Origin of the sequence: Pseudoclavibacter helvolus (assembly GCF_014191305.1) — a bacterium.
In the GTDB taxonomy this organism is placed as follows: Bacteria; Actinomycetota; Actinomycetes; order Actinomycetales; family Microbacteriaceae; genus Pseudoclavibacter; species Pseudoclavibacter helvolus.
Genome location: NZ_JACHWJ010000001.1, coordinates 1,082,235 through 1,305,762, shown reverse-complemented (window position 1 = coordinate 1,305,762; position 223,528 = coordinate 1,082,235). Strand labels below are relative to the sequence as shown.

Here is a 223,528-nt window from a genome sequence, read left to right as displayed (position 1 = left end):
GGCGAGGACGAGGACGACGACGCAGAGACCGAAGAAGCGGCTGCCGAGTAGGTTTCCTACCGGCGTCGTTCCCTCGACGTATCTTCGTCGAAAGGCGGGTGGCTTCGGCCGCCCGCCTTTCGCGTTCCCATCGATACGACGAGCCGCCCAACGCAGCGACTCGTCACATGAAAGGCTTTGCAGCATGGCAGCAGACACCTGGCTCGTGGTCGGACTCGGCAACCCGGGGGAGAAGTACGCGAAGAATCGGCACAACGTGGGCCAGTTCGTCGTGGATGAGCTCGCGAAGCGACTCGGCGCCAGCTTCTCGCGGCACAACAAGGCCAACGCGCGAACGGCGGAAGGACGCACGGCGCCCGGTGGGCCGAAGCTCGTGCTCGCGAAGTCGAACGGCTACATGAACACCTCCGGCGGGCCCGTCTCGCAGCTCGTCGACTACTACGGGATCGACGTCGACCACGTGGTGGTTGTGCACGACGAGCTCGACCTGCCGTTCGACACCCTGAAGCTCAAGGTGGGTGGCGGCCACGGCGGACACAACGGGCTGCGCGACATCAGCGCCGCGCTCGGCGACCCCGGCTACCTGCGCGTGCGTGTTGGCGTCGGGCGCCCGCCAGGCAGGCAAGACGCTGCCGACTTCGTCCTCAAGGACTTCGCGGGCAGTGAACGAGAAGTCCTCCCCGTACTCGTCGGCGACGCAGCCGACGCCGTCGAGCTCATCGCGAGCGAAGGGATGCAGGCGGCACAGCTGCGCGTGCACACGGCGGCAGGCGCGTGAAGCTCGTCGTCCAGCGCGTCACCGAAGCGAGCGTCACGGTCGAAGGCCGCGTTGTCGGCAGCATCGCTGAAGCGGGCCTCCTGATCCTGGTCGGCGTCACGCACACCGACACCGAGGCGGATGCGGCCAAGCTCGCCCGCAAGGTGCTCGGGCTGCGCATCCTGAACGACGAGAAGTCGGTGCTCGACACCGGGTCGCCCGTGCTTGTCGTGAGCCAGTTCACGCTCTACGGGGATGCGCGCAAGGGGCGCCGGCCTTCGTGGTCGCTCGCCAGCGGCAGGGCACACTCGGAGCCGGTCGTGGATGCGTTCGTCGCCGCCCTGCGCGACGGCGGCGCGCGAGTCGAGACGGGAGAGTTCGGGGCCATGATGAAGGTCGCGAGCGTCAACGACGGGCCGTTTACGGTGCTGCTCGAGTCGGCGGATCTCGCCTAGCTCGCCGATAGCGAAAAAGCGGGCCTCGCGACTGTAGGAAGTATCTTCGCCTCGGCGCGTACAATTCCCCGAGTGACTCTGCACGGCTTCGTACGCTCCATCCAGTCCACCCCTTCTTTCGAGCGCGCCATGGGGCGCGCCGGTCGTGACACCGACTTCTCGCTGGTCGACGGCGCGAGGGCGCCGCTCATCGCGAACCTCCTCGCCGCCCGCCAGGCCGAGCTCGGCGCGGCCCCCATGCTGTTTGTGCTCACGGCGACGAGCCGCGAGACGGAGCAGTTCGGCGCAGACCTGCAGACGTTCGTCCCGGATGCGCGCATCGCCGAGTTCCCGGCCTGGGAGACACTGCCGCACGAGCGTCTGAGCCCGTCGGTGGAAACGACGGGACGTCGCCTGCGCGCGATGCGCGAGCTCACCGAGTGGAAGGCTGGCGACAAGACGGCGCCGTTTGTGCTGCTCGCCTCGGTGCGCGCCGCCCTCCAGCCCCTGCTGCCCGGCCTCGACGCCGCCACGACCATCCGCCTCGAGCGCGGCTCGCGTGGCAACGACCTGTCGAGCCTCGCGCTCCAGCTGGTCGACCTCGCCTACTCGCGCGTCGACATGGTCACGCGTCGCGGCGAGTTCGCGGTGCGTGGCGGCATCCTCGACGTCTTCCCGCCCGATGCCTCGCACGCGCTGCGCATCGACTTCTTCGGCGACGAGGTCGACGAGATCCGAGTGTTCTCGGTCGCCGACCAGCGATCGCTGGAGTCTGAGGTCACCGAGGCGCTCATCACTCCCGCGCGTGAGCTACTCCTCACGGAGAGCGTGCGCCAGCGCGCACGCGAGATGCAGCACGAGTTCCCCAACCTGCAGCAGATGCTCGCCAAGATCGCCGAGGGCATCCCATCGGAGGGCATGGAGTCGCTTGCCCCGGCGCTCGTGAGCGAGCTCGTCCCGATCACGAGCTACCTGCCGGAGGACGCCGCCATGGCCGTGCTCTCGCCCGAGCGAGTCGCGACGCGTGCCGTGCACCTCTCCGAGACCAACCACGAGTTCCTCGAGGCAGCCTGGAGCGCGGCCACGGCTGGCGCCGACGCGCCCATCGACCTCAGCTCCGGCGACTTCCTCACCGTCTCGGGACTGCGGGATGCTCGTGGGGCGCGGCCGTGGTGGTCGTTTTCCCCGTTCCAGACGCTGGAGATCCCGGAGGAGCAGCTCGACGCGAGCGAGATCCTCGCGGTCAAGATCGAAGGCGACGCGGTTCCGAGCTTCGCCGGCAACGCCGACGGCGCTATCGAGCACGTCTCCGCCCTCCTCAAAGACGGCTGGCGGGTTGTAGTGACGAGCCAGGGGCCCGGCCTCGTGGAGCGCGCGAGCCAGCTGCTCTCCGAGCACGGTGACGGGGCGCGGCTCGTCGATGAGCTGCCGGACGAGCTCGAGACCGGGGTCGCGTACCTCACTCAGTCGCCCGTCTCCACTGGCGTGCAGGTGCCGGGGGAGAAGCTCGCGCTTGTCACCGAGACTGACTTCTTCGGCCGCTCGGTTGGCTACGACTCGCGGCAGCCGAAGAAGCTCGCGAGGCGCCGGGCGAACTCGGTCGTCGACCCGTTGCAGCTCAAGGCGGGCGACTTCGTCGTGCACGAGACGCACGGTATCGGCAAGTTCATTGAGCTGCGCCAGCGCGAGGTGCAGGCGGGTGGCCGCAACGCCCCGAAGACCGTGCGCGAGTACCTGCTCATCGAGTATGCGCCCTCCAAGCGCGGGCAGCCGGGGGACAAGCTCTTCATCCCGACCGAGCAGCTCGACCAGCTCACGAAGTACGTCGGCGGCGAGGCGCCAGCCCTGTCCAAGATGGGCGGCTCCGACTGGTCGGCCGCGAAGGGCAAGGCACGCAAGGCCGTCCGCGACATCGCGGTCGAGCTGGTCAAGCTTTACAGCACGCGCATGGCCTCGAAGGGGCACGCCTTCGGGCCTGACACCCCCTGGCAGCACGAGCTCGAGGAAGCGTTCCCGTTTGTCGAGACGCCGGATCAGCTGCAGACGGTGGACGAGATCAAACGCGACATGGAGCGCCCCATCCCCATGGACCGCCTCGTCTCCGGCGACGTCGGCTTCGGCAAGACCGAGGTCGCCGTGCGCGCCGCGTTCAAGGCGGTGCAGGACGGCAAGCAGGTTGTCATCCTCGTGCCGACGACCCTGCTCGTGCGCCAGCACCACGAGACGTTCTCGGAGCGCATGGCCGGCTTCCCCGTGACCATCAAGCCTCTCAGTCGGTTCCAGTCGAAGAAGGAGTCGGAGGAGACGATCCGCGGACTCGCCGACGGCTCCGTCGACATCGTCATCGGCACGCACCGCCTGCTCACCGACTCCATCGCGTACAAGGACGTCGGGCTGATCGTCATCGACGAGGAGCAGCGTTTCGGCGTCGAGCACAAGGACGCGCTCAAGAAGCTCAAGGCCAACGTCGACATCCTCGCCATGAGCGCAACGCCCATCCCGCGAACCCTCGAGATGGCCGTCACAGGCATCCGTGAGATGTCGACCCTCGCGACCCCGCCTGAAGACCGCCACCCGATCCTCACCTTTGTCGGCGCGAAGTCCGACCGCCAGGTCGCAGCGGCCATCCGCCGCGAGCTGTTGCGCGAGGGCCAGGTCTTCTACGTGCACAACCGCACCGCATCCATCAACCGGGTCGCGGCCGAGATCGCCGAGCTCGTGCCGGAAGCGCGCGTGGCGGTCGCTCACGGCAAGCTCAGCGAGGCGCGGCTCGAGCAGATCATCGTCGACTTCTGGGAGCGCAAGTTCGACGTGCTCGTGTCGACGACGATCGTCGAGACCGGCCTCGACATCGCCAACGCGAACACGCTCATCATCGACGACGCAGAACGGTACGGCCTCAGCCAGCTCCACCAGCTGCGTGGACGCGTCGGCCGTGGCCGTGAGCGCGCATACGCCTACCTCCTCTACGACGGAACGCGTCCACTCACCGAGACCGCGACCGACCGGCTCGAGACCATCGCAGCGAACAACGAACTCGGCTCTGGCATGCAGGTCGCGCTCAAGGACCTCGAGATCCGAGGTGCAGGCAACCTGCTCGGCGGCGAGCAATCCGGTCACATCGCGGGTGTCGGCTTTGACCTGTACCTGCGCATGATCGGTGAGGCCGTCAATACCTTCCGTGGCGAGGTGGCTGAGGGTCAGACCGAGCTTCGCCTCGAGATCCCCGTGGATGCACGTGTGCCGGAGGACTACGTCGCGAGCGAGCGGCTTCGCCTCGAGGCCTACCAGAAGCTGTCCAGCGCCTCGAGCCCCAACGCCAAGCCCGGCCAGATCGGGCTTGTCCTCGAGGAGCTGCAGGACCGCTACGGCGAGCCGCCCATCGAAGTGCAGCGCCTCATCGAGGTGTCGAAACTCCGCCGCCTCGCCGTCAAGGCGGGCCTCGGCGAGCTCGTCGTGTTCGGCAAGACGCTCCGCATCGGACCAGCCGAGCTCAGCGACTCGAAGCAGATGCGCCTGCGCCGCATGTACCCAGGCTCAAAGGTCGTGGACGCCACGAACTCCCTCGCGATCCCCGTGCTCGAGGGCCGAGACGGCAACCAGCCGAGCGACGAGGAAATGCTCATCTGGGTGCGCGGCATCCTCAAGGCGATCTTCGAGATCGAGGACGAAGCTGTCGAGGTGCCGAGCGACACGGAAGCGAAGTAGCCGTGTCGGACGCGAGCGAGGGTCCCGTGGAGTCGATGCCTCCCGGGCTCCCTGCGCGTCCTGAGCTCCCTGCTACCTACGGGCGTCCTGCTCGGGCTGAGCACCCTGGGCTTTCTGCGCATCCGGAGCTGAACCGGCTGCTCGCCGTGGTGGATGCGTTTCGCGGTGCGGGCGGATGCGCCTGGTACGAGGAGCAGACCCACGCGTCGCTCGTGAAGTACCTCACGGAGGAGACCGCGGAGCTCGTCGAGGCCCTCGAGGACGACAACCCGGCAGATATAAAGGAGGAGCTGGGGGACGTGCTCTTCCAGGTGCTCTTCCACTCCGACATCGCGGCCCAACGGGGGAGCGGCGCCTTCACCCTCGAGGACGTCGCCCGCGAGCAGGCCGACAAGCTCCTGCGCCGGAACCCACATGTCTTCGGGCCGAATCCCACCCGCGACATCGACGAGATCATCCGCCTGTGGCAGGAAGCGAAAGCCATCGAGAAGCGCGACCGCACGAGCGTCCTCGACGGCGTGCCCCGGGATATGTCGGCGATTGCGCTTGCCCAGAAGCTCCTCGGCAAGGAGCGCCAGGTCGGCGCGGTGCCAGTGCCCGTGCCCACCACGCTCGACTCGGGATGGGGTTCTCACCTCGGGATGGGTTGCAACCCATCCGGAAGCGAGAAAGCCATCCCGAGTCCTGCGGCCGCGGAGCTCGCGGCGCCTGCAGTTGTCTCCGAAGCCGAGGCGAGACTCAAGGTCGGCGCGGACGCCGACGCCGATGATGAGCTGGCGCTCGGGCGAACGCTGCTGGCGCTCGTGCGCCACGCGGATGCGCGTGGCCTCGACGCCGAGCGCGCCATGCGGCTCGCGAACCGCGAACTGGAGCAGAGCATCCGCGCGGCCGAAACCCGAGACGTCTGACCTGCTTGACGCTGCCCGGCGATTCGCCCTCTGGGGTGAGGCTCACAGGGCGAATCGCCGGGCAGCGTTCGGCCAAGCCGGGCCAGGCCAGGCCGGCCGGCAGGATGCGGGGGAGGTCAGCGGTTGGAGGTCAGCGCGCTCGACAGGTCGCGGGCGAGGTTACCGCGGTCGGCCACGACGATGTCGTCGAGGTTCTGCCAGGCGGCCGCGTCGCCAAGCAGCAGCGCCGTGCGTTCGGCGATGTCGGCGGGCGCATCCGCTTCGCTCCACGCCGATTGCACGCGCAGGATGCGCGCCTGGCGGTCGTTCTTGAGGTCGATGCGGCCGACAACTGCGTCGCCGAGGAGGATGGGCAGCGAGTAGTAGCCGTACACGCGCTTGTGGGCCGGCGTGTAGATCTCGATGCGGTAGTGGAAGTCGTGCATCCGCTCGCCTCGTGGCCGGAACCAGACGACCGGGTCGAAGGGGGAGAGGAGCGCCGCGGCGTCCATGGTGCGCGGGTGGCGGGCGTCGCGGTGCAGCCAGGCGACGCCGGGTTGGCCGTCTTTGCCCCACTCGGCGACTTGCACGGGCAGGACCTCGCCAGAGTCAGAGAGCTCCTCGAGCGCGGTCTTCGTGAGCGCCATCGGCACGCGGAAGTAGTCGGCCAGGTCAGCCGTCGTGCCGATGCCGTGGGCGGCGGCTGCCATGCCGGTGAGCTCGCGGACGGCGTCGCGCGTGCTCACCTCAGCACCCAGGACTTCGGGGGGAAGCACCTGCTCTGGCAAGGCGTATCTCCGCTCGAATCCCTTGCGGGGAGCGGATGCGAGCTCGCCCCAGCGGAAGAGGTATTCGAGCACGATCTTGACGTCGGACCATTCCCACCAGCTTCCACGCCGCTTGTTCGCCTCGTGTTCGAACTCGCTGGCGGCGAGCGGGCCTCGCTCGAGGAGCTCGGCGCGCAGCCAAGCGATCGTCGCCGCATGGCCCTCGAGGAACTCCGCGTTCTTGCGGCGGTCTCTCTGCTCTTTGTCGCGCATCCGCCACGCGAACAGCGGCAGTGACGAGACGGGGAGGAGAGCCGCCTCGTGGGCCCAGTACTCGGTGAGGCGCGGTTGGCGACCGGACGCGAGCCGGTCGAGCGCCGCCTTGTCGTAGCCGCCCAGTCGAGAAAACACCGGCATGTAGTGGCTCCGCTCCCACACGTTCACAGAGTCGATCTGCAGCAGGTGGATGCGCGAGAGCAGCGAGCTCAGCTGCCTCGTTCCGGTTTGGGTCGCGGTGCTTCGCGCGCCGAACCCCTGGGCTGCGAGCGCGATGCGCCGGGCCTGAGCCGCACCGATGAGGGGGAGTCGGGTGGTCATGCCTCGTCGCGCCGTTCGAGCGTGATCTCGACGCGGCCGCTTTCGACGGGCAGCGGGCCGCCGGCGACGGGTGTGGGGGCCGGAATCACGCGCTCCGCCTCGAGAGTCGCCGCGGCCTCGGCGTGGGTGGGGGCAAACGCCTGGTCGACCCCGGTCATCGCGCCAGACAGGGCACCTCCGACGCGTGGGCGGCCTGGGCGGCCGATGCGCGAGAAGCTCCAGAACACGCAGGCAGCGAAGAGGAGCGCTGCCGAGAGGATGACGGGGCCGGTCACAACGCACCCCCGAGTCCGTCGCGTGCAATCATCCTGCGAGAATAGTGCAATGGCTTCTCAGATCACTCCGCCTCGTGGCATGCGCGATTTCCTCCCGGCAGACAAGCGCAGGCGCGAGCGCATCCTCGGGACGATCCGCGAGGTCTACACGAGGCACGGCTTCGACGAGATCGAGACGCCCGTCGTCGAGGACGCGGCTCGCCTGCACTCCGGGCTCGGTGGCGACAACGAGAAGCTGTCGTTCGCGGTCATGAAGCGCGCCTTGGACGCGGAGGCCCTCGCCGCGGCCGCTGAGGCAGGCGACCCGCTTGCACTCAGCGACCTGGGCCTGCGCTTCGACCTGACTGTGCCGCTCGCTCGCTTCGTCGCGACGCACCGCGGCACGCTGCCCGGAGTATTCCGTAGCCTGCAGATGGCCCCGGTCTGGCGGGCCGAGCGTCCGCAGAAGGGGCGGTACCGCCAGTTCGTGCAGTGCGACATCGACATCATCGGCGAGCCAGGGGCGCTTGCGGAGGTCGAATTGCTTGTGGCCTCCTCAGCCGCGCTTGTTGAGCTCGGCCTCGACAACTGCACGATCCGCGTCAACGATCGGCGCCTGCTGACGGCACTGCTTGTGCACTGCGGGTTCGCGGAATCGGAGCACGGCGCCGCGCTCATCACGATCGACAAGCTCGACAAGATCGGACCGGAGGGCGTCGCGGCGGAACTCGCCACGCTCAACGCGACCGCTGCGCTGCAGCTCGCTGCGGCCCTCGCCACGTGGGCCCCGCTGCTCGAGACGGGCATCCGCCTGGACCGCGAGATGATCCTCACGAGCCTGCCAGGCGCCCTGCGCGAGGACTCCGCCGTCGTCGAGGTCGTCGAGGGAATGGTCGAGATCGCGGATGCGGCTACCGCGGCAGGAGCTTCGATTCGCCTCGTCTTCGACCCGAGCCTTGTTCGAGGGATGGGGTACTACACGGGCACGATCTTCGAGGCGGCGCACCCGGAGTCCGGGTCGTCGGTTGGTGGTGGCGGGCGCTACGACGGCATGATCGGCCGCTTCCTGGGCCAGGATGTGCCCGCCTGCGGGTTCTCGATCGGCTTCGAGCGCATCGTCGACCTGGCCACGCTGCCCGACTCGGGGGAGGAGCGCGCCGTTGCTCTGCTCTTCGACAAGCGCGCGTCCGTCTCCGACATCGCAAGGGTCAAGGGTGCTGTTGTGCGTTCGGGAGCCTCTCGCGTGCGCGTCGCGAAGAAACCCAAGAACGTGCGCGGCCTCCTGGCGTCGCTCGCCGAGCAGGGCTTCACGCACGTCGCCCACATTCGGGACGAGCACGTTAACGCTCCCGAGACGCTCAGCTTCGAAGCGCTCCAGCAGTAATAGCCTGGCACCTCCGAACGAGGGGGAGCTTTGGAATTGAGCACTCGACAGGGGAAACCAGCCGACAGAGTCCGGAAGCGTTGGCTCGCGTCCGTGGGCCTCGCGGTAACAACGGCAACGTCACTGAGCGGATGCTCACTGCTCGGCGAATGGGATGAGCCCTTCGCTTACCAGGAAGTTGTGATCCCGGAGTCCGTTGCTGAGCCCGGAAGCCGTTTCGAGTACCGGGAGACGGCGCTGCTTCCGCTTGAGGACGGTCGGGAGGTCGCCGTAACGTTCACTCAGGTCATGACGGGCCTCCACGAGAACGCCGGGCTCGCGGAGATCGGACCAGATTGGACGACTCCGGGGTCAATGAACGTCACCATCGGCATGCAAGGCGACGCGGCGCATGGGGTGTCGGCGCTCCCGCCTGACCTCGTCGGCATCCTCGATGACGGCTCCGTTGCTGCTCGAGCAACGGTGGAGGAGGCTCCCGACGCGGTCGCCTGCGATCTGCTTCTGCAGGTCCCAGAACAGGATGACGCGGATTCTCATCAACTTCGGTGCGCGATCTACCTCGTTCCGGCGGGACGTGAGCTCATCGAAGTCCGCTGGGTGCCCGTGGATGCTGAGTCCGGCTACCAAGAGCGCCCGGTCACTTGGCGAGTGCCAAGCATGGAGGAGCTCATGACGGAGGAGCTGGCGAAGATGCCCACGCCGACCTCGTGACCGGGGGCGCCGCGCCTTCCTCACGTTCCGCCAGCACCTATACACTGACAAAGGACCGCGTCTCTGGCGGTCCGTACGCTACTGATTCGCAAGGAGCATCCTGTGGCCCTTATTGACGTCGTCCACGCCCGCGAGATCCTCGATTCCCGAGGCAACCCAACCGTCGAGGTCGAGGTTCTGCTCGATGACGGATCGACCGGCCGCGCGGCCGTGCCGTCCGGTGCATCCACCGGTGCCTTCGAAGCCTTCGAGCTGCGCGACGGCGACGCCGACCGCTACCTCGGCAAGGGCGTCCAGAAGGCCGTCGAGGCAGTCATCGACGAGATCGACCCCGCCATCGAGTTCTTCGACGCCAGCGACCAGCGCCTCGTCGACGAGGAGCTCAAGGAGCTCGACGGCACCCCGAACAAGAAGCGCCTCGGCGCGAACGCCATCCTCGGCGTGAGCCTCGCAGTTGCCAAGGCAGCAGCCGACTCGGCTGGCCTCCCGCTCTTCCGCTACGTCGGCGGCCCGAACGCTCACGTGCTCCCCGTGCCGATGATGAACATCATCAACGGTGGCGCGCACGCGGACAACGGCATCGACGTGCAGGAGTTCATGATCCTCCCCATCGGTGCAGAGACCTTCAGCGAAGCACTTCGCTGGGGCACCGAGGTGTACCACCAGCTCAAGAAGACGCTGCACTCGAAGGGCTACGCGACGGGCCTCGGCGACGAGGGCGGCTTCGCTCCCGACCTGCCCAACACGCGTGCGGCACTCGACCTCATCGTCGAGGCCATCGGCGCGACGAAGTACGAGCTCGGCACCGACATCGTGCTCGGCATGGACGTCGCATCGAGCGAGTTCTTCAAGGACGGCAAGTACCACTTCGAGGGTGCTGAGGTTTCGGCAGAGGAGATGACGGCCTTCTACGAGAAGCTCGTCGCCGACTACCCGATCGTCACGATCGAGGACCCGCTGGACGAGGACGACTGGTCGGGCTACCAGGCCCTCACCGCCGCCATCGGCGACAAGGTGCAGATCGTCGGCGACGACCTCTTCGTCACCAACCCGGAGCGCCTCCAGCGCGGCATCACCGAGGGCGCGGCGAACTCGCTCCTCGTGAAGGTCAACCAGATCGGCACGCTCACGGAGACGCTCGACGCTGTCTCGCTCGCGCAGCGCGCCGGCTACACGGCGATCCTGTCGCACCGTTCGGGCGAGACCGAGGACGCGACGATCGCGCACCTCGCGGTTGCCACGAACTCCGGCCAGATCAAGACCGGTGCACCTGCGCGCACCGACCGCGTCGCGAAGTACAACGAGCTCCTCCGCATCGAGGAAGAGCTCGGCGACGCCGCCGTCTACGCGGGACGCAGCGCCTTCCCTCGTCACAAGGCTTAGGGCCTCGCCGCAAGGCATAGGGGTTTCGCCGCGCTGATCAGCGCGACACACGAACGGGTCGGGGCAAGTCCCCGGCCCGTTCGGCATGATTGGGAACGCAACACGGAGAGGGGGATGCGCATGGCCAGCAGCACAGGCAAGTCGGGGGCGACCGGCAAGGCGGGTTCCGGCTCCGGTTCGGGTCAGCGAAAGCGTCCGAGCTCCCCTCCGAAGGACGACGTCACGGCTTCCGCTCCGAAGGCAGGCTCGAAGTCCGCGACTCCGAGGGCGGGCTCAAGGGCGAAGTCGAGCGCAGCGGCTTCGCCGAAGCCGGGTTCGAAGTCGCAGGCGAAGGCCAAGCCTCGCGGCAAGTCGGCGCCCACGCCGCCTCGGAAGTCCGCCTCCACCGCCTCCACCGGCTCGACGACGAGACGCCGCATGCCAACCGTGCGGCCGAACGGCGCGACTGTGCTGGTGGCGCTCGTCGTCATCCTCGGCATCGCTGTGCTGGCTCCGACAGCGCAGCGGTACATCGCGCAGCGGCAGTACGTTGCGCAGCTGCAGGCCGAGCTCGCCGAGACGCAGAAGAGCGTGGATGAGATCGCCACAGAACGTGACAGGTGGAGCGACCCCGCCTACATCCAGTCGCAGGCCCGCGGTCGGCTGCTCTTCGTCATGCCTGGCGACACCAGCTATCTTGTGCTCGACCCGCCAGCGACCACGAAGCAGCAGCAGAGCAACATCAGCACAGAACTCCACGAGACGCAGTCGAGCTGGCTCGACAGCTTCGTCGAGTCGCTTGTCACGGCGGGCACCGCCCCGGCGCCCACGCCAAGCGAGTAGCACCACCTTCACGAACGAGACCAGCGGATGCGCGTCAGCACGCATGCGCCAAGCAGAGCCGAAAGTGACGAATGCTCGAGTACTCAGAAGCCACCGAACGCGACCTCGAGGTCATGCGCGAGCAGCTCGGCCGACCCATGCGGGGCGTCGTCGGCATCGGAGCGCGCTGTGCTTGCGGTAACCCGACGGTTGTGGTCACGCGTCCTCGGCTCCCAGACGGCACGCCGTTCCCAACCCTCTACTACCTGTCGCACCCGGCTGCGACGATCGCAATGTCGCAGATCGAGGCAGACCAGATCATGCCGGAGATGCAACAGCGTCTCAGCGACGATGATGACTTCCGCGCCGCCTACCTCGCCGCACACGAGCGCTACCTCGCGGAGCGCGAATCGGTCGAGGTGGTCGAGGAGATCGCCGGCGTCACGGCGGGCGGCATGCCGACGCGCGTCAAATGCCTGCACGCCCTTGCCGCGCATTCGCTCGTCGCGGGTCCCGGTGTGAACCGGGTCGGCGACTGGGCGCTCGAACTCTCAACCTGGTCGCCGCAGCGCTGCGTGTGCGCCAACCCCGGCGATGCACTCGCCGGTGACGCGCAGGAGTAGACTTGACAAGGTTTTCCTCGCCCAACCATCGCATGCAGGGAGTACAAGTACGTGACTAAGATTCTCATCGTTGGCGGAGGCTACGCCGGCTTCTACACGGCGTGGCAGCTTGAGAAGCAGCTGAACCCGGGCGAAGCCCAAGTCACAGTTGTCGACCCGCTGCCGTACATGACGTACCAGCCATTCCTCCCAGAGGTCATCAGCGGAAACATCGAGCCGCGTCACGCGGTCGTCTCGCTGCGTCGTCACCTCAAGCGCTCGCGCGTCATCACGGCTGAGGTCACGAACATCGACCACGCCACGAAGACGGCGACCATCAAGCCTGAGATCGGCGAGCCCTACACGGTCAACTACGACATCATCGTGGTCACCGCTGGCGCCGTCTCGCGCACGTTCCCGATCCCTGGCATCGCCGACAACGCCATCGGCGTGAAGACGATTGAAGAAGCCACGTGGATTCGCGACACGATGATCGACAACTTCAACAAGGCGTCGACCATGGCCCCGGGCCCGGAGCGCACGCGACTCCTGACCTTCGTGGTCGTCGGCGGTGGCTTCGCAGGTATCGAGTCGTTCGCTGAGATGCGTTCGCTCGCGACCGCGCTGCTCGAGGACTACCCGTCGCTGCAGTTCGACGACGTGCACTTCCACCTCATCGAGGCCGCAGGGCGCATCATGCCCGAGGTCTCGGAGGACACGGCTCTCTGGGTGATCAAGAACCTCGCAGAGCGCGGTGCGACGGTCCACCTCAACACGCAGGTCACCTCTGCCGTTGACGGCGTCGTCGAGACCTCGGCTGGAGACAAGTTCCCCACCGATGTCATCGTCTGGACCGCAGGCGTCATGGCTGCTCCCGTCATCAAGAGCAACAGCGACCTCCCGGTTGACGAGCGCGGACGCCTCCGTGCGCGCGCTGACCTCCGGGTCGAGGGTGACAACGGCATCGTGCAGGACGCTTGGGCAGCTGGCGACGTGTCGGCCGTTCCTGACCTGTCCGGTGGCGGAGTCGGTGGCTTCTGCGTGCCGAACGCACAGCACGCGGTTCGCCAGGGCAAGCTCATGGCCTCGAACCTCGTCGCAACGCTCCGCGGCGGAACGCCGAAGGACTACTACCACGAGAACATGGGCGCGGTTGCCGGCCTCGGCATCGGTGTCGGCGTGTTCCAGTCGGGCACCTTCGCCCTGACCGGTGTGCTCGCGTGGCTCGCTCACCGCGGCTACCACGACCTGGCGATCCCGACCGTCGAGCGCAAGATCCGCGTGCTCACGGGCTGGATCAACAACTTCGTGCTCGGCCGCGACTTCGTGTCGATCAGCGCCCGCGAGACGCCCCGCGCAGCGTTCGAGCGCTTCGCTTCGCGTCCCCGTCCGGCTGCTCCCGCCGCCGACGCGGCGCCGGCCAAGCTGCCCGCGGCTGACGCCGACAAGAAGCCAGAAGCTGACAAGGCCGCCGAGAAGCCGGCCGAGGCCGTCGCTGCCAAGCCCGCAGCAGGCAAGCCCGCTCCGGCGCGCGCTGCCAAGGCTCCCGCTGGCGACAGCAAGTAGCTGACCTCGTCGGGGCCGCCTCATCTCCGGATGCGGCGGCCCCGACTTGTACGCCCCACTAGCCCAATTGGCAGAGGCAGAAGACTTAAAATCTTTCCAGGTCAGGGTTCGAGTCCCTGGTGGGGCACCATGAGCGCTTCCCGCGAGCGTCGAGCTTCGCGTGGCACGATGCCGGCATGGTGATCGAGGTTCGAGCGGCGAAGCACTTCGCCGACGTGAAGACGATGGTCGGCCCCAAGTGGCCGGACGCCAACGTGTGCTGGTGCCTCAGCTACCGCATCCCGTCCAAGGAGAATCAGTCGCTCGCCGGCCCCGAACGCGGCGAGCGGGTCAAGCGGCTGCTGCGGCAGAAGATCCCTCCTGGTGTCCTCGCCTACGAGGGGGATGAGGTAGTCGGCTGGGCCGCCGTGCACCCACGAAGCGACACGAGCTTCGCCCGCAACCGCCGCATCCCGCACCTCGACGACCTGCCGGTCTGGTCGCTGTGGTGCGTCCGGGTACGTCCCGGGTTCCGCGGTCAGGGCATCTCGCACCGGCTGGTCGAGGGCGCCGTGCAGTTCGCGAAGGACCACGACGCGCCCGCCGTCGAGGCGTAGCCCGTGGACAACGGGGGAGCGAAGGTCGACTTGACGATGGCCTACGTCGGCACGCGCTCCCTGTTCGAGAAGGCTGGCTTCTCGAAGGTCTCCGACACCGACTCCGTGCTGAACGGCTTCCCTCGAGTCCTCATGCGCCTCGACCTGCACTGAGGCGCTCGCCGCGCTGACGGGCCATACTGGCGACATGCCGATTCTCAACAAGGACATGACCCTCTGCATCTCGCTTGCGGCGCGACCGTCGAACCTCGGGACGCGGTTCCACAACTACCTCTACGAGGAACTGGGCCTCAACTTCATCTACAAGGCCTTCACCACGGAGGACCTCGAGGGTGCGATTCGTGGCGTCAGAGCGCTCGGGATTCGGGGATGCTCAGTGTCGATGCCGTTCAAGGAAGCCGTCATCCCGCTGGTCGACGAGCTCGACCCTTCGGCGCTCGCCATCGAGTCGGTCAACACGATCGTCAACGACGGCGGCAGGCTCATCGCGTCGAACACTGACTACGAGGCCATCGCGGAACTCATCGCGGAACACCAGATCAGCCCCGCGCTGCCCGTCGTCGTTCGGGGAGCAGGCGGCATGGCCAAGGCCGTCGTGGCGGCCTTCCGGGACGCGGGCTTCGCGGACCTCACGGTGGTCGCGCGCAACGAAGCCGCCGGCTCGGCGCTCGCCGAGAAGTGCGGCTACAGCTGGCAGGTCACCGACCCGGCCCCTGGCCCGTTTGCGCTCGTCAACGTCACCCCACTCGGCATGACGGGGGCCGATGAAGACGCGCTGTCCTTCACGGGGGAGCAGGTAGCAGCCGCAGCGCTCGTCTTCGACGTCGTCGCGTTCCCCGCCGAGACTCCGCTCATCCGTCTCGCTCGGGCCCGTGGCGTTCCCGTCGTCACCGGTGCCGCCGTCGCCGCCCTGCAGGCCGCGCGCCAGTTCGAGAAGTACACGGGCAGGAGCATCACGGCCGACCAGGTCGACCGTGCGGCCGCGTTCTCCAGGGAGGGCTAGCAGGGCGAACCCGGTGGAGGCTGCCCGGCCAGAGGGCCGAGCAACCTCCATGAGGTCTGTCCGCTAGGCGGTGATGGCGGCCCGGCGCCCGACCCGCTCAGGCCGTTGCGCGCCGAGCATGGCGTGCACGATCATGTCCTCGTCGAGCAGCTCGGAGCGGCCCTCGAGCGCGGTGCGGCCGTTGGCGAGCACCACGACGCGGTGGCTCCACTGCAGGAGCTCCGTCATGTCGGTGCCGAGGAAGACAACCGAGGTGCCGGTCTCGGCGAGGCTGTGAAGGAACGCGAAGACGGAACGGCGCGCCCCGACATCGACGCCCTGCGTGGGGTGGGCAAGTACCAGCACGTTGCCGCCGCGTTCGACGGCACGGATGAACTCGGCCTTCTGCTGGTCGCCACCCGAGAGCTCGTCGAGCGCGGCATGGATGTTCGTGGTGTTGATCCGCAGACGGTTCACGAGGTCGATCATCTTGCGCGCTCGCGAGATCTCGGCGCTGAGGGAGCCGTCGGCCTTGTCGACGCCCTGGATGAGGCTCCGATCGGCGTCGAATGACGGCACGGCGTCGGGGAGGAAGCTGACGCCGTGCGCTTCAGCGACGCCTTCTTCCGTAAGGTCGACGGGTTCCCCGAAGAGCTCGACGTGGCCCTCCTTGGGGCGTGCCGCTCCTCCGAGGATCTCGATGAGCTGGCGGACACCGGAATCGTGGGTGCCCGTGATTCCGACGACTTCGCCCGGTCGGACGTGCAGGTCGACGCCGTGCAGCAGGTTGTTGTCGCCAACGCCGAACGCGGCCAGTGCTACGCGGTGAGCGTCGTCGGCGGCAGCCGCGAGCGTCGCGTCCGCTTCGGGGAGCTCGCCGATGAGCATGATCGTGAGCTCTTCAGAGCTGAGGCCCGCGATAGGGGTGTCGATGGCGATCTTGCCCTCACGGAGCACGAGCACGCGGTCGACGATCGACTGCACCTCATCCATGCGGTGCGTGATGTACAGGATGCCCCGCCCCTGGGCCGCAAGCTGGCGCAGCACACGGTGGAGCAGCGCGATCTCATGGTCGGCGAGCGTGACTGCCACCTCGTCGATGACAACAAGCTGTGCCTCTTCAGCGAGCATGCGCACCACTTCGACGAGTGCACGCCTCCCGCGGTCGAGCTCGTCGATCATGGCGTCCAGATCGAGGTCAGCACCGGTCTGGTCGGAGAGCTCCTGTGCTCGCTCGAGCACGGCCTCGTGCGTCTCGCCTGCACGGTAGGTGTTGCGGAAGAGCGCCTGCGCAACCGTCAGGCCGGCCGGAGGCTCCGCGTTCTGAGTGATGACGCCGACTCCGCAGGCCTGCGCCTCCTCGAGCGTTTCAGGAGCGTACGGCTCCTCGCCGAGAATCATGGTTCCGGAATCGAGCTGGTGTCGCCCGACGAGCGTGCTGACGAGTGTGCTCTTGCCGGCCCCGTTGATGCCGATGAGCCCGACGATCTGGCCTCGGTAGAGGGTGAGATCGATCTCTCGAAGCACCTGCCGGTTACCGTACGAAGCCGTCGCACCAGTCATGTGTACAAGAGTGTCCATCGTTCCCCCTCGATAGCTCTGCGACGCGCGATTCTGGGATCGACAACGCGTCGTTTGTCCGCCCCCTGGCGGCGAACCACGAACTCGGACGAGGTAAATCTATATGATACGCGCGATCACCCGCGTATTGGCGCGGTTCTCGTGTGAGTTATGGTCATGTCGGCTGCCGTCGGTGGCCAACACCGACTCGATCTTCGACCGGCTGAGGTTGACGCGCAGGTCCGCTATTCACTGCAATGGAGGCGGAGGCTCTTGAGCCAGACTGGCGCGGCGGCAACGGCCTTCGCTGCTGTGCTGTCGTCTCGTGATCTTCGATCCTGAGCAACGGACGGCGACGCGGAATCGGATGGCGATCTGGTCGGCAAAGGGGAGCAAGACGACAGAAGCACTTCGGAATGGACGATAACGCAGGACTATTTTCTGCTCGTCGAATCGGAGTGCCGAGTCCGACGCTCGACATGCAAAGGGGAAAGACCACATGAGTTCACTCGACGAAGCAATCAAGCAGCTGCTCAGCATCGAAGGCGCGACCGGCGCCGCGATCGTTGACTATGCCAGCGGCATGGCACTCGCTCAGGGCGGCAACCCGTCCTTCGACCTCGGCATCGCCGCCGCCGGCAACTCGAACGTCGTGCGCGCGAAGCTCAGCACGATGTCTGAGCTCGGTCTGACTGACGAGATCGACGACATCCTGATCACGCTCAGCTCGCAGTACCACCTGATCAACGTGCTCAACACGCAGGGTGCCAGCGGGCTCTTCATCTACCTCGTGCTGAGCCGCACGAGCGCCAACCTGGCACTTGCGCGACACAAGCTCAAGACGGTCGCATCGCAGATCGCAGTCTGACGTCCCAGCGATCAGATCCAGGAGGGGCGACCGAGTGGTCGCCCCTCTTTCGGCCCGAACGTATTGTTGTACTCAGTTCAAAATATGTAAGACTGGGGGTCATGATGGATGTGCTGACACCGGGATTCGGAGCAGAGGCGGTCGACTACGCGCAGGCCCTGACGCGGCAGCGAAGGCTCCACGCGGAGCGAACGAGTGGAACGCGAGGCGACACGCTCGTGTTGCTCGAGCACCCGAGCGTGTACACGGCGGGGCGACTCACGCGGGCGAGCGAGCGACCGATCGACGGTACCCCTGTCGTGGATGCGGACAGAGGTGGGCGGCTCACCTGGCACGGTCCTGGGCAGCTTGTCGGCTACCCGATAGTCAGGCTGCCGGAGCCAATCGATGTCGTGGCGCACGTGCGTCGACTCGAGACCGCGATGATCGAGCTCATCGCAGACTTCGGTGTCGTGGGCAGACAGGTGGCGGGTCGCTCCGGCGTCTGGGTCGGGCACGAGGATGCGCCTCGAAAGATCGCGGCCATCGGCGTCCGCGTCGTCGAAGCCTGCACGATGCACGGCTTCGCCCTGAACTGCTCCAATGAGCTCGAGCCGTTCGAGCGCATCGTCCCGTGCGGCATTAGCGACGCTGGTGTCACCTCGTTGAAGGCTGAGGTCGGACGAGTCATCACTCCTGCGCAGATCGCTCCGCGAGCGGCCGAGCTCCTTGTCCAGCACCTCGACCTCAGGAAGGAAGCCGCCGCGTGACGATCAAGCCGGAGGGCAGGAAGCTGCTCCGAGTCGAGGCGCGCAACGCCCAGACTCCGATCGAGCGCAAGCCGGAGTGGATCAAGACCAGGGCGAAGATGGGCCCAGAGTTCAAGCAGGTCTCCGAGATCGTGAAGGCGGGCGGGTTGCACACCGTCTGCCAGGAGGCGGGGTGCCCGAACATCTTCGAGTGCTGGGAGGACAGGGAGGCCACGTTCCTCATCGGTGGCTCCCAGTGCACGAGGAGGTGCGACTTCTGTCAGATCGACACGGGAAAGCCGGCCGACTACGACACGGACGAGCCGCGGAGGGTCGCCGAGTCGGTGACCACGATGGGGCTGCGCTACGCAACGGTGACCGGCGTCGCGCGTGACGACATACCAGATGAGGGCGCGTGGCTGCACGCCGAGACAGTTCGGCGCATCCACGCCGCGAACCCCGCAACCGGGGTCGAGGTTCTCGCGACCGATTTCTCGGGCAATCCCGAGTTGCTCGCCGAGGTCTTCTCGTCGAAGCCAGAAGTGTTCGCCCACAATGTTGAGACGGTGCCGCGGATCTTCAAACGCATCCGCCCGGCCTTCAGGTACGAGCGATCGCTGGACGTCATCACACAGGCGAGGAGCGCTGGCCTCGTCACGAAGTCCAACCTGATTCTCGGGATGGGGGAGGAGCGGCACGAGATCGAGCGCGCCCTCAGCGACCTCCTCGAGGCCGGTTGCGACATCATCACGCTCACCCAGTACCTGCGGCCGAGCCCGAGGCACCTGCCCGTTGCGCGCTGGGTCAAGCCGCAGGAGTTCGTGGAGCTCAAGACCGTCGCAGAGGACATGGGATTCCTCGGCGTGCTCGCCGGTCCGCTCGTCCGCTCCTCGTACAGGGCTGGGCGCCTCTGGGCGCAAGCTGCGAGGCGCCGGGGGATGCCCATCCCTGAGCATCTCCGGCACCTCGCCGAGTCGTCATCAAGCGAATTCGCTCAGGCCGTGGGCTGACCCCGCCGTCTTGCAGTCGAGGCGGGATACCATTCCGGCATGCTCGAAGTCTGGATCGCCGTCGGAGCCGTGCTCCTCATCGTCATCGCCATCGCCGTGTATGCGGTCGCCACCAGTCGCTCGTTGAAGCGCTTGAGCTCGCGCGTCGACGGTGCGTGGGGCGACATCGCGGCGCAGCTTGCCGCCCGTGAGGAGCTGCTGCCGCAGCTCGAAGCACGCCTGCGAGGGTTCGCGACACACGAAGACAAGGTGTTTGCTGCGTTTGCTGAGGCCCGCCAAGCCAGCTCGCAGGCGGAGACCCCCGAAGAGATGAGCGCTGCTGAGAATCGCGTGCAGGGTGCGCTTCGTGGGCTGTTTGCGGCTTCGGAGGCGTACCCGCAGCTGCAGTCGAGCCGGGAGTTCCTGCAGCTGCAGTCAGATCTCGTCGACGTCGAAAATCGGATCCAGGCGTCCCGGCGCTTCTACAATGGTGGCGTCCGCGAGTACAACACCAAGGTGAAGGTGTTCCCCAACAATCTTGTGGCCGGTCCGCTGCACTACGAGCAGCGAGCATTCTTCGAGGTGGCAGATCGTGCCGCCATCTCGCAGCCCCCGCGAGTGCAGTTCTAGTGGCACGTTCGCGCCCGCAGGCGCTCGTAGTATTGAGCCTATGACCGAAAGTGACCTCGACGAGGTAGCCGCCAAGGCGGCATCGCCGAGAACCGGCTCCACGCTGGCGCAGAACCCCACGCCAGCGCAGCGCAACGAGAGCGAAGACGAACTGGTGCCACGCGGGCTCCGCATCGGTGCCGCTTGGGCCTGGCGCAGCGTTGCGATCCTGCTCGCGCTGATCCCGCTCGGATGGCTCGTCGCCCAGGCGTCGATCCTTGTCATCCCGCTGCTCGTCGCGGCGCTCCTGGCGTCGCTGCTCGCGCCGCTCATGAAGTGGCTTGTAGGGAGCGGTCTGCCGAGGTGGGCGGCGCTCATCCTGTCGCTGATCGTGCTCTTGGTGGCGATCGGAACGCTCATCACCCTGGTCATCAGTCAGTTCGCGCAGGGCTTCAACCTCGACCTCGGGAAGCTCGAGGCGCAGTATCAGCTCGCGTTGCAGTTCCTCGCGGACTCCCCGCTCCACGTCACCGAGCAGCAGGTAGATGACGGACTCGGCCAGCTCGTCGGGTGGGTGCAGTCGAACGTCAACTCGATCGCCTCGCAGGCCCTCTCCGTCGGCTCCAACGTGGCCGCGTTCCTCGCGGGAACGCTCGTCACGGCCTTCGCGCTGATCTTCTATCTGCTCGACGGCCGCAGCATTTGGCTGTTCATCGTGTCGATCTTCCCGAAGAGCGCCCGCGCTGCCATCGATGGGGCGGGCCAGCGCGGCTGGATCTCCGTCGGGCATTATGTGCGAGTCCAGGTGCTTGTTGCCCTCATCGACGCCGTCGGAATCTACCTGGGTGCCGTCATCCTGCAGGTGCCGTTCGCGCTACCCATCGGCGTGATCGTGTTCCTCGCGTCCTTCGTTCCCTACATCGGTGCGATCTCGGCCGGAACGATCGCCGTCGCAGTGGCGTTGGCCTACAACGGCTTCCTCAACGCGCTCATCATGCTCATCGTCGTTGTCGCCGTCATGCAGATCGAGTCGCACATCCTGCAGCCGCTCATCATGGGAAGCGCGGTCAAGCTGCATCCGCTCGCCGTCCTGCTCTCCGTGAGTGCCGGCACGATCTTCGGTGGCATCGCCGGTGCCGTCTTCGCGGTCCCGCTGGTCGCCGCAGGCAAGGTGATGGTCCAGTTCATCTCGCGTGGCACTTGGCGTGACGAGCCTGATCCGACGAAGATCACACAACCCCCGAAATCCAAGCGCGAAAAATCACTGCGCGAACAGAAGGCAAGCACGGTATGACCGCTCCCACCATCACGCTGGAACAGATCGTCGCCGCACGGGAAATCGTGCGGCAGGTCATCTCGCAGACCCCGATCGACTCGGCTCGCTTCCTCTCGGAGAAGCTCGGCTCGCCGGTGCTCCTCAAATGCGAGAACATGCAGCGCACGGGCTCGTACAAGATCCGCGGTGCCACGTACCGCCTGTCGCAGCTGAGCGAAGAGCAACGCTCCCGCGGAGTCGTTGCCGCATCCGCCGGCAATCACGCCCAGGGCGTCGCGTTCGCGGCACGACAGCTCGGCATCAAGGCGACGATCTTCATGCCTGTTGGAGTGCCGCTGCCCAAGTTGCAGGCGACCCGCGGGTACGGCGCGGAGGTCGTCCTCACCGGGGTGAACGTCGCTGATGCACTGCTAGCCGCGAAGCAGTTCGCGGCGGATACTGGTGCGGAGTTCATCCACCCGTACGACCACGCCGACATCATCACTGGCCAGGCGACGCTTGCACTCGACATCCTCGAGCAGGCGCCAGACGTCGACACGATCATCGTGCCCATCGGCGGCGGGGGCCTCATCTCCGGCGTCAGTGTCGCGGCGAAGCTCCTTGGGGAGCAGCGCGGCCGCCCGATTCGCATCATCGGCGTGCAGGCGGCCAACTCCGCGCCCTTCCCGGTCTCGCTGGAGGCGGGCCACCCGGTCAAGATTCAAGCCCGCCCGACGATCGCTGATGGCATCGCCGTCGACGTGCCTGGCGACATCACGTTCGAGGTTGTCCGCGACCTCGTGGATGAAGTGGTGACCGTTTCAGAGGACGACATCTCTCGCGCGATCCTGCTACTCGTGGAGCGTGCGAAGCTCGTCGCAGAGCCCGCCGGGGCGACCGCGGTGGCGGCGATCCTCGCAGATAAGATCAAGGACGCCGGCACAACCGTCGCGATCCTGTCCGGTGGCAACATCGACCCGCTCATGCTCGAGAAGGTCCTCAGCCGCGGCCTGGCTGCGTCGGACCGCTACTTGAAGCTCGTCATCGAGCTGCAGGACGTGCCTGGTCAGCTCGCGCTCATCGCGAAGACCATCAGCGAAGTCAATGCCAACGTCGTGGAGGTGCTGCACACCCGCCACAACAAGGGTCTGCAGGTCAGTCACGTCGAGCTCGAGGTGTCCGTCGAGACGCGCGGCACCGAGCATTCGCACCAGGTCATGGATGCGCTTCGGGCCCTCGGCTACCAGCCGCGCACGAGCCGCGACGCTGCACCCATGCCATGACCTGAGCATCCGGCGCCGAACCAACGAGAAGAGGACCTCCCGCGGGAGGTCCTCTTCCTGTCTTGCAGCGTTGCTTCGGGCGCCGTGAGGCGTCCCGTGGCTACGGGTGGAAGGTCTCGACTTCGACGATCTCGACCTCGATGGAGTTGCCGTTCGGCGCCTCGTAGCTCGTGGAGCCGCCAACAGCGAGGCCGAGGATCGAGGCTCCGAGCGGGCTCTCGCCCGAGTACACGCGCAGCTGTGTCTGATCTGCCATCTCACGGCTGCCGAGGAGGAACTTCTGCTCCTTGCCGCCGATCTTGGCCGTGACAACGGTGCCGGTCTCGACGATGCCAGATGCCTCTGGCGCTTCGCGCACCTCGGAGTTCTTCAGCATCGTCTCGAGCTGGTTGATTCGGGCCTCGATCTTGCCCTGCTCGTCCTTCGCCGCGTGGTAGCCGGCGTTCTCCTTGAGGTCGCCGTCTTCGCGCGCCTCCTCGATGCGCTTGGCGATCTCTTCGCGACCGTTCACGGCGAGCTCATCGAGCTCCGCCTTGAGGCGGTCATAAGTCTCCTGGGTGAGCCAGGTCACCGATGGGTTAGCCATGCTGGAACTCCTTGTGCAGCCGGATATGACCAAAGCCCTGACACGAGTCAGGGCCTCACTGCTCATTCTACGGCAACCAGCATTCCTTCACCAAAGCCGTCGTGCCGGCCTTCGTCGTTCGCACCTGCACGTTCAGGACCTGGGATGGCTCTTCGCTCGGCGGAACATCGACGATGTCCCAGCCGACAACAGCCTGCTGCTCGTCGCGGATCTCGATGGCGCAGGTGACCTCGGTACCCGCCGGAGCTGTGATCCGGTAGTCGAAACTCACGTTCGCGCTGTCGACGATCGAGAATCGCACCGTGTCGGCACGGATCGCCGACGAGGACACGGGCCCGACAGTGGTTGTCGCCCAGAACGCGACGACGGCGATGACGAAGATGCCGACGACCATCCAGATCCAACGCTCCGGTTTCTTCTCCGAGCGCTGCGAGCGTGTGCCGTAGCGGTCCATGAGATCAGCACGGTCGGCGAGGTCAGCTGCGGGAGCGGCGGCTGCGGCGGTTTCGCGTTCAGCTGACACGGGGGTTTCCTCTCGGCGGGAGGTCGTGCGCGGCCAGAAACAGGCGGCCACGCGAGATAGGCTCTCTATCTAGGTTAACGTTCCACGAGGAGACCAGTGACACTTCGACTGTTGGCGGTCCACGCCCATCCCGATGACGAGTCAAGCAAGGGCGCAGCGACGTACGCTTCGTACCGTGCCGCTGGCGCCGAAGTCATGGTGGTCAGTTGCACCGGCGGCGAGGCTGGGGACATCCTCAACCCTGGACTCGAATCGGTCTACCACGCTCAGCGAGACCTTGCCGGGCTTCGTCGAGTCGAGATGGCCGCCGCCCAGGAGATCCTCGGGGTCGAGCATCGTTGGCTCGGGTACGTCGATTCGGGGATGGCCTCCGAGGACGGATCGCTTCCCGTCAACTCGTTTGCGAGCATCCCGGTCGACATCTCCTCGCGCCCACTGCTGCGCATCGTGCGTGAGTTCAGGCCGCACGTGCTCGTCACCTATGACGAGAACGGCGGCTACCCACATCCGGACCACATCCGCAGCCACGATGTGTCGATGCGGGTGTGGCGTGAGTCTGGCCTCGCCACCCACCCCGAGCTTGGGGCGCCGTGGCGAATCTCGAAGCTCTACTACGACCGCACCATGAACGGGCGACGGGCTGACAGCCTCCTGCAGCACATCAAGGCGCTCGACCCGGAGTCGCCGCTCCTCGAGCGCCTCGAACAGATGCTCGCGTGGATGCGCGACAAGCCGAGCAACGTGACGACGCAGATCCAGATCGACAAGTTCTTCGATGCGCGCGACTCCGCTCTGCGCTCACACGCGAGCCAGGTGGCCCCTGACAGTGGCTTCTTCGCGATCCCAAGGGACGTCGAGGCCGCGGCCTACCCGTACGACGACTTCGAGCTCATCGACTCTCGCGTTGACGCGCCCACGCCCGAGACCGATCTGTTTGCCGGTGTCGACGAACGCAATGATGACAAGCAGGGCTCTGCGGAGGCTGGCGAGTGATGCTGCTCGCCTACGCCCCGAACTGGGTTCTCTCCCTGGCGTCAGCAGCACCGACGCCGGGGGAGGAGCTGCCCTTCAACCCCGACGACGTCACGCCGGGGCCGCTGGGCTTCTTCGTCTTCATCTTCGTCGCCGTCGCGACCGGGCTGCTCGTCATGGACCTCATTCGCCGCACGAGCCGGGTGCAGGCGAGGGCACGCATCCGCGAGCAGCTGCAGGCTGAGGTCGCGGCCAACGAGGCGGCCGCAGCAGAGGCGCCAGCCGAGGGCGGTGCTGGGACGGCGCACAACCCGAGCGAGACTGCCGAAGGTGACGTCGCGTCAGACGTCAAGAAGGCTGCCGACTAGGCGAAGACCGGCGGGTCGATGCAAAGCAGCAGGATGCCGGTCCACTGGCTGAGGAACGCGAGCACCGTGAAGACGTGGAATAGCTCGTGGAAGCCGAAGTGTCCTGGCCAGAGGTTCGGCCGTTTGAGCGCGTAGAAAACGGCGCCTGCTGTGTAGAACAGCCCGCCGACGACGATGAGCACTACCGTGGCGACGTTCACGGCCGCGATGTCGCCGAGGTAGGCAACCGCTGCCCAGCCAAGGGCGATGTAGAGCGCGACGTACAGCCAGCGCGGGGCGCCGATCCAGAACACACGGAAGCAGATGCCGAGCAGGGCCGCGCCCCATACGATCGCGAACAACGGCCAGCCCTTGTCTGGCGGCAGAGCGACCAGCGCGATGGGCGCGTACGTTCCCGAGATGAGCAGGAAGATGTTGGCATGGTCGAAGCGCTTGAGCGCGACACGCGTCTTCTCGTTCCAGTTGAAGCGGTGGTAGAGCGCAGAGATGCCGAAGAGCAGCCACGAGCAGACGGCGTAGAGCGCGCACGCGAGCTTGGCCGTTGTGCCCTCGGCGAGCAGGATGAGCACGATTCCCGCCGCGATGGATACGGGGAGCGTGCCAGCGTGCACCCAGCCACGCCAGGACGGTTTCACCTCGGTGAGGGGAGCCCCCGAGTCAGCCTCGAGCAGGGGCAAGTGCACCGTCGGCTCTGGGCCCGGGTCGAGTTCCGCGTCAGCGTGATGTTCTGAAGCCACCCTCGCACTCTACGCGGCCCCGTGCACGCGGATCTAACTCGAGGTCCGGTACGTTGTTCGAACTATGTCGATGATTCCCACCAGCTTGCGGAGCTTCCTGTACGGGCTGTACACGAGGCGGCTGCGTCGTTCTCTGCACGGGCGTCCGAAGCCCAAGCACGTCGCGATGATCATCGACGGCAATCGGCGCTGGGCGCGGCAACTTGGCCTGCGCGACGCCGCTAAGGGGCATGCTGCCGGTGCCGCGAAGATGATGGAGTTCCTCGCCTGGTGTGACCGCGAAGGCGTTCAGGTCGTCACGCTCTACCTGCTCTCGAACGACAACCTCAAGAACCGCAGCAGTGAAGAACTCGACGCGCTCATCGACATCATCGAGAAGCTCGCTATGCAGATCGCCGAGAACGCGCGCTGGCGCGTCCACCACGCCGGCTCGCCCGAGCACCTGCCGGCGGGGCTCGGCGCCACGCTGGAGCGCCTCCAGCGCGACACGGCACAACGTCGCGGGATGCACGTCAACCTCGCCGTCGGGTATGGAGGCCGCAACGAGATCGTGGACGCCATGCGGCAGATCGTGCGTGCCCACGCCGCGGACGGGGGCGACGTCGCAACCCTCGCGGACATCCTCACGCCTGACCTCATCGCTGAGCATCTCTACACGGGCGGGCAGCCGGATCCTGACCTCGTGATCCGAACGTCGGGGGAGCAGCGCCTCAGCGACTTCATGCTCTGGCAGTCGGCGCACTCGGAGTTCTACTTCGTTGAAGCGCTCGGCCCCGACCTGCGCGAGGTCGATTTCCTGCGCGCCCTGCGCGACTTCGCGTCGCGTCAGCGTCGCTTCGGGCAGTAGCCGCGGTCGTTCACAGACACGACACAAGATTTAACTTTTGCCTGCGCGTGGCGCGGTGGCCATCGTCGTACGTTAATGCCATCAGGTACGGTGCCTGATCGAAACGGCCACAGGTTCCCGAAGTTCGTTTCAACCTACAGAGTCCCCCTGTGGTCGTAACGTAACCCAACGACGAGCGAGAGCTTGGCGAAGGAGCGGAACTGCCGTGACACCCGCACAGCGCAACACCGACCACCTCGAGAACGAGGAAGGGGGCGCCGTGCAGACTACGGCTCCCGACTCCCTGGTCTCGACCCGCACCTACGTGCTTGACACGTCGGTGCTGCTCAGCGATCCGAGGGCTCTGTTCCGCTTCGCGGAGCACGCCGTTGTCATTCCCGTTGTTGTCATCACGGAGCTCGAGAAGAAGCGCCACGACCCGGAGATCGGTTACTTCGCGCGCCAGGCGCTGAGGTTCCTCGACGAGTTGCGCATCAAGCACGAGCGCTTGGACTTCCCGATCGCGATCGGCGAGGCGGGAGGCACGCTGCGCGTCGAGCTCAATCACTCGAACATGAGCGTGCTTCCGAGCGGCATGCAACTGGGAGACAACGACACACGCATCCTCGCGGTCGCGCAGAACCTCGCAGGTGAGGGGCTCGCGGTGACCGTGGTCTCGAAGGACCTGCCTATGCGCGTCAAAGCCTCGGCCATCGGCCTCGCGGCCGAGGAGTATCGGGCGGAGCTGGCGCGCGACACCGGCTACACGGGCGTCGCGGAGATCTCGCTTGGCGCGGATGAGTTGGACACGCTCTACACGGACGAGAGCGTCGCGACCGCGGTTGTCGACGAGCTGCCCATCAACACGAGCCTCGTGATCCACTCGGATCGCGGTTCGGCTCTCGGACGCGTGTCGGGGAAGGGCGCCGTCCGACTTGTCCGTGGGGACTTGGATGTGTTCGGCGTGCACGGTCGTTCGGCGGAGCAGCGCCTCGCCATCGACCTCCTCCTCGATCCATCGATCGGCATCGTGTCGCTGGGTGGGCGCGCGGGCACTGGGAAGAGTGCCCTCGCCCTGGCCGCGGGCCTCGAGTCGGTGCTTGAGCGCGGACTGCACCGGAAGATCATGGTCTTCCGGCCCCTCTTCGCTGTTGGCGGCCAGGAGCTCGGGTTCTTGCCTGGTGACCAGGGCGAGAAGATGAACCCGTGGGGGCAGGCGGTGTACGACGCCCTGTCCGCGATCGTCTCGGAGAACGTCATCGACGAGGTCATCGACCGCGGGATGCTCGAGATCCTTCCGCTCACCCACATCCGGGGCCGCTCATTGCATGACGCGTTCGTAATCGTCGATGAGGCGCAGTCGCTCGAGCGGAACGTGCTGCTCACGATGCTCTCCCGGATCGGGAAGAATTCGCGAGTCGTCCTCACACACGACGTTGCCCAGCGCGACAACCTGCGCGTGGGCAGGCACGACGGCGTCGCATCGGTCATCGAGACGCTCAAGGGACACAAGCTGTTCGCCCACATGACGCTCACCCGGTCCGAGCGCAGCGATATTGCGGCCCTCGTGACCGAGCTGCTCGGCGACTACGAAGTGTGAGGTGGACGGGACGCCTGCAGTCATCGGAAAGTACGTCCGGCGCAGCTCGTCGAGTCGCTGTGGATAACTTCTACGACGAAGACAAGACGTGACTAGCGTTCTGGCATGGCAGAGAGAGCTGGGGGGAGCTCCTCTGCTGTGACGGGGCTGGGCTCCGCGCGCGAAGGTGGGGGAGCGCGGAGTCCAGCCTCATCGTCACAGCAGTGGGGCCTGCGGGAGGCGGTGTGCGTCTGTGCACTGAGTGCGATCGCGGTGGTGGCGGCGATTCCTGAGAGAACTGGCCTTTTGCCGGCGCTCCTTGCGCTGGCCGTGGTCACTCCGCGGCTCGTCGCGGTGGATATGAGAGAGCACCGACTCCCGAACGCCCTCGTTGGCGTCGCCGCTCTTGGCGTGCTTTTGGCGAGTCTCGCGGGCTGTGTGCTTGACGGCCGGCCCGACCTTTTGGCTGCCGCCACCGGTGTGCTTGTCGGAGGCGTGCTGCTGGTGCTCTCGCTGCTCGGCGGGCTCGGCATGGGAGACGTGAAGCTCGGAGCAGTGCTCGCCTGGGCGGCGGCACTCGTGGATCCGTCACTCGCCGTCGTGCTCGTCGTGCTCTCGGTCATGTTCGGGGGAGTGCAGAGCGCCATCGTGCTCCTGCGCACACGTGACCGACGGCGCAGCATCGCCTTCGGGCCTGCGTTGCTCGCGGGCTATTGGCTGCCCGTCGCCTGGCTCGCGATCCTGCCCGGTTGACTGGGGCGCACATCCGAGACCGCACGACCTGAGACGCACTAAGGCCCGCCGTGTTCCCACGGCGGGCCTCGGCGTTGCGTCTCGTCGCCTAGAGGTTGGGCGAGGTCATGCTGAGCACGTCGAGCTTCTCGTCGAGCTGCTCTTCCGTGATGTCGCCGCGCTCGACGTAGCCGAGGTCGATGACGGCCTGGCGCACCGTGACCTTGTTGGCGACCGAGTGCTTGGCGATCTTCGCCGCCGCCTCGTAGCCGATGATGCGGTTGAGCGGCGTGACGATGGAGGGCGAGGACTCTGCGAGGGCGCGGGCGCGCTCCTCGTTCGCGACGAGGCCTTCAACCGTCTTGTCGGCGAGCACTCGAACGCCGTTGGCGAGGAGGCGGATCGACTCGAGGAGCGCGGTTCCCATGACTGGGATCTGCACGTTGAGCTCGAACGAGCCGGAGGCGCCGCCGAAGACGATCGCTGCGTCGTTGCCGATGACGCGGGAGGCCACCATGAGCACGGCTTCCGGCACAACGGGGTTGACCTTGCCTGGCATGATCGAGGAACCCGGCTGGAGGTCGGGGATCTGGATCTCGCCGAGGCCCGTGTTCGGGCCTGAGCCCATCCAACGGAGGTCGTTGTTGATCTTGATGAGGCTCACGGCGATCGTGCGGAGCGCACCGGACGCCTCGACGAGGCCGTCGCGTGCCCCCTGAGCTTCGAAGTGGTCGAGCGCCTCCGTGAGGGGGAGCTGTGCGTTGTCGGCGAGCTCGGCGATGACCTGCTGCGAGAAGCCTGCGGGGGTGTTAATGCCAGTGCCCGTTGCGGTGCCGCCAAGTGGCACCTCAGCGACCCGCGAGATGGTCGACTGCACGCGCTCGACTCCGAGGCGGATCTGGCGCGCGTAGCCGGCGAACTCCTGGCCGAGCGTCACGGGGGTCGCGTCCATGAGGTGGGTGCGGCCGGCCTTGACGGTGGTCGCCCACTGCGCGGCCTTGCGCTCGAGCGCCTCAGCGAGGTGCTCGAGTCCGGGGACGAGGTCGTTGAGGAGTGCGTCCGTCACTGCGACGTGCACGGACGTCGGGAACACGTCGTTCGACGACTGCGAGGCGTTGACGTGGTCGTTGGGGTGCACCGAGTCGCCGAGGCCCCGCGTTGCGAGCGTCGCGAGAACTTCGTTGATGTTCATGTTCGACGACGTGCCAGAGCCAGTCTGGTAGACGTCGATCGGGAACTGATCGAGGTGTTCGCCGTCGATGATCTGCTGCGCGGCCGCCACGATGGCGTCTGCCACGGGCTGCTCGATGATGCCGAGCTTCGCGTTCACGATCGCGGCGGCGCGCTTGATGCGCGCGAGTGCGATGATCTGGCCTGGCTCGAGACCTGCACCGGAGATGGGAAAGTTCTCGACAGCGCGCTGCGTCTGCGCCGCGTAGAGTGCGTTCTTCGGAACGCGAACTTCGCCCATCGTGTCGTGCTCGATGCGGTACTCGTCTTGATTTTCCACCACGTTGTGTGACCTTTCCAGGTAGCCGATCTCTGTAAGAGCCAGCCTACCGAGTGCTGGCCTCAGTCGAGGTCGGCGGCGACAAGCTCGGCCAGCTTCGTGACCGTCTCAGGCTTGTTGTTGCCGTACACGAGGTAGGCCTGGTCGCCCTGTTCCAGAACCAGCATGTATGCGCGGTTGCCTGCGTCTTCTGGGCTGAGGTCGGTCGCGTCGTACTCGATCCAGTCGAGACCGCCGACCTGGACGGTGCCGGTCGGGGTGCGCTCGCGAGTCGCGTCGAGCAGCCAGGTTGGGTTGACGCCGATGCCCTGGCTCACGCCCACGTACTCGGTGGGTGCATCCTTGGGGCCGACGAGGAAACCGATGTACCACTCGCTCACGCCATCGGCGCTCGTGCGGATCTCGGCCTCGTTGGCCGTCCAGTCGGCGGGCACCTCCGGCACGACGAGGGGGACCGCGAAGTCGCCCTGTGCGCTCTGCGCTTCCGACGCGAAGTCGACGTCAAACGCCACGGGGGTCTCGTTGCGGGGCACGATCGCGACGATGAAGACCACGAGGCCGAGGGAAACGAGGAGCGAGTAGACGAGGTTGTTGATCGTCTTGCGCTTGCGGTACAGGCGAGAGGATTCGGCCTTGCGCGCGAAGGTTTCTTCTGGAGTCTCCGGCCGTCCGAGCTCCGCGACGATCGGCGGCTGCTTCTGCTTGGACATTAGGCCTTGTCCGTGTCGTCGTCGCGCCGACGCGCTGCCTCGAGGCGCTTGCGGGCGCCGAGGAGCCACGACTCGCAGTGTGCTGCGAGCTGCTCGCCACGTTCCCAGAGCTTGAGCGATGCCTCGAGCGAGGCGCTGCCCTGTTCGAGCTGGCTCACGACGGAGATGAGCTCGTCCCTGGCCTGCTCGTAGCTGAGCTCGGCGATGTCGGGCTGTTCCTGCATGGTGGTCATTCTACGTTCGCCTCCGTCGCGCCGTTCGAGGCGCCGGTCATGGTGGTGATGGGTTCGCCGCCGAGCGACGATGCGGAGATGCGGCCGTCGGCCGTGCGGATGCGGAGCTCGGCCGATGCTGGCGCATCCTGCCAGGCCGTGACGAGCGTCCGGGAGTCGCCATCAACCCGCTCGACGATCGAGTAGCCACGCTCGAGCGTGCCCTGGGGGGAGAGGCCGCGGAGGTGTCGTGCCAGCGACTCGAGTTTGTCTTGCTCCCTGTCGATGCGACGGGTGATGAGTTCCTCGCCGCGCTGAGAGGCTCGCATGAGCTCTTCCCCGCGCTGGTCGATGATCCACGAGGGGTTGGCAAGCGCCGGTCGGGAGACCAACGACTCGAGTGCGTTGGACTCACTGCGCACGCGGTCGACGATTCGCTGCAGGATGCGGGACCTTGCCTGCTGGACTCCGGCGAGTTCCTCGGCGACGTCTGGCACGACGCGCTTGGCGGCATCCGTCGGCGTGGAGGCTCGAAGATCCGCGACGTCGTCGAGGATCGGACGGTCGGCTTCGTGGCCTATGGCGCTCACGACTGGCGTGGTGAGTTCCGAGACGAGGCGCACGAGGCTCTCGTCGCTGAAGGGGAGGAGGTGCTGGAAGTCGCCACCGCCGCGCGCGACGATGATGACGTCGACTTCGGGGTCTGCGTCGAGTTCGCGCAGGGCAGCCGAGACCTCGGCGACGGTGCGCTCGCCCTGCACGGAGGTGTGGATCGTGCGGAACTGCACGGCCGGCCATCGCAGCTCGGAGTTGCGTCGCACGTCTTTTTCGGCGTCGGACTCGCGGCCGGTGATGAGGCCGATCGTGCCGGGCAGAAACGGGAGGGGTTTCTTGCGAGCATCCGCGAAGAGTCCTTCGGCCGCGAGTTGCTTTCGGAGGCGCTCCAAGCGCTCGAGGAGGTCGCCGAGACCGACATGGCGCAGGTCGGAAACCTGCATTGAGAGCGTGCCGCCCTTGACCCAGAAGTCGGGCTTGACGCTCGCGATGACCCGGTCGCCCTGCTTGAACTCGCCGTCGAGCCGCTGAACGACGCTGCGCCAGGCAGTGACCGAGAGGGTTGCGTCGGCGTCGAGGTCTTTGATCTTGCCGTAGGCGTGCCCGCCGCGGATGCTCCAGCCGGTGAGCTCGCCCTCGATCCAGACGGATCCGAGGCGCGCGATCCAGTCGCGAACGAGTTCGGAGACGACGCTGACGGGCCAGGGCGCATCCGGCGTCGACTTCGGGGGCTGGATGACGACCACGTGCCTCTTCTCGGAGCTGGGGTACCCCGTTGGACTTGTGCCGGGGTGTTGTGGCGGGGCGACGAGATTCGGCCGCCGCACGCGAAATCGAGGATATCGCGTGCGGCGGCCGAGTCTTTCCGGCTGTGGAGAACCGGCTGACTGCTGCGCGGGCTTAGGTCGAGGTGGGCGTCGCGGTTGGCAACGCGCCACTCGAGAGCGCCTGCAGGAGTTCGCCGTGCAGCAGGATCGCTGTCAACGTGAACCCGAAGATCGTGATGAGGGTGACGACCGCGCCGATGATCGGGATCCACATCGCGCGCTTGCCCGCCTTCCAGCGGATGAGCGTGAGGTAGAGCGTGAGCGCGTAGATCGCGGGCAGCACGATGATCGCCGTGAGCGAGAGCGTTGCCAGCCCCTCCGGCCGCACGTAGTCGTTGATCCCGAAGTCCTTGTAGAGCAGCGCCATCTGGCCTGCCAGCGAGTTCTCCGTGAACGTCGTCATGTTCACGATCGTGGCGACGAGGCCGAGCACCAGGAACCCGATGCCCAGGAAGCGGTCGTTCTTACGCTTCGCTTCCTGCAACGAGTCCTGCTGCTCGGCTCCCGGCGTCACGCTCACGCGGCTGAGTGACCGAACGAGCCGAGCTGCTTGGTGGCCTCGATGACACGAGCCGCCATGGCGGTCTCGGCCTTCTTGCCCCACGAGCGGGGGTCGTAGACCTTCTTGTTGCCGACTTCGCCATCGATCTTGAGGAAGCCGTCGTAGTTCTTGAGCACCGTGTCGGCGACCGAACGGCTGAACGCGTACTGCGTGTCGGTGTCGATGTTCATCTTGATGACACCGTTGCGCACGGCTTCTGCGATCTCTTCGTCGGTCGAGCCGGAGCCGCCGTGGAAGACGAGGTCGAGCGGCTTGGGGCCGGTGCCGTACTTCGCGGCGAGGCCCGCTTGGATCTCGGCGAGGAGCTCGGGGCGGAGCTTGACGTTGCCCGGCTTGTAGACGCCGTGCACGTTTCCGAACGTGAGCGCCGCCATGTACCGGCCGCGGTCGCCGAGGCCCAGTGCCTCAACGGTCGCGATCGCGTCGTCGAGAGTCGTGTAGAGGTGCTCGTTGATCTCGTGGGCGACGCCGTCTTCTTCGCCGCCGACGACGCCGATCTCGACCTCGAGGATCTGGTTGTTGGCCTGCGTGAGCTTGAGGATCTTGGAAGCGATTTCGAGGTTCTCAGCGAGCGGTACGGCCGAGCCGTCCCACATGTGGGACTGGAAGATCGGCTCGCCGCCGCGCTTGATCTGCTCGGCGGAGGCCTCGAGGAGCGGGTAGACGAAGCCGTCGAGCGCGTCCTTCGGGCAGTGGTCGGTGTGCAGCGCGACCGTGATCGGGTAGTTCTTCGCGACCTCGTGTGCGAATGCGGCCATGGCGAGCGCGCCTGATGCGCGCGCCTTGACGGTCTGGCCGGCGAAGTAGTCGGCACCGCCTGTGGTGACCTGGAGGATGCCGTCAGAGCCGGCTTCGGTGAGACCCTGGAGAACGGAGTTGATCGTCGACGAACTGGAGACGTTGATCGCGGGGTACGCGAATCCGCCTTCCTTGGCTCGGTTCAGCATCTCGGCGTACTGGTCCGGTGTTGCGATGGGCATGTGTGCTCCTTCAGCGCTTGGAACTTACGCGTGAAGTCTAGTCAGGGCCGCCGACTTTCTCCGAGCGCGCGTACTAGGGTTGAGATCGGATAGCGCGGAGCAATGGTGTCGTGTGATTGCTCGGCGGGAACTTCCACAACGCCAGCGAAAGGGACCCCTGTGACCTCATCTTCCGCCACTCCGACTCCTGAGCACGGGCAGCTCTTTGCGAACCCGGACCGAAACCTCGCTATGGAGTTGGTGCGCGCAACCGAGGCCGCTGCCATTCGGGCGACGCCGTTCATCGGGCGTGGTGACAAGAACGCTGCCGACGGCGCCGCCGTCGACGCCATGCGCAAGTTCCTCTCCACTGTCGACTTCGCCGGTGTTGTTGTCATCGGCGAGGGCGAAAAGGACGAAGCCCCGATGCTCTTCAACGGCGAGCAGGTCGGGAACGGGCAAGGGCCAGACTGCGACATCGCGGTCGACCCGATCGATGGAACGAGCCTGACCGCTGCCGGACGCCAGAACGCACTGAGCGTCATCGCCGTGGCCGACCGCGGCTCCATGTACAACCCCAAGGACCTCTTCTACATGGAGAAGATCGTCACGGGACCAGAAGGGGTTGGCGTCATCGACCTGGCTCGCCCGATCGGCGAGAACATCCGCGCGCTCTCGAAGGCCAAGAACAAGCCTGTCGAGGACATGGTCATCGCCGTGCTCGACCGGCCGCGCCACGAGGAGCTGATCAACGAGATCCGCGAGGCTGGCGCTGGGACGCAGCTCATGCTCGACGGCGACGTCGCCGGTGGTATCAACGCTGCTCGAGGCACTGGGCGTATCGACATGTGCGTGGGCATCGGTGGCACGCCGGAGGGCATCATCACTGCCTGCGCGATTAAGGCCCTCGGCGGCGTGATACAGGGCCGTTGGTACCCGCGCAACGAGGAAGAGCGCGAGCGGGCGATCGCTGGCGGTCACGACCTTGAGGCAGTACTCACGCAGGACGACCTCGTTCGCACGGAGAACACGTACTTCGTCGCGACGGGTGTGACTGACGGTGGACTCTGCGCGGGCGTCCGTCGTGTGGGCAATCGCATCCTCACCGACTCGGTGGTCTTGCGTTCGCGTTCCGGCACGGTCCGCCGCGTGACGGCCGAGCACATGGCCGACAAGTGGCTCTGACCTCGCTAGTCCGCTGACTCAGCGATCTCGCTGACCCAGCACCTTCGCTGCCGGTCGAATACCACGCCCACCCCGGGCGTGTGGAGTATTCGACGGGCAGCGTTTTGCTTGCCCGGAGCCTGAGCGCCAGAGTCAGCGGTCCGTGAATCCGTCGCCTGTCGCCTCGGCGAAAGGCAGCTCGGTCAGCTCGGGAGCGGTGAGCCCGCGCAGCTGCTCTTCGACTGGACGCGGTGTGTTGATGGGCGAGCCGATGTTCAGCGCGTCGAGCTTCCTGGCGGTCGGTAGTACGCGTGTTTCGAGGGAGCCGAGGAATGCGTTGTAGCTTGTCGCAGCGCCCGCGAGCGACCGGCCGAGCTTGTCGATGTGGGTGGCGAGCGTACCGAGGCGTGTGTGGAGTTGCGTGCTGAGTTCGAAGATCTCGTGCGCTTGGTCTTCGAGGACATCTTGCTGCCAGGCGTAGGCGATCGCCCGCAGTGTGGCCCAGAGCGAGACTGGAGAGGTGACCGCGACGCCGCGGTGCATTGCGTCTTCGAGCAGTGACGGGTCGGCGGCGACCGCGGCCGAGAGCGCCGACTCGCTTGGCACGAAGGCGATCACCAGCTCGGGGGAGCCGGGGACGGCGCTCGGGTAGCCTCGGGCGTTGAGTGCGGCGACATGTGCTTTCAGTGCCTTCGCGTGCTCTGCCAGCAGACTGCGTCGCCTCGTTGTCTCCTCTTCGTCCCCGAGCTCGCTGAGCTGGCTTGCTGCCAGGTACTTCGACATGGGCGCCTTCGCATCGATGACGAGGTGCTTGTCGCCGGGGAGGTGCACGATCATGTCGGGGCGGCGTGCGCCCTGCTCCCCGTCGACGCTCACCTGGGTGTCGAAGTCGACCCGCTCGATCAGGCCGGAAGCCTCGACGATGTTTCGCAGCTGCGCCTCGCCCCAGACGCCTCGCGCTTGGTTTGATTGGAGCGCCGAGGCGAGTGAGTCGGTCGTTGCTCGCAAGCGCTCATCGGCCTCGTGCTGGTTCCGGAGTTGCTCGCTCAGCTCGCCGTGCTGCTGAAGTCGCTGCTCCTCGATGGAGGCGACGGCACGTCGCATGAGCTCGAGCTGCTTGTTGACGGGCGCGAGCGCGGTGAGGACCTGCTGCTCACCCACCTCCTTCGACCGCCGCGCTTCGAGCTGCGCCCGCTCGCGCGACAGGACCTCGTCGAGGTGCTGCTCGGCTGTCGCGCGAGCTTCACCGGCCGATTCAGCGCGCGCACTCGCCGTGGCGAGCTCGGTGGCCAGCGACTGGCGCTGGCTGGCTCCACGCATCGAGGCGATGGCGAAGCCCACGATGAGGCCGAGGAGAAGCCCGATGACGAGGGGAAGTGGTTCCATGCATCCACCCTCGCAGGTGCCTCCGACATTTCAGGCGAAGGTGGCCGCCGCAGTGAGTGTCGCGGCACGTTCGAGTTCGCTTTCGAGCGTGATGCGCTCGATCGCGACGTCCTTAAGCGCAGACAACGTCTCAAGGTCAGTGGCCCCGAGCCGGTGTGCCGTGTCGATGACGATGGCTGCACTGGCCTCGGCGTCCGACATCGGATCGTGGTGGACGAGCGTCCGGAACCCGGCCGCTTCGGCCGCGACCGGAAGGCGGTAGGAGTGCAGCTCGTAGCTGCGGCGCGCGAGTCGCAGCGAGCAGAAGTAGCGCAGCGGTGGCACGGGCATACGGGTCGCGAGGCTGCTCGCGAGCAGCACGCCGACGTCGAACCTGGCGTTATGCGCGACCAGCACGTCGTCGCCGAGGAACTCGAGCAGGTCGGGCAGCTGCGACTCCCAGGTAGATGCATCCCGGGTCATCTCACGACTGATTCCGTGGAGCTGCACGTTGAAGGGCAGGAACACGTCGTGCTCGCCTGGTGGCCGGATGCGCCACGTCGCCCGCTCGACCACGGCACCGTCGCGGATGCGAACTAGACCGACGGCGCACGCCGAGGCGGGCGAGCCGTTGGCGGTCTCGAAGTCGATCGCTGTGAAGTCGATGGTCACGCCATCCATGGTGGCACGGCCCGGAACTCGCGGCGGGCAAGTACGATAGTCCCTCGTGGCTCTTACTCTTGGCATCGTCGGCCTGCCCAACGTCGGCAAATCGACCCTTTTCAACGCACTCACGAAGAACCAGGTTCTCGCGGCGAACTACCCGTTCGCCACGATCGAGCCCAACGTGGGGGTGGTCGAGCTGCCTGACGCCCGCCTCAAGGTGCTTGCCGAGATCTTCGGATCCGAGCGCATCCTGCCCGCAGCAGTGTCGTTCGTCGACATCGCCGGCATCGTCCGCGGCGCAAGCGAGGGTGAGGGGCTTGGCAACCAGTTCCTCGCGAACATCCGTGAAGCGGATGCGATCGTGCAGGTCGTGCGTGGCTTCGAGGACGGGGACGTGGTGCACGTCGATGGCAAGGTCGAGCCTGCGAGCGACATGGAGACGATCAACACCGAGCTGATCCTCGCCGACCTGCAGACCATCGAGAAGGCGCTGCCGCGCTTCGAGAAGGAGGTCAAGCAGAAGCGTCTTGACTCGTCCGTGCTCGAGGCCGCAAGCGAGGCCAAGGCGGCCCTCGACGCGGGCACCTTGTTGTCTGCGACGAAGATTGATCTTGAGCCCATCAAGGAGCTCGGTCTGCTGACGGCCAAGCCCATGATCTTCGTCTTCAACATCGACGAGGCCGCGCTGAGCAGCGAGGCAAAACTCGCCGAGCTGGCCGCGCTCGTCGCGCCTGCGAAGGCCATCTTCCTCGACGCACAGACCGAGTCGGAGCTCATCGATCTGGACCCAGAGGAAGCGGCTGAGCTGCTCGCATCGCTGGGTCAAGACGAGTCCGGCCTGAGCCAGCTCGCCCGCATCGGCTTCGACACGCTCGGGCTCCAGACGTACCTCACGGCTGGCCCCAAGGAGTCGCGCGCGTGGACGATCCGCAAGGGCTGGAAGGCTCCAGCGGCTGCCGGTGTCATCCACACCGACTTTGAGCGCGGCTTCATCAAGGCTGAGGTCATCTCGTTCGACGACCTCGTAGAGACGGGCTCGACTGCAGAGGCTCGTGCCAAGGGCAAGGCCCGCATGGAGGGCAAGGAGTACGTCATGCAGGACGGCGATGTCGTGGAGTTCCGCTTCAACGTCTAGTAACTCGTCGCTGCGTTGCACTCGAGAGCTCAGGATGAACGTGCCGTTTGACGCGAAGCTGGTCCCAGCTAGACCACGTCATGCGTCGCCGCTCGGCGGTCGGAAGCCACTGACCGCCGAGCTGGCGGCGTTTGCTGGCATCGACGACGACGCAATGGACGACATCCTGCCCGTCGACCTCACTGCCGTTCGACTCCTCATTGTGGGTGTCAACCCCGGGTTGTGGACGGCGGCAGTGAACGCCCCCTTCGCGCGCCCGGGCAACCGGTTCTGGCCGTCGCTGCACCGAGCAGGGCTCACCGACGAGCTGGTTGACGCCTCACGCGGACTCTCGTCGGCCGATGAGCAGCAGCTGCTCTGCCGCGGCATCGCGCTCACGAACCTGGTCGGGCGCGCGACTGCGCGAGCCGACGAGCTATTGGCTTCGGAGCTTCGGGCAGGTGGTCAGCGCATCGTCGAACGCGTTAGCGCCATGCGGCCAGAGGTGGTAGCCGTCGCCGGGATCACGGCATTTCGAACCGCGTTCGGACGTCCGAAGTCGGTGCTCGGACGCCAGGATGCGTCGGCTATCGACGGCTGGCCGGAGGGAGTCGCCCTGTGGGTCGTCCCGCAGCCGAGTGGGCTGAACGCGCACGAGACGATCGACACACTTGCCGCCAAGTGGCGAGAGGTCTGGGAATCACTGCATCCAGAGTGACGATGCGCCTCAGCGGGTCGTGACGTGACCTGGAGGAGACTGAGAGACGCAGTTCGCGTCACCGCTAGTTTGAGTGACATGACGGATTCGAGTGCATCGAAGAATCTTGCCGAAGAGCGAGTGGTGAGCTTCATGGCCGAGTACGAGGCGCAGTGGCGGATCGCCGCTCCAGCCTTCGAGGATCGCGACCCAGACAACCCGAAGTCCGCGTTCCAGCTGTGGCGAGAGCTCATGGCGGAGACGACGCGGCACCATTTCATCGACCCGCCGACGGTTGACCTCGCGCAATCCTTTGGCCGACCTGCAAGCCACGGCCCTGCAGCGGAGCAGCTCGTCAGCTCGGAGCTTGTCGGCGACGTCGCCTACGTGCTCACTCGAAGTATCCAGATGCAGCGCAAGTTGAACGAGTACACGCTGCGCCGGCAGGGGCCGCGCGGAGGATCGCCGCCATAAGCCAGCATTTCGGAGACCCGAAGTCGCCGTTCGCAGACCCAGTCATCGTCAATGAGCGGGCGTTGGAATGCAGCGTGGATGCGCTGTCGACCGAAATGCCAGAAGCTCAGTCGCAGCTCGATGAAGTCCACAACTTCACCGACCGCGACGTGACCCGCCCGGACGACGAGCAAACAGAGCGCGTTGAGGTCACCCAGATCGGCACTCTTGCGACCAGCACCGGGGTTCTCTCGGTGCTCGACTTCGGCTACGACAACGACGACGCCCGTCCACTCGCGAGAACCGTTGCTTCAGGCACCTACCCGGTTGACCGAGTGACGGCGTTTGGTCGCAACGCCGCGGTCCGAGTCCGGTTCAGCGACTCGGTTCCTGTCGCCTGGCATCCGGCCTCGCTACCAGGCAGCGGCCACGTGGTCGGCGTGGATGCTGGCTGCATCTGCATCGTGGACTACATCTGCTACTCGGCGATGTCGCGCCGCGACAAGGCTGCGGCATACGACGCTTTCGTCGCCGCACCGAGGCCTGCGGCGCAGGAGTTTTCACTCAGCGATACCGACCGCGGGATCGCGTTCGATTCGGGCTATGGCGACGGCAGCTACCCCGCCTACTGGGGCTTGGATGCTGACGGCAAGACGGCACAGCTTGTCGTCGACTGCATGGTGCTGGTCAGTCAAGACGAAGACGGGATGCTCACTCACCTGTAGCCCGCATCCGGTGACTGGGCGTCCGTTGCTAGCGGATCGAGTAAAAGAAGCCGGCACCGTCGTCGGCGAACCGTTGGATCGCTTCCCGGAACGGCCCGAACAGACTGCTGCAGTACGACCCGTCTGCCTCACCACAGGTTTCCTCGAGTTCCGCGAGGTCAACTCGCGCATAGTCATCGGCGGCGAGCCGCACGTACCCCGCGGGCACGATCCCGTAGTACGGCTTCCAAGTCGCGTACCCGTCTGAGTAGAGAACGTCTCCGAGCAGGAGCAGCGCCCCGGCGCGCGGGAGGACGTTGATCTGCCGGTCGTCGATGCAGTGACAGTGATCGGCGGCGGCCAGTGTTGAGAGCTCGGTCGTATTGGGCGGGCCGTCGCCTTCGAGCAGACTTTCGGTGGACGGTTCCGGCATCCAGTCCTGCAGGAAATAGTCCAGCAGAACCCTGAACCCCTTGTCGAGGCCGACGCAGTTCTCTTCGTTGATGGTCGCTTCGCGTCGGTCGAGCACGTAGCTCGTTGCACGCGGGTCGTCGACCGCCCGCTCGAAATCAGCCTGTGTGCGGAGCGGCCAGCCGTAGTAGCGAATTCCCATGCGGAGCAGTATTGCGGCCCTTTTCGTGCGCCGGACGAGTTATCCACAGCCGGTCGGAGTGTGGGGCCGCGCGCATAATCTCGTCGCCATGAAGGAGCAACACGAAGCCCAAACAGGGGAGTTCCGTGCCTGAGCCAATACCGGTTTACCGATGGGTACACTCCGCTGGTGGCGACGACAATCAAAGTCTCCGAACAGCTTCGTGACCGCATCAATCGGGATGCCAAGGAGCGCGGGATGACAGCCGCAGGTCTCATCGAAGGCCTGCTGGATGGCTATGAGCGACGTCGGCGAATGGAGGCGTTCGGACGAGTCGTTCGTGGCGCAAGCGACGACTACTGGGATCAACTCCGCAACTGGGACGTCGAACTCGGCGATATGAATGCTCGAGCGGACGGTGGCTGATCTTTCTCGCGGACTCGTCGTGTGGGTTGAACTCGCCCCAGCACGGGGAGGGAACAGGCGGGGCGACGCCCGGCCCTCGTGGTTGCCAGCGATCTGTATCTCGAACAGGCGGATTCCCTTGCGATCATCGTTCCCGTCACGACGACCGACCGCGGATGGCCCAACCACGTGCGCCTTCGGGGACGTGCACTTGAGCTGGACCGACCCAGTTTCGCAATGACCGAGCAACCGCGCACGGTCACGAGAACGCGCCTCGTCGCGTCATCGGGATCCGTGGACGCTCAGACAATGGGAAAGGTCGACCTCTGGCTGCGAGACTTCCTCGGTCTGCCCTGATTTTCGTGGCAGGGGAGTTCGCTAGGGTTGCGCGCACTGCCGCCTCATGCCTCCACGAGGAGAGGCGAGAGCCGCGAGCAACCTCACCCCGGATGCCCACATGATTGCCTACTCAGATCTCGACACGCTCGGCGACGAGGAGCAGGAGCGCATCCAGTCGCTCTTCGAACGCAGTGCGACAATCTGGGACCTGCCGGAGGACGAGGGCAAGATCGACGTCTGGGACGAGTTCGTCGAGGACTGCGAGCGCGCCAGCTTCCCGCACCTCATCGCGAGTGCACGCTTCGGGCAGTACACGACCCTGGTCAAGGCGGGGCTCGCGGGGAGGGCCCTCGACGCCTACGCGAAGCTCATGCAGGTCATCCACCGCCACGGCGACCTCATTGCGCCAGACAACGTCGATCGGATGCTCGGTTCCGTCGCGACCGCGACGATGACGCTCCTCGACGACCCCACGGTGCCGCTCGAACAGATCACTCGCGTTGTGGACCTCGTCGAGCAGCAGGTGAAGCATCGTGGCACGGATATCGTGGGCGTCTACGTTGCGCGCGCTGCCGTGGCGGCGGCCACGGGGGACACAGAGGCGACCTTCGACTGGATCTCGCGGTGGCGGGCCGAAGGCAGCGAGGAATGGCGCCCGGACTCTTCCGGGGTGATCCAGATGGAGCTGCCGCTCATCGCACGCTTCGACGTCGGCCGGGCGACCGCCATCCTCGAACAGCGGTTGCGGATGCTCGACATCGACCCGGAGCGGTTCGACTCAGAAAACACCGACGTGCGCCTCCTGACGATGCTCGCGTTCTTCTACGTGCGCGAGGGGCGACGGGGCGATGCCGACCGGATCATCGAGCAGCTTGTCGACGGCATGGGTATCGACCGTCTGGCGAGAGAGGCCGTCACCGACTACCTCATCCCGGTGCTCGAGCATCGGCCGGCGGATGCGGTGGTGGCTGTCGATCACACACTGCTGAACCTGCACCTCGACACCAGCGACTGGGAGGCGCTGGCCGCCGTCGCGCGCAGCCGGATCTTTGCGGACCCGGCTGGCGAGGAGGGGCGCCTCCTGCGGGCCCTCGCCGAGGAAGCGGCGACGGCACAGGATGCGCGAGGCGGCACGGACATCCACCGCCGCGAACTCAGCGACTTCTGGTGGGCCGGACTGCCGGAGCGCGTTTGCCCGGACCTCGTCGGGCAGACCCGAGTCTGGGACGACGTGGAGGAGCGTGCCGAGCGCATCCTCGCGGCGGGATGGCTGCCGCGGACACGGGCCGTGAGCCTCGACGACCCGCCGATCTCCATCAAGCACCGCTACGTGTCGCTGCTCGGCGAGACGATGGACCTGCTTGCCACCGAATCGGCGGAAGAGGCGGCGGAGCTCGAGGAGCGGCTCACCGTCAGGGCCGAGCAACTGAAGTGTGCGACCTCCAGCTACTGCATCCCGCTGCTCCACGGCCTCCGAGCTGGGCAGCAGGCGCAGACGTCGACCCTGGTGAGTGATTTCGAGCGTTCGCAGCTCGAGCTAGTCAAGAACGCTGGCCTCATCACCGATTCCATCCAGGCGATCGGGGAGAAGTTCTTCGCAGTGACCGTCGAGCAGGCGGTTGCGGACCCCGAGATCACGTGGGGGCTGATTCATGACCTCGTCGACCGCGAGGTGCGTGTCCGCGAGGTCACGAGCGGCCCGAGCTCGCACGTGCTCCTCGCACGCGCGGAGATCGCGGCGCACCGAGACGAGGCCGAGTCTTTGCGTCAAATCATCGCGCAGTTGCAGCGCGCTCTCGTCGAGGAGGAAGATCTCCTAGATCGCCCAGCCGTCGAGCTCGAGATCATCCGACTCAGTGCCAGGTACGCGCCGCAGTTCGCGACCGCAGTGGCGACCCGCGTTGCCGACACCGGCGACGCGGAGCAGGTTAGAGCCGCCAACGCGTGGCTGTGCTGGTTCGGCGCAAGGCAGGGCGACCCCCGAGCTGCCCCGGCGCTCGCTCACCTCCTCGCGTCAGTTGAAGGAGACGTGACGGAGTTCGGCCCCCTTCCCGGCTGGGTGCTCCTCGAGGGGCTGGCGGCCCCGGATGCCGATCTTGGCCCCGTCATCGACGCCGTGCTCGAGGAGGCCGACACGGGCTCTCCGAGCGACCTGCTGGTCTTCGCCGCCGCCGGAAGCGCCCTGCTCGAGTTAGGCACTGGCGACCCTCGCGGCGCGGAGCTTCGTGCAAAATCGATCCACGTCACGAGGCAGCTCGACGCGCGGAACGGCAACAGGTTCTGGAGCGAGTGGATCCGCGACCGCTGGTACCCGGGCGACCAGGCGTTCGGGGTGAGCGCGTGAGCGGCGAGAGCTTCCGCGTCGACCTTCGCGGCATCGTCGACATCCTCTCCCACCACCTCTACTCGAGCCCTCGCGTTTACTTGCGCGAGCTCATCCAGAATGCGCGCGACGCCGTGGTCGCACGGCAGTCCCTCGAGCCCGGCGCGCCAGGGCAGATCTCCATAGACGTCGATGCCGGGGGAGCCGTGATCGTACGCGACCACGGCGTGGGCCTCACGGAAAACGAGATGCGCACGGTGCTCGCGACGATCGGCGCGTCGAGTAAGCGAGGAGATCTGACCCAGCTCCGACGCCAGTACCTCGGCCAGTTTGGCATCGGACTGCTCTCCTGCTTCCTCATCGCCGACCGCATCGAAGTCAGGTCACGCAGTGCGCGCTCGGCGGATGCACCGACGCTGAGCTGGGTGGGCGACTCGGACGGAACTTTCACGATCTCGCAGGCCGAGTATCCGCTTGCCGATGCCGGGACCGAAGTGCGCGTCGAGGCTCGTGCGGATGACCGGGAGTGGGTGGAACCCCAGAGAGTACGCCTCCTCGCGGAGCGCTTCGCGTCGCTCTTGGACCTGCCCGTTTCGCTTGCTGGTGGCGCGGATGGCGCGGAGGTCATTAGCCTCCGCACTCCGCCCTGGGGCGCTACGGACGCCGAGGCGGAGCAGTGGTGTCGACAAGAGCTCGGCTTCTCGCCCCTCGCGGGGCTGCCGATCTCCGTCGGCGCGGCAGGAGTCGTCGGTGTCGCCTTCATCGCCGACACCCCGGGTCGGGTCGGCAACCGCAAGGGCGACACGATCTACTCGCGCGGGATGTTTGTGGCAGAGAACAACGTGCAGTTGGTGCCCGGTTGGGCCTACTTCGTCCGCCTTGCACTCGATGGCGGCGAGTTGCCGTTGACCGCCTCACGGGAATCGCTGCAGGACTCGCTCGCGATAGCCGAGGTTCGGAACCAGATCGGGATCCAGATCCGGGAGGGTATCGAAAGGTTCGCCTCTGGCAACCCATTTGGCTTCGCGCGCTTCATGGATGTGCACTCCAAGGGGCTCCTCGCGATGGCCGCGAGCGACACGAACATGCTGGACCTCGTCATGAAGCACGTGCCCTGGGAGACGAGCGAGGGCACGATGACGCTGGAGCGCATTCTTCGTGTCTTCGACAGGGTCCAGTACACGACCTCGATGACGGAGTTCACCGCCTTCGCCCCGATCCTCCGAGCCGGTAGGACGTTGCTGGTCAACGGCGCGTACGTGTACGGCGGGGAGATCTTGAGGCAGGTCCAGGAACGCCGAGGGCTCATCGGGGGCCTGCGGCTCTTCGACGCGAGTGCCTTCCTCGGGGATCTGCCGAGGCCCGCCGCGGATGACCTGGATGTTCGAGGCTTCGAGGGGCACGCTCGCTCGGTGCTCGATCGGCTGGGCCTCGATCTCGATCTGCGGGAGTTCGCGCCGGCATCGGTCCCCTCCCTCTTCGTCGGGGCGACGGGGATGCCCGAGTTTCAAGCGACCCCGACCGAGGCTGACCCGTGGGCCGACTTCCTGAGCGAGCCGGAACGGGCGCCAGCACGTTCGAGGTTGGTCCTGAACGTCTCCAGCTCCGCCGTGCGAGCGCTCGCCTCGCTCATGGACGACCGGGTGCGCGCGGACGCGGTCACTGGTCTCTACGTCATCGGGTTGCTCACCGCCGGCGAGAAGCTTGACGAGAGGCACACCGAGCTGCTGAGCGGAACGCTGCATACCCTGATCGCGGCAGCGGCCAACCCCGAAGCCGGAGCGGGCGCGTCAACCTGACAGAGCGGAATCCTGATTCGCCAAGAGGATGCGCGGAGCTCGATACTGACACTCGTATCGCACTCTTCGAAAGGGGCGTCAATGTCCGACACCACCTGCCATATGTCCGTCTCGCTGGACGGCTTCGCCGCTGGCCCGGATCAAAGCCGCGAGCATCCGCTCGGCAGGCGCGGTCACGACGTGCACACCTGGCACATCGGTGATCCCCGCGCGACTGAGGCGGATGAACTCGCAACGAGCTGGCTCATGCGGCCGCGCGGTGCGTACGTCATGGGGCGGAACATGTTCGGCCCCATTCGCGGGGACTGGGATGACAACTGGCGCGGCTGGTGGGGTGACGAGCCGCCGTACCATGCACCGGTCTTCGTGCTCACGCATCACGCGCACGAGCCGATCGTGATGGAAGGCGGCACGACCTTCTTCTTCGTGACGGAGGGCTTCGAGGCCGCCTACGCCCAGGCTGTCGAGATCGCCGACGGCAAGGGGGTCGACATCGCGGGAGGCGCCTCGACGGTGCGCCAGGCGCTCAACGCCGGAGTCGTCGACGAGCTCACACTCGACATCGCGCCGGTTCTGCTCGGGTCTGGCGAGCGGCTCTTCGACGGGGTCGACACGTTCGACTACGAGCCAGTCGAAGTGCTGCACTCGCCGCTCTCCACGCACATCCGCTACCGCAGGGTTGCCCAGGACTGCGCACAGTCGCCCGGCAGGATTGCACCTGCCGGGCCACTCGGGTCCTCGCGTGAGTGATGCTTACCCGGCGGCCCTGCGCACGTAGTCGGCGATGGTCTTCTCGGTCTCCGGGGTCAGGCTGATGAGCGCAAACGACGTCACCCAGAGGTCGCCGTCGTCGAGCTTCGCCGCCTCCTCGAAGCCGAGCGTCGCGTAGCGCGTCGTGAACTTCGAGGCCGCCTTGAAGAACACCACGACCTTGCCGTCCGCGTCCGTGTAGGCCGGGAAGCCGTACCAGGTCTTCGGCATGAGCTGGGGAGCGACCTCTTTGACGATACGGTCGATGCCCTCGCCCAGGACGCGGTCCTCGTCGGTCATCTCTGCGATGGCCTTCTGGATGGCGGCGTCGCCGGCCGCACGGTTCTTGCCGGCCTTCTCCTCCGCGCGCAGCTCAGCGGCGCGCTGCTTGACGGCCTCGCGCTCTTCCTTCGAGAGTCCAGTGGTCTTCTCAGCCATGGCAGCTTCCTTCGTTCTTTCTCGTTGTGGTGAATCACGACCACGGTACGACTCCTCGGCCGCTTGTGCTTCTCCAAACCTGCTCGGGCTTTGCAGCCGTTGCGTCTCGCATCCTGTGCATCGGGGCGTGCCGAGAATCCTCAGGATGTCGCCCCAGCATGGGGTGGTCTGAGGAGGCACGCATGGGACTTCGCTGGTATTCGACTGTGGTCGACGCGCACGACCACAGGAAGCTCGCCGCGTGGTGGGCTGAAACGCTCGACTGGCGGGTGGTCTTCGAGGATGAGAACGAGGCCGCCGTGATCCCGAAGTGGCTCGACGAGGAGAATCCGGGTGTGCCCTTCGATCGGGTGGGTCCCGGGCTTGTCTTCGTCCCGGTCTCCGACGCCAAGGCGGGAAAGAACAGGCTGCACATCGATCTCGCGGCGCCCCTGCACGAGAGTCAGACCGCACACGTGGATGCGCTGCTCGCGAGGGGCGCGACTCGGGCGGATGTTGGCCAGGGCGACGACGTTACGTGGGTCGTCCTGCGCGACCCTGAAGGCAATGAGTTTTGCGTGCTCTCCTCGCGGGAGAGCTGAGCTCCGACGGGGCGCTCCCCGACCGAGTCGGGAATGTCGGTGGTCCGGTCCAAGATCTCGGCATGACAGATCAGCGAATCGCCGAAGAAGCCGAGTACATCGTTCAGTCCCTGGCGGAGGAACTCTTGGAGCCGAGGGACGGAGAGTGCCTGCTCTGCTACGTCGCAGACCAGCTCGACGAGTTCGGCTGCGACGGAACCCACCGGTTCTCGCAGCGCTACCAGGAGCGAGTTGCCCCGCGTGCAACGGCGTTGCTCCGACGCCTTGGCCGGAGAGGTGCGTACTGCGACTGCGAGATCTTCCTCAACGCTTTCGACGCGTGTGGCGGTGAGCCGGAGACACTTCCGCCGTGCGCTGGCGTCCGGCGGGGGTCGACGCAGCCCTGCAGGCTGTGGTGGCGGCGGCGGGATGCCGCCTACTAGCGGGTGGAGCGTCGCGGCAGGTCTGCGCAGGCGACGCACGTCTCGGCGAAGGGACGCACGCGGAGTCTGACCTCGGGGATGGGCCTTCCGCAGGCCACGCAGACGCCGAAGGTCTCCTTCTCCACGCGGAGCACGGCCGCCTCGATTCGCTGGAGTTCCGCTCTCGACGCCTCTACCTGGCCGGAGAGACGAGACCACTCCGCTGAGAGCGGGGCCCCGTCGGGGTCGTGCTCGTCGTCGTCGTTGAGGGATGAACGGTCGCGCACGAGGGAGCTCAGGGCCGCCTCGCTGCGCGCGACTCGGTCGACCGCGACCGTGCGGAGCGCGTCGAGCCGCGCCGAGTGTGTGCTTGAGTCGCTCGCGTCACCCGCCTCGGCGCTCTCGCGCTCGCCATCCGTCTCATTCATTGGAACCATTCTGCGCCAACCGTTTCTGCGGTGCCTCAGCGCCCAGGAGAGCGGCGTTCTCACCGCCGCGCTCAGGGACGGCCCGGGTAGCTCCCGCAGACTGGCGAGCCACCACACCGAACGGAGCCACATGGATACGGACATCGTTGTCATCGGAGCGGGGATCGCCGGGCTGCGGGCAGCTCGGCGCCTTGAAGAGCACGGGTGCAGCGTTGTGGTGCTTGAGGCGGAAGGCGAGGTCGGGGGCAGGATCCGCACCGACGACGTCGACGGCTTCCTCTGTGACCACGGCTTCCAGGTGCTCAACCCGGCCTACCCGGCGCTGCGGGAGGCCGTGGACGTCGAAGCTCTGGCTCTGCACAGCTTCGGGGTCGGCGCGATCGTCAGATCCGGTGACCGCGCGAGCACTCTGGCGCATCCGCTCCGCCACCCGCGCTTCGCGCTGCAGACGCTGCTGAGCGAGCATGTCCCGCTTGGCGACGTGTTTGCGCTGGCGCGCTGGCTCGGCCCGACGCTGGTGGGTCTTGATGGCGTCGGAGCACAGGATCGCGCGCTCGGTGCGTCCCTCGACGAGGCGGGGCTCACGGGGAAGTTGCGGCACGATCTCCTCGACACGTTCCTCGCCGGCGTTCTTGCTGACAGCAGCGGAGGAAGCTCGGCGAACTTCGTCAAGCAGCTGGTCCGATACTTCGCACTGGGGGCCCCGGGGCTGCCTCGTGCCGGGATGCGCGCCCTGCCAGTCCAAATGGCCTCGTCGCTGCAGGAACCGGTCCGCCTCGGAACGGGCGCTCGCGAGGTCAACGAGACGAGTGGGGGAGTGCGGGTCGTGACCGACCGAGGGACGATCCTGGCGCGTGCGGCGATCGTGGCCGTTGCACCCAACGACCTGCCTGAGCTCACTGGTGAGGCCGCTCCTGCAACGCACGGCCTGACGACCTGGTGGTTCCGGGCGTCGGGGGAGCCTCGGACGGGGCCATACCTGCTCATCGACGCGTCGCTGCCAGGGGGAGGGCCCGCCGGTCCGATCTGGAACACGGCCGTCATCTCGGAGGTGGCACCGTCCTACGCGCCGGCGGGGCAGCACCTCGTGCAGGCGACCACGCTCCTCGATCGCATCGACGGGCTCGCGAGCGAGGCGCAGATTCGCGACGACCTCGCGCGCCTCTACGGGACGTCCACCTCAGGCTGGGAGGTGCTTGCCCACCACGTTGTCCCGCATGCCCTCCCGGCGGTGCAGCCGCCGTTCAGGTCACCTGGTCCGCGGCGGCTTGGCGAGCGTGTTCTTGTGACCGGCGACCACCGGGAGTCCAGCTCGATCCAGGGCGCCCTGGTCGCCGGGCAGCGCGCCGCTGACGCGGCGGGTGCCATGCTGGCCTGAGTGGCTCCGTGCCTGGAGCGGTCCCTTGTTCGCCCCGGAAAGATGCCTGTGGGTCAGTCGTTCTCAGTCGGTGGGACGGGGAGGAAAAGTTGACCGGAGTTCCCGCAGAATCTCGGGTCCGAATCCTAGAATCTGACCCGGCGCCCCGCGCCAAATCAGAATCCAAGTGCAAAGGAGCCCCTCATGGGCGTATCCATGGTCCTCCCGAACTTCCCGGTTGCTGACGTCAAGGCGGCCACCGACTTTTACGTCGGGCTGGGCTTCAGTGTCAACCCGATGTTCAGCGACGAAAACACCAGCTGCATCGTTGTCAACGAGCAGGTCGCGGTCATGCTACTCCAGACGGAGCGCTTCCAGGGCTTCCTGCCTGAGGGCGCCGAGGCGATCCTCGGTGGCAACCGGCACGAGAGCACAACGACGCTGCTGCTCGGCAGCAACGAAGAGGTCGACGAGATCACGGCGAAGGCCGAGGCCGGCGGTGGCAAGATCCACCGGCCAGCCGAGGCCAACGAGTTCGGCATGTACGGCTCGGCGTTCGACGACCTCGACGGTCACCTGTGGGAGGTCTTCTACATGGCGGCTCCTGAGGCCTGACCTCAGCTCGCGCGCCACGACGGCGCGGCGGGACCGCCAGAGAGCGCATCGCCAGAAGAGGGCGGCTCCATCGCACTCCATTGCACAAAACTGCAGGGGGGTCTGGTGGAGCCGTTTCCTCTCTGGCACGGTTAGGCGTCCCCTTCCAATCCCCGCACCCTTGGATACGCACATGACCGAGCTCAGTCCGGCAGACAGCACCGTCCCCAGCGCGGCGCAGGCGCCCCTCACGCGTAACGAGCGCCTGGACCGCCTGCCTTTCACGGGCAGACACCGCAAGCTGCTCTTCGGCTCTGGCATCGGATGGGCGCTCGACGCCATGGACGTGAGCCTCATCTCGTTTGTCATGGCGGCGCTTGCCGTGCAGTGGAGCCTCGACGCGACGACGCTGTCGTTCATCGCCTCGATCGGCTTCGTAGGGATGGCGATCGGTGCCAGCGTCGGCGGTCTGCTTGCGGACAAGCTGGGCCGGCGACAGGTCTTCGCCGCGACACTCCTGATCTACGGCCTCGCGACGGGAGCTTCCGCGCTCGCGGCGTCGGTTGCCGCCCTCATAGTGCTCCGGTTTGTTGTCGGGCTGGGCCTCGGCGCTGAGCTTCCCGTCGCGTCGACCCTCGTGAGCGAGTACGCGCCGAAGCGAATCCGCGGGCGAGTGGTTGTCCTGCTCGAAGCCTTCTGGGCAGTGGGCTGGATCGGTGCCGCGCTCATCGGGGCCTTCATCATCCCGCTCTCGGCGGACGGCTGGCGGTGGGCGCTCCTCACGGGACTCTTGCCCGCCGTCTACGCGGTGGTCGTGCGGTTCGGGCTCCCCGAATCCGTCCGCTTCCTCGAGAGCAAAGGGAAGTACCAGGAGGCAGAACGGGCGGTCCGGCAGTTCGAGGAGTCCGCGGGGGTGGATGCGCCTCCTGCCTCGAGCATTGAGTCGACAGACCGTGCCCATGCCGCCCAGCGGGCTTCGACCGAGGCCGACACGCAGAAGGCTCGCTGGCGGGACCTCTGGGCGCCTGCCCTTCGCCGCAGGACGGCAGCGCTGTGGGCGGTGTGGTTCTGCATCAACCTCAGCTACTACGGCGCCTTCATCTGGATCCCGAGCCTGCTCGTCGGACAGGGGTTCACACTCGTGAAGTCGTTCGAGTTCACCCTCATCATCACGCTCGCGCAGCTCCCCGGCTATTTCGTGGCGGCCTACCTCATCGAGCGGATCGGCAGGCGCGCGACGCTCGCGATCTTCCTGCTCGGCTCCGCCTGCGCCGCGTTCTGGTTCGGTTTCGCAACAACAGAGGGCACCATCCTCGCGGCAGGCATGTGCTTGTCCTTCTTCAACCTCGGCGCCTGGGGAGCTCTCTACGCCATCGGCCCGGAGCTCTACCCGACGCGGCTGCGCGCATCCGGGACCGGAGCTGCGGCGGGTTTCGGCCGCATCGCGTCGATCATCGCGCCGCTGCTTGTGCCAGTCATGCTCGCGGCGGGCGGCAGCGTGCTCGTCTTCGGAGTCTTCGCGGCAGCGTTCCTCCTTGCCGCGGGCGCGGCGTTCACGCTGCCTGAGCTCATGGGACGCGAACTCGAGGAGTAGCCGAGAGGCATTCACATGACGCATGCGCGAGCGCCTTGCGCGCCGCGACTCGCTGAGGCTGGCGCCGACTAGCCTGAGACCGTGAACGAACGATACGAACCTTCACGACGCGGGGTCATACGGGGAAGCGCAGCTGTCGGCGGCGGGATCGCGACGGCAGCGTTGCTCGCGGCCTGCGGAAGCGACGCGCAGCAGCCCACGGGCGACTCGGTCGACGGCGCCGGCGTGGTCGGAGCGATAGCCCTCGCGAAGGTTCCGGTCGGAGGGGGCGCAATTATCGCGGAGACCGAAACCGTCATCACGCAGCCAGCCGCGGGCGAGTACTTCGGGTTCAGCTCGATCTGCACGCACCAGGGATGCCCCATTTCCAAAGTGACCGCAGAGCACATCATCTGCCCGTGCCATTCGAGCCACTACGACACGAGGACCGGAGAGCCGGTCGCCGGACCGGCCGACCAGCCGCTCACCCCTCGCACCATCACCGTCACCGAAACTGAGGTCGAATACTCGTGAGCATCACCAATCTGACCGCGATCCGCGACCTCGCGACCAGCGCAGGACTCGAGGTCGAGTACTGGGGCTGGCGTGGCGAGAAGGAGCAGGTCGCACCCGAGACTCTTGCCGCCGTGCTCGGCGCCCTTGGGCTCCCTGCATCAACCGACGAGGAGATCGCCGCCTCGGCTCTTGAGTTCGACACCCGTCCATGGCGCCGCGCGGTTCCTGCCTGCACGACGGTGCGCGAAGGCAGCCACTCCAGCGTGTTCGTCCACGTCCCGCACGGAAGCAGCGTGCGTGTCGAGGCGCGCCTCGAGGATGGCTCCGCCCGCAACCTCGAACAGCTCGAGAACTGGGTCGACCCGAAGGTCATCGATGGAGCACTCGTCGGGCGCGCCACCTTCGCCGTGCCTTCCGATCTGCCTACCGGATGGCACACGCTCGTCGCGGTTGTCGGCGAGGATCCGTCGGCCGAGCCCGCCGAAGCCGGCACCTTGATCGTCGTGCCGACCAGCACCCCCTGGCCCGCGGACCGCTCGTGGGGACTGTTCACGCAGCTCTACCAGCTCCGCTCATCCACCTCGTGGGGGATCGGCGATCTGTGTGACCTCGCGACGCTGACGGCTTGGGGCGCCGAGCGCTCGGCGGACTTCGTGCTCGTGAACCCGCTCAATGCGAACCCACCTGTCTCACCCATCGAGCCGTCTCCGTACCTGCCGACGTCGAGGCAGTTCGGTGACCCCCTGATCCTCAACATCGACTGGGCTGCCGTGTTCGTCGCTCAGCGCGCCGACGTGCCCGCGGAAGCTGTCGATTTGCTGTCGCGACTTGCCGGCGAGGCGATCGTCGGCAACGGAATCGACTCCATCGACCGCGACAGAGCCTGGGCTCTCAAAGAACCGGCCCTGCGAGCTCTCTTCGCGGCCTGGCAGTCGGCGAACGTCATCGATGACGAGTTCGAGGACTTCCGGAGGTCGGCGGGCGAGCCTCTCGAACGATTCGGCGTCTTCTGCGCCATCTCCCGAGTTCATGGGCGCGATGCCCGCGACTGGCCGAGTGAGCTTGCGACCGCGAACGGCAGCGCAGTGCTTTCGTTCGCCGCGGCGCACGCCGAGGATGCGGAGTTCTACGTGTGGCTGCAGTGCCTGCTCGAAGCGCAGGCCAGGCGAGTGCAGGCCGAAGCGAAGGCTGGGGGCATGTCCATCGGCGTTGTGCACGACCTACCCGTCGGCGTGCATGCGGGCGGCGCGGACGCCTGGTCGTTCGGTGCGGCGATGGCCCGTGGCGTGACGGTGGGAGTGCCAGCCGACCAGTACAACCAGTTCGGTCAGAACTGGTCGCAGCCGCCTTGGCGACCGGACATGCTCGCCGAGCTCGGTTACGCGCCGTATCGGGACATGCTGCGTGCGGTCTTCCGCAACGCGGGTGCCGTGCGCATCGACCACATCCTCGGCTTCTTCCGCCTGTGGTGGATTCCGGAGGGGAACACGGCCAAGGACGGCTGCTTCGTCCGCACCGACGCCGAGGCCATGCTGGGAATCCTCGCGCTGGAGGCAGAACGAGCCGGCGCCGTCGTGATCGGCGAGGACCTCGGCACTGTTCCACCCGAAGCCAGGGATGCGCTCGCCGAGCGCGGCATGCTGGGCGCGTCGGTCCTCTGGTTCGAATGGTCCGAGGACCGTATTCCCCTCGCAGCGGAGGACTACCGCCGTGCCTGCCTCGCGACGGTGACAACACACGATCTGCCGCCGACCGCGGGATTCCTCGCGCTCGAGCACCTGGACGTGCGTGAGCGCCTCGGCCTTCTCGAAGGTTCGGTCGAGCAGGCGCGGGCCGAGGAGACCGAGACGATCTCGAAAGTCGTCGAGCGGTTGAGGCAATCCGGGCTCCTGGGCGAAGCGCCGAGTGCTGAGGACATCGTCGTGGCGCTGCACGAGTACCTCGCCGGGTCTGCCGCGCAACTCTTCGGCGTGGGCGTGTCCGACTTGGCCGGTGACCGTCGCGGCGTCAACCAGCCAGGGACCGCGGACGAGTATCCGAACTGGCGAGTACCCATGACGGACGCGTCCGGGCAGCTGCTGACGCTCGAGCAGCTCCTCGCCTCCCCGCTCGCGGGCAGGATTGCAGCGTCCTCCGCACGGACTGCGTGACGAGCGTGAGACACAAGGGTCGGCCGCTGCCGCGAGGTCCGCGAGCCCTCCTTGGGGCCGGGATGCTTGGTGCCGTGCTGCTGCTTGCCGCGTGCGCGTCTCCTGCGGCAGTCGTTCCCAGCGAATCCGCCGAAGCGGTGTCAGTCATCGCCACGCCGGGAGTGACTCAGACACCGACCCCGACAGTCACGCCGGTCAACGTGCAGGTCGTCCCGGCGCCTCGCGTCGCCGAGAACGACAACCCGGAGCCTGTGGAGGGCGAACTGCGGTTCACGCGTGGGCAGTGGGCGACGGTGCTCGGCGCAAGCGGTGAGCCGGTTGGCCGGTTCACCGTGACCGGCGTCGTCTTCGACGTGAAGTGCCTCGAAGAGGATGCGCCGAAAGCAGACGGCAGCTACGTGGCGGTGCAGCTGCAGGTCGAGGGGTACGGCGCCCTCGGGGCCGAAGGCTACGAGGGCGAATACGCACCCGTCTTCGGCTTCAACAAGATGCAGCTGTTCGAGAAGAACTCGGACACGCGCCTTGGTGAATCGCTCGCCTACGAATGCATCGAGAGTTCAGTGCAGAAGCGCGAATATGGAGTCGGTTCCGAGTCCGGCTACTTCGTCTTCGACGTTCCGAAGAAGAAGTTCGACGTGGTCTGGGAGTACGGCGACCAGACATTCCGCTTCGTGAACCTCATGGCCTGAGCTGAGCCATCGCCCAGCGGGGTGCGCTCAGGTGAAGAGCTGGGGGAGCAGGGCCGCGGCGAGGGGGTACCCGAGGAACGAGACCGCGTCGAGGATGAAGTGCGCGACGACGAGGCCGCCGACCCGGCCCTTCCGCAGGAACCACCACGAGAACAAGACGCCCATGGCGACGTTGCCGATCGCCATCCCCGGCCCCTGATACAGGTGGTAGGAGCCACGCAGCAAGGACGACGCGACGACGATCTGCCAGGTCGCCCACCCCAGCTCGCGCAGTCTCGTCACGAGGTAACCCACGACGATGACCTCCTCGAGGAGGGCAGCGCGGAGCGCGGCCAGCAGGAGCAGGATGACCGTCCACCAGGTGATGTCCTGGGCGCTCGCCTCGACGGAGATCGTGAGTCCGATGGCCCTCGTCGCCAGGTAGAAGAGGATCCCAGGGATGCCGATGCAGGCGGCGAGCAGGACCCCCTGTCCTGTGTCCCGGAGCGGCTGACGCGCATCCAGACCCAGCCTCCTGAACCCGGAGACGGCAGGCGTCCAGAGCAGCCAGATCGCCAGGGCAACCGGAATGAGATCGGTGGCGACGCTCATGAGCTGCAGCAGGGCATCGAAGACCGGACGCGCGTCGCGGGAGGCGTTGAGGGTCGTCGTCTGGTCACCGATGGCGGTCTCGCGCGTGGCCCGCTCAGCGAGCGAGATGATCGCGTACAGGCTTGACGGGATGATCGCAAGCGCGAGCACGATCCAGATCTCCCAGCGCAGTCGAATGCGCGCGGAGCGGTCCAACTTGCTTTCGCTCTCGCTGACCGTAACGTCAATGCGCGAATGTGACATGTCCGCAGTCTACGAACGCTGACGGCCTTGTACGAGATGCACAAGACCCGTTTCGTGTGAGTAACGATCCCCTGAATTGGTGCAAAGCCGCGCGCGCGGGGGCGTAGGTTCAACTGGTATTTGTCGAGAATTCACAGAGTCCGTGGATCTCCGACGCTCACAGCCCCATGTTTCCCCAAGGAGGTCCTATGAGGACATCACGAGTTATCGCCGTGGGAGCCATCGTCGCCACAAGCGCAATGGTTCTCGCCGGCTGCTCCGCCCCGAACCGCGATCCCGAGATCGTCGGTGGCTCCGCCATCACGGTTGCCTGGAACGACCCGTTCTTCGCGTTCAACGTCAACACCTCGGCCAACAACGCCGCGGCGAACGCCAACATCGTCCACGTCACGTCGGACGGCTTCATCGACTACGACCCCACCCCCGCGCTGGTCGAGAACACCGACTTCGGCACCGTCGAAGAGGTCTCGAGCGACCCGCTCACGATCAAGTACACGGTCAACGACGCGGTGACCTGGAGCGACGGAACGCCGTTCGACGGCGCCGACCTGCTGCTCACGTGGGCCGCGAACACGACGCACCGCTCCGCCGGCGAGGTCCCAGAGGCCGAGTACGACGACGAGGGCAACGTCACGAACCAGGACGCGATCGACGCGGCCGCAGACGCCGGCGTCTACTGGGGTACCGACCCAGCTCCCGGCCTCCAGCTCGACCTCGCATCTGCTGTCCCGACGCTCGCTGACGACAACAAGTCGTTCACGATCGTCTACGACAAGCCGTACGCCGACTGGAAGACCATGTTCGCGCCAGACACGACGGCGATCTCGGCACACGGCACCGTCCAGCTCGCCTACCCGGGCGAGTACGACGAGGCCCAGGCCGCGAAGGACGCTTTCATCACGGCCGTCAACGACAACGACACCGCCTTCCTCGGCAAGGTCGCCACGGCGTACCGCACCGGCTACGACTACACGTCGATGCCTGAGGAGCCGCAGAAGACGCTTTCCAACGGCCCGTACACGATCACGGACCTCGTCGAGAACCAGTACGTGACGCTCACGGCGCGCGAGGACTACACGTGGGGCCCGCTGCCTCACTACGAGACCATCACGATCCGCTTCATTCCGGACCCGCAGGCACAGGTGCAGGCGCTCCAGAACGGTGAAGTCCAGATCGTCTCCGGTCAGCCGACGACCGACCTCCTTCAGCAGCTCGAGGGCACAGAGGGCATCGAGTGGGAGTCCTCGCTCGAGGGCACCTACGAGCACGTCGACCTCCAGGTTGCCAACGGCGGCGTCTTCGACCCGGCCACCTACGGCGGCGACGAGGCCAAGGCTCAGCAGATCCGCGAGGCCTTCCTGCTCACGATCCCTCGCCAGGAGATCGTCGACAAGCTCATCACCCCGATCGCACCGGATGCGACCACGCGTGACTCGCTCGTCTTCCTCCCCGGAGCAGACGGCTACGAAGAGTCTGTCGCTGCCAGCGGCGTCGACCGTTACTCGGGCGACGACGCTTCCATCGACGAGGCCAAGGCGCTCCTCGCGCAGGCTGGCGTCGCGAACCCGTCCGTACGCTTCATGACGGCGTCGACCAACCCGCGCCGCCAGCAGGAGCTGCAGCTCATCAAGGCCTCGGCCGAGAAGGCTGGCTTCACGATCGTCGACGCGAGCGCCGAGAACTGGTCGACCGTTCTCACGACGCAGACCGATGCCTACGACGCGGCCCTCTTCGGATGGCAGTCCGAGGGTCTCGGTGTTGGAGAGCCGTCCCCGAACTACATCACGGGCGGCATCAACAACTACTACGGCTGGAGCGACCCGGAGCTCGACCAGATCCTCAAGGACGTCGAGGTCACCCTCGACCCAGCCGAGGCTCAGGGCAAGCTCGTCGAGGCCGAGAAGATCATCATGGACAAGTCCTGGTCCGTGCCGATCTTCCAGTTCCCCGGTGTTGTCGCGTGGAGCGACCAGGTCGCCAACGTCAAGCCCGGATTCCTCTCGCCCCAGTACTTCTGGAACGCCTGGGAGTGGGCACCGGTGGAAGCCGCTGAGTAGTCACACCGGCGTCGAACTCTCGACGCGCTGACCGCCGCGCGGTCAGACCAAGCGACGGCGGGAGTACCGTAGTCTTCTCGACTGCGGGACTCCCGCCTCGTCTGTTCGCGGCCACAATCCCGGCCGAATGCCTCCTCCAGAACAGGACCCATCTGTGCTGAGATTCACCCTCCGACGCCTCTTCGTGTCGATCTTCATCCTGCTGGGCGCGCTCTTCATCGTGTACAACCTCGTCGCGATCTCGAAGGACCCGCTCGCGGACATCTTGGAGTCCACGGCTCCCAACAAGGAGCAGCTCATCGCCGCGCGCGTGGAGCTCCTGCAACTGGATGTGCCAGCCCCCGCACGATTCTTCCTGTGGCTCGGCGGCATCCTCGGGTTCTTCATCCCGACCTTCGACGACCCGAACGGCCTGTTCGGCTTCCTCGGCAACAACTTCTCCATGGGCGTCAACATCGTGGGCCAGGACGTTGGCCCGCTCATCGCCGCAGCGGTTGGCCAGACCCTGCAGCTCGTCACCGCCGCGACGCTCATCGCCGTCGTGATCGGTGTCGCCGTCGGCGTCACGACCGCGCTTCGGCAGTACTCGGGCTACGACTACACGGTCACGTTCCTGTCCTTCCTCACGTACTCGCTGCCGATCTTCTTCGTGGCAGTGCTGCTCAAGCAGTACATGGCCATCGGCTTCAACGACTTCCTGCAGGACCCAGAGATACCGATACCGCTGCTGTTGCTCATCGGCGTGATCATGGGCTTCATCTTCATGTCGATCATCGGGGGGCCCGCAAAGACGCGCGCCGTCGTGTTCGGCGCTGGAGCTGTTGGCACGATCGCGATCCTGTTCGGGATGGAGCTGCTCGACTGGTTCCGCAACCCAGGCCTCGGCACGGTGCTCATCATCGTTCTCGGCCTGGCCACGGTGCTCCTCACAGCCGCCCTCACGGTCGGACTCTCGCACCGCAGGAACCTGATCGTCACCGGCGCCGTCGCGGTCGTCGGGGGAGCGTTGTGGTACCCGCTGCAGTTCGCGATGACCAACGAGATCGGCGCGTGGTTCCCCATTGCGCTCATCGTGGTGTTCACCGTCATCGCCTGGTTCGCCGGCAAGTACTTCGGCGGGCTCGACAAGCGGAACGTGGCCAGCAATGCCGCGATCGTCGGATTCGTCGTCTCGCTGCTTCTTGTCATCGACCGCGTCATGCAGACCTGGTCCGGCTACTACGACCAGACCGGTGGACGCCCCATCGCGACGGTCGGCGCATCCAGCCCGCAGCTCGGTTCTGACCCATCCATCTGGCTGCAGATGCTCGATGGCTTCACGCACCTGCTGCTGCCGACCATCGCGATCATGGTCATCTCCATCGCGAGCTACAGCCGTTACTCGCGCTCGAGCCTCCTGGAGATCATGAACCAGGACTACGTTCGGACCGCGCGAGCGAAGGGCCTCCCTGAGCGCACCGTGGTCATGCGCCACGCGCTGCGCAACTCGCTCATCCCGATCACCACGATCGTGGCTGCCGACGTCGGCGCGATCATCTCTGGAGCGATCGTCACCGAGCAGATCTTCGGCTGGCGCGCGATGGGATCGATCTTCTCCGAGTCGCTCAAGGCGGTCGACCTGAACCCGCTCATGGGCTACATCCTCGTGACGGCGGCGCTCACCGTGATCTTCAACCTGATCGCCGACATCCTGTACTCCGTCCTCGACCCGCGAATCCGCCTGAGCTGAGAGAGGGCTGAGCTATGACGACTCCGAACTTCACCGAGATCACCGCCCCGCAGCCGCACGGCCCCGGCGACGATCTGACTATCGAACAGCGCGAGACCATCGGACTCAGCCAGGGCCAGATCGTGTGGAGGCGCTTTGTGCGCCACACGGGTGCCATGGTCTCGACCGCCGTGCTCTTGGTCATCGTGCTGCTTGTCTTCACGTCCGTCGGCATCGTGGTGCCGTGGTGGGACTTCTCCGAGGGCAAGTTCATGCAGATCCAGGTTCCCGGTTGGTGGGCCTACGACTGGAACTCGATCGCCCCCATCGAGAACGGCGGCAACCCGACGTTCGTGAGCCTCTTCGATTGGGGCTCGCACCCGTTCGGCCAGGATGAGATCGGCCGCGACATCTTCGCCCGCGTCATGCGCGGCACACAGCAGTCGCTCACGGTGATGTTCATCTACGGCATCCTCGCGGCCGTCATCGGCATCATCGTCGGCGGCATCGCCGGCTACTACCGCGGCTGGGTCGACAACGTGCTCATGCGCGTGACGGACCTCTTCCTCGTCATCCCGACGCTGGTCTTCGCGGCCGTACTCGGCCAGCTCGCCGGCCAGAACGAGGTCCTGCGTGCGTACGGCGCGGTCTCGCTCGCCGTCGTGCTTGGCCTCGTCGGCTGGATGTCTCTCGCTCGCCTCGTGCGCGGCGAGTTCCTCACGCTTCGCGAGCGCGAGTTCGTGGACGCTGCGCGCGTCGCCGGCGCCTCCGGCCGGCGCATCATCTTCCGCCACATCCTGCCGAACGCCCTCGGCGTGGTGATCGTCTCGACGACCCTGCTGATGAGCGCCGCCATCATCCTCGAGGCGAACCTCTCGTTCCTGGGCTTCGGCATCCAGCCGCCCGACGTGTCGCTCGGCCAGATCGTGCAGGAGTACCAGGGCGCGTTCGCCACCCGTCCGTGGCTGTTCTGGTTCCCCGGCGCCTTCATCGTGGCGATCGCCCTGTGCATCAACTTCATCGGCGACGGCCTGCGCGACGCCTTCGACCCGCGTCAGCGCAAGATCCCGGGCAACGGCACCTGGTCGCGCATGTGGCGCACGCTCACCTCGCGCGACGGCCGTCCGACCAAGGGCGACGCGGCTGACCGCGACTCGAGCAAGGCGGATGCGTGACGGTCCTCGTCGCAGAGCGCGCCGGGTCGCTGGCCCCTGTGGGGCTAGAACGCGAAGAGCGCACCGACGACCAGCAGGGTGGTGATCAGCACCACCGTGTTCGCCACGTTCTGCGTGCGCACGACCGGGCCGAGCGGGGCCCCGGCCTCACGCTGCTGCTGGGCCCTGCGGTGCGTGAGGTTCACGGCTGCGTCGCCGGAGTACGTGCCAGGCGCAGCGCTCGTCCGGATGCTCTGCGACTCGTCAGTGAGGCGGCGGGGGTCCTTCCACAGGAGCGGGTCTCGTGGGTCCATGCGCTCGGCACTCAGGCGGTCGGGCGGGGGAGCGGCCCAAGCACTCACCTTGCCCTCCGGGGTCGTGACCGTGAAGCCGCGCGTGGTCTCGACGAGCTCGATCTGGCCGTATGGCACAACCGTCTTCTTGAGCGGGTTGTTCACCTCGAGCGCCTCGTCGGTGAAGACGACGCTCGGGCTCACCAGGGTGATCCAGCCGATGCCGAGCGCCAGGATGGGCAGCGGGAGCACCGACAGCAGATGGCGGCCTGCCCCTGGCGTCAGGATCACCGACAGGACGGCGACAAGCGCCATGGTGGCGATGACGCCGTAGACGACAAGACCCATGCGGGGGCGGAGAACTGTTCGCTCGGACACCCGCCAAGTCTCGCAGACGAATCTCGTCTCGCCGCGGCGTGCAGGCCAGCATGCTGCGACCGCACCCCTCAGACATCAAGCACTTCGACCGCACCCCACCGGGAGGCACGCTCATGAGCACGACTTCACGCAAAGACGACACCACGCCGATCCTCGAGGTGCAGGACCTCAGCGTCGAGTTCTGGGTCGGCGGCGACTGGGTCGCCGCCGCGAAGGACATCAACTACGTCGTGCGGCCCGGCGAGGTGCTTGCCATCGTCGGTGAGTCCGGCTCTGGAAAGTCGGTCTCGTCGATGACGCTGCTCGACCTGCTCCCGAAGAACGGGCGCACCTCCGGAAGCGCGAAGCTCAACGGCACCGAGCTCATCGGCGCACCGCAGTCGACGCTGCGTCGTGCACGCGGCAACGACATCGCGGTGATCTTCCAGGAGCCGATGACGGCCCTCAACCCGGTGCTCACGATCGGCTTCCAGATCTCCGAGGCCCTGCGCATCCACAACCCCACGATGACGCCGAACGATGCGCGTGAGCGCGCGCTCGAACTGCTGCGCCTCGTGGAGATGCCGAACCCCGCCAAGGCGTTCGACTCGTACCCGCACCAGCTGTCCGGCGGTCAGCGGCAGCGAGCCATGATCGCGCAGTCTCTGAGCTGCGACCCCGACCTCCTCATCGCGGATGAGCCGACGACGGCGCTCGACGTGACGATCCAGGCCGAGATCCTCGAGCTTATGCGCTCGCTGCACGAGCGACTCAACTCGGCCATCGTCATCATCACGCACGACATGGGAGTCGTCGCCGACATCGCAGACAACGTCATCGTCATGAAGGGCGGCGAGATCGTCGAGCGCGGCACCGTCCGTGAGATCTTCAAGAACCCGCAGCACGAGTACACGAAGACGCTCCTCGACGCGGTGCCGCACCTCGGTACGGGCGAGGCAAGTGGCCTGGATGCTCGCGAGTTCACGGGCGAGCCGGCTCTTGTCGTGCAGAACGCGGACATCGAGTACCCCAAGCAGGGTCGCGTCCCGGCCTTCAAGGCGGTCGAAGACGCCACGTTCGAGATCTACCCTGGCGAGATCGTGAGTGTCGTCGGCGAGTCTGGCTCTGGCAAGACGACCGTTGCCCGCGCAGTCGTCGGCCTCCTCCCGGTCGCGGCTGGCTCGATGAAGCTCAACGGCGTTGAGCTCAACGGGGTCTCGAGGCAGGACCTCGCGCGCGTGCGCCGGGACATCGGCATCGTCTTCCAGGACCCGGGATCGTCGCTCAACCCGCGCTGGCCCGTCGGGCAGTCGATCGCCGAACCGCTTGTACTCGAGAAGAAGCTGTCGAAGGCCGAGATCGATGCCAGAGTCGGCGAGCTCCTCGACCAGGTTGAGCTGCCCCGCGCCTTCCGCAACCGGTACCCGAACGAGTTGTCCGGAGGCCAGCGGCAGCGCATCGGCATCGCTCGGGCGCTCGCGCTCGAGCCTAAGCTCCTCGTCGCCGACGAGCCCACGTCGGCACTGGATGTGTCGGTGCAGAAGCGTGTCCTCGAGCTGCTCGTCGAGATCCAGCAGCGCCTGCAGTTCGCCGTGCTCTTCGTGACGCACGACCTCGCCGTCGTCGACCAGCTCGCCAACCGTGTGATCGTCATGAACCACGGGAAGATCGTGGAGCAGGGTCCGACTGACCAGATTCTGCGTGCACCGCAGGACCCGTACACGCAGCGCCTCGTCGCCGCGGTTCCCGTCCCGGACCCGGACGAGCAGGCGATCCGCCGCGCGGAGCGTGCCGCGCTCAAGCTGGCGACCGCAAGCGTGGTCACGACCGAGGTGCTCGGGGACGACATCGTCGTCTCAGACGCCACCTCGGAACAGCAGGAGGAGATCCTGCGCGCCGAGGCAGAGGAGCGCGAATCCGGACAGTGATCCCGGAAGACCATCGGCCAGTGCTGGCCCAGACCTGGCTAAAACGGGTCAAGTCCGCGCTGGTCGGGAGGCATGCCCTCCGTGACGTAGGATGAACTGCCCTTTTCTCAAATGAAAGCACCCCTGAATGACTGCTGTGCCTGTCGCCCACCGTTCTGAACTCCGAAACGTCGCCATCGTGGCGCACGTCGACCACGGCAAGACCACCCTCGTCGACGCCATGCTGAAGCAGACCGGCTCGTTCGGTGACCACGACAGCCACTCGACCGAGGCCCGAGTCATGGACTCGAACGACCTCGAGCGTGAAAAGGGCATCACGATCCTCGCCAAGAACACGGCGATCTCCTACAAGGGGAAGCACGCCACGGATGGCCCGATCACGATCAACGTGATCGACACGCCTGGCCACGCCGACTTCGGTGGTGAGGTCGAGCGCGGCCTCTCCATGGTCGATGGCGTTGTCCTTCTCGTGGACGCCTCAGAGGGCCCCCTCCCGCAGACCCGCTTCGTGCTCCGCAAGGCACTCGCGGCGAAGCTCCCGGTCATCCTGTGCGTCAACAAGACCGACCGTCCCGATGCTCGCATCGACGAGGTCGTCGCCGAGAGCCAGGACCTCCTCCTGGGCCTCGCTTCCGACATGGCTGACGAGGTCCCCGACCTCGACCTCGACGGCATCCTCGACCTGCCCGTGCTCTACGCCTCCGGCCGTGCCGGTGCCGCATCGCACAACCAGCCCGCCGACGGCGAGCTGCCGGACAACGACGACCTTGAGCCGCTCTTCGAGACGATCCTCAAGCACATCCAGCCGCCAGCCTTCGACCCGGAGGCGCCGCTCCAGGCGCACGTCACGAACCTCGACAGCTCGCCGTTCCTCGGCCGTCTCGCCCTCCTGCGCGTCTTCAACGGCACGCTCAAGAAGGGCCAGAACGTGGCCTGGGTCAAGAACGACGGCTCGGTGCACAACGTGCGCATCACGGAACTGCTCGAGACGAAGGCGCTCGACCGCGTCCCGACCGACTCGGCTGGCCCCGGCGACATCGTCGCCGTCGCCGGTATCCCCGAGATCATGATCGGCGAGACGATCGCTGACCCGGAGGACATCCGTCCGCTGCCAGGCATCACGGTCGACGAGCCCGCCATCTCGATGACGATTGGCACCAACACCTCGCCCATCATGGGCAAGGTCAAGGGTCACAAGCTCACCGCACGCATGGTCAAGGACCGCCTCGATCGCGAGCTGATCGGTAACGTCTCGATCCGCGTGCTCGACATTGGACGCCCGGACGCCTGGGAAGTCCAGGGTCGTGGCGAGCTCGCCCTCTCCGTGCTCATCGAGAACATGCGCCGCGAGGGCTTCGAGCTGACGGCGGGCAAGCCACAGGTGGTCACGAAGATCGTCGATGGCAAGACGCACGAGCCGTACGAGCACCTCACGATCGACTCGCCTGAAGAGCACCTCGGCGCCATCACGCAGCTTCTCGCTGCCCGCAAGGGCCGCATGGAGTCCATGTCGAACCACGGCACCGGCTGGGTTCGCATGGAGTTTGTCATCCCGTCGCGAGGCCTCATCGGCTTCCGCAGCGAGTTCATGACGAGCACGCGTGGAACGGGCATCGCGAACGCGATCTCGCACGGCTACGAGCCGTGGGCTGGCCCCATCACGACCCGCACGTCTGGTTCGATCGTCGCTGACCGCGCGGGAGTCGCGACGCCGTTCGCGATGATCGCCCTGCAGGAGCGCATGTCGTTCTTCGTCCAGCCGACCGAAGAGGTCTACGAGGGCATGGTCATCGGCGAGAACTCGCGCGGCGACGACATGGACGTCAACGTGACCAAGGAGAAGAAGCTCACGAACATGCGCTCCGCCAACGCGGACACGTTCGAGTCGATGACTCCCTCCCGCGTCCTGACGCTCGAGGAGTCACTCGAGTTTGCTCGCGAAGACGAGTGCGTCGAGGTCACGCCCGAGAAGATCCGCATCCGCAAGCTGCTCCTTGACGGCAACGCACGTGCTCGTGCGACGTCGCGCGCCAAGAAGCAGTAGTCGAACGTGCGAGCCTCCAGGGTTCGCGGTGAAGATTAAGGTCGTATGACGGAAGTCATCGAACAGCCCGTTGTAGAGCAGCGAGCCGGGGAACGCATCCTCGGCGCGCTGCTCTACGCGGTTTTTGGCGTCATCGTCGGCACGGTGACGACGTTCCTCCACCGGGGGCGTGTCGAGCTCTTCGACACCACGCTCTGGGTGGGCATCGTGCTCGGCCTCGTGTGCATCCTGTGCCTCGGAATCGGCCTGCGCCTGTACCTCGTCGACCGGTGGATGACCACTGGGTTCGCGGTCGGGGTGGTGGTGGCCGTCGGTGGGCTCGGGCTCTGGAATCCCGGCTCGAGCGTCGTGGTCGTGGGCGACGCGTTCGGGCTTGCCTGGCTGGCCCTGGCCTCGCTGGTCGCTGCTGCCTGTGCCTTCTGGCCCGAGTTGCCGAGCCGGCGCGTGCGGACAGTACGCGCTCGCGACGAGTACGATGGAAGATCGCACTCGAACGAGGAGGAGTCACCCCAGTGACCTACGTCATCGCCCTTCCCTGTGTCGACGTGAAAGACCGGGCCTGCATCGATGAGTGCCCCGTCGACTGCATCTACGAGGGCGATCGGATGCTCTACATCCATCCTGACGAATGTGTCGACTGCGGTGCCTGCGAACCCGTCTGCCCCGTCGAGGCCATCTACTACGAAGATGATCTGCCCGACGAGTGGAGCGAGTACTACACCGCCAACGTCGACTTCTTCAGCGAGATCGGCTCCCCGGGCGGGGCCGCCAAGGTGGGCGTCATCCACCACGACCACCCGCTGATCGCCGCGCTCGACCCGCAGGGGGAAGGCGCGTGACGCTCGGCGAGCTCCCCGACTACCCGTGGGACCAGCTCACCCCTTACGTCGAGCGCGCGAAGGCGCATCCAGCCGGAGCGGTCGACCTCTCCATCGGTTCGCCCGTCGACCCGACTCCCGAGATCGTGCGCACGGCGCTTCGGGAGCACGCGGACGCGCACTCGTACCCGACGACGATCGGAACCAACGAAGCCAGAGACGCCGTCGTCGCGTGGTTCGCCAGGAGCCGCGGCGTCACCGGCCTCGAGCGCGCGAACACCATGCTCACTGTCGGTTCCAAGGAGTTCGTCGCGACGGCCGCATTCTTCTTGCGCTTGGGTGTCGGTGACACGGTTGTCTACCCATCCCGGGCCTACCCGACTTATGAGATCGGCGCCGTCTTCGCCGGCGCAACCGGGTTCGCGAGCGACGACCCCGCTGCCTGGCCCGAATCGACGAAGCTCATCTGGCTCAACAGTCCCGGCAACCCAGATGGGCGAGTCCTCGGAGTCGAGGAGCTCAGGGCTGCAGTCGACCGCGCTCGCGAGCTCGGGGCAGTCATCATCAACGACGAGTGCTACGCGGAACTCGGTTGGGGCGATTGGGCGGGGGAGCGCATCCCGAGCATCCTCGACGAGCGGGTCAACGGCGGCGACTTCACGAACATCCTCGCGTGCTCGTCGCTCTCGAAGCGATCGAACCTTGCGGGGTACCGCGCGGCCTACATCGCTGGCGACTCGGCCCTCATCTCTCGCCTCCTGGTGGCACGCAAGCACGCGGGGCTCATGGTCCCTGCGCCAGTGCAGGCGGCCATCGCAGCGGCTCTCGGAGACGATCACCATGCCGTCGAGCAGTACAACCGCTACCAGCGACGACGAGATGCGCTGCTGCCGGCGCTGGAGGCCTGGGGGCTGCGCATCGAGCACAGCGAAGCTGGCCTCTATCTCTGGGGCACCAAGGGCGACGACTCGTGGACCACGATCGGTGAACTGGCCGACCTTGGCATCATCGGCGGCCCAGGCGTCTTCTACGGTGAGGCCGGTGGGCGGAACGTTCGCGTCTCGCTGACAGCCACGGATGACCAGGTGGACGAGGCTGCCCGGCGCCTCTACGCGGCCAGTCATGACCATTCCGCGAAAGCTCAGTAGATAACGAACAGCGCATCGCGGGTTTCATTGTGGATTCGCATAGTCACCTTGTCGACCGATTAGGCTATGAGGAAACTGCGCGTTCTGCGTGCTCGCCGGGGAGCATCCCCCACCCGCTCGAGGAGGATCTGTGACTGAACAGCACAAGCAGGCTGAGGCCCACCAGCACGAGGCGTTCTCGGCCACCTTCAGGATCGGCGACAGGACAGCTGAGTTCCCCGTCCTGCGTGCCACGGAAGGTGCTGACGCGGTCGATATCTCGACCTTCATGAAGCAGACCGGGTACACAACGCTCGACCAGGGCTTCGTCAACACGTCGTCGACCAAGTCGGCCATCACCTACATCGATGGTGCCAACGGCATCCTGCGCTACCGCGGCTATCCGATCGAGGAACTCGCCTCCAAGTCGAGCTTCCTGGAGGTCGCGTACCTGCTTCTCTACGGTCAGCTCCCCACCGAGTCCGAGTACGAGAACTTCACGGATCGCATCCGCCACCACACGCTCCTGCACGAAGACCTCAAGCGCTTCTTCACGGCACTGCCGCCGCACGCGCACCCGATGTCCGTGCTCTCCAGCGCGGTCAACGCGCTCTCGACCTACTACGAGGACTCGCTCGACGTCCACAACCCCGAGATGGTCGAGCAGTCCACCATCCGCCTCCTCGCGAAGATCCCGGTCATCGCCGCCTATGCGCACAAGAAGAGCATCGGCCAGGCGTTCCTGTACCCGGACAACTCGCTCGACTTCGTCGACAACTTCCTCAAGCTCAACTTCGGGAATCTCGCGGAGCCGTACGAGGTCAACCCCGTGCTCTCGAAGGCGCTCGAGCGCCTCCTCATCCTGCACGCCGACCACGAGCAGAACGCGTCGACCTCGACCGTGCGCCTGGTCGGCTCGACCGAGGCGAACATGTACTCGTCGATCTCGGCTGGCATCAGCGCCCTCAACGGCCCGCTCCACGGTGGCGCCAACGAGGCCGTCCTGAAGATGCTTGCGCAGATCCAGGAATCCGGCGAGGGCGTCGACCGCTTCGTCGAGCGCGTGAAGAACAAAGAAGACGGGGTGCGCCTCATGGGGTTCGGCCACCGCGTCTACAAGAGCTACGACCCTCGCGCGAAGCTCGTCAAGGAGTCCGCCGACGAGGTGCTCGCCGCCCTCGGCGTCAACGACCCGCTCCTGGAGCTCGCCACGCAGCTCGAGCAGGTCGCACTCAACGACGACTACTTCAAAGAGCGAAGCCTCTACCCGAACGTCGACTTTTACACGGGCCTCATCTACAAGGCCATGGGGTTCCCGACGCGCATGTTCACGGTCCTCTTCGCCATCGGCCGGCTGCCAGGCTGGCTCGCGCACTGGCGCGAGGCAAACGCCGACGCCAAGACGAAGATCGGTCGCCCGCAGCAGCTGTACACGGGCGAGCCAGAACGCCACTACCCGGAGAACCGCGGCTTCCAGCTCCTCTGAGCTCAGCCCGCCGGAGAACAAGAGTGCCGCCGGAGCATGGAAACCCCTGAGAGGGCTTCCGCTCCGGCGGCTCTCGCCTTACGCTGAACGAACAAGACACTCCCCGCTCGAGCCGCACGACAGGTGGCCAGCGGGGAGTGTTGTTCTGTCTCCGGGGAGCGGAGCAGCTGCTACGCGTGCAAGGCGTCGTTGAGCTGGATGCCCGAACCCGTGCGCGCGATGGCCTCGACGGCACCGTTGAGCGAGTTCCGTCGGAAGAGCAGGTTCGGCACGCCGGAGAGCTCCGCAGCCTTCACCGAACGTGGCTCGCCGATCTGGCCGTCAGGGTCGCTCTGGCCGACGAGAGAGACCTTCGTGCCAGCGGTGACGTACAGGCCGGCCTCGACGATCGAGTCATCACCGAGGGAGATTCCGATACCGGAGTTCGCTCCGAGCAGGGCGCGCTCGCCGATTCGGATGCGCTGCACGCCGCCGCCCGAGAGCGTGCCCATGATGGATGCGCCGCCGCCGATGTCGCTGCCCTCTCCGACGATGACCCCCTGAGAGACGCGACCTTCGACCATGGAACGGCCGAGCGTGCCGGCGTTGAAGTTGACGAAGCCCTCGTGCATGACGACGGTGCCGGGAGCGAGGTGCGCGCCCAGGCGCACGCGGCCGCCGTCGGCGATGCGGACATCCGCCGGCATCACGTAGTCGAGGAGTCGCGGGAACTTGTCGATCGCGTAGACCTGGATACCCTCGCGCTGGAGGGTCGCACGCGAGCTGGCGGCCAGCTCCGGTCGCATGGGGCCGACGTTGGTCCACGCGTTTGTCGGCAGGTGGCCGAAGATGCCATCGAGGTTGATGCTGTTCGGCTCGACCACAAGGTGGCTGAGCAGGTGCAGGCGGAGGTAGGCGTCAACCACGCTCCCCACTGGCTCGTCGAGCTGCACGGTCACCGTGACCGGGCTGACCTGCACCTGGCGGCGTTCGTCGTCGTAGGCGAGAGCTGCGAAGCTGGCGGGCGAGATGTGCGGGTCGCGGCCCTCCGGCAATGGGCCGAGTGCTGGCGTCGGGAACCAGGCGTCGAGCACCTGTCCGTCGTTCGTGATCGTGGCGAGGCCGTCGCCCCACGCTGTCCGCGGGTCGTTGGATGTGGGTGCATCGTTGGTCATGCGCTCCAGGCTACCCAGCGATGGGCCCGCGCGGGCACCGCTTGGCGGTCGATCGGAGGACTTAGGCTTGAACGCATGTCTTCTTTCGCGAGTGCCGACACCATCGACCTGACGCGACCCTCGACCGAACTCACCAGGATGCTCTGTGACATTCCTTCGGTGTCGGGTGACGAGGCGAGGATCGCCGACGCGATCGAGGCGGCACTGGCACCGTTTGCGCATCTCCAAGTGCTTCGCCTCGGCAACACGATCGTCGCGCGCACCTCCCTAGGGCGTGCGCAGCGGGTCGCGATAGCTGGTCACATCGACACCGTGCCGATCAACGAGAACCTCCCGACGCGGATCGAGGTGCTCTCTCAGGAGCAGGCCGACGCTGACGTGCCAGGCACGCCGCCTGGCGAGTACCTCTGGGGCCGCGGGACGGTCGACATGAAGGCCGGGGTCGCGGTTCAGCTCAGGCTCGCCGCAGAGCTCACCGAGCCCGCCGTCGATCTGACCTGGATCTGGTACGACAACGAGGAAGTCGCCTCCGATCTGAATGGGCTCGGGAGGCTCGCCGACGCGAGGCCGGACCTTCTCACCGCCGACTTCGCCATCCTCGGCGAACCCACCAAGGGCGAAGTCGAGGGCGGCTGCAACGGTACTATCCGCGTCGACATCCGCACGCGGGGCAAGCGCGCGCATTCCGCTCGAGCCTGGGTGGGGGAGAACGCGATCCACAAGGCTGCGCCGATCCTCGCCAGGCTCGCGGAGTTCACTCCCGCGACGGTGCCCGTCGAGGGGCTCGATTACCGCGAGGGGCTCAACGCAGTGCGAATCTCGGGCGGGGTGGCCGGCAACGTCATTCCGGACGAGTGCGTGGTGCACGTCAACTACCGTTTCGCGCCGGATAAGTCGCTCGACGAGGCTGAGGCGAAGCTTCGCGAGTGGTTCGGCGACTTCGAGCTCGACTTCGTCGACCGTTCCCCTGCCGCGAGACCCGGGTTGGACGCCCCCCTTGCCCAGGGCTTCCTGGAGGCCGTCGGGGCAGAGGCGAAGCCCAAGTACGGGTGGACGGACGTCGCGCGCTTCTCTGCGCTTGGGATTCCGGCGGTCAACTACGGCCCGGGCGACCCCCTCAAGGCCCACGCAGACGACGAGCGAGTGCTGCTCACAGAGATCACGCGCGTCGAGGAGGGGCTCCGCACGTGGCTGACCTCACGCTAGCGCGAACCGGACGCGACGAGTTCACCGTCGCCGCCGATACGAGGCCGACCTACTTCTCCTACTACTGGAGTCGTCTGCCCGCCCTGGCCCAGGTGGCCATCATCTTCTTCGCCTCCCGAGTCGTCACGACGATCTTCCTGCTCGCGTTCGCGTCGCAGCAGCAGGAGACGTGGCAGTCGCCGGCGAAGCCGGACCTGTGGACCTTCTCGAACCTGTGGGACTCCGCCTGGTACGAGCGCATCGCGACGGGCCCGTACGGCTATTCCAGTGAGCTGCCGAGAAACGACGATGGTCAGGTCACCGAGAATGCCTGGGCGTTCATGCCCGTGTATCCCATGCTCGTGCGTGCGCTCATGGTCGTGACGACGCTGCCCTGGGAGGTGGCCTCGGTACTCGTGGCGACGGCCTTCGGGTTCGCCGCGGCCTGGGTCTTCAACCGCACGCTCGCGCTGGTCGTGGACAAGAGCACGACGTCGTTCGCGACGCTGCTCTTCTGCATCGGGCCGACAAGTCCGCTCCTGCAGCTCGGTTACGCCGAGAGCGCGCAAAACTTCTTCGTCGCCCTCCTGCTGTACCTGCTCATCAAGCGGCAGTGGTTGGTCATGCTTCCCGTCATCGTGGTCGCCTCCTTCACGCGCCCCACAGGGTTGGCGTGGGCCATGACGCTTGGCCTCTATTTCCTCGCCCGCTGGTGGATGCACGTGAAGGGCCGCGAGGACTTTCCGCGGCCGGAGGTCGTCAAGGTCATGATCGCCGGCCTGCTCTCGGCGCTGGCCGGCTTCGGCTGGCTGCTCATCGCGTGGGCGGTGACGGGAGTGCCCTCCGCGTACATCGATACCGAGCTGGCGTGGCGCATCCACTACACGGGCCCCATCGAGCTCGTGCCCTTCACCGGCTGGTTCCACGGCTCGACGTTCTGGTTCGGGCAACCGATCGGCGCGGTCATCGTCGTGCTCTTCGTCGTCGTCGTGCTTGGCGTCATCGCGCTTCCGGTCATGCGGAGGCTCGGCATCGAGATCCGGATCTGGCTGCTCAGCTACTTCACGTACCTCTTCGCGGTGTTCTTCCCTCAGTCGAGCACGTTCCGCCTCCTCATGCCGATGTTCCCAGTTCTCGGGGCGATCGCGATTCCGAAATCGCCGCTCTATCGGGTTGGCGTTGTGGTGCTCATGCTCGTTGGCCAGCTGCTCTGGCTGTACTTCTGCTGGTACACGGTCGAGGGGGACTGGACACCCGCCTAGCCCGGTCCAAAACGTGGCCGTTCCGTGTCCGGAGCGTGACAGTTGCGGCCATTGAAACCCCAGGTCGACCCCTACATTGAGTGCAGGTAAACGCACCGGCGCGTGAGCGTCGTCAAGACAAGGGGAAATCGAATGGAACTACTCGGGGTGGGGCGGATCGCCGCTATCGCGGCGGTCGGCGTGCTAGCTCTTTCAGGGTGCCAGGCAACGCAGGGGGAGGCCACGCCGGCGGCCACATCGTCAGCAACCGCGGCAGCCTCGACGACTGCAGACGCCACGGAGACCGCGACGGTACAGCCCGGGGGGACAGAGCAGCCGGCTGCGAACTGGGCTGTCGCTTCGATCGACTCAGCGGATCAGTGCGTTCAGTTCACCGATGCCATGAACGGGGACCTGCTGGCCCCCGAGCTCGTGACGTTCCAGTCCATCTTCTTCGGGGCGCCGGGGGACGAGCTCGTCCAGCTCGGGGACGCAAGCGACAATGTCTGCAGTTGGACGCCGACGAAGTCCGCCGAGCAGAAATGGCGTGCCACGACGCTGCACATTGCGACCATTCCCGCGAGCGAGGACTTCGACGCGGCCTCGACGTTCGACGAGTTCGAGAGCTCGGCCGAGGGGCAGAGCCTCGGTAGCTCGGCGTACGTGACGGAGTCGCTCGGGGCTGGCACCGTCTACACGCTCGACGACGTCGTGCACGGAGAGGGAGTCAATGCGGATATCTGCCACTACGTCGAGGACAAGACCGTCGTGACGATCACGCGTGAGACCGACGGGGAGTGCGTGGCAGCGCTCGAACAAGTCCTCGCCATCGCGAAGGGCTGACCCGGGGCCCGAACCGCAGAGAGCGATCGCCGCATCCCTTCTCGGATGCGGCGATCGCCGTCTGCTGAGGTGCCGGTCGTGTCAGGCGCGCGCAGCGTCGAGGCGTTCGCCGACGTTCTTCCAGTTCACGATGTTCCAGAACGCCTTAATGTAGTCGGCTCGCACGTTCTGGTAGTCGAGGTAGTACGCGTGCTCCCACACGTCGAGCTGCAGCAGCGGCGTGACCCCGAACGGGATGTTGCCCTGCTGGTCGAACAGCTGGAACGTGGTGAGGTTGCCGCCGGTCTGCTCGTAGCCGAGTACCGCCCAGCCGGAACCCTGGACGCCGAGAGCCACGGCCGTGAACTGCGCCTGGAACTTGTCAAGGCCGCCGAACTGCTCGTCGATGGCGTCCTTGATGCCGCCCTCTGGCTCCCCGCCATCAGGCGAGAGGTTCGTCCAGAACACGCTGTGGTTGACATGTCCGCCGAGATTGAAGGCAAGGTCCTTCTCGAGCTTGTTGATGTTCGCCAGGTTGCCGCTGTCACGCGCTTCGGCGATCTGCTCGAGCGCCGTGTTCGCGCCCTTGACGTAGGTCGCATGGTGCTTGTCGTGGTGCAGCTCCATGATTCGGGCTGAGATGTGGGGCTCGAGTGCCGCGTAGTCGTATGGAAGGTCGGGAAGCGTGAATTCAGCCACGGGAGGTCCTTTCGATCATCTGGCTAGAGCAGAAGGCACCCTCGGTGCCAACAGAAATCGACGCTACACCTCGGTTCTGGCCGTTCCCCGCGTCGTTTGGAAGCAAATCGGTGTGTTTTAGATTCGCGATTTTTCACATTCCGGAGGGCCGATTGCACACTCCGTCCACGAATTTGGGATACTAGGGAGACACTGCACAAATCTTGGAGGCGCAATTATGGCCGCGATGAAACCGCGTACTGGTGACGGACCTATGGAAGCCATCCGCGAAACACGGCTGATCATCGTCCGTGTACCCCTCGAGGGTGGCGGGCGCCTCGTGGTGTCCGTCAACGACGACGAGGCCCGCGAGCTTCGCGATGCGCTGAGCGCAGTCGTCGGCGAATAGCCGTTTCGCACGAAAGGAAGGGCGTCGACCACTCGGTCGACGCCCTTCCTCTATGCCGGGTTGCAGTGACTAGCGCAGCTTCGTGAGCTGGAGGATGCCGCCGTCAAGGGGCAGCAATGACAGCCGGAGGTCGTCTTGCAGGTCGAACTCGGAGTAGAGCGCACGCAGCCCGCTGGTGAGAGCGTCGCGCCGGGCAGGGGATGCCACCTTGCCGCCGTTGAGGGCACCGAGGGCGACAATGGTCCCGCCTGGGCGGATCAGGCGGAGCCCGTGCTGGAGGTGGGCGCCGATGTGGGCGACGTCGCCACCGATCACGACGAGGTCGTAGCCGCCTTCGGTCATGCGGGGCAGCACGTCCTGCGGGTGGCCCGTGATGAAGCGCAGGCTCGCGCCGCGCGCACCCGCCGAGATCAGGAGGCGTCGGGCGTGGCCGAGGTACTCGGGCTCGGCATCGATGCACGTGATCGTGGAGTTGGGCGCGCCGCGCCAGACTGAGTGGGTCAGCACACCTGCGCCAGTCCCGATCTCGATGATCGTGGATGCGCCTGTCGCGGCGGCGAGGAACGTCAGGTGGGCGGCGGTCGCCGCAGACGGCAGCGGAAGGCCGAGCTCGAGAGTCAACTGACGAGCATCCCGGACGAGTGCATCGTCCACGATTCGCTCGTTGATGTAACGCGAGCTGAGCTCCAGTTCAGACATTCTTCAAGACTAGCGTCGGCTTGGGCCGCGGGACCCGAATGCCGAGTCTCGGCTGGCGAGTCTCGAGTGCCGCGCCCGCGCATCCCAGAGCCTATGATGGGACGGTGTTTGGGCTGACGTTTGAGAAGTTGCTGTTGATCGGCATTATCGCGGCCTTCATCATCGGTCCCGACAAGCTCCCGAAAGCTGCCGAGCGTCTCGCTGATGCGGTCAAGTGGCTTCGTGGAGCATCCACGAACGCCAAGTCGCGCATGAAAGAGGAGATGGGCGACGACTTCGCGGACGTCGACTGGCGCAAGCTCGACCCCCGTCAGTACGACCCGCGTCGCATCATCCGTGACGCGCTGCTGTCTGAGGATGAGCCCGTGGCACCGGAGCCAGCTCCCGTGAACGCCGCTTCCGGTACGGCAGCCGCAAGCGTAGGCGCGGTTGCGGCTGGCGGAGCCGCCGCGGTCGGTGGAGCATCTCGACCGAGCTGGGCGTCAAGCGCGGTGCCCGTGCCTTCCGTTGTCGGCCCCGTGCCGTTCGACGGCGAAGCGACCTGATCCCGCGCGTCTCCTCCGCCCGAGCTCGGGCCCTCGGCTCGAAGCGCGCCGCCGTCAGACGAGTGACACGGGAAGCCTGCGCCCGCTGAGCCCGCGCGGCTGCGCCAAGAGCGCGTCCGCCGCCTGCTGCAACGCTCGACCAGCCGGGCTGCTCGGCGCCTTTCGCAGGAGCGGCGTGCCTGCGTCTCCCGACTCGCGGAGCGGCTGGCTCACAGGCACTTCGGCAAGCAGTTCCACCGGCGCGCCCTCCTCGCTGAGCCGAGCCGCGACGGCCCTGCCACCGCCCTCGCCGAAGAGCGCGACAACCTCGCCGTCGGAGGACGCGAACGGCGACATCGTCTCGATGACGCCGACAACTCGCTGGCCGGTCTTCCTCGCCAGCGCGCCCGAGCGCCAGGCCACCTCCGCAGCCGCCGCCTGAGGGGTCGTGACAACAACAACCTCCGCCCCCGGCAGGAGCTGTCCAAGTGAGATCGCGATGTCGCCAGTCCCAGGCGGAAGATCGAGCAGCAGGACGTCGAGGTCGCCGAAGTACACGTCGGTGAGGAACTGCTCGATCGTGCGGTGCAGCATCGGGCCGCGCCAGGCGACCACCTGCGAGTCGTCGCCCAGGAACATCCCGATCGAGATGAGCTTCACCCCGTGGGCTTCAGGCGGCACGATCATGTCGCCGATCCGGGTCGGGGAGACGTCGTCGCCCAGACCGAACAGACCGGGGATCGAGTAGCCATGCACGTCGGCGTCGATGAGGCCAACGCTGAGGCCGCTGCGGGCGAAGGCCGCTGCGAGGTTCGCCGTCACCGTCGACTTGCCGACACCACCTTTGCCGCTCGTCACCGCGATGACACGCGTCAGCGAGTCCCGGCCGAACGGATGCACACGACCGGCTCTCGAGCCGCGGAGTCGCTCGGTGAGCGCCGTGCGCTGCTCGCGCGTCATGACGCCGACCTCGAGGTCATACGGCGCGCCGTCGAGCGCGGACTCGACGGCTGACCGCACGTCCCGCTCGATCTGGCGCGCGGCCGGGCAGCCGACGATCGTGAGCCTGAGCTCGACCTCGACGGAGCCGTCAGCGCGTTCGTCGACGCGCTCGATCATGCCCAGCTCCGTCAAGGGTCGACGCAGCTCGGGGTCGATGACCCCGGCGAGCGCACTCCAGACGTTCTCGGCGAGCGTCACGGTGCTCACACCTGCTCTTCTGCCGACTTGGCCGCGCGCTTCCTGTCTCGGATTGCCTCCGCACGGCGCCGAGCGGAGTCGCTCACGCGCTGCTCCTGGCGCGAGATGGTCTCGGAACCCTCCTCGTCAGGGTCGTCGAGGTCCTCGATGTCCTCGAGGAGCGCACGCAGCTCAGCGCGGATGAAGTCCTTGGAAGCCAGGTCCTTGGTGAGGACGCGCAGCGCGACGATCTCTCGCGCGAGGTACTCGAGGTCGGCTGAGTTCCGCTCAGCACGCTGGCGATCCTGCGCGATCTGAACGCGGTCGCGGTCATCCTGTCTGTTCTGCGCGAGCAGCAGCATGGGGGCGGCGTAGGAAGCCTGCAGCGACAGCATGAGTGTCAGGGCGATGAATCCGAGGTCGGCGGAGTCGAAGCGCAGCTCGATGGGGGCCATTGAGTTCCACACGACCCAGAAGACGACGAACAGCGAGAGGCCGACGAGGAACGCGGGCGTTCCCATGGCGCGCGCAAACGCCTCCATGCCACGCCCGAACGCATCGCTCCGCTCGTGGTCGCGGTTCTCGGAATCGTCCCCGCGGGAGTCCCGCCTGGGCTTGGGGCGGGGTCGACTAAGGTGGAGGCCCTTGACCTTGGGGCGCTCGAGATCGTCTTCACGACGTGCCATGAGTCCTCCGGGCGGCTGGGGAGTTCGCGGGGGCCGTGACGGCGCGCTTGGTGCCGACACGCTGCGAGACGCGACTCGGCACGACCTCGCCTTCGGCGTCGACCTGGCGCCAGTCCTCTGGCAGGAGGTGGTCGAGGACATCGTCGATCGTCACGACGCCGACAAGGCGGTGGGCGTCGTCGATGACGGGAAGGGCCACGAGGTCGTAGCTCGCGAGGACGCGGGCTACCTCGGCGTCGCGCATCGTGGTGGGCGCCGGCTCCATCTCACGGTCCAGGATGGTGTCGAGACGCTCGTGCGGCGGGTACCTGAGCAGCCTCTGGAAATGAACAAGCCCCAGGTAGCGCCCCGTCGGCGGCTCGTAGGGCGAGAGCGTCACGAAGACACTCGTGGCGAGGGCCGCAGGCAGGTCCTTCCGACGGATGAGGACAAGGGCTTCTGCGACGGTCGCGTCGCCCGGCAAGATGACCGGATCCGTGGTCATGAGACCGCCGGCCGTGTCCGGGGCGAACTCGAGGAGCATGCGCACCTCTTCGGCCTCCTCCGGATCCATGCGCTGCAGGAGGGCCTCGCTCTTGACCGCGTCGAGCTTGGCAACGAGGTCGGCAGCGTCGTCAGGCTGCATCTGGTCGAGCACGTCGGCGGCGTGCTCCTCGTCGAGCCACTCGATGATCGTGACCTGGTCGGACTCTCGCATCTCCTCGAGGACGTCCGCGAGACGCTCATCCGGCAACATGCTCACGACCTCTTTGAGGCGCGCGTCTGGCAGGTCGAGGAGCGCCGTGGCGAAGTCGCTCGGCTTCATCTCCGAGTGGGCGGTCAGGAACTGCGTTGCTGCCTGCTGCTCGCCGATCGTGAGTTCGGGAGTGACCTCGCCCCAGGTCGCGAAGCGCGTCGGCCCCGTGCCGAAGAGCTGCTTGCTCTTGCGGGGAAGCCTGACGAAGAGCTGGCCGACGCTCCAGTTCCCCTGGGCATCCTCTTCGATCTGTACGTCCTCGATCGTGCCGGAGGCTGTCCCGTCGTTGAACGTGACGGATCGGTCCGCGAGATCCGCGAGGACCCGCACCTCCTGACCATGCTGCACAAAAGGGCGCGAGTCGATCTCGCCGCTCACGACGATCTGCCCCGAGCCGATCGACTCGACCTGGCGGATCGGGATGAAGATGAGGCGCTTGCTCTTGGTCTCGACCACGAGGCCCTTGACTCTGGGGGAGTGTGCTGCGCGGTACTCGACGATGACATCACGGACCTTGCCGATACGGTCGCCGTCTTCGTCGAAGACGGGGCACGCGGACAGGCGCGCGGTAAAGACCTTGGAGACGCTCACGGGCCAATGGTAGTCGCCGCTGACTGCTCGCCAGCCAACAGCGAACATGTGACTCGCCCGACGCCTTTCCGCGCGTTGGGCTGAGAGAATGGCCGTATGACAACCCCAGGCACGACGACACGTGGCGCCCGCAGCCGGTTCCCCAAAGTTCCAGAGGGCGACGTGATCGCGAGCCTCGACAGTTACGAAGCAGCACGCGCGGTCGTGGATGGTCTCGCCAAGCAGGACTTCCCCGTCTCCACGGTCTCCATCCTGGGCAGCCACCTGCGAACAGTCGAGCGTGTCACGGGACGCATGTCATTCGGCAAGGCCGCGCTCGGCGCGGTCGGGACCGGCGTCATGCTCGGTCTCTTCGTCGGTCTCCTCGTGCTCATCGTGACGCCCGGCGTCGGCTTCGAGACGCTCATCGCGATCCTCCCCGTGGCTATCGGGTTCTCGGTGATCTGGAGCGTCATCGGGTACGCGCTGAACCCGCAGCGCAGGCAGTTCACCTCCGTCATGCAGGTCGTCGCCACCCACTTCGACGTTGTCGTACCGCGCGAGCACGCCGCCAAGGCCCGCGGTCTGCTCGGCCCGCAGGCTCCGGCCGCAGCCCCCGCGACTCAGCAGCCGGTCCCTAGCGCCGCGCCTCCCGCGCAGCAGCCGACGGCGTCCGGCGCAGGGGCGGCCGTGGCGAGTGCGGTGCCTGGAGGGTCCGCGGCTCCTGAGGCGCAGGAGCCCGCGGCACCCCGCCGGACCTACGCCGAAGCGCAGGCCGAGATGCGTCGACTCGAGCGCGAGAAGCGAGCCAAGGAAGCCGCGGACGACCGCGCGGGGTCGAGCACCAGCTGACGCCCCCGCGCCTTCGCGCCCGAGCCGTGCTCCCTAGCTGGCGTTGAGGCGAGCGAACCAGGACTCGACGTCGGCGACCGTCCGCGGAATGCCGAGCGAGAGATTCTCGGCCCCGTCCGCGGTGACGAGGATGTCGTCCTCGATGCGAACTCCGATGCCCCTGAGGTGCTCGGGGACCGTCAGGTCGTCTGGCTGCAGGTACAGGCCAGGCTCGATCGTGAAGATCATGCCGGCCTCGAGGACGCCGTCGAGGTAGAGCTCACGTCGAGCCTTCGCGCAGTCGTGCACATCGATGCCGAGGTGATGGCTCGTGCCGTGCACCATGTAGCGGCGGTAGTGCTGCTCAGCCGGGTCAGCCTCACCGAGTCCCAGCGGCATGCCGAGCTCCTGCGTGCGCTTGGCGATGACCTCCATTGCGGTGTCGTGGATCGTGCGGAACGTGATGCCGGGGCGCACGATAGCAAGCGCCGCGTCGGCGGCCTCGAGCACGATCTCGTACACGAGACGCTGCTCCTCGGTGAACCTCCCGGTGACGGGGATCGTGCGGGTGATGTCAGCCGTAAAGAGCGAATCGACCTCGACGCCTGCATCAACGAGGATCAGCTCGCCGGGGTTCACCGCCCCCGAGTTCTTCGTCCAGTGCAGGATGCACGCGTGGCTACCTGAGGCCGCGATCGTGTCGTAGCCGACGTCGTTGCCCTCGAGGCGGGCCCTCGCCTGGAACACGCCCTCGACGATGCGCTCGCCTCTCGCATGCTCGGAGGCCCGCGCGAGTGAGGCGACGATGTCGTCGAAGCCCGCCGCCGTTGCGGCGACGGCCTCGCGCATCTGCCCGATCTCGTAGGCATCCTTCACGAGCCTGAGCTCGCTCAGGTCCTGCGCGAGCAACGCGTCGTCGGCGAGGAGCGCATCGAACTCGGCGTTCGGGAGCGACATCGTGCGCCGAGCCTCGTCGACACGCTCCGTGAGGCCTGCATCGGCCTCTCTCAGCAGAAGCGTACGTGCGTCCGTGACCAGACCGAGCTCGGAGAACTCGGCGAGGTCACGCGCTGCGACGTCGAGATCGGCCGCCGTCTGCGCGAGCGAGGGACGCGGCCCGATCCAGAACTCGCCGATCTCGGAGTTCGCGTAGAACTCGTCACTGTCGCGGCCAGCACGTTCACGGAAGTACACGGTGGCCTCATGCCCGTCGTCGATGGGGTCGAGGACAAGGACGGCGCCCGGCTCCGCGTCGGACCCCCACCCCGTCAGCTGCGAGAAGGCCGAGTGCGCGCGGAACCTGTAGTCGGTGTCGTTCGAGCGCTGCTTGAGGCCCCCGGCCGGGATGACGAGGCGCGCGCCGCGGTGGCGTGCCGAGATCGCCTCGCGGTGCGCCGAAGCAGTGGGGACCGAGACTCTGGCCGGAGGAAGCGGCTCCTCGCGATCCGCCCAGCCCCGCATGATCTGCGCACGGAACGCGTCGGTCTTCGGCGTCGTGCTGCGGTTCTCGTTCGCTGGCGCCTCGCCGGGCCGCTGGCCGTCTGCGGTCGTGTCGGCAGTCTCGTTCTGGGGCCCGGAGGCGGAGTCGGTGGCGGACAGGGTACTGGCACGGTCGGAGGTAGTCACCCCGCCATTCTCGCGCGGAAAACTGGACGAGGCGGTCAGCCTGCCCTGACCGTCACGCCAGATAGCCTCAGCTCGCCGGAGACGGAGTGAGCTGCGCGAATACCGGTCGGTGGTCGCTGCCAGCAGAGTCGCGGGACAGGAGCACCTCGAAGCCCGTGACGCTCCACTCGGGTGTCGCCATGACGCGGTCGATGTTGGCGCCGAGCAGCGGGGGGACGCCAGCCGTCCACGTGCCGACCGCCCCGTTTCCCGAAGCGAGCGCGGCGTCCGCGCACGACCCGAGTTGGCTGTCGTCGTCCGCACCGAGCCCAGAGAGGTGATCAAGCGTCGAGTTGAAATCGCCCGCCATGATCGTGTTGCTCGAGCACTGGGCCGCAAGCCACTCCAAGTCGGTGTTCCACGAGCTCATGTTGCCCGGCGTGGGGGAGACGGGGTGGGCCGCGATGATCGTCGGACCGTCGCCGTCTACCGGAACTGCGATGACCGTCGGCAGCGTGCTCGTGTCGCCTCTGTCGGTGACGACTTCGTAGTCGCCGAGGTCAGGTGAGATGAGCAGAGTCGTCGAGGTCGCCTTGTAGTCCTCGTCGATGGTGTGCGTGTGCACCCACATGGGGGAGCCGGCTTCGGACATCTGGGCGGCGATCTCCACTCCGAGCTCCTCAGTCGTCTCAGGAAGCACCACGACATCCGCGCCGACCTCGATTGCGAGTTCCGCGATGGAAGGCGAGCCAGGGGCATCGCCTCGTGTGTTCCAGCTCAGGATGTTAATGCTCTCCGGCGAGTCTGCCACCGCCACTGGGGAGCCGAGCCCCCGGTCGACGAGCAGGGCGGCCGTCGCAGCGACGAAGACCGCGATGACCAGCGTCGTCATCCCGAGGACGGCCCTTGCCTTGCGAGAGGCAAGGACCGGGATGAGGAGCAGCAGCATGATCGCCGTCGCGCCAATCGCTACCGGGAGCCGGAACGAGATGGCCTGCGCGACAAGCGGTGCTCGCTGCAGGTCGAGCAGCTGCGGCCAGCCGAGGACGATCGCCGCGGCGAGCGCGACGAGCCCAAGCAAGATCCCCGCTATTCGGTAACCGGCAATGGCGGATCGTCTGGGTGGTGGAGAAGTACGCGGCATGACGGCCTCAGCGTAGCCCCCGGGATCTCGAGACTCTGGGAGGCGCATGGCGTTGAGCTCTCCGCGCCCTGTGCTTTGATCGGAGCATGACCTCCTTCGACAAGCCAGGCATCGACCTCCACACTCATTCCGTGGTCTCTGATGGCACCGAATCGCCGGGCGAGGTCGTTCGACAGGCAGCGAAGGCAGGCCTCGACGTGATCGCCCTCACCGACCACGACACGACCGCTGGCTGGGCCGAGGCAAGCGTCGCGGCAAGACAGACCGGGGTGACGCTCATCCCCGGAATCGAGTTCTCCTCGCAGCTGAACCACGCGAGCGTGCATGTGCTTGGCTACCTCATCGATCCCGCCAACGAGGTCATGCTTGCGGAGATGCAGCAGGTGCGCGCTTCGCGAGTCTCTCGCGCCGAGCGCATGGTGCGAATGATCGGAGCCGACCACGACCTCGACTGGGACGACGTGCTCTCGGTCACGGAGCCTGGGGCGACTGTCGGCCGCCCGCACATCGCAGACGCGCTCGTCGCGAAAGGTATCGCAGAGAGTCGGGTGGCCGCGTTCGAGACGATCCTCCACTGGCGCGGTGGGTACTACGTCGCGCACTACGCGCCGAGCCCGTTCGACGCCGTCAGGCTGATCCGCCGGGCGGGTGGCGTCCCGGTGCTCGCGCATCCCGGGTCGCGCGGAAAACGTGGGATGGCACAGGATGTCGTCGAGCAGCTCGTGCAGGCCGGGCTCGCCGGGCTCGAAGTCGGGCACAGGGAGAACGATGCCGAGAGCCGCGCGCTCCTCTTCGAGATCGCAGCTGAGCACAACCTGATCGTCACGGGATCAAGCGACTACCACGGGGCGGGCAAGCCCAATCGTCTCGGCGAGAACACGACAGCACCCGAACAGCTGCAGCGCATCCTGGACCAGGCGTCCGGCAGCGAACCCGTGTTCGCTGGACCGAACGTGCTCTAGCGAGACCATTGTGCGGCGGCGCGCACGTCTCGCGTATTCCGCCCGTCCTTCCAGCGAGACGCAGAACGGCGCCGAGCGGATGCTCGGCGCCGTTCTGCTGTGCTCTTGCGATTACTCGCTTGGCTGCGACTCCTGGCTTGGCTGCGAATCCTGGCGCGGGGCGCCTGACTCGCTCGCCGAACCGCCGCGACGGCGGCGGCGACGGCGAGCTGGACGCTCGGCCCCCGACTCACCGGCTGGCTGCTCCGCAGGAGCCGCCTCGGTCACGGATGTCGTCGCGTCAGGTGCTGTCGCTGCGTCGTCGCCGCGACGACGCGAGCGTGAGCGTGCCGGGCGCTCAGACGAGCCGCTGCGCTCGCCTCGGTCGCTGGAAGTGTGCCGGCTGCCGGACGACTGCACCTCGCGCTTCGGGGCCGCAATGCGTCCCTTCGTGCCCTCTGGGATGCGCATGTCGGCGTAGAAGTGCGGAGAAGACGAGTAGGTCTCCACCGGTTCCTCGGCGCCGAGCTCTAGCGCCTTCGAGATGAGGGCCCACTTGTGCAGGTCATCCCAGTCGATGAAGGTCACGGCGATGCCCGTGTTGCCGGCGCGGCCGGTGCGGCCGACGCGGTGGAGGTAGGCCTTCTCGTCCTCCGGGATCGTGTGGTTGATGACGTGCGACACGTCGTCGACATCGATGCCTCGTGCAGCGACGTCCGTCGCGATGAGCACGTCCTTCTTGCCAGCCTTGAACGCGGCCATCGCGCGCTCGCGCTGCTCCTGGTTGAGGTCGCCGTGAACGGCGGCAGCCTTGAAGCCACGATCGGTGAGCTCTTCCATGAGCTTCGCTGCGGCACGCTTGGTGCGCGTGAAGATCACGGTCTTGCCGCGACCTTCCGCCTGCAGGATGCGCGCGATCATCTCGTCTTTGTCGAGCGGGTGTGCTCGGTAGATGACGTGCTCGATGTTCGCCTGCGTGATGCCCTCGTCTGGGTCGGTCGCGCGGATGTGGATCGGCTTCGTCATGAAGCGGCGTGCGAGGGCCACGATCGGGCCGGGCATCGTCGCGGAGAAGAGCATGGTGTGGCGCGTCGCGGGCGTCTGGGCGAAGAGACGTTCGATGTCGGAGAGGAAGCCGAGGTCGAGCATCTTGTCGGCTTCGTCGAGCACCATCTCGCGCACGTTGGAGAGGTTGAGCATGCGCTGCTGCGCGAGGTCGAGGAGGCGGCCAGGCGTGCCAACAACGATCTGAGCGCCTGCCTTGAGCTGTTCGATCTGGCCCTCGTAGGCCTTGCCGCCGTAGATCGGCACGACGGTCGTCTTGCGGCCAGAAACAGCGATCTCGAGGTCTTCGTAGACCTGGACAGCAAGTTCGCGCGTCGGCACGACGACAAGCGCCTGCACGCCGTGGGCGGGGTCTAGGCCGAGTCGCTGAATGAGCGGGAGCCCGAAGCCGAAGGTCTTGCCAGTGCCCGTCTTGGCCTGGCCGATAATGTCCTGCCCGCTCAGCGCGAGAGGAATCGTCTGCTCCTGGATGGGGAACGGCTCGGTGATGCCGTGTCCCTCGAGGGCCGAGACGATGTCGGCATCGATGGAAAGGTCGGAGAACTTCACGAGTGAAACGCCCTGTCTGCAGTTGTGGGATGCGCCCGGGAAGTCGAAGGGCGCCGAACGGCCGCGGTCGCGGCATCGCCATAGTCTAGCGAATAGGTCCATTCCGGTCTTCTTCGGCTCTCATCTCGCCGAGATGGTGGGCGCGCAGACCGCCGAGAGCCTGCGACGAGGGCACCTCGACTGGCACGTAGGATGAGCGTGTGAAGCCAGTATTCGGAAGGCGCGGCGGAGACCGATCTCAGGATGACGCAGCCCCGGCATCCGCGCCGAAGCCAGCGACATCGCTAGGAGACCTGCTGGTTCCCGTCGACGTGCTTGTCGCGCGCGCCGCCTACCTCGAGCTGCTCCTCTTCCAGGAGCTGTCGGCCATCGTCAACGAAGCGCCGGCGCTTGCCAACAAACAGCACATCGGTGCGGCTGCGAATGCTGCGCTTGAGCGGCACAGGGCCCTGCTCGGAGGTGCGGAAGCCGCGGCGGAAGAAGCGGCGATCGCTCGTATCGGCGAGGCGGCCGAGCACTTCTCCGGGTACCCGGAACGGGTGCTCGGGCACGACTGGGCCCAGCGGCTCCTGAGCTGCCACCTCTCGTCAGGATTCTTTCGAGACTTCTTCGGCGAGGTCGCCGAGCACGGTGGGCCTAGCTACCGCGAGGCGCTGGCACCCGTCTTCATCACCGACGAGGAACGCGACCAGCTGCTGCCCGTCATCGAGGCGGCGATCCACTACGAAGACGGCCTCGGCGACCGCCTGGCAATGTGGGGCCGGCGTATCGTCGGCGACACGGTGCTCGCGATCCGGCTGGCCCTCGACGTTCCACTCGGATCGAGCGGAGACGCTCTCGTCCCCGACGGTGAGGCGCAGCTCGAAAAGCTCGCGTCGGTGCTCTACGCACGCCACTCGCGCCGGATGAACACGCTGGGGCTCGCCGCCTAGCAGCTTCAAGGGGCGTCCTCGCTGTCCAGCCCGCACGCCGCTGTAAAGCCGCACGCCTCTGTCAAGCCGCACGCAACGAAGGGCCCAGGCCTTCAGCAGTCCCCGTGAGGTGAGCTGAAGACCTGGGCCCTTCGTGCTGAGCGAGACTCTGCTCGCTTCGCCTACGTCGTCTGCGCTCGACCGAGGTGGCTGAGGCGGTGCAGGAGGTCGTCGTCGTCGTGCTGGCGTCGGTTGCTCAGCGACCAGCCGACGGCCACTGTGGCGATCGCCGAGACCACGAGCGTGATGACCCAGATCCAGCCACCGTCGTAGGCGAGCCACGGGGCGGCGACTTGAAGCCAGGTGAGTGCTTGCCACACGACGAGGGCGACGATGCCGCCCAGCGCCGGGAGCAGCACAGGGCCGCGCGTCGCACGATGCGGCGCCGCGAACTGCACGGCGACGCCCAGCAGGATACCCGCGAGGCCCGCGAACATGAGTTCCATGGCGGAGGGCTAGGCGATGAAGCCGACGCGGCGAGCCTGGTCGCCGGAGAGTTCCACGTACAGGATGCTCGCGGTTGCGACGAGGTACGAACGGGACTTCGAGTCGTGCAGCTTCACGATAGCCGCGTCCTTCTCGACCGCTTCTTCGATGATGCGCTCGAAGTCGTCCTTGGTGAGGTCTGTCTCGAACGAGAGCTCTCGTGGGGCGTGCTTGATGCCGATGCGAACTTCCACTTGGCGCCTTTCGGATGCGAACGGGTGTCTGGCAAGGCTACCGGCAGGCCGCGGGCCTCGCTCGCATTCGCTCCGTCTTTCGCCGTGGGCGCAACACACGTGAGCATTCCGGAGTGGAGACGCGGCATGAGCTCGAATGTCGGTACCCCGAGATACCGTGACTGCATGACTTCAGGACCTGCACTCGACGCGTTGATTCTCGATGCCACGCAGCGTGCTGTCCTCGATGCGGGCGCCGAGTCGCATCTCAGCGTGGTGGGGGCGCCGGGCTCCGGGAAGACGACGACTCTTGTGGAGCTGCTCGCGGAGCGTGTGCTCAGAGACGGGCTCGCGACCACGGAGGTGCTCGCGCTCACGCCGGACCGCCGGAGCGCGGCGCGGCTCCGAGAGGTGATCGGCGAGCGTCTGGCGGTCAGCACGCCTGGCGCGATGGCGCGTACGCCGGAATCCGTGGCATTCGAGATCGTGCGCGCCGACCGTGCGCGCCAGGGCATGCAGGCGCCGCAGCTGTTCACTGGGGCAGACGAGGACACGATCCTGGCGGAGCTCATCCAGAGTGATCTCGAGGCGCGCGCGGTTGAGGGGCCAGAGCAGCTGAACGCGACGCCAATCGATTGGGCACCACCCGTCACGCTTGAGGCGATCGGGCTGCGAGGGTTCCGGGCCGAGATTCGCGACCTCCTGGCGGCAATGTCCGAGTACGACGTGACTCCGGAGCGCCTCGAGGAGCTCGCCCACCTGAGGCCTGTGTGGTCCGGGGCTGCCGCCTTGGCGAGGCAGTTTCGAGAGAGCGTGGCGCAGGCGAAACCGAACGCATTCGACACTCCTGGCATCGTGCTGGAGGCGGTGAGCATCGTGCATTCCGCGACACGACTCGACTCCTTCTCGCGCCTCAAGCTCTTGCTCGTCGACGACGTGCACGAGTTCACGGAGTCCGGTAGGCGGTTGCTTGTCGCCTTCGCGTTGCGCGGTGTTCGTGTCGTGTCCTTCGGAGACCCCGACATCACGACGGGCGGATTCCGAGGCTCCAGGCCCGAGCTCGCCGTTGACTGGCGGGGGGAAACGCGCGGTGCGCTCGAGGAGCCGCGTCGGCTTGTGCTCGGTACCGTGCATCGCGGCGGCGCGGAGCTCAGGGCGTTTGTGCGCGGCGTCACTGACGGCATCGGAGTCCAACGCGAATTGCGGCACCGGGCCGCAGAGTCGGCACACGCCGGTTCGCCGCCGGCATCAGCACCTCCGGCGGTCGCGCGGTTCTCCGCTTCCTCTTCAGCCGCCGAGTGCCGGGGAATAGCGGACTACCTTCGTGAGCTGCACCTCCTCCACGACGTGCCGTGGGACGAGATGGCAGTCATCACTCGCCGGGGCGGCAGCATCGAGTCCATCCGGCGCCAGCTCGCGAAACTCGAGGTGCCGACGAGTTCCTCACAAGCCCTCCCCGCGGCTCGGGACAAGGCGGTTCAGGCCGTTGTCAAGCTGGCCGCCATCGCCAGCGGGGCGGAGGAACTCACCCCGGAGGCCATTGCGGAGCTCGCAGCCTCGCCGGTTTTCGCGATCGACCCCGTTCAACTGCGTCGCGTTCGACGGGCGCTCCGCCTCGACGAGATCGCCGCAGGGGGGAACCGGGCGGCGGATGAGCTGCTCGTCGAAGCCGTCTCCCGAGTTGCCGGCCTGCGGCTCCTGACCGACCCGGACGCCCCTGCCTCTGCGACGTTCGAGCGGCTGCTCGCTACCGGCGGCTCCGCCAGCGGGCGGAGCGCGACCAAGACCTTGCAGCAGCTCGGTTCGCTCCTGCGAGCTGTAGCAGGGGAGATCGACGCCGCGGGAGGCCAACAGCGAAGTATCGCCGCAGACGAGGTGCTCTACGCCGTCTGGGAGCGTCTCGGCGTTGCGAAGACCTGGCGCGAGGCGGCGCTCGGTTCGGGCCCGCGAGCCGAGCAGATGGGGGCTCACCTCGACGCCCTCGTCACCCTCTTCGACGTGGGCAAGCGCTTCGTCGAGCGGCAGCCGGACGCGAGCATCCACGACTTCCTCGTGCAATGGTCAGGCAGCGAGGTGACGGCTGACTCCCTGGCCGGCCGCACGAACGGCGGCACTGTCACCGTCACGACGCCCGCCGCGGTGCTCGGCCGGCAGTTCAGGGTAGTTGTGGTCGCGGGACTCTCCGACGGGGTCTGGCCCAACCTGCGCCTCCGCGACTCCTTGCTGGGCGCGGGTCAGCTGGCCGAGCTCGAGCGCGGCATCGACACGACGAGGGACCTCGTCGATCGCCGGCTCGAAGTGCTGTACGACGAGCGACGCATGTTCGCGCAGGCGGTCTCCAGATCGTCCGAGTGGCTGCTCCTCACCGCGGAAGAGAGTGAAGACAGTGCTCCGTCACCGTTCTTCCTGCTCTCATCGCGCACCTGGAACGACTCAGCGTCGGAGGTCTCTGAGGCACAGGCGGCGCTGACCCTTCGCGGGCTTGTTGGCGAACTGCGACGCGCCGGGATCGTTCGAGGGGTCGACCCCTCCGATGCGGCCGGGCTTGCAAGGCTCGCCCAAGAGGACGTTCCTGGTGCTGATCCGGCCGAGTGGTACGGACTCGGGGGGCCAACGACGGGGAGGCCTCTCCACGACCCCGGGGACCCGAGCGCGAGCATCCCAGTGTCGCCCTCGAATATCGAGAGCTTCGAAGACTGCGGCGTCAACTGGTTCGTCAGCTCCCACGGAGGGGGCAGCACAAGCGAGAGCATGAACATCGGCAACATCGTGCATGCGGCGGCCGAGTTCGACTTCCCCGATCTCGAGGCCCGCACGGCGTTCGCGCAGGCACGCCTCCGCTCGAACGACTTCGAAGCGCCCTGGCAGGAGACGGCAGTTCGCGCGAAGGTCGACGAGCTGGTGCGCAACCTGTCGGCCTACCTGCATCGAGTCACGCTCGACGGAGGAGCGCTCCTCGGGGCGGAGCGCGCCTTCACCGTCGAAGTGCGCGTCGAAGGCGAGGAGAGCGCGAAGATCACGCTCCGCGGCAAGATCGACCGCATCGAGAGCACGGCCGCGGGCTCCATCGACGTCGTCGATTTCAAGACAGGAAAATCGATGCCGTCGAGCGACTCGATGGCCACCAACGCCCAACTCGCCGCCTACCAGCTCGCGCTCTCGACGGGAGCCGTAAGCGACCCCGTCGATCGCCCGGTTCAAGCGGTCGAGCTTCCCCCGCGGAGTGATCGCGGGGAGACGATCCCACCAGCTCAGGTGCACGAAGCGAAACTTGTCTTCCTCGCGAAGCCCACGACAAAACAGGAGTGGAGCGAGCGCACACAGCACCCGTTCGATGAGACGGCGACCTCTGAGTTCTTCGAGCGTGTCCGGAACGTCGCCCTCGGCATGATCGGGATCCCAGAGCCGCTCGACCAACGATCCCCAACGGATGCACTCGCATCCGCCCATTACCAAGCCCACCTCGAGTCCCATTGTCTCGGCTCCTTCGGTGGCGGACGGGCGTGCGCGCTGCACGCCGCACCGGAGGTCACCGAGTGACGCACAGCTGGCCGGCAGGAGCCGTGACCCACGGCGATATCGCGTTGGCGCTCGCCGACAACGACCCATCTCGGATGCTCGAACCGACAGCGGAGCAGCGGCTCGTGATCGAGGCACCGCCGGTACCGAGCCTCGTCATGGCCGGTGCCGGCAGCGGCAAGACGCAGACCATGGTGCAGCGCATCGTCTGGCTCGTGGCAGCCCAGGGCGTGCACCCCACCGAGATTCTCGGGCTCACCTTCACCCGCAAGGCAGCAGGTGAGCTGCGAGACCGCGTGCAGCTCGCCCTCGCGCGGCTCCGCAGCGAGGGGCTCGTCGGCGGCGACGAGTTCGCCACCCCCGAGGTCTCGACCTACAACTCCTTCGCGAACCGGGTGTTCTCGGAGAACGCGCTGCTCATCGGGCAGGAGCCGGACGCGCGCATCGTCGACGAGATGACGGCCTTCGCGCTCATGCGCAACGTCGTTCTCGCGAGCGACGACACTCGGCTGAGCTCACTCGACCTGCAACTCAGCGCGATCACGAACCTCGCCCTCAACGTGGCGCGCGCGATGCGCGACAACCAACTCTCGGCAGCCGCGTGCAACGCGTTCGTGGCGGAGTTCAGGCGAGTCGGTGACCTGCCGGGCCGTGGCAAGGCGAACACGCCGAGCAAGCCTGTCGTCGACGCCGTCGCGACCCTGAACGAGCTGCCGATCTTCGTGGCACTCGCCGAGCGCTATCAGCTCGAGAAGCGCAAGCGAGGGCTCATTGAGTTCTCTGACCAGGTCACGTTCGCGGCGGAGATCTGCGCGACGACACCGGCCGTCGTCGAGGAGCTGCGCATCAGGCACCGCTTTGTCATTCTCGATGAGTACCAGGACACGAGCGTCGGGCAGACTCGCCTGCTCGGCACGATCTTCGGCGATCACCCGGTGCTGGCCGTCGGCGACCCCAAGCAGTCGATCTACGGGTGGCGGGGTGCCAGCCCTGGCAACATGCGCCGCTTCCATGGCGACTTCAGGTCGCGCATCGTCCCACCGGCCGAGGAACCCACGTTCCAGCTCTCCATCTCCTGGCGGAACGACGCCAAGATCCTCGACGCCGCGAATGAGGTGGCGTCCCGGCTGCCAGAGGCAAGCGACCCAGGCGTCACGCAACTCGGCAAGCGCCCGGGCGCGGGCGACGGACAGGTCTCGCTCTCGTTCCCCGAGACGCTCGACGAGGAAGCCGACGCCGTGGCGGCCTGGATGCGCGAGCGCATCGTCATCGAGGGGGAGCGAACGCCGCCATCGGGCGCCGTGCTCCTGAGGGCTCGCAAGCTCCTGCCGCTCTTCTCCGCAGCGCTGACCCGGGCGGGTGTGCCCAACCGGGTCATCGGGCTGGGAGGGCTCCTGTCCGCACCGGAGGTTGTCGACCTCCGCTGTGCCATGCGCGTCGCACACGACTCGACGGCAGGCAACGAACTCATCCGGTTGCTCGTCGGCGCCAAGTTCCAGTTCGGCCTCGCCGATGTGAAGGCGATCCACGACGTCTCGCGCAGCCTGGCGAACCGCGACGTCACGATGGAGTCGCTCGCGGACGAGGTACGGGCGAGCAAACGTGAGCTCGCAACGGGAGACGACGAAGTCCCTCTGCAGGAGGCACTCGACTTCCTGGCGGCTCGCATCGACGCAGGGAAGAGAGGCGCAGGGAAGAAGCGAGACGAACCGGACACTTGGCTGACAGGGCTGAGCGTGGAAGCGCTTCGGCGGATCCCCCATGTGAGCAACCTCATCGGCGAGCTGCGTCGCAACGTTGGCCTCCCCATCACGAACTTCGTCGACGCCACGATCTCGATCATGGGCCTCGACCTCGAGGTCACGGCGAACCCGGGCAACATCGCCAGGATCGGCAACCTCGACGCGTTTGCCGAGGCCGCTGCGGCGTTCGCGTCCGCAGAACCTGACGCCGGTCTCGGCGCCTTCCTCGACTGGGTCGAGATCGCAGCAGGCGACGATTCTCTCGCGCCCGTCCAGGAGCAGGCCGAACCCGGAGTTGTGCAGCTGCTCAGCATCCACGGCTCAAAGGGCCTTGAGTGGGACTTCGTCGCGGTGCCGCGCAGCGTCGAGGGCGAGATGCCGAGCACCTCACGAGACGGGCTCGGCTGGATCAAGCGAGGTGTCATCCCCTACGAGCTGCTGCTCGACGCGCACGACCGTCCCGAGCTGCCCTGGAGAGGCGCGGAGACGCAGAAGGAGCTCGCCGACCTCATGCTGGAGCTCAAGGAGCAGATCAAGGAGCGTAACGACGCTGAAGAGCGTCGCCTCGCCTACGTCGCCTACACGCGTGCTCGCCACGAGCTACTCATCTCGGGCTCGTACTGGAGCGCCATCCACAAATCTGCACGCAAGGTCTCGGCGTTCGTCGACGAGCTCGCTGCCGCGGGCATCATCGACGTCCCGCCGGAGAACACGCTCGAGTCTGCGCCTGCCTCGCTCGCCGCGGACAGCGTCGCCTGGCCGCACAGACCGTTCAGCCAGGCACGACTCGAACGCGTCGAGGAGCTCGCGGCTGCTGTGGAACGTGCGCGCCGGGACGGTGCTCTCCCCGCGGGTTCGTTGGAGAAGCGCATCGATCTGCTCTTGAGGGAGCGCGCCGAACGGGGCGTCGTCGGCGGCATCCAGCTCCCCGCTCGATTCGCTGCTTCCAAGTTCAAGGACCTCGTCACCGACCCGGCCGAGATCGCTGCGCAGCTGCGGAGGCCCATGCCTCAGAAGCCCTTCAGGCAGACGCGCATCGGAACGATGTTCCACGCCTGGGTCGAAGCCCACTACGCGGCACCGACTGTTGGCGGCGACCTCCTCGGCATGGCCGAGCTCTTCGGAACGGAAGACTCGGAGCTCAGCGGCCTCGCCGACGCGTCAAGCGCCGATTTCACCGAACTCGAGCGTCTGCAGGACGCGTTCTTGGACACTCCGTGGCCACACAGAACCCCGATTCTCGTCGAGCAGACGATCGAGTTCCGACTCGGCGAACGAACGGTTGTCTGCAAGATCGACGCTGTCTTCGAGCACAACGGTCGTGTGGAGGTCGTCGACTGGAAGACCGGGAGGGTCCCGAGTGGCGAAAGCGCGCGCTGGGAACGCCAGCTGCAGCTCGCACTGTACACGCTCGCCTACTCCGAGCACACGGGCGTACCCCCGGAACAGATCGACGCCGTCCTCGTCTACATCCGAGAGGGCGAGGAGATCCGGGTTCCGGAGGTCACCGGGCGCGCCGAGCTTGAGCGTCTCCTCGCGGAGGCTGAAGCGGCGCTCAGCGCCGCGAGTCCGTCCGCATGAAGTCGTTCGGCGGGGTGTCGTCGTCGAGGTCGTCCTCCGCCGCGTGATCGACGTCGATGTGCGGGCTGTCGTCTGGGTGCACGCCAGCCGGGGCTCCGGAGGTGGCCTCGTGCACAAGCCCTGGAAGCACTGCGCTTCCCGTGTCGTGCGCGTCCGGCTGGTGCGCGGGTCGCCTGCCTGCCGCCTCCTTGAGGAGCTCCTGCACCTCGGCGATGTCCAGCACGGGCAAGGTCTCGTGGACGAGCGGCTGTGCAGGCGCGCGGTGGATGCGGTCGACGAGCGAGTCGAGCATCCCCTCGGCATCCGCGATGATCTCCGCGTCGCTCGCCTCCACGCCGTGCAGCAGCCAGCGAGCGAGCTCGAGCTCGGCGTAGAGCAGCGCTCGCTGCCGCAGCTGCCTGTCGACGGTTCCCGGGGCTTCGTCGGTGTACTCGTCGAGGATGCCCCTCGCGATCGCGCCATCCAAGGAAGAGATCCAGTGGAGGTCGCGGGCAGGGTCACCGACACGGAGGTCACTCCAGCCGAGGACCCCCCTCACCTGGTTGCCATCAGTGATGATCGAGGCCAGTCCGAGGGCGCCGTGGATGACCGTCGGCTGGAACTGCCACAGCGAGTCGTCGTCGACGGCTGCCGACCAGCGGCGGTCGAGCGTCACCGGAAGTCGGCCGGTCTCCTTGGCTCGCGCGATGGTCTGAGCCGCTGCCTGCCTGGCCTCGGAGGCCGAGAGCGACGGCATGCCTGCGGCCTCGACGGGCCCCTTCGGCAGGGAATGGATGGCGGCGATGGCACGACCGAGGCTCACGAGGAACAGCGTGCCGGGCTCGAGCGTCTCCTGGTCGGCGGGGATGCCGCGCAGGAACGTGTACACGGCGACCCTCTCGCGCTTCTCCGCCAGACTGCCGAGCACCTCGGAGACCTGGAAGGGCAGCCTGCTGCGCATCCCAGGCGTCAGGACCGCCAGGGCGCGAACATCAGCGAGCTGCTCCTGAGCGGCCGCCGACGAGGTGGGGCGCCGAGCGATGATCGTCTCGCCATCCCGAAGCGTCAGCAGCGCGGCGTCGAAGTCGCCGTGCGCTTCGTACGTGTGCTCGAGGGCCGCAGCCACGTCGAGGTCGGGGACAGCGGCCACGGCAAGTGCCGCGAGTTCCAGCGAGAGCTCAGCCATACGTCCAGGTTAGGAGGCAGGGTCGAGGCTGGGTGAGTGCCACGCCCGCAGGGCCTCGAGGCGACCTAGGATGAATCCGCCTATGAATCACTTCATGTCTCGTCTCCCACTCGCCCAGCAGCAGACCGATCGCGACCACGAACGTCGAAGCGAACCGGGCCTCGTGCAGTCGCTCTTCGCCGACGGTGCCACCCGCGTGCTCGTCCTGAGCGGCGGGAAGGCTCTGATGCGCTCGGCCGGAGACGGCCCCAGGCTCGACCTGCTGGTCCCGACGAGTCCCCGTGCTGCTGTGCTCGAGCCAGCCATCGCGGACGCCGTGTACCTCGGTCGGACGCTCGAGGACGAAGAGGCTCTCCCGAAGGGCACCTCCGTCCTCTCGGTCAGCGTCGACGAGGCTCTGGCCTCGGTCATCGAACCGGATGCGCGCCTCTGGGCCGGGCTCATGGAGACGGCCGCGCACCTGGGAGCCGTGCACTGCGGGCTCTTCACCGAAGCCCTCGCCATCACGAACTGGCACGACACGCACGCGTTCTCGCCGCGCACCGGATCCGCGACGAGCTCGGGACTCGCGGGCTGGGTGCGTCAGGCCGAGGGCGAGTCTCACGTCAGCTTCCCACGCACCGACGCCGCCATCATCGCCGCGGTACTCGACCGTGATGACCGAATCCTGCTCGGGGCGAACGTCAGGTGGAACCCTCGGCGGTTCTCGCTCCTCGCGGGCTTCGTCGAGCCGGGGGAGTCGTTCGAAGCCGCGGTCGCACGCGAGATCTACGAGGAGGCGAGGGCGCACGTCGTTGAACCGAGGTACCTCGGCTCGCAGCCGTGGCCGTTCCCGGCGAGCATCATGGTGGGCTTCACGGCCAAGCTCCACCCGGACCAGGACCCTGCAACGGTGGAGCCAGACAACGACGAGATCGTTGAGCTCGGCTGGTTCACGCGCGACGAGGTGCGTGCCATCGAGGACCGCCTCCCCGGGCCGACTTCTATCGCCCGCGCCATCATCGATGCCTGGCTCAGTGGTCACCTCGACTGACGCAGAGAGCCAGGCGGCGTCGGCGGCGACGGCGGATGTGAGCCTGCTCGCCTCGCTCAACGACGCCCAGCGCGAGGCTGCGCTGGCTCTTGTCGGCCCGGTGTGCATCCTGGCCGGGGCTGGAACCGGGAAGACCCGGACCATCACGCACCGCATCGCCTACGGCATCCGCTCCGGCGTGTACGACCCGTCCCGCGTCCTCGCGCTCACCTTCACGTCGAAGGCGGCAGGGGAGTTGCGTGGTCGTCTCCGCGACCTCGGCGCGTCCGGCGTCGCCGCGCGAACGTTCCACGCGGCGGCCCTCAGCCAGCTCGGCTTCTTCTGGCCGCACACGGTCGGCGGCCCAGCCCCCGCGATCGTGAAGGGCAAGGGCAGGCTGATCGCCGAGTCGGGGGAGCGCATCGGCCTGCGCCTCGATCCCGCCGGTGTGCGGGACATGGCGACCGAGATCGAGTGGCGCAAGGTGCGCGAGCTGTCGCTCGAGGAGTACGCGATCCAGCTGCGGACCTCGCGCTCGCTGCCGAAGGGGGTCAGTGACGACGCGGCGCTCGCCCTGCTGCAGGCCTACGAGGACATCAAGGACGAGCGCCGGCAGATGGACTTCGAGGACGTCCTGCTGGCGACCGTCGGCATGCTCGAGCTGGAGCCGTGGGTGACCCAGCGCGTGCGAGAGCAGTACCGCTTCTTCGTCGTCGACGAGTACCAGGACGTCTCGCCGCTGCAGCAGCGGCTCCTGCAACTGTGGCTCGGCGAGCGGCGCGAGTTGTGCGTCGTCGGCGACGCCGCGCAGACGATCTACTCGTTCGCCGGCGCATCAAGTTCCTTCCTGACCGGGTTCCCCGAGCGCTACCCCGACGCGCGGGTTGTGCGCCTCGAGGACAACTACCGCTCGTCGTCCGCCATCATCGGCGTGGCGAACGAGGTGGCGCGCCACGTCCCCTACGCGCTCACCCTGGAACCGGCTGCGGAGACGCCGAGGCGCGAGCCCCTCCCCGAGGTGCTGCAGTTCCACGATGATGACGATGAAGCCAGGGGCGTTGTGCACCGCATCGGCGAGGACCTGCGCAGCGGCATCCCAATCGAGAGCATCGCCGTGCTCTACCGAACGAACGTGCAGGCTGCGGCCATCGAGCGTGCCTTGCAAGACGCAGGAATCGCCTACTCAGCCATCGGCCAGCGCCGATTCTTCGAGCAGCCGGAGGTCCGCCAGGCGCTCAGCGCGCTGCGGGCCGCGGTCATGCAGGAGACGGAGGGGCCGCTGTTCCAAGCCGTGAGCGATGTGCTGCGCGACCTGGGCTGGACCCATGAGCCGCCCGCTGATTCAGGCGCGCTCCGGGACCGCTGGAACTCCTGGGATGCGCTCCTTCGCCTCGCTGATGCGCAACCGCACGGCACGAAGCTCGCCGAGTTCTCGGCCGAGCTCCAGCAGCGGGCGAAGATGCAGTACGAGCCGGAGCTCCGAGCCGTGACGCTCTCGAGCATCCACGCCGCGAAGGGGCTCGAATGGGACAGCGTCACCATCATCGGGGTGAGCGAGGGACTCCTGCCCATCTGGTACGCGGAGTCGCAAGCCGAGCTCGACGAGGAGCGCCGGCTTCTCTACGTGGCGGTCACGCGCGCACGGAAGCGCCTGCGTCTGACGCACGCGCAGTTCGGCGGGCGGCGGGACGCCGAGCGGCCCGCTTCTCGCTTCCTGGCAGAGCTCGGCACCCGCATTCGTCGTGGAACGAACGGCGCGTTCGGCGGATCTCGCAGGTGAGCGCGTCGATCGTCCACGTATCTGAGGCGCAGTAGGCGGAGGCTGTGCCGTCGGTGAGCCACGACGACACGGAGTTCGAGACGAGGCTCCGCACAAGCTCTTTCGTGAGGCGAGACAGCGGGGCCCTGCTGGTGACCGCGAGTTGGGTGGCGATGGCCGCCCAGGACCGGTCGGCGTCGAGCCGGTTGAGGTCGTCGCAGCGAACGCAGGGCGTGCGGCCGGGGAGGACAAACGGCCCGACCGTCGCTCCGTCGTCTTCAGCGATGACGGCAAGGTGGGGCACGTCGGCAGCCATGAGCGGGGTGTAGCGTCTCGGCGGAAGCACGTAGTCGGCGCAGTCGACGACAAGCCCGATCTCCGCCGGCAGCGGTGGCTGATAGTCCTCGCCGGCTCGCCGCACGGCGCACCCGAGAGCGGCGATGTGCTCGGCGATGTCATCGCCGGCTACCGTGCCTCGGACGAGCACCACTGGCGGGCGTCCGCTGCCGCTACGTGCTGTCCTGGCCGAGCGTTTCCGCTGCTGACTGGGCGGCGCATCCAGCAGCGTGCTGACTGAGTCGAGCAGGGCGCGCACCTCGGCACTGCTGAGGCCGAGCCGAGCGCCGCGTTCGTGGAACTGCTCGAGGGTGCCCGGGCTCCGCAACGACTCGATGAATCGCTCGGCGCTGACGCTCGGAGACTTGATGACCGCGCGGGCGGTGGTCCCGCCGAGTTGGAGCTCGGTGGGGGAGCGCCACACGATCGGCACGCCAGGGGGTAGTCGCAGGTCCATGCGGAGATCATCCTGGAAGCGTCCGAGGGACGCAGAAGTTCTCCACAGGGCCAGAGAACGGGACGGTCGGCGGCCCGAGGCCGCCGACCGCACCTGATCAGTTCGACGGCTTGTCGCCGCCCTCTGGCGCATCGCCGAACGCGGACGGATCGTCGAGGAACTTCGCCAGAGCCTCGTCGTACTCGTCGGCCGGGAGCTCCCCGAAGCCGAGCCTCGTGACGAGCGCCTCCGGGTGGTCGATGTCCTCGGTCGTGGGCAGCGCGTCGAAGTGCGCCCAGAGCTCGTCGCGCACCTTGGCGCCGTGAGCCTCGGAGACCGCGCGCCACATCGCAGCGGCCTCGCGGAGACGCCGTGGGCGCAGCTCGAGTCCAACAAGCGAGGCGAACGCACGCTCGGCCGGGCCACCGACGGCGCGACGACGACGAACCGTCTCCGCAAGCGCGACGGACTTCGGCAGTCTGGCTGTGGCGTCCTCCGTGACGACATCGACCCAGCCCTCGATGAGCGCAAGCATCGTCTCGAGGCGGGCGAGCGCCGCCTCCTGCTGCTCGGTGCGGGGCGGGATGAACGCGCCCTCGGAGAGTGCGGCCCTGATGCCATCCGGGTTGCTCGGATCGAGGGTCTGGGCGAGCTCCTCCATCCGCGAGACGTCGATGCTCACGCCACGCGCGAACTCGGTGATCGAGGAGATGAGGTGCAGGCGGAGCCACTTCGCGTGCTGGAAGAGCCGCGCGTGGGCGGTCTCGCGCACGGCGAGGTAGAGCTCGATCTGTTCGCGGTCGACGTCGAGTCCCTCCGCGAAGTCGTCGATGTTCTGCGGAAGCAGCGACGGCCTGCTGTGGTCGAGGACCGGCACGCCGATGTCGCCACCGGCGACGACCTCCTCCGCAAGGTTCCCGACGACCTGGCCGAGCTGTACGGCGAACATCGCGCCGCCGATGCCGCGCATCATCGAGGAGGACTGGCCGAGCAACTGCGCCATCTCTGGCGGAGTCTGCTCGGTGAGCACGTTCATGAGGGCGTCGGCGATGCTCGTGGCGACCGGCTCGGACAGCGACGTCCAGAACTGGATCGAACCGGTGATCCACTCGAGCCGGGTGAGCGTCGCGGGGGTTTCGCTGATCTCGCCGAGCTCCGTGGCTTCGCTCAGCCACAGCTGTGCAACCCGGAACGCCTGGTCGAACCTCGCGGCCTCCTCTTGGCTGATCTCACGGTTGCCCGGTTGTGCGACTCGGCGTGCCTGGTCGCGGGCCACCTGCCAGTCGAGCCCGTTGCCCGGGTTCGAGACCGCCGCCTGCAGCTGCGAAAGCAGCGCCTGCACCGCGGCGGGGTCGTTCGGGAGCCCCGCGACTCCCGCGAGCTTGGCGGGGTCGAAACCGCCTTGCCCGCTCAGGAGCTCACGCAGCAGCTTGCGTAGCTCGTCCTCTGATCCGTCGTCGGGAATCGGTCCCTGTGCATCACTCATTCCGCACCTCCCAGCGCTTGGATCTACGCTAGCTCGTGGCCCCTCCAAGGAAGGGTCGCCGTGACTGCGTATGCGCCGTGTGCCTTGCGCCACGGGCGAACAATGGCCGCAGGACATCGAAACGAGCGCAGTGACCTTCTTCTCCGAGCCCTCCTCAGAGGGCGATGCCCGTGTGCGCGAGCAGTCAGAGGCGTTCGCTAGAGCGCACGAGGCGAACCGTCGTCGAAGCGAGGAGGGGACCCGCCGGGCGCGTGTCGGCCTCATCTTCCTCTCCATCGGGATGCTCCTGCTCGTCGCTCTCGGGTTCAGCCCAGCCCCCTACGTCGTCCGCTCGCCGGGGCCCGTCTTCGACGCCCTTGGCACTGTGCAGGCCTCCCAGGACGACCCGACGCAGGTCGAGGTCATCACGATCGGCGGCGCGGACACGTTCGAGCCGTCGGAGGGCCAGCTCGACGTCATGACGGTGAACGTCGGGGGTCGCCCAGAGAACCTTCCCAACTGGTTCGAGGTCTTCCTCGCGCTCATCACGCCGTCGAACGACGTGCTTCCCGTGGAGGCCTACTACGCCGACGCCGAGACGGGCGAACAGCGCGACGCTCAGAACGCCGCGCTCATGCAGGGCTCGGAAGCGGATGCGATCGCTGCCGCACTCCTCAACGAGGGCTACGACGTTGGCACGGCACTCGCCATCGTGTCGGTCGGCGACGATGGGGCGGCTGCCGGGATGCTTGAGCCCGGTGACATCGTCACCTCCGTGAGCGGCATCCCGGTCGAGTCGACCGACGGCTTGCCTGCGGCGGTCGCGGAGGTTTCAGGTGGAGACCTCGGCAACCTGCAGGCTGTCGACGTGGTCGTCGACCGGAGCGGCGAGACCAAGACGTTCTCGATCACGCCACGCGCGGGAGTCGTCGAGGGGGAAGAGCGCGCCCTGCTCGGCGTGACGGTCGCGACGCAACACGACTTTCCCATCGACGTGAGCATCGAACTCGGAAACGTCGGGGGTCCAAGTGCTGGCCTCATCTTCGCGCTGGCGGTCTCGGACAAGCTCGCCGACGGCGACCTCACTCGGGGGCTCCACGTCGCGGGCACCGGCACGATGTCCCCTGACGGCACGGTCGGCAGCATCGGCGGCATCACGCAGAAGCTCTACGCGGCGGTTGATGTCGGCGCCGACCTTTTCCTGGCGCCGGCGGACAACTGCCAGGACGTGCTCGACGGTGGGATACCCGGCGACATCCCCGTCTACGCGGTCTCCACGCTCGACGAAGCCGAGCAGGTCATCCAGACCGTCGGAGACGGGGGCGATACGGCTGCTCTGCGTACCTGCGAGTCGGTGCTCGGCTCCTGAGACGGCCCAGTCTCAGTTTTGCCAGGCACTTGCCAGATAAACTCCTCTAGTTCCCTTTTCTCGGAAAACAATCGGCCCTTCCAGGCAATGACAGGTACGACGTGACAAGCACTGCAGCTCAACAGCCCCAGAGTCCGAAACCCGCCAGCCGACGTCGGATGGGACCGCTCACGATCACACTGCTGATCGTCGTGGCGCTTCTCGTCGTCTTCTTCTGGTTCGCAGGCCGATACGCGGACGTGCTCTGGTACGACCAGCTCGGCATCCTCCAGGTCCTCCTGACGGAGTGGGGTGCAGGCGCGATCATGTTCGCGATCGGACTCGTCGCGATGGCGGTTCCCCTGTACGTGAACCTGCAGATCGCCTACCGTGCGCGGCCGGTCTACGCGAAACTCAACGAGCAGCTCGACCGCTACCAGCAGGTCATCGAGCCGATCCGTCGCGGCGCAATGGTTTTCGTCCCCGCGATCTTCGGCCTCTTCGCCGGTGTGGCCCTCATCTCGTCCTGGCAGACGGTCCTGATGTGGATGAACTCCACTCCGTTCGGCGAGACCGACCCGGTCTTCAACCTGGATGTCTCGTTCTACATCTTCCAGCTGCCGTTCTTCCGAGGCGTCGTCGCCTTCGTGAGCGCCGTCGTGCTGCTCTCGCTCATCCTGACTGCCGCGACGCTGTACCTGTATGGCGGCATCCGCGTCACCGGCCGTGAGATCGTCATCTCGAAGAGCGCGCGCACGCACATCGCGATCCTCGCCGGCCTCTACATGCTCATCCAGGCAGTCAGCTTCTGGCTCGACCGCTACGCAGCGCTCCACACGCTCTCCGGGCGCTGGACCGGTGTGCTCTACACGGACGCCAACGCCACGATCCCCGGCCAGGGGATCTTGGCCGGAGCCGCGATCGTCGTCGCCGTGCTCTTCTTCATCGCGGCGGCGATCGGTCGTTGGCGCCTCCCGCTCGTCGGTACGGCGCTCCTTGTCGTCGTCGGCCTCGTCGTCGGCATGGTCTACCCGTGGATCGTGCAGCAGTTCCAGGTCGGACCGAGCGAGCAGGCCCTCGAGACCCCGTATATCCAGAACAACATCGACGCGACCAGGTCTGCCTACGGGCTCGACCAGATCGAGGAAGTGAACTACGCCGCAGAGACGACGGTCAGCCAGGGACAGCTGCGCAACGACGCCGACACCACGGCGAACATCCGCATCCTCGACCCCTCGCTCGTCTCGCCGACGTTCGCGCAGTTCGAGCAGGAGCGTGCCTACTACCAGTTCCCTGAGCGCCTCGACGTCGACCGCTACGAGATCGACGGCCAGGTGCAGGATGCGGTTGGATCCGTCCGCGACATCAACATCGCGGGCCTCGGCGCCGACGCACAGTCGTGGGTCAACAACACCATCGTCTACACGCACGGCTACGGGCTCGTCACGGCCTATGGCAACCAGCGTGGCCCGGACGGTCAGCCACTCTTCATCGAAGGCGGTATGCCGAGCGAAGGCGCGCTTGGTGAGTTCGAGCCTCGCGTGTACTTCGGCGAGTCCTCGCCCGAGTACTCCATCGTCGGCGCACCGGAGGGCTCGCAGCCCGCTGAGTTCGACCACGTCTCCGGTGCGGACGGCGCAACGCAGACGTACAACACGTTCACCGGGCAGGGAGGACCCGACCTCGGGAACTTCTTCAACCGCCTCGTGTACGCGATCAAGTTCCAGTCGGAGCAGATCCTCCTGTCCGAGTACGTCAACGAGGAATCCCAGATCCTCTACGACCGCGACCCTGCCGAGCGCGTGCAGGCAGCCGCTCCGTACCTGACGATCGACTCCGACCCGTACCCGTCGGTTGTCGACGGCCGCCTCACCTGGATCGTCGACGGCTACACGACGAGCAACAAGTACCCGTACTCGGAGCTTGCCGGCCTGCAGAACCTGCTCGAGGACGCAGACACGCCCGCGTCGTCGCTGCCGCCAGAGGTCATCAACTACATGCGCAACTCGGTGAAGGCGACCGTGGATGCGTACGACGGCACGGTCACGCTGTACGCATTCGACGAGACGGACCCGATCCTGCAGACCTGGCAGAAGGTCTTCCCGTCGACGCTCAAGAACGTGTCGGAGATGTCCGGCGACCTGCTGAGCCACATCCGCTACCCCACGGACATGTTCAAGGTGCAGCGCGAGATGTTCGCGCGCTACCACGTGACCGACGCGAGCACGTTCTACAACCAGACGAACGCGTGGCAGCTGCCGCAGAACCCGACTGGGGGAGAGGCCTCGCAGCCGCCGTACTACCTGACGATGCAGATGCCGGGCCAGGAGTCGGCATTCTCGATCTACTCCACGTACATTCCGCTGACGAACGCGAACGCGCAGTCGAGGAACGTGCTGCGCGGGTACCTGGCGGCGAACTCTGACGCTGGGAAGACCGACGGAACCGTCGCGGACACCTACGGCAGGATCACGCTGCTGCGCGTCGAGAACGACAACGTCAACGGTCCGGGTCAGGTGCAGAACATCTTCAACTCGAACGAGACGGTCGCTAACCAGCTGAACCTGCTCGAGCGAGGCGGGCAGACCGCGGTCCTGCGAGGAAACCTCCTCACGGTGCCCGTCGGCGAGGGCTTCCTGTACGTGCAGCCCGTGTATGTCGAGTCGACCGGTGAGACCAGCTATCCGCTGCTCAGGCGCGTGCTCGTCGCCTTCGGCGACAAGATCGCGTTCCAGCCGACCCTCGATGAGGCGCTCGACGAGCTCTTCGGCGGCGACGCAGGTGCGGACGCGGGCGACGGCGGCGTTGAGGTCTCCGACGACGATGTGCCAGTGGACTCCGTGCCGGACGACACGACGACCACGCCTGCTCCGACGGCGACCACTCCTCCGTCAGGTGGAGGAACGGGGACCCCTCAGGAGCAGCTGTCAACCGCACTGGCGGACGCGCAGAAGGCTCTCGAGGACCGGACGGCCGCGTACGCGAGCAATGACCTCGTTGCAGCAGCCGAGGCTGACAAGCGGCTCACGGACGCGCTGAACCGCGCTCGTGAGGCTGACAGCCAGGTATCGGGGACGACGCCGAGCGACTCCCCGGAGCCGACGCCGACCACGTAGGCCACCGCAGCTCCACACGCCGACGGGCGCCGTCCTCTCAGAGGGCGGCGCCCGTCGGCGTCTCAGGTACGAAAATTGTGGGGATCTGCTGCTCCGGTGTCACCCAGCAGCATTTCGCCACAGCCTTCTGCGGGGAGCTCGAATTTGGGGGAGCGCAGTTCGAGCCTCGGGGGGAGGCGACGCGCCCGGGATACGAATGGCGGAGTGCTGAGGGGAACGAATTCGGGTGGATTCGCGCTGTTTTTGTCGCTGGGAGGCCAGATCGGGCATCGGTTTGAGGCCCCCTGATGCCACCGACACGCCGCGGTTTCCGGGGATTTAGTGCTCCGAGTTGCACGACGCCAAGACCGCTGGTAATGTTTTCTCTTGTGCCGCGGGGTGGAGCAGTTCGGTAGCTCGCCGGGCTCATAACCCGGAGGTCGTAGGTTCAAATCCTGCCCCCGCAACCAAATCCGCACAAGTTGGGTTGCTCACAAGAGCAAGCATGAACTGCGGCACAAGGCCCGTTTCCTCTCGAGGAAGCGGGCCTTTCGCGTACCCGGCTGCGGAATGCTCGAGCAAGCCGGCGTCGGCTTGCCTGAGCTTCTCCTCGCACACGAGCGGCTAGTCTCGGCCATTCGACAGACTCTGCCATCCGATGGGATGGCATCGGGGGTGCCAGGTGGCCAGATTCACGAGCCTCGAGCAGCGCATCGACGACTTCGCGGGGCGGCTCCTTGAGAGCGCCCCGTCTCGCGGCTTCAGGGCCGCCCTGGTCGAGTTCTTGGTGTTCGGTCTGAAGCAGGCCTGGGCGTGCATCTTCGGGGCGCTCATGCTCGTCCTGATCCTCGCTGCGAGGCTCTGGTACCCGGATGACGCGTTGCTCGCGAGAAACGACGCGCTGGTCATCGGGGCGGTGGCGATCCAGGTCTTCATGATTGCCGCGCGACTCGAGACCGGGCGGGAGCTGCTGGTGATCCTCGCCTTCCACATCGTCGGTACGGGGATGGAGCTCTTCAAGACGAGCGTCGGCTCGTGGAGCTACGCGTCAGGGGGAGTGCTGCACATCGGTCCGGTGCCGCTCTATACGGGCTTCATGTATGCCGCCGTCGGCTCGTACATGTGCCGCGTTTACCGCCTCTTCGACCTGCGCTTCTCGAGGTACCCGCGCATCTGGGTGACCGTCGTCGCCGCTGCATTGATTTACGTGAACTTCTTCACCCACCACTACTCCTACGACTTCCGCTACGTGCTGCTGCTCTTCGTGGCGGTGCTGTGGGGCCGCACCTGGATGCACTTCCGCGTCTTCCGAACCACGATGCGCATGCCGCTATTGCTCGCGTACCTGCTCGTGGCGCTGTTCATCTGGTTCGCCGAAAACATCGGTACCCTCGCGGGGGCGTGGGTTTATCCGAACCAGGAGCACGGCTGGGAGCTCGTGTCGATCACGAAACTGCTCTCGTGGTTCCTGCTCATGATCATCTCGGTGGTCATGGTCACACTCGCGTATCCGCCGAAGCCACCGGTGCAGGGAGCGAGCGTCGAGACCGGGGAACTGAAGTCGGCGAGCTAGTCCCAGGCCTTAGCCGCGGGGATGCGCACGATGAAGGAGGCGCCGTCGTTCGACTCGACGGCGATCTGCCCGCCGTGCGCCTCGACGATGGACTTCACGATCGCGAGTCCGAGCCCGGTGCTGCCGGACGCCCGGGTCCTGGCTGAGTCACCTCGGGCGAACCGTGAGAAGAGGTCCTGGCGGAGCCCCTCGGGGATGCCTGGGCCGTCGTCGCGCACAACAAGCACCGCCTCCCGGCCAGTGGCCGACGCGGAGGCGAGCTCGTAGCGCACGGAGACGTTGACGTGCGTGCCCTGCGGGGTGTGCTGGCTGGCGTTCGAGAGCAAGTTCACGACGATCTGGTGGAGGCGCTCCCAATCGCCGAGCACGGAGACCTCGCTCGGGGGCACGGTCGCGCTCCAGTGGCGGTCGGCGTCGCTCGCCTGCGCGTCGCTGACGGCGTTGATGACAAGCTCGGAGAGGTCGACGGTGTCGAGCTGGAGGTCCTGGCCCTCGTCGAGGCGGGCGAGGAGGAGCAGGTCGTTCACAAGCGAGCTCATGCGGGTCGCTTCTGACTCGATTCGAGCGAGTGAGCGCTCCGTCGTGTCAGGCAGCGACGCGGAGTCCTGGCGGGTGAGCTCGGCGTAGCCCTGGATCGCGGCGAGTGGCGTGCGTAGCTCGTGGCTCGCGTCGGTGACGAAGCGGCGCATCCGCTGGTCTGCGGCGGTCCGTACCGCGAAGGCCTCGTCGACGTGCGCGAGGAGCTTGTCGAGGGCCTCGCTCACCTTGCCGACCTCGGTGCGCGGGTCGATGTCGTCGAGTTTCACTGCCTTGCGCAGGCCTACCTCGCCGGAGGCGAGCGGCATCTGCGCCACGTTCTCGGCGGCGGTCACAACGCGCGAGAGCGGACGCATCGCGACGCGCATGACCAACGCGACGAGCAGCACGATGAGGCCGATCCCAAGCGAGGACAGAACAAGTGTGAGGACGGTCTGGTTGAAGGTCGCATCCCTGGCGGTGTCGAGCGAGACAGCCGAGATGAGGGCGTAGCTGGGGTCACCCTCCCACTCGTGGATCATGACGCGGAAGTCGCCGGCGACGTCGTCGAGCTTGATCGTCTCGAGGAGTGAGTGCTGCGCCGCAAAGCTCTCTGACTGCGCGAGGGTGGCGAGCTCGTTCTTGATGTTCTGGTCGCATTCGACGGCCGAGGTCTCGCTGAACGACGCGGAGTCGATGATCTCGCCGTTGTGCGCGAGGGCGATGATGGTCCCCGGCGCGTGCCCGACGAAGTTGACGAGCGGCTTGATCTTCGGCGCCGAGGACTCGCCGGTCTTCTGCGGATGCGGGTGGGTGCCCGGCACATCGTCGCGGTACTTGTCGACGGAGTTTTCGAGCACCGACATGGACGCTGCGAGCTGCGTGTTCACGACGCTGGTGATCGCCGAGTTCAGGGTGACGACGTTCATGATGCCGATGGCGCTCATGACAAACGCAACGACGAGGGTGACGCCGACGATGATGCGCGCGCGCAGCGTCCACGGCCTCATTCTGCTGGCCTGATCACGTAGCCCACCCCGCGCACGGTGTGGATCATTGGCGTGCGGCCCGCGTCGATCTTCTTGCGCAGGTAGGACACGTAGAGATCGACGATGCTGGCCTTGCCCGCGAAGTCGTAGTTCCAGACGCGGTCGAGGATCTGGGCCCGACTCAGCACGCGCTTCGGATTGCGCATGAAGTAGCGCAGTAGCTCGAACTCGGTGGTCGTGAGCGCGACCGGGTCGCTGCCCCGCCGCACCTCGTAGCTGCTCTCGTCGAGGAAGAGGTCGCCGACCCGCAGCTGGGAGGCGTCGTCGGCGACTGCCTCGCCCGCGCGCTGGATCAGGCCGCGGAGTCTCGCCACGAGCTCCTCGAGGCTGAACGGCTTTGTCATGTAGTCGTCCCCGCCGGCGGTGAGCCCGATGATGCGATCGTCGATCGAGTCCTTGGCGGTGAGGAAGAGCACGGGCGTGGCGTGCCCCTGACCTCGGAGGTTCCTGAGAATGCTGAGCCCGTCGATGTCCGGGAGCATGATGTCGAGGACAACTACGTCGGGCCGTTCTGCCGTGAACTTGGCGAGCGCATCCCGCCCATTGTTGGCGACGTCGACCTGCCAGCCCTCGTAGGAGAGGGCCAGGCTGACGAGGTTCGTGAGGGTCTCCTCGTCGTCAACAAGCAGCACGCGGATGGGCGTGCCGTCTGGGCGGTGGAGGCGGGGGAGCTGCGCAAGGACCGCCCGACGGCGCCCGGGCTCGATGATCGGGTCAGCGGCAGGAGAATCGGGCATTGGATCATCGTGTCATGTGAGGGGCGTCGCGGTGTGGTGTGGGCCCCTCCTCATAGGAAGCTCAAATCTTCTCTTACGCGGAGCATGGGCGGAGTTCGTAACCTGCGACGCATGACCCTCCAGCGAATCCAGCACCCCGACGTCGGGAGCCGTACGCCTGGCGTCAAGAAGGACTTGCAGGGTGGGCTCTTCCACCGACCGCGGTTCCTGCGCGGCCCCCGCACCGAGCGTCCGTTCGACGCGCCCCAGCTCTTCACGGAGCGCCTCATGTTGCGCCCCCACACGATCCGCGACGCTGACGCCTGGCACGAGATCGTGTCGGACGCTGAGGTGGTTCGCTACCTGCACTGGAAGCAGCGCGACCTGGCGGAGGCGACCGAGCACCTGAGCCGCCGTACGACCCAGACTCGCCTGTGGCAGACGGGCGACTTCATGGCACTGGCCGTCGAGCGCGACGGGAAGCTCATCGGCGACGTCTCCGTGCACCTGCGTGAGGTCGAGTCGGAGCATCGTTCGGCGGAGCTCGGGTGGATCATGCACCCGGGAGACGCGGGTCACGGCTTCGCGACCGAGGCGGCGGATGCGCTGGTCGAGTACCTGCGCGACTACGTCGGCGTGAAGCGTGTGCTCGCGGTCATGGACCTCGAGAACGAGGCCTCCTACGCGCTCGCGAGGCGCCTCGGATTCGCAGAAGTCTCCCGCTCCGACGACTCGAGGACCACGGCGCTCGAGCTGGTCTGAGCCGCCCCGGCGCCGCGCATGCGCTGCGCCGCTGCCCCGGTTCCGATGGCCGCGCTCGACGTCGCCATCAGCTGCGCGACCTCCAGGAGGTCCCAGGCCATGTCGCCCGTCACGGAGATGCCCCTGGTTCCCGACCGGCGCGTCTTGCCCCGCACCAGCATGTAGTGGGTGCGGAACACCCGATTGCCCGCGCGTTGCTGCGCGTCGTGGAAGAACACGATCTGGGAGAGGCCAGTGCTGTCGTCGAGGGAGACGAACACGGTACGGCGTCCGCCGCGCATGGGGGGCGTGTTGGTGGCACGCCGAACGCCGGCGATGAGCACCTCGGTGCCGCCTGGCAGGTCGATGAGCGTGCTCGCTGGGACCACCCCGAGTTGTCGGAAGAGGGGGAAGAAGCGCTCCATCTGGTGGTGGCTCACGCCGAGGCCAAGCTCCTGCAGTTCAAGGTCGGTCTGCGTCTTCCCGTGCAGGTCCATGGCGGTCACGCCGCGCAACTGGGGGACGGGCAACGCGAACGCGAAGGCCTGCTGGTGCTCCGGCACTCGTATTGGGGTGCTCGTGAGTGAGCGGATGAACGCGAGCAGCTCGTGCCGCCTGCGCGACTCGTAGTCGATGAACGCGTCGAGCGCCCCGACTCTCGCGAGGGAATCCAGGGTGCTGCGTCGCGGACGCACCCTGGCTCGGAAGTCGGCGAGCGAGTCGAATGGCTGGTGCTCAGCGACCCTGTCGCGTTCCGCCGAGGACATGCCGCGCACATCCGCGAGGGACATGCGGACCCCGTCCCGCCCATCCGGGAGCGGCTCGACCGTGTACTCGAGGCCTGAGCGCTGCACGTCGATCGGCAGCAGCGGGATGCCGAGGTGCCTGGCCTCGGCGACGATGAGGTCCTTGCCCCACATGCCGGGGTCGTGGGTGAGCAATCCCGCCCAGAAATGCGAGGCGCGGTGGGTCTTGAGCCACGCGCTCTGGAAAGTGGGCAGGGCGAACGCCGCACCGTGGGCCTTCGCGAAGCCGAAGCTGCCGAAGCCGGCAAGCACCCTCCATGCTTGATCGATGACCTGGGGCGGGAAGCCGCGTTCGGCAGTCTTACCGCGCACCATGTCCTCGATGCGAGCTACGAGGTCGGGTTTCGCGAGCCACCGCCGGTACACGTCGGCCAGCTCGAGCCCGCACCCCGTGAGCTCGTCGAAGATGCGCATGACCTGCTCGTGGAAGACGACGACGCCCTTCGTCTCGAGCAGGATGGGCTTGAGTCGAGGGTGAATGTAGTCGGGCATGACCTCGCCGTGGCGCGCCCTGAGGAAGTGGAGTGGCATGTTGTTCTGCATGGGGCCGGGCCGGAACAGGGAGATGTCGATGATGAGGTCGTTGAACACCTCGGGCTGCAGCTTCCCGACGAGCTCCATCTGGCCGGGGCTCTCGACCTGGAAGATGCCGAGGGTCTTCGTGGAGCGGATCGTCTCGTAGGTCGCCTCGTCGTCGAGGGGCAGCGCGTCGAGGTCGAGATCCTCGCCGCGGGTGCGCTTCAGCTCCTTCACTGCGTGGGCCATGGCGCTCTGCATGCGCACACCGAGGATGTCGAGCTTGATGAGGCCCATCGGGTCCATGTCGTGCTTGTCGAACTGGCTCATGGGCAGACCGATGCCTGACATCTGCACTGGCGTGCGGTCGAGGAGGGAGATGTCGGAGAGGATGACGCCGCACGGGTGCACGGAGATGTGCCTCGGCAGGGAATCGAGCCGCTCGGTCGCCTCGACGAGCACGTCGAGCTGGCGTGAGCGGCGCACCTCCTCGGCGAACTCCCGAAGCTCCGGCTTCTCGGCGAGGGCCTGCCTGAAGCGTTTGGCGGAGAAGCGCCACAGCTCCTTCGCGATGCGGTCGACCTCGCCGTCCGCGAGTCCGAGCGCGAGGCCCGCGTCGCGCACGGCGCCCCTCGAGCCGTACGTGTTGACCATCGACATGAGCGTGACCCGCTCGCCCCCGAACTCATCGAAGATGCGGTGGTACACGCGGTGGCGTTCAGCGCTTTCCACATCGAGGTCGATGTCGGGCAGCGTGCGTCGCTCGTCGGAGAGGAAACGCTCCCAGATGAGCCCGAGGGAGACGGGCTCGACGTGGCTCGTGTACAGCAGGTAGTTGAGCAGCGAGCCGACCCCTGACCCCCTGGCCTGCACTCGGACCCCCATGTCCTTGATGAGCTCGACGACATGCGAGACGGTGAGGAAGTACGGGGCGAAACCCAGCTTCCGCACGGTCTTGAGCTCGTGGGCGAGGCGGTCGCGCAACTCGCGTTCGTGGGCACCGGATGCGTCGGGGTAGCGGGCAGGGATCGCCGCTTCCGCCTTCGCCCTCAGCACTTCGAAGGGATCGCCGTCGATACCGAAGCGCGTGACCTCCGGCATACGCGGGGTGCCGATGCCCGCATCCCGCTCGAGATCGATGATGCAGGCCTCGGCAAGCGCCCTCGTCTGGGCGAGGAGATCGTCGGCAGCTGAGGCGTCGTGCCCGCCCGCATCCACGACCATGCGGGCGACCTGCCGCATGAGGCTCGCCGGCTTGAGCCACGCCTGCGCCGTCGGGGCCAGCTCGATGTCGTCGAGCGCTCGCCGCGCTCGGACGGCGTCGGCGATGTCGACGGTCGCGGCCTCTTCCGGCGAGGCGTAGCGGACCGCGTTCGTGAGCACAGCCCGCAGCCCGCACTCCGTGGCCAGCCCCAACATTCGAGTCGCCGCCGTGACGGAACTGGGGGTGCCCGGCTCGGCGAGGTGGCAGACGACCTCCACGACGAGCGAGGAGCGGGGGATTCCACGCAGCCACGTGTGCAACCGCTCTCGCGCCAAGCCGAGCTGGGCCGCGGAGGCTGCCGTGCCGACGTCGCTTGTCGGCCCGAGCAGGACGGTCAGCCTCGTGGCACCATCGTCGGTCGTCGCGAGCTGAGTCAGCCTGGCAAGCGGGATGCTCGGCTCGTGGATGCCCGTCGGGGCGCTCGCGGTGGTCTCGTGGGCTGCCGACACGGCCCGACAGAGCGCCGCGTAGCCGGAACCGTTGTCACCGCCTGCCGCGAGCACGACGACCCGTCCGAGGGGCTCGCCCCGCTCGTCGTGCACTGCGAGCTCGCTGCCGAGCACGGCCCGCAGCTTCGCGTCCCTACAGGCGAGGAGGTGTTTGACGGCGCCGGAGATGCCGTCGCGGTCAGTGAGCGCGATCGTGTCGAGTCCCCGCTCGACGGCCGCCTGAGCGAGCACCTCGGGTGGGGAGACCGCGTAGTGCGCGCTGAAGCCTGACGAGACGTGCAGGTGCGGGAAGCTCATCGCCTGCTCACTCCCAGCTCAGGGACAGCAGCCAGCCGTCTGAGGCGTGGCACAGGTCGTAGAGGTGCTCGTTGTGCTGCTCAAGGGAGCCGTCGCGAACGGCGGTAACGCGCCAGAGCTCCTGATCGATGCGCTCGGAGGGGGAGCCTCCGTGCCACCACGGCGGGAGTCTGCGGAAGTAAGCCTGGGGCTGGCCCGTGACGGTGTAGAGGAAGCGCTGCCACACGAAGGAGACCGGCTGCCCTTCTGGGCTGAAGGCGACATCGATGATGTCGTCGATGACGGTTGGCATGGCTCCTCCTTCACGTAATCGAATATGTATTCGAACGTGAACCAAGCGTAAATCGCACCACCGACAGTGGCAACCGCAAGTCTCAGTCAGAGGGTGAAGGTGTGACGAGCGAAGCCAGGCCGCTCACGAGCTCGCAGCGCCGACGGGCGCCATGAGCTGCGCCCCCGTGCTCGCTACCCGACCCACCTCGGGCCCGACCTCGTGCATGACCAGCGTCGAGGCGAGCTCGACGCCAGCCTGGCTCGCCTCGTCGAGCAGCCCCTGCGTGCCGATCACCGACTGGTCCAGCCACTGGTCCCACAGCGCTCGGGGCAGCATGAGGGGCATCCGGTCGTGGATGCCCGCCAGCTCGCCCGTGGATCCCCGCGTGAGGATCGTCGTAGATAGCACCCACCTGGACGGGTCGTCACCAGGCTTCGTCGGGTCAGCCCACCACGAGTACAGGCCCGCAAACGCGATGAGGTCATCCTCCCGCTCCGGGTGGATGAAGTACGGCGTCTTCGAACCCGCCTTCGTGCCATCCGCAGTCTTGCGCCACTCGTAGTACCCGACAGCAGGCACGATCGCGCGGCGCTGCTTCACCGGCCCCCGGAACGTCGGCTTCTCCAGCACCGTCTCGATGCGCGCGTTGAACGCCTTCGAGGAGAAGCTCGGATCCTTCGCGAACGACGGGAGCAGGCCCCACCTCGCGCGCTCGACGCGGCGCACCGCATCCCCTCCGCCCTTCGGCTCTGGCTCCACGACAACCGGCACCGGGTCCGTCGGCGGCGTGTTGTAGGAAGGCTCAGGCAGGTCGGCGCCGAGCGCCTCGATATCGAAGAGCGCCTCGACGTGCTCAACTGCTGGGGTGACGTAGCGACCGCACATGCCTCAACGCTACGACGCATGGGACCACGACGCGCTCTCCAAGCTTCGGATTCTCTGTACGCTCGGAGCATGGTCAAGCATCGCAGCGCCCTCGAGCGCATCCCCGCGTACAAGCAGGGCGCCATGCCCAGCACCAGCGACGTCGTGAAGCTCTCCTCCAACGAGAACCCCTTCCCGCCCCTCGCCTCCGTGCGCGAGGCGGTCGCAGGCGAGCTCGAGCGCATCCACCTCTACCCGTCGATGGCCGCCCCAGAGCTCACCGCGCGCATCGCGAAACTGCAGGGCGTCGAACCGGAGAACATCGTCTTCGGCGCCGGCTCCGTGGAAGTCGCGACGCAGCTCGTGCAGGCGAGCGCCGGGGACGGCGACGAGGTCATGTTCGCCTGGCGCAGCTTCGAGGCGTACCCGATCATCGCGATCGGAGCAGGCGCAACCCCCGTGCAGGTGCCCCTCACCGCCGACGAACGCCACGACCTCGACGCAATGGCCGACGCCATCACCGACCGAACCGCCATAATCTTCGTCTGCAACCCCAACAACCCAACAGGCGCGACCCTCACCCACGCCGAGGTCCGCGCGTTCCTGGGCCGCGTCCCAGGCGACGTGCTCGTGGTCATCGACGAGGCCTACGAGCACTTCAACAGAGACGCAGAGACCGCCATCGGCATCGACCTGTACCGCGAGTTCCCCAACGTCGCCGTCCTGCACACCTTCTCCAAGGCCTACGGCCTCGCAGGCCTGCGCATCGGCTACGCCGTCGCCCAGGCAGACGTCGCCGCGAACCTCCGCAAGGTCGCCGTCCCCTTCGCCGTCTCCGCCCTCGCCCAGACCGCCGCCGTCGCCTCACTCGACGCCGAAGCCGAGCTCGCCACCCGAATCGACGACATCGTCAGCGAACGCGCCCGTGTCACGGAAGAACTCCGAGCGCAAGGCTGGGACGTCAAAGACTCCCAGGCCAATTTCGTCTGGCTCCGGCTCGGCGACGACACCCAGCGCGTCGACGCGGCGCTCACCGAGGCCGGCGTGCTTGCACGGGCGTTCCCCGGCGAAGGCATCCGCATCACCATCGGCGCACCAGAAGCCAACCGCCGCGCGCTCGCCGCGCTCGCGGGAGTACGAATGGAGGCACGACGATGAGCACCTGGCGCATTCGAGATTTCCAGCCGACGGACATGGATGCTCTGCTCCGCCTCTGGGAGCAGCACCGCGGCTCAGGCACCGAGCCCGTGTACGGACTCAGCGAAGTCATCGCGTCGACGCGCAAGGACACCGCCGTCGTCGCCGTCGCGGGGGAGAAGATCGTCGGCGTCGCTGTGGCTCGAGCGGCTCACGACCAAGGCTGGATCGTGTTCTTCGCGACCGACGACGAGTGGCGCAGGCGCGGGATCGGCGGGGCGCTGCTCGCCTCCCTCGAGCAGCGCATGGCCCAACACGGCCTGCAGAAGCTCACGATCCTTGTGCCAGACGAGCAGACGCAGGTCGGCGCCCTCACGAAGGCCGGCTTCGCCGACAAGCGGCACCTGCGCTACTTCGAGCGGGAGATCCGCGTCAAGCAGCAGGAGATGGTCGCGCTCCGGGAGCTCGGCGGACGTATCCTGCCCTCCGACCGCTGGGACGCGATCGGCGGCATGCAGCACGAGAAGGACGTGCTCGAGCGGCGCCTCGTGCTGCCGCTCAGCGACCCAGACCTCGCGGAGGAGTACGGCGTCGTGCCGCCACGCGCGATCGTGCTCTTCGGCCCTCCAGGCACGGGCAAGACGACCTTCGCGAAGGGGATCGCCTCCCGCCTCGGCTGGCCGTTTGTCGAGGTCTTCCCGTCGCGCCTCTCGGCGTCGCCGCGTGGGCTTGCCGGTGAGCTTCGTGAGACCTTCGAGCAGGTCGAGTCGCTTGAGCACGCGGTCGTGTTCATCGACGAGGTCGAAGAGATCGCCTCGCACAGGGGTGGGGAGCCCCCGTCGCCCACGCAGGGTGTCACGAACGAGCTCTTGAAGATCATCCCCGCGTTCCGGGAGAAGCCAGGCAGGCTCCTCATCTGCGCGACGAACTTCATCCGCGCGCTCGACCAGGCGTTCTTGCGCCACGGCCGCTTCGACTACGTCATCCCCATCGGGCTACCGGACACCGCCGCGCGCCGAGCCATCTGGGAGCGCTACGTGCCCGAGTCAGTGAGCGACTCGGTCGACGTTTCCGCGCTGGTTGAGCAGACGAGCGGATACTCTCCCGCCGACATCGAATTCGCCGCGCGCCGTGCCTCGCAGGTCGCCCTCGAGCGGGCGGTCGCGGCGCGCAATTCGGGAGACGTCGTCCCACTCGGGCCGACGACCGACGACTTCCTCGCCTCCGTCGCCTCCACGCGCACCACGGTCTCCTCCGAGGTCGAGCGTGAGTTCGAGGAGGATATCTCCGCGATCGCCCGCGTTTAGCGCGCGCCTGCCGGGTACACCCGAGGGGCCGGATGCGATGCATCCGGCCCCTTGTTCGTGCAGTTGAGGCTAGGCCTTCTTAGCTGCGGAGTCTTCGTCGTCCGAGGTGATATCGAAGTCGTCGACCTCGTCGTCACCCTCAGGGTCGAGCTCGGTCTCGACCTCGTCGAGATCTTCGTCTTCGTCGTCGCCGTCTTCGAGTTCGCTCTCGATCTCGTCGATCCACTCGTCGAGGAGATCCTCGGCGGCTTCGTCGTCTGCGGCGGTCTGCACCTCGAGGGTGCCGTCGCCCCACAGGCGTGAGGAGACGCGGACGTCGTCGGTGTCCTCGACGGCGTCGTGTGCCTCAGACTCGTACTCGTTGGCGATCTTCGCCGCTTCGTCTTCGGATTCGGCTTCGATGACGAGCGCCGAGACGACCTCGTATTTCAAGAGCACGGCGTAAGTAGGCATTGGGCGACTCCTCGTGACTGCGAGCGCACCGCTCGCAGAATGAAGGTACTCGTGACGGTGCGCCCAGACAAGCTGAGGCCGGTGCGTCGCGAATGACACCTTGGTGAAGAGTTCCCGTCGCCACCCCGCTCACCGTAGGCTCGCGTCATGCCAATCGATGCGCCAGCCCCCCTCGAAGCGACTGCCGGCACTGTCGACGGTGCGAAGAAGCGCCCTCAGCTCGCGGTTGCCGTGGCGCAGTACGCGCCGGGCGCGGACCTAGCTGAAAACGAGCGACTCCTCCGTGAGAACGTCGCTGTCGCGGCGGGACGAGGGGCCAAGCTCGTCGTCGTTCCCGAGTACGCGAGCTTCTTCCTGCCGGACCTCGGCCCTGAGCTCGTGCGCAACGCGCAGGGCCTCGATGGCTCATTCGTCTCCCTCATGCGCTCGCTCGCGCGTGAGTACGGCGTGGCCATCGTCGCTGGGCTCGTCGCGACGTCGGCCGACCCTGAGCGCTTCGCGAACACGCTCGTGGCGGTCGACGCCAGCGGCGAGGTCGTGGCCGAGTACCGCAAGGTGCACCTCTACGACGCGTTTGGCGCCAAGGAGAGCGACTGGGTTGTCGCCGGCGACACCTCCGCGCCGCAGACGTTTGTCGTCGGGGGCGTGCGCGTGGGCCTGCAGACCTGCTACGACCTGCGCTTCCCAGAGGTGTCGAGGAGGCTCGTGGATGCTGGGGCCCAGCTCATCGCCATCCCGGCCGAATGGGTGCGCGGCCCGCTCAAGGAGCATCACTGGACGACCCTGCTCGAGGCAAGAGCCATCGAGAACACGGTCTACTTCGCGGCCGCAGACCACCCAGCACCGGTCGGCGTGGGCCACAGCACGGTCATCGACCCGCGGGGCGCGACGCTCGCGGGCGGCGGCATCGACGCCGGTGTCTCCCTCGGCTGGGTCTCGCTCGATGTGCTCGAAGCCGTGAGGGAGCAGAACCCAGCGCTTGAGCTGCGGCGCTACCGGGTGGTGCCGAACTCCTGAGTCGCTACCGGCTCAGTTCTCCGAGCCTGTCGAGTCTGCGCATGCCCTCCTCGAGCACCGCGTCGCTCTTGCAGAAGGCGAATCGCACCAGGGACCGGTAGTCGCCCTGGCGCTCAGGTGTGCAGAGAGCCGCGACCGGGATGCCGACGACTCCGATCTCACCCGGGAGGCGCCGACAGAGCTCGGTTGCGTCCGTGTAGCCGATGCTCGCGGCGTCCGCGATCGCGAAGTAGCCGGCAGATGGCGTGGCAGTTTCGAGCCCGCGACTGCGCAGGGCTGTGACCAGGAGGTCCCGCTTGGCCCGCAGCCGGTCGCGTTCCTCTTCGAATCGGGCTTCGGGCAGTCTAAGGCCGACGGCGACGGCCGGTTGGAACGGGCCGCTGCCGACGTAGCTCAGGTACTGCTTGACGGCGAGGACCGCCTCGATGAGGGTAGCTGGACCCGTCACCCAGCCCACTTTCCAGCCGGTCACGCTGAAGGTCTTGCCTCCGGAGCCGATGCTGAGCGTGCGCGAGGCGGCACCGGGCAGGCTCGCGAGAGCGATGTGCTCGCCGTCGAAGGCGAGGTGTTCGTAGACCTCGTCGGTGACGATGATCGCGCCGTGGCGGGCCGCGAGTTCGACAACAAGCTCCAGCGTCTCGCGGGGGAGGACCGCGCCCGTCGGGTTGTGCGGAGTATTGACGATGATGAGTCTGGTCCGGTCGGTGACAGCGCGCCTGAGCTCATCGTGGTCGGGCCTGAACGCCGGCCACCGGAGCGGAACCGTCACGAGTCGCGCATCCGCGAGGTGGGCGAGGGCACCGTACGCGTCGTAGTGGGGCTCAAAGACGACGATGTCCTCACCAGGTTCGACGAGGCCGAGCACGGTGGCGGCCAGCGCTTCCGTGGCCCCTACGGTCACCAGCACCTCGCGGTCGGGATCAAGCGTGACGCCGCGGAAACGAAGCTGGTGCTCGGCGATCGCCAAGCGAAGGTCGGCAGTGCCCCTGGGCGGTGGATACTGGTTCTCGCCCCGGGAGATGGCCTCGATCGCCTCGTCGAGCAGTTCCCGCGGACCCGAGTAGTCGGGGAATCCCTGGCCGAGGTTCACGGCACCGGTCGTGCGTGCGAGCTCACTCATCTCGCCGAACACCGTGCCCTGCAGCTCGCCGCTCGGGGAGAGGAGGCCAGCCCCTTGGGCTGCCCGAAGCCACGGTCCGTCTCTGCGCATGCATCCAGTCTGTCACCGGGCGAGTCACGATCGAATCTCGAACCGCGACGTGCCGACGAAACCAGAGCGTTCACTCCGTCCGCTCCCTAGACTGAGGCCACGGATGCGCCTTGACGCATCGAGCGAACGTCAGGATCCACATGCTCGACTCACCACCCGCTGAGGGCGCCGACGCGAACAGCGCACAGGCGCCTGTGAACGATGCGTCGGTGGAGGAGCACGGCCGCCATCGCGCAGGAGCGCACCTGCACTCCATCCACGACGATGCACCGGTGGTCACTCGACGAACAGGTCTTCTTCTTGTTGCGGGCGTCGCCGTCGTCGCAGCCGTCATCGGCGGACTGAGCGGTGCGTTCATCACCGCCAACGTGATCGGGCAGCCGAACCACGACGCCGAGCGCCTGACGCAGCCGCTCGGCTCGCCGAGCGAGCCCACGACTCCGCTTCCAGGCGAGGCGAGCGCGGCCATCGCCGCGGCGGCGCCGAGCGTTGTCACGCTCACCGTCTCCACGCCGACCCGCACCGAGACTGGCTCGGCGGTCGTCTACTCGGGAGACGGCCTCGTCATCACCAACGCGCACGTCGTGACACTCGACGGCACGGTCTCGGATGCGCAGATCACGGCGACGACGAGCGACGGGCGGGTCTTCACCACGAGGCGAGTGGGGCTCGACGTGCTCGCCGACGTGGCCGTGCTCAGGCTGACGAACGCAAGCGATCTGCAGCCGGCCACCTTCGCCGACTCCGACCAGCTGATCGTCGGGCAGTCGACCATCATCCTCGGCGCGCCGCTCGGGCTCGCGGGCACTGCGACGACCGGCGTGGTCTCCGCGGTGAACCGCAGTATCGAGATCGCGTCGGCCGCCGTGCCGCCGACAGTCGACGAGAACGCTGCGACAGACTCGCCGCTCAGCTCGACAACGGATCCAGGAAAGAGCATCGTCCAGCTGCCGGTCATCCAGACCGATGCGGCCATCAATCCGGGCAACTCTGGCGGCGCGATGCTCAACGCGAAGGGCGAGGTCATCGGCATCAACGTCGCTATCGCCGGCACGAAGGCCGGCGGTCAGGGGCAGGCGGCTTCGAGCGGAAGTATCGGTCTCGGTTTCGCGCTCCCGGCCAACTACGCCGTGCAGATCGCGGCGCAGCTCGCAGAAGGGCAGACGCCGACGCATGGCGCGCTCGGCGCGACGGTCCGCAACGCCGCGACGGTCGCGACAAGCGGTCAGAGCATCGTCGGCGCCTACGTCGACAGCGTCGTCGAGAACGGTGCTGCTTCCCTCGCGGGCTTGCGCCGCGGCGATATCGTGACCTACATCGGGACTATTCCGGTTTCGAACGCCAACGACCTCATCGCCCACGTGCGTGTCTACGAGGCGGGGGAGGATGCCACGCTCACGGTGGTCCGCCAGGGTGAGGTCATCGAGGTCGAGGTCTCCCTCGACGCGGCGGCCTAGGCTCCCTCGCCGGTCTCCTTGTCTTTCCCGCGGGTGAGGGCCAGGGGGACGCGGAAGTAGGGGACCTACTCGGAGGTGTCCTGTTTCTTGTCTTTCCCGCGGGTGAGGGCCAGGGGGACGCGGAAGTAGGGGACCTAGTCGGAGGTGTCCTGTTTCTTGTCTTTCCCGCGGGTGAGGGCCAGGGGGACGCGGAAGTAGGGGACCTAGTCGGAGGTGTCGTGTTTCTTGTCTTTCCCGCGGGTGAGGGCCAGGGGGACGCGGAAGAATGAGAAAGGCCCCCGCGTGAGTGCCTTGTGCTCGTCTTCGCCGTCGCTCTTTTGGGCAGCGAACTGCGGGTGCAGCTCGATGGGGAAGCTCGCCGGCGCGACGCCGAACGCCTCGCGGGAGGTGCGTACGACTTCGTGGCTGAGCATCCGGTTGCCTGCCCCGCCGATGACGGCGCCGATGCCGAACGGCACCAGGCGCCCGACGGTGCTCGCCGATTGGCGGACGACGAACCGCTTCAGGAACATCGACTGGATGCGCCCGGACAGCTCGCCGACGAGGGCGCGCGGGAGGCTCTTGGTCACCATTTCGCCCCAGAAGACCTGCTTCGTCGGGCCTTTTCCGAAGGCCTGGCCCGCGAACTGCTGGATGAGGTTCTTGCTTGCCTTGCCGAGCATAAGCGACTGGATGAGCGTGCGTGCGCGCACGGGGTCGGAGATGGGGAGGCCGTGGATTTCAGCGACGGCCTGCCCGAAGAGTGAGGTCATCTCGAGGAATCCGGCGGTTTCGACGCCCGTGACGGCAAGTGAAGCCGCGGTTCCAACTCCTGGAACCATCGCGGCTGCACCGGCGGCTCCGCCGCTCACGGTGGTCGCGTTGAGGTATTGCTGCTCGATCTTCTTGATGAGCTCGCTCGGGGTGGCGTCAGGGTACTTGCCTCGGAGGATGCGAATCTGTCGCACCACGATCGGGCGCTGGATCGCCATGAGGCGGTCGAGCCAGATCTTGTCCTGCTCTCCTGCCGCTGCGTTGTGCTGCTCGTCGCGCGGGGGCAGGGGGGCGTAGGTCGTCGCGTCTGCTGCCTCGTCGTAGCGCTGCGTGCTGGAATCGGACACTGGACCTCCTCGTGTTGGCACCGCCCTCGGTCTTGCAGTGGGCGACGCGAGCAGTGTATGAGGACACGCCTGGGGAGAGCTTGGAGCCAGCGGGACGGCGCGGCACGCCGGATCGTTGGTACGGTTGAGTGATGTCTTCGAAGAGCTCAGACGTCGGCGATGGCGCAGCCGACGATGTAAACGAGAGTGCTGCCAGCCCTGACGTACCGGAGGGCGACGCGAGTCGACCCCAGCCGATCATGGTCGAGGCGATTGTCGTCGACGACACCGTGACCGTCTCCTCGCTTGCGGAGGAGGAGGTAGCGGCGCAGGAGGCTAGCCTCCCCGCGGCCGTCCGGAACCCGGTGCTTGGAGCCGCGACCGCCGAGGGTCTCTCGACGATGACCCCCGTCACCCGTGTGACGGAGGCGCCCGATCGCGAGCTCGGTGACACTGTGCTGTCGGTCTCGGGGCTCACGAAACGATTCGGTGCCGATGTCGCGGTCAACGACGTCACGTTCGAGGTGCGCCGCGGCTCGTTCACCGGCATCGTCGGGCCGAACGGCGCTGGCAAGACGACGACGCTCTCGATGGCGACCGGGCTGCTCAAGCCGACCAGCGGGACCGTTGAGGTGCTTGGCCTCGATGTCTGGAAGAACCCCAAGGCGGCACATCCGCACATTGGCATCCTTCCCGACCGCCTGCGACTCTTCGACCAGCTCACCGGCGGACAGCTCCTCTACTACTCGGGGCTCCTTCGGGGGCTCTCGCCGGCCGACTCGCGCTCGCGCACCGAGTCGCTGGTTCACGCCTTCGAGCTCGAGTCCGCCGCGAACCGACTGGTTGTCGACTACTCGGCGGGTATGACGAAGAAGATCTCGCTTGCTGCCGCCCTCATCCATTCGCCTGAGCTGCTGGTGCTCGACGAGCCGTTCGACACGATCGACCCGGTGTCGGCCGGTCAGCTCATCGACATCCTCCTCGAGTACGTGCAGCGCGGGGGGACCGTGTTGCTCTCGAGTCACAGCATGGACCTCGTGCAGCGCGTCTGCGACCACGTCGCCGTGATCGTGCGTGGCGAGCTGCTCGCCTCAGGCACCGTCAGCGATGTGCGCGGCAACATCACGCTCGAAGAACGCTTCCGCGACCTCGTACGCGGCACGCCACAGATGGAGGGGCTGGATTGGCTGGACATCTCCTTCAACTGAAGCTGCAGTCGATCCGCAACGGCGCGCGACGCGACTCGCAGCATCGGGGAGCGTGGATCGGCACTCTGCTGTTCTCGATCCTCATCGCGGTCTTCGCGGTGCTCGCCGTCGTGTCGATGCTCGACTCGGACATCGAAGCGAAGCGCGAGGGCGCGATCATCGTCGGCTCGCTGGCGACGATCACCACCGGACTCGTCAGCGTCTTCGTGACGCCGATCGCCGCCATCGACCCGCGGTCGCTGGCCGTCATGGGCTTCTCGCCCCGCCGCTCCGCGTGGCTTGCGCTCAGCACGGCGCTTGTCAGCGTGCCTTCGTTTGCGCTCACGCTCATCCTCCTGGTTGGGCTTCTCTTGTGGGCCGGCGATGGGTCTGGGTTGCTCGTGGGCGTCATCGGGGCGGCGCTGATCCTCGCCACACTCGTCGTGCTCTCCCGGCTCGCTGGACTCGTGGGCGAAGACCTCAGGGCCAGGCGTCTCGTGAGCGATGCCAGGGCCGCACTGGTCTTGGTCTTGCTCTTGCTCGCGTCCCCGCTTGTGTTCGTCGCGACTGCCGTCGACTGGCAGCTGGGCGAGCATGAGGCGGTCAGCACCGTGCTTGAGGTGCTCTCGCTCTCTCCCATCGCCGCACCGTGGGCGGCGGCGGCCAGCGCAACCGGGGGAGACTTCCAGCTCGCGTTCACTCAGCTCGGCATCGGCGCGGCGACCCTCGCCGTCTTGCTTGTGCTCTGGCAGGTTGTCGCGGGACGCGTCGCATCGGCGGCACTCGGCGGCGACGAGACCGAGCTCGTCGACCTCGGCGGCTTCGGCACGTTCGGCCGGTCACCGGCGCTTGTCGTCGCGGCCCGGACGGTCACGTACTGGATGCGCGACCCGCGCTACGTCGTCGTCAACGTGTCGATCATCCTCATCCCTCTGCTGGCACTCATCCCGCTGGCCGTTGTGGGCGTCGAACCGAGGCACCTGGCGCTCCTGCCGCTGCCGTTGCTTGCGTTCTTCATCGGCTGGACGCTCCACAACGACCTCGCGTTCGACGGTTCCGCTGTCTGGATGCACGTGACCAGCGGCATGTCCGGTCTGGCAGACCGCTTCGGTCGCGCCCTGCCGACGCTCGTCTTCGGGACAGTTGTTGTGCTCCTCGGGGCGGTCGTCACGTGGCTGATCGTCGGCGACTGGGGCACGATCCTGGCGCTGACCGGCCTCTCGCTTGGCCTGCTCTTCTCGGCCACCGGCTTCTCGAGCATCGGCAGCGTGCTGCACCCGTACCCGGTGGCGCGTCCTGGCGATTCGCCGTTCAGCCAGCCGGTTCGCTCCTGGGGATCCGGCGTCTTCTGGCACCCCACGACGGGCTTCATCGCGATCCTGCTGATGGGTCCCGCCGTCTACGCGGGCCTCGTCGCGTTCAACGGCGGCGCGTCCTGGTGGAACTTCGTGGCCCTGGGCTGGGGAATCATCGTCGGCCTCATCGTGCTGGTTGTTGGCCTGTCGGCCGGAGCTCGCCAGTTCGAGCGCCGTTCGAGCGAGATCATGGCGTTCGCGCAGAGCGCCTAGCACGCGCGAGATTCTCACACACAGGCGCCACCGGGTCGAGCATCCGGTGGCGCCTGTGGTTTGCGCTCTAAGATGTTCGGCATGACGTTCTCCAGCACCCCAACGGGCCCAGGCGGGCCAGACGAGATCGGCGGCGGTACGGCGATCCTCGACCGCGAGCTCGAGAAGCTCCTCAACGAGGAGCAGACCGAAGACCCCGGGGATCACGACAAGTTCTCGCACTACGTGCGCAAGGAGAAGATCCTGGAGTCGGCCGTGACGGGAAAGCCCGTGCGCGCGCTGTGCGGCAAGAAGTGGCTGCCGAACAGCAACCCCGACCGCTTCCCGGTTTGCCCGAACTGCAAGGCCGTGTACGACAAGATGAAGGGCTGAGGCTCCCTCAAACTCTTCGCGTCCGGGCCCTGTCCCCGGACGAACGACGGCCGCGAACCCCTGAGGGTTCGCGGCCGTTTCGTGTTGTCAGCGCCGTCTCGCGCGGAGCCGCCGACTTCAGACCCAGACGGTCTCGCGGCCGTCCTTCTCGACGAAGACCGTCGGGAGCGCGGCTTCACCTGCGTGCAGGCGGAGTGCGCTGATCGGCAGCTCGTCGATAGCGGTGCGGTGGTGCTCGCGGGCGCGCTGCACGCCGGCTTCGCCCGTGAACTCCTCGTTGATGACGCCGTCGACGACGAGGTCGACAAGCAGCGAGCGGTCGCTCTTGTCGGAGACTGGGTGAGCTCCGATGCCGACGACCTCGGCCTCGGCGACGCCGTGCTCGTCGCGGCGACGCACTGGGAACTTCTCGCCGCCGACGCTCGCCTTGCCTGCGGAGCGCTTGGCGACGGAGACCCACTCGCCGTCCTCGCTGCGACGGGCGACGAGCTTGTAGACCATCCCGGATGCGACGGCACCGGAGCCTGTCACGACGCTCGTGCCCACGCCGAAGGAGTCGACGGGGCTTGCCCCGAGGCCTGCGATGGCGAACTCGTCGAGGTCGTTGGTGACGGTGATGTTGGTGTCGGTGTTGCCGAGCTCGTCGAGCTGGGCGCGGACTTCTGCGACAAGCGTGGGCAGGTCGCCCGAGTCGAGGCGGACGCCGCCGAGCTCTTTGCCTGCCACCTCAACCGCGAGCCGAACGCCTTCTCGGACGTCGTACGTGTCGACGAGCAGGGTCGTTCCCGCGCCGAGCGTTGCGACCTGCGAGGCGAACGCTTCGCGCTCGGAGTCGTGGAGGAGCGTGAACGAGTGCGCGGCGGTGCCCATCGTCGGGACGCCCCAGCTGCGGCCTGCCTCGAGGTTGCTGGTGGCCTTGAAGCCGGCGATGTAGGCGGCGCGTGCTGCGGCGACGGCTGAGCGCTCGCCAGTGCGGCGTGAGCCCATCTCCGCGAGTGGGCGCCCGCGGGCGACCGAGACCATGCGGGCTGCCGCCGAGGCGACGGCGCAGTCGTAGTTGTAGATGCTCAGGAGCAGCGTCTCGAGGATGACGCCTTCGGCGAAGCTCGACCGAACCTCCAGGATGGGGGAGCCGGGGAAGTAGATCTCACCCTCGCGGTAGCCGCGGATCGTGCCGGAGAAGCGGTAGTTCGCGAGCCAGTCGAGAGTCTCGGCGGAGACGATGGAGTGCTCCCGCAGGTGCTCGATCTCGGCGTCGCCGAACCGGAAGTCCCGCAGCAGTTCGAGCGCGCGTCCCACCCCAGCCACGACCCCGTAGCGTCGTCCGCTCGGCAGTCGCCTGCCGAAGAGCTCGAAGACGCTGTCACGATTGGCCGTGCCCGCATGAATCGCGGCATCGATCATCGTGAACTCGTACTGGTCGGTGAGGAAGCCGGTTGACGGGCGTTCGAAAGTCACCGCCTTAGCCTAGGCCCCACCGCAGGGCGCGCAAGGGCTGTCGGCGTGCGCATCCACTTTCGGCAGGCGCCTGGGAGTAGACTCGGCACTCATGAGCGAGGCACCGATCGGCGTATTTGACTCTGGTGTCGGCGGGCTGACGGTCGCGAGGGAGATCCGGGCGCAACTGCCGGGGGAGTCGCTCCTCTACGTCGGGGACACCGAGCACACGCCGTACGGCCCCAAGCCGATCGCCGACGTCAGGCGCCTCTCCCTCGCGATTCTGGACGAGCTGGTCGAGCAGGACGTGAAGATGCTCGTGATCGCCTGCAACACAGCGTCGGCGGCGGTGCTGAGGGATGCGCGCGAGCGGTACGACGTGCCCGTCGTCGAGGTCATTGCACCGGCCGTGCGTGCGGCCGTGAGCGCGACGCACAACAACCGCATCGGCGTGCTCGGCACGGAGGCGACCGTGTCGTCCCGCGCATACGACGACGCCTTCGCGGCGGCCCCGCACCTCGAGATCTTCTCGCAGGCCTGCCCCATGTTCGTCGAGTTCGTCGAGCGCGGAGATACGACAAGCCCGGAGCTCGTGCGCTACGCCGAGGAGTACCTCGAGCCCATCAAGGCGGCTGGCGTCGACACGGTTGTGCTCGGATGCACGCACTACCCGTTCCTCAAGGGCGTGCTCGGCTACGTCCTCGGGCCCAGCGTCCGCCTCGTCTCGAGCGACGTCGAGACGGCCCAGGACGTGTACCGCGTGCTCGCCTCGAACGGCCTCCTGAACACAAGCGGGCGCGCCCCGGAGTACTCGTACCGGGCGACGGGCGAGAACACCGAGGCCTTCGTGAACCTCGCCGGCCGCTTCCTCGGCCCTGACGTGCGCCACGTCGAGCGCCTCATGACGGAGGCCATCAACCTGCCGCCGTCGATGCGACGCGCCTGACGTATCCGCTCGCCCCGACGACCACAGATTTCCCGCAACGCATCCGATCCCTTGGAGGACCAATGACCGAAGCACGCGCAGACGGCCGCACCCACGACCAGCTCCGCCCCGTGACGATCGAGAAGGGCTGGAGCGAGCAGGCCGAAGGCTCCGCCCTCATCTCGTTCGGGAAGACGAAGGTGCTCTGCACGGCGTCGTTCACGCCGGGCGTTCCGCGCTGGCTGAAGGGGCAGGGCAAGGGCTGGGTCACGGCCGAGTACGCGATGCTCCCTCGTGCCACGAACGACCGCAACAGCCGCGAGTCGGTCAAGGGCAAGATCGGCGGGCGCACGCACGAGATCTCGCGCCTCGTCGGGCGCTCGCTGCGCGCCGCCGTCGACATGTCGGCGCTCGGCGAGAACACGATCGTCATCGACTGCGACGTGCTGCAGGCAGATGGCGGCACCCGCACGGCCGCGATCACCGGCGCCTACGTCGCGCTCGCGCAGTCCATCGAGTGGGCGAAGGCCAACAAGCATGTCCCCGCGAAGGCCAACGTGCTCACGCGCTCTGTCGCCGCGATCTCGGTTGGCATCGTCGACGGCGTCCCGCTGCTCGACCTCGCCTACGTCGAGGACGTGCGCGCCGGCACCGACATGAACGTGGTCGCGACGGGCGACGGGAAGCTCATCGAGGTGCAGGGCACCGCTGAGGGGGCTCCCTTCGACCGCGACGAGCTCGACCGCCTTCTCGACATCGCCCTCGCTGGCACGGCGACGCTCACGGAGCTGCAGAACGAGGCCCTGAAGGTATGAGCGAGCCGGTCCGGGTTGTCCTCGCCTCGCACAATGCGCACAAGCTCATTGAGTTGCGGCGCGTCCTCGGCGCCCAGCTCGACGGCATCGAGCTCGTCTCCTACGACGGGCCAGAGCCGCGCGAAACCGGCCTCAGCTTCGAGGCCAACGCGCTCCTGAAAGCGCGCGCCGCAGCAGAGCACACGGGGCTCCCGGCGCTCGCCGACGACTCCGGCATCTCGGTGGATGCGCTCGGCGGGTCGCCCGGCATCTTCTCCGCTCGCTGGTCCGGACCCGCGAAGGACGCGAACGAGAACCTCGAGCTGCTCCTGTGGCAGCTGAGCGACGTGGCGCATCCGCACCGCACGGCGCAGTTCGTGGCGGCTGCGGCGCTTGTCGTGCCGGCCTCGGCCTCATCGACGGGCGAGGAGCAGGCCGAAGCCGTGCTCGGCGTCTGGCCCGGGCGCATCCTGGAGCAGCGGAGCGGGGACCACGGCTTCGGTTACGACCCCATCTTCCAACCGGAGGGTGCCGACGGTTCAGCTGCAGACCTCACGGACGCCGAGAAGGACGCCTCGAGCCACCGGCGCCGCGCGTTCGACGCGCTCGCGCCGAAGCTGCGCGCGGCCCTCGGCCTCTAGCCAGGCGGTGCGTCCGCGGCCTCGGAGACTGCGGCCGTGTCTGCGGGCCGTTTCTGCGCCCGAGCCCGCGCGCCGGGGTCCGTTTCGAGATGGCTTCCACGCTTGCAGATGGCTTGCAACCCATCCGGAAGCGTGAAAGCCATCCCGAACCAAGAGATGCCCCTCTGATCGGGACGTGACCCTGATCGGAAGGGCATCTCTTTCGTGTGAGAGCGCTAGAGCAGCGAGCTCGCCTCGGTCAGCACGCCGCGCAGTGTCTGCTCGATCTCGTCGAACTCGGCCTGGCCGATCGTGAGCGGCGGTGCGAGCTGGATGACGGGGTCGCCACGGTCGTCGGCGCGGCAGTAGAGGCCGGCGTCGAAGAGCGCCTTCGAGAGGAAGCCGCGCAGCAGGCGCTCCGACTCCTCTTCGTTGAACGTCTCGCGGGTGTCCTTGTCCTTGACGAGTTCGATGCCGAAGAAGTAGCCGTCGCCGCGAACGTCGCCGACGATCGGGATGTCGAGGAGCTTTTCGAGGGCCGCGCGGAAGTGCGGCGAGTTCTCCTTGACGTTCTGCGTGAGGCGCTCTTCCTCGAAGATGTTGAGGTTCTCGAGGGCGACGGCTGCCGAAACCGGGTGGCCACCGAACGTGTAGCCGTGCGAGAACGACGTCTGGCCGTGCTTGAAAGGCTCGTAGATGCGGTCGCTGACGATGGTGGCGCCGATTGGCGAGTAGCCGCTTGTCATGCCCTTGGCGCAAGTGATCATGTCTGGCTGGATGTCGTACGTCGTCGATGCGAACATGTCGCCGATGCGGCCGAAGCCCGTGATGACCTCGTCGGCGACGAGCAGCACGTCGTACTTCGTGCAGATCTCGCGCACGCGCTGGAAGTAGCCGGGGGGAGGCGTGAAGCATCCGCCGGAGTTCTGGACGGGCTCGAGGAAGACCGCGGCGACCGTCTCGGGGCCTTCGAAGAGGATCATCTCCTCAATGCGGTTCGCGGCCCACTGGCCGAACTCCACGAGGTTGTCGCCGTGCTCCGGCGCGCGGTAGAAATTCGTGTTCGGCACGCGGAAGCCGCCGGGCGTGAGTGGCTCGAACATCGCCTTCATCGCGGGGATTCCTGTGATGGCGAGGGCGCCCTGCGGGGTGCCGTGGTACGCGACTGAGCGCGAGATGACCTTGTGCTTGGTGGGCTGCCCCTGCAATTTCCAGTAGTACTTGGCGAGCTTGAAGGCCGTCTCGACGGCTTCGCCGCCGCCCGTGGAGAAGAAGACGCGGTTGAGGTCGCCTGGCGCGTAGTCGGCAAGGCGGTCTGCGAGTTCGATGGCGTTGGGGTGCGCGTACGACCAGATGGGGAAGAACGCGAGCTCGGCGGCCTGTTTGGCGGCGGTCTCGGCGAGGCGTTGGCGGCCGTGGCCTGCGTTGACGACGAAGAGGCCGGAAAGGCCGTCGAAGTACTTGTTGCCCTTCGAGTCCCAGATGTGGTGGCCGTCACCCTTGACGATGATGGGCACACCGGCGCCGTCTTCCATGACGGACTGGCGCGAGAAGTGCATCCAGAGGTGGTCTTTGGCCTTTTGTTGCAGGTCGGCTTCGTTGAACTCGGTCATCGTGGATGCTCCTTCGCAGTGCTGATACTGGAACCGTACCCGTTGGTCGGGTGAGCAGGAACAGACAGTCTGTCGAGTCGCAAGGGGTGGATGCGCCGGAGCGGCGAGGCGCCAGGGCCATGCCGTTCACGAGTAAGGTCAGTGCGGAAGGCGGGACTTGAACCCGCACGCTCGAAAGCACAGGAACCTAAATCCTGCGTGTCTGCCAATTTCACCACTCCCGCGGACACGGGCGAACCCGTGTGCGGGGACCAGTCTAGGGCGGCGGCGGTAGCCCTCAGAACTTCGGCTCGCGGGGCCTGTGGATAACTTCTGCGGGAGTTTTCGCTTTTCGGCATGCTGACGGCGTGAGCATCGCGGTAAGCACCATCACCGATCGGATCCGTCGTCGTGTCCTGCTGGAGGGCATCGACCTCGGCGGCGATCGCGTGCGAGCTGCGGACATCGCCCGTGAAGAGGTGCGTGGGTATGCCGAGGAGGCGCTGGGCTCGTCGTTGCCGCTGGTGCACGACGAGGAATCGACAACTCGCGAGGTACTGGCACGCGTCACCGGCTTCGGAGTGCTCCAGCCGTATCTCGACGATCCGGAGATCGAGGAGATCTGGATCAACGCGCCTTCACGCGTGTTCGTCGCTCGCGGAGGCGTGCCCGAACTGACCTCCACGGTTGTCCCGGAGAACGACCTGCGTGATCTGATCGAGCGGATGCTCCAGTCGAGCGGTCGGCGCGTGGACTTGTCTTCCCCGTTCGTGGACGCGTCCCTGCCCAACGGCGAACGGCTGCACGTCGCTGTGCCCGAGGTGACTCGTCGCTACCCGTCGGTGAACATCCGCAAGTTCACACGGCGCATCCGTGACCTCTCCCACCTCGTCGAGCGGGAAGCGCTGACCGCGCAGGCGGCCGAGTTCCTGCAGCTTGCGGTGCTGGCGGGGTGCAACATTCTCGTCTCGGGCGCGACCCACACCGGCAAGACCACCATGATCAACGCCTTGCTCTCCTCGGTCCGAAGCGAAGAGCGCATCGTCACCGTCGAGGAGACGTTCGAACTTGACCTCGTCGCGCGCGACGTCGTCGCGCTGCAGTGCAGGCAGGCGAGCCTCGAGGGCACGGGTGAGATCACGCTGCGACGCCTCATCAAAGAGGCCCTTCGCATGCGGCCAGACTGGCTGGTTGTCGGCGAAGTCCGAGAAGCCGAGAGCCTCGACCTCCTGATCGCGCTGAACAGCGGCATGCCTGAAGTAGCGTTGAGACCATGGAGCAAAAAACGACGGCCACACGTGCTGTCCTGTACGCCCGCATCTCTGAGGGAGACGCCAGCACCGCGAAGACAGAGAACCAGCTAAAGGCTGCGCGTGCCCTCGCCTCACGTGAACGATACGAGGTCGTGGCTGAGCTGGACGAGGGAACGGCGTCCGCGTATCTTCCCGGCGTTGCTCGCCCGCAGTTCGTGGAGCTGACGCGGCTTGTGCAAACCGGATCGGTGGACGTTGTAGTCGCTGCTGACCAAACACGATTGACGCGTACCGACGCCGAGCGTGCCGCGTTTATGAAGTTGTGCAGCGACGCGGGAGTCCAGTGGCACTTTTCGTCCACGGGCGTGCGGCATGACCTTAGGAATCCGAGCGACGCCCTTCACAGCACTGTGATGGGGGCATTTGCGGCGTACGAGTCCGATCTAAAGCGCATGCGTCTGGCGGCACGATTCGCCGCTCGTCGCGCAGACAAGTTGCCGCTCTGGGGGCCAAGGCCGTTTGGGTTCGAACTCGATCGCGTGACACTCGACGAGACCGAAGCCGCCGAGCTTCGCAAGGCATACGCCGCCATAGTCGCCGGGAAAACGCTGACTTCAGTTGTCCGAGACTGGGAACGTCGTGGTATCCGAACGCCGCTGGCTCAGGGGAAGAATCCGAAGCGTCCGCCGAAGCGACCAGGCGGCAATGCCTATACCGTTACGACATTGAAGGCGCTGTTGCTACGCGTGCGCAACGTCGGCGTGCTCGAATACGAGGAAAACGGCGAAACGAAGCGGATCGAGGGCGCTTGGCAACCCATCGTCTCGGCGGACACATTCAGGCGTGCTCACGCGAGACTGACTAACCCAGATAGGAAGTTGAAAGGCGGCACGACAAAGCGCTACTTGTCGGCGGGCCTGGCTCTGTGTGCCTGCGGCCTCGTGTTGAGGAGTGGCAACGGCAACGGCGAGGCGTACTTGAAATGTCGCCCCAGCTACGAACGCCGCGACCCTGTGGCTGCTGCGTCCAAGGTGCACAGTTCGATACCCATGCGCCTCGCTGAGCCGTTCGTGATGGGTGCACTTGTGCGCGCGATCTGCGAGGCACCAATGCCAGACGATGCAGGGGAGCTGACTGGCCGTGAACTCGCCGTCGAGGACGAACTTATTGAGGCCCGAGCTACCGTCGAGGCTCTGCTCGACATGCTCGACGCTGCGGGAGCTGTTGCCAGTCAAGTTCAGGCCCGAATCGCAGCGCAGGGTAAGCGTGTTGAAAAGTTGGAGGCGGAACGGGACGAACTTGCAGCACGAAGGCACGGTTCGCTGAAGGACCTACGAGCAGAGTGGTACAAGCGCGACCCTGCTACGGGTAAGACGGTGGTCGATTGGAGCGGTGCCGCGACACTCGCGGACGCAGTGCGGGCGAAGCTCGACTCGCTCAGCGTGAAAGATCAAACAGAGCTTGCACGCGAGTATGTCGTGGTGCGACTCGCGCCGGGGCGGGGGAAAGATCGGCTCTCGGTCGAATACCTGAAATCGCCGCAACTCAACTCGGAAGAGATGGACGCCGCCGAACTGGCAGACGCTGCGTTCGAGGCTGACGAGGAGCGCCGAATACGTCGAGCTGCGAGCATCCACCGATTAGTTGTCGGCTACGCGGACGCACTGCCAAGCCGGGTAACATTTCTGCCGAGCGGGCGGGTTTCCAAGACCGCCCCGCCCGCTCAATCTCAGAATTCTTGAGGAGTTGGACGGCGAGCTACTTTGCATCGGCGGGCGTCAAGTACCTATAGACGGTTGGCCGGGAGATTCCCAGCGTCGAGGCTATCTCGGTGACGCTTGTGCCGTCGTTGTGCATGCGTTGGATCAGGGCCGCACGTTTCGTGTCTACCTTGGGAGGGCGTCCGCCTGTGCGGCCCTCCCGCTTGGCCGTGGCGAGGCCAGCTCGCGTGCGCTCACGGATGAATTCTCTTTCCATATCCGCGAATACACTCAGCATTTGGAGCATCGCCTTGCCCGTGATCGTGGAGTTGTCGAGTCCCGAATCGAGCACACGCACGAAGACGCCGCGAGCTGCGAGCTGGTCCAGAAGTGTGATGACGTGCGCCGTCGATCTGCCAAGTCTGTCCAGTTTCGTCACGACAATCACATCGCCGCTCTCGGCGTAGCTCAGGAGCGCATCGAGGCCGGGGCGGGAAGTCTTGGCACCTGAGACGCCATGATCCGCGAAAGTGTCACGAGCGGGCACGCCTGCTGCGGCGAGGTCGTGGAGCTGCGTGTCTGTGCTCTGGTCGCCGGTCGAAACGCGGGCGTAGCCCAGGAGACGGGTTGCGGTGGTTGTAGCTGTCGCTGTCATGTTCCGAGTGTAACGGAACTCGTGTAACGAAAGCTAGTGTCTGCGCTAAGTTTCCTACACGAGTTTTGAGACAGCTGACAGCCCGCTTTGGAGGCTGTTGAGAATGGTTCGCATGTGTAACGAAATACGATCGTTTTCGTACACCGGATTTTTGCTTGCAGATGCAACTAAGTGTGTCGCCGTGCTGATGGTGGAGATGACAAAACCCCTGAACAGCATCGCCCGATGAGGAGCTGTTCAGGGGTCTTGCGTGTGCCGCCTGGCGGTGGTGGTGCCGCTATTGATCCAGGTCGCACGAGCGTGCTCGCCCTCGGGGGTGAGGATGCTAACGCGAGCACGCGGTTGCAGGGCCTATGCCGAACCAAAGCTCAGACGCTGCCAGCTGCGGTGCCTGATCCGAACAGGAAAGGATCACCGCGGAGGTTGTCATTTCAGGAAATGAGACTGACAACCGTTTGGGAAAACTTGCCTCACTTAGGGACCAAGCTAAGTGAGGACTTGATGCCCCGCGAAATGACGTTGAACGGGGACTTGATGCCTTTCCTGGTGAGGAATTTGTTGGCAGTTGCCGTATACGACGGCGATCTTGCACGCCCCCCAGCCGTGAGAGTACGTGAAGTCTTACAGTGAATCTCTGTTCACTAAACTTTGAATGGTGCCGCGTTGAATCCTGGGTCGAGGGCGACGAGACACTGGCAGGGATCGATGAGGTACGGGTCACCTTGTGCAGGAACGATGAGGAGCCAGTCGGCATCATCACGACGGAATCGTCGCACAAGCGTGCCGGTGCTGAATGCCCATTCTGCGCCCCCATGGAAGACGCGAAAAGCTGAGGTCAGGTCTTGGCCTTCGGTTGGAGCTGGCCCGTCAGTCGTCATCGTCGCGCCCGTGCTCTACAACGGCGATCAGCTGCGCCAGGGTTTCCAGTGAGATGACCGCAAACTGTTCGCCCGTCACGGAGTTTCGCGGACGTTGGATGATGGCGACCGGGTAGGCGCGCCCATCTTCCGACGCGTGAGCCTCAGCGGCTCGCAGGCGACCCGACACGTCGAGTGGACTACCCGTCGAGACTGTCAGCGAGAAATGCTCGCCAGCCAAAAGGTGGGAAGCCTGGGCTACAGCGTCGGACAAGCGAGGGCTACGTCGGTCGAGGGGGATACGCGGAAGAATCTTGATGACGCGGAGTCGAAGGAAATGGGCAATTGTTTCGCGAAATCGTTCGGAGCGAAGTCTGTTTGAACTCACAATGCACCGCCCTCTGGAACCCAACGATCATATGAAATCGTAACGCCCTTTGTGTTGCGCGGATCAGGTCCGCCAAAATAGTCCTGAATCAAGGCTGCCTGCTGGCGGCGTTCCTTCGTTCCCTCAGGATAAACACGCAGGGCGTCGAGGGCGGACTTCTTCTTAATAGCCCACAACGTTGAACCTGTAATGAAGTCTTTCATGTCCTTTGGCGCAGGGCCTTCGCCTAGCTTTTGTACGCCCCACTTTTCGATCTGGGCATCCGGGGATTCGAGGGCTTCCACCCATGAGTAGCCCATACGATCAACAGTTTGCCCCAGAATTTTTGCTGTAAACGTGATGTTCACAGTACGTGTGGCCTTCACGTTATCGACGGTGAGTCCCTGCTCTGTAAGTCCATGCCAAGTGGTGCCGTAGTATTTATAAAGCTTTTCGGGGACGCGCCAGAAATCTAGCTCTGCCTGCTGTTCGGGCGTGAAATTGAATTCCTGCTGATCCTCTTGGGATTCTTTTGCTGTTTCATTCTTTGTGGTCATGATATTTCCTTAGAGTCTGTGAATGCGGATGCCATTTGAATAGCTCCGGCTTCATAAAGTTCTGCCGAGATTAGCTCCGCTAACTCGGGATGATTTCGAGTCGCTTTGAAGACTGAGCGAGCTAATATTTGCGCGTCTTCGAGGTAGGTTTGTAGGTCTGTTGAATCAATTCCCAATGTTCCGATTAGCTCGGTGAGGATTCCTGATTCGACTTTTGCTGCACGTAATGTCGCACCGCCATCGTTTTGAACGACGGCTCTATTTCGTACAAGTGCAACGTCATCCGCGAGCTTTATGAGGCGCTGCGTGATATCGGCAGCATTTGGAATGCTCGAATTCGTCAGATGAGTGACAATAGTTGCTGTGACGTGGTTACGGTAATGCCTGCGAATCGCTGAATCCGTGAATTCAGGGAAGGCTCTTTGAACGGCAGCCACTGTCTCGCCTGCGAGGAGGGTTAGATCAATCTTCTCGCGGAGTTGCGAGGTGCATACTTTGCATAAGTTGGGCATGGGAACCACCAAGAGTTTCGAGTTTTGCGCTTTGTTACTCCATACCATCGGCAAGTACGAAATGCTTTTGTTCGTGGCAATAGCGAGTGTTACGCAATGTTACGAAGCGGCAGGCCGTGGCCTGTGTTTAGGCGGGTTCGAGCGCAGTGCTGAGGCGTCCCGTAGGTGCGCGTGAGCGGCCCTACGCGGTTCTACGCGTCAGGCGCGGATGCTTTCAGGGCTGCGACTGTTGAGGCCTTCAGAATGCCGCCTGAGGTTCGAGTGTGCACACCTTTGGAGGCTGTCTCGTATTCGTGTATGAGGTCAACGAATTCCATATCGCCGTGAGCTGCGAGACGAAGGAGATTACCTGGCGATAGTGAGCTGGAATTTCTAGATTCATACAGCGCGTGCTGCTTGAAGATATAGGCCAGAGTCTTTGGAATGTCCTTGACCGGTATATTTCTTGAGTCTTGAGCTGAGGCGTGAACATTGATGTTCATCTCTGCTGCTTTGAACTGCCAGCGAGTTAGAATTTTATCTGAGGATTTCTGAGCATCATCGCCAGTGATGAGAATATGCGCGTGGAGATTCCAAGAATTTATCTCGGTGTTGTACGTGAGTTCAATCGCGCGAGCATAACCAGTTATTCCAGCCTTGCCCGTGAGCCAAGATCGTTTCGTAAAGGACTCACTCAGTAGGCCTGTCAGCTCTGCGTAACCTTTGGCTAGTTCGCCTACGGCAGAGTTAGCAATAGTTAGCGTGAGCAATGCGGCGGACTGAGTAGAACTTTTCTTGTACGTGTGGAGGACACGAGCTAGAAACTGCTTACTCTTGTAGGGCGAACAGTTAGAGCATCGAGGAGAATCACAGAATCTACCTCTGATTCCACAGAGAGAGATAGATTTAGACGTTGTAAGGTCTCTACGCTGAGTGTTTACAAGTGAGAATCTATCAAGGGGGGTATGGATTGTCCCATCTATTGAATAAACAAGAGGGTGTGATGGGTGCGGAAGGTTCGAGAATTCGAGAATCATGTCTGAGCTTTCTGTTAGGTCGGCTCAGAACTGACGGCAAATCCTTTCAAGAACCTGGGGTGGGATGCGGCTAGGAAATTTCCGTGAGAGCCTCTGGATTGGGTGAGACCCCCACGGAATAAGGTTTGCCGCCTCTTCACATTATACCATCGACTATTGCATTCTTGTCAATTGTTCATGGCTCCAAAGAATGTTGTCCAAACCCTACTTATACATTTCTACAAGTGCGGTTGCATTCGCTGAAACAATGGGCCGGATAGAGAATTTTTTGAGAGCAACCGACGAAAAAGGTTTGAGGGCTTGGTGTCCCTTGCGGGCAAATTCGGGTGCATTTCTGGATTTCGACTAGGGGTGATTTACATTCATGCCCTGAGAGCCGCGACGTTGCGATTTGCGGGCCGAACGCCTACGCCCGCGTGCGGCTGGTCACCTCGGGCATGCTGAGGCGGGAGGAGCGATCCTCGCGGCTCGACGTCTATGGTGCGTTTGTAAGTTCAGGCATGCCCGGGATGTGCAGCATCCATGCGAATTCAGCACGGGACGCGCTGATCAAGCTCTCCACCCTGCCGCTGCTCGCCGGCCGGAACATCGATAGCGCGTTTGTCGTGCCCACGGTCGCGAGCTGTATCGACCTCGTGGTGCACCTCGAGATGACGGCGTCCGGATCCCGGCACGTTGGGGAGGTCCTCGCGCCCACGGGAGTCGTTACAGGGCAGGTCATCGAGGCCGCCACGTTGTTCAGGCGCGGACGAGCACAACTCGAATCCACAGGCTCGCCACCGCCCCGCGCGGCGAAGTTCGAAGCGCACGGGCTCGACGCCGCCCGCGTTCTCAGGCGGTCACTGTGACGATTCTGCTTGCGCTGGTCATGGGAGCCGGCGTCTCCATCATCCTGAGCGTGTGGTTCTGGCCGCCGAGCGACGAGCGCGCTGCCCGCCGCATCTCGCGCATCACCGACTTTCGGGCGGACCTGAGACGCGCCGGGTTCGAGCGCGTTCCCGTCGCCGTCTTCTCGGGTGCAGCGGTGGTGTTGGGCCTCACCCTCAGCGCCGTAGGGCTGGCGCTTACCGGCGTCATCGCCGTCGCTCTCATCGCGCTCCTCGCCGGATGCGCCAGCCCCTTTCTCATCGTGCGCGTGCGGTCCACGCAACGACGCAACCGAAACCGCCTCGTCTGGCCGGACGTCATCGACCACTTGGTCGCATCCGTTCGCTCGGGAGTTGCCCTCCCCGAAGGGGTCGCGGGCCTCGCTGAGGCGGGACCAGCCGTGCTGCGTGAAGACTTCGCCGCGTACACGAGGCAATACCGCCTCACCGGCAGCTTCCGAGTTGCTCTTGACGACCTCAAGGAGCGACTCGCGGACCCGACCGCCGACCGGATCCTCGAGACGCTTCGAATGTCGAGGGATGTGGGCGGTGCCGAGTTGCCGACGGTGCTCAAGAGCCTCGGCAGCTACCTGCGCGAAGAGCAGGCAGTCAGGCACGAAGTGGAAGCGAAACAATCCTGGGTCCTCAATGCCGCGAAACTCGGCTCGGCCGCTCCCTGGATCGTCCTGCTCATGCTGGCCACGCGGCCAGAAGCGGCGATCGCGTTCAACAGTCTCGAGGGTGCGATCGTGATCCTCATCGGCCTTGGCGTCACGGTCGTGGCCTACCTCGTCATGCTCCGGATCGCGAAGCTCAAGGACGACCGCAGGTGGTTCGCATGAACGAAACACTCGGCTGGGCCGTGCTCTGCGGGCTGGGCCTTGGCATCGGACTCTGGACGATGCTCGCCGCCGTTCCCCGACTCTCACGCCCGAGTCTCGCTGAGCGCCTCGCGCCCCACCTCCTCGACGTCTCCGCTGCGGCCCGTGCTGACGTCAGGAAAACGGCCTCCGATCCGCTCCCGATCCTCGGCACGCTCGTTTCCCCGCTCGCATCTCGCGGCAGAAGTCTCCTGGGCGAGGTCCTCGGCGGCAACGACCGCATCACCGCCCAGCTTCGCCAGAGCGGCTCACCGATCAGCATCGAGCGCTTCCGAGCCGAACAATTCACCTGGGGCCTCATCGCTGCGGGCATCGGACTGGCGGCCGCGCTGCTGCTCGGCGTCACCCGCGGGATGCCGATCGTCGCGCAGATCCTGCTGCCCCTCCTCCTCGGAGCGGTCGGCGTGTTCGCGCGTGATCAAGCGCTCGGGCGGGCGGCTCACCGCCGACATCGGCGCATCGCCAGTGAGTTTCCGACAGTGATCGAATTCCTCTCCCTCAGCCTCTCAGCAGGCGAAGGCGTCTTCGACAGCCTCAGACGTGTCGCCGCCGTGAGCACGGGTGAACTGGCCAAGGAGTTTGCCCGAGTTGTTCATCACGTGAACACGGGCGTTTCGCTTGCCGACGCACTTCACGAGATGTCGAGAGGCGTCAGATACCTGCCGCTCGACCGCTGTGTCGAACATATGATCTCGGCCCTCGAACGGGGCGCCCCACTCGTCGAAGTCCTGCGCGCTCAGGCGAGCGACGCGAGAGAACTCGGCAAACGCGACCTCCTCGAATCAGCAGGACGCAAAGAAGTGCAGATGCTCGTGCCGCTCATCTTCCTCATTCTGCCGACGACCATTCTCTTCGCCCTCTACCCGGCCGTCTTCGTGCTCCGCACGAGCTTCTGACGCCTCAACCGAAAGGACCGAACATGCAGATCCTGCGCGTACTCCGAACCCGAGCCCTCTCCGAACGCGGGGATGTTCCCGGGTGGGTATTGATCACGATCGTCATTGGTGCCTAAACCCTCTTAGGTCTTGGGCGTGACGGTGACGATGGCTGCGGGGCGTCCGGTCTTCACCGTAATGCGTTCCACGACGGCGCGCAGCAGCTCTCGGGCTTCGGCCGGAGGCAGGTCGTTCCATCGTTCGACGAGCTCGGGTAGCAGGGTGACTGGTGCGCGGATGGCTCGCACTTCGGCGCCTCGGAGTTCATGCTCGAGCGCGGCCCGTTCCTCGATGATCCGGTCTCGTGCGCGCGCGAATGCGTCTTGCGGGATGCCGTCGACGAGTCGTTCGACGAGGGTGTCCATACGTTGGTCGAGTCGTGCGAGGTCGGCGCGGATGCGCGCGGAGGGGTCGTGCACGGGGCGGACGGCTGGGCGAGTTTCGATCTTGGCCGCGGCTTCGGCGCGGATCCATTCGTCGTTCTGGGAGCGGAGCCAGTCGTGCACTTCCTGCTCGACGCGTTCGGCTTTGACGAAGCCGCCTGCGTGGGTGCGTTTCTCTTTGGAGTCCGCGCAGCGGTATCGGCGGCCGTGTTCGCCCATCCTTGAGCCGTGCATGCGGGAGCCGCAGATGCAGTAGATGAGGCCGGAGAGTGGGTAGGCGGAGCGTTCGCCGCTGCGCCGCACGCGGCGCGAGTCCCGCGCCTCGAGGTAGCGCTTCCATTCGTCCTCGGTGATTAGGGGCTCGTGGACTCCCTTGCGGAGCTCGTTGTGGACGGTGAAGTATCCGGCGCCGAAGCCGGAGTCGAGGACGCGGCGCACGGTTCGTGAGCTCCAAATGCTGCTGCCGGCGCGTGAGGTCTTGACGACGCTGCCCGTGAGCCAATCCGCAAGCGAGTAGATGGATTCTCCACTGAGGTAGCGCCGGTATGTCTCGGCGAGGATCGGGCCTTCGAGGGGGTGCGGCGTGAACCCCGTTGCTTTGTCGTAGTCGTAGCCGAAGCGCTGCAGGCCGTGAGCTGGCATGCCTTGATCGACGCGTCGTGCGTGCGCCTCTTTCCATCCTTCGCCGATGCGTTCGGACTCGAAGGCGGCAAGCTCGGTCATGACACCGCGCGCGAAGCGTCCGGCGGCGGTGGGGTCGTTGGGTTCCGTGGCAGACTCGATGCGTCCGCCGGCGACGTCGCAGCGGTCGGCGGCGACGGCCCAGTCGAGGCGTGAGCGGGAAAGGCGTGACCAACGCCAGAGGACGATGACGTCTGCTGCGCGTCCTTCGACCATGGCCATGACGCGTTGCACGGCGGGTCGCTTCCATGTGCGTCCCGAGATTCCGGGGTCAGCTTCGACGGCGACGACCTTGTAGCCGTGCTTTTCGCAGTAGGCGCGAGCGGCGGTCTCTTGCAGCTCGAGGCTGATGGATTCTTCGCGGTGGGTGGATTGGCGAAGGTAGAGCACGGCGCGTGGTTGCGCGGTCGCCGGAGGGACCGCCTTGAGGTGGCGGGTGGTCATGGGGTGTCCTTCGTTAGGCCGCGAGGTGGGCGCGGAGGATCGCTGGGGTGATGCTGAGTTCCGCGCACCAGCGGCCTGGGTCGTCGTAGGTGCGTTGGAGGTCGCGGAGGTGGTCGTCGTCGACCAGCCACGTTGCGGCGAGGGAGTTCGCGCGGTGCTCTTGCCTGCCCTCCCCAGTGGTCCCGCACTCTTGGAAGCCATGACCGAGCACCGCGTGCGCGATCTCGTGCGCGAGCACGTTGCGCTCCATCAGCGAGCGCATCCGCAGCTTGAGAAGGATGACGCCCTGGTCGGGTAGCCACATGCCGTTACTAGCTCGGAGCGGGTGCCGCACGACTGGGATCTTGAGTTCGTGGGCGTGTTGGTGAGGGTCGTACACGCTGGCTCCTCTCGAGCTAGATGTCGGTGTGGTCGTCTTCGTTGAACTCCTGGCCCTTGTGGGCAGCGCCACGAAGCTTCGACTCTTCCGGGATTCGGAGTTCGGTGACCGTAGCGCCACCCTCCGACATTTCTTCATCGTCACGCTCGCCCAGTTCATCGACGACGCGGTCGTACGCGTGCTCGACGATGACGCGCGGGTCCATGTCCAGGAGCTCGGCAACCTCGCACAGGACGGTAATAGGCAGCTCTCGCTTGCCGTTGAGCCACCGGTTGAATCCGGCCGAGGATCGCCCCACGGCCTCGGCAACGTCCTGCGCGGTGCGACCGCGGCTGACGATCGCGCCTTTGAGTTCAAGGCCGATGTAACGGGCGAAGAGTTCGGCGCGCTCGCGTCGGGTCTGCATGTCCATGTGGTCACCATAGCACTCATTTTGAGCAAACAGATGGGCCATATTGGCAAGTGTTCACGCTTGCGCTTGATCGTGTGAGCAATTAGATTGACCACATGGACAAGCACATCATCGAGTGGACAGCGACGGCGGTGTCGGACGCGATCAAGGAATCGGGGCGCACGAAGCTCTCCGTCTCAGACGAGACCGGCATCCCCTACCCAACGCTGAACCGCAAGCTCGCCGCGAAGAGCGAGTTCTCGTTCAGCGAGCTGCTGAAGGTCGCGGAGGCGCTGAGCGTCTCGCCTGCGGCATTCACACCACCGCAGTTCCAGGTAACCGCGTCCCACGCGGCCTGACCTCCACAAAACAAGAGGCCTCGCAGCTGTAACTGCGAGGCCAGGACAGAAGAAGGACACCGTTCATGTCTCAATCCATCAGCCCTCAGCCTATCGCGCAGACCGACGCTAGACCCGTCAACAAGTTCGGCACTCCCGGTCCGGCGGCGCGTGCTCGGTTCATCGAGCTCGGCGTCGCAGCGCTTGAGCGTCTCGCGATCCGTGACGCGGAAGCGGCCGAGCAGTCGCAGGAGCGTGCGGCGTGAGCCCGTCGAGGCGACTCGTTGTTCTCGAGTCCATGATGCTCTGCGCGGCCTCGGCTGTGCTTGAGGGCGACATCGCTGCTGCTCGGTGGCATGCCGGCAACGCGGCTGCTTGCCGCGATGGCGGGCAAACTCGTCCGGAGATCGAGGCTGGCCTTGTGGCTTTGGTCGACTACCGGCGCGGAGTCTCGGGGGTTGCAGCGTGAGCGCGCTCGAGGTGTTCGAGTTCGGCGAGTATCGCGTGCGCACGGTGATCGTCGATGGCGTGGTGCTGTTCATGGCTCGCGATGTTGCGGCGGCGCTCGGGTTCGTTGACACGGTGAACTCGGTGAAGCAGCACTGCAAGGGGGTGGCGGTTTACCACCCCCTTCAGACGGGCGGCGGCGTGCAGGGTGTGCGTGTGCTGTCGGAGGCGGATGTGCTTCGTCTGATCGTGTCGAGTCGGCTGCCGAGCGCGCAGGTGTTTGAGCGGTGGGTGTTCGAGGAGGTTCTGCCGAGCATCCGCCGGACGGGGTCGTATTCGGTTCCGTCGTTCGACGTGGCCTCGCTCGACGGTATCGCGGCGCTGGCCGCGGCGGCGTCTGCGGCTGTCGAGGAGGCCCGCGCCGCTCGCGCCGAGGTTGCTGTGCTTGCTCCCAGGGCGGCGCAGGCGGATACGTTCCGTCAGTCGGAGGGTCTGCGCACGATCGGGGATCTCGCGAATGACTTGAAGGTGCATGTCGCGGCGAACATGCCGGGCCGGAAGGTGCGGCATCAGGATGTGTTCGACCAGGCCGCTCGCTTGGGTCTGATTATTCGCAACGATTCGGTGCGCAACAACCAGCCGACGGCTCGAGCGATCGAGGCGGGTTGGGTGAAGCCGCACGCGCACACGTTCGACACGACGACGCGCGGTCCGCAGACGCGAGTCTCGACGCGCCTCACCCCGCGCGGCTACGGGCGTCTCTGGGACGGCTGCTTGCAGTGGCTCGGCGAGCACGACGCTCTGGCGGTCGCAGCATGACCTCCGGAAGCGTCGGCGGCGTCATCGTCCGCGGCGGACGCGGTGATTATCGTCCGGCGTCTGCTGGTTGGAAGACGTGCACGCGGTGCGGTTTCGAGTGGCGTGGGTCGTTGAAGGCGAAGAGCTCTGAGTGCTCGTCGTGCCGTCGCTTTCGGGCTGCGGAAGCTCTCGAGGGTGTCCCTTGCGAGTTCCCGGACATGTCCGTGCAGACGGCGTATCGGAAGGGATGCGGCTGCGGTCGATGCTCTTCGTGGAAGCGCGACTACGAGGACCAGCGCGCGTTGGAGATGCGCGCGGCTCGTGTGGGGGTGGCGGCGTGATGTATATCGATTCGCCGTTGCACGGCTTCGTGCTTTTCGTGGCTTTCCTGGCAGGGGTGCTCCTGACATGCGCGCTTGTCGCGATCTTGCGTCAGCGCCGGGTTGAGCGTCGGTCTCCGTCGATCTATTGGCAGAAGTTGCCGTTGGGTGTGCCGGTGGAGATCGCCCCGTCGCGGTGGATGGTTCGTGTGGCGCGGAATGAGGCGGTCATCGGTCGTACTCCGGAGCATGCGCTCGAGCTGGCCGCGTTGCCGAAGTGGGGCGGCTCGTGAGGCGCCCGCGGGTCTATAAGTGCCGTTTCTGCACGGCTGTTGACCATCCCAAGCCCTGGCACTACCGGCCGTCGAACGACTGGCCTATTCCGTTCGAGACGTTCGCGGAGGCGATCGCCGCCGCGGTTCTCGACACTCATCTCGTCTCGGAGGCGACAGCATGAACTCTCTTCTGCCTACCAAGGCACCCCGGCTCGTGGTGATCGAGTCACCGTTCGCTGGCGATGTGGCGGCGAACATCGACTATGCGCGTGCAGCAGTGCGCGATTCGCTGATGCGTGGTGAGGCGCCGATCGCGTCGCATCTGTTGCACACACAGCGCGGCATCCTGCGCGACGACGTGCCCGAGGAGCGGTCCCTGGGGATCGCCGCAGGGCATGCGTGGATCCCGGCGTCGTCGCTGGTGGCGGTGTACCTCGACCGGGGCACGTCTGCGGGGATGCGCGCCGGCATCCAGGCTGCGCTCGATGCGGGCGTGGAGCTCGAATACCGCTACCTCGAGGCTCCGAAGCTGCGGGTGGCGTCGTGAAGCCCTACTACGAGAGCGGCCCGGTGACGCTCTATCACGGGGCGTCTGAGGTCGTCATGAAGTCTTTCGCGGACTCCTCGGTCGACGCGATTGTCACCGATCCGCCGTATGAGCTCGGGTTCATGGGTAAGGGGTGGGACTCGTCCGGCATCGCGTACAGCGTGGAGCTGTGGAGCGAGGCGCTGCGGGTACTCAAGCCGGGCGGGCACCTGCTGGCGTTCGGCGGCTCGCGCACGTTCCACCGCATGGCTGTCGCGATCGAGGATTCCGGCTTCGAGCTGCGCGACTCCATCGCGTGGCTGTACGGGTCGGGCTTCCCGAAGTCGATGGACGTGTCGTCCGCGATCGACAAGCTCGACGCGACGCGCGAACGCCGCGGCCGCGCGCTCCGCTTCACGGCGTTCATCCGCCAGCATCTGACGGCAGCGCAGGTCAACGAGATCACTGGCACCCTCATGGGCTCGCACTACGTGACGGACAAGGAGCAGCCGCACGTTGCGACGGCTGAGTACTTCGACATGCTGCGCCCGCACCTCCCCGAGGTGCCTCCGGAGATCGAGCAGCTGGTCGCGGATCGCACGGTGGAGTCGCAGAACTGGCGATCGCGTGAGGTCACGGGGCAGCACGAGAAGCCAGCGGCCGCGCAGGTGTGGCGGGCTGGGCTGCTCGGCGGCAACGTCGCTGGTCCTCGCGAGCGTCGCGACGTCGCGTTCACGGAGGAGGCGAAGGTGTGGCAGGGCTGGGGCACGGCACTCAAGCCCGCCTTCGAGCCGATCGTGGTCGCTCGCAAGCCCCTGGCCGGCACGGTCGCGGCGAACGTCATCGCATTCGGGACGGGAGCTCTCAACATCGACGCCTGCAGAGTTGGCGACGAGGTTCGTTCCGTTGAGAAGTCAACCGGCGAGGTGATGTCCTCCAACGGCTCTATGTCAGGCGGGAACTACCGCCGGGAGATCATCGGGACCGTTGAAGGACGCTGGCCTACGAACGTTGTGCTCGATGACACGCAGGCCGCGGTGCTGGATGCGCAGAGCGGGCGCTCGGTGTCTCGCTCGGGCGGCACGAGCACCAAGGCGTTCGGCCTGCTGAATGACGATGCCTGGGTTGCTCGAGAGGTTCCTCGTGGCGGACACGACGATGAGGGTGGCGCGTCTCGGTTCTTCCCGACGTTCAAGTACGAGGCGAAGGCCCCAACATCGGAGCGTCCGGTTGTCGATGGGGTCGCGCACGCCACGGTGAAGCCGCTCGCGCTCATGCGCTGGCTTATCCGCCTGGTGACTCCGAGGGGGGGCATTGTGCTTGATCCGTTTGCGGGTTCGGGGACAACGCTCGAGGCGGCGGTGCTCGAGGGGTTCGAGACGGTCGGTATCGAGCTCACTGAGGAGCACTTGCCGCTGATCCGTCACCGTTTTGCGAAGCCGCTGGCGCAGTCGCTGGACCTCGGGGACATCGCGTGAGCGCGTATCCGAAGCCCCCGAAGCGCGCGACGGGTGATGTGCCGGCGAAGACGGTGAAGGTCCTCCGCCTGCGCTCGCGGGGCAAGTGCGAGGCGTGCCACATGGCGGAGGCCACGGAGAAGCATCACCGCAAGTACAAGGGCCGCGGTGGCACGCACGACATTCAGAACCTGCTGCACCTCTGCGGTGGAGCGGGCGGCATGTTCGGCGGCAATCACTCGGGCTGCCACGGGCTGGCGCATTCGAAGGACGGCCAGGACCAGGGGCTGTCGGTCGCGTCGTGGGATGACCCGGCGGCCGTGACATTCAAAGACAACTACGGCGTGGAGTGGGAACTCCTCGCGGATGGAACGAAAGAGGAGGTGCATCGTGGCTGAGCTCTACACAGAGGGACAACTGCGCATGTTCCGGGATGACCTCGAGAGCGTGGACGCTGAGCTCGAGCGGCTGACGGCGTCCGGTGCGGGGCCGCTGGATCACGGCGTGCTGAACTTGCCGATCGGGAAGCGCTCGGGCGCTGCTCTGACGGACGCGAAGATCTCGCGCTATTCGGAGCTCACGCGCCGCAGGGAGTCGCTGCTCCACAAGCTGCGGCGTCCTGCTCGCGAGGCTGCCTACGCGGCTGCCAAGGCTGAGCGCGAGGTGCTGGCCGCCATGGACCTCAAGGCTCGGTTCGGGTCGTGCGATGAGGTGCGCTGGCTGGCGACGGGTGAGTGGTATCCGGTGGTGCGGTGGTCGGCGAAGTCGGTGACGGTGCGGATGGAGCACGCCGACGAGCGCCTCACCGCGTCGGAGATCGCCGGCGCTCGTGTGGCTGCTTCGGGCGAGGTGACCCCGTGACCGCGCAGGAGGTGCGTGTGCTCACGGTTCGTCAGCCCTGGGCGTGGGCGATCGTGCATGGCGGGAAGGATGTCGAGAACCGGTCGCGAAACCTCGCCGGCGACTACCGCGGACCCGTCGCAATCCACGCCGGCCTCGCGGTCTTCGAGGAGGAAGGCGGCGCGTACGCCGAGGTGTCGCGCGCGATCGAGTCCGAGCTCCAGGGCTACCGTGTCGACGACGCCTACCTGTGGGAAGTGGCGGACGATGTCGACCCGGACGACCCGCGGTTCATCTACGGGGCGATCCTCGGCGTCGTGGACCTCGTCGACGTCCACGTGGGGCCTGAGTACGGCGGCGGTTGCCACAAGCTCAGCAGCCCACTGCCCGTCAGGCCCGACTACGGCGCCTGCTCTCCGTGGGGCGAGGCGAGCAGCTACCACCTCGTGCTCGCGAACCCGCGCCCCCTCACCGAACCGATCCCATTCAAGGGCGGGCTCGGCCTCCGCAGGCTTGACGTCGAGTTCGCTGCTCGGGTGCTCGAAGGGGTGCGCGCATGAGCGCCGGACTCGCGACGACCTACGTCGCGTGGTGGCCGGAGTCGGGCGTCCTGAAGGTGGGCCGGGCGGTCCCGTCGGGCACGAGGCTCGCGGAGCTCGTGGAGCACGGCGCTCGCATCCTCTTCGCCTTCCGCCGCACGCCGGCGGTCTGGGAGCGTGCGGCGCTCTCAGAGCTCCGTCGTGTCTTCGAGCCCGCGTTCGTCGACAACCTCGACGCGTGGGAGCACATGCCTCGCGGTCATGGCTGGTCGGAGTGCGTTCGCGTGTCCGCTCGTCAGATTGGCCGCGCTATCGACTTGATTTTGAAGGGAACGCAGCCATATGCAGATGCGGAGGCAAAGGACGGTGAAGCCGTCGTTCTTCCGCGATCCGCGCGTGACGGCGGTTCCGATGGGGATGCGGTTCTTCGCGATGGCGCTGATGGCGTGGGCGGACGATCACGGCCGCGGCGAGGTGTTGCCTCGTCGGATGGTTCGGGAGATGTTGCCGGACGATCCGGTGTCGGCGGAGCGTCTCGAGGAGGTGATGTTGCACCTCGACGAGTCCGAGTTCCTGCTGCTGTACGCGGACGAGGACGGCCGGTCGCTGTTCCAGATCGCCCCGGACTTGCTGGGCACGGTGGATCGCCGGAACCCGTCGTCTTACCCGGAGGCTCCATTCGCGAGCGGCTTCGCGAATCGTGTCGCGAATCGTGGCTTAGGAGAGCGAGAGAGGGGGCGGGTCGAGTTCGAGGGAGACGAGCGCGAGAGCGTGAGGCTCCCACCTTCGCCGTTCTGTTCTCGCCATCCCTCGGGGACGGAACGGGATTGCAGACATTGCGGCACGGCTCGTTCTCGCAACCACCAGTGGACTCTCCTGCAGCGCGCGGGTCAGGACAACTCTCACCTCGAGGGGGGCTCCGATGACTTCGACGACGACTTCTCAGACGTCGACCCCTTCTAGCCGCTCGGTGAGGTTCCCGGAGAGTGTCTGGGGACGTCTGGCGTCCGTGGCGCACGATCGGGGCTTGTCGATCGCCGAGGTGATCGAGGCGGGCGTGAAGACGGTGCTGGGCGCCGGTACGCCGCCTCCGCAGATTGTGCTCGTCGACCCGGCTCAGATCGTCCATGTCCGCCACATGATCCGGAACAAGTTCACCGATGCAGAGATCGCGAAGTGGACGGGCGTGCCGCCTGTCGCTGTCGCGGTGATTCGAGAAGAGGAGGCCAGCTAGTGGCCGGAGACACCATCATCACCGTCGTCGGGAATCTGACGGCGGATCCAGAGCTCAGGTACACGTCGAACGGTCTGGCGGTGGCGAACTTCACGATCGCGTCGACGCCGAAGGTCTTCGATCGCCGGTCGAACGAGTGGAAGGACGGCCCCGCGTTGTTCCTCCGGGCCTCGGTCTGGCGGGAGTTCGCTGAGCACGTCGCCTCGTCGCTGTCGAAGGGCTCGAGGGTCATCGCTCAGGGGCGCCTCAAGCAGCGCTCATTCGAGACGAAAGAGGGCGAGAAGCGCACGTCGATCGAGCTGGAAATCGAGGAGATCGGCCCGTCGCTCCGGTACGCCACGGCGCAGCTCACACGCACGTCGAGCGGCTCGCAGTCGTCGGGCAACTCGGGCGGGCAATCGAGGGGCTTCGGCGCTCCGAGCTCGCCGCCGGCGGGCAACCAACAGCCACAGACGTGGGCCGACGGCTCAGGAGGGAATGACTTCGATGAACCGCCGTTCTAGCCTCCTCGACACTCCACTCTTCGACCTCGACGACCTCCTCGACGCCGTCACGTCTGCCCCCGCGCTCGCGATGGCCGGGCGTCGGGTGCCGGACGGGTTCTCACTGGACTACTTCACACCGAACGAACTGCTCGCGGCGTGGGAGGCGTGGGTGAAGGAACACGGGAACCTCAACTCCTGTGCGGTGTCGCGCATGTGGAATGTCGACCACCTCGACTCGTTGGGAGCGACGGACAACGGCCACGCGCTCGCGGCGTTCACGGCGGAACTGCGTTGGTGCTCGCATGGCTGGCACGCCGGCTGTCTGTGCGTCGGTGGGCTCGTTCAGCGAGCGATCTGCGAGCCGTGTTCGTGGCAGGCGATCGGTAGCGGCGACGAGGTGATCGCGCAGTGGCATGACCACGCATGGCCCGGGTGGCGCGAGCTGCCCCTTCTGCCGGACGAGATGCGACCGCATGGCGGTGGGGTCGGCCCGGGAGCGATGGACAAGCGCAAGGCCAAGCAGGCGCGCGAGTGGCTGGCCGCCGCGTACCCGCAGGAGTTCCAGGTCGGAGGTGCACCGATGCTCACGCACCGGGAGTCGCCGGGTACTCGCGCTGTCCCGGGCTACTCGCCCTGGGGTGGCTTCGACATCAGCACGACAACACTCGCGGCGTAGCCGCTCTACGAAGGGATTGACGACATGGTGAAGCTCGCATCGACGCTGCCGAAGGGCGACGCGAATGGCCTGGATTCGATCATCGGGACGCTGGTGGCTGGCTTGCATGCCGGCACGGTGGTCCCGGTTATCGGTCTGTTGGTGACGACGGAGGTGACGGAGAACGAGAACTTCGAGCGGGAGCCGAAGGTGCGTCTCACGAAGCTCGAGCCGGTCACGGAGGACTACGAGGAGATCGTCCGGGATGTGCTCAGCGCGCTTGTGGCCGAGCGTACGGGCGCCGCGGATGGTCAGACGACGTTGGACATGCCGACGGACGAACCGACGCGGCACGTGGTGCTGGCGTTGGAGGAGGGTGGCGGTTACGAGTTCGAGGTGAAGGACTTGCCGGAGGGTCGGTTCTCGCTCACGCTGTTCACTCGTTCGGGCGTGGAGGCGGGTTCGCGCGGGAACCTGTTGCGCTCGGAGTTGGGTGAGGTGCCGGTGGGGCGCTTCCAGTATCACCAGCTGCCGCGATCGTTGTGGGATCTCGCGGACGTGCTGCTCGACGAGTGGGAGAAGAACTCTCCGGCTGATGACGTGGTCGACGCGGAGATCGTGGACGAAGAGGACGGTCCGGGCGAGGTGGCTGCGGACATCGGGAGCGACCTCGATCTGCTGCTCGCGGCGGCCGAGCTCGTCATCAACGCGCAGTTTGGGTCGACGTCGATGCTGCAGCGCAAGCTCCGGCTGGGCTTCGCGAAGGCGTCGCATCTGATGGAGATGCTGGAATCGCGGGAGATCGTGGGGCCTCAGGATGGTTCGAAGTCTCGTGCCGTGTTGGTGTCGGCGGAGGACTTGCCTGGGACGCTCGCGTTGATCCGTGCGGGTGCTGAGGGTCGCGCTGCTGCTGAGGAGGCGGGCGAATGACCGGGCCGGTGGAGAGCGCCTCGGCTGCCCCGGAGGGCTCGGTGGTGGTGACGTTCTCAGAGGAGGAGGCGCTCGCGCTCGCGGCGGCTCTGGATGGGAACAAGTCGCCCGGGAACCTCGGATCCGCGATCGGGAAGGTGTCGACGGCGGCTATGAGCATCGTTTACGGCTCGTCGTCGCGTGTGAAGCGTGCGGAGGCCGGGCGGTGAGCGGCGAGGAGTTCGTGCCCGTTGGCGTCGGGGACCTCTTCTTGGGGTGGACCGTGGTCATTGGCACGCATCCGGGTCGCGTGCGGATGACGGTCGCTCGCCGTGAGGGCGAGATGGTGCTCGTCAATCCGGGGCACGGTGGCGCCATCCCGGTGTCACTGCTCGAGCGGGAAGACCTCTACCGGGTGCTCGCGGCGCTTCCCAATGCTCTGGGCTACTACACGACCGAGGACCCGGACCATGAGCTGATCGAGCGCACTTCGACGGGGTGGCGGTCGACGGACGTGGACGGTACCCCGTTGTCTCCGGCCGAGGTCCGGGAGATGGGCGAGCTTGTGCATTACGTCCGGGAGTCTCAGCTGGCGCTCGCGGAGAAGCAAGCCCGCCATTTCCGGGACGCTGCGGTAACCAACGCCACTGAACTCTCGACCGTGCTGGCGGAGTTGGCTGAGGCTCGCGCTGAGGTCGCTCCGTCGCACGCTGCGGGCCGCGCCGAGGCGCTGGGCGAGGTGTGGTCGTTCCTCCGGGAGCGCGGGCCGTGGTGGCGACCTGTTCGGCGTGCGCTGGCTCTGCGCTTCGGGCGTTCGCTGACGGGCGGTGACTCGTGAGCGGGCTCGGTGCCGTGGTCGGCGCGGCGTTCGAGCGTGCGGAGGCGTTCGAGTCCGCTGTGGAGTCGGTGCAGGCGCTCGCGGTGGGTCGTCCTCGGCGGATTCAGCGGAAGCGGTCGAAGGGGTGGCGGATGCCGGAGGGGGCTGTGTATGTGGGCCGTCCGTCGCGGTACGCGAACCCGTTTCGTCTGCGTAAGTCGAGGGTGGTGCACGGGTTTGGCGGGTCGACGCAGCTGTACCGAGTGGTGCCGCCGAAGGGTTACACGGACCTGACGCGGGCTCTGAGCTTCGACCTGTATCCGGAGCAGGCGCACTCCGTGGTGACGGCCCTGTTCCGCACGTATCTGGACAAGACGCCCGAGTTGGACCTCGAGCCGTTGCGGGGCCGTGATTTGGCGTGCTGGTGCCCACCGGGACTGGCCTGTCATGCCGGGGTGTTGTTGTCGCGAGCGAATCGGCCGGAGTCGTGATGCGGCCGCCCGCGTGGGCTCCTGAGCCGCAGGAGCACGCCGGGAAGCCGGGCGCGTGCGGCCGGTCCTGCTGCTGGCGGGGGCCGCATGGGGCGTGTGAGCCGGTCAGGCCGGACGAGTGCCGGTGTCACGGGGAACTAGTCAGCAAGACGAGAAGGAAGCCTGCCGCCGTCGTGGTGGGGGCACAGCAACTAGAGGAGCAGAGCGCATGAAGATCACGAAGCAGATTACAGAGCCGATCACACCGCAGGACATGCAGTGCCTGCAACGGATCCGGTTGTCGACAGGCGGCGAGTTCGTCGTGACGTCGATCCAGCACAGCGTGGGGGTCGGGTTCCCGGGTGACACGGTGACGTCGGTGATGCTCCGCCGTCCCGAGGCCGACACTCGGAAACAGGCCGTCGATGCCGTGCACCTGGCCAAGGCCGGTGTGACATTCGAGCTCGTACGGGAGCTCACGTTCGGTCTTCCGGCTGAGGCGGGCTGGTACCTCACTGGCGAGGGCGCGGAGGCGGAGCTCTGGGAGCTCGAGAACAGCTCGAACTTCCCGCATCCTGCTCGCCGCTTCACTTCGCGCTCGCGGTCGTTCAAGGCCGTGGAGGTCGCGGAGGTGGCTCCGGACCTCGCTGGCGTGGAGTTCGTGCGCCTGACGCCGGAGGAGGACCTCGCCGCGCTGCGTCGTGAGGAGGCGAAGCGGATCATGGATCGCCTGGAGAAGCGCATCCTGGGGAGCTTGCCGGCGTCTTACTTCGGGGATGCGCGGCGGCGGGTGGAGCTCGCAGTGGATACCGAGCGCCGGGTGGTGGACCCTCCGGTGGGGCTGGCCTTCGTCGTCCCGGGGTCGACCACTCGCACGGGCGTGTTCGGAATCGACTTCGCGACGAACGTCGCGGGCGTCTATCCGCGCGGCTTCGACCTCGGGTCGGTGCTCTGATGGGGGCGCGGGTGAGCCCGGAGCGGCTTGAGGAGATGCAGGCGCGTGCGGAGAGGTGGAAGAACCCGACGTTCGGGGAGTTCACGCAGCTCGTGGATGAGGTGGCTGAGTTGCGCGCGGTGCTGGCGCCTATTCGGGCGTTGGGCGCTCCGACTGGTGAGAGCGTGCGTATGGCGGCGATGTTGTTCGCGTCGGGGGTGAGCGAGAAGCAGGCGACTGTGTACGCGAAGGCGTCGTCGGCGGGTGTGCTGGGGGTCGGTGAGCAGCTGCTGCTTCGCGAGGCTGGTGTGCGGGTGGAGCCGTTGCCGGCGAGCAAAGACGAGCTCCTGGTCATCGCGGATGCGCTTGTCGGGATGACGCAGGCGAGCGAGCGGAAGCCGTTCACGCCGGAGGCGAACCCGTCGGAGTGGGCGGTGCTCATGCGGGGTGCGAAGCCGGTCGCGGCGCTCGTGCTGCAGCAGCTCGAAGCGGTGCGTCGTGGCTAGGTGCGAGCAGGAGTTGTGCCCGTTCTGGGCTGGCGATGGTGGGTGCCCGTGCGCGGTGCTCGACCTCCGGGAAGACGATCGAGAGGAGGCCCGTCGTGGCTGAGCAGGGGTACGGGCAAGCCACGGGCTTCAAGGTAGCCCGCGCACTCCAGCGACCCTTGAGCGCGATCGTCGTCGCGGACGAGCATGCGGTGACCGAGCCGGATCGTCCTCGCCCAAAGCTGCGTTACGAGCCGTTGCCTGAGCAAGTCGCAGCTGAGGCCGAACATTCCGCGCTCATGAGCTACGTGCTGAACGGGCGAGACGAGTTCGAGTACTCGGAGATGCCGGACTCGTCGTTGCTGGCTGAGGACGATTACGGCTACCTGTGTGGACCGTCAGAGCGCGAGGGGTGGTGGGTCGACTACGACTCGGCAGACCATCGCCATGTCGCGGCGGCGGCCAAGAGCAGGGAGACGGGCCGTGTGGTCCTGGTCGAGAGAGGAGCTGGTGAAGATGGCTGAGCAGGAGTACACGCCGACCACTGAGTTCGTGCGCAGACACTACGCCAAGGGGCCGACTGCCTACTACGAAGACGGAACGGTCGCGAAGATGCCAACTCCCGCCGACGTGGTCTTCGCGGGGTTGCAGTTCGACCGGTGGCTGACCGCGCACGACGCTGAGGTCAGGGCCGACGAGCGCGCGAAGCACCCCGACCTCCCATGCGACGGAGGGTGCAACGTCAATGACGGGCCGATGGAGGACTGCTCCCAACATGGCCGCAGCCCTCGGGACCTCTGGGGGATCATCGAGGACCTGAGCCAGCGGCTCGCAGCCGAGCGCGCGAAGCGACCCGACCGGGAGCAGATCGCGCGGGCGCTATTCGAGGCGGACGGCCGCCGCAACTACGACGGCTCGCCGACGCCGTGGCACATCCTCGACCTCGACGAGCAAGCGCACTACCGCAAGCTCGCTGACGCCGTGCTCTCGTCGCTCGCTCTCGAACCCGAGGCCCGCGAGGAGCACCGCCCGGTGGACATCGAGCCGAGCGACACGGTGTGCGCGAAATGCTCACGTCGGCAGGGCGACGGCACCTATGCGGAGACGGTCGAGTGGCCGTGCGCCTTGGCCGAGTCCCGCGAGGTCACCGACGCGGAGGTCGAGGCGGCGCGAGTTGCCTACCTCGACCTGGACGGCCCGCTGTCCCTGACCGACGCACTCAGGGTTGCTCTCGAAGCTGCTCGGGAGGTGTCCCGTGGCTGAGGGCGACGAGGTCATGCGTTCGATGGTGGCTCACAAGGTGCTGTCGTCGCCGGAGTCGCTAGCGGATCGAGTGTTGTTCCCGAGCATCTTGTCGGGGTACGAGAGCGGCTTCAGGGCCGGGTGGCGTGAGGGGCGTGAGGCTGGGCCTGGTGACGTGGCGAGTGCGCTGGCGGCGATTCGGGGTGAGCCGTTCTCGTGGACGGTTCGTCTCGATGATCCGCCCGCTGTCGTGCCGCTCCCGGTCAGGTCGCTTGTCGTCGCTCAGGTGGCTGAGCGCCGCGAGCTCGTGCCTGTGCGTGTGCTCTGGTCGCCGTCGCCAGCCGCAGTTCTCGACGCAATGAGGAGGTCCCACCGTGGCTGAGGCCCCGATGCAGACGCAAGACGGGGCGCTCTGGTATCCGCGTGTAGACGGCAACGGTTCGTCGGTCGCGGTGAGCTTGTACGACGTGAGGGCGGCGGATGACCTGCGCATCAGCTACGACTTCGAGCGTGATGGATGGTCCATCGCTCGGGGCGAGAAGCCCGATGCCGAGGTCGCGTTCGTTCCGGCATGGGATGAAGACGGCACCAGCATTGGCGAGGTTTCTCATGTGTGAGGCAACAACTGTCTCGCTCGCGGAGGCCATCCGTTCGGCGGTGCGGGTTGGAAAGCTCGGCGAGATCTCGGCGCACTTGACGCAGAAGGGTGGCCGGGTGTGTCTGACGCCGGGCGAGGCCAGGGAAGCCGCCGAGCGGATGCGTGAATGGCTCACCGATCACGATGAAGCTGTTCGTCGTGCTGAGCGCTCGCGGATTGAGGCCGAGCCTCGTGTGGTGTCGGTCGAGGCGTTCGACGTCGCTCGGGGCGTGTACCGGGCAAACAATGGGCGTGGCCGGTCGGCTGCGCTTCGAGCGGCGCTCCAGGCGCTGGGAATCGAGGTAGAGGCATGACGTGGGAATGGGTTGCGTTCACGGTGGTCGTGGCGTTCTTTGCACTGATCGTGATCGCGCTGGTTATGCAGACGATCCAGAAGTCGGTCGAGGCGAAGTATCGGGCGACGCCCGAGGTCTTCTCGAGCACCAGGAAGGACAAGCGTGATTGAGCGCATGACTCGCGAGGAGCAGTACCGCACGCCCGGGTACGCTCTCGCGATGGTCAAGGCGATGCCGGAGCTCTGCGGTCACCTCGCGGCCCTCACGCTGCCGTCCGCGGCTCCTCGTGATGGTCAGCCTGTGGCGGCCGAGGTTCGGCGCTTGCCGCTGCGCGGAGCACCGCTCGACGACTTGGACGCGGTGTTCCGTGAGCTACACAACTCAGTCTCGTACTGGTCCGAGAAGCTCGAGCGCCCTGAGTGGGAACGCTTCGACTACATGGTGCGCCGGACCGCAAACGGCGAGGTGACCGGCCCCGCGATCGTCGTGACCGAGCCGAACGGCATCGACACCATCACTGTCTGGGCGCAGACCCTCGCGAACCGCCTCGAAACGTGGTGGGTCGACATCCTCGATCACCAGGCGTTCGAGTCGTGGGTCGAGAACGTGCACGACTGGTTCGGCAAGCCCGCGGTCCGCTGGCCACTCGAAAGCCGCCAGCCGACGCGCCAGCGCCCGCGCGAGTGTGCGAACTGCGGAGCGCGCGACGTGCTGGCCGACCCGCTCGTGCCCGGCCAGGCGCTCTGCCAGTCGTGTTCGCGGGTGTACCAGCCGCAGGAGTGGGTGACGCTGAGCGAGCTGGGCCGGCGCATCGGTCGGAGCAAGTCGACGATCGAGGCTTGGATCGCTGGCGGGGACCTCGAGGTGCGGCGACTCAGTGCCCTGCGCGACCTCGACGTGCCTGGGCAGGCCCCTCGTGCGGGCAACGTCCGCCACGCGGAGCTCGGCGCGGGGAAGCGGCTCGCGAAGCGGAAGGAGGAGCAGCGCGCCGCGACGGCCTTTTAATCCCCGGTTCTGGACACTTTCGTATTAGGATGCTCCCGAGCGATGACTGTGCGAAGACCCTCGGCCCAACGGCCGGGGGTCTTCTGCGTTCCCGGCCTGCGATCGAGGAGGTGAGCTATGGGCTCACACCCGGTCAGAGACGGCGTCGGCCACCGAGCGTTCCGGCGTAAGCAGGCCGCCCTCAAGCGCCGCACGAAGCGGGAGCAGCTGCCCTGCGGGTATGCCTCCCCTTCGGGGTGGGGGTGCGGCGAGCAGATCGACGCTGACCTCCCGGCCACGGACGCGATGAGCTTCACCGCGGACCACGACGAGGCGCTCGACAACGGCGGCAAGCTCCTCGGCTTCCTTGTCCCGATGCACCGCCGCTGCAACTCACGCAAGAGCAACCACGCAGCAGCCGAGATATGGGAGGCGACATGAGCGATCGAGTAGTAGTCATCGCACCTTCGCAGCTCGTCGGTCGGCTACGAGCGAAGGCAGTCGGGATCGAACCCGTCGCCATCGTCACGCCTCGCTCGCCGCACGCTGCGCGCGGGATCATGGCCGACTCCATCCTCGTCCTCGGCAGCATCGCTGAGGAGCACACGACGTACCTCATGCAAGAGGTCAGGCCGTGTCTTGCGACGTCGACGGCGAACGCCGCGGTCGCAATTCACCCACGTCGCTAAAAAATCCAGAAACCTTCATTCGCTGCCAGCTTCCCGCCGCCACCTGGCGCTTCTCTCCGTGTGTAATTTCCGGAATGTGGGGGAATTGCGAGGGGGTGGGGTGATGGGACGCCCCAAGGCCCCCTGCGGCACGGATTCGGCCTACCGTCGCCACCTCCGCAACAAGGAACCCATCGACGACGCTTGCCGGGAAGCGCACGCCGCCGAACGTCGCGCCGCTCGCCGCTCGCCGGCCGACGCATCGCCGACGTTCACGCCGCCGAGCGAGCCGGAGACTGTCGCTGAGCAACCCGAGGGCGACGACATGAAGCTCATCGTCGACACACTCCGCACTGCGTTCAAGACGGTCGCTGAAAAGGACCCCACGAAGCTCGCACCGATCGCTCGCGAGTTCCGCTCGGCAGTCGAGGCATCGCAAACCGACGCCGACGTGCCGAAGGAGAAGAGCCTTGCCGAGCAGCTCAGCGAAGCCCGCGCCGCGCGAGCAGCTGCTCGGGCTGCAAGAGCCCCGGGTCAGGACGCTTCCGCTTAGTCGCGTCGACACGCTCCTCGACGACGTCCTCGACCTCTGCGACCTCGCTGGCGTTCGCTGCGACGAATGGCAGGAAGGCGCGCTCGAGGCCATCACGTCAATCGACGACGATGAGCAGTGGGCGGCCACCGAGTTCGGGATCCTCGTCTCGCGCCAGCAGGGCAAGGGCAACATCCTCCTGCCGTACGAAATCGCGCACCTGTTCCTGTGGCCGCGCGAGGACGGCGCCCCCAAGCTCATCGGGCACACCGCACACGAGGGGCCGACCGCTCGCGAGGCGTTCCGCCGAGCTCGCCGCGCGATCCTGGCCTCGCCGATCCTCCGCGCGCAGCTCGTGGGCGGCGGCAAGCAGACCGCGCAGGGCGTCACGGGCATATCCACTGGGAACGGCAATTGGGCGATCGAGCTCAGCAACGGCAACCGCCTCGTGTTCTTCACTCGCACCGGAGCGGCCGGCGTCGGCATGTCGTTCGACGTGCTCATCGTCGACGAGGCCCAGCACTCGCCGCTCACGATCCTCGAGGCGCTCCTTCCGACGACGGACGCGAGCCCGAACAAGCAGGTCCTCTTCACGGGCACCGTTCCGAAGGAAGACCAGGACGGCGAGTATTTCGAGGGTCTGCGCGATCGCGGCCGCCTGGGCGGCTTCGACCGCACGGGATGGATCGAACACACCCCGGTCGGGTCCGACGATCCGAAGCTCGCGAAGCTCATCAACCTCGGGGACCCGCAGGTGTGGCGCGAGGGAAACCCGGGACTCGGCATCCGCCTCGCGTGGAAGACCGTGCAGGACGACTGGGACCGCATGGGCCAGACCAGCCCTGAAGCGTTCGCGCGGCAACGGCTCTCGATCTGGCCGGGCCACGAGGAAGAGACCGCTGAGAAGCTGCCCGAGCTCGACCTCGAGGTCTGGAAGAGGCACGCGCGAGAGGACGCCGGAGTCGTCGGCGATGGCGCCGTGATCGCTCTCGCGCTCGGCCGCGGTGGCGGCTACGCCACGATCGGCAAGGCCGTGCGTATTGACTCCGAGTCCATCGCTGTTGAGCACCACAAGACAGCCGCTGGCACACGCTGGGTGGCAGGCGACGTCAAGGCGCTGAAGGCCGAGCTCGGCAACGCGCTCGTCGTCGTCGACCCGAAGAACGCTGCGGCTGTGCTCTCCGCCCTCGACGAAGCCAAGGTCAAGTATCTGCCGATGAACCTCGACGAGATCGCTGCTGCGCATTCGTTGTTCCTCGAGTACTCGAACGCCGGACTCGTCCCGCATCGCCCTCAGGAAGAGGTCACCCTCTCCCTGCAACTCGCGACAACGCGCAACATCGGACGCGCGGGCGTCACATGGGAGCAATCTGACCCAACGAAGCCCGTGACGCAGGCGCAAGCCGTCACGTGGGCTCACTGGGGCGTGCTCAAATCCGAAGCCGCACCCAAGAAAGACACCCCACCGCCCCCACCGAAGGCTGCCGCTGTCGCGCGCGCCGAGGTCGCCCCGTCCGAGGACAACCTCGCGACGACCCAGTTCTGAGGAGGTGCCCTTTGACCGAAATTGGCTACCAGAGCGGCGGATCACTCGCGGGCTGGGGCGCGCTCGGAGCCGACCTCGTCGAGACCAACCCCGCACTGCGCTGGCCGCTCTCGCTCGAGGTGTACGACAAGATGCGCCGCGAAGACTCGCAGGTCGGGTCCGTGCTGCGCGCCGTCATGATGCCGATCCGGTCGACATCTTGGACCATCGACCCCGCCGGAGCCCGGGACGAAGTCGTCGACCTCGTCGCGACCGACCTAGGCCTCGACGTCAAGGGGCGCCCGCCGACTGCGCCACTCCGCACCCGCGATCGGTTCTCGTGGGACGACCACCTCCGCCTCGCGCTCACCCAGCTCGTGTTCGGGCACTCGGTGTTCGAGCAGGTCTACCGCGTGGAAGACGGCGTCGCGCACCTCCGCAAGCTCGCATGGCGCCCGCCTCGCACCATCGCGAAGTTCGACGTGGCACCCGACGGCGGTCTCGTGGCCGTGGAGCAGTACGGCCTCGACACCCGGGGCGCGCGCATGACGGTCGATCGCCTGGTCGTGTATGTCAACGAGCGCGAGGGCGCGAACTGGGTGGGCAACAGCCTGCTGCGCACCGCCTACAAGAACTGGCTCCTCAAGGACCGGATGCTGCGCGCTCAGGCACTCACTGTGGAGCGCAACGGCCTCGGCGTGCCCGTCTATACGGGAGCTCCCGTGCCCGACGGAGCGGAGCCCGAAGAACACAAGGCATGGGAAGAGTCGGAGAAGGAAGCCGGACTCGAGCTCGTCACGAACTTCCGAGCAGGAGAAGCGGCCGGAGCTGCGATCCCCGCCGGATCGAAGCTCGAACTGATGGGCGTGACCGGCGACCTGCCAGACACGGACAAGCCCATCCGATACCACGACGAGCAGATCGCTCGCGCAGTGCTCGCCCACTTCCTTAACCTCGGCACCGAAACGGGATCGTGGGCGCTCGGATCGACCTTCGCGAACTTCTTCACCGACTCACTCAACGCGGTCGCGAAGAGCGTCGCCGACGTCACCCAGCAACACGTCGTCGAAGACCTCGTCGATGCGAACTGGGGTCCGGCAGAGCCAGCGCCCCGCCTGGTCGCATCAGCGATTGGTGACGAGCAGCCCGCGACGGCAGAGGCCGTCAAGCAGCTCATCGAATGCGGTGCGATCGAGCCAGACGAAGCGCTCGAGGCGTACATGCGCACGCGCTACCAGCTGCCAGTCAAGGACAGCGCCACCCGACGCGAACCACCGGCCCGCGCACCCGAGACGAGAGCAGGAGCAGCATGACCGCCAAGGCCCCCGGCCGCGAGGACCGACCCTGGTTCCGCATCCAAGCGAAAGCCGATACCGAGGAGCAGGAAATCTCCGCGGCCGACGTCTACATCTACGAAGAGATCGGCGAGTACTGGGGATACGGCCTCGGCGCCAAGGCGTTCGCTCAGCAGATCGACGCGCTCGACGTCGAGACGATCAACCTGTACGTCAACTCGCCCGGCGGCTCCGCATGGGATGGCATCGCCATCATGAACTCGCTGCGTCGTCACAAGGCGCGCGTCGAGGTCACCGTCGACGGGCTCGCCGCGTCCGCCGCGTCACTGATCGCGATGGCGGGCGACCACATCACGATGAACCGCGGCGCCGAGCTGATGATTCACGACGCCTCGGGCATGGCCTACGGGAACGCGCAAACGATGGACGACACCGCGAAGGCCCTGCACAAACTCTCCGACTCCTACGCCGACACCTACGCGGCTCGAGCGGGCGGGACGCGCGAAGAATGGCGGGCCCTGATGCAGGCAGAGACCTGGTACACGGCTGAGGAAGCCGTCACCGCGGGTCTGGCAGACGAGTGGGCCGACGCGCCCGCTTCCAAGGCGAACTTCGACCTCTCGAAGTTCGCTCACGCGGGCCGCGCCCACGCTCCCGCTCCACCCACCACCCACGTAGCTACGGCAACCGAGCCGAGCGACACAACCACGGAAGGTTCAGAAATGACCTACGAAACCCTGAAGGAAGGGCTCCGCGACCGGCTCGGTGTCACCGACACCGAGGCAACCGACGAGGAGATCCTCGACGCCCTCGACGAGGCCCTCGACGAGCAGGTTGACGAGACCACCGACGAGAGCGCATCCGCGGCAGCACCCGCCGGAACGACGCTCATCGACTCCGAGGTGCTCGCGCAGCTGCAGTCGGATGCGCAGGCTGGCCGCACCGCTCTCGACGAGCAGACGCGACAGCGCCGCGAGGGCATCCTCGCGACGGCCATCCAAGAGGGCCGCATCGCCCCAGCGTCGCGCGCTTCCTGGCTCGCGAGCCTCGAGCAGAACGAGGACACCGCCAAGACGCTCATCGCGTCGCTGCCGAAGAACACGATGCTCCCGGTCGCCGAGCTCGGCCACACCGACGAGACCACCACCGAAGCTGACCAGCTCTTCGAAGCTGCCGGCCGGGCAACGAAGGAGAACTGACCATGGCCGACTACCTTCCCAAGTTCAAGCCGGGCGGCGCGGTCACGTTCACCGCGTCTGCCGACGTCATCGGCGGACGCCTGGTCGCGGTCACCGGCAACCGCACCGTCGGACCGGCCGGAGCCGACTCCGCTGCCGTCGTGGGCGTCGCCGGATTCGACGCGCCCATCGGCGAACAGGTCACCGTCTACACCCGCGCGCAGGGTGTGCAGCAGCTCACGGCAAGCGCCGCGATCGCCGCCGGAGCCAAGGTCTCGTCCGCAACCGCGGGCAAGGTCCAGACCATCGGAGCCACCACCAACCCCATCGGCCTCGCCCTCGAAGCAGCGACCGCCGTCGACGACGTCATCGACGTCCTGTTCATCTAGGAGACCCGGATGCCTTCGTACACCTACCCGGTGGCGCGCCCCGAGGGGACGCTCACCACTCAGCAGATTCACCTCCTGCTGCAGAACCCAAACATCATCGCGAAGCGCATCGCGGACATCACGAAGATGCGCTTCATTGCGGACTACCTGCTCACGGGCCGATTCTCCGCGGCCGGAGGCGGCGTCTACTACGAGACCGGCGAGGAAATCTTCGCCGCCGACGCACCTGAGGCCGTCGCCCCTGGTGCCGAGTACCCGAAGACGGTCATGACGCTCGGCGAGATGGCCGCAGCCAAGACTGTCAAGTGGGGCCTCGAGACTGACATCACCGACGAGCGCATCGCTCGCCAGGGCATCTCGGTCGTCAACAAGGGCCTGCAGCGCCTCGCCAACACCGTCATCCGTCACGTGGACTCGACGGCCATGGCCGTCGTCTCGTCGAAGATCACCTCGACCTTCGCATCACCCGCCGCGTGGACGACCGCAGGCAAGGCGGTTGAAGCGCTCTACACGATCGCCACCACCCGCCAGGACCTCGGCACCGGCCTCAACCTCGACACGGTCGTCCTCAAGCCCGCACAGTACGCGAAGCTCGTCGGCATGCTCATGGACGACAAGGCGCTCCCACGCGAGCAGGGCAACGTCGCCATCACCGGCAACCTGCCCGTCGACGCGCTCGGCTTCAACTGGGTCACCTCGCCGTTCTACACGTCGAGCACCCCGCTCCTCGTGGACCGCGAGCAGCTCGGCGGTATGGCCGACGAGAAGCTCGGCTCGCCCGGATACTCGAGCGCCGGAGCAACCGGGGTCGAGACCAAGTCCGAGCGCCACAAGGACGACAAGTACGAGGTTCGCGCCCGCCGCGTCACCGTGCCCGTCGTCACCGACCCGCTCGCGGGCGTCGGCCTCACGAACACGGGCCTCTGATGGGTGCCCGCAAGAAGCTGACGGGACACATCGTGTCCGGAGCCGCCGTCGTGCTCGTCACGAAGGACGCCTCCGAACGCTACCTGTACCGAGGCGCACCCATCCCGCTCGAAGCGTTCACGGACGAGAGCGTGGAACACGCCATCTCGGTCGGGCTCGTCGAGGAGGTCTACGACGAGCCCACCGAGGACCAGGCCGCCGCCGAGCAGGCCGCCGCGGACGCGCAGGCTGCCGCAGTCGAGCAGGCGGCCACTGATGCGGCTGCCGCGGAGGCTCCGACCCCGGCCGCGAAGGCGTCCCCGGCGTCGAAGTCAGCTCCGGGCTCGAAATGATGAAGGGGGTGATGGAGTGCTGAGCAGCGACGATCTCTCGGGCATTCCCCAGGGCACTGCACGAGTCGTGCTCGTGTACGCGCGCTCCATCGCCCCCGGCATCGACCTTCTCGAGGGTGAAGCGAAGGCCGCGGCAGTCGAGATTCTGCTCGGGGCAGCTCGCGAGGCAGTGACGGCCGCCCCGCGGCGCATCGCGAACCAGGGGCTGGGCTCGGCCCGAGTCGGATACCGCGAGGTCGCCTCGTGGTTCTCCGCGCAGGAGCGAGACGGCCTACGGAGCCTGACCGGTGACACGACCAGCGCCCGGAAACCTGTTGGCTCGTTCCCGACAGCCCGCCCGCTCCGACACCTCTGGCCCGAGGAGGACCGCCGATGATGCATCTGCCGTTCACGCAGGCCTACGTCCGCGAACGGGCGACGCGTGTTGACAACGCATACAACCCGAAGAATCCGGCCCACGACTGGACGAACCCCTCGACGCTCACTGTTGTCGGGTTCCTCGACACCGGCGCATCCGCTGGGTCCGGCGCCGAACCGAACCGAAACCAGACGGTCTCCTCCGCCGAGCTCCACCTGCCCGACGCGGCTGCGGACGTGCAGCTTGGCGACCGTATCCGCGATGGCGACCGCGTCTGGTCTGTCGAGGGGTTCCCGGCGGCTGACGTCAGCCCGTTCACTGGCTGGCAGCCCGTGAAGACGGTGCGGCTCCGGGAGGTGCACGGCTGATGGCGGACTTCAACGACGACTACATTCGGAGCCTCGCGAAGTCCCCGGAGGTCGTGGCACTCGTGAAGTCGGGCGCCGACGAAGTTGAGGGGAATGCGAAAACGCTGGCCCCCGTCGACACCGGCGACTATCGCGACAGTATCCACGTGGTGCGCGACGACATGTCGGATCGGGTCAGGTTTCTTGTTGTGTCAGACGACGAGGCGGCCATGATCATCGAGTCGCAGTCTGGGACCCTCTCGCAGGCTGTCACGAGGTCGAGCGGTGGCTAGGATCACGCCCCCGGACCTCGAACTCTGGCTCGCCAATACCGGCCGAGACGAGTTCCCTCGAGCGGAGTTCGACAACAAGTTCCCCGAGAGCGAATGGCCGGAACTTCTCGTGGTCGTGCGCGACGATTCGGGGGCGAAGACGTCGCCAGTGAGCTTCCAGCGCACCGTGGGGTTCACCGTCGTCGGCGGCACCCGCACCAACGACAAGCCGGTCAACGACCTGGCGCGCGAGCTGATCGCGTTCTACTCCGACCCGAACCTCGCCTACCTCGAAGGACCAGTCGCTGCCATCAACGACGACGACGTCCGCGGCCCCATGAAAGTGCGGGAAACGCAGGACCGCGCCCGCAGCTACTTCACCGTCGGCTACTCGGTCGTCGGGTCACTCTGACCTTCCCCAACACCCACCTGTCGCCACCCGCCGAGGTGGCTTTCCTCATTTAAGGAGCACCTCATGAACGAACCCGACGAGCAGGGCAACACCCTCGGCGCCGTCGCCATCCCGATCGGCGGCGCGCTCGCGTTCGCCCCACTTGCCATCGGCAACGTGGTCTCGTCGGTCGACGGCGGTGACCGCACGCTCAAGCTGTCCGAAAAGTACCCGGCGTACCGCAAGCTCGGCCTATTCAAGGCCGACGAAGGCTTCGAGCAGGGCGGCGAAGCCGGAGACAAGATCGAGTTCTTCCAGCGCGGCTACTCGCTCAACGGCGAAGACACGCTGACCCTCAAGGTAGGCCTCGCGCAGACCGACGCCGTGGTCCGCGAGTTCATCCGCGGCCGCACACCCGACGCCAACGGTCGCATCCTGGTCGGCGAGATCGCTACCGCGCAGCGATACCTCGGCTGGGCAGAGACCGTCTACAAGCCCATCGAGGGCCAGCGCCGCGGTCTGCTCGAGCGCGACAACGGTGTGTTCTTCATCGCGGAGCTCGAGCGCGACAAGGCCGAGAAGGGCTCGAACCGAGGCTGGATCGCGACCATGCAGTGGGAGCCGCACGAATGGTTCGAGGACAAGTACTACGCGGAGTGGTTCCTGTACCCCGAGTACGTCGTCACGGACCCCGCACCGACGGTCACCGCTGCAACCCCCTCTGCGGCAGCTGCCGGGGCGACGGTCACGATCACGGGCACGAACTTCACCGGCACGACCGCCGTTCGATTCGGGTCGACCCCCGCAACGGGCTTCACCGTCGTTTCCGCGACGCAGCTCACGGCCGTCGTTCCCGCGGGCACGGCAGGCTCCGCCCCGATCCAGGTGTCGAAGGGGTCGACCTCCTCGGCGACCTTCCCCTACACGCGCGGCGCGTAAGAACCGCCGGCCGAGGAGTTCATGGGTCTCCTCGGCCGGCGCACCACCCAACCCATGGACCACCCATCACCCATGAAAGGCAGTCCCATGACGGCACCACGCAAGACCACCACCCGACGCCCTGCAGCGAAGACCGCCCCGGCTCTGGTCGTGGACGAGATCGACCTCGCCGACCTCGACTTCGACAACTGGTCGGAGGAAGACGAGCAGGCCGCCCTCGTGCGCTTGCAGGAGGAACTCAAGCCGAAGTTCCTCATCGTCGAGAAGTCGGTCGCCGCGAAGTTCCCCTCCGGATTCATCATCAAGACCTCGGTGGACATCCAGTACGACAAGCTCACCGAGATCACCGCGGCCGGAGAGCAGGCCGACGACCAGATCATGGCCGTCCTCGAGTTCCTCGGACAGGGCGACGAAGTCGCCGAGCTCCAACGCCAGGGCATCGTCTCGGTGATGGCGTTCGCGCAGAAATACTTCGAGGTCTGGCAGAAGGTCGCAGGCGCCCCGATGGGGGAATCGCGTGGCTCCACGGGGAGCTAGCCAAGCACCACGACGCGCTCGCGTATGACTTCCGCGCCCGCCTCGGGCTGACCGTCGCCGACATCGGCAAGACGGTCACCTGGGGCGAGGCGATCGGTCACGCGAAGCGCCTGCAGCGCGAGTTCGGATCGCACTACCAGGCAGCACTCGCCGGGTGGGACTTCCCGATCACCTACGGCGACTTCGTCGCCGCCATCCACGCCGAAGCAACTCTCAACTCCATGCGCCCCAAGGGCGCGCCCCCCGTGATGCTGCCCCTGCCCTGGGAGCGCGGATCAATCACGCAAGCCGACCGCGACCTCGCGGCCGAACAGCTCGCGGAAATGACCGCCATCGACTAGCGACGGAGGTGGCCGGTGTCTTCAGAGGTTGCTTCCGGCCACGTCTCCATCTTCCCGACTTTCAAGGGCTTCCGGTCCAAGACGGTCGCCGAGGTCGACGCGACCACCGCAGACGCGAGCAACCGCGCGAAGACGGGCTTCACGAAGGCGGGCGCCGGGGCAGGCGCCGGATTCGCATCCGGCTTCAAGTCCACGGCCTCCGCCGTCGGAAGCGCCGTCACCTCGATCGGCTCCACGATCAAGTCGCTCGCCACCCCGATCGCCGGCATTGTCACCGCGGCCGGCGGCATCACGGCCGCGCTCGGATTCAACCGACTCGTCGGCATCGACACAGCGCGAGCCAAGCTCGGCGCCCTCGGCCACGACGCGACGTCCGTGCAAGCAAACATGGACTCCGCGCTCGCCGCGGTCAAGGGCACTGCCTTCGGCCTCGGCGACGCGGCCGGCGCTGCCGCCTCTGCCAGCGCCGCAGGCGTGGCCAACGGCCAGGCCATGACGGACTACCTCAAGAACGTCGTCGACGTGTCCGCCGTCGCCGGGGTCGGCCTCAACGAGGTCTCGTCGATCTTCGGCAAGGTACAGACCGGAGGCCGCGCCTACACGGGTGAAATCCAACAGCTCGCCGATCGCCAAATCCCGATATGGCAGTACCTCGCCGACGAAATCGGCGTGACGACCGACGAAGTCCGCACGATGGCCTCCGAGGGTGAAATCTCGGCACAGACCTTCTACGACGCGGTCAAGAACAACATCGGCGGCGCCGCCGTCATCATGGGCCAGACCTCATTCGTCGGCGCCTGGGACAACGTCAAGGCCGCCATCGGTCGCGTCGGCGCAGCGTTCCTCGACGCCGGCGGTGAGGGCGGCGGGTTCTTCTCGCAGCTCAAGCCCCTCATGGCCGACTTCACCGGCCTCCTCGACCTCATCACCCCCAAGGCCGCCGAGCTCGGCGTCAAGTTCGGTGCCGGGTTCGCCACGGTACTCACCGAAGTCACCGGCGGAATCCGCGCCTTCTCCGCGTCGTGGGAAGCCTTCGACGGCGATGTGACCTCGTCCGGCTTCCCGGGCTTCATGGAGCGGGTCGCGTTCATCTCGCGCACCGTGTTCGAGGAGCTGCGCGGCGGCGTGACCGCCTTCGGCGCGGCATGGCGGGCGAACGACGGCGACGTGACGAGCTCCGGCTTCCCGGGCTTCATGGAGCGCGCAGCATTCGTGGTTCGCCAGGTCGTCGACGCGGCTGCCGGGCTCGACTTCTCGAGCTTCTCCGGCTTCACGTCCTCGCTCGGCTCGTTCGGCCCCGCATTCGGCAGCATCGGCACGAGCGTTCAGGAACTCATGCCCGCAGTCAGCGCCTTCACGGCGCAGCTGCCAGAGCTCGGCGGCGGACTGGTCACCCTGGCATCGGGCGGCATCAGCATTCTCGCCTCGGGCCTCTCGTTCCTCGCGGACAACGCGGAGACGATCGTCGCCTGGATGCCTGCTATCGTCGCTGGCTTCGTGGCCTGGCGCGTCGCCTCCCAGGCGGTGACGGCCGCGCAGGTCGCGCAGGCCCCGATCCTCCTCGCGAGCAACACGCTCGGCCTCTCCCGCGCCGTCATCGACTGGCAGCTCGCACGCTCGCGCACGGCCGTCACCGCGGCGACCGTCGCGAACACGGGAGCCACAGCGACGAACACGGCGGCGCAGACCGGCGGATTCCTGGCTACGGCACGGAACACGGCAGGTCTCGTCGCTCAGCGGGTCGCTACGGTTGCCTCCGCGGTCGCCACGAGGGCCGCAGCGGCGGCTCAGTGGCTCATGAACGCCGCGATGACCGCCAACCCCATCGGCCTCATCATCGCCGCTGTGGTGGCGCTCGTGGCCGCCATCGTGTGGTTCTTCACGCAGACCGAGCTCGGGCAAGCGATCTGGACCGAGTTCACCCGCTTCCTGGGCGAGGCGTGGGCGAACATCGTGGCCGTCGCGACAACCGTGTTCACCGCCCTCGGGGAGTTCTTCACCGGGGTATGGAACGGGATCGTCGCCGTCGCGCAGTTCGTGTGGCAGGCGATCGTGTTCGCCGTGACGACGTACATCAACATCGTCATGACGATCATCACGACCGTCCTCAGCGCGATAGTCGCAGTCTGGACTTTCGTGTGGGACGGCCTTGTCGCCGCGTTCACCTTCGTGTGGGACCTGATCGTCTTCGCGGTCACGACCTATATCGCCATCGTCCAAGCGGTCATCACGACGGTCCTCGCCGTTGTGACGAGCGTCTGGAACACGGTGTGGGGCGGCATCTCGTCATTCTTCGTCGGGATCTGGACATTCATCGTCGCCGCAGTGACGGCCTACATCGCCCTGGTGCAGACGGTCATTACGAACGTCGTCAACGGCATCTCCTCGACGTGGAACACCGTCTGGGGCGCCATCTCCCGGTTCTTCATCCAGATCTGGGACGGCATCGTGTCCGGAGTCGAGGGGTTCGTCCGTCAGGTCGAGGTCAACATCGGCCGCGCAGTCAACTTCCTGCAGGCGCTGCCCGAGCAGATCATGGGGTTCTTCTCCGGGATCGGTGACTGGCTCGTCGACTCCGGTAAGGCGCTCATCCAGGGCTTCCTCGACGGCATCGACGCGATGCTCGGCACGGTGGAGGACACCCTCGGTGGAGTCATGGACTTCATCGGAGGCTTCTTCCCGCAGTCGCCGGCCAAGCGTGGGCGGTTCTCAGGGCGCGGGTACACGACCTTCTCGGGTAACGCGCTCATCGAGGACTATGCCGGCGGCATGGAGCAGCGCCTTCCAGCGCTGTCCCGCGTCGCCGCGCAGGCCCAGGAGGTCGCATCGTTCAGCGCGATCGTCGCGACCACCGTGCGGGAGCCTGTCGGTGCTCGTCAGGGTGACCGGATCGTCAACTTCAACAACGAGATCCACCAGTACCCGGGGGAGACAACGGACGAGTTCCTGCGTCGCCAGCGGGAGCGGGAGAACTTCGAGATGGGGAGCGTCCTGTGACCTTGCAAGCACGAATCGGCGGCATCTCGTTCCGCGGCTTCGTGGACGACTACGACCGAGTCGCCGGGCTCTACATCGGCAAGGACGGCATCAAAGGATGGTCGGACGGTGTTGACCTCCGCACCGAGAAGGTCGACAACCCGAACGGCCCGGGGTCGCTCGAGCTCCCCGGTGAGCTGAGCGAGCGCCCCATCTCCTGGGAGGGGCACGCAGTCGCCGAGTCTGCAGCCGAGCTCATCCGATACCGCAACCAGTTCAGGTCGCTGCTCACAGGCGGTGGCTTCGAGCGGATTGTGGTGGATGAGCTCGGCGAGCAGCTGTGGTCGAACGTCCAACGTGCCGGGTTGCCGGAGTTCCGACCCCGGCGCCGCCCGTCTCGGCTCTTCGTCGCGGACTACCTCATCCAGTTGCGATCGGCGGACCCGCGACAGTTCGGAACACCAGTGCAGGGCGAGTCGGGGCGGCTGCCCTACTCGTCCGGGCCGCTCGAGCTGATCAACCGTGGCACGTACGCCGCTTCGGTGACGCATCTCGTGCGCGCCGTCACGAACATGCCGAACGGCTACACCCTCTGGGGCGGCGACCGGTGGCTGCGCATCCGAGCCCCGCTGCTCGCAGGCCAGGTGCACGACGTGGACCTGACCTGGGAGTACGTGCGCCAAGGCGGCGTGATCGTCGATCGCGCCAAGCACTCGGGGCAGGGATGGACTGTCCCGGCCGGATCGTCGCTTATCGCGCACCTCGAATCGCACGGCGGCGTTGGTGAGTTCTCGCCGTTCTTCCTACCGACGTACGTGTGACCGCCAGGGGGTGTCGTGAACCCGATCGACATCACCTGGCACCACGACATCGTCAGCACTCTCACCGGTGAGCTCATCCAGACCGTCCACCCGAGCTCCTGGAACTGGCGCACCGTCCTCAACGGCGTCGGCGACGGGTCGCACAGCTTCCACCTTCGCGACGCGAAGACGAAGCTCGACCCGGCGACGTGGCAGAACCTGCTCGGCAAGGTCAACCGGACGGTCGTCACGTCCTACTCAATCGACGGTGGGCCGAAGATCGCGAAGTACGCGGGCATCCTCATCAACGAGCGCTGGTCCCGGACCACCGGAGTATCCGCAGTCACCTCGAAGGAGTTCCGCTACCTGGCGGACCTGCGCTACTTCATGATGACCAACAACTACGAGGTCTCGCCGCACGTCTACGAGGCTGGCTACTCCAAGGGAGGGCTGCTCACGCGGCTCTGGCAGATCCTCTTCCGCCGGCCTGAGCTCGAAGGCTCCCCGAACGCGTTCAACCTCCCGATTCGGTTGCCCCCGGCGACGGGCGGCACCGAAGTTGCCGACTACAAGAAGTGGACGCTCACCACCGGCGAAGAAGCCACGGCTGCCCTGCAGGACTCGTTCAACGGCCCCGACATCTACATCGAGCCGATGTGGGACACCGAGACCGGGAACTTCTACTGGCAAGCCAAGTGGGGCAACCCCGAGTTCCCGGAGTTGCCGTTCGACGTTCAGGTCAGCGCGAGGCAGCACCCACTGCACGAGCTGTCCTTCACCGAAGACGGCTCGAAGGTCGTCACTGGCATCTTCGGCGTCGGCAAGGGCTCGGACGAGGACATGCGCCTCGGGTTCGGCATCTACGACCCGACCTGGCCCTCACGCGACGGTATGCCCGTCATCGACGCCACCGAGTCGTTCAAGAACGAGTCGGACCCGGCCAAGCTCAACTCGCTGTCTATGGCTGCACTTCGAGCTCGCCGGTTCCCGATCAGGCAGTACGAGAGCGGACTGCGAGCCGCGGCACCGGTCGGTGCTGGCGTCTACGGCGTTGATGTGAAGCCCGGCTGGAAGATGCCCTTCGAGGACGCAGGCGACGAGCGATTCCCTGCGTCGACGTCGATGCAGTACGTGATCGGCGTTGGTCACAACTCGACATCCAAGCACTTCCTGACCGTGGACTACCAGTCGAGGTGATCGGGGGCTCCGCGTGAAGATCGTCGACACGAAGGCTCCCAAGTCGCTCGAGTTGGCACGCCAGGTCAAGCGCCTCGGCACCGCCAACCCGTCCGGATACACGTCGGTCACCGAGGGCACGTTCCGTGTCGCTTCCGACGAGGGCCTCATCGTCGAGGGCTCAGAACGCATCACCGGCCTCTGGTTCCTCGACGGCGTCGGCGAAGTCACCGGATCGATTTCGATCTTCGGAGGCCCTGGGGGAGCTGGATCGCTCTACGCGAACGGCACCGTCGACTTCGAGGGCGAGTTCACTGCCGATGGCACGAACACGCTGAGCGGAACAAACCTTCTCAGTGGGCCCACAAAGGTGACGGGCACCTTCGATATCGAGGGTGCGACGACCATCACCGGTGAGACTGACATCACCGGAGCAGTCGACATCTCCGGCGAGTTCAAGTCGACGGGCAACGTTTTCCTGAACGGCACCACCCGCCTCAACGGCGACAGCTTCGTGACCGGGGCGCTCTCGATCACCGGGGCGACGAAGGTGATGTCTTCATTCGAGGCGTCCGGTGACACCAAGCTCGGCGGAACGCTGACCATCTCCGGTGCTACGACGGTGACAAACACGTTCCGGGCCACCGGCGGCATCACCACCGAGGGCTCCCTGCGTGCTGAGGGGCCCACAACCCTCGCAGGGACGACGCGTCTCGAGTCGACGCTCACCGTAGTCGGCTCCATCGTGTCTGGTGGAGTGACGATCGACAACAACCGCGTGCGGGTTTCCGCCGGCGGTCATACGTCGGAGATGGGCGCGACGGGCATGTCGGCGAGCTCGGCACAGTTCAGCGCGCTTCGCCTTCCCGGGCTCGCTGAGCCCGGTTCCGTCCCGGACGGCGGTAAGTGGCTGATGGCAGCCGGCGAAAGCAACGTCGTCATCGCGATCGGGCAGGACGTCGGCGGCCCGATGGGCTCGCTCGAGTGGCCGTTCGATCCTTCGACGATCACGGATGGCTTCGGGCCCCGTGATTCGCCTGGCGGTGTCGGGTCGACCGATCACAAGGGCGTCGACGTGTCCTTTGCTGAGGGGACTCCGGTCATAACGGCCGGAGCCGGCACTGTCGTCTTCGCGGGAGGCAGCGCCTCGGTCGGCTGGGGCTTCTACGTGAAGGTCGATCACGGCGGCGGTATCGAGACGCTGTACGCGCACCTCGCGTCGGTCCTCGTTTCGGTCGGACAGTCAGTCGGACGCCGGAAGGTTATCGGCTTGTCGGGAAACACGGGCACTTCCACGGGACCGCATCTGCATTTCGAGGTGTGGCAGAACGGCACGCAGATCGACCCCGAGGGGTACATCACAAAGCCTTGGACCGGATAGGAGCCTCCGATGTCGCAGACGACTGCCGGGTTCGTCGCCCCGCCCAAGGTTCGGTACGTGCCAAGCGCGGAAGAACGCATCTTCCGCTGGCCGATCGACATGACGCTTGCGAGGTTCACACCAGGTAGCGGATTCGGTCCCCGTCAGCGCCGAGACGCGCCGCCGGGGGAGTTCGAGGAGCATCCAGCGCTGGACATCGGCGCCCCGCTCGGGACACCGGTGTATGCCGCTGCTGCTGGTGTCGTCGACATCGCGGTCGCGGAGGGTGACCCTGATGCCGAAGACGGTGCCGGCAACTACGTGAAGATTCGGCACCTCGAGGACGTCGAGAGTGACGGCCTCATGGTCACGCACTACTACCACCTGCAGAACGAGCCGCTCGTTCAAGTGGGCGACCTTGTCACGCACACGACGCAGCTCGGCGAGGTCGGGCAGAGCGGCACTGCCGGAGGCCCGCACGTGTGCTTCCGGACAATCAAGGTCTGGCCTGGGAAGGCGATCGCCCTGAACCCGAGGCAGGTGCTCCGCGAGTACGGCGTCAGCGACGTCGGTTCCCCGCGCGCTGCCGATCAGATGTACCGACCGCAGGGAGAGCGAGCATGACGGAACAGACAGACACGACTACGAAGATGGGTACAGATGATGTGGCACCTCGGGATGAGGTGCGGGTCGTCAAGTACATCGTTCAGCCCGTGGTGGTCGTCGTGCGCGCGAATGGTGACGTCGACGAGATGCCGATGAACCGCTTCGCGAAGAAACCTCGAGAGTTGCAGTCCTGGGTCGATGGGCTGCACACGGAGCTCGAGCAACTGCAGGACGAGGTTGACGCCGGTGCCTAACGTCACGTTCACGCTCAAGACGTTTGGCCTCTCGCCGACGCGCGACATCCGGGCGAATGTCATCTTCACGCCGTCGCGTCAGGGCGCGATCGGTCCCGATGGGGTGCTGGTGCGCCGCGTGGTGGTGCCGTGGAACGAGATTGACCCGGTGACGGGCAAGGGCACCGCGAACCTTGCGAACACCACCGATCTGCGCCCGCCGTGCCACTTCATCATGTCCATCGACTGGATCGACGGCTCCCCGCAAGGGTGGGCAGAGATCCAGTACCCGCTCCACGTCAACGCGCTCGGCGGTGACGTCTCCGAGCTCCTCGACATGCCGCTGTCGCCGGCGAACGTGCGGGTCCAGCTCGAGCACCCCCGCCTCTCAGATCCCACGTACCGCGGCTGGTGGCTCTGCGCCGTTGATGGCGACCCGGACCCGGGCACGTATACGGGCACCGGCGAGCTGATCCTGATTCTCTAGAAGGGCTGACCTGTGGTCGACAAGACTCTCGCAAACATCAAGGGGCCGCGCGGCAACGGCGTGCAGACGCCTCGCATCACACTCGGCGCGCTCTGGCTCGATGAGATCAAGAACGGCATGCTCTTCCCGCGCAACGTCGGGATGGTGCAAGGTCCGCAGGGCCTCCCGGGCACGAACGCCGTCGAGAACGACACCGCGTTCGCGACCTACGTCGCGGCGACGACGTCGCTCACGCGGTCCGCGCTGAACAACCAGTACGACCAGCAGTCCACGGTCGACGTCGACGCGCTGCGCCTCCCCACGGACCTCTCCGCGTCGGAGTCGTGGCAGCGTGCGATCAACAAGGCGAAGTCGTTCGGCATCCGACGAGTGCTCGGCAAATCGAACTCGTACCTGTTCCACGTCCCTGTGGACTACTCAGGCCTCACGGACTGCACGATCTCAGGGAACGGCCGCGACGCGACAACCATCAAGGGCATGGAAGCGATCGACTCCGCGTTCGCGAACTCGACCGGCAACGCCCGCGGCATCACCTTCTACGGCATCACCTTCCTCGGGAACGCCGTCGACGACACGACGGCCCCGCAGCGCGGTCGAACGACGTCGGGGGTGTCATTCAACATCGCCATCCGCGCGACCGGCGCCTGGGCTGAGGACACGATGGGGCCGCTTCCCACCGGCAAATCGTGCACCGACATCCAGATCGACTCCTGCGCCTTCAAGAACCTCGCCACCGGCCTCCCGATGTACTTCCAGGGCGTCAAGGGGTACGCGAAGGTCACGAACTCCCTCGTCGAGAACTGCCTCGACTCCGGCTTCATCTACTGCGCCGACGTGCAGTTCACGAACAACCTCGTCCGGCGCTCGCGCGACAACGGTGTGTCCGTGTCCCGCGGATGCCAGTCAGTGACGGTCATCGGCAACCGCATCGAGGACTCCTGCTACTGGGGAATCTGGACGGCCGGCTTCGAGGGTGGCCGCGGCCCCGAGCGCATCCTCGTCGCGGCGAACAACATCTCGGGCACCGGGTACGGGGCGATCAGCCTCGACGACGGGCCTCGCAACGTGACGGTGATCGGCAACACCGCTGACCGCTTCTACCGCGGTCCGGTCGATGAGCAGAACGCGATCCACGGCCGCGGCGTCTCGGTCACTGGCTGGCCCTCGGGGAACCTCGCCAGCCCCACGCACCTCGCCCGCAACGTGACGATTTCGGGGAACACGTTCATCGATCCGCCTCGCGGTGGCGTCTCGTTCCGTGGCGTCGACGGCATCGCGGTGATCGGGAACACGATCATCAACCCCGGTTCGGCGACGAACCTGACGGGCACGGCGATCGCATCGACCGACCAGTCGCAGAACTACGGCATCTCCATGACCTCGGGATACGCCGGCACCGTGTCGAACGCGACCGTGGCGCACAACATCATCGTCGACTACAGGGCGACGCCAGTGATGAACTGGGCGGTCAACCTGGCCGGCGTGACGAACGGCACGATGCTCCACAACACCGCAGTCGGCAACCGTCAGCAGCTGCAGGAGACACCAGAGAACGGCAACACGAAGATCTATAACCGCAACGTGGACATCGCCTCGCGCGTAACCATCGGCGGCACGGCAGCGGCGCTCCTGCGCATGACCGGCCCCACCGCCACGTACCGGACGATCGTGTTCCAGACGGACGGCGTCGACCGGTGGGCGTTCCGCATGTCAAACACCGCCGAGGGCAGCGGCAACACCGGTGGCGACCTCGAGTTCGTGCGTTACGACAACTCGGGCACGTTCATCTCGGGTGGTGGCATCGTCATCCGCCGCTCAAACGGGCAGCTGCGCGCGACGTACCCGATTAAGGGCGCCACGAGTACGACGTCTGGCCGCCCCACCGCGGCGAGCGTCGAGGCGGGCGCGTTCCTGTTCGACACGAACCTCAACCGGCCGATCTGGTCGGACGGCACGCGGTGGCTCGACGCCGTGGGCAACGTCGTCGGCTAAGGAGGACGAAGAGCATGCAGGGATTCCCGTACGACTTCGGCAATTGCTACACGGCGTACGGCTCGGATGCGTGGTCGCGTCGGTTCCAGATCAAGTCGAGCGGACAGCCGTTCGACTTTACGGACTGGTCGAACTTCCGCGGAACCGCGAAGCACGGCGATCGAGTCGTCGTGCTCGCGGTGGACGACTCAGAGAAGGCGCAGGGCATCTTCCGCATCTCGGCGCCGTCCGCTGACGACTTCGGCGACGAGCTCGGCGAGGTCGCGTGGCGGTGGGACGTGAAGGGCGACGGCCCGGCCGGCCCGATCTCGATCGGCAAGGGCGTCATCACCTGGGGCGAGGGGGTCACGGAATGATCGAGGGCAACATCACCGACGCGGGACCGGTATCCGGAACGGTGGGCGATATGCCCGCGCCCCGGCCCGGCATTGACGGCGAGCCTGGCCCCCTGGCCCGGTTGGCCCTCCTGGTCCTGCCGGACGCGATGGCGTTGACGGTGAGCGCGGCCTGCCTGGCCGTGACGGCGTCGACGGAGTTCCGGGGCGGGACGGTGCCGACTCGGTCGTGCCAGGCCCGCAGGGAGCGCCTGGGCGTGACGGGGTCGACGGCCGTGACGGTGCTGACTCCACCGTGCCCGGTCCTGTTGGCCCTCCTGGCGAGCGCGGCCCCGAGGGGCCAGTGTCGACGGTGCCCGGTCCGGTCGGTCCTCCGGGGGTGACTGGCCCACCTGGTGCTGCGTCGACGGTTCCCGGCCCTGTGGGGCCTCCCGGGGCTGCCTCGACTGTGCCTGGGCCAGCCGGACGCGACGGTGTGGCGGGTTTCCCCGTGCCGCAAGCGCCGGCCGGTCACGCTGACGTGGTTATTCCGCCGTGGAGCACGGCGACCGCGCGCTCGGTAGGCGGGACGATCGTCCAGCCGCTCGTCATGGCTTCATCGCGCGTTTATGACCGCTTCTGCATCCGAGCGGTGGGCGCAGCGGCGGGCGTCACCGTCCTGCTCCAACTCTGGCGACTCGACGGAACAGTGTGGCGGTACATGCCGATTGGCACGTTCGACCTCTCGTCGGCGGGCCTCAAAGAGATTGCGGGCCGGTGGGTGCTCCCCGCAGGCCAATACATGTACGGGGCGTACACGGCCAGCAACACCGGGAACTGGGTGGCAGGTGCTCCGTACTTCGGTGGACCGCAGACGCAAGGGCTCTCATGGCCGCCCGCGGACGCTCGCCAGTCGATCTGGTGGGCGAACGGTTCGCTGCCGGTGACTGTGGACCTACCTGGCCTGGATGCGGCTTCGCTGACTTCGGCCGGAGTTACCAACAGCCCGAACGGGTGGGGCGGCGGACACCTCCCCGCACTCTGGGCGCGGACTGCCGTCTAGCTTCGTCTCATCTCTCAAGCCTCGCCCTCCGGCGGGGCTTTTCTCATGCAAACCAGGAGTCATCACATGTCTGAAGCGCTCGCGCTGCTCCCCGAGGGACAGCACCTCAGCGGCCTGCTCGACGTCCTCGAACAGGACACCGACGGGCGGTTCACCGCCCTCACGATCACCACCGAAGACGGACGCTTCCGCATCCCCTTCGACCACCCCGACCTGTCGCGCGAGGCGAACCAGGAGCTCGCCGCGTACTTCGACCGACACCCAGAGTCGGAGCACCCCGGCATCACGGTCGCGCACGACGTCCCCGGCGCCGCGCGCATCGGAGACCTCGAGCCAGAGGACTCCTGCGAAGTCGCCTGGGTGTTCGTCATCCGCTGGGAAGGTCCCCGCTTCGAGGGCAAGCCCATCGAAGCACTTCCGTTCGTTGAGATCCCCGAGGAGGAGCGCCTTGTCTAGGTCGACGCTCTACACGAGCACGCACCCCACGCACCAGAAGTCCTCGCGCTTCGGGTCGCGCATCATCGAGCTCCAGCTCCACCACACCGCGAACGGCTCCGCCTCCCAGACCATCAACATAATGACGAGCGGATCCCGTCAGGTGTCCGCCAACGCCGTCGTCGGCCCCCGCGGGCAGCTGTACGAGGTCGTCGAGGAAGAGTCGCGCGCCTGGACCTCCGGGTCCGCGTCGCGCGACTCGCAGGCCTTCACGATGGAGTGCGTCAACGCCGCCGTCGGCGACGCATCCGGGTGGCCGCAGTCGCCCGAGAACATCGAGGCGATCGCCACACTCGCCGCCGACGTCGCCTTCCGAAACGGCTTCACGATCAGCCGCTCCAACCTCTACGGCCACCGCGAAATGCTCGGCCGCTGGGGCGTCTCCTACTCGACCGCATGCCCGGGCGGAATGCCGCTCGACTACATCGGGAACGAGGCCGAGCGGAAGCGCCAGGCCCTCGTTGCCGGCACACCATCACTCAACCAGCAGCTGGAGGAAATCATGTCCGTTCCCGTCCTCATCCAGAGCGCACAGACTGGCGCGCTCTACGTCTACGAAGGTGGCGTCGCGCACATCGCCTCCATGTCCCGCGTTGCGTCCATCCAGACGATGCGCGCGCAGCTCGGCCTCGAGGTCAAGCCCGTTCGCATGAACGACGCCGATATCTCCGCTGTGTCGGAGCTCGCCCGCGAGGCGAACGGCTCGTACATCGTGCGAGGCGTGATCAACGACCTCAGCGACGCGAAGAAGGGCGGCATCCTCCACCGGATCGCCGAGAAGCTCGGCGCCTGATGTCGGAACCGTCCACGTCTTCGCGGCCGGTTCGCGCGATCCACGATCCGACCGCGAACCCGCACACGCAGAAGCGAAACCGGTCGCTCATGTGGACGGCAGTCACGACGGTCGGCGTCGTCGTTTTCGTCATCGCTCTCGGAGCGATTGACGGGGCCGACGGGAAGCCGATGCTCTCGGGGAAGCTCGTGGAGGTCACTCTGATCCAGGTCGGCGCGGTCTCGGCGATTCTCTGGCCGATCCTGCTGCGTACCTCAAAATCGGCTGCGGCCGTCCAGGACCAGGTGCAGAACTCCCACTCGGGGGTGATGCGCGACGACATGGACGCCAAACACGACCAGCTGCTCGACAAGATCCAGAACCTCTGGGACCGCATGGAGAACCGATTCGAGGCGGGAGCCGCTGACGTGCGCGGCATCCGCAAAGACCTCGGCCGGCATGCGGACAAGCTCGACACCCACGACGAAGAACTCAAAGAACTGCGCAAGCGAGAGCGCGCGCTCGAACGAAAGGTAGACGAGACGTGATCTTCACCCTCGACCCCGTCCTCATCGGCCAGCTGGTGCTTGCCGTGATCCTCCCGCTGCTTGTGGGCCTCGTCACCACGCGGGTCACTTCGAGCGCGACGAAGGCGTGGCTCCTTGCCGGGCTCTCGCTCGTGTCGGCGCTGCTCGCGGAGGCGATCTCCGCGTGGCAGGGCGGCACCCTGTACGACGTTGGCACGGGGCTCCTGCTCGCGCTCCCGACGTTCCTCATCGCGGTCGGGATGCACTACGGCATCTGGAAGCCGACCGGCACCAGCACGGCCCTGCAGAACGTTGGCGGCAAGCACGCCGCCTGAATAGATCGCGAATAATCCAACACCCGATCTTTACGACTTCGCCCCCTCTCGCTGAAGCGATCCCGGACACCCGGGACGACGCTTCGCGGGAGGGGGCGGTTTCATCGTGCCCTAGGTTAACGACATGACCGAGATCATCGCCGACTGTCCAAAACACGGGCCTATTGCGGTGCACGGCGTAGTGCACATCGAGGGCCCTGGGAACTTCACGATGGATGGCGGTTCGACGAATTGTCCGATGTGTGGGCAGATGGCCACGATCATTGCTGGCACGTACACGAATGACAGCAAGGGCAACCTGCACGCGAATCTGAAGCCCACTCCTCAGCAGCAGCGCCGCATGCGGACTGTTTTCGCGTGGGCGTCGGAGACTCTCGCGGACTCCGGAGTCGATTACGAGCGGATCGCCAAGAACGTGGAGCGTGCATTGGCCGCCACACCGGTGGGTGCTGTTGCTCTCGAGAAAGTCGATCGGTCGCAGTACGGCAGTGTTGCCGACTGGGTGGCCGTCCTGATTGCGCTCATGGCGCTCTTCACCAGCTGGAACCAGAACGAGACGATCACCGAGGACGACGTCCAGCAGATGATCAACGAGACGGTGAGCCAGACTCAGACGTTCGAGCCGCCCGCCCCATCGCCAGGACTGAATACGCGAACAGTAGAGCCGCTGGAACCTGAACGAAGAGGCCCTGACCGAGCAGAAGGAATAGAGCGCCCACGATCGTGAGCACTCCCCAGTAGATCAGTCTTGCCATGCGCTCAGATTAACCGAGCCTGCACTTGTCTCCTAGGGTCGGGGCGTGTGACTAGGGCCGGATCGATCCGAGAAACCGCCCCATCTCCCTCGTGGAGATGGGGCGGTTTCGTTGTGTTCGCTCGTCTAGTAGTACACGAGGGGTTCGACGCTGGGGGCGTCGTTGGTGCCGCTGACGTAGCACTCGACGTTGACGTCGTGCTGAGTGGCTCCGGAGGCGTTGGTGACGTCGACGGTGACCTTGAAGAACCAGCGGTCGGTGTCCGCTTGAAGTTCTTCGGCTAGCTTCCCGAGGATCCAGTGCTGATCCGCACCGAAGGGGAACTCGGCGTCGATAGCTTGTGTGCAGGCGCTTTGCGCGTAGGTAGCAGTGAGTCCGGTGGCGGTGGCTTCGGCGGGCGGTGTGGGTGTCTTGGAGACCGTCAGGGTGATCTTCGCTCTGGGTTCGGCTTCGGTTGGCGAGTAGGCGTCGACGGTCCAGTTGGAGGGCATGAGGACGTCTTCGTCGCCGCCGTCGATGGCGACGAGGAATCCGGCCTCTTCAAGTGTGTCTTTGGCGGTCGCCCCGTCGAGCCCGGTGACGTCGGGGACGGCACTGAGCTCTACTGGGGCCGAGGTCTCGGTGGCGGGCTCGGGGGCCGCACTCGTTGTGCCTCCGGAGCACCCGGTCAGCATTGCGAGTGAGAGGGCGGCGGTGGCTGCCAGGGTGAGTTTCAAGGTGGTCTGCATCGTCGTCCTTCGCTGGGTGGGGAGCTTGCGATGAAGATACAGGCCAAGCAGTTTGAGCGGTTACCCGGTGATTATTCGTCCCACGCGAGGACGAGGCGCCACCCGTCGGGGTCGCAACGCAGGTCGTAGAGCTTCTCTTGATCACCGTCGCGCTGCGCTGTCACTCGCCAGTGCTCGGCGTCCAGCTTGCGCGGGTCCGCTTCGCCTGCCCACCAGCGGCCCGCGACGCGTCGGTAGAAGGGTTCGCCGTCGCGCACGACGTACGGGAACCGCTGCCACCAGAACACGCTCGGCCGGCCGTCTTCAAGCTCGACGTCGACGAGGTCGTTCATGGTGGTGCTCATGCCGGGGATGCTCGCACGGGCCACCGACAGTGACCTCTCCGCGCAATGTCGGCGGCCCGTCGTAGCGTCAATGCATGCTCACCGACATCGAACGCCGGATCCTCGAGTTCGAGGCGGCGCACCTCCGACACTCTGCTCATAAGCAGGCCGGGATTCGCGAGCTGTCTCGCGAAATTGGCATCTCCCTGACTCCGGCCACGTACTACCGAGCGCTCGCGGTAGTGCTCGCGAAGCCGGCGGCGATCGAGGCATTCCCACAGCTCGCGGCATGGCGCAAGCGGGCAGCTGATGCACGGGCGGGTACTCGAGCGCGGCGCCGCATAGAGCGGATGGAGACTGCAACGCAGCACGTCCGGAACGAGCTCGCATCGTAGGAGGGGTCAGACCACAGTCACGATAATGTCGGCAGGAATTGTGATTCTCCTCTGGACCGTCGCCGGTGATCTCCTCGTGAACGTCTTCGAGAACGCGATCACTCGAGTCAGTGATTTCAGCTAGCTCGAGCCTTCGCGGCTGCACGGCTCGGTTCAGCGCGGATCGGGGATCCGCGGTCGCGGAGTGGGTCATGGTGTCAGCGATGCTCCTCATGCTCACCGCCACGGTGCTTCAAGTGGGCTTCGCGCTCTACGTGCGCACGACACTCCTCGACGCCGCCGGTGAAGGCGCGAGGCACGCCGGCCTCTTCGGAGCCGGCCTCGAAGCGGGGGAAGATCGCGCGGCGGCCCTCATCACGACGAGCCTCGGCGCCGGGTACGCCACGGACGTCGACGCCAGCACCACCGAGCTCGACGGGGCGCCGGTCGTCGCCGTCACCGTGCGCTCGCCGCTTCCCCTCATCGGTCTCCTCGGCCTCCCGGAAACCCTGGAGGTGACCAGCCATGCACCCATGGAGACCCTGGATGTTGAGTGACGACCGGGGCTCCGCCTCGCTCGAATTCCTGACGCTTGGCACCCTGCTGATCGTGCCGCTCGCATACCTCATGCTCACCCTGTCCGCGTTGCAAGGGGCGAGCGTCGCCGGAGAATCCGCGGCGCGAAGCGCGGCGCGCCTGCTCGCCGACGATCCGGAGTCTTCAGAGACCCAAGCCCTCGCCGAGACCACGATTGAGCTCGCCGCGGCCGACCACGGGTTCGAACCCCACACCGTCGCGCAGGAGGTGCGCTGCAGCAGCCCAGACGGCAACTGCGCCACCCCGGGCGCCGTGGTGACCGTCACCGTCACGATTACGGTGCCTCTGCCGCTCGCACCGAACCTCACGGGAGGAGCGGCGCCACTCTCGATCCCGACAAGCGCCACATCCTCGTTCACGGTCACACGGTTCGGGCTCTCCACATGACCGCTTCACGGCAGCGAGTGCGCGAATGCCTGGAAGCGCCGCACAGCGAGCGAGGCAGCGTGCTTCCGCTCATCCTCGTCTACCTCATGATCGGCCTCACCGCCGCATACGTGCTCGTGGCCGCGACCTCGCTGTCCATCGAACGCAAGCGCCTCCTCACGCTTGCCGACGCCGTTGCGCTCTCGGCCTCGGAGAGCTTCACGGCAGCCGACGCGGTTTTCGAGGGAGGTGAGCTCAAGCCGGTGCTTGACTCGGCGAAGGTGGAAGACCGCGCCCTCGCCACGCTCGAGGAGCTCGCCGGGGCACGACCAGACAGCATCACCCTCGACTCGGCCGCGACACCAGACGGCGTCACCGCGCACGTCGTCATCACCGGGCACTGGACGCCGCCGCTCGCGCACGTACTCCTGCCTTCCGGCCTTGAGCTCACCGTCTCAAGCGACGCCAGGGTCGTGCTGTCCTGACACCTCGCGAGCCGAACCGCGCCGCACAGCCCTGGCGGCTAGTCTTGGGGGATCATGATCAACCTTGACCTCGCCTCGGAGATCGCCGCCCTGCGCAGCACCTTCGGAGACATCAGCGCCGTGCTCAACCCCGACAAGCTCCGCGCCAAGGTGGTGGAGCTCGAAGCCGCAGCATCCGTCCCCGACCTCTGGAACGACACGGAAAACGCGCAAAAGGTCACCTCGGCGCTCAGCCACGCGCAGGCCGACCTCAAGCGCCTCGACGAGATCGAGCAGCGCCTCGACGACCTCGAAGTGCTCGCGCAGATGGCCGTCGAGATGGAAGACGAGGACACGGCCGAGGAAGCCCGGGCCGAGCTCAAGTCGATCACCAAGGTCATCGGCAACCTCGAAGTGCAGACGCTGCTCGACGGCGAGTTCGACCCGCGGCCAGCTGTCATCACGATCCGCGCGGGAGCCGGCGGCGTCGACGCCTCCGACTTCGCCGAGATGCTGCTTCGCATGTACCTCCGCTGGGCAGAACAGCACAGCTACAAGGTCTCCGTCCTCGACACGAGCTACGCCGAGCAGGCGGGCATCAAGTCGGCGACCATCGAGATCGACAGCCCATACGCCTTCGGCACGCTCTCCGTCGAGGCAGGCACGCACCGCCTCGTACGCATGAGCCCCTTCAACTCCGCCGGCAGCCGCGAGACGAGCTTCGCCGCCGTCGAGGTCGTGCCGCTCATCGAGCAGACCGAGTCGATCGAGATCCCAGACAACGACATGCGAGTGGATGTGTTCCGCTCGTCCGGCCCAGGTGGCCAGTCCGTCAACACGACGGACTCGGCCGTTCGCATCACGCACCTGCCGACCGGCATCGTCGTGAGCTGCCAGAACGAGAAGAGCCAAATCCAGAACCGCGCGGCAGCGCTGCGCGTCCTGCAGTCTCGCCTCCTCCTGCTTCGCCGCGAAGAGGAGAACGCGCAGAAGAAGGAGCTCGCCGGCAACATCACCGCGAGCTGGGGCGACCAGATGCGCTCCTACGTCCTCGCGCCGTACAAGATGGTCAAGGACCTCCGCAGCCAGCACGAGACCGGCAACACCGACAAGGTGTTCGACGGCGACATCGATGCGTTCATCGCAGCCGGCATCCGCTGGCGCAAGCGCGGAGACGCCGACGCCGCGTAGCGCGACTCCGGAACGGCCACGTCTGACGTGTTCTGCATGTCGCGCAGGGCAGGAGCCCATCCGGTGCCTACCCTGTTAGCGCCATGATCAGATTCGATAACGTCGCCAAGGTCTACCCTGGCACCGCCGCCCCCGCACTCGACGACATCACCTTCGAGGTGCTGCGCGGTGAGTTCGTGTTCCTTGTCGGGCCCTCCGGCTCCGGCAAGTCCAGCGTCCTCCGCCTCATCCTCCGCGAAGACGCACCGAGCCGTGGGCAGGTCCACGTGCTCGGTCAGGACCTGCGTCGCATCTCCAACCGCAAGGTGCCGTACTACCGGCGCAGCATCGGCATGGTGTTCCAGGACTTCCGCCTCCTCGCAGGCAAGACCGTCTTCGAAAACGTCGCCTACGCCCTCGAGGCGCTCGGCAAGTCGCGCGGCCACGTCGCGAAGGCCGTCCCCGACGTGCTCGAGACCGTGGGCCTCGGCGACAAGGCCAACCGCTTCCCGCACGAGCTTTCCGGCGGCGAGCAGCAGCGCGTCGCGATCGCACGCGCCGTCGTCAACAAGCCAGACATCCTGCTCGCGGATGAGCCGACCGGCAACCTCGACCCCGTCACGAGCCGCGGCATCATGCGACTCCTGACCCGCATCAACGCGAACGGCACGACCGTCGTCATGGCCACCCACGACGTCTCGATCGTGGACGAGGAGCGCAGGCGCGTCATCGAGCTCGATGGCGGCGTCATCATGCGCGACGAGTCCGACGGCGTCTACCAGCCGGGCGTCGTCCCGCTGACCGAGGCCGAGACGGAGGCCGCGAACCAGCTCGAGCAGGACGACGAAGCCGAAGTCGAATCGCACGCGCCCACATCCATCGCCGACTCGATCGCCTCGCGCGTCGCCGGCGAATCGACCACGAAGAACACTGGAGACGTCAAATGATCGGCCGCGTATTTGCGGAGATGTGGCAGGGGCTGCGTCGCAACTCGAGCATGGTCATCTCCGTCGTGCTTGTCACCTTCGTCTCGCTGACGTTTGTCGGCGCGGGGATCCTCATGCAGCAGCAGATCAGCAGCATGAAGTCGTTCTGGTACGACCGCGCTCAGGTGTCCGTAGACCTGTGCTCCTCCGTCTCGAGCGCCCCGAACTGCGCAGGAGGTCAGGCAAGCGAGTCGCAGCGGGAGGCCGTCGAGGCCGCCCTGCAGGGTGCCGTGCTCACGCCGTACATCAGCGAGTACGAGTTCGAAGATCAGGATCAGGCCTACGCGAACTTCCAGCAGCAGTTCGCGGGCGACCCGATCGTCTCGTTCGTCGAGCCCGAGTACCTCTCCGAGAGCTTCCTCATCACGCTCACGGACCCCGACCAGGCGGACATCATCATCGAGCAGCTCGAGGGCTACGACGGTGTGGAAGCGGTGACCGATCAGCGGCAGTACCTCGAGAGCATCTTCGCGCTGCTCAACGTCGGAAGCCTCTCAGCGATCGGCGTCGCTATCGTGATGCTCGTGGCTGCAGCGCTCCTCATCGCGACGACCATCCGCCTCTCGGCCATCAGTCGACGTCGCGAGATTGGCATCATGCGACTCGTTGGAGCCTCGAACCGCTACATCCAGGCGCCGTTCATCCTCGAAGGAATCGTGGCGGCCCTCATCGGCGCGGTCCTCGCCTCAGGGGCGACGCTGGCCATCGCCCACTTCTTTGTTCAGGGCTACCTCGGGAGGCAGCTCCCGTTCGTCTCCCTCATCGGGGTTCCCGAGGCGCTGCTCGCGGTCCCCGTGCTCCTCGTGGTGAGCGTGCTGCTCGCTTGGGTATCCGCGCGCATCGCGATCAACAAGTACCTGAAGGTCTGACGCACGCACAACCCGCAAGGTAGACCGATGGACAGCCCGTGTCGTAAGATTGCGGGCTGTCCATCGTTTGCCGTCGAGAGAGGAAGAGGCCATGCCAAAGGAGCAAGGGACAAAGCCTGTCGCGACGAACCGTCGAGCCAGGCACGACTATCTGATCGAGGACACCCTCGAAGCGGGCATTGTGCTCAACGGAACCGAGGTGAAGTCGCTGCGCCAGGGGCGCGCATCCCTCGTCGATGGATACGCGTACATCGACCGCGGTGAGGCATGGCTCGACGCGGTGCATATCCCCGAGTACCTCGAGGGCACCTGGAACAACCACGCCCCGCGCCGTAAGCGCAAGCTGCTGCTCCACAAGGAGCAGATCCGCAAGCTCGCAATGAAGACCAAAGAGGGCGGATACACGCTTGTCCCGCTCACGCTCTACTTCCTGAACGGTCGAGCCAAGGTCGAGCTGGCCGTCGCGAAGGGCAAGCGCGAGTTCGACAAGCGCCACGCCCTGCGCGAGCGCCAGGACAAGCGTGAGGCTGACCGCGCCGTCTCCTCGCGGAAGTACATGGGGGAGTAGCCCCGAGTTCGCCTGGGCGATACCGTGCAGGCACGTGACAGAGATGCGGCCCCTGATCCAGTGGATCAGGGGCCGCATCTCTGTCTGCTGTTCGGACGCTAGCGCACGCTCTCAACGAGCGTTGCGATCGAACTCTCGTGGGCGGAGAGCAGCGTCTTCAGGCTGCGCGACTGCCAACCGCGGTCGGTCTGCCCGTCGGAGGAGGGGTCAGCACCCCACCAGGCCGTCTGCACGGCCGCGTCGGCGGCGTCGAACGAGTCGAACATCGCCGTGAAGAGCGGAGCGGAATTCCCGAACGGTACCGCCCCGACGGTCAGGTTGAGCGTCTCCGAACGGTACGAATCGGAGGCCGCCTGCGCGGCGTCCGCGGCCTTGCCGAACTCGGTGCTGTAGCTCGTGCACACGTCGGCGAGCTCATCGAGGAAGCATTCGGACGCGGCGAGGTCGGCGATCCCGCGGTAGAAGTCGACGTAGGTCGACTTGATGGCGTCGGCGATCTTCGTGCCGATGTTCGGGTCGCTGTAGTCAGGGCATCCCGTCGACACGTTGCACGGGTAGTACAGGTTGTTGCCGAGGTCGATGTTCTGACCGTTCGGGATGGTGAACACGGTCGTGGAGAGCGCCGCGAGCTGTGTGCCGAACGTGTTGTAGATCGAGTTGTACTTCGGGAACGCTTCGCAGAACTGCTGGAGTGCAGCGACGTCGGCACTTGCCGTGTCGGCGAAGTTCGCGACGATGTCGCGGCGGTCGTTGAGCCCGTCGCTTTCCGTCTGCGCGGCCTTGTACGCCTCGGATGCATCGGCACCGTCTTCGACGGTGAGCAATGGCACGGTGGATCCGGCCAGGTCGGTGATCGTGGTTTCGGCTGTCGCGACGTTCCCGCAGCGTGCCGAGAAGTCCGCCATCTGGGCCGCCGACTGTGAGAAGAAGTCGGTGTTCTCGCCGAGGGACGCGGAGATCGTCACGTTTGAGGCGAGATCCAGGTTCTCGTCAGTCCAGTCGGCGTAGTGCGCGTCGAGGTCGGTCTGGAACGCTGCTGCGAGCTCGTCGCCCTTGTTCACGTTGTTGTTGTGAATGGTGACCGGGATCGCCACCGCGGCACCGACGAGGACAACAACGCCGATGATCGCAGGAATGAGGATCGCGGGCTTACGGAACCAGGGCTTCTTGGTGGGTGCCCCGTTGCCGAAGTCGTTCGGGCCGGCGGGGCCTCCGCCTTGGAAGCCACCCCCGCCGTTGCCGCCGAAGGCCGGTGCGCCGGCGGCCTGCCCCGGCGCCTGGCCAGGAGCGAAGGGAGCCGGTGTCTGGTTTTCGGGGGTGCCGTTCCAGGCACCCGACTGCTGCTGTGCGCCGTAGGCGGCGCCAACCGCGGGAGCCGCAGCCTCTGGCGCTGTCGAGCCAAATGCCGGCGGCTCGTTCGTTCCGCCATAGTTCGGGGCGCTGTTCACCGCACCGTAGGCAGGCGCTGCAAAGCCGCCTCCGTCCTGCCCGGGAGCTGCGTGGCCGGCGTCCGGTGCGTTCCAGGCAGGGGTCTGCGTGGTCGGTGCGTCTTGACCTTCTTGCGTGGACTGGCCCCACGCGGGGGCAGACGGCTGCTGCTCCCAGCTCGGTGCGGGAGGGGCGGCGGGTGCCTGACTGTTCCAGGCGGCCGGCTCCTGTGGAGGGGCTTGCTCCCAGCTCGGCGCTGCCGAAGCTGCGCCGTCGAGGATCTCGGTCTGGTTGCTGTCGCCGCGACCCAGGACTGCGGTCTGGTTTCCCTCGCCGAATCCGAGGACCTCGGTGCTGTTCTGGTCTGGCGCGGACCCCTGGTCGATCACCGGCTCTGGGGTTGCGCTCTCCGCATCCGCCGGTGCCGCCTGCTCGGTGGCGGAGGGCCAGGTTGGAGCCGCGGGCGCCTCGTAGCCACCAGCTGATGGGGTGGAGTCATCCGCCTGGGGCTCGGACGGCCGCCCGAAGTGGGCACCGAAACCCTCATGCCCCGAAGGCTCGCCAGCCACACCGGGGTGCTCCTTCACCTCTGGGTGCTCAGGCGCCTGAGGCTGTTCGGACTGCGGGGCGTCACCCGCCAGTGCTTCCTGAGACTCGCCCCCGGACTCCTGGGCGTGTTCGTCGCCGTTCTCGGGCTTCTGCCAATTCGGGCGCCCGAATCCTTCAAAGTCATTGCCGCTCATGGGGTTCAGGTTACTGGTCCTCCCGGGAATCGCCTTCAGGCTTGCCCTGAGCACCCCATGACGTGGACTTCTCGGTCGTCTTGACGTATGTTTAGGAGATGCCACATTTGCTGGCAGTTGTAACTCAACAGTGTTCATGACGTGGAACGCCGCCGAGGAGACTCGGCTCACGGGGATGATCGGTTTCGACATGACTGGTGAATCGGCGTGAAGCGGGTCGAGGATGCGGGGTTATCTCGTAAACGCCCCTCGCAAAACATAGGTGCTAACGCTAAGCGCACCGACTTCGCCCTCGCTGCTTAAGCGAGTCCGATAGTCCGTCAGCCCGGGGGAGTTCCCGCTCCGGTAGCTGGCGTCATTAAGGGAACTTGCTGTGGTGTTGTGTTTCAGGGCACCACGGGACTTGCACTGGAACTGGGCTCGTCGATCAAGGTGTCTGTCCCCATGATCGGAGCCAAGTAGAACAGTAGACAGACTGCACCCGGAGAAGCCGCGGTTTCGTAGTTGTGGACGGGGGTTCGATTCCCCCCATCTCCACGAAACCCACGTCATGAACATGAGCCCCGGCCGCCCAGCATCTCGCTGTTCGGCCGGGGCTTTGTTGTTGAACTGCGAGGGCAGCCTCCCGAAGGAGTCGTCAACTTGGTCAGTTCTCCGGCCACACGCCCGACGAGCCCCTCCTGTGGCTGCCGACCAAGTGCGTATCGACGATGCCGATCGCCTCCATGAGCGCAAACAGATTTGTTGGACCGACGAAGCCGAATCCACGAGCCTTGAGCTGCTTGGTCAACCGTCGGGACTCGTCGCTGGTCGTCGGTACTTCGGCTGCGCAGGTCGGTCTCGGCGTCGTGAGCGGCTTCGCACCCCAGACCAACTCCTGCAACGGCTCGTTCTCGCGCAGGGCGACCGCCGCGCGTGCGTTCTTGATGATCGAGGTGATCTTCAGTCGGTTGCGGATGACCACGGGGTCGAGCATCAGGCGTTCGAAGTCGTCGTCGCCGAAGCGCGCGACGGCGTCGATATCGAACCCCGCGAAGGCCTGCCGAAGCAGCGGACGCCGCTGCAGGATGAGGCGCCACGAGAGGCCCGACTGGAAGATCTCCAAGCTGAGCCGCTCGAAGACTCCTCGTTCGTCGGTGATCGGCATGCCCCACTCAGTGTCGTAGTAGTCCATGAGTAGCTGGTCTTTACTTGCCCAGAGCGGGCGGGCGAGTCCGTCCTCACCGACGACGAGGTCTGAGGTGCTGGTGGTTGCTGGCATGGGAATTCCTCTCTGAAGCGGAATCCTGCATTCTCCGCGGACCGGGCGGGACGCGGACGGCACTGATCGAGAACTTGCTGTGCGGAGAACGCTACTCGGAGCCGCCGACACTCACGTTCCCCCATCCACAGACGAGGGACCATCCACAGACGAGGGACCATCCACAGACGAGGGACGCGTGAAGGTCCGCGGCTAGCTCCCGGTTGGCAGGCGAGAGCCGGTCAACTCGGTTCCGTCGCTGGCCGCGAGAAGGCAGGCAATGTCTCGGTCGCCGTTTGTCCAGCTGGCCTCGCTCGGAACGAGGTGCAGCGCCACGAGGCCAGCAACCGCGTCCCGGCCGAGGCCCTCGAAGCCGGCCGAGCAGACCGCGTCAGCTTCAGCGACGAGGGCCTCCTCGCCGGGATACACCTCACCGAGCGCGCTCGGCGTTGTCGACATGACCTCGTAGAGGTGCGGGGTCTCGCAGGACGCCGCGAGCGTCGCGACGGTGAGCTCTGCATCCGACGAGAAGCAATCGCCGACGCCCAGTTCCGTGATCGGCACCGCCCGCGATAACTCAGGTGAGCTCGCGCAGGCGGCCAGGGCGCCGCCGACGAGGAACGCGGTCAGGAGCGATGCAGGAATTCGGTGGGCCACCAGACCAGGCTAGCTGGCGGAGCCCTCGGCCGTTCCCGCAGTTGGCTGGCCGTCGACGGGGGTCACGATGCAGAGCACCTCGCGGTCTCCGCCGGCCCACGACTCTGCGCTCGGGACGATCCCCGTGTAGTTCCAACTGGTGAGGAAGGGCTCGGCGCCGATGAAGCCGGTGAAGGCTGCGGAGCAGATGTCTTCGAGCGCAGTGTCCACGGCCGAGTCGCCCGGGAAAGTGTCGCCGCCGGTCATGTCCTCGGAATGGTAGGCCTCGTAGGTGTGCAGCGTGTCGCAGCTCGGGAAGAGCTCAGCGTCGTCGGCTCCGGACTCGAGGTCGAAGCAGTCGCCCACGATCAGGTCCTCGATGCCTGTCATCGTGCCCGCCACCGCAGTTGGCGTTGGCGTCGGCGTCTCGGTCTCGGTGGGGGTTGCCGACTCCGTTGCCTCTGTGGTCGACGTCGTCGTCGACGTCACGACTGGGTCTGAACCGCCGTCGGCAAGGGTCGTGACCAGCGTGCATCCGCTGAGCAGAAGGAGGGCTGTCAGCCCGAGGGTCGCGCCTGCGGCGCTTCGTACGGCGGCGGTTCGCATCGTTGCTCCTCGTGGGGTGAACTGGGTTCAGAGCTCCTTGCCGCTCGTGGTGACGCGACGCGACCAGTGTATGGCTGGATTCCCGAGGATCACCACTGAGCTGCGTACAACTGGCGAGGGGCCCGTCGTGCGCGGTCGGCGGCGTAGCATGAACTCCATATGTCAGCAGATGCGACTTCCCCCAAGCAGGAGTCAGCTCCCCGCCTCGACGAGACCTCGCCGCCCCGACAGGTGGCCCAGGCGGTTTCGCGCTGGCCGGCATTTGCCGTGTGCGCCGCGGTCGCCGTGCTCACGATCCTCGACCTCGCGAAGGTCAACGTCACGCTCGGCCCGATCGAGCACACACTCGGGGCGGCTTCCTCCGACGTGCAGCTCATCGTCGCCGGCTACGTGCTGGCGTTCGGCATCCTGCTTGTTCCGTCTGGCCGCCTGGGCGACCTCTGGAACCGGAAGCGACTGTTCCTCATCGGCCTCATCGCCTTCGGGCTCGCCTCGCTTGTGTGCGCGCTCAGCGTCAGCACCGGGATGCTCATCGTCGGCCGCATTCTGCAGGGCTTCGCAGCTGGCATCCTCATGCCCCAGGTGCTTGGCCTCATCCAGCAGCTCTTCACGGGCCAGGAGCGGGGCCGAGCGTTTGGCCTCTTCGGCGCGATCATCGGCCTTGGCACGGCGTTCGGGCCGACGATCGGCGGGCTCCTCATTGGGCTCCTCGGTGAGGAAGCCGGGTGGCGGTGGACGTTCGCCATGAACGTGCCGCTCGCGCTTCTCGTGCTGCCGTTCGCGTGGCGACTGCTGCCGTCGAAGCAGGAGGTGGCGCGGGGACAGACGCTCGACCTCTTCGGCGTCGCGCTGCTTGGGCTCGCTGTCCTCACGACCATGCTGCCGTTTGTTCTGACCTCAGGGCGAAGCACGGACGACCCGGCCCGCTGGTGGCTGCTCGTGCCTGCGCTGGCCTTCTTCGCGGGCTTCGTCCTGTGGGAGCGGCGCTACCTGCGTCTCGGGAAGACGCCCGTCGTCGACTTCGCGCTGTTCCGCACGCCCTCGTACCGGTACGGGGTGCTCATCACGACGCTCTTCTTCGCGGCGATGCCGGTCGGGTTCCTCCTCGTGACGCTCTTCCTGCAACAGGGACTCGAGCATCCGGCAGTGCTGGTCGGCGCCGTCTCAGTACCGTACGCGCTCACCTCGGCGGTGGTCGCGGCGGTGTCCGGCAGGTGGACCTTCAAGCACGGCGCCACCCTCGTCGCGGTGGGCGTTGCGCTCTTCGCGGTCGGCTACGCCGTTGTGCTCGTCGTGACGCAGCTCGCCGAACCTGAGCTCTCGCCCTACCTCGTCAGCGCGTCCCTCATCATCTCCGGCGCTGGCGCTGGCCTCGTGATGGGTGCCAACCAGATGCGGATGCTCCTGCACGTTCCCGTCGAGCAGGCGGGCATCGCCGGATCGTTTGCGCAGGTCGGCCAGCGCCTCGGCAACGCCATGGGACTGGCGATCGGCAGCTCCGTCTTCTTCGCCGGGGTCGCCGCGCTTCAGGTCGTCGGAGCTTCCGGTCCCGACACGAGCTCACCCGCCGTGCAAGAGGCGTACAAGGCCTCCATCGCTGGCGGCCTGATCGTGGTCATCGGACTGTCCTGCCTCACGCTCGTGGTGGCCATCGTCGACCTCGTCGGCCACCGCAGGCGAGAGCGCGAGCTCCTCGCCGCGAACTGACCTCGGCCGCGGCCGCCGCGCGCAACGGCAGGATCAGCGGCCTGCTCAGCGCGCGGCGAGCGCCTCGAGCGCCTGCTGGTGCAGCAGCCCGTTGGTCGCGAGGGCACTGCCGTGCCAGGGCCCTTCCTCGCCGTCCATGCTCGTGAACGTGCCGCCCGCCTCGACGACGATGGGCACGATCGCCGCCATGTCGTACGGCTGGAGGTCAAACTCGCCGGCGATCTCGAGGGCTCCCTCGGCGACCAGCATGTACGACCAGACCTCGCCGACGGCGCGCGTGCGCCAGATCGCGCGGCTGAACTCGAGCAGCTGCGCGGAGCGCCCTGCCTCGTCCCAGCCCTTCAGGCTGTTGTAGCTGAGGGATGCTCGCTCGAGTTCGTCAACCGCACTCACCTGGATACGACGGTCGGTCGCGACGTCGCTGTCGCTCAGGTCGTCATCGAGGTACGCGCCCTGGCCGGTCGCGCCCCACCAACGCCGGTTGAGGCCGGGAGCCGAGACGACCCCGACCTCGGGAACGCCGTCGATGACGAGAGAGATGAGGGTGGCCCAGATCGGGATGCCCCGCATGAAGTTCGCGGTGCCGTCGATCGGATCGATGATCCACTGGCGACGCGAGGTGCCCTGCGAGCCATACTCCTCACCGAGGATCGAGTCGCTCGGCCGAGTCTCCGCAAGCCGTGCCCGCAGCGCCTGCTCGACCGCGCGGTCCGCATCCGTCACCGGCGTCCGGTCTTCTTTCTCGTACACCCCGAGCGAGCGTGAGTTGAAGTGCTTCATCGAGATCGCATCGGCGATGTCGGCGAGCTCCCGTGCGAGTCGGAGGTCGGAGGAGAGCGGATGCAGGAGTTCGGTGGCCACACGCTCAGCCTAGGCCAGCAGCCGCCTAGTAGGCCGCGTCTGCCGCCTGATCAAGCGACATGAAGAGGCGTCGGAGTGAGTCGAGCCGGGCGATGCCAGCTGCGTCGAGCGCTCCTTCGCGAACGGCGTCGTCGAGTGCGCAGTCGGGGGCGTCGGCCCGATGCGTGCAGCCGCGAGGGCATTCTTCGGCGATCGTGGCAAGCTCGGTGAAGCCGCGCAGCACGTTGTCGCGATCGACGTGCCCGAGCCCGAAGGAGCGAACCCCGGGGGTGTCGATGATCCAGCCGGTGCGCGCGTCTGCGTCTTCCACGCGGACGGCAAGCGTGGAGGAGGAGGTGTGCCGCCCGCGACCCGTCACCGCGTTGACGACTCCGGTCTCGCGGAGCGTTCCGGGCACGAGGGCGTTGACGAGCGTCGACTTCCCGACACCCGAGTGGCCGACGGCCACGGTGGTGTGCCCGGCTAGGGCGGCGCGGAGTTCATCGATCGGCTCGCCACCCGGACGAGACTCGAAGACCTTCACACCGAGCGGCTCGACGAGTGCGCGGAGTTCATCCGCCGGGGCAACGTCCGTCTTGGTCAGGACAAGCAACGGCTGGATGCCGGCGTCAAGCGCGGCGACCAGGTACCGGTCGATGAGCCTGGGCCGCGGCTCCGGCTGCGCGGTTGCCGCCACGATTAGCATCTGGTCGGCGTTCGCGACGATGACGCGCTCGACCTGGTCGGTGTCGTCGGCGCTCCGGCGGAGCAGCGTCTTGCGGTCGCAGATACGCACGATGCGAGAGAGACTGCCCGCGTCTCCCGTCGTGTCCCCGACGATGTCGACGAGGTCACCCGTCACGATCGCCGTCCGGCCGATCTCCCTGGCCTTGGCGGCTGTAACTGTGCGCTCCTCTGGCGTGCCCTCGTCGAGCAAGACCGTGTAGCGCCCACGGTCGACCGTGACGACTCGTCCTGTCACCGCATCGGCGTGCTTCGGGCGCTGCTTGGAGCGCGGCTTGTTCGCTTTCGGGTTGGGGCGGACGCGGATGTCGTCTTCGTCCCAGTCGCCGTAGGCGTCGAACGCGTCACCGAGTGAGCGGGACATGCTCAGATGCTGAAGGCCGCGAGGTCGACGCTGCCGTCGTCCTCGGCCTCATCAGCCTCGCCGAGAGCGCCCTGGTCGAGCATGTCCAACCAGAGCTGTGTGAACTGAGGGAGAGTCTTGCTCGTGGCGTGGATGTCGTCGACGGTGATGCCCTCGATTGCGAGGCCGACGATCGCGCCAGAAGTCGCCATTCGGTGGTCCTCGTAGCTGCGCCACTCGTGCGCCGTGCGGGGACCCGGGACGATCTCGAGGCCGTCCTCGAGCTCGTTGACCTCGCAGCCGATGCCGCGCAGCTCAGCCGCGATGGCCGCGACTCGGTCGGTCTCGTGCCCGCGCAGGTGCGCGATGCCCGTGATGCGACTCGGCGTTGTGCACAGGCCGCAGAGGGCCGCCAGGTTCGGGGCCAGCTCACCGGCCTCAGACAGGTGGAGATCGACGCCAGGCAGCTCGGCGCCCTCTGCGATACCGCGCTCGACCGAGCACGTGAGCACACCGTCGACCACCGAGATCGTGGCACCGAACAGGGGGAGCAGGTGCTTGAGGTGCGAGCCGACCTGCGTCGTCGTCTCGGGCCAGTCCTCGATGGAGACGCTGCCGCCCGCGACGATCGCGGCGATCAGGAAGGGCTCCGCGTTCGAGAGGTCTGGTTCGATCGTCAGCTCGCGCCCCTCGATGGAACCGGCGCTGACACGCCAGGTGCCTGCCTCGGTGTCGTCGATCTCGACTCCGCGGTCGCGGAGGGCGGCAAGCGTCATGTCGATGTGCGGCTGACTCGGCACTCGATCGCCCGAATGGATGAGCGCGAGACCCTCCTCGAAGCGCGCGCCTGCCATCAGGAGGCCGGAGACGAACTGGCTGGATGCTCCAGCGTCGATGGTCACCTCGCCGCCCGTCACCTCACCCGTGCCGTAGAGGGAGAAGGGCAGACCGCCCCTGCCGTCGTCCCGAACCTCGACGCCAAGTGCCTTGAGCGCATCCACCGTGCCCTTCATGGGGCGTCGGCGCGCAGCCTCGTCGCCGTCGAAGGCGACCGGGCCGAGGGCGAGGGATGCGAGGGGCGGGACGAAGCGCATGACAGTGCCGGCGAGGCCGCAGTCGATAGACACGCCGCCCTCGAGCTCGCCGGGGAGGATCTCGAGATCGTTGCCGAATCGCCCGTCGCCCGGGACCTCGGTGATCTGCGTGCCGAGCTGCCGCAGCGCCTCGATCATCAACTCCGTGTCGCGTGCCCAGAGCGGATGCCGAAGCTTCGACGGTTCGGCGGCGAGCGCAGACAGCACCAGCTCGCGATTCGTGAGGCTCTTCGAACCCGGAATCTGCAGGCGCGCGTCGATCGGCGCTGACGCCGTCGGGGCCTCCCAGGGACCGTCGCCGATGGTCAGCGGCTCGCTGCCCTCGTCGTCTCGGTACAGGTCGAAGCGTGGTCCGGAATAGCCAAAGATCTCCATTGGTTGACAACGATACCGCCAGTGGCGCTCGCACCACCCGGAAATCCGATTCCGCCAGACATCCGCCACACACCGAAGAGGAGGGCTGCCCTTGCAGACAACGCTCGCGCCGCCGAGGCGTCAAGCCGCCGAGAGGCGCACGGCAGTACACTCACGCGTAATGAGTGAGCAGAAGTCGCCCCAGGCGACCCCAGATCAGGACGAACTCCGGCAGCTGTTCGAGGAGCAGGCGCTGCAGTACATCGACCAGTTGTACGCGGCGGCCATGCGCATGACTCGAAACCCCGCAGATGCGCAGGACCTCGTGCAGGAGACCTTCGTGAAGGCCTTCGTCGCGTTCGGGCGCTTCGAGCAGGGGACGAACCTCAAGGCGTGGCTCTACCGAATCCTCACGAACCTCTTCATCAACTCGTATCGGAAGAAGCAGCGCGAGCCGTACGCGAACGCGCTCGAGGACCTCGAGGACTGGCAACTCGGTGGCGCCGAGTCGGCGACGGCTCAAACCTCGTCCCGCTCGGCCGAGGCCGAAGCCATCGATCATCTCCCCGATTCGACGGTGAAGGACGCCCTCCAGGCGATCCCAGAGGACTTCCGCCTCGCGGTGTTCCTCGCGGACGTTGAGGGCTTCTCCTACAAGGAGATCGCAGACATCATGAAGACCCCCGTCGGCACCGTCATGTCGCGGCTCCACCGCGGCAGGCGACTGCTTCGCGAACGCCTCACCGGGTACGCGCGAGAGAACGGCATTATTCCGCCCCTGGACGGGGACGAGCAGGAAGCAGGGACCAAGAAATGACCGATTGCGGTTGCGAGAAAGCCAAGGACGCTCTTGAGGAGTACCTGCGCAACGAGCTCGCGAGTACGGATGCGAGCGACATTCGCGAGCACCTTGAGCACTGCAAGGACTGCGAGAGCGAGCTCCACGTGAACCGCTCGCTCATGGAGGTCGTGCAGCGAGCCTGCAAGGAGCGCGCCCCGGAGGAGCTTCGACTGCACGTCCTCGACCAGCTTCGGAACATCCAGCGCACGCACGGCACGCCCGTCGCGAACTAGGGCGTGGTCGCTCCGACGCTCAGCACCTCCTATGACTCCTGACACTGACGCCTGGCTCCGACTCTCGGCGCGCATCGAAGAAGCGGTCGCGGAGCTCAGGCTTCGGGATGCGCGGCGGGAGACGCTCGGCGAGCTTGTCGAGCGAAGGCCGTTGCTCGGGATTCGGCGGAGCCCGGTCATGCGCCGAATCTCGCGAGTCTGGCGGCTGCGCGAACTTCTCCTCGACGAGAGCGGAGCCCTCTTCCGGGTCGGGTCAGTGATCCGAGTCGCGAAGCAGCCGGATCACTACAGCGAGCAGTCGGCGCTTGCGGCGGAGCGCCGACGCGTGCAACTTGCCGCGCTGCGTTCCGGCTTCGAGCTCGGCGAGACCGTCAACTACGGGGCGATGAGCATCCACCTGTCTCACGGCCAGGGCGCTGAGGCTCATCCAGGACTCGAAGTCGTCGACGGCGAGGTTGTGCTGCACTGGGGCGCAGTCCCTGGTGACCAGGCCGGCCTCGGCGCAAGCAGCGTCGAGCCGCTCGCGGCGTACCTGGACGATGCGGTGGCCCTCCTGACCGGCCGCTAGCAGCCGCCCCCAACGCACGAAGAAAAGGCGCCAGCCCCGATTTCCTCGGGGCTGGCGCCTTTTCGCGATGCAAGGGCTACTCGGCGAGCACACCCTCGATGAGCTCGGCCTGCTGGCGCTGGTGCGCCTTCATCGTGCCGACGGAAGGCGCAGACGACTCGGGGCGGGTGACCGCGCGGATCGTGCGACCCTCGAGCATCGGCGCGAGGTGCGTGCGGATGAACGGCCAAGCGCCCTGGTTCTCGGGCTCGTCCTGGGCGTACACGATCTCGGCGTTCGGGTACTCGGCGAGGATGCGGTTGATCTCCTCGCCCGGCATCGGGTAGAACTGCTCGAGCCGCACGAGGGCGACCGTCGAGTCCTCACGCTTGTCGAGCTCAGCACGGAGGTCGTAGTGCAGCTTGCCTGCATGCAGCACGACCCGACGCACGGCGGCCTTGTCGGTGATCCGCTCGTCGTCGAGGACGGGGCGGAATGAACCTTGCGTGAAGTCCTCCACTGGCGAGACCGCGCTGCGCAGGCGCAGCATGGACTTCGGCGTGAAGATGACGAGCGGCTTGCGAGGGCGTGCATACGCCTGGCGACGCAGCAGGTGGAAGTGCGACGCGGGCGTCGACGGCATCGCGACCGTCATGTTCTCCTCCGCTGCGAGCGTCAGGAAGCGCTCGATGCGGGCGGACGAGTGGTCGGGGCCCTGGCCCTCGTAGCCGTGGGGGAGCAGCAGCACGACGCTCGAACGCTGGTTCCATTTCTGCTCAGACGCCGAGATGAACTCGTCAATGATCGTCTGTGCGCCGTTGACGAAGTCGCCGAACTGCGCTTCCCAGAGCACGAGGGCATCCGGGCGCTCGACCGAGTAGCCGTACTCGAAGCCGAGCACCGCGTACTCGCTCAGGAACGAGTCGTAGATCGAGATCGGCGCCTGGTTGTCGCTGAGGTTCGCGAGCGGCAGCCAGTTCTGGCCGTTGAGGCGGTCGTGGAACAACGCGTGGCGCTGCACGAACGTTCCACGGCGGGAGTCCTGGCCGGACATGCGCACGGGCGTGCCCTCCATGAGCAGCGAGCCGAGGGCGAGCAGCTCGCCGAAGGCCCAGTCAATGCCACCCTCCCGGCTCATCTGCTCGCGCTTGGAGAGGACCGCCTTGAGCTTCGTGTGCACCGAGAAGCCCTCTGGCGGGTTGCCGTGCGCGTCGCCGATGATCTCGACGACCTCGCGGGCAACCGCGGTCGAATCCGGCTCGGAGCGATGGTTCTCCTCGCGAGACCCGACGGCCGAGAGCTCGGCGGCCGAGATGGGCGTCGACTGCGTCTGCGCCTGGTGCGTCTCCGCGAAGGCCCGCTCAAGGCGGTCGTGGAAGTCCTTCTGCGCCGCGTCGAACTCGTCCTGCGTGATGTCGCCACGTCCGACGAGCGCCTCGGCGTACAGCTTGCGCACGGAGCGCTTCGCCTCGATGAGGTTGTACATGAGGGGCTGCGTCATCGAGGGGTCGTCGCCCTCGTTGTGGCCGCGGCGGCGGTACGAGATGAGGTCGATGACCACGTCCCGCTTGAAACGCTGGCGGTACGCGAACGCGAGCTCCGCGACACGCGCGACGGACTCTGGGTCGTCGCCGTTCACGTGGAAGACGGGCGCCGAGATGGCCTTGGCCACGTCGGTCGAGTACATCGACGAGCGGGCATCCCTCGGTGTCGTGGTGAAGCCGACCTGGTTGTTGATGTTGACGTGAATCGTGCCGCCCGTGCGGTACGCGCGCAGCTGGGACATCTGCATCGTCTCATAGACGACACCCTGGCCAGCCATCGCGGCGTCGCCGTGGATGAGGATCGGCAGGACCGCGTCCCGGCCGTCGGCCTTGCGGTCGAGCTTGCCGCGCACGATGCCCTCGAGCACAGCGTTGACGGCCTCGAGGTGGGAGGGGTTGGCGGCGAGGTACACGGGGATCGTCGCGCCCGAAGCGGCCGTGAACGTGCCCTCGATGCCGAGGTGGTACTTCACGTCACCAGAGTTGCCGCGGCCCGAGCTGGACTGGACGCCCTCGAACTCGCGGAAGATCTGGCCATAGGTCTTGCCTGCGATGTTCGTCAGCACGTTGAGGCGACCGCGGTGGGCCATGCCGATGGCGACCTCGTCGAGGTCTTCCTCCGCAGCGCCCTGGATGATCGTGTCGAGCAGCGAGATGACCGATTCGGAGCCCTCGAGCGAGAAGCGCTTCTGGCCGACGTACTTGGTCTGCAGGAACGTCTCGAATGCCTCAGCCTCGTTGAGCTTGTTGAGGATGCGCATCTGCTCTTCGTGTGTGGGCTTCGTGTACGGGTGCTCGAGTTCGTCCTGGAACCAGGCGCGCTGCTCCGGGTCCTGGATGTGCATGTACTCAATGCCGATCGTGCGGCAGTACGAGTCGCGGAGGATCCCGAGAATCTCGCGGAGCTTCAGCATCCGCTGGCTTCCGCCGAAACCGTCGGCGACGAATTCGCGCTCGAGGTCCCAGAAGGTGAGCCCGTGGTTCTCGATCTCGAGGTCGGGGTGCGTGCGCTGCACGTACTGCAGCGGGTCGATGTCCGCCATCATGTGGCCGCGCACGCGGTACATGTTGATGAGCTGCTGCACGCGCGCCGTCTTGTTGATCGCGGCCGCAAGGTCGACGTGGACGTCCTGCGACCACACGACGGGCTTGTACGGGATGCGCAGCGAGGCGAAGATCTCCTCGTAGAAGTTGTGCTGGCCCGTGAGGTGCTCGTGCACGAGCTTGAGGAACTCACCGGAGCCCGCACCCTGGATGACGCGGTGGTCGTAGGTGCTCGAGATGGTGAGTCGCTTGGAGATTGCGAGGTCGTCGATGACGTGCTGCGCCATGCCCTGGTAGGAGGCCGGGTAGTCGAGCGCGCCGGCGCCGATGATGGCGCCCTGGCCCTTCATGAGCCTCGGTACGGACTGGAGCGTGCCCATTCCGCCGGGGTTCGTGAGCGAGATCGTGGTGCCGGCGTAGTCGTCGCCGCTGAGCTTGTTCTGGCGGCCGCGCTTGATGAGCTCCTCGTACGCACCCAGGAACTCGCGGAAGTTGAGCGTCTCCGCCTGCTTGATGCTCGGCACGACAAGCGCACGGGTTCCGTCGGGCTTCGGCACATCGATCGCGATGCCGAGGTTGACGTGGGCCGGCTCGATCGCCGACGGCTTGCCGTCGATCTCGTCGTAGTAGACGTTCATGCTCGGGAACTTGATGAGCGCCTTGACGAGCGCCCAGCCGATGAGGTGCGTGAACGAGACCTTGCCACCGCGGGTGCGGCGGAGGTGGTTGTTGATCACGATGCGGTTGTCGATCATGAGCTTCGCGGGAATCTCGCGGTAGCTCGTCGCCGTCGGCACCTGCAGCGAGATGTCCATGTTCTTGGCGATGGCCTTCGCCATGCCCTTGAGCGGAGACACGACGTTCTCGCGCGACGGTGCCTTCTCTTTGTCAGCGGCCGGTGCATCCGCTGGGATGAGCTTCTCCTGCGGAGCCGCGGCAGTCGTCTTCGCCTGCTTGCGCGCCTCCCCTTCCGCCGTGGGCTTCTTCGCCTCGGCCTCAGGGTTCGGAGTGGTCTGCGCCTTCGCGGGCTGGGCCGCGGGCGTCGACTTCACCGGAGCAGCGCTCTGCTGCTTGGCGTACTGCTCGAGTGTCGGCCACCAGGCCTCGTCGACACTCTTCGGGTCCTTGACGTACTTCTCGTACATCTCTTCGACGAGCCAATCGTTGGCCCCGAAATCGGACTTTGCTTCGTCTGTACCCGCACTGGTCAAATGACTCGCCACCTGAGTTCGTCTCGCGTTCGTCTAGTGATGCGGGACGCGCCGAATCTGGGCGGCGACCCCATCGAGTGAACAGCCTAACGCGCTTGGCGAGCGCTCTGCGCGAAAGTGGGTCGTTCCGGGGTGCGGCAACGTATTCTGGAGGTCATGCACTTCTCTGGTCCAGCCCCCCACCACGAGCTCACGTACTCCGATGTGTTTCTCATCCCGAGTCGATCCGATGTGGGGTCGAGGCTCAACGTCTCGCTCGCCCCAGACGACGGCACCGGCATGACGATCCCGCTCGTCGCGTCGAACATGAACGCGGTGACCGGCCCCCGCATGGCCGCGGCGATCGCGCGCCGCGGAGGGCTCGGCGTACTTCCACAGGACATGTCTCTTGAGGAGCTTCAGACGGCGATCAGCTGGGTGAAGTCGCAGGACCCGGTGCTCGACACCCCCTTTACCGCATCCGGTGACTCCATGGTCGGCGCGGTGCTCGAACTCGTCCCGCCCGTTGCAGGTTTCGGAGTCTCCGTGCTCGCCTCTAACGGGGACGTCCTGGGAGTCCTGCAGGCGTCGACGCTCGCGCGTGTCCCGAGTGACGCCGTCCTCTCGGATCTGAGCCACCACTTCGTCGATGAGGTGCCTGTTGACCTCGCAAGGGATTCGCGTGCGGTGTTCAACTCGTTTGCTTCCGCGGGCGAGAGCTTCGCGCCTGTCCGCACCGAGAGCGGCTCGCTCGCGACGGTGACTGCGAGCGGCGCGCTGCGCAGCACGATCTATCAGCCGGCTTTGGATGCGCAGGGCCGACTGCGGGTCGCGGTCGCGGTCGGCGTGTCGCGGAACGCGCTCGAACGGGCACGAGCGCTCGTGGAAGCCGGTGCTGACGTGCTGGTCCTGGACACGGCACACGGGCACCAGGGGAGCATGCTCCGCGCGATCGAGGCTGTGCGGGGTGCCGAGCTCGGCGTTCCCATCGTCGCGGGCAACGTCGTCAGCGGCAGCGGAGTGCACGACCTCGTGTCGGCGGGCGCCAGCATCATCAAGGTCGGCGTCGGCCCCGGCGCGATGTGCACGACCCGCATGATGACCGCAGTCGGTCGCCCCCAGTTCTCCGCGGTCCTGGAAACTTCAGAGACCGCGCACGCCCTCGGCGCTCGAGTCTGGGCCGACGGAGGAGTGCGCTACCCGCGCGATGTCGCGCTCGCACTGGCAGCAGGCGGATCCGCCGTCATGATCGGCTCGTGGTTCGCAGGCACCGTCGAGGCACCTGGCACGGTCCGGACCGATGAGGCGGGCAACTGGTTCAAGGAGTCGTTCGGAATGGCATCAACGAAGGCCGTTGAGGCGCGCTTCGGAGACCTCGAGCCATACGAGCGCGCTCGCAAGCTGCTCTTCGCGGAGGGCATCTCGTCGTCCAAGATCATGCTCGATCCGAAGCGTCCCGGCCTTGACGACCTGATCGACATGATCACGACGGGCGTCCGCTCGTCGTTCACCTACGCCGGCGCGGACTCACTTCTGGAGTTTCGCCAGCGCGCGAAGGTCGGCATCCAGTCGGCAGCCGGCTACGAAGAGGGCAAGGCCCTCCCTGTTTCCTGGTAGGCGCGGTCAGCTGAGGGCGGTCGTGGATATACTTCGTGGCAACTATGGACGATGACCATCCTCCGCGATCCGCGCCCTCAGCCTTCCTCTCTGCCGTTGTCGTGAGCGCACCTCTTTCCGTCAGTGCCGCGAGGGCTCAGCATGCCGCTCGACCCGGTACCCGCTGCGGCGGTGAGATCGCGTGAACGAGTGGGTCATGCTTGGCATTGGCGTCCTCCTGACGCTTGGCACGGGTGTCTTCGTCGGCTCCGAGTTCGCACTCGTGAACCTCGACCGCAACGATCTCGAGAAGCGGCGCGAACGCGGCGAGAAGCGGCTCACCCCGACGATCAACGCGCTCAAGCACACCTCGACGCACCTCTCCAGCGCGCAGCTCGGCATCACGCTCACCACTCTCCTCACCGGGTACACGATGGAGCCGGCGATCTCGTCGCTCCTGTCGACTCCGCTCGGTGCCGTCGGGCTGCCAGAGGATGCGGTGCGTCCCGTCGGCGCGGTGCTTGCGATCGTCATCGCGACGGCCCTGTCCATGGTCGTGGGCGAGCTCATTCCGAAGAACTTCGCGCTCGCCGTGCCCCGCACGACGGCGAAGTTCCTGATTCCGCTGCAGGTGGCGTTCACAACCGTCTTCCGGCCGGCAGTCGCGGTGCTGAACGGCAGCGCAAACGGCATCATCCGCTCCTTCGGGATCGAACCAAAGGAAGAGCTCTCCGGCGCTCGCACGGCGGAGGAGCTGTCAAGCCTGGTCCGCCGGTCCGCGCTCGTGGGCATCCTCGAGGGTGAGCGTGCCGTGCTGCTCAACCGTACGCTGCGCTTCTCGGACCACATCGCCGCGGATGTCATGACGCCGCGGCCTCGTGTGCAGTCGATCGCCGTCGATGCGCCCGTGCAGGAGCTCATCGACCTGGCCAAGTCGACGGGCCACTCGCGTTTTCCCGTGACCGGCGAGGACATCGACGAGATCGTCGGCGTCGCCCACCTGAAGAACGCGGTCTCGCTGCCGATGGACCGCCGCCGCACCGTCCCGGTCGGGGCCATCAAGACCGACGCGCTCCTTGTCCCTGAGACCCTCGGCCTCGACGCGCTCCTCGCCGAGCTGCGTTCCGGTGGGTTCCAGCTTGCAGTGGTCCTCGACGAGTACGGCGGCACGAACGGCGTGGTCACACTCGAGGATCTCGTCGAGGAGATCGTCGGCGAGCTCGTCGACGAGCACGACCGCGCGCACCTCGATGTCGTGCGTGCGAAGGGCCGCACGACCTTCGACGGAATGCTGCGCCCAGACGAGGTGCGTGACCGACTGAACATCGAGCTCGACGAGGATGGCCCGTTCGAGACCGTCGCGGGCTTCATGATGAACGCGCTCGAGCGCATCCCCTCCGTCGGCGACGAGGTGCAGGTGCCCGTTGGCACGTTCCGCGTGGAGCGGATGGATGGGCGCAGAGTCGATCGGGTCGCCTTCACGCCGAATGAGTCGTACGAGTCGAGGGAGGCGCTCATGCAGCGCCTCGCCGACCAGCACGCAGAGAAGGAGCACCGTGGCTGAGTACTGGTCTGGACTCGCCTGGCTCGTGGTCCTCCTCGCAGCGAACGCCTTCTTCGTCGGGGCGGAGTTCGCCGTCATCTCGGCGAAGCGCTCGCAGATCGAGCCCCGCGCCGAGCGTGGAAGCAAGGCGGCGCAGCAGACGCTCTACGCGATGGAGCATGCAACCGGCATGCTCGCGACGAGCCAGCTGGGCATCACGGTCTGCTCGCTCCTCATCCTCAACGTCTCGGAACCCGCGCTCCACCACCTCCTCGAGATCCCGCTCTCCGCGACAGGCCTCGGCGAGGAGATGATCTCCACGATCGCGTTTGTCGTTGCGCTCATCGTGGTCTCCTACCTGCACGTCGTGCTCGGCGAGATGGTCCCGAAGAACATCTCGTTCTCGGTCCCGGATCGTGCTGCGCTGCTGCTCGCCCCTCCGCTCGTGTTCTTCTCGAGGCTCTTCGCGCCGGTCATCTGGGCGCTCAACGGCATCGCGAACACCACCTTGCGGCTCTTCGGAGTCGAGCCGAAGGCGGAGACGACCAGTGCGTTCACGTTCGACGAGGTGGCAGGCATCGTCGAGCAGTCGAAGCGCGAGGGGGTGCTCATGGACCGCGCAGGCACCCTCTCGAACACCTTCGAGTTCACGGCGAAGAAGGTCGCTTCCGTGGCGATCGCCGGCGAGCAGCTTGTTGTACTCCCGCCGGACGCGACCCCCGAGATGCTGCAGCGCGCAGTCTCCGAGCACGGGTACTCGCGCTACATCATTCTCGACGCAGAGGGCGGATACGCGGGCTACGTCCATCTGAAGGACGTGCTCGACCTCGACGAGCCAGGCGAATTCGATCATCCGATTCCGGCGAAGCGCGTCCGTTCGCTCGACTCGATCCACGACGAGGCGGACCTCGAGGACGCCCTGGCGACGATGCGGCGCACGGGGAGCCACCTGGCGCGCGTGCTCGACCGGGAGGGCAACACGCTCGGAGTGCTCTTCTTGGAGGACATCATCGAGGAACTCGTGGGGGAGATCAGGGACGCGACGGCCCGGCACTGAGCCCCAGCCCGCGTACGGCCTGGGAGCCGACTTGGCGTGTCGCCCAAGAGAGACCAGGATGGCCGGGTGAGGGAATTCCAAGCTCAAGACGCCGCTGCCAGCGTGTTCGCGCCGCGTGAGGACGACCACAAGTACCGGAGGGGCGTCGCCGCCTTCGTGACCGGCTCGACGCACTACCCGGGGGCCGCCGTCCTCGGGACGAGGGCCGCACTCGCCACCGGCATCGGCATGGTCCGCTATTCAGGCGGCGATGCCGAGACCAAGGCGGTGCTGTGGCAGAGCCCTGAGGTCGTCGCCGACCTCGCGTCGTTCGACGCGCTTGTCGTGGGGTCGGGCGTTGACCCGAAGGACGTCCGCCGGACGAGCGAAGCGCGCGAGGCGCTCGACCGCGCCCGCGAGCTCGACGCGACCGTCATCGCCGACTCCGGCGCGCTCGGCCAGATCGCCAAGCGTGTGCTCGGCGGTCACCACGTTCGCCGGTGCATCCTCACGCCTCACGCGGCTGAGCTCGCCGCCCTCATCACGAAGCTCGAGAACACCGAGGTGCACGCTACCGATGTCATCAAGGAGCCGGAGCAGGCCGTTCGGCTTGTGACCGACCGCCTCGGCTGCACGTTGGTGCTCAAGGGACACCGCACCTACATCGCCGGCGACGGGCCCACGATCATCGTGGATGCGCCTGGCGCCTGGCTGGCGACGGCGGGCACTGGTGATGTGCTGGCTGGGGCCATGGGTGCCCTGAGCGCCGTAGCCTCGAAGCGTGAGGTCGCCGAGCAGCCAGAGCCGCAGCAGCTGGCGGCGGCCGCGGTCTGGCTGCACGCTCGGGCCGGCTGGCTGGCCTCGCAGTTGAACGCAGGCAACACCGCTGCCTCGGCACAACTCCTCGCTCCGATCGACGAGCTCAGGGCGCACGGCCCTGGGGCCCCGATCAGGGCGAGCGACGCGACCGCCGTGCTGCCGCGCCTCGTCGGCGCGCTCGTGGCGTCCAAGCTCCACGCCTGAGCTGGGGTAGCTTGTCCGGCATGACTACGTCGTGGATCGCGCGCCATTGGCGAGGCCCTCTCTCGATCGTGACGCTCTGGCTTGCCTTCGCGGGCGTCCACTACGTGCTGATCCTCGTGAACCTCTATTCGCTCTCGAACCCCATGGGCGACGTCTTCCAGGTCTATCGCGGATGGGTGGACCAGGCGCAGCTCGGGCAGGTGCCCGGCATCGACACGACGTTCGTGTATCCGCTCCCTTCGCTGTTGCCCATGCTGCTCGCCGACGTCGTGGGCGGACAGGCGAACTACGGCCTGGGCTGGCTGCTGGTTGCCGCCGCGGGTAACGCCGTGGCGTTTGCGGCCCTGACCCTCTGGCGCCCGGCTGCTCAGAATGCGCGCCTGCGTCAGATCGCCGCCTGGTGGTGGCTCGCCCTCATGGCGTTGCTCGGGCCTGTTGCCCTCGGCCGGATCGACGCCGTGAGTGTTCCCATCGCGATCCTCGCCCTGCTTGCTCTCCGCCGTAGGCCCGAGGTCGCCGGCGCGCTCCTGACCTTCGGCGCCTGGCTGAAGATCTGGCCTGCCGCCGTATTCGCGGCAGCCTTCATCGTCCTGCGCCACCGGCTCTGGCTGGCGGCCGGCGCAGTGGTGGTCTGCGCCGCCGTTCTCATCCCCGCGCTTGCCCTCGGCGGTGGCTCGAACGTCTTCTCGTTCGTGACGGAGCAGACCGGCCGCGGACTCCAGGTGGAGGCCGTCGCGGCCACGGTACCCATGTGGCTCGCTTCGATGCAGGTTCCCGGCTACGAGGCCTACTACTCGATGGAGATCCTGACGTTCCAGGTCGACGGTCCTGGTACCGAGTTCGTGAGTGCCCTGCTCACGCCAGTGCTCGCCGTGGCGGTTCTTGGCGTCGTCCTGCTCGCGCTTGTCTCGAAGCGGCGGGGGATGCCGTTCACGCGACTCTTCCCGGCCCTCTCGCTGGCCCTTGTGCTCTCGTTCATCGTGTTCAACAAGGTCGGGTCGCCGCAGTTCATCACCTGGCTCGCACCCGTGATCGTGTTCGGGCTCATCGTCGACGTGCGACGGTTCGCGCTGCCAGCCGGCATCGCCCTGTGCATCGCCTGGCTCACGCAGATCATCTACCCGGGCAACTACAACTTCGTGACCGACGCCCACGCGGCGGGTGTGGCCCTCCTGGCGGGCCGGAACGGCCTCCTCGTCGTGCTCCTCATCTGGGCGCTCTGGGCGATGTGGCCCCGGAGCAGGCGCGCCGTGGGCGCTGCTGCCGCCCCTGCCTCGAGCGCCGCGGCCCCCGCGGGCCGGTCAGCCGTTCGCGAGCATGGAGCGGATGGCGTCACCGACGTGGTGGATCTCGAGCAGGAAGCCGTCGTGGCCGAAGTTCGACCTGATCGTGACGGCTCGATCGCCTGAGTAGCTGTTCTGCACGCCGGCCGCGATGCGGTGCTGCGTTTCTGGCGGGAACAGGACGTCGGTCGAGATGCCGATGACCATCGTGGATGCGGTGACTCGCGCCAGGGCCGCGTCCACGCCTCCGCGGTCGCGTCCGACGTTGTGCGAGCTCATGGCGGTCAAGAGCGTGATGTAGCTGTTCGCGTCGAAGCGGCGCGTGAACCGGTTGCCGTGGAAGTCGAGGTAGGACTCGACTGCGTAGCGGCCGTCGTCCTGCTCCGGGCTCAGGTTCGACTGCCAGCTCCGGCCGAACCGGTCGTCGAGCTCCGTGCCCGACCTGTAGTTGAGCATGGCGAGACGCCGGGCCAGCGCGAGGCCTCGGTGCGGGCCGAAGCCAGCTGGCTCGTCGGCGTAGTCGCCGCCGTTGAAGTTCGGGTCGAGGCGGACCGCCTCGATCTGCAGCGTGTTCTGCGCGATGGTCTGCGCGTCAGAGGCCGCTGGCGCGCTCATCACGACGAGCCGCCTCGTGCGCTCTGGGAACATGATGCCCCACTCGAGCGCGTGCATCCCGCCCATGGAGCCGCCGATGACGGCCGCGAACGTCGAGATGCCGAGCTCGTCGGCGAGCAGCGACTGAGCTCGCACCTGGTCGCGGATCGTGAGCACGGGGAACGAGGACCCGTAGGCGTTTCCGCGGGAGTCGAGGCTGGCGGGGCCCGTCGAGCCCTGACAGCCGCCGAGCATGTTGGGAGCGATAACGAAGTAGCGGTCGGTGTCGAGGGGCGCACCCGGGCCGATGATGCCGGGCCACCAGCCGGCGGTCGGATGCCCGGGGCCCAACAGGCCCTCGACGTGTGAGTCGCCCGTGAGGGCGTGCAGCACGAGGATCGCGTTCGACCTGTCCTCGTTGAGCGTGCCCCAGGTTTCGTAGGCGAGTCGGATGAGCGGAAGCTCGCCGCCGTGCTCGGGGCTGAATGCCCCGAGCCAGGCGAACTGCCGGTGCCCGACGTCGTCGCCGTCGCGCCACGCGCCCGAGGCGGGCGGCCTCAGTGAGACCGCCCGCAATTCGTCGTTCGGAATTCTGCCGCTCGGCGGCGAGATGCCGTGATCTGTCCAGTCCATCAGCGCCAGGCTAGCGGCTACTCCGCGCCTACGCGCGAAGCGAGTCGAGGGCCTGTGAGAGGTCCGCGATGAGGTCGTCGACGTTCTCGAGGCCAACGGAGAGGCGCACGAGCCCCGGGTTGATGCCGGACGCGAGCAGCTGCTCGGGCGTGAGCTGGGAGTGCGTCGTCGATGGCGGGTGCACGATGAGGCTCCTGACGTCCCCGATGTTCGCGAGGTGGCTGAAGAGCTGCACGCGCTCGACGAGCTTGCGGCCCGCCTCGACACCGCCCCGAAGTTCGAACGAGAGGATGGCGCCTGCCCCGTTCGGGGCGTAACGCTGTGCGAGTGCGTTCCACGGGCTCGACTCGAGGCCCGCGTAGTTCACGTTCTGCACCTCGGCGTGGCCCTGCAGCCAGCTCGCGATGGCCGTCGCGTTCGAGACGTGGCGCTCCATGCGGAGGCTCAAGGTCTCGACGCCCTGCAGGATCTGCCACGAGGAAGCTGGCGCGATCGAGGCGCCGATGTCGCGCAGCAGCTGGACGCGCGCCTTCGTGTGGAACGCGTTCGCGTTGCCGAGCGCGCCCGTGTAGCTGAGGCCGTCGTAGCTTGGGTCGGGCTCGGAGAGTCCCGGGAAGCGGTCCTTGTGCTCGTCCCAGGGGAAGGTGCCTCCGTCGACGATGACGCCGCCGATGACTGCGCCGTGACCGCCGAGGAACTTCGTGGCCGAGTGGACGACGATGTCCGCTCCGTGCTCAAAGGGGCGGATGAGGAACGGCGTCGCGATCGTGTTGTCGACGATGAGCGGCACGCCCACCTCGTGGGCGACGTTCGCGACTGCCTCGATGTCCAGGATGTTGACGGCCGGGTTGCCGATGGTCTCGCCGAAAAAGAGCTTCGTGTTCTCCTTGGCAGCCGCCCGCCACGCGTCCGGGTTGTTCTGGTCCTCGACGAACGTGACGTCGATACCGAGCTTGGCAAACGTGTACTTGAAGAGGTTGAAGGTGCCGCCGTAGATGGACGTGGACGACACGATGTGGTCCCCGGCGCCGGCGATGTTGAGGATCGCGAACGTCTCGGCCGCCTGGCCGGATGCGAGGGCGAGGGCGCCGCTGCCACCCTCGAGATCGGCGATTCGCGCCTCGAGCACCGCCGTCGTCGGGTTCGTGATGCGCGTGTAGATGTTGCCGGCACGCGAGAGCGAGAAGAGGTCGGCCGCGTGCTGTGCGTCATCGAACACGTACGAGGTCGTCTGGTAGATGGGCGTGACAACCGCGTTGGTCGTCGGGTCTGGGGCTGAACCGGCGTGGATCTGCCTGGTCTCAAAGCTCTGGGTCATAGGTAGCCTCCGGGTCGGCTGCGACCCGACTGGACAGTCGGGTGGCACGAGTGTGGCAGTGGGCGCTCAAGCGGGCAACGGAGCGGGACACAAATCGTCACGCGCCCTCAGCGTCGGACACCGAGGCATGCCACGATGGGTGCATGCCTGGAGAACAGAGAACGCGTGTGGTCGTGGTCACGGGAGCAAGCAGCGGCATCGGTCGGTCGACGGTCAGGTCCCTGCGTGCGGAAGGCCGCACGGTCCTCGCAACAGCCCGTCGCGCCGACCGTCTCGCGGAGCTTGCGGGGGAGACGGGTGCCGAGGTGCTCGCGGGTGACGTGACCAACGATGCCTTCGTCGCGGAGCTGCGCGATCGTGCCGCGTCCATCGGCGAGGTCGAAGCACTTGTGAACGTCGCTGGCGGGGCCTTCGGCACCGAGAGCGTCGAGGAGAGCAGCATCGAGGACTGGCAGCGCATGTTCGAGCTCAACGTGCTCGGCACCAAGCGGGTCATCACGGCGTTCCTGCCGTTGCTGCGCGCATCCGCTGCGAGCAGCCAGGACGAGTTCCCGCACGCCGATATCGTGACCGTCACTTCGACGGCGGGGCGCGTCATCTACCAGGGTGGAGGCGGGTACGTCGCGACGAAGGCCGCTGAGGCCGCCATGATCGGCGTGCTGCGGCTCGAGCTCGGCGGCGAGCCGATCCGCGTGATCGACATCGCGCCAGGCATGGTGCACACCGACGAGTTCACGCTCAGGCGCATGCGCGGCGACAGCGCGTCCGCTGCCAAGCTCTACGAGGGGGTCGATCACCCGCTTACGGCAGACGACATCGCCGCGACGATCCAGCTGGCACTGCAGCTGCCAGGGCACGTCAACGTCGACGAGCTCATCGTGCGGCCGGTCGCGCAGCGCGAGCAGTTCCAGCTGCACCGGGGACCACTCAAGATGAAGGACAGCGCGGAGGAGTCGGGCAAATGAGCATTTTCCTGGTCGGAGGGGGCGACGGCCCCGGTGTTGAGCTTGCGCTCTCGCAGCTCGCGAGCGAGGCCCGGTTGCGTGCCGGCGACGAGACCCCGGTTGTCGCGATCATCGCTGTGGGGGAGGCGCCCGCTCCCATCGCGGACTGGTTCGCCGACCGCCTCAGGTTGCTCGACCCCGGCGTCCTCGCGACGCCAGTGCTCGCCCGGAGCTCCGATGCAGGGGTGCCGCTCGACGAGATCGACCTCACGAGCTTCGCAACGGCTCATGCCATCCTCGTGGCCGGTGGGCACACCCCCGCCTACCTCGCGGCGCTGGCTCCGCTCGCGACCGATCTCCGACGGCTCGTGAGCGAGGGCGTCTCTTACCTCGGCTACTCCGCAGGTGCCGCGATCGCGGCCGACGAGGCGATCATCGGGGGCTGGCGCATCGGCGACGTGCAGGTTGCCCCGGAGGAATCGGGGGAGGGACTCGACGAGGTCACGCTCGAGGCAGGCCTTGGGCTCGTCGACCTGACGATCGAGGCCCATGCCGCGCAGTGGGGCCTCGTGGCCCTCTGCGCCGCGAGCATCGAGGCAGGGCTCGCCGAGCGCATCCTCGCCATCGACGAGGACACGGTGCTCAAGGTCGGCGAGGGAGCCCTCGAGATCCTCGGGTCCGGAAGCGTCTGGCAGCTCACGGCAGGGGAGGGTGGCGTCACGGTCTCGTCGAGCCGAGCATCCGAGTGACCGGGGATCAGGGGCTCGCGGACCTGGGCCGGCTCGGCCCTGGCTGGGCTCCTGCGCTCGAGCCCGTGGCCGACCGACTCGCCGAGATCGACAAGCGCCTGGCGGATGGGACGGCCGCGGGCCGGTCGTACCTGCCCGAGCGAAAGAACATCCTCAGGGCTTTTGCGCAGCCCCTCGATGAGGTGCGAGTTCTCATCGTGGGACAAGACCCATACCCGACGGTTGGGCACCCGATTGGGCTTTCGTTCGCCACAGAACGGCACGTGCGACCACTGCCGCGAAGCCTCACCAACATCTACCGTGAGCTGCGGGACGACCTCGGGATCGAGCCAGCCGCCACGGGCGACCTGTCGCGGTGGAGCGAGCAGGGCGTTCTGCTCTTGAACAGAGTGCTGACAGTTGAACCCGGCGCTGCGGGCTCGCATAGGGGGCTCGGCTGGCAGGCGGTGACCGACGCGGCCATCGAGGCACTCGTCGCTCGCGGCACGCCGCTCGTGGCGATCCTGTGGGGCAAGGACGCGCAGGCGCTCGCCCCGCTCCTCGGCGAGACGCCCCGGGTTGAAAGCCCTCACCCCAGCCCGCTCTCAGCGTCCAGGGGATTCTTCGGCTCCCGCCCGTTCTCGCGCGCGAACGAACTGCTCCGCGAGCAGGGCGGCGAACCCGTGGACTGGCGGGTCGAGAAGACCAGCAGCACGGTCTCGCAGTCGCACCTCTTTTAGCTCCCACATGGCTTGGTCATCCCGGCTGACACCAGGCTAGGAAACCCGGCCGACGAAAGAAAGGCACAGCATGAGCGAGCAGCTGCACGAACTCGGAGCCGTCAGGCAGAGGGAGCTCCTCGCGAGCGGCGAGCTGGCGCCCGTTGACCTCGTCGGCGCCTACCTCGCTCGCATCGAGGCCGACGCAGGCCGCTCGGGTGCCTTCATCACGGTGACGCCAGAGCGTGCGCTGGAGCGCGCCCGCCAGCTCGAGCAGGACCGCGCAGCCCTCGAGTTGCGCGCCGACAGGCTCGCGTCGCCGCTCTGGGGCCTGCCGTTTGCCGACAAGGACCTCGAGCCGCGAGCCGGCGTGCCGACGACCTTCGGGTCAAGGGCGTTTGTGGGGTACCTCCCCGAGGAGAGCTCGCAGCTGGTCTCGACGATGGATGCGGCTGGCGGTGTGAGCCTCGGGAAGACGAACACGCCTGAGTTCGGTCTCCCGGCCTACACCGAGAATCGTGTTTCCGCGGCGGCGGTGACTCCCTGGGGCAGCGGGCTCGGAGCAGGCGGGTCCTCGGGAGGCGCGGCCGCGGCTGTCTCGGCGGGGCTGCTGCCGTTCGCGCCAGGCTCCGACGGCGGCGGGTCGATCCGGATCCCCGCGTCCGCGTGTGGCCTCGTCGGTCTGAAACCGAGCCGGGGCCGAGTGCCTGACGGCTCGGGAATCGCCGCCCTTGCCGGCCTCCCGGTCTCCGGGCCGCTGGCACGGAGCACGGCCGACGCGGCGCTCCTGCTCGACGGCATGATCGCCCGTCGAGCTGACGGGCGCCAGGCAGATCGCAGCGCCCTCACGGCGCCCTCGGGCGAGCGCTCCTACCTCGACGCGCTTGCGACGCCCGTCCGAAGGCTCCGCATCGGGTTCAACACGTGGTCGCCCTGGTCGTCGCACTACGAGATCAGCCTCGACGACGACGTCGCCGGAGTCTTCGAGGCGACGAAGGAGCGGCTGGCCAGACTCGGGCACGATCTCGTGCCGTTCACGCCGGCGGATGCGCCAGAGTACTTCCACGCGTTCCGCACCGTCTGGCAGTCCGGAGCCGCGACCATCCCACTCGAGGGCGACGCGCTCGGGCAGCTGGAGCCGCTCACACGATGGCTCGTCGGTGTGGGGAGGTCCAAGAGCGCGGCGGAGCTCGCGGCGGCGCTGGCATCGCTCGCTGCCTTCGAGCGCAGCGTGATCTCGCAGTACGCGGACTTCGACGTCGTGCTGACTCCGACCCTCGCGATGACGCCGCGGCCGCTCGGTTGGTTCAACGCAGAAGACGGGGAGCGCAACTTCGAGCAGCAGTGCCAGTTCACCCCGTACACGTCCTACGTCAACGTGTCGGGCCTCCCCGCTCTCACGATGCCGGCCGGCGCAGTGCTTGGCCTCCCCATTGGAGTGCAGGCGATAGCTCGCCCGGGGGACGAGGTGACGCTGCTGCGGCTCTCCAAGCAGCTCGAGGGTGAGCTTGGCTGGGCGAACCGCTACCCGCCCACCTGGTGAGCTCTGGTGGCCGGGGAGCTGGGGCGCTCAGTCCCGCGCGGCGGGTCGTCGGCGCGGGGGAAGGTAGTTGCCGTCCTCCAAGCCTGCCTCGATCTCGAAGCGGTTCCTGAGCGGGTCGAACCCGGCGAGCCAGTACAGCGGCGGGAAGAGGAAGCCGTAGCGCTTCCACTGCTCCACGTGCACGCGCTCGTGCCGGAACACCCGCTCGCCGACGACGTCCCGGGTCAGGTAGACCCTCCCCACGCACGTGCCGCCCCTTCGAAACGCCCACTTGGGGAGTCCTCGGCAGACGATGAGACCGTCGTGCACCTCGACGCGGCCGGTGGACAGCGGGACTCCGACGGCCAGGCCCACAACGGTGGCGGCGTGGTAGCCGAGGTGGGAGAGCGGGGAGTCGAGGAACACTCGCTTCAGTGGGTTCATGGTGGTGACCTTCGTTCGCTGCGCGCTGGAACGCGGGGGAGAAGTACGCCGCTGAGACCCGACCGTGTGCGACGGGTCTCAGCGGCGGACGTTGCCGGCGGTGCTGCCTAGAAGCTCTGCTCCGGGGCGTCGATCGCGGCCGGCGAGCGCTGGCCCTGCTTGAGCGCGGCGAGGCGGGCCTCGACCTCAGTCAGCTTTCCAAGGTCCTCGAGCTGGTTGAACTGCGAGTCGAGGCTCGAGGTCTGCAGCTCCTGCTGGCCGCGGACGAGGGCCTCCTGTCGGCGCACCTTCTCTTCGAAGCGGCCGAGGTCGCTTGTCGGGTCCATGACGTTGATGCTGCCGAGGGCCTCGTTGACCTTTTGCTGAGCCTCAGCCGTCTTGGCACGGGCCGCGAGCTGGTCGCGCTTGGCGCCGAGCTGGCGCAGCTTCTCGCGCATGCCCTCGAGCCCGCCCTTGAGCTGGTCGACGACCTGGGTCTGAGCGCGGATCTGCGGCTCAGCCGTGCGGGCCTCGGTCTCGGACTCGATCTGGCGCGAGAGCGCGACCTTCGCGAGGTTGTCGAACTTCTGCGCGTCGACCTCGTCGTTCGCGGCGCGGAGTTCGTCGGCCTTGCGGCTCGCCGCGAGTGCCTTGTTGCCCCACTCCGATGCAGCCTGGACGTCTTCGCGGTAGTCGTCTTCGAGCATCCGCAGCTGGCCGATGGTCTGCGCGATGGCCGACTCAGCCTCCTTGATGTTCGAGGTGAAGTCGCGAATGAGCTGGTCGATCATGAGCTGCGGGTCTTCCGCGTTGTCGATGAGCGAGTTGATGTTCGCGCGGACGAGCTGGCTGATTCGTCCGAAGATGGACTGCTTGTTGGACATCGATTGCTTCCTTCTTGCTGGTCGGGCCCTTGTTGGCCCTGGTGGATGGCCGTGCTGTGAGGTTGAGAGTTGTGAGGTGTGTCGCTGGAGGTTGGCTAGCAGCGTCGGTGTCAGCGCCTTCGACCGCCGCCTGACGAGCGGAAGCCGCCGCCGGAGGACCTGAACCCTCCGGACGACCTGAACCCGGAAGAACCGCCACTCGAACGCCGACCCGAGCTGCCGCCCCAGGAACTGCCCCCGCCCCAGGAACCGCGGCTCGACGAGCCGCTGTTGCTGATGAGCCCGCCGAGGATCCCGCCAAGGAGCCCGGAGTCGAAGCTGCTGCTCGAGCGAGAACCGGAGGACATGCCCCAGCTCTGCTCGTAGCCGCTGCGCTGCGTCTGCACCTGGTTCCTGGCCTGCTCAGTGGCCCGCTCGGCCAGGCTGATGGCGCTCTTGGCGCGCTGCATTGCCTCCTCTGGCTGCGTTGCCGCGAGTTGCTCGGCGGTTCGGAGCTCGGTCTCGGCTTGCTGGATGCGCGCGCGAGGTTCGCTTTCGACGGCGCCGCGGCGGCCCTCGATGAACTGGAGGCCGCCAGTGACGGCCGAGCGCGCTTGGGCGAGCGCGATGTCGAGCTGCCTGCGTAGACCGGCAAGACGCTCGTGCTCCTGCAGCAGCGAGGCGATCGCAGTATCGAGGGCCTCGTCGGCCTCGCGCAGTGCTCCGAGGGTGCGGAGCGGGTCCGCCGCGGACGCACTCCCTGAGCGTGCGCGGCCAATCGCCTCGTGCGCTGACGTCTGTGCGGCTGCGGCCGCCGCGGCGACATCCGGCTGAAGCGACGCCTGCTGAACGAGCTGAACGCTTCGCGCGAGCCCGGACTCCAGCTCGCCGATTTCCTGGCGGATGAGCTGCTCTGCGTTCTCGAGGTCGCTCGCCGCGGCACCGATCGAGCCGAGTACGGAGCTGACCTGAGCAAGCGCGAGTTGGGCATCGCTGATGTCGACAGCCGCGGGACCCGTGCGTCCCTCGCGAAGCCCGCCGTCTGCGTTCTGCGTCTCGGTGCGGGCGAGTGCAAGCAGTTCCCGCGCGTGCCGCGTCGAGTCGTCGACGGTAGACAGTGCCTGGGGACTGTAGCGTGCACGCAGCGCGGTCAGCTGGGATTCTGCGCCCTGCATCTGCCCCTCCAGACGGTCGAGCTCGCCCCTGACCTGTCTGAGCAGCTCGGGAGCGTTGCGCTCCATGTCGCGGAGCTTCTCGAAGCGCGCGGCCTGCTTCGCGACGCGCTGTTCCGCCTGGCCGACGAATCCGAGGATTGCCTCGTTCATCTGCACCTTGGCTGGCTCTGGCTCAGGGTAGGCGTCGAGGTACTGTCCCTGAACGTCGAAGGCGCGCCGCAAGTGCTCACGCGCATCCGCGACGGCCGCACGGTACTCGGCAACTGGCTCTGCTCCGAACTGTGCCTCGGCGAAGCTCACTTCCTGGTCGGCGGCTGTGACGAGGTTGTCGACCCGGACGAGTTCACCTGCAGCGCGCTGGGCGAGCTGCTCGAGCTGCGCCTTGCGCTCCGCCTCCGACGCCTGCTGGCCCTTTTTCTTCTTGCTCCGCGCTCTGAGGACGACCACCAGGATGATGATCGCGACGACAACGATGAAGCCCCCGACAAAGAGGAAGATCGAGCCGACAGCCGCACCGGTGGCCTGCACGAACTCGCCGCCGCCGGAGCCGGAAGCGGAGCCTGTGAGCTCCTGGCGCAGGGAGTCCGCAGCCGAGACGGCAGCCTGTCCGTACTGACCCGAGTCGAGGTTCGGCGCGATCGACTGCGTCTCGATGTCACGCAGCGCTCCGTCTCCGAGTGGGAACGAGCTGTCGGAGTTGAGGCCAAAGTCGAGCTGGTCGACGCCCACGTAGAGGATCACCGCGTCTGAGCCGAGGTTGTTGACCTCAGCAAACTCACTCGCCCAGTCGAAGCCGTCGCTTGGGCTCGAGAAGCGGTCGACGATCGCGAAGTACAGCGTGTAGTCGGTCTCCGACTCGAGGGCCGAGATCGCTTGCTCGATGTCCGAGGCGTCTCCCGAGACGAGCCCACCTGGGTCGAAGATGTGCCCGTCGGGGGAGCCGGGGCTTTGTGCCGGGGCTAGGCGCACGGAAGACGTGGAAGAAGTGATCGGAGAGACCTCGGCGGATGCTGGCGCACTCGTTCCGAGGAGCGCTGCGGCAGCGATGCCGAGCAGTGAGAGCGCACGACGCACGAAGACCCCTTTCTGGCCGGGCAGCGGCCTTCCTCGTAACGCTAGCGGGGTCAAGCCGTGAAGAACGTGATTGTTCTGCGCGTGGTGACGCCACGAGTGAACAAGCGGCGAACAGCGGCTTTCGAAGGTGAGCACTGGGTGACGTTCTGGCGTCGATGTGTGATTCCGCATGGAGTTCCGTAGAATTGTCGTGCACCGGACAAGCACACCTTGTCCGGTTTTCACATGAGACACAGGAGATTCAACGTGCGAAGTGAAGATGTACGCACCAAGCGATTCAACGCGCTGAAGTTCGACGGTTGCTACGACGTCAAGGAGGTCGACCAGTTCCTGGACCAGGCGGCTGCGGCGCTCGAGGGGCACGAGAACGGTGAGCCCGAGCAGGCCCAGATCGTCAAGGCCCACGAGGTAGAGGCGGTCAAGTTCACCTCTCGCGTCTACGAGCGCGGCTACTCGGCCCAGGAAGTCGACGTGTTCCTCGAGGAACTCGCCACGGCCCTTGGGAGCTACGAGAGTGACGCAGACGCTTAACCGCGTGGACTGACTCCCATCGCGGCTTGTTAGGATCGCCTAACCCCAGCCCCGATCGAGGAGTTCAGCACAGTGACTGACGACGTCGCCCAGAAGCCACGCAAGCGCGGACCGAACGTCCGCCTCACCGTCGAACGCACCGAGCGCCTCAGCCGCTCGCTTGTCCGCGTTCACCTGTCGGGGGCTGACCTGGACGACTTCGACATCGAACCTGCCGACGCCTACCTGAAGCTGCACTTCGGGGGAGGCGTCGGCGAGTTCGACCTCCCCTTCGATCTTCAGGAGCTCCGCGCGACGCTGCCCATCGATCAGGTCCCGGTGCGCCGCACCTACACCGTGCGCGGCATCGATCGCGCGTCGGGAACCGTCGCTATCGACTTCGTCGTGCACGGTGACTCCGGAGTGGCGGGTCCATGGGCCCGGGACGCGCAGCCAGGCGACGTCATCGTCGGGACGACCCCTCACGGCGCGTACTCTCCGCTGCCGGAGAGCGACTGGCACCTCATCTGCGGCGACGAGTCCGCTCTTCCGGCCATTGCGCGCACCCTCGAAGCCATGCACATCGATGCCAAGGGCGCGGTGCTTGTCGAGGTGGCGGGCGATGAGGACCACATCGAGCTCTCCGCCCCAGCTGGTGTCACCGTGACCTGGCTGCACCGCGGCGAGCACGGCGGGTACGAGCGCCAACTCCTCGCTGCGGCCGTCGAAGAGCTGGAGTTCCCGCACGGCGTGGTCCAGGTCTTCGCACACGGTGAGCGCGAGCAGATGAAGCGACTCAGGAAGAACTTCTCGGCGCGCGGGATCGAGCGCGCCCAGCTCTCACTGTCCGGCTACTGGGCCGCGGGTCGAACTGAGGACGCGTTCCAGAACGAGAAGCGCGAGCCAGTGGGTCAGATCTTCTGACCACCGCGTGCACGGGTCTGTGCTGGCTGGCGCCGGGGCCAGGTGGATGCCTCGCCCGCTACCAGGAACCGGGCTTGTAGTCCTTCAGGAAGACACCGAAGAGATCCTCGCCAGCTTCGCCGCGCACGATTGGGTCGTAGACGCGGGCCGCGCCATCGACGAGGTCGAGCGGAGCATGGAATCCCTCCTCAGCGAGACGGATCTTGGTGAAGTGTGGCCGCTCGTCGGTGATCCAGCCGGTGTCGACCGCGGTCATGAGGATGCGGTCGCTCTCGAACATCTCACGCGCGCTCGTGCGCGTGAGCATGTTGAGCGCCGCCTTCGCCATGTTCGTGTGCGGGTGGCCTGGTCCCTTGTAGCCCCGCCCGAAGACACCTTCCATCGCGGAGACGTTGACAATGTAGGTGCGTCGAGCCGCTGACGATTTGAGGGCGCCCCGCAGTCTGCTGACGAGCAGGAACGGCGCCGTCATGTTGGCGAGTTGCACTTCGAGCATCTCGAGGGGCTCAACCTGGTCGACGTGCTGAGTCCACGAGTTGATGTGCAGCTCGTCTGGCAGGAGGCCGCCAGCGTCGATGGCGGTGCCGGCAGCGAGTCGCTCGAGTGACGACGAACCGGCGGCCATCGCATCCGCTGTCAGCTCTTCGGCGGTGCGGCCAGCAGCGGACGACAGGATGGGGTGCGCTGCGACGGACTCGGCGAGTGCAAGCGGATGCGCGTCGTTGGTGTGTCCGAACGTCACGAGCTCGGGCAACGGGCCGTCCGGCAGCGGGGCGAGCTCGGCCTCAACGAGGGGAGCGTAGGCGCCGGGGGAGCGACGCACGGTCTGTGCCGCGTTGTTGATGAGGATGTCGAGCGGCCCCGCGGCGGTGACGTCGTCGGCGAGCCCCATGACTTGGGCGGGGTCGCGGAGGTCGATGCCGACGATCTTCAAGCGGTCGATCCACTCCGCGGAGTCGGGCAACGCCGAGAAGCGACGCACGGCATCCCTCGGGAAGCGTGTCGTGATCGTCGTGTGAGCGCCGTCGCGCAGCAGGCGAAGAGCGATGTACATGCCGATCTTCGCGCGGCCGCCCGTGAGCAGTGCGCGCTTGCCGGTGAGGTCGGCACGCGCGTCCCGCTTCGCGTGGCTGAAGGCCGCGCAGTCCGGGCAGAGCTGGTGGTAGAAGGCGTCGACCGTCGTGTACGGCTGCTTGCAGATGTAGCAGGCACGCGGCTTCAGCAGCTCGCCGGCCGTCGGAGTCGTCGTCGAGGTGGAGATCGGGATACCGCGGGTCTCGTCGTCGATTCGGTCGGGCGCGCCCGTCGCTGTGGCGGCGACAACCGCCTTGTCGGCGTCGGCGATGCGCTGGCGTTTCGCCGCGCGTCCGACTCGCTTCACGTCCTTGAAGAACTGCGCTGTCGCGCGGCGCACGGTGATGAAGTCCGGGTCCTCGCGGTCGTACTCCGACAGCTGCTCGAGCACCCGCAGGGTCGTCGCGAGGTCGGCCTCGTCGATGCGCTGGGGTGCGCCGTTTGCGTCGATCGCGTCGGTCGGGGTCACCGCGGGCGTCTCGTCTGGCGTCTCGTTTGGAGTCTCGGAAGGCACACGAGATTGTAGAGGCCAGCGGGCAGGCGCGCCACACGCGCCCGGCCGCCGGCTTCGCTCGGCGTGGACTCGCAGCTAGGAGGCCACGGCCCTCGGTGCCCCCATTCCCGGGTCGATCTGGTGCGGACCGCTCGCAGATGGCCGCACGTCGAAGTCGAAGATCGCGGTCGGCAGGTACACCGTGGAGCAGGAGTTGGGAATGTCGACGACGCCGGACAGCCGCCCTTCGATGGGTGCTGAGCCAAGCAGCAGGTAGGCCTGTTCTGGTGCGTAGCCGAACTTCGTGAGGTAGTCGATCGCGTGCAGGCAGGCGCGCTGGTACGAGAGGTGCGAGTCGAGGTAGCGCTGCTCGCCGTCGAGAGTCACCGAGGTGCCGCTGAACGCGATCCATTCGCTGTAGTTCGGCTCGACGTTGCCAGGCATGAAGATCGCGTTCTCGGAGACGCCGTAGGTCTCCATGCCGCCCTTGATGACGTCCACGCGCACATCCATGAACCCGCCCATCTCGATGGCGCCGCAGAAGGTGATCTCGCCGTCGCCCTGGGAGAAATGGAGGTCTCCCATGGAGAGGTTCGCGCCATCCACGAAGACGGGGTAGAAGATACGTGTGCCCTTCGAGAGGTTCTTGATGTCCTGGTTGCCGCCGTTTTCGCGCGGCGGCGCCGTCCTGGCGGCCTCTCCTGCGACTCGGTCGAACTCAGATTCCGGCAGAGCACCAAGCACGGCGAACTGCGGCTCTGGAGGGAGCGCGAGCGGCGGCACTCGCCCGGGGTCGGTGGCGATGAGCTTGCCCTCCCTGGCGTTCCACTTCGCGAGCAGCTCAGCCGACGGCGCGGTTCCCATGAGTCCGGGGTGGATCAGTCCGGTGAAGGACACCTCCGGTACGTGGCGGGAGGTGGCGGTCTGCCCGCTGAAGTCCCAGATGGCCTTGTACGCGTCTGGGAACTGGTCGGTGAGGAAACCGCCGCCGTTCTTCTTCGCGAAGATTCCCGTGTAGCCCCAGCCCTGGCCCGCGAGTGGGCCCTTCTCCTGGGGAATGGGCCCGACATCGAGGATGTCGACGATGAGCAGATCCCCGGGCTTCGCGCCCTCGATGCGGAACGGGCCGCTCAGCTTGTGCACTGTGAGCAGCGGCGCGTTCAGGATGTCCTCGGCCGAGTCGTCGTTGACGATCGCACCATCGAACCATTCGCGGCAGTCGACGCGGAACTCATCCCCGGGTTTGACCGTGGCGACTGGCGGGATCTCCGGGTGCCACCTGTTGTGGCCGATCTTCTCCTGGTCCTCGAACTTCTTCGAGGAGTCGAGTGGAAACAGCACGTCTGGCATGGGGCGGTCCTTTCATCATTGACCAGCTCGCCGTCCCATGAGTGACGGCAGACCAGGTCACCAAGTGCGCAGCCCCAAGACGTCAGTGTCGAGGCAGCTTCGCGTGGAGTGGGTTGCGGGTGATGCCGGCGCCAGGGCGGCGTGGAGCGCCGGGGAGCGAACTCACGACAGCGGGCTCGTGAGCAGACCTGGCAGCGGCATCGATGAGTCCGTACGCAGAGGAGCCCGCGGCGGACAGATGCGGCGACCCTGGACGCCGCAGCGCCGCGCCTCCGCAGTCCGGGCAGGTGGATGCATCCGGTACCGAACTCATCGTGTGCACCTCGTCAAAGCGATGCGAGCTGTCGCAGCGGTACGTGTAGGTGGGCATCCTTGCCTCCCCTCGTCGAGGTACTGCTGACCGTAGCGGTGCGGCTCGCGAGGTGTCAACGGCGCCGTGTCGCGTCGGATTCACAGCACATGCCCCGTGGGCGAGGCTGTCTGTCTGCGGCCCCGGGTGCGAAGCTGGGGCGAAAGCACGATCGTCACTCGATGCGTGCGCTTCGATGGGGGACGATGATGGCTGTTCTGCAGGGTCTGACAACCATGGTGCTCACTGCTGACGACGTCGAGGCGGCCGCCGCCTGGTACGCCGACGTGCTTGGCGCTGAGCCCTACTTCCGGCGACCGGAGGAGGGGACTGCTCAGTACGTCGAGTTCAGGCTGGGCCCGGACGAGGACGAGTTCGGGATCATGGACCGCCAGTTCTCGCCCGGCGCGGGTGGGCAGGGGACCTCCGTCACCTACTGGCACGTTGCCGACATCGAGGCCACGCTCGCTTCGCTGCTGGAGCGCGGCTCCACGGTGCACGCTCCGGTCATGGAGCGGGGCGAAGGGTTCTTCACTGCCTCGATCGTCGACCCCTTCGGCAATGTGCTTGGCCTCATGCAGAGCCCGCACTGGGCCGCCCGCCACTGACGGTGGCTCCCGACAACACTGACGGTGGCTCCCGACAAGCGAGCTCGCACGCGAAACGGCCCGGATCTGCG

The 223,528-nt window shown here is 66.7% G+C and carries 228 protein-coding genes, 3 tRNA genes, 1 other RNA gene and 2 pseudogenes (1 of these 234 running past the window's edge); 165 read left to right on the top strand and 69 right to left on the bottom strand.

Annotation, left to right across the window (positions count from 1 at the left end; all coding sequences use genetic code 11):
- From FHX72_RS06210 to FHX72_RS06190, 5 genes are all read left to right on the top strand, one after another.
- On the top strand, positions 1 to 51 hold the end of the coding sequence (locus FHX72_RS06210; protein ID WP_068479554.1) for a 50S ribosomal protein L25/general stress protein Ctc. It extends 549 nt beyond the left edge of the window; only the last 51 of its 600 coding nucleotides appear in the window; the start codon falls outside the window, past its left edge; it ends in the stop codon at positions 49 to 51.
- A gap of 133 nt (positions 52 to 184) precedes the next feature.
- Positions 185 to 778, top strand: a complete 594-nt coding sequence (gene pth / locus FHX72_RS06205; RefSeq protein ID WP_068479552.1) for an aminoacyl-tRNA hydrolase — start codon at positions 185 to 187, stop codon at positions 776 to 778.
- Complete coding sequence (gene dtd / locus FHX72_RS06200; RefSeq protein WP_068479550.1) at positions 775 to 1,212, top strand: D-aminoacyl-tRNA deacylase; 438 nt, start codon at positions 775 to 777, stop codon at positions 1,210 to 1,212. The genes pth and dtd overlap by 4 nt, the downstream gene beginning before the upstream one ends.
- A gap of 72 nt (positions 1,213 to 1,284) precedes the next feature.
- Positions 1,285 to 4,899, top strand: coding sequence for a transcription-repair coupling factor (mfd, locus tag FHX72_RS06195; protein ID WP_377606346.1), 3,615 nt, complete (start codon positions 1,285 to 1,287; stop codon positions 4,897 to 4,899).
- A gap of 2 nt (positions 4,900 to 4,901) precedes the next feature.
- Positions 4,902 to 5,807, top strand: coding sequence for a MazG nucleotide pyrophosphohydrolase domain-containing protein (locus tag FHX72_RS06190; RefSeq protein ID WP_338110053.1), 906 nt, complete (start codon positions 4,902 to 4,904; stop codon positions 5,805 to 5,807).
- 116 nt (positions 5,808 to 5,923) lie between these two features.
- Here the strand turns inward: FHX72_RS06190 and FHX72_RS06185 are convergent, their stop codons facing one another.
- Positions 5,924 to 7,150 carry a winged helix-turn-helix domain-containing protein gene (locus tag FHX72_RS06185; protein ID WP_068479546.1) on the bottom strand — a complete coding sequence of 409 codons (1,227 nt, stop codon included), beginning with the start codon at positions 7,148 to 7,150 and terminating at the stop codon, positions 5,924 to 5,926.
- The gene (locus tag FHX72_RS06180; protein ID WP_068479544.1) at positions 7,147 to 7,425 is read right to left on the bottom strand and encodes a hypothetical protein; all 279 of its coding nucleotides are present in this window, start codon (positions 7,423 to 7,425) and stop codon (positions 7,147 to 7,149) included. Before FHX72_RS06180 ends, FHX72_RS06185 begins: the two co-directional genes overlap by 4 nt.
- A 49-nt stretch (positions 7,426 to 7,474) precedes the next feature.
- On the opposite strand from FHX72_RS06180, the gene hisS reads away from it, so the two are divergent.
- The 9 genes and pseudogenes from hisS (at position 7,475) to FHX72_RS06135 (ending at position 15,450) form a co-directional block, all read left to right on the top strand.
- On the top strand, positions 7,475 to 8,788 hold the full coding sequence (gene hisS / locus FHX72_RS06175) for a histidine--tRNA ligase (RefSeq protein ID WP_183623678.1): 1,314 nt from the start codon (positions 7,475 to 7,477) through the stop codon (positions 8,786 to 8,788).
- A 36-nt stretch (positions 8,789 to 8,824) separates the two neighbouring features.
- Entirely contained in the window at positions 8,825 to 9,499 is a 675-nt protein-coding gene (locus FHX72_RS06170) for a hypothetical protein (RefSeq protein WP_183623676.1), read from the top strand.
- A 102-nt stretch (positions 9,500 to 9,601) separates the two neighbouring features.
- Positions 9,602 to 10,882: a phosphopyruvate hydratase gene (gene eno, locus FHX72_RS06165; RefSeq protein ID WP_068479538.1), complete on the top strand. Its 1,281-nt coding sequence runs from the start codon at positions 9,602 to 9,604 to the stop codon at positions 10,880 to 10,882.
- Between the two features lie 120 nt (positions 10,883 to 11,002).
- On the top strand, positions 11,003 to 11,704 hold the full coding sequence (locus FHX72_RS06160; RefSeq protein WP_183623674.1) for an FtsB family cell division protein: 702 nt from the start codon (positions 11,003 to 11,005) through the stop codon (positions 11,702 to 11,704).
- 71 nt (positions 11,705 to 11,775) lie between these two features.
- Positions 11,776 to 12,306, top strand: a complete 531-nt coding sequence (locus FHX72_RS06155) for a DUF501 domain-containing protein (RefSeq protein WP_244963977.1) — start codon at positions 11,776 to 11,778, stop codon at positions 12,304 to 12,306.
- Between the two features lie 51 nt (positions 12,307 to 12,357).
- Complete coding sequence (locus FHX72_RS06150) at positions 12,358 to 13,851, top strand: FAD-dependent oxidoreductase (protein ID WP_183623672.1); 1,494 nt, start codon at positions 12,358 to 12,360, stop codon at positions 13,849 to 13,851.
- A 52-nt stretch (positions 13,852 to 13,903) separates the two neighbouring features.
- Positions 13,904 to 13,981: transfer RNA gene (locus FHX72_RS06145), tRNA-Leu, on the top strand.
- A gap of 46 nt (positions 13,982 to 14,027) precedes the next feature.
- Positions 14,028 to 14,600: pseudogene (locus FHX72_RS06140) on the top strand (GNAT family N-acetyltransferase).
- 34 nt (positions 14,601 to 14,634) lie between these two features.
- Positions 14,635 to 15,450 carry a shikimate 5-dehydrogenase gene (locus FHX72_RS06135; RefSeq protein ID WP_183623669.1) on the top strand — a complete coding sequence of 272 codons (816 nt, stop codon included), beginning with the start codon at positions 14,635 to 14,637 and terminating at the stop codon, positions 15,448 to 15,450.
- A 63-nt stretch (positions 15,451 to 15,513) separates the two neighbouring features.
- Here FHX72_RS06135 and FHX72_RS06130 read toward each other — a convergent pair whose 3' ends face one another.
- The gene (locus FHX72_RS06130; RefSeq protein ID WP_183623662.1) at positions 15,514 to 16,992 is read right to left on the bottom strand and encodes an ATP-binding cassette domain-containing protein; all 1,479 of its coding nucleotides are present in this window, start codon (positions 16,990 to 16,992) and stop codon (positions 15,514 to 15,516) included.
- 496 nt (positions 16,993 to 17,488) lie between these two features.
- Here FHX72_RS06130 and FHX72_RS06125 point away from each other — a divergent pair, with 496 nt between their 5' ends.
- The 6 genes from FHX72_RS06125 to ilvA all read left to right on the top strand — a co-directional run bounded on the left by FHX72_RS06125 (position 17,489) and on the right by ilvA (position 22,721).
- Complete coding sequence (locus FHX72_RS06125) at positions 17,489 to 17,857, top strand: hypothetical protein (RefSeq protein WP_183623660.1); 369 nt, start codon at positions 17,489 to 17,491, stop codon at positions 17,855 to 17,857.
- A 101-nt stretch (positions 17,858 to 17,958) separates the two neighbouring features.
- Positions 17,959 to 18,606, top strand: a complete 648-nt coding sequence (lipB, locus tag FHX72_RS06120) for a lipoyl(octanoyl) transferase LipB (RefSeq protein ID WP_183623658.1) — start codon at positions 17,959 to 17,961, stop codon at positions 18,604 to 18,606.
- Positions 18,603 to 19,595, top strand: a complete 993-nt coding sequence (gene lipA / locus FHX72_RS06115) for a lipoyl synthase (protein WP_183623656.1) — start codon at positions 18,603 to 18,605, stop codon at positions 19,593 to 19,595. The genes lipB and lipA overlap by 4 nt, the downstream gene beginning before the upstream one ends.
- Before the next feature lie 39 nt (positions 19,596 to 19,634).
- Positions 19,635 to 20,204, top strand: a complete 570-nt coding sequence (locus tag FHX72_RS06110; protein WP_183623654.1) for a LemA family protein — start codon at positions 19,635 to 19,637, stop codon at positions 20,202 to 20,204.
- A gap of 40 nt (positions 20,205 to 20,244) precedes the next feature.
- The gene (locus tag FHX72_RS06105) at positions 20,245 to 21,477 is read left to right on the top strand and encodes an AI-2E family transporter (protein WP_068479513.1); all 1,233 of its coding nucleotides are present in this window, start codon (positions 20,245 to 20,247) and stop codon (positions 21,475 to 21,477) included.
- Positions 21,474 to 22,721 (top strand): threonine ammonia-lyase, encoded by a 1,248-nt coding sequence (gene ilvA, locus FHX72_RS06100; protein WP_183623652.1) that lies wholly within the window; start codon positions 21,474 to 21,476, stop codon positions 22,719 to 22,721. The genes FHX72_RS06105 and ilvA overlap by 4 nt, the downstream gene beginning before the upstream one ends.
- A gap of 100 nt (positions 22,722 to 22,821) precedes the next feature.
- Here ilvA and greA read toward each other — a convergent pair whose 3' ends face one another.
- A complete protein-coding gene (greA, locus tag FHX72_RS06095) occupies positions 22,822 to 23,307 on the bottom strand; it encodes a transcription elongation factor GreA (RefSeq protein ID WP_068479509.1) in 486 nt (161 codons plus the stop codon).
- Positions 23,308 to 23,374: 67 nt separating this feature from the next.
- Entirely contained in the window at positions 23,375 to 23,830 is a 456-nt protein-coding gene (locus FHX72_RS06090; protein ID WP_183623650.1) for a DUF4307 domain-containing protein, read from the bottom strand.
- A 96-nt stretch (positions 23,831 to 23,926) separates the two neighbouring features.
- Here FHX72_RS06090 and mca point away from each other — a divergent pair, with 96 nt between their 5' ends.
- Both mca and FHX72_RS06080 read left to right on the top strand, forming a co-directional pair.
- A complete protein-coding gene (gene mca / locus FHX72_RS06085; protein WP_183623648.1) occupies positions 23,927 to 24,823 on the top strand; it encodes a mycothiol conjugate amidase Mca in 897 nt (298 codons plus the stop codon).
- A complete protein-coding gene (locus FHX72_RS06080) occupies positions 24,820 to 25,170 on the top strand; it encodes a hypothetical protein (protein ID WP_156475679.1) in 351 nt (116 codons plus the stop codon). The genes mca and FHX72_RS06080 overlap by 4 nt, the downstream gene beginning before the upstream one ends.
- Here the strand turns inward: FHX72_RS06080 and trhA are convergent.
- Entirely contained in the window at positions 25,167 to 25,907 is a 741-nt protein-coding gene (trhA, locus tag FHX72_RS06075; RefSeq protein WP_183623646.1) for a PAQR family membrane homeostasis protein TrhA, read from the bottom strand. The genes FHX72_RS06080 and trhA overlap by 4 nt on opposite strands.
- A gap of 64 nt (positions 25,908 to 25,971) precedes the next feature.
- Here trhA and FHX72_RS06070 point away from each other — a divergent pair, with 64 nt between their 5' ends.
- The 3 genes from FHX72_RS06070 (at position 25,972) to FHX72_RS06060 (ending at position 29,065) form a co-directional block, all read left to right on the top strand.
- Entirely contained in the window at positions 25,972 to 26,754 is a 783-nt protein-coding gene (locus tag FHX72_RS06070; protein WP_183623638.1) for an isoprenyl transferase, read from the top strand.
- A 259-nt stretch (positions 26,755 to 27,013) separates the two neighbouring features.
- Positions 27,014 to 28,333: a PhoH family protein gene (locus tag FHX72_RS06065; protein ID WP_068479584.1), complete on the top strand. Its 1,320-nt coding sequence runs from the start codon at positions 27,014 to 27,016 to the stop codon at positions 28,331 to 28,333.
- A 285-nt stretch (positions 28,334 to 28,618) separates the two neighbouring features.
- Positions 28,619 to 29,065: a prepilin peptidase gene (locus tag FHX72_RS06060; RefSeq protein ID WP_221186722.1), complete on the top strand. Its 447-nt coding sequence runs from the start codon at positions 28,619 to 28,621 to the stop codon at positions 29,063 to 29,065.
- A gap of 88 nt (positions 29,066 to 29,153) precedes the next feature.
- Here the strand turns inward: FHX72_RS06060 and FHX72_RS06055 are convergent, their stop codons facing one another.
- The 6 genes from FHX72_RS06055 to fbaA form a co-directional block, all read right to left on the bottom strand.
- Positions 29,154 to 30,557, bottom strand: coding sequence for a class II fumarate hydratase (locus tag FHX72_RS06055; RefSeq protein ID WP_377606368.1), 1,404 nt, complete (start codon positions 30,555 to 30,557; stop codon positions 29,154 to 29,156).
- 59 nt (positions 30,558 to 30,616) lie between these two features.
- Complete coding sequence (locus FHX72_RS06050; RefSeq protein ID WP_183623636.1) at positions 30,617 to 31,264, bottom strand: DUF4245 domain-containing protein; 648 nt, start codon at positions 31,262 to 31,264, stop codon at positions 30,617 to 30,619.
- On the bottom strand, positions 31,264 to 31,497 hold the full coding sequence (locus FHX72_RS06045; RefSeq protein ID WP_068479493.1) for an exodeoxyribonuclease VII small subunit: 234 nt from the start codon (positions 31,495 to 31,497) through the stop codon (positions 31,264 to 31,266). Before FHX72_RS06045 ends, FHX72_RS06050 begins: the two co-directional genes overlap by 1 nt.
- Positions 31,494 to 32,777: an exodeoxyribonuclease VII large subunit gene (gene xseA, locus FHX72_RS06040; protein WP_082775247.1), complete on the bottom strand. Its 1,284-nt coding sequence runs from the start codon at positions 32,775 to 32,777 to the stop codon at positions 31,494 to 31,496. The genes FHX72_RS06045 and xseA overlap by 4 nt, the downstream gene beginning before the upstream one ends.
- A 154-nt stretch (positions 32,778 to 32,931) precedes the next feature.
- Positions 32,932 to 33,378: a DUF6264 family protein gene (locus FHX72_RS06035; protein WP_156475678.1), complete on the bottom strand. Its 447-nt coding sequence runs from the start codon at positions 33,376 to 33,378 to the stop codon at positions 32,932 to 32,934.
- Positions 33,375 to 34,400, bottom strand: coding sequence for a class II fructose-bisphosphate aldolase (fbaA, locus tag FHX72_RS06030; RefSeq protein WP_068479490.1), 1,026 nt, complete (start codon positions 34,398 to 34,400; stop codon positions 33,375 to 33,377). Before fbaA ends, FHX72_RS06035 begins: the two co-directional genes overlap by 4 nt.
- A gap of 231 nt (positions 34,401 to 34,631) precedes the next feature.
- On the opposite strand from fbaA, the gene glpX reads away from it, so the two are divergent.
- A complete protein-coding gene (glpX, locus tag FHX72_RS06025; protein WP_244964093.1) occupies positions 34,632 to 35,564 on the top strand; it encodes a class II fructose-bisphosphatase in 933 nt (310 codons plus the stop codon).
- A gap of 132 nt (positions 35,565 to 35,696) precedes the next feature.
- On the opposite strand, the gene FHX72_RS06020 is transcribed toward glpX, so the two are convergent.
- Positions 35,697 to 36,929 carry a DNA recombination protein RmuC gene (locus FHX72_RS06020; RefSeq protein ID WP_183623632.1) on the bottom strand — a complete coding sequence of 411 codons (1,233 nt, stop codon included), beginning with the start codon at positions 36,927 to 36,929 and terminating at the stop codon, positions 35,697 to 35,699.
- A gap of 30 nt (positions 36,930 to 36,959) precedes the next feature.
- Positions 36,960 to 37,589: a 3'-5' exonuclease gene (locus FHX72_RS06015; RefSeq protein ID WP_221186721.1), complete on the bottom strand. Its 630-nt coding sequence runs from the start codon at positions 37,587 to 37,589 to the stop codon at positions 36,960 to 36,962.
- 46 nt (positions 37,590 to 37,635) lie between these two features.
- Here FHX72_RS06015 and ychF point away from each other — a divergent pair, with 46 nt between their 5' ends.
- The 4 genes from ychF to FHX72_RS05995 all read left to right on the top strand — a co-directional run bounded on the left by ychF (position 37,636) and on the right by FHX72_RS05995 (position 40,563).
- The gene (ychF, locus tag FHX72_RS06010; RefSeq protein ID WP_068479486.1) at positions 37,636 to 38,709 is read left to right on the top strand and encodes a redox-regulated ATPase YchF; all 1,074 of its coding nucleotides are present in this window, start codon (positions 37,636 to 37,638) and stop codon (positions 38,707 to 38,709) included.
- A 154-nt stretch (positions 38,710 to 38,863) separates the two neighbouring features.
- The gene (locus tag FHX72_RS06005) at positions 38,864 to 39,406 is read left to right on the top strand and encodes a mismatch-specific DNA-glycosylase (RefSeq protein ID WP_221186822.1); all 543 of its coding nucleotides are present in this window, start codon (positions 38,864 to 38,866) and stop codon (positions 39,404 to 39,406) included.
- A gap of 78 nt (positions 39,407 to 39,484) precedes the next feature.
- On the top strand, positions 39,485 to 39,859 hold the full coding sequence (locus FHX72_RS06000) for a hypothetical protein (RefSeq protein WP_183623628.1): 375 nt from the start codon (positions 39,485 to 39,487) through the stop codon (positions 39,857 to 39,859).
- Positions 39,860 to 39,933: 74 nt separating this feature from the next.
- Positions 39,934 to 40,563, top strand: a complete 630-nt coding sequence (locus tag FHX72_RS05995; protein WP_183623626.1) for a DUF4241 domain-containing protein — start codon at positions 39,934 to 39,936, stop codon at positions 40,561 to 40,563.
- A gap of 28 nt (positions 40,564 to 40,591) precedes the next feature.
- On the opposite strand, the gene FHX72_RS05990 is transcribed toward FHX72_RS05995, so the two are convergent.
- Positions 40,592 to 41,155, bottom strand: coding sequence for a hypothetical protein (locus FHX72_RS05990; RefSeq protein ID WP_183623624.1), 564 nt, complete (start codon positions 41,153 to 41,155; stop codon positions 40,592 to 40,594).
- 168 nt (positions 41,156 to 41,323) lie between these two features.
- On the opposite strand from FHX72_RS05990, the gene FHX72_RS05985 reads away from it, so the two are divergent.
- The 5 genes from FHX72_RS05985 to FHX72_RS05965 all read left to right on the top strand — a co-directional run bounded on the left by FHX72_RS05985 (position 41,324) and on the right by FHX72_RS05965 (position 46,750).
- Positions 41,324 to 41,560 (top strand): toxin-antitoxin system protein, encoded by a 237-nt coding sequence (locus FHX72_RS05985; protein WP_068494590.1) that lies wholly within the window; start codon positions 41,324 to 41,326, stop codon positions 41,558 to 41,560.
- 78 nt (positions 41,561 to 41,638) lie between these two features.
- Positions 41,639 to 41,896 carry a type II toxin-antitoxin system PemK/MazF family toxin gene (locus FHX72_RS05980; RefSeq protein WP_282857136.1) on the top strand — a complete coding sequence of 86 codons (258 nt, stop codon included), beginning with the start codon at positions 41,639 to 41,641 and terminating at the stop codon, positions 41,894 to 41,896.
- Between the two features lie 100 nt (positions 41,897 to 41,996).
- Complete coding sequence (locus FHX72_RS05975; RefSeq protein ID WP_183623622.1) at positions 41,997 to 44,222, top strand: hypothetical protein; 2,226 nt, start codon at positions 41,997 to 41,999, stop codon at positions 44,220 to 44,222.
- Positions 44,219 to 46,000 carry an HSP90 family protein gene (locus tag FHX72_RS05970; RefSeq protein ID WP_183623620.1) on the top strand — a complete coding sequence of 594 codons (1,782 nt, stop codon included), beginning with the start codon at positions 44,219 to 44,221 and terminating at the stop codon, positions 45,998 to 46,000. Before FHX72_RS05975 ends, FHX72_RS05970 begins: the two co-directional genes overlap by 4 nt.
- 81 nt (positions 46,001 to 46,081) lie before the next feature.
- Positions 46,082 to 46,750 (top strand): dihydrofolate reductase family protein, encoded by a 669-nt coding sequence (locus FHX72_RS05965; RefSeq protein ID WP_082775367.1) that lies wholly within the window; start codon positions 46,082 to 46,084, stop codon positions 46,748 to 46,750.
- A 3-nt stretch (positions 46,751 to 46,753) separates the two neighbouring features.
- Here FHX72_RS05965 and FHX72_RS05960 read toward each other — a convergent pair whose 3' ends face one another.
- On the bottom strand, positions 46,754 to 47,188 hold the full coding sequence (locus FHX72_RS05960; RefSeq protein ID WP_183623618.1) for a hypothetical protein: 435 nt from the start codon (positions 47,186 to 47,188) through the stop codon (positions 46,754 to 46,756).
- A gap of 182 nt (positions 47,189 to 47,370) precedes the next feature.
- Here FHX72_RS05960 and FHX72_RS05955 point away from each other — a divergent pair, with 182 nt between their 5' ends.
- Together FHX72_RS05955 and FHX72_RS05950 are read left to right on the top strand one after the other, a co-directional pair.
- Positions 47,371 to 47,769, top strand: coding sequence for a VOC family protein (locus FHX72_RS05955; protein ID WP_183623616.1), 399 nt, complete (start codon positions 47,371 to 47,373; stop codon positions 47,767 to 47,769).
- A gap of 62 nt (positions 47,770 to 47,831) precedes the next feature.
- Positions 47,832 to 48,191 carry a DUF2695 domain-containing protein gene (locus FHX72_RS05950; protein ID WP_068494587.1) on the top strand — a complete coding sequence of 120 codons (360 nt, stop codon included), beginning with the start codon at positions 47,832 to 47,834 and terminating at the stop codon, positions 48,189 to 48,191.
- On the opposite strand, the gene FHX72_RS05945 is transcribed toward FHX72_RS05950, so the two are convergent.
- Positions 48,188 to 48,598, bottom strand: a complete 411-nt coding sequence (locus tag FHX72_RS05945) for a TraR/DksA family transcriptional regulator (protein WP_183623614.1) — start codon at positions 48,596 to 48,598, stop codon at positions 48,188 to 48,190. The genes FHX72_RS05950 and FHX72_RS05945 overlap by 4 nt on opposite strands.
- Positions 48,599 to 48,728: 130 nt before the next feature.
- Between FHX72_RS05945 and FHX72_RS05940 the strand changes: the two genes are divergently transcribed.
- The 6 genes from FHX72_RS05940 (at position 48,729) to FHX72_RS05915 (ending at position 55,477) form a co-directional block, all read left to right on the top strand.
- On the top strand, positions 48,729 to 49,976 hold the full coding sequence (locus tag FHX72_RS05940; RefSeq protein WP_183623612.1) for a flavin monoamine oxidase family protein: 1,248 nt from the start codon (positions 48,729 to 48,731) through the stop codon (positions 49,974 to 49,976).
- A gap of 183 nt (positions 49,977 to 50,159) precedes the next feature.
- Positions 50,160 to 50,570, top strand: coding sequence for a VOC family protein (locus tag FHX72_RS05935; RefSeq protein WP_082775369.1), 411 nt, complete (start codon positions 50,160 to 50,162; stop codon positions 50,568 to 50,570).
- A gap of 172 nt (positions 50,571 to 50,742) precedes the next feature.
- Complete coding sequence (locus FHX72_RS05930; RefSeq protein ID WP_068480796.1) at positions 50,743 to 52,143, top strand: MFS transporter; 1,401 nt, start codon at positions 50,743 to 50,745, stop codon at positions 52,141 to 52,143.
- 81 nt (positions 52,144 to 52,224) lie between these two features.
- Positions 52,225 to 52,656, top strand: coding sequence for a Rieske 2Fe-2S domain-containing protein (locus tag FHX72_RS05925; protein WP_183623610.1), 432 nt, complete (start codon positions 52,225 to 52,227; stop codon positions 52,654 to 52,656).
- Positions 52,653 to 54,788 (top strand): 4-alpha-glucanotransferase, encoded by a 2,136-nt coding sequence (malQ, locus tag FHX72_RS05920; RefSeq protein WP_183623608.1) that lies wholly within the window; start codon positions 52,653 to 52,655, stop codon positions 54,786 to 54,788. The genes FHX72_RS05925 and malQ overlap by 4 nt, the downstream gene beginning before the upstream one ends.
- A gap of 62 nt (positions 54,789 to 54,850) precedes the next feature.
- A complete protein-coding gene (locus FHX72_RS05915; RefSeq protein WP_183623606.1) occupies positions 54,851 to 55,477 on the top strand; it encodes a hypothetical protein in 627 nt (208 codons plus the stop codon).
- 27 nt (positions 55,478 to 55,504) lie between these two features.
- Here the strand turns inward: FHX72_RS05915 and FHX72_RS05910 are convergent, their stop codons facing one another.
- On the bottom strand, positions 55,505 to 56,311 hold the full coding sequence (locus FHX72_RS05910; RefSeq protein WP_183623604.1) for a CPBP family intramembrane glutamic endopeptidase: 807 nt from the start codon (positions 56,309 to 56,311) through the stop codon (positions 55,505 to 55,507).
- 188 nt (positions 56,312 to 56,499) lie between these two features.
- On the opposite strand from FHX72_RS05910, the gene FHX72_RS05905 reads away from it, so the two are divergent.
- The 3 genes from FHX72_RS05905 to FHX72_RS05895 all read left to right on the top strand — a co-directional run bounded on the left by FHX72_RS05905 (position 56,500) and on the right by FHX72_RS05895 (position 61,251).
- Positions 56,500 to 58,368 carry an ABC transporter family substrate-binding protein gene (locus tag FHX72_RS05905; RefSeq protein WP_183623602.1) on the top strand — a complete coding sequence of 623 codons (1,869 nt, stop codon included), beginning with the start codon at positions 56,500 to 56,502 and terminating at the stop codon, positions 58,366 to 58,368.
- 154 nt (positions 58,369 to 58,522) lie between these two features.
- Entirely contained in the window at positions 58,523 to 60,097 is a 1,575-nt protein-coding gene (locus FHX72_RS05900; RefSeq protein WP_183623600.1) for an ABC transporter permease subunit, read from the top strand.
- A 14-nt stretch (positions 60,098 to 60,111) separates the two neighbouring features.
- Positions 60,112 to 61,251, top strand: a complete 1,140-nt coding sequence (locus tag FHX72_RS05895; protein ID WP_183623598.1) for an ABC transporter permease — start codon at positions 60,112 to 60,114, stop codon at positions 61,249 to 61,251.
- 44 nt (positions 61,252 to 61,295) lie between these two features.
- Here FHX72_RS05895 and FHX72_RS05890 read toward each other — a convergent pair whose 3' ends face one another.
- Positions 61,296 to 61,901, bottom strand: a complete 606-nt coding sequence (locus FHX72_RS05890) for a hypothetical protein (protein WP_183623596.1) — start codon at positions 61,899 to 61,901, stop codon at positions 61,296 to 61,298.
- Positions 61,902 to 62,014: 113 nt separating this feature from the next.
- Here FHX72_RS05890 and FHX72_RS05885 point away from each other — a divergent pair, with 113 nt between their 5' ends.
- The 6 genes from FHX72_RS05885 to FHX72_RS05860 all read left to right on the top strand — a co-directional run bounded on the left by FHX72_RS05885 (position 62,015) and on the right by FHX72_RS05860 (position 69,283).
- The gene (locus FHX72_RS05885) at positions 62,015 to 63,808 is read left to right on the top strand and encodes an ABC transporter ATP-binding protein (protein WP_183623594.1); all 1,794 of its coding nucleotides are present in this window, start codon (positions 62,015 to 62,017) and stop codon (positions 63,806 to 63,808) included.
- A gap of 127 nt (positions 63,809 to 63,935) precedes the next feature.
- Positions 63,936 to 65,852 (top strand): translational GTPase TypA, encoded by a 1,917-nt coding sequence (gene typA, locus FHX72_RS05880; protein ID WP_183623592.1) that lies wholly within the window; start codon positions 63,936 to 63,938, stop codon positions 65,850 to 65,852.
- 45 nt (positions 65,853 to 65,897) lie between these two features.
- Positions 65,898 to 66,368, top strand: coding sequence for a hypothetical protein (locus FHX72_RS05875; protein WP_068494570.1), 471 nt, complete (start codon positions 65,898 to 65,900; stop codon positions 66,366 to 66,368).
- The gene (gene fdxA / locus FHX72_RS05870; RefSeq protein WP_061710753.1) at positions 66,365 to 66,691 is read left to right on the top strand and encodes a ferredoxin; all 327 of its coding nucleotides are present in this window, start codon (positions 66,365 to 66,367) and stop codon (positions 66,689 to 66,691) included. Before FHX72_RS05875 ends, fdxA begins: the two co-directional genes overlap by 4 nt.
- The gene (gene dapC / locus FHX72_RS05865; RefSeq protein ID WP_183623590.1) at positions 66,688 to 67,818 is read left to right on the top strand and encodes a succinyldiaminopimelate transaminase; all 1,131 of its coding nucleotides are present in this window, start codon (positions 66,688 to 66,690) and stop codon (positions 67,816 to 67,818) included. The genes fdxA and dapC overlap by 4 nt, the downstream gene beginning before the upstream one ends.
- Positions 67,819 to 67,948: 130 nt before the next feature.
- Positions 67,949 to 69,283, top strand: a complete 1,335-nt coding sequence (locus tag FHX72_RS05860; protein ID WP_082775373.1) for a citrate synthase — start codon at positions 67,949 to 67,951, stop codon at positions 69,281 to 69,283.
- Between the two features lie 170 nt (positions 69,284 to 69,453).
- Here the strand turns inward: FHX72_RS05860 and dapD are convergent, their stop codons facing one another.
- Complete coding sequence (gene dapD / locus FHX72_RS05855; protein WP_068480828.1) at positions 69,454 to 70,437, bottom strand: 2,3,4,5-tetrahydropyridine-2,6-dicarboxylate N-succinyltransferase; 984 nt, start codon at positions 70,435 to 70,437, stop codon at positions 69,454 to 69,456.
- A 75-nt stretch (positions 70,438 to 70,512) separates the two neighbouring features.
- On the opposite strand from dapD, the gene dapE reads away from it, so the two are divergent.
- The 3 genes from dapE to FHX72_RS05840 all read left to right on the top strand — a co-directional run bounded on the left by dapE (position 70,513) and on the right by FHX72_RS05840 (position 73,706).
- Positions 70,513 to 71,643 carry a succinyl-diaminopimelate desuccinylase gene (gene dapE, locus FHX72_RS05850; RefSeq protein WP_183623588.1) on the top strand — a complete coding sequence of 377 codons (1,131 nt, stop codon included), beginning with the start codon at positions 70,513 to 70,515 and terminating at the stop codon, positions 71,641 to 71,643.
- A complete protein-coding gene (locus FHX72_RS05845) occupies positions 71,625 to 72,884 on the top strand; it encodes a hypothetical protein (RefSeq protein ID WP_068494565.1) in 1,260 nt (419 codons plus the stop codon). The genes dapE and FHX72_RS05845 overlap by 19 nt, the downstream gene beginning before the upstream one ends.
- Positions 72,885 to 73,265: 381 nt before the next feature.
- The gene (locus FHX72_RS05840) at positions 73,266 to 73,706 is read left to right on the top strand and encodes a hypothetical protein (protein WP_156475748.1); all 441 of its coding nucleotides are present in this window, start codon (positions 73,266 to 73,268) and stop codon (positions 73,704 to 73,706) included.
- 81 nt (positions 73,707 to 73,787) lie between these two features.
- On the opposite strand, the gene FHX72_RS05835 is transcribed toward FHX72_RS05840, so the two are convergent.
- The gene (locus tag FHX72_RS05835) at positions 73,788 to 74,384 is read right to left on the bottom strand and encodes a superoxide dismutase (RefSeq protein ID WP_068494563.1); all 597 of its coding nucleotides are present in this window, start codon (positions 74,382 to 74,384) and stop codon (positions 73,788 to 73,790) included.
- A gap of 217 nt (positions 74,385 to 74,601) precedes the next feature.
- On the opposite strand from FHX72_RS05835, the gene FHX72_RS05830 reads away from it, so the two are divergent.
- The gene (locus tag FHX72_RS05830; protein ID WP_082775374.1) at positions 74,602 to 74,772 is read left to right on the top strand and encodes a DUF3117 domain-containing protein; all 171 of its coding nucleotides are present in this window, start codon (positions 74,602 to 74,604) and stop codon (positions 74,770 to 74,772) included.
- A 69-nt stretch (positions 74,773 to 74,841) separates the two neighbouring features.
- Here the strand turns inward: FHX72_RS05830 and FHX72_RS05825 are convergent, their stop codons facing one another.
- Positions 74,842 to 75,471, bottom strand: coding sequence for an O-methyltransferase (locus FHX72_RS05825; protein WP_068480843.1), 630 nt, complete (start codon positions 75,469 to 75,471; stop codon positions 74,842 to 74,844).
- Positions 75,472 to 75,575: 104 nt separating this feature from the next.
- Here FHX72_RS05825 and FHX72_RS05820 point away from each other — a divergent pair, with 104 nt between their 5' ends.
- Entirely contained in the window at positions 75,576 to 76,016 is a 441-nt protein-coding gene (locus tag FHX72_RS05820; protein WP_068480846.1) for a twin-arginine translocase TatA/TatE family subunit, read from the top strand.
- Between the two features lie 54 nt (positions 76,017 to 76,070).
- Here FHX72_RS05820 and FHX72_RS05815 read toward each other — a convergent pair whose 3' ends face one another.
- The 3 genes from FHX72_RS05815 to FHX72_RS05805 are packed head-to-tail and all read right to left on the bottom strand — an operon-like array spanning position 76,071 to position 79,187.
- Positions 76,071 to 77,204, bottom strand: a complete 1,134-nt coding sequence (locus tag FHX72_RS05815) for an Mrp/NBP35 family ATP-binding protein (protein ID WP_068480849.1) — start codon at positions 77,202 to 77,204, stop codon at positions 76,071 to 76,073.
- Entirely contained in the window at positions 77,201 to 77,860 is a 660-nt protein-coding gene (locus tag FHX72_RS05810; RefSeq protein ID WP_082775375.1) for a DUF1003 domain-containing protein, read from the bottom strand. Before FHX72_RS05810 ends, FHX72_RS05815 begins: the two co-directional genes overlap by 4 nt.
- Positions 77,847 to 79,187 carry a magnesium transporter MgtE N-terminal domain-containing protein gene (locus tag FHX72_RS05805; protein ID WP_068480963.1) on the bottom strand — a complete coding sequence of 447 codons (1,341 nt, stop codon included), beginning with the start codon at positions 79,185 to 79,187 and terminating at the stop codon, positions 77,847 to 77,849. Before FHX72_RS05805 ends, FHX72_RS05810 begins: the two co-directional genes overlap by 14 nt.
- 96 nt (positions 79,188 to 79,283) lie before the next feature.
- Between FHX72_RS05805 and FHX72_RS05800 the strand changes: the two genes are divergently transcribed.
- Positions 79,284 to 80,018: a YflT domain-containing protein gene (locus FHX72_RS05800; RefSeq protein ID WP_068480852.1), complete on the top strand. Its 735-nt coding sequence runs from the start codon at positions 79,284 to 79,286 to the stop codon at positions 80,016 to 80,018.
- A 33-nt stretch (positions 80,019 to 80,051) separates the two neighbouring features.
- Here FHX72_RS05800 and FHX72_RS05795 read toward each other — a convergent pair whose 3' ends face one another.
- Both FHX72_RS05795 and FHX72_RS05790 read right to left on the bottom strand, forming a co-directional pair.
- Positions 80,052 to 81,623, bottom strand: a complete 1,572-nt coding sequence (locus FHX72_RS05795; protein WP_338110052.1) for an aminopeptidase P family protein — start codon at positions 81,621 to 81,623, stop codon at positions 80,052 to 80,054.
- A 67-nt stretch (positions 81,624 to 81,690) separates the two neighbouring features.
- Positions 81,691 to 82,746, bottom strand: coding sequence for an endonuclease/exonuclease/phosphatase family protein (locus FHX72_RS05790; RefSeq protein WP_156475749.1), 1,056 nt, complete (start codon positions 82,744 to 82,746; stop codon positions 81,691 to 81,693).
- Between the two features lie 86 nt (positions 82,747 to 82,832).
- On the opposite strand from FHX72_RS05790, the gene FHX72_RS05785 reads away from it, so the two are divergent.
- Entirely contained in the window at positions 82,833 to 83,708 is an 876-nt protein-coding gene (locus tag FHX72_RS05785) for a PHP domain-containing protein (RefSeq protein ID WP_183623586.1), read from the top strand.
- Between the two features lie 111 nt (positions 83,709 to 83,819).
- On the opposite strand, the gene FHX72_RS05780 is transcribed toward FHX72_RS05785, so the two are convergent.
- The gene (locus FHX72_RS05780) at positions 83,820 to 85,301 is read right to left on the bottom strand and encodes a DEAD/DEAH box helicase (RefSeq protein ID WP_183623584.1); all 1,482 of its coding nucleotides are present in this window, start codon (positions 85,299 to 85,301) and stop codon (positions 83,820 to 83,822) included.
- A 200-nt stretch (positions 85,302 to 85,501) separates the two neighbouring features.
- On the opposite strand from FHX72_RS05780, the gene FHX72_RS05775 reads away from it, so the two are divergent.
- Complete coding sequence (locus FHX72_RS05775) at positions 85,502 to 86,233, top strand: ferritin-like fold-containing protein (RefSeq protein WP_183623582.1); 732 nt, start codon at positions 85,502 to 85,504, stop codon at positions 86,231 to 86,233.
- 161 nt (positions 86,234 to 86,394) lie between these two features.
- On the opposite strand, the gene FHX72_RS05770 is transcribed toward FHX72_RS05775, so the two are convergent.
- Both FHX72_RS05770 and FHX72_RS05765 read right to left on the bottom strand, forming a co-directional pair.
- Positions 86,395 to 86,718 carry a hypothetical protein gene (locus FHX72_RS05770; protein ID WP_156475750.1) on the bottom strand — a complete coding sequence of 108 codons (324 nt, stop codon included), beginning with the start codon at positions 86,716 to 86,718 and terminating at the stop codon, positions 86,395 to 86,397.
- Positions 86,719 to 86,727: 9 nt separating this feature from the next.
- Positions 86,728 to 86,952 carry a DUF3107 domain-containing protein gene (locus FHX72_RS05765; RefSeq protein ID WP_068480868.1) on the bottom strand — a complete coding sequence of 75 codons (225 nt, stop codon included), beginning with the start codon at positions 86,950 to 86,952 and terminating at the stop codon, positions 86,728 to 86,730.
- Positions 86,953 to 87,117: 165 nt separating this feature from the next.
- Between FHX72_RS05765 and FHX72_RS05760 the strand changes: the two genes are divergently transcribed.
- Positions 87,118 to 90,471: a UrvD/REP family ATP-dependent DNA helicase gene (locus FHX72_RS05760; protein WP_183623580.1), complete on the top strand. Its 3,354-nt coding sequence runs from the start codon at positions 87,118 to 87,120 to the stop codon at positions 90,469 to 90,471.
- On the top strand, positions 90,468 to 93,773 hold the full coding sequence (locus FHX72_RS05755; RefSeq protein WP_183623579.1) for a UvrD-helicase domain-containing protein: 3,306 nt from the start codon (positions 90,468 to 90,470) through the stop codon (positions 93,771 to 93,773). The genes FHX72_RS05760 and FHX72_RS05755 overlap by 4 nt, the downstream gene beginning before the upstream one ends.
- Here FHX72_RS05755 and FHX72_RS05750 read toward each other — a convergent pair.
- On the bottom strand, positions 93,748 to 94,938 hold the full coding sequence (locus tag FHX72_RS05750; RefSeq protein WP_183623577.1) for a phosphotransferase: 1,191 nt from the start codon (positions 94,936 to 94,938) through the stop codon (positions 93,748 to 93,750). The two genes, FHX72_RS05755 and FHX72_RS05750, sit on opposite strands and share 26 nt — an antisense overlap.
- 94 nt (positions 94,939 to 95,032) lie before the next feature.
- Here FHX72_RS05750 and nudC point away from each other — a divergent pair, with 94 nt between their 5' ends.
- Together nudC and FHX72_RS05740 are read left to right on the top strand one after the other, a co-directional pair.
- Positions 95,033 to 95,971: an NAD(+) diphosphatase gene (nudC, locus tag FHX72_RS05745; protein ID WP_244963975.1), complete on the top strand. Its 939-nt coding sequence runs from the start codon at positions 95,033 to 95,035 to the stop codon at positions 95,969 to 95,971.
- Complete coding sequence (locus tag FHX72_RS05740) at positions 95,955 to 97,730, top strand: ATP-dependent helicase (RefSeq protein WP_338060515.1); 1,776 nt, start codon at positions 95,955 to 95,957, stop codon at positions 97,728 to 97,730. Before nudC ends, FHX72_RS05740 begins: the two co-directional genes overlap by 17 nt.
- An 869-nt stretch (positions 97,731 to 98,599) precedes the next feature.
- Here the strand turns inward: FHX72_RS05740 and FHX72_RS05735 are convergent.
- Positions 98,600 to 99,967 carry a zinc-dependent metalloprotease gene (locus tag FHX72_RS05735; RefSeq protein ID WP_183623573.1) on the bottom strand — a complete coding sequence of 456 codons (1,368 nt, stop codon included), beginning with the start codon at positions 99,965 to 99,967 and terminating at the stop codon, positions 98,600 to 98,602.
- A gap of 130 nt (positions 99,968 to 100,097) precedes the next feature.
- Here FHX72_RS05735 and FHX72_RS19610 point away from each other — a divergent pair, with 130 nt between their 5' ends.
- The 4 genes from FHX72_RS19610 (at position 100,098) to FHX72_RS05715 (ending at position 105,962) form a co-directional block, all read left to right on the top strand.
- Complete coding sequence (locus FHX72_RS19610) at positions 100,098 to 101,315, top strand: S16 family serine protease (RefSeq protein ID WP_183623571.1); 1,218 nt, start codon at positions 100,098 to 100,100, stop codon at positions 101,313 to 101,315.
- A gap of 158 nt (positions 101,316 to 101,473) precedes the next feature.
- Entirely contained in the window at positions 101,474 to 104,410 is a 2,937-nt protein-coding gene (locus FHX72_RS05725; protein WP_183623569.1) for a UPF0182 family membrane protein, read from the top strand.
- A 372-nt stretch (positions 104,411 to 104,782) separates the two neighbouring features.
- Positions 104,783 to 104,859: transfer RNA gene (locus tag FHX72_RS05720), tRNA-Met, on the top strand.
- Positions 104,860 to 105,071: 212 nt separating this feature from the next.
- Positions 105,072 to 105,962 carry a DUF817 family protein gene (locus FHX72_RS05715; RefSeq protein ID WP_183623567.1) on the top strand — a complete coding sequence of 297 codons (891 nt, stop codon included), beginning with the start codon at positions 105,072 to 105,074 and terminating at the stop codon, positions 105,960 to 105,962.
- Here FHX72_RS05715 and FHX72_RS05710 read toward each other — a convergent pair.
- Entirely contained in the window at positions 105,959 to 107,488 is a 1,530-nt protein-coding gene (locus FHX72_RS05710; protein ID WP_183623564.1) for a sensor histidine kinase, read from the bottom strand. The two genes, FHX72_RS05715 and FHX72_RS05710, sit on opposite strands and share 4 nt — an antisense overlap.
- A complete protein-coding gene (locus tag FHX72_RS05705; RefSeq protein ID WP_104284326.1) occupies positions 107,485 to 108,264 on the bottom strand; it encodes a response regulator transcription factor in 780 nt (259 codons plus the stop codon). The genes FHX72_RS05710 and FHX72_RS05705 overlap by 4 nt, the downstream gene beginning before the upstream one ends.
- A gap of 111 nt (positions 108,265 to 108,375) precedes the next feature.
- Here FHX72_RS05705 and FHX72_RS05700 point away from each other — a divergent pair, with 111 nt between their 5' ends.
- Complete coding sequence (locus FHX72_RS05700; protein ID WP_068480899.1) at positions 108,376 to 109,005, top strand: GNAT family N-acetyltransferase; 630 nt, start codon at positions 108,376 to 108,378, stop codon at positions 109,003 to 109,005.
- Here the strand turns inward: FHX72_RS05700 and dnaE are convergent.
- From dnaE to FHX72_RS05685, 3 genes are all read right to left on the bottom strand, one after another.
- Positions 108,924 to 112,316 carry a DNA polymerase III subunit alpha gene (dnaE, locus tag FHX72_RS05695; RefSeq protein WP_183623562.1) on the bottom strand — a complete coding sequence of 1,131 codons (3,393 nt, stop codon included), beginning with the start codon at positions 112,314 to 112,316 and terminating at the stop codon, positions 108,924 to 108,926. The two genes, FHX72_RS05700 and dnaE, sit on opposite strands and share 82 nt — an antisense overlap.
- A gap of 7 nt (positions 112,317 to 112,323) precedes the next feature.
- On the bottom strand, positions 112,324 to 112,608 hold the full coding sequence (locus tag FHX72_RS05690) for a hypothetical protein (RefSeq protein WP_068480902.1): 285 nt from the start codon (positions 112,606 to 112,608) through the stop codon (positions 112,324 to 112,326).
- Positions 112,609 to 112,731: 123 nt separating this feature from the next.
- A complete protein-coding gene (locus FHX72_RS05685) occupies positions 112,732 to 113,475 on the bottom strand; it encodes an SOS response-associated peptidase (RefSeq protein ID WP_068494542.1) in 744 nt (247 codons plus the stop codon).
- 69 nt (positions 113,476 to 113,544) lie between these two features.
- On the opposite strand from FHX72_RS05685, the gene hisC reads away from it, so the two are divergent.
- Both hisC and FHX72_RS05675 read left to right on the top strand, forming a co-directional pair.
- Positions 113,545 to 114,612, top strand: a complete 1,068-nt coding sequence (gene hisC, locus FHX72_RS05680; RefSeq protein WP_068480906.1) for a histidinol-phosphate transaminase — start codon at positions 113,545 to 113,547, stop codon at positions 114,610 to 114,612.
- Positions 114,609 to 115,898, top strand: coding sequence for an ATP-binding protein (locus FHX72_RS05675; RefSeq protein ID WP_068480909.1), 1,290 nt, complete (start codon positions 114,609 to 114,611; stop codon positions 115,896 to 115,898). The genes hisC and FHX72_RS05675 overlap by 4 nt, the downstream gene beginning before the upstream one ends.
- A 69-nt stretch (positions 115,899 to 115,967) precedes the next feature.
- On the opposite strand, the gene FHX72_RS05670 is transcribed toward FHX72_RS05675, so the two are convergent.
- Complete coding sequence (locus tag FHX72_RS05670) at positions 115,968 to 116,351, bottom strand: hypothetical protein (protein ID WP_156475752.1); 384 nt, start codon at positions 116,349 to 116,351, stop codon at positions 115,968 to 115,970.
- Between the two features lie 147 nt (positions 116,352 to 116,498).
- On the opposite strand from FHX72_RS05670, the gene FHX72_RS05665 reads away from it, so the two are divergent.
- Positions 116,499 to 117,368: a carbon-nitrogen hydrolase family protein gene (locus tag FHX72_RS05665; RefSeq protein ID WP_082805742.1), complete on the top strand. Its 870-nt coding sequence runs from the start codon at positions 116,499 to 116,501 to the stop codon at positions 117,366 to 117,368.
- Positions 117,369 to 117,372: 4 nt separating this feature from the next.
- Here the strand turns inward: FHX72_RS05665 and FHX72_RS05660 are convergent, their stop codons facing one another.
- A complete protein-coding gene (locus FHX72_RS05660) occupies positions 117,373 to 118,578 on the bottom strand; it encodes an aminotransferase class I/II-fold pyridoxal phosphate-dependent enzyme (protein WP_068480918.1) in 1,206 nt (401 codons plus the stop codon).
- Positions 118,579 to 118,718: 140 nt separating this feature from the next.
- Here FHX72_RS05660 and FHX72_RS05655 point away from each other — a divergent pair, with 140 nt between their 5' ends.
- Complete coding sequence (locus FHX72_RS05655) at positions 118,719 to 120,035, top strand: S1C family serine protease (protein ID WP_183623560.1); 1,317 nt, start codon at positions 118,719 to 118,721, stop codon at positions 120,033 to 120,035.
- Between the two features lie 203 nt (positions 120,036 to 120,238).
- Here FHX72_RS05655 and FHX72_RS05650 read toward each other — a convergent pair whose 3' ends face one another.
- The gene (locus tag FHX72_RS05650) at positions 120,239 to 121,135 is read right to left on the bottom strand and encodes a hypothetical protein (protein WP_183623558.1); all 897 of its coding nucleotides are present in this window, start codon (positions 121,133 to 121,135) and stop codon (positions 120,239 to 120,241) included.
- A gap of 131 nt (positions 121,136 to 121,266) precedes the next feature.
- On the opposite strand from FHX72_RS05650, the gene FHX72_RS05645 reads away from it, so the two are divergent.
- From FHX72_RS05645 to FHX72_RS05635, 3 genes are all read left to right on the top strand, one after another.
- Positions 121,267 to 122,322, top strand: coding sequence for an ABC transporter ATP-binding protein (locus tag FHX72_RS05645; RefSeq protein ID WP_338110051.1), 1,056 nt, complete (start codon positions 121,267 to 121,269; stop codon positions 122,320 to 122,322).
- The gene (locus tag FHX72_RS05640; protein ID WP_068480927.1) at positions 122,298 to 123,869 is read left to right on the top strand and encodes a hypothetical protein; all 1,572 of its coding nucleotides are present in this window, start codon (positions 122,298 to 122,300) and stop codon (positions 123,867 to 123,869) included. The genes FHX72_RS05645 and FHX72_RS05640 overlap by 25 nt, the downstream gene beginning before the upstream one ends.
- Before the next feature lie 81 nt (positions 123,870 to 123,950).
- The gene (locus FHX72_RS05635) at positions 123,951 to 124,241 is read left to right on the top strand and encodes a DUF3039 domain-containing protein (protein ID WP_068480985.1); all 291 of its coding nucleotides are present in this window, start codon (positions 123,951 to 123,953) and stop codon (positions 124,239 to 124,241) included.
- 117 nt (positions 124,242 to 124,358) lie between these two features.
- On the opposite strand, the gene FHX72_RS05630 is transcribed toward FHX72_RS05635, so the two are convergent.
- Entirely contained in the window at positions 124,359 to 125,699 is a 1,341-nt protein-coding gene (locus FHX72_RS05630) for a nicotinate phosphoribosyltransferase (RefSeq protein WP_082775381.1), read from the bottom strand.
- Between the two features lie 91 nt (positions 125,700 to 125,790).
- Here FHX72_RS05630 and murI point away from each other — a divergent pair, with 91 nt between their 5' ends.
- The 3 genes from murI (at position 125,791) to rdgB (ending at position 128,038) form a co-directional block, all read left to right on the top strand.
- Positions 125,791 to 126,624 carry a glutamate racemase gene (murI, locus tag FHX72_RS05625; RefSeq protein WP_183623555.1) on the top strand — a complete coding sequence of 278 codons (834 nt, stop codon included), beginning with the start codon at positions 125,791 to 125,793 and terminating at the stop codon, positions 126,622 to 126,624.
- Between the two features lie 62 nt (positions 126,625 to 126,686).
- Positions 126,687 to 127,418 (top strand): ribonuclease PH, encoded by a 732-nt coding sequence (rph, locus tag FHX72_RS05620; protein WP_068480932.1) that lies wholly within the window; start codon positions 126,687 to 126,689, stop codon positions 127,416 to 127,418.
- Positions 127,415 to 128,038 carry an RdgB/HAM1 family non-canonical purine NTP pyrophosphatase gene (gene rdgB, locus FHX72_RS05615; protein WP_068493193.1) on the top strand — a complete coding sequence of 208 codons (624 nt, stop codon included), beginning with the start codon at positions 127,415 to 127,417 and terminating at the stop codon, positions 128,036 to 128,038. Before rph ends, rdgB begins: the two co-directional genes overlap by 4 nt.
- Before the next feature lie 215 nt (positions 128,039 to 128,253).
- On the opposite strand, the gene FHX72_RS05610 is transcribed toward rdgB, so the two are convergent.
- Complete coding sequence (locus FHX72_RS05610) at positions 128,254 to 129,630, bottom strand: aspartate aminotransferase family protein (RefSeq protein ID WP_183623553.1); 1,377 nt, start codon at positions 129,628 to 129,630, stop codon at positions 128,254 to 128,256.
- A 142-nt stretch (positions 129,631 to 129,772) separates the two neighbouring features.
- A tRNA-Leu gene (locus tag FHX72_RS05605) sits at positions 129,773 to 129,854 on the bottom strand.
- A gap of 123 nt (positions 129,855 to 129,977) precedes the next feature.
- On the opposite strand from FHX72_RS05605, the gene FHX72_RS05600 reads away from it, so the two are divergent.
- Positions 129,978 to 130,973, top strand: a complete 996-nt coding sequence (locus FHX72_RS05600; protein WP_183623551.1) for an ATPase, T2SS/T4P/T4SS family — start codon at positions 129,978 to 129,980, stop codon at positions 130,971 to 130,973.
- Positions 130,883 to 132,604: a recombinase family protein gene (locus tag FHX72_RS05595; protein WP_183623549.1), complete on the top strand. Its 1,722-nt coding sequence runs from the start codon at positions 130,883 to 130,885 to the stop codon at positions 132,602 to 132,604. Before FHX72_RS05600 ends, FHX72_RS05595 begins: the two co-directional genes overlap by 91 nt.
- A gap of 16 nt (positions 132,605 to 132,620) precedes the next feature.
- Here FHX72_RS05595 and FHX72_RS05590 read toward each other — a convergent pair whose 3' ends face one another.
- The 4 genes from FHX72_RS05590 to FHX72_RS05575 all read right to left on the bottom strand — a co-directional run bounded on the left by FHX72_RS05590 (position 132,621) and on the right by FHX72_RS05575 (position 136,526).
- Entirely contained in the window at positions 132,621 to 133,217 is a 597-nt protein-coding gene (locus FHX72_RS05590; protein WP_183623547.1) for a recombinase family protein, read from the bottom strand.
- A 1,241-nt stretch (positions 133,218 to 134,458) separates the two neighbouring features.
- Complete coding sequence (locus FHX72_RS05585) at positions 134,459 to 134,998, bottom strand: hypothetical protein (protein WP_183623545.1); 540 nt, start codon at positions 134,996 to 134,998, stop codon at positions 134,459 to 134,461.
- Positions 134,995 to 135,435: a hypothetical protein gene (locus tag FHX72_RS05580; protein ID WP_183623543.1), complete on the bottom strand. Its 441-nt coding sequence runs from the start codon at positions 135,433 to 135,435 to the stop codon at positions 134,995 to 134,997. The genes FHX72_RS05585 and FHX72_RS05580 overlap by 4 nt, the downstream gene beginning before the upstream one ends.
- A gap of 266 nt (positions 135,436 to 135,701) precedes the next feature.
- Positions 135,702 to 136,526, bottom strand: coding sequence for a protein rep (locus FHX72_RS05575; protein ID WP_183623541.1), 825 nt, complete (start codon positions 136,524 to 136,526; stop codon positions 135,702 to 135,704).
- Between the two features lie 509 nt (positions 136,527 to 137,035).
- Between FHX72_RS05575 and FHX72_RS05570 the strand changes: the two genes are divergently transcribed.
- Genes FHX72_RS05570 through FHX72_RS05560 form a run of 3 tightly spaced genes read left to right on the top strand, consistent with a single transcriptional unit; the run spans position 137,036 to position 139,169 of the window.
- Complete coding sequence (locus FHX72_RS05570) at positions 137,036 to 137,374, top strand: hypothetical protein (RefSeq protein ID WP_183623539.1); 339 nt, start codon at positions 137,036 to 137,038, stop codon at positions 137,372 to 137,374.
- A complete protein-coding gene (locus FHX72_RS05565) occupies positions 137,371 to 138,234 on the top strand; it encodes a type II secretion system F family protein (RefSeq protein ID WP_183623537.1) in 864 nt (287 codons plus the stop codon). Before FHX72_RS05570 ends, FHX72_RS05565 begins: the two co-directional genes overlap by 4 nt.
- Positions 138,231 to 139,169 carry a type II secretion system F family protein gene (locus FHX72_RS05560; RefSeq protein WP_068493200.1) on the top strand — a complete coding sequence of 313 codons (939 nt, stop codon included), beginning with the start codon at positions 138,231 to 138,233 and terminating at the stop codon, positions 139,167 to 139,169. Before FHX72_RS05565 ends, FHX72_RS05560 begins: the two co-directional genes overlap by 4 nt.
- A gap of 122 nt (positions 139,170 to 139,291) precedes the next feature.
- Here the strand turns inward: FHX72_RS05560 and FHX72_RS05555 are convergent, their stop codons facing one another.
- The 3 genes from FHX72_RS05555 to FHX72_RS05545 are packed head-to-tail and all read right to left on the bottom strand — an operon-like array spanning position 139,292 to position 141,507.
- Positions 139,292 to 140,716 carry a recombinase family protein gene (locus FHX72_RS05555; RefSeq protein WP_183623529.1) on the bottom strand — a complete coding sequence of 475 codons (1,425 nt, stop codon included), beginning with the start codon at positions 140,714 to 140,716 and terminating at the stop codon, positions 139,292 to 139,294.
- A 13-nt stretch (positions 140,717 to 140,729) separates the two neighbouring features.
- Positions 140,730 to 141,095, bottom strand: coding sequence for an ImmA/IrrE family metallo-endopeptidase (locus tag FHX72_RS05550; RefSeq protein ID WP_183623527.1), 366 nt, complete (start codon positions 141,093 to 141,095; stop codon positions 140,730 to 140,732).
- Positions 141,096 to 141,111: 16 nt separating this feature from the next.
- Complete coding sequence (locus tag FHX72_RS05545) at positions 141,112 to 141,507, bottom strand: helix-turn-helix domain-containing protein (protein WP_183623518.1); 396 nt, start codon at positions 141,505 to 141,507, stop codon at positions 141,112 to 141,114.
- Positions 141,508 to 141,602: 95 nt separating this feature from the next.
- On the opposite strand from FHX72_RS05545, the gene FHX72_RS05540 reads away from it, so the two are divergent.
- The 41 genes and pseudogenes from FHX72_RS05540 (at position 141,603) to FHX72_RS05340 (ending at position 165,864) form a co-directional block, all read left to right on the top strand.
- Positions 141,603 to 141,845 carry a helix-turn-helix domain-containing protein gene (locus FHX72_RS05540; RefSeq protein ID WP_183623516.1) on the top strand — a complete coding sequence of 81 codons (243 nt, stop codon included), beginning with the start codon at positions 141,603 to 141,605 and terminating at the stop codon, positions 141,843 to 141,845.
- A 65-nt stretch (positions 141,846 to 141,910) separates the two neighbouring features.
- Positions 141,911 to 142,090, top strand: coding sequence for a hypothetical protein (locus FHX72_RS05535; protein ID WP_183623514.1), 180 nt, complete (start codon positions 141,911 to 141,913; stop codon positions 142,088 to 142,090).
- A 199-nt stretch (positions 142,091 to 142,289) separates the two neighbouring features.
- Positions 142,290 to 143,090: a BRO family protein gene (locus tag FHX72_RS05530; RefSeq protein ID WP_183623512.1), complete on the top strand. Its 801-nt coding sequence runs from the start codon at positions 142,290 to 142,292 to the stop codon at positions 143,088 to 143,090.
- Between the two features lie 316 nt (positions 143,091 to 143,406).
- Positions 143,407 to 143,682, top strand: coding sequence for a hypothetical protein (locus FHX72_RS05525; RefSeq protein WP_183623504.1), 276 nt, complete (start codon positions 143,407 to 143,409; stop codon positions 143,680 to 143,682).
- Between the two features lie 160 nt (positions 143,683 to 143,842).
- A complete protein-coding gene (locus tag FHX72_RS05520) occupies positions 143,843 to 144,211 on the top strand; it encodes a DUF7768 domain-containing protein (RefSeq protein WP_183623501.1) in 369 nt (122 codons plus the stop codon).
- Positions 144,208 to 145,668, top strand: a complete 1,461-nt coding sequence (locus FHX72_RS05515; protein WP_221186716.1) for a DNA methyltransferase — start codon at positions 144,208 to 144,210, stop codon at positions 145,666 to 145,668. The genes FHX72_RS05520 and FHX72_RS05515 overlap by 4 nt, the downstream gene beginning before the upstream one ends.
- A gap of 101 nt (positions 145,669 to 145,769) precedes the next feature.
- Entirely contained in the window at positions 145,770 to 146,045 is a 276-nt protein-coding gene (locus FHX72_RS05510) for a hypothetical protein (RefSeq protein ID WP_183623500.1), read from the top strand.
- Positions 146,038 to 146,508: a hypothetical protein gene (locus tag FHX72_RS05505; protein WP_183623498.1), complete on the top strand. Its 471-nt coding sequence runs from the start codon at positions 146,038 to 146,040 to the stop codon at positions 146,506 to 146,508. The genes FHX72_RS05510 and FHX72_RS05505 overlap by 8 nt, the downstream gene beginning before the upstream one ends.
- Positions 146,505 to 147,047 carry an ASCH domain-containing protein gene (locus tag FHX72_RS05500; protein ID WP_221186715.1) on the top strand — a complete coding sequence of 181 codons (543 nt, stop codon included), beginning with the start codon at positions 146,505 to 146,507 and terminating at the stop codon, positions 147,045 to 147,047. Before FHX72_RS05505 ends, FHX72_RS05500 begins: the two co-directional genes overlap by 4 nt.
- A 345-nt stretch (positions 147,048 to 147,392) precedes the next feature.
- Complete coding sequence (locus FHX72_RS05495; RefSeq protein WP_183623496.1) at positions 147,393 to 147,989, top strand: hypothetical protein; 597 nt, start codon at positions 147,393 to 147,395, stop codon at positions 147,987 to 147,989.
- Between the two features lie 64 nt (positions 147,990 to 148,053).
- Complete coding sequence (locus FHX72_RS05490; RefSeq protein ID WP_183623494.1) at positions 148,054 to 148,260, top strand: hypothetical protein; 207 nt, start codon at positions 148,054 to 148,056, stop codon at positions 148,258 to 148,260.
- The gene (locus tag FHX72_RS05485; RefSeq protein WP_183623492.1) at positions 148,260 to 148,763 is read left to right on the top strand and encodes a single-stranded DNA-binding protein; all 504 of its coding nucleotides are present in this window, start codon (positions 148,260 to 148,262) and stop codon (positions 148,761 to 148,763) included. Before FHX72_RS05490 ends, FHX72_RS05485 begins: the two co-directional genes overlap by 1 nt.
- Positions 148,747 to 149,421 carry a DUF6349 family protein gene (locus tag FHX72_RS05480; protein WP_183623490.1) on the top strand — a complete coding sequence of 225 codons (675 nt, stop codon included), beginning with the start codon at positions 148,747 to 148,749 and terminating at the stop codon, positions 149,419 to 149,421. Before FHX72_RS05485 ends, FHX72_RS05480 begins: the two co-directional genes overlap by 17 nt.
- Before the next feature lie 621 nt (positions 149,422 to 150,042).
- Positions 150,043 to 150,330: pseudogene (locus FHX72_RS18805) on the top strand (DNA translocase FtsK); the annotation flags it as partial.
- Positions 150,327 to 150,539 (top strand): hypothetical protein, encoded by a 213-nt coding sequence (locus tag FHX72_RS05470; RefSeq protein ID WP_183623486.1) that lies wholly within the window; start codon positions 150,327 to 150,329, stop codon positions 150,537 to 150,539. The pseudogene FHX72_RS18805 and the gene FHX72_RS05470, both read left to right, overlap by 4 nt.
- Positions 150,536 to 151,147 (top strand): hypothetical protein, encoded by a 612-nt coding sequence (locus tag FHX72_RS05465; protein WP_183623485.1) that lies wholly within the window; start codon positions 150,536 to 150,538, stop codon positions 151,145 to 151,147. Before FHX72_RS05470 ends, FHX72_RS05465 begins: the two co-directional genes overlap by 4 nt.
- Positions 151,144 to 151,617 carry a DUF4326 domain-containing protein gene (locus tag FHX72_RS05460; protein ID WP_221186714.1) on the top strand — a complete coding sequence of 158 codons (474 nt, stop codon included), beginning with the start codon at positions 151,144 to 151,146 and terminating at the stop codon, positions 151,615 to 151,617. The genes FHX72_RS05465 and FHX72_RS05460 overlap by 4 nt, the downstream gene beginning before the upstream one ends.
- A gap of 208 nt (positions 151,618 to 151,825) precedes the next feature.
- Complete coding sequence (locus FHX72_RS05455; RefSeq protein WP_183623483.1) at positions 151,826 to 152,551, top strand: hypothetical protein; 726 nt, start codon at positions 151,826 to 151,828, stop codon at positions 152,549 to 152,551.
- Positions 152,552 to 152,562: 11 nt separating this feature from the next.
- Complete coding sequence (locus FHX72_RS05450; protein ID WP_183623481.1) at positions 152,563 to 153,036, top strand: hypothetical protein; 474 nt, start codon at positions 152,563 to 152,565, stop codon at positions 153,034 to 153,036.
- A gap of 95 nt (positions 153,037 to 153,131) precedes the next feature.
- The gene (locus FHX72_RS05445; protein ID WP_183623479.1) at positions 153,132 to 153,539 is read left to right on the top strand and encodes a hypothetical protein; all 408 of its coding nucleotides are present in this window, start codon (positions 153,132 to 153,134) and stop codon (positions 153,537 to 153,539) included.
- Entirely contained in the window at positions 153,532 to 154,278 is a 747-nt protein-coding gene (locus FHX72_RS05440) for a hypothetical protein (RefSeq protein WP_183623477.1), read from the top strand. Before FHX72_RS05445 ends, FHX72_RS05440 begins: the two co-directional genes overlap by 8 nt.
- Complete coding sequence (locus FHX72_RS05435; protein ID WP_183623475.1) at positions 154,271 to 154,639, top strand: hypothetical protein; 369 nt, start codon at positions 154,271 to 154,273, stop codon at positions 154,637 to 154,639. The genes FHX72_RS05440 and FHX72_RS05435 overlap by 8 nt, the downstream gene beginning before the upstream one ends.
- Positions 154,632 to 154,874 (top strand): hypothetical protein, encoded by a 243-nt coding sequence (locus FHX72_RS05430; protein WP_183623473.1) that lies wholly within the window; start codon positions 154,632 to 154,634, stop codon positions 154,872 to 154,874. The genes FHX72_RS05435 and FHX72_RS05430 overlap by 8 nt, the downstream gene beginning before the upstream one ends.
- Positions 154,867 to 155,208, top strand: a complete 342-nt coding sequence (locus tag FHX72_RS05425) for a hypothetical protein (RefSeq protein WP_183623471.1) — start codon at positions 154,867 to 154,869, stop codon at positions 155,206 to 155,208. The genes FHX72_RS05430 and FHX72_RS05425 overlap by 8 nt, the downstream gene beginning before the upstream one ends.
- Entirely contained in the window at positions 155,205 to 155,360 is a 156-nt protein-coding gene (locus FHX72_RS05420) for a hypothetical protein (RefSeq protein WP_183623469.1), read from the top strand. Before FHX72_RS05425 ends, FHX72_RS05420 begins: the two co-directional genes overlap by 4 nt.
- Positions 155,353 to 156,195, top strand: coding sequence for a hypothetical protein (locus tag FHX72_RS05415; RefSeq protein ID WP_183623467.1), 843 nt, complete (start codon positions 155,353 to 155,355; stop codon positions 156,193 to 156,195). Before FHX72_RS05420 ends, FHX72_RS05415 begins: the two co-directional genes overlap by 8 nt.
- Before the next feature lie 117 nt (positions 156,196 to 156,312).
- Positions 156,313 to 156,615, top strand: a complete 303-nt coding sequence (locus FHX72_RS05410; protein WP_183623465.1) for a hypothetical protein — start codon at positions 156,313 to 156,315, stop codon at positions 156,613 to 156,615.
- Positions 156,612 to 156,863, top strand: coding sequence for a hypothetical protein (locus tag FHX72_RS05405; protein WP_183623463.1), 252 nt, complete (start codon positions 156,612 to 156,614; stop codon positions 156,861 to 156,863). Before FHX72_RS05410 ends, FHX72_RS05405 begins: the two co-directional genes overlap by 4 nt.
- A 103-nt stretch (positions 156,864 to 156,966) precedes the next feature.
- Complete coding sequence (locus FHX72_RS05400; protein WP_183623462.1) at positions 156,967 to 157,395, top strand: hypothetical protein; 429 nt, start codon at positions 156,967 to 156,969, stop codon at positions 157,393 to 157,395.
- Positions 157,313 to 158,920, top strand: a complete 1,608-nt coding sequence (locus FHX72_RS05395) for a hypothetical protein (protein WP_183623460.1) — start codon at positions 157,313 to 157,315, stop codon at positions 158,918 to 158,920. The genes FHX72_RS05400 and FHX72_RS05395 overlap by 83 nt, the downstream gene beginning before the upstream one ends.
- An 11-nt stretch (positions 158,921 to 158,931) precedes the next feature.
- Entirely contained in the window at positions 158,932 to 160,212 is a 1,281-nt protein-coding gene (locus FHX72_RS05390) for a phage portal protein family protein (RefSeq protein ID WP_183623458.1), read from the top strand.
- Positions 160,209 to 161,393, top strand: a complete 1,185-nt coding sequence (locus tag FHX72_RS05385) for a head maturation protease, ClpP-related (protein ID WP_183623456.1) — start codon at positions 160,209 to 160,211, stop codon at positions 161,391 to 161,393. The genes FHX72_RS05390 and FHX72_RS05385 overlap by 4 nt, the downstream gene beginning before the upstream one ends.
- 2 nt (positions 161,394 to 161,395) lie before the next feature.
- Complete coding sequence (locus tag FHX72_RS05380) at positions 161,396 to 161,761, top strand: DUF2190 family protein (RefSeq protein ID WP_183623454.1); 366 nt, start codon at positions 161,396 to 161,398, stop codon at positions 161,759 to 161,761.
- A gap of 9 nt (positions 161,762 to 161,770) precedes the next feature.
- Complete coding sequence (locus FHX72_RS05375; RefSeq protein WP_183623452.1) at positions 161,771 to 162,688, top strand: phage major capsid protein; 918 nt, start codon at positions 161,771 to 161,773, stop codon at positions 162,686 to 162,688.
- Positions 162,688 to 163,020, top strand: coding sequence for a hypothetical protein (locus FHX72_RS05370; protein WP_183623450.1), 333 nt, complete (start codon positions 162,688 to 162,690; stop codon positions 163,018 to 163,020). Before FHX72_RS05375 ends, FHX72_RS05370 begins: the two co-directional genes overlap by 1 nt.
- Before the next feature lie 16 nt (positions 163,021 to 163,036).
- The gene (locus tag FHX72_RS05365) at positions 163,037 to 163,396 is read left to right on the top strand and encodes a hypothetical protein (protein WP_183623448.1); all 360 of its coding nucleotides are present in this window, start codon (positions 163,037 to 163,039) and stop codon (positions 163,394 to 163,396) included.
- Positions 163,393 to 163,746 (top strand): hypothetical protein, encoded by a 354-nt coding sequence (locus FHX72_RS05360; protein ID WP_183623446.1) that lies wholly within the window; start codon positions 163,393 to 163,395, stop codon positions 163,744 to 163,746. The genes FHX72_RS05365 and FHX72_RS05360 overlap by 4 nt, the downstream gene beginning before the upstream one ends.
- Positions 163,746 to 164,018 carry an HK97 gp10 family phage protein gene (locus tag FHX72_RS05355; protein WP_183623445.1) on the top strand — a complete coding sequence of 91 codons (273 nt, stop codon included), beginning with the start codon at positions 163,746 to 163,748 and terminating at the stop codon, positions 164,016 to 164,018. Before FHX72_RS05360 ends, FHX72_RS05355 begins: the two co-directional genes overlap by 1 nt.
- A complete protein-coding gene (locus FHX72_RS05350; RefSeq protein WP_183623442.1) occupies positions 164,011 to 164,409 on the top strand; it encodes a hypothetical protein in 399 nt (132 codons plus the stop codon). Before FHX72_RS05355 ends, FHX72_RS05350 begins: the two co-directional genes overlap by 8 nt.
- A gap of 63 nt (positions 164,410 to 164,472) precedes the next feature.
- Positions 164,473 to 165,327: an IPT/TIG domain-containing protein gene (locus tag FHX72_RS05345; RefSeq protein WP_183623440.1), complete on the top strand. Its 855-nt coding sequence runs from the start codon at positions 164,473 to 164,475 to the stop codon at positions 165,325 to 165,327.
- 87 nt (positions 165,328 to 165,414) lie between these two features.
- Positions 165,415 to 165,864, top strand: coding sequence for a hypothetical protein (locus tag FHX72_RS05340; protein WP_183623438.1), 450 nt, complete (start codon positions 165,415 to 165,417; stop codon positions 165,862 to 165,864).
- Here FHX72_RS05340 and FHX72_RS05335 read toward each other — a convergent pair.
- Positions 165,861 to 165,998, bottom strand: coding sequence for a hypothetical protein (locus FHX72_RS05335; RefSeq protein ID WP_183623436.1), 138 nt, complete (start codon positions 165,996 to 165,998; stop codon positions 165,861 to 165,863). The genes FHX72_RS05340 and FHX72_RS05335 overlap by 4 nt on opposite strands.
- Positions 165,999 to 166,220: 222 nt before the next feature.
- Between FHX72_RS05335 and FHX72_RS05330 the strand changes: the two genes are divergently transcribed.
- From FHX72_RS05330 to FHX72_RS05260, 15 genes are all read left to right on the top strand, one after another.
- The gene (locus FHX72_RS05330; protein WP_183623434.1) at positions 166,221 to 169,202 is read left to right on the top strand and encodes a tape measure protein; all 2,982 of its coding nucleotides are present in this window, start codon (positions 166,221 to 166,223) and stop codon (positions 169,200 to 169,202) included.
- A complete protein-coding gene (locus tag FHX72_RS05325) occupies positions 169,199 to 170,002 on the top strand; it encodes a phage tail family protein (protein ID WP_183623433.1) in 804 nt (267 codons plus the stop codon). Before FHX72_RS05330 ends, FHX72_RS05325 begins: the two co-directional genes overlap by 4 nt.
- 15 nt (positions 170,003 to 170,017) lie before the next feature.
- Positions 170,018 to 171,178: a hypothetical protein gene (locus tag FHX72_RS05320; RefSeq protein WP_183623431.1), complete on the top strand. Its 1,161-nt coding sequence runs from the start codon at positions 170,018 to 170,020 to the stop codon at positions 171,176 to 171,178.
- A gap of 13 nt (positions 171,179 to 171,191) precedes the next feature.
- Positions 171,192 to 172,538: a peptidoglycan DD-metalloendopeptidase family protein gene (locus FHX72_RS19605; RefSeq protein ID WP_183623429.1), complete on the top strand. Its 1,347-nt coding sequence runs from the start codon at positions 171,192 to 171,194 to the stop codon at positions 172,536 to 172,538.
- A gap of 9 nt (positions 172,539 to 172,547) precedes the next feature.
- Positions 172,548 to 173,141 carry a M23 family metallopeptidase gene (locus FHX72_RS05310; RefSeq protein WP_183623427.1) on the top strand — a complete coding sequence of 198 codons (594 nt, stop codon included), beginning with the start codon at positions 172,548 to 172,550 and terminating at the stop codon, positions 173,139 to 173,141.
- Positions 173,138 to 173,377, top strand: coding sequence for a hypothetical protein (locus tag FHX72_RS05305; RefSeq protein ID WP_183623425.1), 240 nt, complete (start codon positions 173,138 to 173,140; stop codon positions 173,375 to 173,377). The genes FHX72_RS05310 and FHX72_RS05305 overlap by 4 nt, the downstream gene beginning before the upstream one ends.
- Complete coding sequence (locus FHX72_RS05300; RefSeq protein ID WP_183623423.1) at positions 173,370 to 173,843, top strand: hypothetical protein; 474 nt, start codon at positions 173,370 to 173,372, stop codon at positions 173,841 to 173,843. The genes FHX72_RS05305 and FHX72_RS05300 overlap by 8 nt, the downstream gene beginning before the upstream one ends.
- A gap of 12 nt (positions 173,844 to 173,855) precedes the next feature.
- Positions 173,856 to 175,835 (top strand): right-handed parallel beta-helix repeat-containing protein, encoded by a 1,980-nt coding sequence (locus tag FHX72_RS05295; RefSeq protein ID WP_183623421.1) that lies wholly within the window; start codon positions 173,856 to 173,858, stop codon positions 175,833 to 175,835.
- A gap of 14 nt (positions 175,836 to 175,849) precedes the next feature.
- Positions 175,850 to 176,191, top strand: coding sequence for a hypothetical protein (locus FHX72_RS05290; protein ID WP_183623419.1), 342 nt, complete (start codon positions 175,850 to 175,852; stop codon positions 176,189 to 176,191).
- A 568-nt stretch (positions 176,192 to 176,759) separates the two neighbouring features.
- Entirely contained in the window at positions 176,760 to 177,212 is a 453-nt protein-coding gene (locus tag FHX72_RS05285) for a hypothetical protein (protein ID WP_183623417.1), read from the top strand.
- A 66-nt stretch (positions 177,213 to 177,278) separates the two neighbouring features.
- Positions 177,279 to 177,668 (top strand): hypothetical protein, encoded by a 390-nt coding sequence (locus FHX72_RS05280; protein ID WP_183623415.1) that lies wholly within the window; start codon positions 177,279 to 177,281, stop codon positions 177,666 to 177,668.
- Positions 177,661 to 178,500, top strand: a complete 840-nt coding sequence (locus tag FHX72_RS05275; protein ID WP_183623413.1) for a peptidoglycan recognition protein family protein — start codon at positions 177,661 to 177,663, stop codon at positions 178,498 to 178,500. The genes FHX72_RS05280 and FHX72_RS05275 overlap by 8 nt, the downstream gene beginning before the upstream one ends.
- Positions 178,500 to 179,027, top strand: coding sequence for a hypothetical protein (locus FHX72_RS05270; RefSeq protein ID WP_183623411.1), 528 nt, complete (start codon positions 178,500 to 178,502; stop codon positions 179,025 to 179,027). The genes FHX72_RS05275 and FHX72_RS05270 overlap by 1 nt, the downstream gene beginning before the upstream one ends.
- On the top strand, positions 179,024 to 179,341 hold the full coding sequence (locus FHX72_RS05265; RefSeq protein WP_183623409.1) for a hypothetical protein: 318 nt from the start codon (positions 179,024 to 179,026) through the stop codon (positions 179,339 to 179,341). The genes FHX72_RS05270 and FHX72_RS05265 overlap by 4 nt, the downstream gene beginning before the upstream one ends.
- Positions 179,342 to 179,465: 124 nt before the next feature.
- A complete protein-coding gene (locus FHX72_RS05260; protein WP_183623407.1) occupies positions 179,466 to 180,068 on the top strand; it encodes a hypothetical protein in 603 nt (200 codons plus the stop codon).
- A 153-nt stretch (positions 180,069 to 180,221) separates the two neighbouring features.
- On the opposite strand, the gene FHX72_RS05255 is transcribed toward FHX72_RS05260, so the two are convergent.
- Together FHX72_RS05255 and FHX72_RS05250 are read right to left on the bottom strand one after the other, a co-directional pair.
- Entirely contained in the window at positions 180,222 to 180,824 is a 603-nt protein-coding gene (locus tag FHX72_RS05255) for a PASTA domain-containing protein (protein WP_183623405.1), read from the bottom strand.
- A 71-nt stretch (positions 180,825 to 180,895) separates the two neighbouring features.
- The gene (locus tag FHX72_RS05250; RefSeq protein ID WP_183623403.1) at positions 180,896 to 181,168 is read right to left on the bottom strand and encodes a hypothetical protein; all 273 of its coding nucleotides are present in this window, start codon (positions 181,166 to 181,168) and stop codon (positions 180,896 to 180,898) included.
- 74 nt (positions 181,169 to 181,242) lie between these two features.
- Here FHX72_RS05250 and FHX72_RS05245 point away from each other — a divergent pair, with 74 nt between their 5' ends.
- The 8 genes from FHX72_RS05245 (at position 181,243) to smpB (ending at position 186,541) form a co-directional block, all read left to right on the top strand.
- A complete protein-coding gene (locus FHX72_RS05245) occupies positions 181,243 to 181,542 on the top strand; it encodes a DUF3263 domain-containing protein (protein ID WP_183623401.1) in 300 nt (99 codons plus the stop codon).
- A gap of 110 nt (positions 181,543 to 181,652) precedes the next feature.
- Positions 181,653 to 182,078 (top strand): TadE family protein, encoded by a 426-nt coding sequence (locus tag FHX72_RS05240; protein WP_282858502.1) that lies wholly within the window; start codon positions 181,653 to 181,655, stop codon positions 182,076 to 182,078.
- Positions 182,068 to 182,505: a hypothetical protein gene (locus tag FHX72_RS05235; protein ID WP_183623399.1), complete on the top strand. Its 438-nt coding sequence runs from the start codon at positions 182,068 to 182,070 to the stop codon at positions 182,503 to 182,505. Before FHX72_RS05240 ends, FHX72_RS05235 begins: the two co-directional genes overlap by 11 nt.
- The gene (locus FHX72_RS05230) at positions 182,502 to 182,969 is read left to right on the top strand and encodes a hypothetical protein (RefSeq protein ID WP_183623397.1); all 468 of its coding nucleotides are present in this window, start codon (positions 182,502 to 182,504) and stop codon (positions 182,967 to 182,969) included. Before FHX72_RS05235 ends, FHX72_RS05230 begins: the two co-directional genes overlap by 4 nt.
- A gap of 54 nt (positions 182,970 to 183,023) precedes the next feature.
- Positions 183,024 to 184,139, top strand: a complete 1,116-nt coding sequence (gene prfB, locus FHX72_RS05225; protein WP_068493209.1) for a peptide chain release factor 2 — start codon at positions 183,024 to 183,026, stop codon at positions 184,137 to 184,139.
- An 83-nt stretch (positions 184,140 to 184,222) separates the two neighbouring features.
- Positions 184,223 to 185,065, top strand: a complete 843-nt coding sequence (gene ftsE, locus FHX72_RS05220; RefSeq protein WP_183623395.1) for a cell division ATP-binding protein FtsE — start codon at positions 184,223 to 184,225, stop codon at positions 185,063 to 185,065.
- Positions 185,062 to 185,973, top strand: a complete 912-nt coding sequence (gene ftsX, locus FHX72_RS05215) for a permease-like cell division protein FtsX (RefSeq protein WP_068480069.1) — start codon at positions 185,062 to 185,064, stop codon at positions 185,971 to 185,973. Before ftsE ends, ftsX begins: the two co-directional genes overlap by 4 nt.
- 91 nt (positions 185,974 to 186,064) lie before the next feature.
- The gene (gene smpB, locus FHX72_RS05210) at positions 186,065 to 186,541 is read left to right on the top strand and encodes an SsrA-binding protein SmpB (RefSeq protein WP_068480072.1); all 477 of its coding nucleotides are present in this window, start codon (positions 186,065 to 186,067) and stop codon (positions 186,539 to 186,541) included.
- A 98-nt stretch (positions 186,542 to 186,639) separates the two neighbouring features.
- Here the strand turns inward: smpB and FHX72_RS05205 are convergent, their stop codons facing one another.
- Positions 186,640 to 188,712, bottom strand: coding sequence for a hypothetical protein (locus tag FHX72_RS05205; RefSeq protein ID WP_183623393.1), 2,073 nt, complete (start codon positions 188,710 to 188,712; stop codon positions 186,640 to 186,642).
- Positions 188,713 to 188,883: 171 nt separating this feature from the next.
- On the opposite strand from FHX72_RS05205, the gene ssrA reads away from it, so the two are divergent.
- Positions 188,884 to 189,252: a transfer-messenger RNA gene (gene ssrA / locus FHX72_RS05200) on the top strand.
- Between the two features lie 106 nt (positions 189,253 to 189,358).
- On the opposite strand, the gene FHX72_RS05195 is transcribed toward ssrA, so the two are convergent.
- The 3 genes from FHX72_RS05195 to FHX72_RS05185 all read right to left on the bottom strand — a co-directional run bounded on the left by FHX72_RS05195 (position 189,359) and on the right by FHX72_RS05185 (position 191,194).
- Complete coding sequence (locus tag FHX72_RS05195; RefSeq protein ID WP_183623391.1) at positions 189,359 to 189,973, bottom strand: DNA-3-methyladenine glycosylase I; 615 nt, start codon at positions 189,971 to 189,973, stop codon at positions 189,359 to 189,361.
- Positions 189,974 to 190,165: 192 nt separating this feature from the next.
- Positions 190,166 to 190,609, bottom strand: a complete 444-nt coding sequence (locus FHX72_RS05190) for a septum formation family protein (protein WP_068493216.1) — start codon at positions 190,607 to 190,609, stop codon at positions 190,166 to 190,168.
- 9 nt (positions 190,610 to 190,618) lie between these two features.
- A complete protein-coding gene (locus FHX72_RS05185) occupies positions 190,619 to 191,194 on the bottom strand; it encodes a septum formation family protein (protein WP_068480083.1) in 576 nt (191 codons plus the stop codon).
- Between the two features lie 159 nt (positions 191,195 to 191,353).
- Here FHX72_RS05185 and FHX72_RS05180 point away from each other — a divergent pair, with 159 nt between their 5' ends.
- Positions 191,354 to 192,901 carry an MFS transporter gene (locus FHX72_RS05180; protein WP_183623389.1) on the top strand — a complete coding sequence of 516 codons (1,548 nt, stop codon included), beginning with the start codon at positions 191,354 to 191,356 and terminating at the stop codon, positions 192,899 to 192,901.
- 45 nt (positions 192,902 to 192,946) lie between these two features.
- On the opposite strand, the gene FHX72_RS05175 is transcribed toward FHX72_RS05180, so the two are convergent.
- From FHX72_RS05175 to aroA, 3 genes are read right to left on the bottom strand one after another with little or no spacing between them, the layout of a single operon-like run.
- Positions 192,947 to 193,762 carry an inositol monophosphatase family protein gene (locus FHX72_RS05175; protein ID WP_068480089.1) on the bottom strand — a complete coding sequence of 272 codons (816 nt, stop codon included), beginning with the start codon at positions 193,760 to 193,762 and terminating at the stop codon, positions 192,947 to 192,949.
- A gap of 25 nt (positions 193,763 to 193,787) precedes the next feature.
- Complete coding sequence (gene rsgA, locus FHX72_RS05170; protein WP_068480092.1) at positions 193,788 to 194,849, bottom strand: ribosome small subunit-dependent GTPase A; 1,062 nt, start codon at positions 194,847 to 194,849, stop codon at positions 193,788 to 193,790.
- Between the two features lie 2 nt (positions 194,850 to 194,851).
- Entirely contained in the window at positions 194,852 to 196,297 is a 1,446-nt protein-coding gene (gene aroA, locus FHX72_RS05165) for a 3-phosphoshikimate 1-carboxyvinyltransferase (protein WP_068480095.1), read from the bottom strand.
- A 160-nt stretch (positions 196,298 to 196,457) separates the two neighbouring features.
- Between aroA and FHX72_RS05160 the strand changes: the two genes are divergently transcribed.
- From FHX72_RS05160 to FHX72_RS05150, 3 genes are read left to right on the top strand one after another with little or no spacing between them, the layout of a single operon-like run.
- Positions 196,458 to 197,093, top strand: coding sequence for a sigma-70 family RNA polymerase sigma factor (locus FHX72_RS05160; protein ID WP_082775308.1), 636 nt, complete (start codon positions 196,458 to 196,460; stop codon positions 197,091 to 197,093).
- Positions 197,090 to 197,350, top strand: coding sequence for a zf-HC2 domain-containing protein (locus FHX72_RS05155; protein WP_068480101.1), 261 nt, complete (start codon positions 197,090 to 197,092; stop codon positions 197,348 to 197,350). Before FHX72_RS05160 ends, FHX72_RS05155 begins: the two co-directional genes overlap by 4 nt.
- A 31-nt stretch (positions 197,351 to 197,381) precedes the next feature.
- Positions 197,382 to 197,918 carry a hypothetical protein gene (locus FHX72_RS05150; RefSeq protein ID WP_068480104.1) on the top strand — a complete coding sequence of 179 codons (537 nt, stop codon included), beginning with the start codon at positions 197,382 to 197,384 and terminating at the stop codon, positions 197,916 to 197,918.
- Between the two features lie 76 nt (positions 197,919 to 197,994).
- Here the strand turns inward: FHX72_RS05150 and FHX72_RS05145 are convergent, their stop codons facing one another.
- Positions 197,995 to 201,708 carry a multifunctional oxoglutarate decarboxylase/oxoglutarate dehydrogenase thiamine pyrophosphate-binding subunit/dihydrolipoyllysine-residue succinyltransferase subunit gene (locus FHX72_RS05145; protein ID WP_068480107.1) on the bottom strand — a complete coding sequence of 1,238 codons (3,714 nt, stop codon included), beginning with the start codon at positions 201,706 to 201,708 and terminating at the stop codon, positions 197,995 to 197,997.
- A 144-nt stretch (positions 201,709 to 201,852) separates the two neighbouring features.
- Here FHX72_RS05145 and guaB1 point away from each other — a divergent pair, with 144 nt between their 5' ends.
- From guaB1 to FHX72_RS05120, 5 genes are all read left to right on the top strand, one after another.
- Positions 201,853 to 203,292, top strand: coding sequence for a GMP reductase (gene guaB1, locus FHX72_RS05140; protein ID WP_183623387.1), 1,440 nt, complete (start codon positions 201,853 to 201,855; stop codon positions 203,290 to 203,292).
- 196 nt (positions 203,293 to 203,488) lie between these two features.
- The gene (locus FHX72_RS05135; protein ID WP_068480111.1) at positions 203,489 to 204,835 is read left to right on the top strand and encodes a hemolysin family protein; all 1,347 of its coding nucleotides are present in this window, start codon (positions 203,489 to 203,491) and stop codon (positions 204,833 to 204,835) included.
- On the top strand, positions 204,828 to 205,871 hold the full coding sequence (locus FHX72_RS05130) for a hemolysin family protein (protein ID WP_068480114.1): 1,044 nt from the start codon (positions 204,828 to 204,830) through the stop codon (positions 205,869 to 205,871). The genes FHX72_RS05135 and FHX72_RS05130 overlap by 8 nt, the downstream gene beginning before the upstream one ends.
- A gap of 66 nt (positions 205,872 to 205,937) precedes the next feature.
- Positions 205,938 to 206,873: an NAD(P)H-hydrate dehydratase gene (locus FHX72_RS05125; RefSeq protein ID WP_183623385.1), complete on the top strand. Its 936-nt coding sequence runs from the start codon at positions 205,938 to 205,940 to the stop codon at positions 206,871 to 206,873.
- A 20-nt stretch (positions 206,874 to 206,893) separates the two neighbouring features.
- Positions 206,894 to 208,282 carry a glycosyltransferase 87 family protein gene (locus tag FHX72_RS05120; protein ID WP_183623384.1) on the top strand — a complete coding sequence of 463 codons (1,389 nt, stop codon included), beginning with the start codon at positions 206,894 to 206,896 and terminating at the stop codon, positions 208,280 to 208,282.
- On the opposite strand, the gene metX is transcribed toward FHX72_RS05120, so the two are convergent.
- Positions 208,175 to 209,383: a homoserine O-acetyltransferase MetX gene (gene metX, locus FHX72_RS05115; protein ID WP_068480123.1), complete on the bottom strand. Its 1,209-nt coding sequence runs from the start codon at positions 209,381 to 209,383 to the stop codon at positions 208,175 to 208,177. The genes FHX72_RS05120 and metX overlap by 108 nt on opposite strands.
- Positions 209,384 to 209,411: 28 nt before the next feature.
- The gene (locus FHX72_RS05110; RefSeq protein ID WP_183623382.1) at positions 209,412 to 210,701 is read right to left on the bottom strand and encodes a bifunctional o-acetylhomoserine/o-acetylserine sulfhydrylase; all 1,290 of its coding nucleotides are present in this window, start codon (positions 210,699 to 210,701) and stop codon (positions 209,412 to 209,414) included.
- Between the two features lie 143 nt (positions 210,702 to 210,844).
- Between FHX72_RS05110 and FHX72_RS05105 the strand changes: the two genes are divergently transcribed.
- From FHX72_RS05105 to FHX72_RS05090, 4 genes are all read left to right on the top strand, one after another.
- Positions 210,845 to 211,666: an SDR family oxidoreductase gene (locus tag FHX72_RS05105; RefSeq protein WP_183623380.1), complete on the top strand. Its 822-nt coding sequence runs from the start codon at positions 210,845 to 210,847 to the stop codon at positions 211,664 to 211,666.
- Positions 211,663 to 212,394, top strand: coding sequence for a Type 1 glutamine amidotransferase-like domain-containing protein (locus tag FHX72_RS05100; RefSeq protein WP_183623378.1), 732 nt, complete (start codon positions 211,663 to 211,665; stop codon positions 212,392 to 212,394). Before FHX72_RS05105 ends, FHX72_RS05100 begins: the two co-directional genes overlap by 4 nt.
- Entirely contained in the window at positions 212,391 to 213,113 is a 723-nt protein-coding gene (locus tag FHX72_RS05095) for a uracil-DNA glycosylase (RefSeq protein WP_377606526.1), read from the top strand. The genes FHX72_RS05100 and FHX72_RS05095 overlap by 4 nt, the downstream gene beginning before the upstream one ends.
- 70 nt (positions 213,114 to 213,183) lie before the next feature.
- On the top strand, positions 213,184 to 214,635 hold the full coding sequence (locus FHX72_RS05090; RefSeq protein WP_183623376.1) for an amidase: 1,452 nt from the start codon (positions 213,184 to 213,186) through the stop codon (positions 214,633 to 214,635).
- Positions 214,636 to 214,662: 27 nt separating this feature from the next.
- On the opposite strand, the gene FHX72_RS05085 is transcribed toward FHX72_RS05090, so the two are convergent.
- From FHX72_RS05085 to FHX72_RS05075, 3 genes are all read right to left on the bottom strand, one after another.
- Complete coding sequence (locus FHX72_RS05085; RefSeq protein WP_183623374.1) at positions 214,663 to 215,058, bottom strand: Fe-S oxidoreductase; 396 nt, start codon at positions 215,056 to 215,058, stop codon at positions 214,663 to 214,665.
- A 107-nt stretch (positions 215,059 to 215,165) separates the two neighbouring features.
- Positions 215,166 to 215,921: a PspA/IM30 family protein gene (locus FHX72_RS05080; RefSeq protein ID WP_068480143.1), complete on the bottom strand. Its 756-nt coding sequence runs from the start codon at positions 215,919 to 215,921 to the stop codon at positions 215,166 to 215,168.
- 110 nt (positions 215,922 to 216,031) lie between these two features.
- The gene (locus FHX72_RS05075) at positions 216,032 to 218,149 is read right to left on the bottom strand and encodes a TPM domain-containing protein (protein ID WP_183623372.1); all 2,118 of its coding nucleotides are present in this window, start codon (positions 218,147 to 218,149) and stop codon (positions 216,032 to 216,034) included.
- Positions 218,150 to 218,395: 246 nt separating this feature from the next.
- Here FHX72_RS05075 and FHX72_RS05070 point away from each other — a divergent pair, with 246 nt between their 5' ends.
- Together FHX72_RS05070 and FHX72_RS05065 are read left to right on the top strand one after the other, a co-directional pair.
- Positions 218,396 to 218,680 (top strand): DivIVA domain-containing protein, encoded by a 285-nt coding sequence (locus tag FHX72_RS05070; RefSeq protein WP_068480149.1) that lies wholly within the window; start codon positions 218,396 to 218,398, stop codon positions 218,678 to 218,680.
- A 72-nt stretch (positions 218,681 to 218,752) separates the two neighbouring features.
- Positions 218,753 to 219,583, top strand: a complete 831-nt coding sequence (locus FHX72_RS05065) for a siderophore-interacting protein (RefSeq protein WP_068480152.1) — start codon at positions 218,753 to 218,755, stop codon at positions 219,581 to 219,583.
- 58 nt (positions 219,584 to 219,641) lie between these two features.
- Here FHX72_RS05065 and FHX72_RS05060 read toward each other — a convergent pair whose 3' ends face one another.
- From FHX72_RS05060 to FHX72_RS05050, 3 genes are all read right to left on the bottom strand, one after another.
- The gene (locus FHX72_RS05060; protein WP_377606651.1) at positions 219,642 to 221,126 is read right to left on the bottom strand and encodes an SDR family NAD(P)-dependent oxidoreductase; all 1,485 of its coding nucleotides are present in this window, start codon (positions 221,124 to 221,126) and stop codon (positions 219,642 to 219,644) included.
- Positions 221,127 to 221,246: 120 nt separating this feature from the next.
- Positions 221,247 to 222,500 carry a formamidase gene (fmdA, locus tag FHX72_RS05055; protein WP_183623370.1) on the bottom strand — a complete coding sequence of 418 codons (1,254 nt, stop codon included), beginning with the start codon at positions 222,498 to 222,500 and terminating at the stop codon, positions 221,247 to 221,249.
- Positions 222,501 to 222,582: 82 nt separating this feature from the next.
- The gene (locus FHX72_RS05050) at positions 222,583 to 222,870 is read right to left on the bottom strand and encodes an FmdB family zinc ribbon protein (protein WP_082775312.1); all 288 of its coding nucleotides are present in this window, start codon (positions 222,868 to 222,870) and stop codon (positions 222,583 to 222,585) included.
- 161 nt (positions 222,871 to 223,031) lie between these two features.
- Between FHX72_RS05050 and FHX72_RS05045 the strand changes: the two genes are divergently transcribed.
- The gene (locus tag FHX72_RS05045; RefSeq protein WP_244963973.1) at positions 223,032 to 223,457 is read left to right on the top strand and encodes a VOC family protein; all 426 of its coding nucleotides are present in this window, start codon (positions 223,032 to 223,034) and stop codon (positions 223,455 to 223,457) included.
- Positions 223,458 to 223,528 lie beyond the last annotated feature (71 nt).

What these genes read in the sequence shown, in the direction of transcription:
- pth (WP_068479552.1), top strand. Translation starts at nt 185, where the DNA reads ATGGCAGCAGACACCTGGCTCGTGGTCGGACTCGGCAACCCGGGGGAG.
- FHX72_RS06185 (WP_068479546.1), bottom strand. Translation starts at nt 7,150, where the DNA reads ATGACCACCCGACTCCCCCTCATCGGTGCGGCTCAGGCCCGGCGCATC.
- hisS (WP_183623678.1), top strand. Translation starts at nt 7,475, where the DNA reads ATGGCTTCTCAGATCACTCCGCCTCGTGGCATGCGCGATTTCCTCCCG.
- FHX72_RS06160 (WP_183623674.1), top strand. Translation starts at nt 11,003, where the DNA reads ATGGCCAGCAGCACAGGCAAGTCGGGGGCGACCGGCAAGGCGGGTTCC.
- FHX72_RS06155 (WP_244963977.1), top strand. Translation starts at nt 11,776, where the DNA reads ATGCTCGAGTACTCAGAAGCCACCGAACGCGACCTCGAGGTCATGCGC.
- FHX72_RS06135 (WP_183623669.1), top strand. Translation starts at nt 14,635, where the DNA reads ATGCCGATTCTCAACAAGGACATGACCCTCTGCATCTCGCTTGCGGCG.
- FHX72_RS06130 (WP_183623662.1), bottom strand. Translation starts at nt 16,992, where the DNA reads ATGACTGGTGCGACGGCTTCGTACGGTAACCGGCAGGTGCTTCGAGAG.
- FHX72_RS06125 (WP_183623660.1), top strand. Translation starts at nt 17,489, where the DNA reads ATGAGTTCACTCGACGAAGCAATCAAGCAGCTGCTCAGCATCGAAGGC.
- lipB (WP_183623658.1), top strand. Translation starts at nt 17,959, where the DNA reads ATGATGGATGTGCTGACACCGGGATTCGGAGCAGAGGCGGTCGACTAC.
- FHX72_RS06110 (WP_183623654.1), top strand. Translation starts at nt 19,635, where the DNA reads ATGCTCGAAGTCTGGATCGCCGTCGGAGCCGTGCTCCTCATCGTCATC.
- FHX72_RS06105 (WP_068479513.1), top strand. Translation starts at nt 20,245, where the DNA reads ATGACCGAAAGTGACCTCGACGAGGTAGCCGCCAAGGCGGCATCGCCG.
- ilvA (WP_183623652.1), top strand. Translation starts at nt 21,474, where the DNA reads ATGACCGCTCCCACCATCACGCTGGAACAGATCGTCGCCGCACGGGAA.
- greA (WP_068479509.1), bottom strand. Translation starts at nt 23,307, where the DNA reads ATGGCTAACCCATCGGTGACCTGGCTCACCCAGGAGACTTATGACCGC.
- FHX72_RS06070 (WP_183623638.1), top strand. Translation starts at nt 25,972, where the DNA reads ATGTCGATGATTCCCACCAGCTTGCGGAGCTTCCTGTACGGGCTGTAC.
- FHX72_RS06050 (WP_183623636.1), bottom strand. Translation starts at nt 31,264, where the DNA reads ATGTCCAAGCAGAAGCAGCCGCCGATCGTCGCGGAGCTCGGACGGCCG.
- FHX72_RS06045 (WP_068479493.1), bottom strand. Translation starts at nt 31,497, where the DNA reads ATGACCACCATGCAGGAACAGCCCGACATCGCCGAGCTCAGCTACGAG.
- fbaA (WP_068479490.1), bottom strand. Translation starts at nt 34,400, where the DNA reads ATGCCCATCGCAACACCGGACCAGTACGCCGAGATGCTGAACCGAGCC.
- glpX (WP_244964093.1), top strand. Translation starts at nt 34,632, where the DNA reads ATGGAGTTGGTGCGCGCAACCGAGGCCGCTGCCATTCGGGCGACGCCG.
- FHX72_RS06020 (WP_183623632.1), bottom strand. Translation starts at nt 36,929, where the DNA reads ATGGAACCACTTCCCCTCGTCATCGGGCTTCTCCTCGGCCTCATCGTG.
- FHX72_RS06015 (WP_221186721.1), bottom strand. Translation starts at nt 37,589, where the DNA reads ATGGATGGCGTGACCATCGACTTCACAGCGATCGACTTCGAGACCGCC.
- FHX72_RS06005 (WP_221186822.1), top strand. Translation starts at nt 38,864, where the DNA reads ATGGACGACATCCTGCCCGTCGACCTCACTGCCGTTCGACTCCTCATT.
- FHX72_RS06000 (WP_183623628.1), top strand. Translation starts at nt 39,485, where the DNA reads ATGACGGATTCGAGTGCATCGAAGAATCTTGCCGAAGAGCGAGTGGTG.
- FHX72_RS05990 (WP_183623624.1), bottom strand. Translation starts at nt 41,155, where the DNA reads ATGGGAATTCGCTACTACGGCTGGCCGCTCCGCACACAGGCTGATTTC.
- FHX72_RS05975 (WP_183623622.1), top strand. Translation starts at nt 41,997, where the DNA reads ATGATTGCCTACTCAGATCTCGACACGCTCGGCGACGAGGAGCAGGAG.
- FHX72_RS05965 (WP_082775367.1), top strand. Translation starts at nt 46,082, where the DNA reads ATGTCCGACACCACCTGCCATATGTCCGTCTCGCTGGACGGCTTCGCC.
- FHX72_RS05960 (WP_183623618.1), bottom strand. Translation starts at nt 47,188, where the DNA reads ATGGCTGAGAAGACCACTGGACTCTCGAAGGAAGAGCGCGAGGCCGTC.
- FHX72_RS05955 (WP_183623616.1), top strand. Translation starts at nt 47,371, where the DNA reads ATGGGACTTCGCTGGTATTCGACTGTGGTCGACGCGCACGACCACAGG.
- FHX72_RS05950 (WP_068494587.1), top strand. Translation starts at nt 47,832, where the DNA reads ATGACAGATCAGCGAATCGCCGAAGAAGCCGAGTACATCGTTCAGTCC.
- FHX72_RS05945 (WP_183623614.1), bottom strand. Translation starts at nt 48,598, where the DNA reads ATGAATGAGACGGATGGCGAGCGCGAGAGCGCCGAGGCGGGTGACGCG.
- FHX72_RS05940 (WP_183623612.1), top strand. Translation starts at nt 48,729, where the DNA reads ATGGATACGGACATCGTTGTCATCGGAGCGGGGATCGCCGGGCTGCGG.
- FHX72_RS05935 (WP_082775369.1), top strand. Translation starts at nt 50,160, where the DNA reads ATGGGCGTATCCATGGTCCTCCCGAACTTCCCGGTTGCTGACGTCAAG.
- FHX72_RS05930 (WP_068480796.1), top strand. Translation starts at nt 50,743, where the DNA reads ATGACCGAGCTCAGTCCGGCAGACAGCACCGTCCCCAGCGCGGCGCAG.
- FHX72_RS05915 (WP_183623606.1), top strand. Translation starts at nt 54,851, where the DNA reads ATGCTTGGTGCCGTGCTGCTGCTTGCCGCGTGCGCGTCTCCTGCGGCA.
- FHX72_RS05910 (WP_183623604.1), bottom strand. Translation starts at nt 56,311, where the DNA reads ATGTCACATTCGCGCATTGACGTTACGGTCAGCGAGAGCGAAAGCAAG.
- FHX72_RS05905 (WP_183623602.1), top strand. Translation starts at nt 56,500, where the DNA reads ATGAGGACATCACGAGTTATCGCCGTGGGAGCCATCGTCGCCACAAGC.
- FHX72_RS05895 (WP_183623598.1), top strand. Translation starts at nt 60,112, where the DNA reads ATGACGACTCCGAACTTCACCGAGATCACCGCCCCGCAGCCGCACGGC.
- FHX72_RS05885 (WP_183623594.1), top strand. Translation starts at nt 62,015, where the DNA reads ATGAGCACGACTTCACGCAAAGACGACACCACGCCGATCCTCGAGGTG.
- typA (WP_183623592.1), top strand. Translation starts at nt 63,936, where the DNA reads ATGACTGCTGTGCCTGTCGCCCACCGTTCTGAACTCCGAAACGTCGCC.
- FHX72_RS05875 (WP_068494570.1), top strand. Translation starts at nt 65,898, where the DNA reads ATGACGGAAGTCATCGAACAGCCCGTTGTAGAGCAGCGAGCCGGGGAA.
- dapD (WP_068480828.1), bottom strand. Translation starts at nt 70,437, where the DNA reads ATGACCAACGATGCACCCACATCCAACGACCCGCGGACAGCGTGGGGC.
- dapE (WP_183623588.1), top strand. Translation starts at nt 70,513, where the DNA reads ATGTCTTCTTTCGCGAGTGCCGACACCATCGACCTGACGCGACCCTCG.
- FHX72_RS05840 (WP_156475748.1), top strand. Translation starts at nt 73,266, where the DNA reads ATGAACGGGGACCTGCTGGCCCCCGAGCTCGTGACGTTCCAGTCCATC.
- FHX72_RS05830 (WP_082775374.1), top strand. Translation starts at nt 74,602, where the DNA reads ATGGCCGCGATGAAACCGCGTACTGGTGACGGACCTATGGAAGCCATC.
- FHX72_RS05825 (WP_068480843.1), bottom strand. Translation starts at nt 75,471, where the DNA reads ATGTCTGAACTGGAGCTCAGCTCGCGTTACATCAACGAGCGAATCGTG.
- FHX72_RS05810 (WP_082775375.1), bottom strand. Translation starts at nt 77,860, where the DNA reads ATGGCACGTCGTGAAGACGATCTCGAGCGCCCCAAGGTCAAGGGCCTC.
- FHX72_RS05800 (WP_068480852.1), top strand. Translation starts at nt 79,284, where the DNA reads ATGACAACCCCAGGCACGACGACACGTGGCGCCCGCAGCCGGTTCCCC.
- FHX72_RS05790 (WP_156475749.1), bottom strand. Translation starts at nt 82,746, where the DNA reads ATGCCGCGTACTTCTCCACCACCCAGACGATCCGCCATTGCCGGTTAC.
- FHX72_RS05785 (WP_183623586.1), top strand. Translation starts at nt 82,833, where the DNA reads ATGACCTCCTTCGACAAGCCAGGCATCGACCTCCACACTCATTCCGTG.
- FHX72_RS05770 (WP_156475750.1), bottom strand. Translation starts at nt 86,718, where the DNA reads ATGGAACTCATGTTCGCGGGCCTCGCGGGTATCCTGCTGGGCGTCGCC.
- FHX72_RS05760 (WP_183623580.1), top strand. Translation starts at nt 87,118, where the DNA reads ATGACTTCAGGACCTGCACTCGACGCGTTGATTCTCGATGCCACGCAG.
- FHX72_RS05750 (WP_183623577.1), bottom strand. Translation starts at nt 94,938, where the DNA reads ATGGCTGAGCTCTCGCTGGAACTCGCGGCACTTGCCGTGGCCGCTGTC.
- nudC (WP_244963975.1), top strand. Translation starts at nt 95,033, where the DNA reads ATGTCTCGTCTCCCACTCGCCCAGCAGCAGACCGATCGCGACCACGAA.
- FHX72_RS05735 (WP_183623573.1), bottom strand. Translation starts at nt 99,967, where the DNA reads ATGAGTGATGCACAGGGACCGATTCCCGACGACGGATCAGAGGACGAG.
- FHX72_RS05725 (WP_183623569.1), top strand. Translation starts at nt 101,474, where the DNA reads ATGGGACCGCTCACGATCACACTGCTGATCGTCGTGGCGCTTCTCGTC.
- FHX72_RS05710 (WP_183623564.1), bottom strand. Translation starts at nt 107,488, where the DNA reads ATGAGGCCGTGGACGCTGCGCGCGCGCATCATCGTCGGCGTCACCCTC.
- FHX72_RS05705 (WP_104284326.1), bottom strand. Translation starts at nt 108,264, where the DNA reads ATGCCCGATTCTCCTGCCGCTGACCCGATCATCGAGCCCGGGCGCCGT.
- FHX72_RS05700 (WP_068480899.1), top strand. Translation starts at nt 108,376, where the DNA reads ATGACCCTCCAGCGAATCCAGCACCCCGACGTCGGGAGCCGTACGCCT.
- dnaE (WP_183623562.1), bottom strand. Translation starts at nt 112,316, where the DNA reads ATGAGCTTCCCGCACCTGCACGTCTCGTCAGGCTTCAGCGCGCACTAC.
- FHX72_RS05690 (WP_068480902.1), bottom strand. Translation starts at nt 112,608, where the DNA reads ATGCCAACCGTCATCGACGACATCATCGATGTCGCCTTCAGCCCAGAA.
- FHX72_RS05685 (WP_068494542.1), bottom strand. Translation starts at nt 113,475, where the DNA reads ATGTGCGGTCGCTACGTCACCCCAGCAGTTGAGCACGTCGAGGCGCTC.
- hisC (WP_068480906.1), top strand. Translation starts at nt 113,545, where the DNA reads ATGGTCAAGCATCGCAGCGCCCTCGAGCGCATCCCCGCGTACAAGCAG.
- FHX72_RS05675 (WP_068480909.1), top strand. Translation starts at nt 114,609, where the DNA reads ATGAGCACCTGGCGCATTCGAGATTTCCAGCCGACGGACATGGATGCT.
- FHX72_RS05670 (WP_156475752.1), bottom strand. Translation starts at nt 116,351, where the DNA reads ATGCCTACTTACGCCGTGCTCTTGAAATACGAGGTCGTCTCGGCGCTC.
- FHX72_RS05665 (WP_082805742.1), top strand. Translation starts at nt 116,499, where the DNA reads ATGCCAATCGATGCGCCAGCCCCCCTCGAAGCGACTGCCGGCACTGTC.
- FHX72_RS05660 (WP_068480918.1), bottom strand. Translation starts at nt 118,578, where the DNA reads ATGCGCAGAGACGGACCGTGGCTTCGGGCAGCCCAAGGGGCTGGCCTC.
- FHX72_RS05655 (WP_183623560.1), top strand. Translation starts at nt 118,719, where the DNA reads ATGCTCGACTCACCACCCGCTGAGGGCGCCGACGCGAACAGCGCACAG.
- FHX72_RS05645 (WP_338110051.1), top strand. Translation starts at nt 121,267, where the DNA reads ATGTCTTCGAAGAGCTCAGACGTCGGCGATGGCGCAGCCGACGATGTA.
- FHX72_RS05635 (WP_068480985.1), top strand. Translation starts at nt 123,951, where the DNA reads ATGACGTTCTCCAGCACCCCAACGGGCCCAGGCGGGCCAGACGAGATC.
- murI (WP_183623555.1), top strand. Translation starts at nt 125,791, where the DNA reads ATGAGCGAGGCACCGATCGGCGTATTTGACTCTGGTGTCGGCGGGCTG.
- rph (WP_068480932.1), top strand. Translation starts at nt 126,687, where the DNA reads ATGACCGAAGCACGCGCAGACGGCCGCACCCACGACCAGCTCCGCCCC.
- rdgB (WP_068493193.1), top strand. Translation starts at nt 127,415, where the DNA reads ATGAGCGAGCCGGTCCGGGTTGTCCTCGCCTCGCACAATGCGCACAAG.
- FHX72_RS05610 (WP_183623553.1), bottom strand. Translation starts at nt 129,630, where the DNA reads ATGACCGAGTTCAACGAAGCCGACCTGCAACAAAAGGCCAAAGACCAC.
- FHX72_RS05595 (WP_183623549.1), top strand. Translation starts at nt 130,883, where the DNA reads ATGGAGCAAAAAACGACGGCCACACGTGCTGTCCTGTACGCCCGCATC.
- FHX72_RS05590 (WP_183623547.1), bottom strand. Translation starts at nt 133,217, where the DNA reads ATGACAGCGACAGCTACAACCACCGCAACCCGTCTCCTGGGCTACGCC.
- FHX72_RS05585 (WP_183623545.1), bottom strand. Translation starts at nt 134,998, where the DNA reads ATGACCACAAAGAATGAAACAGCAAAAGAATCCCAAGAGGATCAGCAG.
- FHX72_RS05575 (WP_183623541.1), bottom strand. Translation starts at nt 136,526, where the DNA reads ATGATTCTCGAATTCTCGAACCTTCCGCACCCATCACACCCTCTTGTT.
- FHX72_RS05570 (WP_183623539.1), top strand. Translation starts at nt 137,036, where the DNA reads ATGTGCAGCATCCATGCGAATTCAGCACGGGACGCGCTGATCAAGCTC.
- FHX72_RS05560 (WP_068493200.1), top strand. Translation starts at nt 138,231, where the DNA reads ATGAACGAAACACTCGGCTGGGCCGTGCTCTGCGGGCTGGGCCTTGGC.
- FHX72_RS05555 (WP_183623529.1), bottom strand. Translation starts at nt 140,716, where the DNA reads ATGACCACCCGCCACCTCAAGGCGGTCCCTCCGGCGACCGCGCAACCA.
- FHX72_RS05545 (WP_183623518.1), bottom strand. Translation starts at nt 141,507, where the DNA reads ATGGACATGCAGACCCGACGCGAGCGCGCCGAACTCTTCGCCCGTTAC.
- FHX72_RS05540 (WP_183623516.1), top strand. Translation starts at nt 141,603, where the DNA reads ATGGACAAGCACATCATCGAGTGGACAGCGACGGCGGTGTCGGACGCG.
- FHX72_RS05535 (WP_183623514.1), top strand. Translation starts at nt 141,911, where the DNA reads ATGTCTCAATCCATCAGCCCTCAGCCTATCGCGCAGACCGACGCTAGA.
- FHX72_RS05520 (WP_183623501.1), top strand. Translation starts at nt 143,843, where the DNA reads ATGAACTCTCTTCTGCCTACCAAGGCACCCCGGCTCGTGGTGATCGAG.
- FHX72_RS05510 (WP_183623500.1), top strand. Translation starts at nt 145,770, where the DNA reads ATGGCGGAGGCCACGGAGAAGCATCACCGCAAGTACAAGGGCCGCGGT.
- FHX72_RS05480 (WP_183623490.1), top strand. Translation starts at nt 148,747, where the DNA reads ATGAACCGCCGTTCTAGCCTCCTCGACACTCCACTCTTCGACCTCGAC.
- FHX72_RS05470 (WP_183623486.1), top strand. Translation starts at nt 150,327, where the DNA reads ATGACCGGGCCGGTGGAGAGCGCCTCGGCTGCCCCGGAGGGCTCGGTG.
- FHX72_RS05455 (WP_183623483.1), top strand. Translation starts at nt 151,826, where the DNA reads ATGAAGATCACGAAGCAGATTACAGAGCCGATCACACCGCAGGACATG.
- FHX72_RS05440 (WP_183623477.1), top strand. Translation starts at nt 153,532, where the DNA reads ATGGCTGAGCAGGAGTACACGCCGACCACTGAGTTCGTGCGCAGACAC.
- FHX72_RS05425 (WP_183623471.1), top strand. Translation starts at nt 154,867, where the DNA reads ATGTGTGAGGCAACAACTGTCTCGCTCGCGGAGGCCATCCGTTCGGCG.
- FHX72_RS05420 (WP_183623469.1), top strand. Translation starts at nt 155,205, where the DNA reads ATGACGTGGGAATGGGTTGCGTTCACGGTGGTCGTGGCGTTCTTTGCA.
- FHX72_RS05410 (WP_183623465.1), top strand. Translation starts at nt 156,313, where the DNA reads ATGGGCTCACACCCGGTCAGAGACGGCGTCGGCCACCGAGCGTTCCGG.
- FHX72_RS05405 (WP_183623463.1), top strand. Translation starts at nt 156,612, where the DNA reads ATGAGCGATCGAGTAGTAGTCATCGCACCTTCGCAGCTCGTCGGTCGG.
- FHX72_RS05400 (WP_183623462.1), top strand. Translation starts at nt 156,967, where the DNA reads ATGGGACGCCCCAAGGCCCCCTGCGGCACGGATTCGGCCTACCGTCGC.
- FHX72_RS05385 (WP_183623456.1), top strand. Translation starts at nt 160,209, where the DNA reads ATGACCGCCAAGGCCCCCGGCCGCGAGGACCGACCCTGGTTCCGCATC.
- FHX72_RS05380 (WP_183623454.1), top strand. Translation starts at nt 161,396, where the DNA reads ATGGCCGACTACCTTCCCAAGTTCAAGCCGGGCGGCGCGGTCACGTTC.
- FHX72_RS05375 (WP_183623452.1), top strand. Translation starts at nt 161,771, where the DNA reads ATGCCTTCGTACACCTACCCGGTGGCGCGCCCCGAGGGGACGCTCACC.
- FHX72_RS05370 (WP_183623450.1), top strand. Translation starts at nt 162,688, where the DNA reads ATGGGTGCCCGCAAGAAGCTGACGGGACACATCGTGTCCGGAGCCGCC.
- FHX72_RS05360 (WP_183623446.1), top strand. Translation starts at nt 163,393, where the DNA reads ATGATGCATCTGCCGTTCACGCAGGCCTACGTCCGCGAACGGGCGACG.
- FHX72_RS05355 (WP_183623445.1), top strand. Translation starts at nt 163,746, where the DNA reads ATGGCGGACTTCAACGACGACTACATTCGGAGCCTCGCGAAGTCCCCG.
- FHX72_RS05345 (WP_183623440.1), top strand. Translation starts at nt 164,473, where the DNA reads ATGAACGAACCCGACGAGCAGGGCAACACCCTCGGCGCCGTCGCCATC.
- FHX72_RS05340 (WP_183623438.1), top strand. Translation starts at nt 165,415, where the DNA reads ATGACGGCACCACGCAAGACCACCACCCGACGCCCTGCAGCGAAGACC.
- FHX72_RS05310 (WP_183623427.1), top strand. Translation starts at nt 172,548, where the DNA reads ATGTCGCAGACGACTGCCGGGTTCGTCGCCCCGCCCAAGGTTCGGTAC.
- FHX72_RS05305 (WP_183623425.1), top strand. Translation starts at nt 173,138, where the DNA reads ATGACGGAACAGACAGACACGACTACGAAGATGGGTACAGATGATGTG.
- FHX72_RS05290 (WP_183623419.1), top strand. Translation starts at nt 175,850, where the DNA reads ATGCAGGGATTCCCGTACGACTTCGGCAATTGCTACACGGCGTACGGC.
- FHX72_RS05285 (WP_183623417.1), top strand. Translation starts at nt 176,760, where the DNA reads ATGGCTTCATCGCGCGTTTATGACCGCTTCTGCATCCGAGCGGTGGGC.
- FHX72_RS05280 (WP_183623415.1), top strand. Translation starts at nt 177,279, where the DNA reads ATGTCTGAAGCGCTCGCGCTGCTCCCCGAGGGACAGCACCTCAGCGGC.
- FHX72_RS05270 (WP_183623411.1), top strand. Translation starts at nt 178,500, where the DNA reads ATGTCGGAACCGTCCACGTCTTCGCGGCCGGTTCGCGCGATCCACGAT.
- FHX72_RS05260 (WP_183623407.1), top strand. Translation starts at nt 179,466, where the DNA reads ATGACCGAGATCATCGCCGACTGTCCAAAACACGGGCCTATTGCGGTG.
- FHX72_RS05255 (WP_183623405.1), bottom strand. Translation starts at nt 180,824, where the DNA reads ATGCAGACCACCTTGAAACTCACCCTGGCAGCCACCGCCGCCCTCTCA.
- FHX72_RS05250 (WP_183623403.1), bottom strand. Translation starts at nt 181,168, where the DNA reads ATGAGCACCACCATGAACGACCTCGTCGACGTCGAGCTTGAAGACGGC.
- FHX72_RS05245 (WP_183623401.1), top strand. Translation starts at nt 181,243, where the DNA reads ATGCTCACCGACATCGAACGCCGGATCCTCGAGTTCGAGGCGGCGCAC.
- FHX72_RS05235 (WP_183623399.1), top strand. Translation starts at nt 182,068, where the DNA reads ATGTTGAGTGACGACCGGGGCTCCGCCTCGCTCGAATTCCTGACGCTT.
- FHX72_RS05230 (WP_183623397.1), top strand. Translation starts at nt 182,502, where the DNA reads ATGACCGCTTCACGGCAGCGAGTGCGCGAATGCCTGGAAGCGCCGCAC.
- prfB (WP_068493209.1), top strand. Translation starts at nt 183,024, where the DNA reads ATGATCAACCTTGACCTCGCCTCGGAGATCGCCGCCCTGCGCAGCACC.
- ftsE (WP_183623395.1), top strand. Translation starts at nt 184,223, where the DNA reads ATGATCAGATTCGATAACGTCGCCAAGGTCTACCCTGGCACCGCCGCC.
- ftsX (WP_068480069.1), top strand. Translation starts at nt 185,062, where the DNA reads ATGATCGGCCGCGTATTTGCGGAGATGTGGCAGGGGCTGCGTCGCAAC.
- smpB (WP_068480072.1), top strand. Translation starts at nt 186,065, where the DNA reads ATGCCAAAGGAGCAAGGGACAAAGCCTGTCGCGACGAACCGTCGAGCC.
- FHX72_RS05205 (WP_183623393.1), bottom strand. Translation starts at nt 188,712, where the DNA reads ATGAGCGGCAATGACTTTGAAGGATTCGGGCGCCCGAATTGGCAGAAG.
- FHX72_RS05195 (WP_183623391.1), bottom strand. Translation starts at nt 189,973, where the DNA reads ATGCCAGCAACCACCAGCACCTCAGACCTCGTCGTCGGTGAGGACGGA.
- FHX72_RS05185 (WP_068480083.1), bottom strand. Translation starts at nt 191,194, where the DNA reads ATGCGAACCGCCGCCGTACGAAGCGCCGCAGGCGCGACCCTCGGGCTG.
- FHX72_RS05180 (WP_183623389.1), top strand. Translation starts at nt 191,354, where the DNA reads ATGTCAGCAGATGCGACTTCCCCCAAGCAGGAGTCAGCTCCCCGCCTC.
- rsgA (WP_068480092.1), bottom strand. Translation starts at nt 194,849, where the DNA reads ATGTCCCGCTCACTCGGTGACGCGTTCGACGCCTACGGCGACTGGGAC.
- aroA (WP_068480095.1), bottom strand. Translation starts at nt 196,297, where the DNA reads ATGGAGATCTTTGGCTATTCCGGACCACGCTTCGACCTGTACCGAGAC.
- FHX72_RS05160 (WP_082775308.1), top strand. Translation starts at nt 196,458, where the DNA reads ATGAGTGAGCAGAAGTCGCCCCAGGCGACCCCAGATCAGGACGAACTC.
- FHX72_RS05155 (WP_068480101.1), top strand. Translation starts at nt 197,090, where the DNA reads ATGACCGATTGCGGTTGCGAGAAAGCCAAGGACGCTCTTGAGGAGTAC.
- FHX72_RS05150 (WP_068480104.1), top strand. Translation starts at nt 197,382, where the DNA reads ATGACTCCTGACACTGACGCCTGGCTCCGACTCTCGGCGCGCATCGAA.
- guaB1 (WP_183623387.1), top strand. Translation starts at nt 201,853, where the DNA reads ATGCACTTCTCTGGTCCAGCCCCCCACCACGAGCTCACGTACTCCGAT.
- FHX72_RS05135 (WP_068480111.1), top strand. Translation starts at nt 203,489, where the DNA reads ATGCTTGGCATTGGCGTCCTCCTGACGCTTGGCACGGGTGTCTTCGTC.
- FHX72_RS05120 (WP_183623384.1), top strand. Translation starts at nt 206,894, where the DNA reads ATGACTACGTCGTGGATCGCGCGCCATTGGCGAGGCCCTCTCTCGATC.
- metX (WP_068480123.1), bottom strand. Translation starts at nt 209,383, where the DNA reads ATGGACTGGACAGATCACGGCATCTCGCCGCCGAGCGGCAGAATTCCG.
- FHX72_RS05110 (WP_183623382.1), bottom strand. Translation starts at nt 210,701, where the DNA reads ATGACCCAGAGCTTTGAGACCAGGCAGATCCACGCCGGTTCAGCCCCA.
- FHX72_RS05105 (WP_183623380.1), top strand. Translation starts at nt 210,845, where the DNA reads ATGCCTGGAGAACAGAGAACGCGTGTGGTCGTGGTCACGGGAGCAAGC.
- FHX72_RS05100 (WP_183623378.1), top strand. Translation starts at nt 211,663, where the DNA reads ATGAGCATTTTCCTGGTCGGAGGGGGCGACGGCCCCGGTGTTGAGCTT.
- FHX72_RS05090 (WP_183623376.1), top strand. Translation starts at nt 213,184, where the DNA reads ATGAGCGAGCAGCTGCACGAACTCGGAGCCGTCAGGCAGAGGGAGCTC.
- FHX72_RS05085 (WP_183623374.1), bottom strand. Translation starts at nt 215,058, where the DNA reads ATGAACCCACTGAAGCGAGTGTTCCTCGACTCCCCGCTCTCCCACCTC.
- FHX72_RS05080 (WP_068480143.1), bottom strand. Translation starts at nt 215,921, where the DNA reads ATGTCCAACAAGCAGTCCATCTTCGGACGAATCAGCCAGCTCGTCCGC.
- fmdA (WP_183623370.1), bottom strand. Translation starts at nt 222,500, where the DNA reads ATGCCAGACGTGCTGTTTCCACTCGACTCCTCGAAGAAGTTCGAGGAC.
- FHX72_RS05050 (WP_082775312.1), bottom strand. Translation starts at nt 222,870, where the DNA reads ATGCCCACCTACACGTACCGCTGCGACAGCTCGCATCGCTTTGACGAG.
- FHX72_RS05045 (WP_244963973.1), top strand. Translation starts at nt 223,032, where the DNA reads ATGCGTGCGCTTCGATGGGGGACGATGATGGCTGTTCTGCAGGGTCTG.